Below are 230686 nucleotides of genomic sequence, written 5' to 3'. Positions count from 1 at the left end.
GGGGAACTCTTCCGGCCTTCCCGATGCCAGCCCGCCCCTTTGATCCTCGCCAGTGCGGAACTTCCAGGCACTTCAGGCTGTGCGCGTTGTTGATGAATGCGGCAAAGCAGGTAAGAGTGTCCATCAAAAATCAACACCAAAAAGCCCACTTAACGCGATACTTTCCAAGGCCGGTCTCGGTGTGCGTCCTCGGCGCCGCCGGCCCCGTGCGCGTCGTCGAGGACGTCGCCAGGGTTACGCCTGGCAGGTCAGGTCGTGTGCGGGAAGTCGTCCTGTGCGGAGGTAGTCGTTGACACGCTCGTCGATGCAGGCATTGCCGTACTCGCCGTACGGGCCGTGCTGGCGAGCGCCGTCCATGGTGAGCAGCCGGGAGCTCGGCCACTGCTCACGCACGTCCTCGGCGCCGGCGTAGACGGTGCGGGGGTCACCGGTGGCGGCGACGAGCAGGGCGGGGACGTCGTTGTCGAGGGCGGTCGGCGCCTCGGCGGGCCGGTCCCAGAACTCGCAGGGAGTGATGTTGCCGGCCAGCGGCCCTGCGACGGGGAACCGCTCACGGGAAACTTGGACCGCGCGCCAGTAGTTGCCAACGCCGCGCCGCTCGGCCACGTCGCCGCAGATGATCGCGGTCATCTGGCTGGCGGGGGCCGAGCCTGCCCCGGTCAGCAGGACCTCCAATTGCCCGGCGAGCGCTTCGGACGGCACGACCGGTTCCCCTTCCGCGGCGCGCGCCATGAGGCCGACGGTCGCGGCCAGGCTGGCGCGCGGCTTGTCGAGGTCGCTGCCGAGGCCGCCGATGAGGACGGCAGGCAGGACGTGCTCGTCCAGCAGGTACGTCTTGCCGATCCGCAGAGGCTGCTGCGCCGCTGCGTCAAGGATGTGCCCGACTGCCGCCAGGACCTCAGTGCGCGTGGCGCCCAGCCCGTAGGTGCCGTGTCGTGCGGCGGCCCACGACGCCCAGGTGCGCAAGGCCGCCTCGTTGGTCGCTTCGGCGCCGCGCAGCAGAGTTTGGTTGTAGAACTCCGGGGACATGACGCCGTCGAGCACCATGCGATCCGTGCGGCCTGGGAAGAGCTGTGTGTAGACCTCACCGAGGTAACTGCCGTAGGAGTATCCGAGGTAGGAAAGGGCGTCCTCGTCGAGGGCCGCGCGGATGACGTCCATGTCGCGAGCGGTGTTGCGGGTGGTGACGTACGGCAGCACGTCGCCGTGGGCGCGTTCGCACTGCCTGGCCAGGTCGCGGGCGACGGTGACCTCCTGGCGGAATGCCGTCCGGTCGGCGCCCGCCGAGCGCAGGGGGGCCGATCCGAGGTCCCAGCCGCAGTCCAGCGGGGTGCTCCGGCCGACGAAGCGCGGGTCCATGCCGATCAGGTCGTAGCGGTCGGCAACTGCTCCCATCACCTCCGACTTGGTCAGTGGCATGTGGAAGCTGGGGCCGGCCGGTCCTCCGTCGTTGAGCAGGAGCGGGCCAATGCGGTGGGCGGTTTCGGTGGCCTTCAGGCGCGACAGGGCGATGGTGATCGTGCGACCGCCGGGGTCGGCGTAGTCGAGCGGCACGGTGATGTCCGCGCAGTCGGCGCCCGCGGCGTCCAGGCCCTGACCGAGCTCGTCGTCGGCACCGAGGGCACAGGCGTGCCAGTCGACATGCTGGCCATGGAAGCGGGCCAACGGATTCGGCTCGGCGGTGATTGCGGTGGTCGTCGCGGTGGCGGCGAGCACCGCTGCGCCGGCCGCGAACGCCTTGATACGTCGGGAAGTTGACATGTCCGCACGCTAGGGCTGCGGACACCGCAGCACACTCCGGGGAAGCCCCGAACCGGGATGGGGTTTCCCCCGAGAAAGCTCAGACCGCACGAGACGAAAGGTCTCGTGGCACGGCACCGTGCGAGCGCGGGTGCCGTGTCAAACGGTCGGTTGTCGACGGCATGCCGTTGACGTCGTGAACTGAGAAGATTCCAATTCAATTCGTCACGGCTACGGATACGAGGTGGTCAATATCGAGGCCGGATGCGCATGTCACCCAGGCCTGGTCGTAGAACGACCACCAGCTCCCGCCCGACAAGCGGCAACGGGGCCCGACCGTGGGCGGTTCGACGGCCTCGGAAAGCAGGACCTGCTGCGTGTGAGGCAGCCGTCGGCCGGATCGTCCCCGGTCTTCCAGTGGCGGAAGGCATCACGGTCGTAGCCGACGCGGGACTCGGTGCCCACCGGCAGACGAGCGACGGCTTCGGACAGAGGAAGGCTCTCCGCGGCATGTGCGGGGCGGGGGCGGCGAGGGAGGCGGCGGCCAGGCCGCGCAGCATGGTCTTGAGCCTGAACCGTTGATAGCGGCCGCCGAGGGGGCGCTGTCAGGCGTTCCTCGAGTGCGCCGCCCGTGTGGGCAGGAGAAGGTCAGCGCGATCCACTCGCTCGCCAAGGACGACGAGGTCGCGGAACGTGTCACCGGCGACCTGCTGCGGCGGCCGGAGGTGGTCGCGCAGGTCAGGGACGAGGACAAGGTCCGAATCGTGGAGGAACTGACCCGCGAGGACCAGGTCGCGGCCGCGGTCGCCCCGGACTTCCTGCGCCGCCCCGCGGTCGTCGCCCGGGTCGCCAAGGCGGACAAGGTGAAGGTTGTCGAGGGGCTGACCCGCGACGAACACGTCGCGGCCGAGGTGGCCACCGGCCTGCTGCGCAGGCCGGACGTCGCCTTCAAGGGGCCATGAGCGACGACACGGCCCGCCACCAGGTCAACCGGGCCCAGGTCGACCAGGGTCGGCAGGCCCGCGAGCACTTCGAGGAGACCAGCCCCGTCGCCCCCGCGATCCGCAACATCGACCGGTCGGTAGAGTTCTTGGACCTGGTCACCGCCTGCCATGCGTTCGTCGCCGCGGCCGGCCGGGGCGTCCCCGGGATGCGCGACCGCCAGCTCGGCGACGACGAAATCGTGATCGTGCACGAGAACGTCGCACGCGTGAGGGCGAAGCTGGACTGGATCGAGACGGCCGTGGACACCGGCAAGGTCGACGTCGACGGCGAACTGGCCAAGCTCCTGCAGGGTGAATAGCCGATGCCCGTGCCTCCGAGCGCAGATCGCCGGCGCCCAGCGACACGCCGACACCGTCCGGTTCGTGCTCTTCGAAGCCCGGCCGGCCGGTCTGACCTTTGTCCAGCTGGTCAGATCCAGCGAACTCTCCCCTCACCAGACTCGCGCGGGGCTTGCCTGCCTGCGGAACATCATCACCGCTGGCCGCCGCTGATCTGGACGAAGAAGGACGGCTACAAGTTCTGCGCCGACCCCGCCGAACTCCAGGCATACGAGATCGCGATCATCCGGGGCAAGCTCACCGAGATCCGCCGGTTCATCACCGGAACCATCGCCCCGCACGCGGCCTTCCAGCCCAAAGGCCGGTGGATCAAACACCTCAACACCCAGCTCAACTCGTCGACTCGACACTCGACGTCATCGCCGACTACACCGACGCCGACGCCTGATCGGCGGGCCCGGCCGCGTAGCGGCCGGGCCCGCCCCCCGTCTGTTCGCCGCAATCATCTACGGTCTGGTCAGCGGCTGCGCCTGGCGCCAACTGCCGCCCTGCTTCGGTATATCGAAGTCGACCGCCCACCGCAGGTTCCTGATCTGGTCGACAGCCGGTGTCTGGGGCCGGCTGCACGAGGCCGTGCTGTACCGGCTCGACGACGCCGGCCTCCTCGACGTCACCCGCGTCGTCCTGGACAGCGCCCACGTCAGGGCTAAAAGAGGGGCGAACATACAGGTCCGAGCCCCGTGGACCGAGGCAGGCCGGGTTCCAAGATGCACATCCTGTCGGACACGAACGGACTGCCCCTTCTCGTCGGCGTCTCGGCCGGCAACACCCACGACGGCGAAGGGCTGAAGCCGATGGTGGGGGGTCACCAAACGAGACACGACCCCCACCGCGGCCGGTACTTCAAGCCCCAGCGCCTACGTGCCGACAAAGCCTACGAGCGGGCTGACCTGCGCAGATGGCTGCGAGGGGAGCGGATCGGCGTGCGCATCGCCCGCAAGGGAATCGAGTCCAGTGAACGATTAGGGCGGCGCCGCTGGGTGATCGAGCGCACCATGTCGTGACTGTCCGGCTACCGCCGCTTGAGCCCTCGCTACGAACGCGATCCCCGCAACTACCTGGCCTTTCTCGGCCTCGCCGCCGCCCTGCGCTGCTACAAGCGACTCATCCGCCTCACCACGTAGGACACGGTCCTACGTGATCGACGGCTGCCTCGGCGCCACCGGACTGACCCTCACACCGCCGACTCCGCACTGAAAACCTCAGTAACCGGCGGGGTCGGGCAGGACTTCCCTGGCTGTTGCCTTGGTGAGCGTGATGCCCTGCGCAGCCCGCAGACCCGAGGCGAGGCTTCTTGCGAATTGACGCACCAGGGGGGTCGTCAGGCTCCCTCCTGGACGACTCCGCGCGTCGAGAGCGTGACGGGGGCACCGGTGGTGAAGTCGCCCGGGGGGATGCCCGGGTGGTGGCCGCCGCTCAGGGGTGGGGCCTGGTCACCAGCGCTCAAGGTGAGCCGGGAGACGATGCGGTAGCGATCGCCGCGGTAGAGGGAGTGCACGTACTCGACGGCGCGGCCTCGCGTGTCACTGGTCAGGCGCTCGAAGAGCAGGGCCGGGGAGAGTTCGGGCACGTCGAGCAGGTCGGCCTCGGCGCGTGTGACCACGGTGGGCTCGATGGACTGCACGGCTTCGCTGACCCGGACGTCGTGCCGCTCGACGAAGTGCTCGTACAGGTCGCCCTGTTCCAGCTCCTCACTGGTCAGGTCGGAGACGAGGTCGGCCGGGACATGCAGGTACTCGATGGCCATCGGTGAACCGTCGACCAGCCGCAGTCGCGCCACGTAGTGGATCGGCGCCGCCGGTGACATGCGCAGCTTGCGTCCCACCCGGGCGCCTGCGGGGAGGGTGCGGACCTCCAGGAGCCGGCTGGTCCAGGCGCCGGCGGGCCGCGGGAGACTGAACGCCTGCCGGTCCGAGACCAGTTCCTGGGTGATCTTCTCGGCAGCCACGAACATGCCGCGTCCGTGCTCGCGCACCAGGAGTCCGGCGACGACAAGTTCGTCCACGGCTGCGCGCAACGTGGGGCGAGAAACGCCCAGTTCGGCACAGAGAGCGCGCTCCGAGGGGATCGCGTCTCCCGGGCTCCGGTCCTCGATCAGCTCCAGGATCGCGTCGCGGACGCGCTCGCGTTTGAGCACCGCACCGGAGGCGGCGGCGTCGATCTCCATGCGGTACTCCCGTGACTGGTCTGCTGGTCAGCTGACCTTACCTGCCCACCTCGTCGGGACCCAGCCATACGAGACGGGCATGTGCGGCCAAAACCTGTTAGCGCAGTAGGGGTTGACGCCTCCATTGGTCTCTGCCACCTTCGACCAACGCTCACTGGTAAGTGATGCGCCCCTTACTGGTCAAGTACGGATGCTCAGCCCTCTCCCCTGCTCCGCTTTCGCTGGCTCGCCAGAACCCAGCGCTGCCAGATCTCCGCTCTGACGGCTTTCGATCTCTCCCAGATTCCAGCTCTCCCAGAGGTGAACCGTGAAGTACCGTTCGCTCGCCGTGCTCTCCACGCTGGTGCTCGGCGCCGGCCTCGTCGGCTGTTCGTCGTCCGGCGACTCCTCCGACGACGCCGGCGGTGGCGGTGGCGGCAGGACCTCCCTGGACGTGTGGCTCATGCGCGACAGCGTGTCGGCCGGCTTCCAGCAGATGTTCGAGACGGGCTTCGAGAAGGCCCACCCCGACATCGACGTCAAGATCCAGATCCAGGAGTGGGAGGGCATCGGCGAGAAGGTCACCGCCGCCCTGGCCAGCAACGACGCCCCCGACGTCATCGAGGTCGGCAACACCCAGGTCGCCCAGTACGCCCAGAGCGGCGGCCTCACCGACTTCTCCGACCGGGTGGACGAACTCGGCGGCGGCGACTGGATCAAGGGGCTCGCGGAACCTGGCCGGTACGACGGGAAGCAGTACGGCATCCCCTACTACGCCGCCAACCGGGTCGTCATCTACCGTACCGATCTGTTCGAGAAGGCCGGGGTGAACGCCGCCGAGATCAAGACCCGGGACCAGTGGCTGTATGCCTCTCGCAAGCTCAACAAGGGCGGGACCCAGGGCATTTATCTGCCTGGACAGAACTGGTATGCCCTTTCCGGCTTCGTCTGGGACGAGGGCGGCGACCTGGCCGTCGAATCGGGCGGGCGGTGGAAGGGCGGCCTGGACAGCCCGGAGGCGCTGCGGGCGATGGACTTCTACCGGACCCTCCAGGCCCTCGGCAAAGGTCCCAAGGACTCGGACGAGGCGCAGCCGCCGCAGGCGGAGGTGATGGCGAAGGAGCAGATCGCGCAGATCATCGCCGTGCCCGGCGGGGCCAAGGTCGTCGAGGAGAAGAATCCCGAACTGAAGGGAAAGCTTGGCTTCTTCCCGGTCCCCGGTAAAACCGCCGAGCAACCGGGCGCCGTCTTCACCGGTGGTTCCGACCTGATCGTCCCGGCCGTCGCCAAGCACCAGGAGGAAGCGTTCACCTTCCTGCGCGAACTGACCGGGGACGCCTGGCAGAAGAAGCTCGCGGTCGCCATGAGCTATGTGCCGAACAAGACCACGCTGGCGAGCGCCGTTTCCGGTGACCCGGGCACCGCGGCGATGGCGGCGGGCGCCGCCAACGGGCACGCCACGCCCAACACCCCCGAGTGGGCGGCGGTCGAGGCCAAGAACCCGGTCAAGGAATACATGACGGCCGTCCTCACCGGCAAGGACGCCGCGACCGAGGCGGCGAAGGCGTCCAAGACCATCACCGACACCCTCAACAGCGGCTCCTGACCGGCCCCGAACCGTGCCAACCACACCCCGAGGACCAGGCCCGAGGACCAGGAGGCGCCGTGTCGACCGTCCGTGAGCGGAGCGCACCGCGCAAGACCCGCCGCCCCGCACCGCCGGGCTGGAAACGGCCGGACCACCGGCGGATCGGGGCGGACCGGGGAGCCCTCTGGCCGTACCTGCTGATCGCGCCCGCGGTGCTGGGCATGCTCTACCTGCTGCTCTATCCGCTCGCCCGCGCCGTGCTCATCTCCTTCCAGGACTTCCGGCTGCGCCAGCTGATCCTCGGCGACGCCGACTTCGTCGGGCTGCGCAACTACCGGACGCTGCTGGGCGATGCGGTGTTCTGGGAGGTGGTGCGCCGCACCTTCGTGTTCATGGCCGTCAGCGTGGTCGCGATCATGGTGCTGTCGATGCTGGTCGCGCTGATGGTCGAGCGGCTTGGCCGGGTGGCCAGGATGGTGGTCCTCAGCTCGCTGGTGCTGGTGTGGGCCGTGCCCGTGGTCGCGGCCACCACCGTGTTCCAGTGGTTGTTCCACTCCGAGTTCGGCATCGTCAACGAGACCCTCACCCGGCTCGGTCTCGACTCCTACGAGGGCTATCCCTGGTTCGCGAACGGCACGGCCGCTTTCGCCATCGTGGTGGCCCTGATCGTCTGGCAGTCGGTGCCCTTCGCCGCGATCACGCTGTACTCGGCGCTGGTCACGGTGCCGGCCGAGCTGTACGAGTCGGCGCGGATGGACGGCGCGGGGGCCACCCGCCTCTTCCGCTCCGTCACCTTCCCGCTGATCCGGCCGATCATCATGCTGGTCCTGTCCCTCGAAGTGATCTGGACGTTCAAGGCGTTCGTGCAGATCTGGGTGATGACGCGTGGCGGGCCGGGCGAGGCCACCACCATCCTGCCGGTGTACGCCGTACAGACCGCGCTGGCCGGCCAGCGCTACGACCTGGGGTCCGCCGCCTCGATGCTCACGCTCCTGCTGATGAGCGGCGTCCTGGTCCTCTACTTCCGTCAGCTCTTCCGTCAGGAGGGTGAGCAGCTGTGAGCGTCTCGCAACCGTCTGTCCGCCGCAGGCCGGGGCGCCGCGCGCTGCGCCGCCTCCCTCTCAACGCGGCCGCCGCGCTCACCGTCGTCGTCTGTCTGTTCCCCGTGTACTGGATGGTCACGACGGCGTTCGCACCATCCACGGACATCCAGTCGTACGACCCGCAGTTCGTTCCCCGCACCTGGACGCTGGACCACTTCCGGAAGGCGGTCGGGGCCGACGGGTTCGCGCTGTTCTGGCGCAACAGCATCCTGGTGACCCTGAGCGCGGTGCTGCTGGCCCTGGTGGTCGCCCTCGGTGCCGCCTACGCCGTGGCCCGGATGCGCTGGCGGGGGCGCCGGCAGTTCATGCTGGCGGTGTTCATCGCGCAGATGGCGCCCTGGGAGTCCCTGATCATCCCGATCTACATCATCTCCCGCGACACCGGCATGCTCGACCGGCTGCCGACGCTGACGCTGATCTACTTCATGATCACGTTGCCGTTCACAGTGGTGGTGCTGCGCGGTTTCATCGCGAACATCCCGCCGGAGCTGGAGGAAGCGGCGCAGGTCGACGGCTGCACCCGGGCCGGAGCCTTCCGCAAGGTCGCGTTCCCGCTGCTGGCGCCGGGGCTCATGGCGACCTCGCTGTTCGGCTTCATCACGGCCTGGAACGAGTTCACCTACGCCAACTTCCTCATCATCAAGCACCAGGACAGCCGTACCCTGCCGGTCTGGCTCTCCTCGTTCCAGTCGACCTTCGGCACCGACTGGGGGGCCACGATGGCGGCCTCCACCCTCTTCGCGCTGCCCGCGCTGATCATCTTCCTCGCCCTGCAACGGCATGTGACCGCCGGGCTGGCATCGGGAGGCGTCAAGGGCTGACCGCGTACGCCTGCGATCCCGACCCGCCGCCCCTCGTCGCCCGCCCGCCGTGCACCGCCGATCACCGGAGCCGTCCCGTGGATGTGCCACGCCCCGAACTGACCCTCGTCCCCCGCCCTCGCCGCCTGTCCACCCGATCCGGCCGCTTCCGCCTGGACGCCACGACCCGGCTGCGGGTCACCCCGGGGGCCGAGCCGGCCGCGGCCCTGCTGCGCACCCTGCTCGCCCCGGCCACCGGACTTCCGCTGGAGACCTCCCCCGACGGCACCTTCGTCCTCGCCCTCGACGCCGCTCTGAGCGGCCTCGGCGACGAGGGGTACGGTCTGACGGTGAGCCCGCAGGGGGTCCTGCTGCGCGCAGCCCGCCCGGCCGGGTTGCTGCGCGGTGTGCAGACGGTGCGGCAACTGCTGCCGTACGAGGCCCTGTCACAGCGGTCAGTGCGCGGGGTGGTCTGGGACCTGCACGCCGTGGAAATCACCGATGTGCCCCGGCACCCCTGGCGCGGCTCCCACCTCGACGTGGCCCGGCACTTCCAGCCGGTGTCCTACCTGCGCCGCCACGTCGACCTGATGGCCCTGCACAAGCTGAACGTCTTCCACCTCCACCTCACCGACGACCAGGGCTGGCGGTTCCCGGTCGCCGCCCACCCGCGGCTCACGGAGGTCGGCGGCCGGCGTGCGGAGTCGATGCTCGGCCCGGCGGGCGGCGACCGCTTCGACGGGGTGCCGCACGGTGGCGCGTACACCCGGCGCGAGCTGCGCGCGCTGGTCGCCTACGCGGCCGAGCGCGGGGTGGCCGTGATGCCGGAGACCGGAGTGCCCGGGCATGTCCGCGCCGCCCTGGCCGCCTACCCCGAACTGGGCACCGACCCGTCCCGCAGGCTCGACGTGTGGACCGAGTGGGGGGTGTGCGAGAACGTCCTGGGCACCGGTGACCACGTCCTGGACTTCTTCCGCACCGTCCTGGACGAGGTGATGGACGTCTTCGACTCGCCGTACGTGCACATCGGCGGCGACGAGTGCCCCACCACCGAGTGGGAGCACAGCCCGGCGGCGCGGGCACGGGCCGCGCGCGAAGGGCTGCCGGGGCCGAGGACTCTGCACTCCTGGTTCATAGGCCGCATGTCCGAGCACCTCGTACGGGCGGGCCGTCGGCCGGTGGTCTGGGCCGAGACCGGCGTTCATCTGCCCCTGGAGTGCACGGTGATGAGCTGGCGGGCCCCGGGGGGCGCCCGCGCGGCCGCCCGGCGCGGCCACCAGGCGGTACAGGCCGACCACCGGGCCACGTATTTCGACTACGCGCAGCGTCCCGGTCCCGGGGAGCCGCCCGCCCAGCCCGGCGTGATCGTCGACCTGCGCTCGGCGTACGAAGTCGACTTGGCGCCGCCCGCACCGGAACCGGAGGTTGCCTCCCGACTGCTGGGCGCCCAAGCGCAGTTGTGGACGGAGTTCGTATCGACGTCCGAGCACATCGAGTACCTCCTCTACCCCCGGCTGTGTGCACTCGCCGAGCGGGTGTGGGACGGCACGTCGGGCCGGCGGGACTTCACCGCTCGGCTGGCGGGGCACCGGGCCCGCCTGGACGCCCTGAACGTCCCGCACGACGTGCCGTCGGCCCTCCTGCCCGCGCCGCGCTGAACGCTGCGAAGGGCCGCTCCCCTGTCGTTCCCCCCCACGCCCCGCACCACCCACCGAGGCTTCCACGTCCGTGGAAGTCCTGCCGAAAGGAACCCGGATGAGATCCCGACCCACCCTCGGCCGCGCCCGTCTGGCGCTCGCCCTTGCCGCCCTCCTGGGCGGCGGTGCCCTGACCGCGCTCCCGGCGCAGGCCGCGCCGGCCGCCGCCGGCGTCAGCGTGCAGTACCGCACCAGCGCGAGCGGTGGCACCGCGGACCAGACGGAGCCCTGGCTCAAGGTCCGCAACACCGGCTCCTCCGCAGTGCAGCTCAGCCAGGTGAAGGTCCGCTACTACTTCAAGGCGGACTCGCCGAGCGCCTCGTACCGCTTCGCCTGCTCCTGGGCGGTCAAGGGGTGCTCCGTCATCACCGGCACGTTCGGCACCCTGAGCAACCCGACCGCGACGGCCGACCGCTACCTTGAGATCGGCTTCACCTCGGCGGCCGGCTCCCTGGCGCCGGGCACGGACACTGGGGACATGCAGCTGCGCTTCCACCAGAGCAACTGGCAGACGCTGCGGCAGAGCGACGACTACTCGTTCGACGGCGCCCAGAACTCGTACGCCGACTGGAACAAGGTCACCGCCCAGCTCGCCGGCACCACCGTGTGGGGGACGGCGCCGGAGGGCAACGATCCCACGGACCCGACCGATCCCACGGACCCGCCCGGCGACGGCAAGACCCTGTTCGACGACTTCGATTACAGCTCGCACACCGACCCGGCGATCTCCGCGCACGGCTGGAGCGTGCGCTCCAACTCCGGCGGTCCGGGCGTGCCCGGCGCCACCTGGGACCCGTCCAAGGTGACCTTCTTGTCGGCGGGCGGGAACTCGGTGATGAACCTGGAGACCTCCACGGCGGGCACCGGCGCGTCCACCACGCACACCGAGGTCCTCACCCAGTCCATGAAGTTCAAGAACGGCACCTACGCGGCCCGCGTGAAGTTCTCCGACGCGCCCAAGTCCGGGCCCGACGGGGACCATCTGGTGCAGACGTTCTTCACCATCAACGACCTCAAGGCGCCGATGGCCGACGACTACGCCGAGTACGACTTCGAGTACCTGCCCAACGGCGGGTGGGGCGAGCCGTCGAACATCCTCTACACGACGTCCTGGGAGACCTACAACCCCGAGCCCTGGCAGGCCGTCAACCAGCACTCGGAGTCCCGCACCAGCTACGCGGGCTGGCACGATCTGGTGGTCACGATCGACAACAGCGCGATCACGTACTACGTGGACGGGCAGCTCTTCGGTACGCATGACGCGCAGTACCTGCCCGAGCGGCCGATGTCGATCAACTTCAACCAGTGGCTGATCGACCTGAACGGCCAGACGTCGACGACGCCGCGCGCCTACGACCAGCAGGTGGACTACGTCCTGCACATCAAGGACCAGGTCCTGACCCCGGCGCAGGTGGCGGCGAAGGTCGCCGGGTTCCGCAGTGCAGGTACGTCGTTCGTGGACGAGGTCCCGGCCTCCTGATCCACCCCGGCGGGGACGGTCGGAGCAGCTGCTCCTCCTGAGCGGATGCGGCCCGTCCCCGCCGGCTGCGGCTCAGGGGTGCCGTTCCGCCGGACGGCTGGCCGGCCGGTCTGCCCAGTCCGTTTGGCTTCTGCCTGCGTCGACCCTTCGGCCGGTTGGGGATCAGGGGGACGACAGTTCGATGGGCAGCGACAGCACCGAGGTGCCGGCCTCTCCAGGCGGGCGACCCTTCCGTCGTGGCCGGCTACCGGCTCGTGGCCCGGCTCGGCGGGGGGGGCATGGGCCGGGTGTACCTGTCGCGCACCCAGGGCGGCCGCCCGGGAGCGATCAGGTGGTGCGGCCCGAGCTGGCCGACGATCCGGCCTTCCGGCGGCGCTTTCGCGGGGAGGAGGAGGCCGCCCGCCGGCCCAGGGGCGCCCGCAGAACTCATCGACGCCGACACCGACGGCGTACCCCCTGGCTCGCCACACTGTATGTGCCCGGACCGTCCTCACGGCGCCCGTCGCCCAGCGTGGCCCGCTGCCAGTGTCTGCCGTGCTGTGGTTCTCAGCCGGCGTGGCCGAGGCGCTTCAGGCGATCCACAGCGTGGGGGGCGTACACCGGGACCTCAAGCCGTCCAACGTATTGCTCGCCGCTGACGGGCCACGGTGATCAACTTCGGTATCTCGGTCACCGCCGAACTCTCCTCGCACACCGCTACCGGCTCCACTGTCGGCACTCCTCACTTCATGGCCCCCGAACAGGCGACCGCCGGTGAAGTCTCCCCGGCGACCGACGTCTTCGCACCGGCCCGGACAGCGGCCTAGCGGCGCTGGGACCTCAGCCGCGAAGTAGCGAGGTGATCACGTGCTCATGCGCTGATTTCCGGACCGGTCGAGCCTCCGCTGGTCAGGTCCGGGTGGATCGCTTGCGGACCGCGACGATGACCGCAGGTGCGGCCACGAGGGCGAGGGTGCCGCATAGGGCGGCGAGCGTCGGATAGCTGGTGGCGGCGACGACGAAGCCGGAGGCCGGGCCGCCGACAGCGCCTGCGAGGGCGAGGGCCACGTCGGCCAGCCCCTGGACCTTGGCGCGGCTGGCCAGGGGTGTGCTGTTGGTGACGATCGTGGTGCCGGTGACCAGGCCGAAGCTCCAGCCGACGCCGAGCAGGACCAGGGCGAGGGTGATCAGAGCGAGGGAGTGGCCGGGCGCGAGGGCCGCGACTGCTCCAGCGGCGAGCAGCGTGCCAGCTGTCACCATGCTCATCGCCATGGTGCCGAATCGGTCGACGAGGCGGCCGGCCAGTGGTGACGGCAGGTACATGGAACCCGTATGCAGGGCGATGACCAGGCCGGATGACGCGGTGCCGAAGCCGTGGGCGCGCATGTGGATGGGGGTCGTGGTCATCACGGCGACCATGACGAGCTGGCTGAGTACTAGAGCCCGTTGCGAAAGTGCTGGTCACGGCCACTCGTTGACGGCTGCGACCAGCACGGTCGCGTGACGGCGGACCGGTGAGCTGAGCCGTGATGCCGTGCCGTTGGACCGGACAACAGGAGACACTGACGCGGTGAATCAGCTTCAGGAGATCGTGGCATTGGCCAGCGGGGTGCTGGGCGAGGATGTCATCGGCGTCTACCTTCACGGGTCTGCCGTACTCAGTGACCTCAGGCCGGCCAGCGACGTGGATGTGCTCGTCGTCTCCCGGCGGTCGATGGACGAGCGGGAGCGACGGGTGCTCCTCGGTGGACTGCTCGGGATCTCCGGCTTTCTGAACAAGGTCCGCCCGGTCGAGCTCATCGTGATCGTCCAGTCCGAGGTCCAGCCATGGAGATACCCTCCGACCTGCGACTTCCTGTACGGCGAGTGGCTGCGAGCCGAGTACGAGACAGGGGAGGTTCCCCAGCCGGAGCCTATGCCCGATCTGGCCCTGCTGATCACCATGGTGCTGACTAGCGACCACCCCCTCACCGGCCCGCGGCCGGCACAGGTCCTCGGCCCCGTCCCGCACTCCGACCTGGTCCGGGCAAGCGTGGCAGGCATCCCCGACCTGCTCGACAACCTGGATGGCGACACCCGCAACGCCCTGCTGACCTTCGCTCGCATCTGGACCACATTCGCCACCGGTCAGATCAGGTCGAAGGACGCTGCCGCGGACTGGGCCCTCGCCCAGCTCCCGCCGGAACACCGCCCCGTCCTGGAGCACGCCAGGCAGCTCTACCTCAACTACCACTACTCCGAAGAACGCTGGAGCGAGGCGTTGCGGGCCCAGGTACGTCCGCACGTGGACCACGTGCTCGCCGAGATCGACCGGTTGAGTACCCGGAGCTATAGGACCTCTTAGTGAGCGTTTGATTCTCGGTTGTCTGTTTCATTTGGCTTACTGGCTCTAACAAAAGCTGCTGATCATGAGACTGTTGGCCTGCTGTCTCGTATGTCTTGTCATGGGAAACCGTCAGTCGCGACCGTGGATTGTGTCGGATGAACTGTGGTCGCTGGTCGAGCCGTTGCTGCCGAAGCCGGGACCGAAGAAGGTCGAGGGCAGACCGCGGGTGCCGGACCGGCAGGCTCTGTGCGGGATCCTCTTCGTCCTGCACACCGGCATCCAGTGGGAGTACCTGCCCCAGGAGCTCCGCTTCGGCTCGGGCATGACCTGCTGGCGGCGCCTTGCGGCTTGGAACGAGGCCGGCGTCTGGGACCGCCTGCACGCACTGTTGCTGGAGAAGCTGCGGTCGATGGACCGACTGGACTGGGAGCGGGCGGTGATCGACTCCTCGCACGTGCGGGCTGCCCGGCGGGGCCCAAAAGTGGGCCGAGCCCGGTCGACCGTGCACGGCCGGGCAGCAAGCACCACCTCATCGTCGATGGACAGGGCATCCCTCTCGCGGTGTCGCTGACCGGCGGAAACCGCGGGCGGCGTCACCCAACTCGAGCCGCTGCTCGACAAGATTCCCGCCGTCGCGGGCCGGGTCGGCCGCCCCCGGCGACGCCCCGACGCACTGCTGGCCGACCGCGGCTACGACCACGACAAGTACCGCCGCCTGCTCTGGCAGCGAGGGATCCGCCCCGTGATCGCGAAGAGAGGCGAGCCGCACGGCACTGGCCTGGGCATCTTCCGCTATGTCGTCGAGCGCACGATCGCCTGGCTCCACGGCTTCCGCCGCCTGCGCGTCCGCTGGGAACGACGCGACGACATTCACGAAGGTTTCCTCGGCCTCGCCGTCTGCCTGATCACCTACCGGCACGCCCAACGCCTTTGTTAGGACCTCTTAGCCCTCGTTGGTCAGACGCGTGGGCCGAGGAACAGGCCACCGCTCGCGTCGATGATCTGACCAGTGACCCAGCGGGCGGCGTGGGAGGCGAGGAAGGCGACCACATCGGCTACGTCGTCGGGTCCGCCCAGCCGGTTGAGTGCCGTCATACCGGATATCTGTTCGGTGAGGCCCGGCGTGTCGAAGACAGCTCCGTTGGTCGCCGTCCTGGTGGCCCCAGGAGCGACCGCGTTCACCGTGATCCTTCGGGGGCCGAGTTGGACGGCGATGGTTTTGGTCATCGTCTCGATCGCGCCCTTCGTCATGGCGAAGGACGTCTGGGCCGAGTTGGCCATCCGGGTCGCCACCGACGAGACCGAGACGATCCGGGCGCCCTCGCTCAACAGAGGCAGCGCTCGCTCGATGATGAAGTACGGCGCTCGCACGTTCACCGCGAACAAGTGGTCGAACTCTGCCCGGGTCGTCACGCCGAGCGGGCCGGCCGGTGCGGCTGCCGCGTTGTTGACCAGGATGTCGAGCGGCCGACCGGCCAAGCCGGCCTCCACGCCGGCGAAAAGTGTCTCGACGTCGCCGTCCACGCCCAGTTCGGCTCGGACGGAGAAGGCGGTCCCACCGGCGCGTTCCACCGCGTCGACCGTCCTAGCCGCCCCGCTCTCATCCGTGCCGAAGTGCACGATGACCGTGGCCCCTTCGGCTGCCAGCCGAGCGGCGATTGTCTGCCCGATGCCGCGCGACGCGCCCGTCACCAAAGCCGTTCTGCCCGTCAGATCGCCCATGTCTTCACTCCATCCAAGTGTTAGTCACTAACATGATGGTAGTGTCTAGCACATGAGTGAGCGGCAACCAACCCTGCGGGAACGACGGCGATCCGAGACGCGGCGCCTGGTCCAAGCGCACGCGGTGCGGCTGTTCACCGACCACGGCTACGACGCGGTGACGGTGGCCGACGTCGCTGAGGCCGCCGGCGTCTCGGCAATGACCGTGTACCGGCACTTTCCCACCAAGGAGGACCTCGTCCTCATTGACCAGCCCGCCCGGCTCATCGCCGAGCAGGTCGCCGCGTCGTCGGCGACGCATCCCCTGGTGCGCCGCGTCGGCGGCGCGCTCATCCACGCGGCCACGGCCTTGACCGGCGGCAACGGGGACGAATCGGGAGCGAACGAGCGGTTCCTGCTGGACTGCCTCCGGCTCATGGTCTCGACGCCTGCGCTGCGGGCCCGGCACCTGGACAGCCAGTACGCGCTGCAACAGGCCATCGTCGACGCCCTCGGGGATGACGCGACCGATCCCGACGCCGTGTTCCGCGCCCAGGCGGCGACCAGCGCCTGCATGGCTGCGATGCACACGGCGCTGACGCGTTGGACCGAAGACGACGGACACACCAAGCTGCCCGACCTGATCGCACGGGCGCTCGCCGCGTCCTTCGGTGATGACGCCGTCGCCACCTACCGGAAGGACTGAGGCGGCCCACGAACGCCCCTGGGGCAGGTCCGAATCGGCCGACGCCCTTGTTGACGGGGCTGCAGCCACCGAGCGGCACAGACCCGGCGCTGTCTCGTGCCTTGACCATCGAACACGGCGGGGTTTCGGTGCCTCCCCAAGTGCTGAACAATCGCTGTCGACACTCGTGAACAAAGCAACTGGACGCCATCCGCGCCGGCGGCCGGCTCTACGCCTCCTCCGGATGCCTGCTCGCCGCTCTGTACTGCGCGCCCCTGGCCGAGACCCCCGCCGGCCTGCGCCCGCACAACTGCGGCGCCTACCTGCTGCAGACCAAGCCACACACCCAAACCCTGATGATCGAGATCACGCCCACCGCACCGGCACCGGCCAAGGGCATCGACTACCTGCGGCTCGGCCCCCTTCATCTGCGCACCTACCTCGACCACCGCAGCTTCCTCACCCAGGCCGAGGACCTCCAACTACACAACAGAGCACTGCACCCGATCCGTCACGCCGCCCCTTTCCTCGACACGGTCATGGCCAACGCCACCGGACGCCGGACAACGCCGGGCACGTTCGTGGACCAGCTCGCCGCTGCCGTCCCAGGCCTTCCGTTCCTGGGCTACGTGTACTTCGAGGTGCTCTCCGAGTACCTGATGCTCCGCTCCACCAGTGCCGAGACGAAGGCGTTCGCGGGGGCCGGCGAGATGAACAACCGCCTCTACAAGCGTCTGGCGTTCTCCGCGGCCAGGACTTCGACAGCCTTGTCCAGGCCGCGCCGTCCCTGCTGGGCCAGACGCTCTTTTGCGAGATGCGCATTCTTCAGCGCTATCCGCAGCTCTACCTCGCTTTCGAGCAAGCCAAGGCCCTTCGGGTCTGGAACTACTGGAACCACCACCAGATCCGGGCGCCGTTCAACGGGTTCCTCCCCAAGGGCGAGATCGGCGTCAACCCCGCCTACCCCGACCGCTGCGCGGTGTGGCTGGTGGAGACCTGCGAGTGGGGTCTACTCCATCCGGTCGACGAACTCGACCGCGCTGCCCGTCCGCGACGGCCGCCCGGGCAAAAGCACCGCGGGCTGGTGGCTGACCCACCCGAACAGCCCCGACACCCCCTTCGCGACCCGCGTACACGGACTGACCAACAACGACCCGGCCCAACAAGCCTGCCTGGGACGAGGTCGCGGGCCGAGTACGCGCCTTCATGGGCACCGCGTGGATCTGCGCGCACAACGCCCACACCGACTACCGCGTACTGGGCGCACATCTGCCCGGCTGGGAGCCCGCCGGCGTGCTGGACACCCTGCGGCTGGCCGAGGCCGCCTTTCCCGGCCTCGGCAAGTACAGCCTCGATGCCCTCATCGAGGCCGTACAGCCCGACCTGCGCGAGGCCCCCGGCGCCCGGCACCGCGCCACGTTCGACACCTTCGCCACGGCGCAGCTCCTCACCGTCATGGCCGCCCGCTACGACACCTGGGACCAGCTGGTCGCCGCGGCCGTGCCGCCCGGCCTGCCCGGTGCCCCCCGACCAGAAAGCGACCCCACCCTGAGGTGACTTCCTCCCGGCCCGTCCGGATCGTTGTGCTCGGCACTCACTCCACGGGCAGGACGACGCTTCTCAAACGCATCGAGACGGAGGTGCGCGGCCACGGCCTCACCGTGGCGCGCACCGGCCGGCTCGGTAGGCGTGCCGCCGCGGCCGGCCTGCCGAAGATGCAACACCACACCGTCCAGTCCACTGAGTGCTCGTCGCGCAGGGCATCCTCGACGAGACCGACGCCGCCGCTCAGGGCTCCGACGTCGTCCTCGTCGACCGCGCCGCCCACGACGCCGTCGCCTACTTCGAGGCCGCCATGGCGTGCCGGGCCGAGACCCCGCCCCGTCTCGAGCGCGAACGCCTCCTGACCCTCGCCTCCACGCAGCTCCCCGATTACGATCTGCTGCTGGCGACCGTTCTTGACGAGGCGTGCCCGTCGACACCGGCCACGACTACGACGCCGGCTTCCGGCGCCTCGTCGACGACCTGGTCCACCGTCTCCTCGCGAGCGACGTCATGCCCCACCAGCGGATGACCAGCGACCCCGACAGCCAGGCCCACGCCGTCGAGATGGCCGTCCAGCGCTGCCTGAAGCAGGAGCTCGTATGATCCCCGCGCCGCCCGCCGGCAGCATCACCATCGCCGGCAAGACCGTGTCACGGCTCGGCTTCGGCACCATGCGCCTGACCGGCCCCGGCGCCTGGGGCGACCGGGCCGACCGGGATACCGCTCTCAGCGTGCTGCGCCAGGCCGTCCACACCCACGGCATCAGCCACATCGACACCGCCGACTCCTACGGCCCCCACACCGTGGAACACCTGATCCGCGAAGGACCTCTACCCCTACCCCGAACAGGTGCTGATCGCCACGAAGGTCGGCATGGTCCGCACCGGCACCGGCCAGTGGTGCCCGTCCGGAGGCCAAGCAGCCGACGGGCAGGAGCGAGTCCTCGTGATGGTCGGTGCTGACGTTGGACCATGTATCGACCTGTTCAGGGCAGGCGCCGTAGGGCTGCGCCGAGGGCTGCCACACCTTCGCTGATGCTGGCGGGGGCGCTCGCCGCGTAGCCGAGGACCAGCCCGGGTCGGGACGGACGTTGACTGTGCCATGAGAGTGGCTGCACCTTCACGCCCCGCGCAAGCGCAGCGGCGGCGAGGTCGGTGTCGGCGAACTCGGTGTCGAAGGTGATCGTCAGGTGCAAGCCCGCTGCGGCGCCGTGTACGACCGCGTTGGGAAGGTGCGTAGTGATCGCATCGACCATGGCGTCCCGGCGACGGCGGTGGCGTGTGCGCAGGTGCCGCAACTGGCGTTCCATCTCGCCTGATTCCATGAACCGGGCCAGCACATGCTGCGGCAGTGCCGCGTTGCCAAGGTCGGCGAATCGCTTGGCGGCAACAAGAGCATCGCGGTACTTCGGCGGTGCGAGTACCCAGCCGATGCGCAGTGCGGGGGCGAGGAGTTTGGAAACGCTCCCGGCGTAGCAGACGTGGTCGGGCAGTATGGATCGCAGGGCGGGTACCGGAGGCCGGTCGTAGCGGTGCTCCGCATCGTAATCATCCTCGATGATCAGTCCGTCGTTCTCGGTGGCCCAATGCATCAGTTCACGACGCCGTGCCCCGCTGAGCACCGCTCCGGTCGGGAACTGGTGCGCGGGAGTCAGCAACACAGCTGGAACTGCCATGTCGTGCAGTACGTCGACACGCGCGCCCTGGGAGTCGACAGGGACCGCCGGCGTGTCCAACCGTTGATTGCGCAGATGCTGGCGGGCCCCAAGTGATCCTGGGTCCTCCACAGCTACCGCGGAGACCCCGTCACCGTGCAGCACCTGTCCGAGCAGGCTGAGTGTCTGGGCGGTGCCTGCGACGATGAGTATCCCGTCGGGGTCCGCCCTGATCGCGCGGTAGCGGGCGAGCCAGCTGGCGATGGCGTGACGCAGTGCCGGTGTCCCGCGAGGGTCAGCGTATCCAAGGTCGGACGCCGGGAGGCCTGCGAGCACGGAGCGTTCGGCACGCAGCCATGCTGATCGCGGAAACGCGGCAAGGTCGGGAATTCCGGGTGACAGATCGATCCGGGCGGGTGCCGCTCGCATCATGTCGAAGATGTCCGCACCGGGTGCGGCGGCGAACAGCGCCCTTGACAGCGGTGGAGCACCGGGCGTGGCCGGGGGCGCTTCCGGTGGCACGGGGGGAGCGGCGACAACGATCGTTCCGTTGCGCCCGCGTCCTGCCGCGTGTCCGTCTTCTATCAGTCGCTGATACGCCTCTGTGACCACTCCGCGGGATACCCGCAGCTCGCCGGCCAGAACCCGGGTGGCCGGAAGTCTGCTTCCCACCGGCAGGCGGTGGTCCGAGATCGCGAGCCGAAGCTGCTGGGCCAGCCAGTCGGATCGCCTGCCCATCGGCGCATCGTCGATGTTCAGTTGCAGGAAGTCGGATCCGGAGACTATGGACTGGTCGTTTGGGTTCGGATTGGACCTGTTCATCGAGCCATAATGGCAGCAGGGTGAACGCATGGATACAGCGATGGCATCTCATGAAGTGACCGTGGCGGCCGGATATGTGCACGGCTACTCGGAACGCGAGGCGGTTCGGCTCGGCGAGCAGGCGGACACCTTGGCGGCGTTGTTGCATGCGGGCACGGCTTATCCGGCCGACAGCCGGGTGCTGGAGATCGGTTGCGGGGTCGGCGCCCAGACGATCCACCTGGCCCAGGCCAGCCCGGGAGCGCGCATCACCGCGGTCGACCGCTCCCATGACTCCCTTGCACAGGCCCGGTCCCGTGTCGCGGCCCACGCGCCGGGGGCGGATGTGGAGTGGCATCGCGCCGACCTGTTCGATCTCCCCTTTGCTGATGCGGAGTTCGACCATGTTTTCGTCTGCTTCGTCCTGGAGCACCTACCAGACCCCCGGCAGGCGCTGACCGCGCTGCGGCGCGTGCTGCGGCCCGGGGGCACCATCACCGTGATCGAAGGGGATCACGAATCGGCGTTCTTCCATCCGGCCAGCGCATACGCCCGCGCCGCAATCGAATGCCAGATCCAACTACAGTCCGCCGCCGGCGGAGACGCGCTGATCGGCCGGCAGTTGCAACCGCTACTGGCTCAGGCCGGCTACGACGACGTCGTAGTGCGTCCTCGCACGGTGTACACCGACCAGACCCGGCCCTCGCTGGTCGACGGCTTTACTCGAAACACGTTCATCGCCATGGTCGAATCAGTCCGGGACTGCGCGCTGGCAGCAGGGCTCATGACCGCGGGCGACTGGGACCGGGGGATCACAGACCTACACCGCACCGCACAGGCCAACGGGACCTTCCACTACACGTTCTTCAAGGCCTTCGCCGTGAACCCGTCCGGCGTCGCCACCACGGGCCAATGACCGCCATCATCACTCTCATTCTGCTGGCGGCCATCGCCTGCGGCCTGGAGCGCAACCACCGTCGCCAGCCTTACCCGCGACCATCGCTGAACGGCAGCACAGACCTCCACGACCGGGATGCCGAGCGCGTCCGGGCCGAACTGCGTGCCGCCGCCGACTGGGCCGTGGGGGTGCCTGTAGCCAACGATCACGCCACCAGCAGCCAAGGCAGCCGGTGACACGATCATCAATGATAAGCACCCATTAAGACGATTACTGCCAATCGGCCTGCCTTGCCCGTCGCCGCCGCCCGCCCGACAGCCCTACGCGCCGCGAGCGCGAGCGGCTGAGAAGGATGGTCTACGGCGACAAGACCGAACACCGGCTGCGGATGCGCGCGCAGGTGGTGCTGCATGCCGCACGGGACCGCTCCGACGCGCGCATCGCCCGCGAGACGGGCCTGCACCTGGACACGGTGCTGCTGGCGCGGCCGGTTCGCCGAGCGGGGTCTGGGCGGTCTGAGCGACCGCGAGCGGTCGGGACGGCCACCCGTCGTTCACCGCACTGCAGGTGGCGGGGGCCAAAGCCCTGGTCGACCAGGTGCACGACGAAGCCGAGGTGGAAGCCCGATGACCGTGATGGACGCCGCCCTGCGGGAGTCACTCCAGACCTTGCGACTGTCCGGCATGCTGGAGACGCTCGACGCCCGCCTGGCCCAGGCCCACGGCGGCGAGCTCGGCCACCCCGGCTTCCTCCAGGCCCTCCGCCAGGACGAGATCACCTGCCGGGAGACCGTCGCCTTCCAGCGACGTCTGCAGCGGGCCAAGTTCGAGCAGCAGGCCACCCTGGAGGAGTTCGACTTCACCGCCTCCTCGGAACTTCCCGCCTCCCAGATCCGCGGCGTGGGGCCTTGCGCTGGCTCCATGCCGGCGAGTCGGTCATCCTCTTCGGCCCGGTCGGCGTCGGCAAGACCCACATCGCTCAGGCTCTCGGCCACCTCACCGTTCGCCAGGGCGCACACGTCCGTTTCGCCAAGACCAGCCGCGTCCTCGCGGACCTTGCCGACGGCCACGCGGACCCCACCTGGGAGAAACGGATCCGCGAACTCGTCCGTCCCGACGTCCTCATCCTCGACGACTTCGCGATGCGCCAGATGTCCGCGGCTCAAGCCGATGACCTCTACGAACTCGTGTCCGAGCGACAGGGCAGGTCTCTGATCATCACCAGCAACCGGGCGCCCCGGCGACTGGTATCCCCTCCTCCCCAACCCCGTCGTCGCCGAGTCGCTCCTGGACCGGCTCATCAACACCAGCCACCAGGTCATCACGAACGGCCCAAGCTACCGCCCGAACAAGCGGCCCAAGCACCCCACAGACAAGCCCGTCAAGCCACTCACCTGACGATCCGACCGGTCAGGATCCGGCGTCGGCAGGCCGCTGATGTCCGCACGGCGCCGGATTGCCGATCTTGTCGAAGACCTCGGCGTCACTTCCCGAATTCACCCACACCGTGATGCCCTGATCATGAACGACGACGTTGAACGGCGACTCCTCGGACTCCTTCTGCCCCGGGGAATTAGGGGCTCTGTCGCTGATCTTGTGATCGGGCGGGTGTTGTTGGGACTCCGGTGAAAATGGTGTCAGTCCGGCTCTTCGCCCACTTGCTTGCGGGATCAACCAGGTAGCGGACATTCGGACAAGGATCGAGCCCTCGCGCTGATGCGCTAGCGGGGTGGGACGGTGTCGTAGTCGTGCCGGGCCTGCGCGACCTTGTCCAGGTTGTCGGCAGCCCATTCGGCGAGGTGCGCGAAGAGTGGGGCCAGGCTGCGGCCCAGCTCGCTGATCTCGTACTCGACCCGAGGAGGGACCTCCGGGTGGTACGTACGCACGACCATGCCGTCGCGTTCCAGCTGACGCAGCCGCTGGGTCAGTACCTTTGGTGTGATCGTGCCGATCCGTCGTTCCAGCTCCACGAACCGTTGCCGACCATGCATGTTGAGAGTCCACAGGATCGGCGTGGTCCACCGGCTGAACACGATGTCCACGACCGCACTGGTCGGACAGGCGAGTTCCGGGTCGGTCCCAGCAGCTGCCATCCAGTCAGCGTCGTCGGCCATACACACCCCATCGGGATAGTCACTTTCCTGTAGGTACCTACTATATCGACGGTGTTAGCGTCCCCGTGTCGCCCAGAGAGCAGCTCTCCGCGGCGGCCCCGCTCGGGCGGCGACAACCATGCTGAATAGACACGGGAGTTGTTCATGTTCGTAGTGACGGGTGCGACCGGGAACGTCGGCCGATCGCTCGTGCAGGTGCTCGCGGCAATCGGTGCGCAGGTGACCGCGACATCCCGGGGGATCTCGGACGCGGACGTACCGGAGAGCGTCCAGTACACGCAGGCGGACCTGGTCGATCCTGAGAGCCTTCGGCCCGTTTTCGACGGAGCCGATGCGCTGTTCCTTCAAAGCGGCGGCCCCAGCGCGCACCTGTTGAGCCCACAGGACATCCTCGACGTCGCCAAGGCCGGCGGCGTCGGGCGGGTCGTCCTGCTGTCCTCCCAAGGAGTCGCGACCCGACCGCGTTCGGCCTCTCACGGGGACCTGGGGCGGTCCATCGAGGACGCCGTCCAGCAGTCAGGCATGGACTGGACGATCCTGCGCCCCGGAGGCTTCAACTCCAACGCGTACGCCTGGGCCGAGTCGGTCCGCGCCCGAAGGGCCGCCGCCGCGCCGTTCGCCGACATCGGCCTGCCGACCATCGACCCGGACGACATCGCCGAGGTCGCCGCCACAGCCCTGCGGGAGGACGGCCACACCGGACAGATATACGAGCTGACCGGGCCCGCCCTCAGCACGCCCCGGCAGCGGGCCGCGGCGATTGCCGACGCACTCGGCGAGCCCGTCCGGTTCATCGAGCAGACCCGCGAGGAGGCCCACACTCAGATGCTGCGGTTCATGCCCGAGCCCGTGGTCGAGACCACGCTGACCATCCTGGGTGAGCCCACCCACGCCGAGCAGCGCATCAGCCCCGACGTCGAGCGGCTCCTCGGCCGCGCGCCCCGCACCTTCGCCGACTGGACCCTACGCCACATCGCCGCCTTCCGATAGGCCCTGCGTCTTCGGCCAGGGCATTCCCGGACTATCCGTCACGACGCACCGCCGACCGCACCCCCACGGTTCGCTCACCTCGGAGTGGGGATCCAAGGTGAGCAGGTCCGGGGAAGTACCGGGCACGGGGGAAATCAAAGAGCCCCGACATCGTCAGTGGTGACTGCGATCGTGTCCCGGGGGCACTCCGCGGATTTTCGAGGCTCTTGTGCCTCATCTGTCGGGTGTCGTAGTGGAGTTGGCCGAGCGGTTGGCCTGTGGGATCACGCTGCATGCCCGTGCGCGGGCGGCCGATGGGCTGTGCCCGCACTGCGGATTGCCTCGGCGCGCGTGCACGGCCGGTACCTGCGGCGATTGTCTGATGAAGCGATCAGCGGCTCGCCCGTGTGGTGATCGAGCTGCTGGTGCGCCGGTTCCGGTGCCTCAACGCTGCCTGCTCGGCGGTGACGTTCGTCGAGCAGGTCGCCAGGCTGACCAGCCCGCATGCCCGCTTCACCTCGCTGCTGCGCGGAATGCTGACCTCGATCGCGGTGGCGCAGGCCGGGCGGCCGGGGAGTCGGCTCGCGGTGGCGTTGGGGGTCCCGGTGGCCGAAGACACCCCGTTACGTCTCCTGCGAGCCCTCCCAGAGGAGCCTGCCGGGCAGGTCAGGGTGCTGGGTGTTGATGATTTCGCGCTCCGCAAGGGTGACTCGTACTCACCAATCCTGGTGGACCTGGAACGAAGGCTCCCGATCGACGTACTGCCGGGACGCGAGGCCGAACCGTTGGCCGCCTGGCTCCCCGACCACCCCGAGGTAGAGATTATCCGCAGGGACCGCGGCGGGGCCTACGCCAAAGGCGCCCGCACGGGCGCCCGCAGGCAGTGGGGATTGCCGACGGCTGGCATTTGTGGAAGAACCTCGGTGGGGCGGTGGAGAAGACCGTAGGAGCCCATCATGTCCGCGTCCGGACCGTGTTCGCGAACACGACACCGGCAACCCCGCCGCCTGCGGCCGATGCGATGCTCGATGTCTGCGGGCGGGAACACCGCTTGGTGACTCGAACGAGGGAGCGGTACGCCGCCGTACAGCAACTCCTCGCCGACGGCAGCTCGCTGGAGGGAATCTGTCGGACGCTCCTGCTGGACCGGGCCACCGTGCGCCGCTTCGCCCGCGCAGCCAGTATCGACGAACTGCTGGTCAACGCGACGAACCGGGCCCACATCCTCGATCCATACACCGTTCACCTCCACCAGCGATGGAATGAGGGCTGCCGCGACAGTGCACAACTCCATCAGGAACTCGGGGTCTTGGGCTACGGAGGGAGCATCCAGACCACCCGGCGCTACCTCCGCCCCGTCAAATCCTCCACCCTCGCGCCGTCGGCGCCCCGTCCGGCTCCGCGGCCCCGCCGCATCGTCAGATGGATCATGACGAATCCCGGAAATCTCCCAGACGAGGACGCCCTCACCCTCAGTGAGACGTGTGCTGGTTGTCCCGAACTTGATTGCGACAACCCGACACGTCCGCGACTTCGCGGCGATGATGCGCGACCTGAGCGGCGACCAGTTCCCCGGGTGGATGGAGCGCGTCGAGCACGACGACCTGCCCGCACTGCATTCCCTGGTCAACGGCCTGCGCAGGGACCAAGACGCCGTCATCGCCGGCCTGTCCAGCTCCTGGAGTTCGGGCCAGGTCGAGGGTCAGAACACGAGAGTCAAACGAATCAAAAGGGACGGGTACGGCCGGGCCGACTTCGATCTCCTCCGCGTCCGCATCCTGCACAGATCCTGACCCGCCCGATCACAAGATCAGCGACAGATCCGAATCAGGTGAGCGTTCACAACGACCAGATCGCCGTGCTGCACTCCCTGCAGGACGAGGGAAGATCGGCCACATCGGCCTGTCGAAGGTCACGCCCGACGACATCCGCTACGTCGTCGAGTACCGGCCCGTCGCCGCGGTGCAGAATGTGCTGAACACCACCGGCCGCGACGACCCCGCCGCGGAGATGTGCCGCGACCTCAACATCCCGTACGTGGCATACCGGCCGCTGGACGCCGGCCTCCTGGCCCACGCGAACGGGCCGGGCGCTCCCCTCCACTGGCTCCTCGAACAGGGCTCCCACGTCGCCCCCATTCCCAGCACCAGCCAACCCCGGCACTTCGACGAGATCGTGGCTGCCGTACAGGGCGGCCCGGCCTGATGCCCGCCCCGACCACCACCGCGCCCGCACGGGGCCGTCGCGTCGCCTACGAGAACTGGCGGCCGCCGGTGGTCGGTGTCTCGCTGCTCGTCCCGGTCGGAGCCGACTGCATCGCCGTCGCCGACCTCGGCGGCATGCTGATGCTTCCTGCGGGCGGCGTGTACGACGGGCAGCTACCCGGAGGAAGCCGGCCACCGGGTCCTTACCGATCCCTCTGGCGGGCTACGGCTCCTGCGACGCGTCGCCGTCGACCGAGTGCAGACGCGGCACAGGGAGGTAATCACCCACGTCGTGGCCACCGCACCCACGACCCGCGACACGGTGAAGAACCTGGTGTACCGCGACCCCCGGGGCACCGTGCGCGTCATGCCGACTCTGCAGTTCCTTGAACAGGGCCGACCGTCAGGGCGAAGTATCGGCTCCAGGTCCCGCCGGTCTCGTTGAGCCGGCGGGTGGTGGTTTTGTCGTGGTAGCCGAGAGCGTTCGAGATGGTCCGGTCGTTGTTGCCTGCCCGGTAGGGGTGGGAACCGAATACGCAGGAAAGGGGCCGCCGCCGGAACCGGCTACGCGCTCCGGGTCGGGAGCCAGGTGTCGATGGCCTCGGCGACAAGAGCGGCGCCGCGGCTGTTCTGATGGATGTGGTCGGTCGTCAGCACGAGACCCCGGCGCCGCGAGATCGTGTCGAGGCTGCGGCGCAGCAAGGCGCGCCGGACGAGGACGCTGACGCTCGCTGCGGGCGTCGGGTCCCGGTAGGGGATCGGCGGCGGGTCCGCCTGGCGTAGTTCCTCGGTCTGGCGTTCGTGGAGCGGGAGATAGGTCGCCTTGTTGGTGGTGGCGACCTCGGCGATCATGCGGCTGTACGCCTGTGATGCCCGCGCCGCGGCGCCGTCGAGTTGTTGGCCGAGGACCGGGAGGGACAGCAGAGCGATCGTCGCGTCGGTCTGCGTTCGCAGCCGTTCGACGACGGCTCCCAGACACTGCTGGAACCAGCCGGCCGACGGGCGCTCGGGAAGTTGTTTGCGCTTCATGGCCCGCTCGACGGGGTAGCCGGCGAGGCTCGCTCGGGCGTCGTTGGTCCCGATCAGCACGGTGATCACGTCGGGTGGGTCCGCGACGAAGACATCGAGGCGCCGTGAGAGGTTGTGGGCGAAGTCGCCGTTGACGCCGAAGCGGGCGAGCCGTACGTCGCCGGGAGGGCGGCGTCGTTCGAGAAGGTCCAGGTAGTCGACGCTGAGTTGCGCGCGGGTGAGGCTGTCGCCGAGGCACGCGACACGGGTCGTCACGGTGTTCGCGGGCCGGGCGTGCCGGCGTGCTCGGTCGGGCGGGCTTCGGTCCGGGGGCGATGGTCGGTGCCGAGGCCAGCGGTGATGGTCAGGATGGACGCCGGTCCCGCCATGTCGACCGCGTGCCATGTCCCGGCCGGGTTGACGGTGGCCTCGCCTGGCCCGAGCACAACCCGGTCGGGCACTCCGTCCACATCGCGGGTGACCGTCACCGACCCGCTGAGGCAGACGACCAGTTCGTCGCCGGCGGGGTGGCGCTCCCAATGGTCGCCGAGGCCGTCGCCGTCGAAGATCGTCACCATCCGGCCCTCGGCGCCGTCCCCCGCGACCGCGGCGCTGTAGGCATGGAGCACCTCCGGGTCCCAGGCGAAGCCCTCGACGGGTTTCGCTCTCGACCCCAGCCCGAGGTGCACGGGGGTGGTCCGCAGGTCGATGGCGTTGGGTTCGTGATTGACGAGTCTCATGCCGACGATCGTCACAGGTCAGCAATAGGGTGGTCTTGAAGGAATGGGAACGGAAGCCGACGCCATGGGCGGCCGGTCGGCGACTACCCAGTCCCGAGCAGGACTTCGCCGCGACGCCATGCTGTCGGCGATCGGCCCGTGAACTCGCTCCAGTCCCGGACGAGATGGGCCTGGTCGGCGTAGCCGGAGACGGTCGCCACATCGGCCCACGGAAGCGGGTCGTGCATGGTGGCCAGTTCGTGCGCGTGCTCGAAGCGCAAAACCCGGGCGAAGGTCTTCGGCGACAGGCCCACCTCTCCGCGAAACCGCTCGGTGAGGTACCGACGGCTCCAGCCCAGTTCTGCGGCGACCCTCCCAACCTGGACGCGGCCCCGCGCGGCCAAGAGGCGGCGCCAGGCCTCGGCCACCTCGGGGCGCACCCGGGACACGGGGTCGCCGTCGGCGCCGCGGCCGACGGCTCGCAGGAGCAGCTCGTCCAGCGCGGCGAACCGCGCGGCCCATGTCGTCGCCGCGCGGAGCCGGTCGACCAGCTCGACGCCGAGCGCTCCGAGAAGCTCGTCGAGTGGGACCAGTCGGTGGGCGAGATCAGCGGCGGGCATGCCGTAGACGGCCCGGGCCCCGAGCGGTGTCAGCGACACCTGCACGCCTTCCTGGCGTCCGTCGTGGTGGATCGCGACGCACTGGCGCATCAGACCGCCGGCCACGCTGCCGAATCGGGTGACCGGTGACCCGTCGTCGACGCCCGCCGCCACCTCCAAAGGGCCGGACAGACTGATCACCGCAGTGAGCACGCGGCCCGGCGGACCGCAGTGCACCCCCGCCGGGAACCCACGAAGATCGAAACCGACATACGAGCCGACGTACCGCCGCAAGGCGGGCGCCGGATGTGCATAGATCCTGGTGGCCGTATGGTCTTCCACCCTCGCAGTGTACGAACCGGCGGTCTACTGGTGGGCTCGCGTATTCATCTGTCGCCAGTTGATCAATCTGGCTCCGGAATCACTACTGACCGTGACGCTCCTGGCGGGGAGCTGGGTGTGGAGCCCGCAACGTCGACGGGACGTAGCACCGCGTCGTAATGGCGATGACCGGCCGTGTTGGCGTCCTTATCCTCAGTGAGTGAGTCTGATCGAGGTGGTTCCTGGGCCAGGTCGAGCTCGTCGTTCGGGGGGCGGGGTCGCAAGCGCCCTCCTCCCGCGCGATCCGCGAACACTTGTGCAAACGCGGCATCCGGGCAGTGATCCCCGTCCCCGCCGACCAGCGCGGACACCGGTTGCGTCGGGGCAGCCGCGGCGGCAGGCCAAGGCCTTCAACCGCGAGACCTGCAAACGGCGCAACACCGTCGAGCGGTGCGTCAACGGCCTCAGACAGTGGCGCGGCCTCGCCACCCGCTACGAGAAGACCGCCACCATCTACCTGGCCGGACTCCACCTCGAGGGCATCTTCCTCTAGGCCGCCCGGTGATCCAAACGAACTGCCTGGTGCTGTGACCGCATAGGTTCGCCGGTTCGTATGCCTTACAGGTTGTTCGCATAGAAGCTGACGAGTCGTTCGACGGCAGCGTCGACGTATCCAGGTTCGTCGTACATCTCGTAGTGGCCGGCGCCGTCGATCACCATGAGGTCGACGGGGTTGGGGGCCAGCTTCCACAGCTGCATGCCGGTGTCGTAGGAGCCGGTGTTGCCGATGCGTCCGGCGAGGATGACCTGGAGTGGCTGGGTCATGAGCCGATCGGCCAGGTGGAACGCGTCGTAGCCCAGCAGGTGGGAGTCGCTGCGCAAGAGGCGCCGGTTCGTGGAGTGTTCGTTACCGCCACGCTCGGTGCGGTAGTAGGTGACGGCCTGAGTGGTGTCGATGTCGGTCAGGCCCGCTGCCGTGGCGTCCTCAAGGGTGTCGGGCAGCCAGTTCACGCGGGTCGTCTCGCCGGAACGGGCCTCCTCGGTGCGTGCGTTTGCGAGGGCGTCGAGTGCTGCGGCCGGACCGTCGGGCTGGAAGCTGCGGAATGAGGCGCCGATGTTGACGGGGACGACAGTGCCGACCGCTTTGATGCGATGGTCCGTGCGGGCGGTGTGCACGGCGTAGCCTCCACCGGCGCAGATACCGAGGACGCCGATGCGCTGCGGGTCGATGCCGGGGGTCGTGGTGAGCACGTCGATGGCGTAGGAGATGTCCTCACCTCGGCGGTAGGGGTCTTCGAGGTCGCGGGGCTCGCCCTCGCTCTGGCCCTGATGGGCGGGGTCGAGGACGAGCGCCGCAATGCCGCGGGCGGCGAGACGGGAGGCGTAGTTGGCGCCGATCTGCTCCTTCACGCTGCTGCCTGGGGTGGAGAGCACCACGGCGCGCACCGGTGTGCTGCTGTCGGCGTTGTCGGGCAGGTGGAGGTCCGCGGCGAGGTTGATGGGACCGCGCGGGATCGTGAGGTGCTGAAGCATGCCCGGCTTCCTTTGTGAGAGCGTTGTTCCATAGAAGTCCAGTACGAAGCAATGTCTTGTACGATTCTGAAATTAATACGAAACTGTATCACCTGGATGGAGGGTCGATGTCAGTCGACGGGGCGCAGCTGTGGACGCTGAACCAGCGGCTGCTGGGTGTTGTGATGGATGCCTGCACGGGGGAGCTGGCCGAGCTCGGGTTGGAGACGAAGGAGTTTTTCGTCCTGGCCGAGGTGGAGGCATCGCCGTACCCGGCTGAGATCGCGACTGCGCTGCTGCTGCCCAAGGCGAGCGTGACGGTCTACGTTCGCAACCTCGTCGCCAAGGGCTTTATCCGCCGCGAGATCGACGAGGCGGACTTGCGGCGTCATCGGCTCGAACTGACCGCTGAGGGCACGCAAGCACGCGATCGAGCACTTGCGGCTCTCGCGACGGAGTACGACCGCAGGTTGGCGAGGGTCACCCCCCAGGACCGCGTTGAGCTGCAACGCATCCTCAAAGCGATGCTCACCTCACCCACGTCAGGCCGTATGCGCGAGTGATTCGTCTGTCCGGTGCTCTGCTGCGCGTTCGGGCCGTGACCGCATGGCGTCGTCAGATCTTCCAGGTTGCGACGGCAAGGGACGTCCGCCCCAGCGGATGCCCTTCTCGCTTCGGACGCGGGCACGTTCGCGACGTTCTTCGAGATCGGAGGGGCCTGGCTGGTGCGGCAGGGCGTGCGCGAACACAAGGGCTGGATCTGGATCGGCGCCGGCGTCATCGCGTTCGGCCTGTACGGGTTCGTCGCCACGATCCAGTCCGACGGCAACTTCGGGCACGTCCTCGCCGCGTACGGCGGCGTCTTCGTCGCCGGATCGATCGCCTGGGGCGTGGTCGCCGACGGCTACCACGCCGACCGCTACGACATCACCGGCGCCGTCATCTGCCTCATCGGAATGGGCGTCCTCATGTACGCGCCCCGCGACCACTGACAGAACTCCGCGCTCGATGACACCGCCGGAAAGCGGCAGGCCGCCCAGATAATCCACGGTTTCCTGAATTCAGAATTCTATGTACTCTCATGGTGTGCTGACTGTTGCCTCCGACATCGAGGTGCTGGCCCGGTTCGGCCGCGCGCTCGCCGACCCGATCCGCTGCCGCATCCTGCTCGCCCTGCGCGAAGCCCCCGCCTACCCGGCCGACCTTGCCGACACCCTCGGCGTCTCGCGGACCCGGCTGTCCAACCACCTCGCCTGCCTGCGCGACTGCGGCCTGGTCGTCACCCTCCCCGACGGCCGCCGCACCCGCTACGAACTCGCCGATGAACGCCTCGGCCACGCGCTCGACGACCTGCGCACCGCCGTGGTCGCCGTCGAAACCGACCGCACCTGCTCGGACGCCGCCGAGAAGGGCTGCTGCTGACCATGACCGCCGAGATATCCATATCCCTCGGGCCGTCCCCGGCCCGCCGTGACGCGCTCACCCGCCGGATACGGCTGCTGGTCGCCGTGACCATCACCTACAACGTGATCGAGGCGATCGTCGCCCTCACCGCCGGCACCCTCGCCTCCTCCACCGCCCTGATCGGCTTCGGCCTCGACTCGATCATCGAGGTCTCCTCCGCCGCCGCCGTCGCCTGGCAGTTCTCCGCCTCCGACCACGCCGTACGCGAAGCCCGCGAGCAGCGCACCCTGCGAATCATCGCCGTCTCCTTCTTCGCCCTCGCCGCCTACGTCACCGTCGACGCCGTCCGCGCACTCGTCGGCACCGGCGAGGCCGAACGCTCCATCCTGGGCATCGTCATCGCCGCCCTGTCGCTGGCGATCATGCCGTTCCTGTCCGCCGCCCAGCGCCGCGCCGGCCGCGAACTCGGCTCCGCCTCAGCGGTCGCCGACTCCAAGCAGACGCTCCTGTGCACGTACCTGTCCGCCGTGCTCCTCGTCGGCCTGGTCCTCAACGCCACCCTCGGCTGGTCCTGGGCCGACCCCATCGCCGCCTTGGTCATCGCCGCCATCGCCGTGAAGGAGGGGCGCGACGCCTGGCAGGGCAAGGGCTGCTGCGCGGCGCCGGCCGCCGCGGTCACTGCCCAGCGGCAGGAGACGGAGGCCTGCGGTTGCCGCCCCGGCTGCAACTGCTGCAACTGACCAACTCGTCTTCCTCACCAACGCCCCGGCATCACCTGCGCCGGGGCGTTGTCGCACTGACGCACACCATGTCGCCGACCACTGACACTCTCGTGTCGTCCGACACCACGGGACGTGGGATGTGGGACGTGGGCGAAGTTCGAGGCTGCGGCCGGGCGACTGGCGGACCTTCGACGGCGGTGAGCATCAGGTGGTGGCCCTGGTACCGCAGAACTCGGCCTCAACCACCGCCTGGCTGTCACCCGACCAGTCGTTGTTGAAGTTGAAGGCGAGCATGTGACGGCCGTCCTCCGTTGTGACTGCCACCGAGGACGAGCCACGGATGCCGCCGCTGTGGCCCCAGACGATGAGCCCGCAGTCGAGCTCGAGGTTCATGATGCCCAGTCCGTAACCCACGTGAGGAGGCATTCCTTCCTCGACTGTGGTCTTCATCGCGGCAAGCTGCTGTGTCGGGAGCAGTTCGCCTGTCAGCAGGGCCGAGTAGAAGCGGTTCAGATCGCCGGAGTCGGAGATCATCTCGCCTGCGGCGTGGGCCACTGAGGGATTGATCTCTGTGACGTCGTACGTGGGGCCGGTGTCGGCCTGGGCCAGTTTTCCGTACGCGCGGCTGCTGGGGTGCGGCATCCTCGTTGAGGTACCGGGGACGGTGGTGGCGCGCAGGTTCAGGGGCTCGATGATGCGGTGGCGGATCTCGTCGCCGTACGGGTTGCCGGTGGCCTTCTCGATGACCAGGCCCGCCAGGACGTAGTTGGTGTTGGAGTATTCCCAGGACGTGCCAGGCGTGAAGTCGGGCTCGTGTCGCATGGCGACCCGTATGAGCTCGTGAGGGCTCAGGGTGTCGTAACGGTGCTCGAAGAACCCGTCCTTCAGGGCGTAGGTACGCCGGAAGGTCTCGTCGGCGCTGTAGTCGTAGATGCCGCTTGTGTGGTTGAGGAGTTGCCGCAGGGTGATGCTGCGGCCGTCGTGGCCGTGGCCGAGGACCAGGCCCGGCAGCCACTGCTCCACCGTGTCGTCGAGGGACAGCCGCCCCTCGGCCTCCAACTGGAGCACGACAGTCGCGACGAACGTTTTGGTGATGCTGCCCACGCGGTATCGGTCGTGGGCCGAACGCGGCTTCTCCGTTCGGATGTCTCCGACTCCCGATACCGCTTTCCAGGTGCCCTGCCGGTCCTTCGCCTGAGCCACCACACCGGGAACGCCGTCTTTCACCGCCGCGTCCATCGCCTCCTGTGTGAGCCGGTGACCGGCCTTTGCGGAGGGTGCGGCGGGAGCCGCCACTGCGGGTGCGGTCAGGACCGCCGCCACCGCCGCGGCGATCACCGTCGTCAGGTTCATGCGTGCTGGCATGCTTTTCCCTTCGGTCAGGTCAAGGAGGGGAGGTACCGATGAGGACTCGGGCCATCTGAGCGGACACCGCACCGCGAAGTTGAGGTGGACCGGGCAAATCCGCGTACTCAGGTCGGCAAAAGCCCAACTGCGATGCACGGGCCCGGCATCGGTGAGGGCGATCCTCGGCGGAGGCAGGTGCTTGTCTTGTCGCTGGTGGGCTGGTGTCACCGACCGCATTAGTACACCAATCGGCGGCCCTGGGCGGATCCCGCAAAGGAGGGAACTCCTCTCCCCCGGCCGGGGGAGAAAGCAGAGCGACGGTTCCGGATTCCGAGAACCCGTCAGGGCGTGCCGCGGTCACCGCCCGAGGGCAGCTTCGCAGAGGTGTGTCCGGGCCACCGAGGCGGCCCAGCGCCGCATCAAGCTCTGCCCGATACTGCCGGAGCGGTTGGTGGCCTACGCCTCCCTGTGGCCAGGGCGCCCCCATGGCGACGAAGGTGCTACAAAGTTTGTCGCCGTCGTCGTACCGGCTGGGTGTCCGGCTCCGCGCCGACGCGTGAGGCCGCGTGGGCGCGACCACGCCCCGGGCGGAGAGTTCCACGGCCGGCTACGCGGCCGGATGCGCGAGTCCGGGCGAGGACGGGCCGGGATGACCGACTCACCGTCGGCCGAGGTGGACATGAGCGCCGGAGCGAGCAGCCGTGGTGCCAGATGTCCAGACCGGTCATTCCCTTCGGAGCGGGTGGGCGCTTGACGCAGCGGCTGGTCGCTCCCCGACGCCGACGGGTTCCGGCCGCAGGCTTCGTGGCAGTTGCCCATGACCCCGCTCCCTGTCACGGAGGAAGGCGAGCGGGGTCAGGGGGCGGCTCTGACTACTGGGCTCCCAGCTCGGCCAGCAGGGTCTTGTATGCGTCCGGGGGCCGCTCCCGCATGACGTCCATCCACACCCGGGCTCCTTGAGCGAACGTCTCGGGACATCTTCTGGTGAAGGTGGTGAACGCAGTAGAAGACGTCGTCGTAGGGGAGCCGCTTCGGCTGCTTCGGCTGCGTCGCTTCTGCGGCGTTCGCCGTGCCGGGTTCCACTGGGCTGGTGCGCGGTTCCGGGAGGATGGACTCGGGAGCCTGATCGCGCTCCGCGGGCGGTGTGACGGCACGGGAGCGAAGCGGCGAGGCAGGCGAGGTGGCCGGGGAAGCAGCCGGCGAAGTGGGTGGGGCGGTGGGCGCCTCCGGGATTATCACGCCGTGATAATCCGCAGGGCCCGACGAACGCTCGACGGCCTCCTGGGGCTGAGCCTCCGCCTTGATGCGGGCCGCCTCCGACCGTTCGTCCGCCTTGGTCCTCTGTTCCTCGGCGGACAACTTCCCGAGGTTGCGGACGTGTTCCACCTTCAGCGCCCCGGTCACCAGGTCCCTCTGGAGCTCGGGCTTGAGCTTCAGCAGGGACAGCTTGCTGGAGATGGCGTTCTGCGGGATGCTCAGCCGTTTGGCCGCCCTGGTCTGGGAGCCGCAGTAGTCGACCAGGGTGCAGGCGCTTCTCGAACCGCGGATCCTCTGTCACCACGACGAGATCGCGCAGATCTCCTCCGCCGTCACCGCACATGTGCGAGACCAGGCTGTCGTGATCGGGCTCGATCTGGGGGACTCCGAGCTGTTCGATGGGTGTCCCTGCGGGTCGAAGTCGACGCCCAGGACGCGTTTGCCCGCCTCGGCGTAGGCCTCGCCGATGCCGGCGGAGATGGCGGTCCTGCCGACTCCGCCCTTCTGGTTGCCGACGATCTTCCGTTCGGGTTAGGTGCCGCGGGCGCCGTGCTGGGGGAAGGGGTTGGCGTCGAGCCAGCCTCGGATCGACTGGACAAGATCCTCGGTGTAGGAGACGCCGCGATCGGTGCACGTCTCCATACTGACTTCGGCTCGTCAGAGTGAGCATTCCTGAAACCCCTGCTGGGCCTGGAGCGGTGGCTGTATCCCGTGGTGTGTGAGGTATGCGGACGGGGACGGGGCGGGCTGACCCTTGCGGGACGTGAGCGCCGGGAGACGGTGCGGATGCAGGCGGCTGAGCTGTTCGAGCAGAAGACCAAGACGCCCGAGGTGGCCCGGCTCTTGCGGGTGAGCTTGAAGTCGGCTTACCAGTGGCATCAGTTGTGGCGGGACGGTGGTGTGGGGGCTGTGGCCTCGCGCGGCCCGAGCGGGTCGCGGTGCCGGCTGTCTCCGCGTTGTCCGGAGAAGCTGGCCGCGTATCTCGAGCAGGGGCCGGCCACGCAGGGATGGGTGGAGGATCAGGTGTGGACCGCGGCGCGGGTGGCCCCGCTGATCGGCAGGAAGTTTCACGTCTCCTACAGCGTCTCGGGTGCGACGCGGCTGATGCACCGGCTCGGCTTCAGCCTGCAAGTCTTCCCGCCCGGCGGGTCGCGGAACGCGACGAGCAGGCTGTGGCCGTGTGGAAGGAGGCGACCTGGGCGGAGGTGAAAGAGCCCGGGCGGCCTGCGGGGGCTACCTCTGCTTCGAGGACGAGGCGGGCTTCACCCGGCGGCCGCACCGGGGACGCACCTGGGGCCGGCGCGGCCGCACTCCGGTCGTGACAGTCAGCGGGCTACGCTCGGGACGGCTGTCGGTGGCCGGGCTGATCGCGATGCGGCCGGGCTCCCGGACCCGGCTGTGCCACCGTCTGCGCACCCACCCCGCCGGCAAGGGCACAAGCCGCAGCATGGAGAGCGGGACTTCATCGCGCTGGTCGACGGTGTCCACCAGCTCTGCAAGGCGCCGATCGTGCTGGTCTGGGACCGGCTCGACACCCATGTCTCCCACGCCATGCGTGAGTTGATCGCCGAGCGTGACTGGCTGACAGTGTTCCTGCTGTCCGCCCACTCACCCGACCTGAACCCTGTCGAGCGGGGTATGGGCGCACGTCAAACGCAGCCTGGCCAACCTCGCCGTCGTCGCCCTCGACCGACTCGAAGCACTCGTACGCAACCGGCTCAAGCGCCTCCAGTACCGGCCCGACACCCTCGACGGATTCATAGCCGGAACCGGCCTGACCCTCGACGACCCAACCTCGCCCCGACAAGCCGAAGTCAGTAATCTGCTCGTACAGGCCTGGCGGAAGCCACGTCGAGAACGACCGCGCACCGGCCGTGTCGTGGGAAGTTCCGGAACCGGCGTGGCCGAACAGCGGTCGGGCGCCGGCGGATTCGCGCCTCGGGACACGTGCCCGGCGGTCCTCGACGGCTGCGGGAGACGCCGTACGACGCCTATCTGAGCGACCGCCGCCGGACACCACCTGCCGCAGAGGAGCATCGACTTGGCCGGATCACGGTGTCCTGTCCCGTCCGTGCGGCCAAGATGGAGCCATGGCAGGGTGGCGGCGCTTCATTTGGTGGGCATCGGCGGTTCTGGGCGGGGCTGTGGCAGTGGGCCTGACCGTACTGGCGGTGGCCGGTGATCTGGACACTGCGGATCGGGTGGCGAGTGTCGTGGGTGCGCTGGCGGCTCTGGCCGCGCTGTGCCTGTCGGTGCACGCCGCGCTCCGCTCCGCGCCGTCGCCCGTCCCGCCCGTACACGCGCGGGACGGCTCGAACGCCGCCGGCGGCAGCATCCGCAGCGCCTCGGCACGGGACACCGGTACGGCCCCGGCCGGGCCGGACGCCGGTGGCGGGACCGGCGGGATCTCGGCGGGCGGCGGCTCGAACGCGGCCGGTGGTGACATCGACGGCTCGACCGCGCACAGAGGTGGGTGATGATGTCCTTCGGTCGCCGCAGGCACGGCGCAGCAGGGCCGGGGAAACCGGACAGGACGCCGGACCCGGGTCAAGTCCCGGCCCCGGGCCCGACAGCGGTCACGGCAAGCGCGGGCTCGAACGCCGCGGGCCGGGACGTCATCGGTTCCGTCGCCCAAAGCATGTCCATGGAGAACGGCGTCGTGCTGCCGCCGGAGGCCTGCGGTCCGGTCACAGAGGTGAAGGCTCCGGCGGGCCTGGGCAACGTGCCGCGAACGAGGCTGTTCGTCGGCCGCACCGACGCTCTCGACCGCCTGGACGCGGAATTCACCACTCCGGGCGGCGTCGTGGTCCGGGCCGTGCACGGGCTCGGCGGCGTCGGCAAGTCGGCGCTCGCCGCTCAATGGGCCGTCCACCGCTGCACCGGCAACCCGCGCTGGTGGATCACCGCCAGCAGCAGGGCGGCTGTCGACTCCGGCCTCGCCGACCTGGCCCGCGCCCTGCAACCGGCGCTTGCGGGCCTGCCCGGCCTGCCGGCGGAGATGCTCACGGAGCGGGCGGTGCAGTGGCTGACGGCCCACGACGACTGGCTCCTCGTCCTGGACAACGTCGAACAGCCCGACGACATCCGCCCGCTTCTGGACCGGGTGGCGACGGGCCGGTTTCTGATCACCACCCGCCGCGCCACTGGCTGGCACGGTCTGGCCGCTCCCTTCCGGCTGGACGTCCTCGCCAACCAGGAGGCCACGGAGCTGTTCATCCGCGTCCTGCGCCACGCGGGCCGCACGGAGACCGACGGCAGCGCCGAACTCTGCGCGGAACTCGGTCACTTGCCCCTGGCCGTGGAACAAGCCGCCGCATACTGTGCTGAAACCGGCACCACAGCACGCAGCTACGCGGAGATGCTCGCCTCCTGGCCGGTCGAGATGTTCGCGGCCGCCGCCGAGGGCCGTGACTCGGCGCGCACGGTGGCCCGGATCTGGCGCCTCACCCTGGACCGCCTGGCGGACACCCCGCTCGCGGTGGAGATCCTCCGCATCCTCGCCTGGTACGCCCCCAACGGCATCCTCTGCAGCCTCCTGGACGACCTGGCCCCGCCTCCCGCACTCACCAGGGCTCTCGGCCGCTTGATCGCGTACAGCATGGTCACGGACAACGGCGACGGCACCCTCACCGTCCACCGTCTGGTCCAGGCCTTGGCCCGTACGCCGGATCCGGACGATCCACACCGGTCGGCCGGCGACGTGGAGAGGGCACGCGACCTGGCGGCAACCGGTCTCACGAAGGCATTCCCCGACGACATCCAAGCCGCCGGGACCTGGCTGTCGTTCCGGGCGCTGATGCCCCACGTCGAAGCGCTCGCCGAGCACGTGCCCCTCGAGGACGACAGCGAAGCGACGGCCGAACTCTTCGGAAAGGCCGGGACGGTCGCCAGAGCGCAAGCGGACACCGGACGTTCCGAGTGGTACCTGCGGCGTGCCGTCATCCACTTCGCACGGCGGTCGGGTGCGGACTACCCGGACCTGGGCCGGGCCGGTGCCCGCATGGCGGCGGGTGATCTGATCGGGGCGATCCCGTTCATGGAGAAGGTGATGGCCCAGCGGATACGAAGCCTGGGTGAGGAACACCCCGCTGCGCTGATCCATCGCACCAACCAAGCCCTCGCGTACGTGGCGAAGGGTGACATGGCCAGGGCGGTGCCACTCTTCGAGAGCGTGCTGGCCGATCGTGTGCGACTCCTGGGTGAGAGCCATCCCGACACTCTGAAGTCCCGCAACAACCTCGCGATCGCCTGCGTGCAGTCCGGGGACGCGGCGCGGGCTGTCCCGATCCTCGAGAGCCTGCTGGCCGACAGTGTGCGGGAACTGGGTCAGGAGCATCTCGACACCGTGAGCACTCGCAGCAATCTGGGGAACGCCTACCTGGAGGCCGGTGACACGGACCGGGCTGTCCCAGTGCTCGAGAGTGCGGTAACCGGCCTCGCGCGGATCCTCGGTGAGGATCACCCGAAGACGGAACTGGCCCGTGCGGACCTGGTGCGCGCCCGAGCCGTATGAGGGAGCCCGCAGCATCGGTGGGGCCGGGCGACGTGCCCGGCACGAGGAGGGACCGGGCAGGGAGTTGCTGACCACCGGGGCGTTCGCGAAGGCGTCCCGGCTGTCACCGAAGGCGCTGCGTCTCTACGACGAGCTGGGACTGCTGACTCCCGATCGCGTCGACCCGGTGACGGTCTACCGCCGCTCCGCACCGGAGCAACTGGATCAGGCCCGGTTGGTCGCCTGGCGGAGAGCAACCAGGACACCGTCTACGCGGGGGACCGCCTGCTCGCCGTCGCCGACGGATGCGGCAGCGGAGGTGCCCCCGCGAGTGCCGCCGCCGCCGACGCGCTCAAGAGCCTCGGAACCGTCGGCATCCCGGCGGGCGATCTCCTCAACGCTCTCGAAGACGCGATCGACCAGGCCGAGCAGGCCGTGCACGGCGTCTTTGGAGTCGGCCCCTCCTCCGAGGACGCCGGGACCACACTCACCGCGATCCTCTGGACCGGATCGCAGCTGGCCCTCGTCCACATCGGCGACTCCCGCGTCCACCTCCCGCGGGACGGAGAGCTGTTCCAAATCACCCACGACCGCGCCCCGGTGCACTCGATGGTCGACGAAGGGCGCCTCAAGCCCGGAGGGAGCCGCCTCCCACCCCCAGCGGTCCCTGCTGATACGCGCCCTGGGCCATGGAGCCGACGCGACACCCGACATGCGCCTGCACGACGTACGAATGGAACTCCAGCAGGAGCAGCGAGCGGCAGGCACCACGAGTCGTAGCCGTGCCGAGGGTCGGTCAGCAGGCCGCCCAGGCCGGGGCCCACACCTCGCCGATGGTGCGGGGTTCCGAGACTCGCAGGTGCTCGCGCAGTTCGGTCAGCACGGGATGCCGGTGGTCGGTGCGCGTGAGCAGCGCGTGCGGGTAGACCGGCGTCGGCTCGCTCAACGGGATACGCCGCAGGCCATAGCTCTCCGGCCACAGGTACCGGTCCCCACTGCCCACCAGGGTCGCCAGCGAACCCGAGTCGGCCAGAGCGTCCATGAGGGCCTCGTCGCCGAAGTTGGGGCCGAATGCGTCGATGCTCAGACCGAATGCCTCCGACAGCGACCGGTAGAACCGCTCCCACTCCGTGCCGGCCCTGATGCCGGGGATCCAGATGCGGTGACCGCCCAGGTCCGCGGGTCGGACCCACTCCTTGCCCGCCGACGGATGACCGGACCCGACCAGGAGCTCCAGCGGCTCGTCCAGGAGGCGTTCGACTCTGATCCCGGCCGGGACCTGCTCTGCGGGCAGGGCACGGAAGGAGACGTCGACGGTTCCCTCGAGCACGGCCCGGGCGGCCCCTGCGGCGTTCTCCTCGTCGAGAGTGACCGTGTCCAGGCCGGTCTCGGGGCGGGAGCGGTAGAAGCGGTAGACGGCTTGGGCCGGTGCGATACGCCGGTTGAGGACGTCCACGCGCAGAGGGCGGCTACCGGGACGTACGGCCTGTTCCGCCTGTTCGAGCGCGGCCAGGACCTTCTTGGCGTGTGGCAGGAAGACGTGTCCGTCCAGGCTCAGCCTGGAGCCGTGAGGGGTGCGCACCAGCAGTGCGACACCGAGGCTCTTCTCCAGGCCCATGATCCGCTTGGAGACCGCCTGCTGGCTGATCCCGAGCTCGTCGGCCGCGGCCTGGAACTGCCCGGCCTCAGCGACGGCCACGAAGGTGCGCAGCGCTTCGATGTCCACACCACGCACCCTACGAACACAACTGACGGTTGTGGCTGGGTGGGGCGGAGGTTGTTTGATCGGGCCTTCGCCCGAGTGCTGGGATCAACGCATGTCCACACGCACGGAACAGGTCATGTACGTCCGCACTCCCGAGTTCGCGCGCTATGCCGAGCGGATAGCGCAGGTCACCGACGCGACCTCTCGGCTGAACGTGCTGCCGTTCAGCGACACCGAGGGCCGTGACGAACTCCTGGCGGTTGTGTTCGGCAGCCCGCTGCCGGAGTCGGTGACGATCTACCCGCCCTTCTTCACCGAGTACGGCCTGGGCACGACGTTCGGGACGAATGTCTTCGTCAACCAAGGCTGCACCTTTATGGACAACGGCGGCATCAGCATCGGCGCCAACGTCATGATCGCCCCGAAGGTCAGCCTCATCACCGGCGGCCACCCGCTGCCCCTGGCAGAGCGACGCGAGTACATCACCAGCGCCCCGATCGTCGTCGAGGACGACGTCTGGATCGGCGCGGCTGCTGTGGTCACGCAGGGTGTGACCATCGGCGCCGGAGCGGTGGTGGCCGCCGGTGCGGTCGTCACCGGTGACGTGCCGGCCCGCACCCTGGTCGCGGGCGTGCCCGCCCGGGTGGTCAAGGGCATCGACTGCTGACCCGTGATGTCCTCTGCCTCGACGGCCGGCCACCCCGGCCACCTCCTGCGAGTACTCATGAACGTGGCTCCGGGAGGGGGCTGCTCAGCGGAAGGCGGCGACATTCTCCAGAACCCACTGGCGGAACGGCCTGGCGGCGGTTCCGGTGACCCTCGAGACCGTGTCGCGCACCGTCAGCAGTTCGTCGTTGACGTCCCCGCCCGTCAGATCCAGCACCGCGTCCGCGGCCTCGACTCCCAGGAACGTGGACATGTGCCGGTGGGCCTCCGGCCGGCCGATCTCCGCGAACGGCACCTCCCGCCCCAAGGCCGCCGCGATCGCCTCCACCTGTTGCCGGGCCGTCACACGCTCCGGGCCAGTCAGCGCATACGTCCGCCCCTGGTGACCGGGCTCGGTCAAAGCCACTCGCGCCACGGCCGCAATGTCCGCAGGGTGAATCGTGGGCAGTCCGGTGTCGGCATACGGCACACGGACCGCTTGGTGCGCACGGATCGACTCCGCCCACCACAGGGCGTTCGAGGCGAACTGCGTCGGCCGCAGAACCGTCCAGGCCATGCCGCTGTCCTTGAGCAGTTGCTCGACGGCCAGGTTCTCGCGGGCGGGGCCCAGATCCGGATGCGTCTGGACGGTGATGGAGGACACGAGCACCACATGCTCGACAGCCGCCTGCCGGGCGGCGTCGAGGATGTCGGCATCAGAGCCCATCCGCGACACGAGAAACAGTGAGCGCACTCCGTCCAGCGCGGGCTTCAGGGAAGCCCTGTCGGCGAAGTCGCCCTCGCTCACCTCCACCCCTTCGGGGAACGAGGCCCGCGCGGCGTTACGGATGAGCCCCCGCAGCGGCCCGGCACCGCACGCGTGCAGCTCCTTGAGCAGAGCACTTCCTATGTTCCCGGTGGCGCCCGTTACGAGAATCACGCGTCGTCTCCAGTCGTCAGGTGATCAGCTGGAGGAGACGCTAGAACTTCAACCATGCTTGAGGTCAAGAAGATCGCTGGCAAGGTGCCTGCTTCAGCAGCGTCCGGCCGCGACTATCACGCCGTGATAATCGCCTGGCGCAGCTGTCCCGTGATGCTCCTGCTGGTTCTCAGGCGGAGAACGATCCGACTCTGGAGTTGGATCGCTTCAGGTCTCGACCTGGCTGCGGTGCCGAGGCAGACGACGCACAGCCCGAATGACGACAGGCGCGAGAGACCGTTGAGTCTCTCGCGCCTCTCTCGACTGGTGGGCTTGCTCAGCCGGTCGGTCGGTTCAGCAGGGGGACCACGACCTGACGCGCAGTCGCGGCCTCGCCCAGGCGGAAGAACTTCACCTGCCCCGGCCAGTTCGGCCGCGGTGCGCTCGAACGCTGTTGTCCAGGCCGCCCAGGATCGCGTAGGTCATCAGCACGTTCTGCTTCAGGTGAGAGAGATCGCTTATGCGCGCCTGCAGGGCTTCGATCTCTGGGTATGGACTGTTGCGTGCCAGGGTCAGGCCCTTCGTCGCTGCGCCGGACGGCCCGGCAGGGTCGGCAGGTGGTAGACGGCCGCCTCTTTGGGGGCTCCACCGCTGTGGCACCACCCTTCCCGTTGTACGTCATGATCCCGCGGTAGAAGTACAGCCGAAACTCGTTACCGGTGATTCCTGAGTCAGCCGCGAGCATGGCGAGGACTCGTTCGAAGCTGAACTGCCCGTGCCGTCCGCCGAAGGCGTAGGACCGGCGTAGGGCGCCCTCGTCCTCCGGTTCCAGCAGCTCGGTACCGATCCAAGTGTGACCGGGCCGAGTCGAGGGAGGTTGCCGGGGTTCACTCTCGGCATGTGGGCCTGGCTCGCCGGACTCGTCCTCGCCGGGCCCATGTCGACAGCGATCGCGGCCGGCGGTCGTCGCCTCGCAGACCGCCGGCCGCGCCATGGCCTCGGCCCGCGGCACCGCGCACGCCGACCCCCGCAGCGAATCCGCCTGCAAGACGCCTCCCACACCTACCCGAGCAAGGAGACCGCGGCCTTCCAGCCGATCACGCTCACCCTGAACCGCGGCGAGTCGTCGCCCTGGTCGGGCTGCACGGAGACGGCAAGTCCACGCTGATCCGCATGATCACGGGCCTGACCGTCCCGACCGCCGGGAAGGTGCTCTGGGACGACACCGACCTGGCCGGCACCGACGCCGAATCGGTGTGGCGGCACGTATGCCTGGTGCCGCAGAAGAACGGGCACCGGCCGCTCACCGAACCGCGCGGCGCAGTCTTGGTTGTTGGACGACTATCGAGGGCTGCGAAGAAGTACGTTGACCGCACGCGACTGTCGAGCAGGCACGCAGCGAGCGTTCAATTCGGGGCCCTCGGAGCGCTTCCAGCCACGGTAGGACCTCACTCGGTATCAACAGGGCTCCTGGACCGGCAGGTTGAGACTTCGAACACCTCACTCAACGGCTTGCAGGCCGCGGAGCTGTCGTGCCCATCGCGCCCCCGGCCCCGGCCCCGAGGATCAGCGCAGGGGCCCACCGACCGCCGCGCGAAACAGTCCCTCGGTGCCGCGCACCGGGCAGCAGCTCGCTCCGCCGGAAGCGGGCTCATCGAGCACGTCCAGGGCCAGTAGCAACGGCGGCTGAGCCGGCCGGAGGTGATGATCAGGCTGGTTTGTCGAGCACCAGGGCGACGTAGCCCGTGCAGCGTCCTACGGAGCAGTGGGCGTCGACACTGGCGAGGGTGTGCCGCCAGTCCTGTTCGCTGAACTCGCGCAAGTCGGGCCAGCGCAGGCACAGCAGTTCCCGGCCGGCCTGGTTCGTCGCCAGGCGTGTCAGGAGAGTGCCGAGACGGGTGAAGCCTTCGATCACCGGACGGGTCCAGTCGACGGTGCGCCGTATGACGAACCCCGTCTCCTCCGCGTGCCTCAGGTAACGCCTCAGGGGCTCGAACTCGTCGAACTGCCACGCCTCGCGTACGAGACCCAGTGGATCGAGCTGCCGGATCATCGACGGATCGTCCGTGTTCCAGACGAAGTCGACCAGGACGAACCTTCCGCCGGGGCGCAGTACCCGGAAGGCTTCGGCTAACAGAGCGCGGCGGTCGGCAGGAGAGAGGTGGAAGGCCGCCTCCAGGCAGAGCACCCTGTCGAACGAGCCGTTCGTGGCACGGATGCCCTCTGCCTGCGGCAGGGCGGTGACATCGGCCACGGCGAAGGTGGCTCGGGCGGCGTCGCCGTACCGGGCGCGAGCCTGTGCGATCTGGTCGGCGGTGATGTCGACCCCCACGGCGTCACAGCCCGCGGCAGCCAGCCGGGCGGTGGTGTGGCCGCGTCCGCAGCAGGCGTCCAGCACCCGGTGTCCCGGACTGGTGTGCAGGAGTGCCAGGCTCTTGGTCTCGAGCCGTCGTTGAAACCAAGCCAGCCCACCGACGATCCCGGGGAGGGTCGGAAGGGTGTGGTAACCGAGGTTGACCAGCGCGCCCCAGCCCAGGTGCCGGCACAGCCGGAACAGTGGATTGGCATCGCCGTAGGACGCCGCAAGGCGGTCCTGGCCCATTGAGTTCCTTCCTGTGTGTTCCAGGCGGCTCGCGTCCCAGGCGGCTCGCAATACCCAGGAACGCAGGGGCAAGCAGGCGTGCCGGACCGTACCCACGCACGGTACAGAACATCTGCTTACCGGTGAAAGCGGCGGTGTGTCAGCGGTTCTGCCTGAATATCAGCACAACGAGTGGTGCCGTTCCCGTGGCCTCGTCCCACTGCTTTCCGCGTGAGAACGTGGGCCAGCATCAGGGGCGAGAGCGGGGGGTACGGTGCGGGTGGCGTTGACCGGTGCCACGGGTTTCCTTGGCCTTCGACTTCTGCACGAGCTGTTGCGCCGTCACCCGTCGGTCACAGTGCTCGCGCGCGGGGAGCCCGACCGCGTACGGGAGCGGATCACCCGAGGCCTCGGCCGGTTCGCCCCCGGCCTCACCGGCCTCGCCGACCGCGTCCAGGTGGTGTCCGCCCGGATCACCGAACCTGGCCTCGCCCTGCCGAAGAGTGACTACCAGGAACTGGCGGACTCGCTGGACGCGATCTGGCACTGCGCCGGGAACACCACACTCGACGGTGACCTGGCCACGCTGCGCGAGGTGAACGTTGAAGGCACCCGGTACGTCCTCGACCTGGCCGGGGCCGGACGCCGTACCCCCGTGGTGTTCCACGTCTCCACGGCGTTCGTGGCCGGGGCGCGTCGGACCGGGGTGGTGTACGAGGACGAACTGACCGATGCCTACGGCTTCGAAGGCACCTACGAACGGTCCAAGTTCGAGGCGGAACAGGTGGTGCACGCGTGGGCGAGGGCCACCGGCCGGCCGGTGGTGATCTTCCGGCCAAGCGTCCTGACCACCGGTCTGCCGCCCCACCCGGATCTCCCGGAACACCCGTTGCTGAACATCACGCGGAACCTGTCCGGCATCGCGCGGAGCCAGCTCGGCCTCGGCCGGACACCGGACGTGCTCCTCCCCCGGACCAACCGCTTCCGGATCCTGGGGCGGCCGGACGGACAACTCAACCTGATGCCGGTGGAATCCGCCGCCGCCGTGATGGCCCGGCTCGCCGACCTGCCTTGCGCCGACGGGGTGGAGACCTACCACGTCGTACACGGCCAGGAGACACCGGTCGTCGTGTTCGGCAGACTGCTGGAGCAACTCTCCGGGGTCCGTATCGCAGTCGTGCTGGAGCTCCCCGACCCCTCGCCGTACGAGTCGGTCCTTTCACTGGTCAGGGGGGTGTTCTGCTATCTGCGGCACCACCGTCGGTACGACGACTCCCGGGTGAGGGCCAGACTCGGACCGGCGGGCGTCCCGGAACACATCAGCCTGGAGTACCTGCTGTCCGGGCTCCCACCCCGAACGGAGGCTGCCCCGGTTGACCTGGCACCGCATCGCTGAACTGCTGTGGCCCGCTTCGAGACGGCGGGTCGACTCCTGGGGCCGTTCCCCGGCCGTCCCCGTGTCGCGTCCCCGGGCGTGTTCCTCCGTGCCCGGCAGTGCGGCCACCCGGAAGGTGTGGGACTCGGCGAGCCCGCCCGCTGTCGGTCGTGCCGCCGCGGACGGTCGCCACAGGGCAGTCGGCCCAACCGGCAACGGGCACGGGCCGCCCGGAGGACCTGCGCCCACACCGACGCCGCGTCCGAGAGGAGCCGACCGGTGAACACCACTTTGTCCGAGGCGTCCGGACGCGCCGCCGGCGTGCCCCAGGTCTGCTGGCGGCCCGGCTCGGAGCCGGCCGCGTTCCACCCGGCCGGGATCTCCGCCTACGCGGCCCGGATCCGCGAGCCTTTGTACGTGGTAGGCGGCGGATCCGGGTACGGGTTGGCCGTGGGCGGGACGCTCGGGCCCGGCGGGGGCCACCCGCTCGTCGGGCTGGCCCCACCGGTGTACCCGGAGTGGCTTGGTGACCGAGGCTTCGCCGAGGCACACGGAACACGGTTCCCCTACGTGGCCGGGGAGATGGCCAACGGGATCGCCACCACCCAGATGGTGATGGAGCTGGCCGGAGCCCGGCTCATGGGCTTCTTCGGCGCCGCCGGACTCGCCCCCGACCGGGTGGAACAGGCGGTGACGGAGCTGACCGCGGCGTTGGGCGACGCGCCCAACTGGGGCGTCAACCTGATCCACTCACCCGGCGAGCCCCGACTGGAGTCGCAGGTCGCCGACATCCTGCTGCGTCACCGCGTACGCCGGATCTCGGCCTCCGCGTTCATGGACCTGACGCCCGCCGTCGTCCGCTGCGCGGCGGCCGGACTGCGGCGGGACGCCGACGGCCGGGTGGTCAGGGACACCCGTCTGTTCGCCAAGGTGTCCCGTCGTGAGGTGGCCGAGAAGTTCATGTCGCCTGCGCCGGAGGCGCTGTTGGACGCGCTGGTCCGGGACGGGGCTCTCACCGCTGAGCAGGGCCGGCTGGCCCGCCTGGTCCCGGTCGCCGAGGACGTGACCGTCGAGGCCGACAGCGGCGGTCACACCGACAGCCGTCCGCTGTCCGTGATCCTGCCCGAGCTGCTGGCGCTCCGGGACACCCTGGCGGCCAGGTACGGCTTCCTCCGCCCGATCCGGGTCGGTGCCGCGGGCGGTCTGGGCACCCCCGGCGCTGTGGCCGGTGCCTTCGCACTCGGCGCGGCCTACGTGATGACCGGATCGGTCAATCAACTGGCAGCAGAGTCCGGGGTGTCCGCGGACGCGCGGGACCTGCTGGCCGGAGCCGGCGTCACCGATGTGGCCATGGCCCCGGCCGCGGACATGTTCGAGCAAGGCATTCAGGTCCAGGTGTTGACGAGGGGCACCCTGTTCGCGGCGCGCGCCAGGCGACTGTACGACGTCTACCGGCGTCACCGGTCCCTGGCGGAGATCCCCGCCGACACGCGGCACAGACTGGAGAACGAAGTGTTCGGCGCGGACCTGGACGCGATCTGGGCGGACACCGAACGGTTCTGGCTACGGCGCGACCCCGGACAGCTGGCCAGAGCCGAACGCGACCCCAAGCACCGGATGGCCCTGGTGTTCCGGTGGTACGTGGGCAACGCCAGCCGATGGGCGATCGAGGGCCGGCCGGAGCGCCGCACCGACTATCAGTTGTGGGCCGGTCCCTCGCTCGGCGCGTTCAACAACTGGGCCCGGGGCAGCCTGCTTGCCGATCCGTCCCGGCGCACCGTCACGCAGATCGCCTTGAATTTGCTGGAGGGCGCCGCCGTGATCACTCGCGCGCACCAGCTGCGTACCTTCGGGCTTTCCATACCGGACTCCGCCCTGACGTTCCGTCCCCGCAAACTCGCCTGACCCTGCAGGAGTGTCCGCGCAGATGAGAGCAGAACGTGCCCAGGTTCCCGTCGCGGTGGTCGGTCTCGCCGCGTTCACCCCAGGCTCCCGAGACGTGGCAGGGTTCTGGCGGAACGTCCTCGCCGGCCGGGATCTCATGTCCGACGTACCGGTGGAGCGTTGGTCACCGGCCGACCACTACGACCCTGACCCGTTCGCTCCGGACAAGACCTACGTGCGGAGGGGCGCGTTCCTGCCTGACTTCGAGTTCGATCCGTTGGCGTACGGAATCCCGCCGAGCGACCTTGCGGCCACCGACACCGCCCAGCTGCTGGCCATGATGGCCGCGGGTGACCTGCTGGCCGACTGCGGCCTCGGGCAGATGACCGCACAACAGCGGGAACGGGTCGGGGTGGTGCTGGGCACAAGCGGCCTGGCCATGGGGTTCGAGGTGTCAGCGCGGCTCTCCCGGCCGGTGTGGAGAAGGGAACTGCTCGCCTCCGGTCTCGACCCGGCCGCGGCCGACGAGATCTGTGACCGGATCAGTGCCAACTTCCCGGCCTGGACCGAGGCGACCTTCCCCGGTCTGCTCGGCAACGTGGTGTCCGGCAGGATCGCCAACCGGTACGACCTGCACGGCGTCAACCACGTGACCGACGCCGCGTGTGCCTCGTCGCTGGCCGCGCTCTCCACCGGACTGGGTGAGCTCGCCCTCGGCAGCTGCGACCTGGTGATCTGCGGCGGCGTGGACGTGCTGAACGACATCACCATGTACGTGTGCTTCTCGAAGACTCCGGCGCTCTCTCCGACGGAGGACTGCCGGCCGTTCGCGGCCGACGCCGACGGCACCATGCTCGGCGAGGCCGTGGTCATGTTCGCGCTGAAGCGGCTGGCCGACGCCGAACGCGACGGGGACCGGATCTACGCGGTGGTCCGGGGCCTCGGCGCAGCGTCGGACGGCCGGAGCAAGGCCATCTACGCGCCGCTGGCCGCCGGACAGGAACGGGCGCTGCGCCGGGCGTACGACGTGGCCGGGTACGGCCCGGAGAGCGTGGAACTCGTCGAGGCGCACGGCACCGGGACCAAGGCCGGTGACGCCGCCGAGTTCGCCGCGCTGAGGGAGGTGTTCCAGGCTGAAGGACGCCCTGACCGGCAGTGGTGCGCCTTGGGCTCGGCCAAGTCCCAGTTCGGGCACACCAAGTCCTCCGCCGGCGCCGTCGGAATGCTGAAGGCCGTACTCGCCCTGCACCACCGGGTGTTGCCTCCGACCATCAAGGTGGAGCGGCCCAACCCCGAACTTGAGCTCACTGATTCCCCTTTCTACCTGAACACCGCCACCCGGCCCTGGATCAGCCGCGCCGGTCGGTCGCGCCGCGCCGGCGTGTCGAGCTTCGGTTTCGGAGGCACCAACTTCCACGTCACGCTGGAGGAATACGTTCCCGCCAGGGGAGGCCGACGAGCCTGGCGCCTCCCGGCGGCCCTCGGCGAACTCGTCCTGTTCAGCGCCCCCTCCCCCGGCGCACTGGCCGAACTGATCCGCCGGCCCCGGTCCGACCGGCCGTTGGCGGCGATCGCGCGGGAGTGTCAGGCGGCGTTCAGGACCGAACACCGGGCGAGGCTGGCCGTGGTGGCCGACGACGCCACCGATCTGGCGGGGCGGCTGGACGCGCTGGCGGTCCGGGTGGAGGCCGGGGTGCCGTTCTCCGCGCCCCGGGCGCACTTCGCCACCGGTGATCCCGCCCCCGGCCGGGTCGCTTTCCTTTTCCCCGGCCAGGGCGCGCAGTACGTGGGCATGGGTGCCGAACTCGCCGTTCACCACAGGGCGGCCCGGGAGGCCTGGGACGCGGTCGCGGCAGTCCTCCCGGTGCACCGGGAGGTGTTCCCGCCCCCCGTGTTCAGCGAGGAGGACCGTGCCTCGCTGGAGGCGGCACTGACCGCCACCGAGGTCGCTCAGCCGGCGCTGGCCGCGCACAGCCTGGCCCTGCTGGCCGTGCTGTCGGATCTGAAGCTGACGCCTGACTGCGTGGCAGGGCACAGCTTCGGTGAACTCGTCGCCCTGCACGCGGCGGGCTCCTTCGACGCCCCCACCCTGGTCCGGCTGGCCCGGCGGCGGGGGGAGCTGATGCGGGACGCGGCCACCACCGCCGGGGGGATGCTCACGGTGAACGCGCCGCTGGAGCGCATCGAGGAGCTGACGGAGCAGGTGGCCGGGGTGTGGGTCGCCAACCACAACGCGCCCCGGCAGGTCGTCCTGGCCGGCACGGACCAGGCATTGACCGCCGTGGAGGCCCGGTGCGCCGCGACCGGCGTGGTCACCCGCCGGCTGAACGCCGCCGCCGCGTTCCACAGTCCCCTGGTCGCCGACGCCACCGAGCCGTTCACCCGTTTCCTTGCCGACCTCACGGTCCACCGGCCGGCACGGACGGTGTACGCGGGAGCCGATGCGGCCCCGTACCGGCGCGAACCGGCGGCGGTGCGGCGCGGCATCGCCGCCCAACTGGCCGCGCCGGCGCGGTTCGGCGACATGGTGGAGGCGATGTACGAGGACGGGGTGCGCACCTTCGTCGAGGTCGGGCCCGGCACCACCCTGACCGGGCTGACCGGTGAGGTACTCGGTGACCGTGAGCACGCGGCGATCAGCCTCGACCGGCGCGGAAGCCACGGGTTGGCCGCGTTCTACGACGGGCTGGGGCGGGCCGCGGTGCGCGGGGTCGCCATGGACCTGTCCGCGCTGTGGGAGGGGCACAAGGCCGTGCCCGAGCCGGATCGTGAGGAGAAACCACGGATGACGGTCCTGATCAACGGCGGCAACCACCGCGATGACCATCGTGGCGGACGCGCCACTCCCGCAGCTCCGGGACCGGTGGCGTCGCCCGGCGGGGCGCCGGGGCGGCCGGGGCCGGTGGTGCCGCCCGCGGTGGTGTCGGAGCCGACACCACCGGTCCCGGGCCCCGGCACCGCGCGGCCCGCCCCGGGCCCGATGCCGGAGGCGCACTTGCCGGTCCAGCCGGTGACCTGGTCGGCGCCGGTGTCCTCTGCAGGCCCGTCCCCGGAACCGGTCCAGGGTCTCGCCGAGCCGGCCGGGCCCGGCACGCAGGCACCGCTGATCCCCGGCCGGGTGGCCACGGACAGGCCCGGAGACATCCGGCCGGGCACGCCGGCGCCCGTGGCCACCCCGAGCGTCCGGTCCACCGGCTCGGCCCACCCCGCTCCGCCGACGGAATGGCTGCGGCTCCTGTCCGAGGCCCAGCGGCAGAGCGCGGAGGCGCATGCCACGTACCAACGGGTGACCGCTGAGAACCACCAGCTCTACCTGCGGACGGCGCATGCCTCGATGGAGGCCCTGCTCGCCGCCGCCGGTGTCCGTCTCCCCTCCGTCGGCGTGGACGACCCGCGGCCATGGCCCGTCGCAGAGGTCGCGGTGGGTGCCACCGGCACACAGGTCGTGCCCTCCGGTCAACCGCTCCACGCCCCCGTGCCGTCAGGTACGGTCCCCGGCTCTGGCCAGCCCTTCCGTTCCGGTTCGGGCGGCGATAGGGGTGAGGCGACGTCGGCTGTGCCGGCGCCACCCCCGCAGGCCACCGTCGTGCCGTCGCCCGTGGAGGCCCCGGCGCCCGGGCCGGTGCTGCTCGGGCCGCAACCGGACGCGTTGCGGCCGGACGGGCTGCCGCTGGACGCCGAGTCGATCGGAGCGCTGCTGCTGGAGGTGGTCGCCGAGCGCACCGGCTACCCGGCGGACATCATCAACCTCGACATGGAACTCGAGGCCGACCTGGGCATCGACTCCATCAAGAAGGTCGAAGTGCTCTCCCGGGTCCGCCAACGTGTGGGTGAACTGCCCGCAGCCGACCTGTCCGAGCTGGCGTCCTTGCGCACGCTGCGGGAGATCTCGGTCAAGGTCGCCCAGATGGCGGGACAGATCGATGACGCCGGCGACCAGGCGTCCGCCGGTCCGTCGCCGATGTCCCCGGCGTCCCCGAAGTCTCCCGGGACCTCCTCCCCCGGATCCCCCGAGGACGTGGACTCCGAGCCCGCCACCGGTCCGGAAGCCACCGATGCCCCCGCCGCCGAAGTCCCCACCGCCACCAACCGTCCGGAGCCGGTCCGCCTGGCGGTACGCGCCCTGCCGCTGGCGCCGGCCGGGCTGGCCCTGGCCGGTCTGCGCGACCGGGAGCTCCTCGTGCTCGACGACTCCACCCGGGTGGGTCATCTGCTGGTCGAGGAACTCGCGGCCCACGGTGTGACGGCCCGGCTCGTCACCGGTCTCCCGGCCGAGGCACGGTCGGTGATCCTGCTGGACAAGGGCGACGACCCGCCGGCCGCCTTCGCGGCGGTCCGGGGGCTGGCCGACCGGCTCAGCTCGGCCGGCGGCCTCCTGGTCACCGTGCAGGACACCGGGGGCGACTTCGGGCTGAGCGGAAACGGCGGCCGGCCGGTCCATGGTGGTCTGGACGCACTGGCCAGGACCGCCGCCCGGGAGTGGCCCCTGGCCACGGTGAAGGCCATCGACTGCGCACGCACCGGGCGCAGTGACAAGCAGGTCGCGGCCGCGATCGCCGACGAGCTCACCGCGGGCGGGCCGTCGACCACGGTCGGTCTCCCCGCCGACGGAAGCCGGACGGTTCCGCTGGCGTGCCCCGTCGCACCCGGCCCCGTCGAACCCCGGGCCGATGCCGACTCGGTGATCGTGGTCACCGGCGGCGCACGCGGCGTCACCGCGTCGGCGATCCGCGAACTCGCGGCCGCCCACCGGCCCAGACTGGTGCTCCTCGGCCGTACCGCGCTGGCCGAGGAGCCCGCGGGGCTGGCCGGGGCCACCGACGAGGCGGGCCTGATCCGGCTGCTCGCCACCGGCCCCCGCCAGGCCCCACCAGCCGAACTCGCCGCCGAGGCGCGGCGCATGCTGGCCGTACGTGAGGTCCGGCAGACCCTGCGGGCTCTGGAGGATGCGGGCTCGCCGACGCGCTACCTGTCCGTGGACACCCGGGACGAGGTGGCCCTGCGCGACGCCCTGGCCGAGGTACGCCGGGACTGGGGCCCGATCACCGGGGTGGTGCACGGCGCCGGGGTGATCGCCGACCGGTTGATCGGTGCCAAGACCGACGAGCAGTTCGCCCTGGTGTACTCCACCAAGGTGGACGGGCTGCGCGCCCTGCTGGCCGCCACCGCCGACGACCCGCTCTCCCTGCTCGTGGCGTTCACCTCGGCCTCCGGAGTGTTCGGCAGCCCGGGGCAGGCCGACTACGCGATGGCCAACACCGCCGTCGACCACCTGCTCTCCGCGTACGCCGCCGCCCATCCCGGTTGCCTGACACGCTCTTTGGCCTGGGGTCCTTGGGACGGCGGCATGGTCACCCGGACGATCGCGGAACGGTTCCGCGCCGCCGGGGTCGAGCTGATCGAACCGGCTGCCGGAGCGCGCGCGTTCGTCGCCGAACTCGCCGACCCCGGCGGGCCCACCCGGGTGCTGCGCGCCGCCGGGGACGTGGCTCCCGACGTCCTTGCCGGGCAGGGACCGGTCGCCGAACTGACCCTCGCCCGACCGCAGTACGCGCTGCTGGACGACCACCGGATCGACGGGGCACCGGTGGTTCCGGTCGCCGTCCTGGTGCACTGGTTCACCGTGCTGGCCCGGTCCTGGCGGCCGGACACCGGCCCGTTGGTCCTCCACGACCTGCGGGTACTCCGCAGGATCGAACTGCAGGAACCGGGCGAGAGGCTCGTGCTGCGCGGCCGGACGAGGACGGACGAGTCCGCACGGCGCGGCGGTCTCACCGTCGAACTGGGCGCCGTGGGGGCCAAGTACGCCGGCACGGTGGTGGCCGACGGCCCGCCGCCGGACCCGCACCGCTGGCGGACGCCGGAAGGCCTCGAAGAGGTCCCCGAACCGTACGACGGACCGGCGCTCTTCCACGGCCCGGTGTTCCAGGTCCTGGACCAGGTCCGGCTCGGCGCCGACGGGGGTGTGGCCGCGCTCCGCCCCCGGGACGTCGAGCCCTGGACGGCCGTGCCCTGGGCGGTGGACGTCGCCGCGCTCGACGGCGCCCTCCAACTCGCCGTCGGCTGGACGTCGCGGGCCGGTGTCGGGGCGGCGCTGCCGATGTCGATCCGGGAGTGCCGGATCCACCGGGCGGGGACCGACTGGGGAGCCGCGCGCGTCGTCGTCTCGGCACGACGGACCGACGGGATGTCCGCCGAGTGCGACGCGGCCGTACTGTCCGAGGACGGCAACGTGCTGGCCGAGCTGCTCAGGGTGGAGCTGATCCGCCGGCCCGACCTGACCGAGGGCTGACGCGGATGCGTTCTCCGGAAGCGACTTCTCGGCAGACGCCGTTCTTCGAACCCGTCGCGATCGTCGGGCGCGGCTGTGTACTGCCCGGTGCGCTCGACCCGGACACCTTCTGGGCCCGGATCGCCGCAGGCCGTTCCGCCCTGTCACCGGTGCCGGACGGACGCTGGCGGGTGCCGCTGGCACGGGTGTCGGGTGCACCTGGTGACACCGATCGGATCTGGACCGACATCGGAGGCTACGTCCACGGCTTCGACGAGGCGTTCGACCCGACCGGGTTCGAGCTGCCCCCGGCCGAGATCGCCCCACTGGACCGGGTGTTCCGCTGGGTCCTGCACGCCGGCCGGCAGGCGTTGGACGAGGCGGGCCGGCCCGATCTCGGCCGCGCGGGGCTGGTCCTGGGCAACCTGGCGTACCCGACCACGGCCATGGCCCGTTACGCCGAGCACGTGTGGCTGTCCGGTCCGGGGGGGCCGGGACCGAGCGACGGCTTCCGCCCCGATCCCCTGAACCGGTTCGGGGCCGGTCTCCCCGCCCATCTGGCCGTTCGCGCGCTCGGCCTCGGCGCCGGCGGTCATGCCCTGGACGCCGCCTGCGCCTCCTCCCTGTACGCGGTGAAAGCGGGCTGCGACCGGCTGCGGGACGGGGACGCCGACCTCGTGCTGGCCGGGGCGGTGGCCGCCGCCGACAACCTCTACATCCATCAGGGGTTCTGCGCGCTGACCGCGTTGAGCCGGTCGGGCCGTAGCCGTCCCTTCCACCGGGAGGCGGACGGACTGGTGCCCGCCGAGGGCGCGGTGCTGTTCGCACTGGCCCGGCTCGATGACGCACTCGCCCAGGGCATGCCGGTCATGGGCGTGATCCGGGGCATCGGGCTGAGCAACGACGGCGTGGGCGGTGGCCTGCTGGCCCCGGACCGGGCCGGTCAGGAGCGCGCCGTGCGCGCCGCCTACGCCTCGGCCGGGATCGCACCGGAGACTGTTTCGCTGGTCGAGTGCCACGCGCCAGGCACTCCGAGCGGGGATCTGACCGAGGCACTGGTGATGCGTGAGGTGTTCGCTGATGCCGTGGACCTGCCGATCGGTTCGGTCAAGTCCAACCTGGGGCACCCGCTCGCGGCGGCCGGCGGTGCCGGCCTGCTGAAGGTTCTCGGTGCGTTGCGTGCCCGGGTGCGGCCGCCGTCCCTGCACGCGGACGCGCCGTTGGACGTGCTCGCCGGAACGCCGCTGCGACTGCTGCGGGAGGCCGAGGAGTGGCGCGGGCGGCGCAGGGCAGCGGTCAGCGCGTTCGGATTCGGCGGCGCCAACGCGCATGTGGTCGTCGATGCCTTCGAGCCCGGTCGGGCCGCATCCACCGCTGCCCTCTCCCCCCGCCCTGTTTCCAGCCGGCCACGCGTGGACCAGCGGGTGGCGATCGTGGCGATCGGTGCACGGGCCGGGCCGGGGGCCGGCTACCGGGACCTGTGTCACGCGGTCCTGGACGGCGTGCCCAGCCTCGGCCCCCGGCGCTCCATCGAGGTCGCGCTGGCCGGGCTGCGGTTCCCTCCGGCCGATCTGGCCGAGGCGTTGCCGCAGCAGGTCCTTGCCCTGGAGGCGGCCCGGGAAGCCGCCTCCGCGACCCGGCTGCCGCCCGACCGGACGATGGTCCTGATCGGCATGGGCACGGACCCCGAGGCGGCGCGTCCCGGTGCCCGCTGGCGTGCGCCGGGCTGGGACACCGCCGCCGGCCTGCCCGCTCCGGTGCCGGACTGGCCGGACGCCTTCCGCGCTCCGCTGGTCCCGGAAACCGTGCCGGGCACCATGCCCAACCTGGTGGCCCACCGGATCAACGCCCAACTGGACCTGCGCGGCCCCAGTCATGTGGTCTGCGCGGAGCAGGCGTCCGGCCTGGTCGCCCTGGATCTGGGGGCGCGGGCGCTGCGGGCCGGGGAGGCGGACGCGGTGCTCGCCGGCGCGGTCGACCTGTCCCATGAGCCCGTGCACCTGGCGGCGCTGGGCGCGCTGGGAGATCACCGGCCCGGTGGTGACGTGGCCGTCGTCCTGGCGTTGAAACGCCTGACCGACGCCGAGCAGGACGGCGACCAGGTCATCGCGTTGCTCGACCACGCGACGGACCGGACGGCCCCCGTCGGCCTGCTGGTCGGCGACGCGGACGCCGGAGGCACGGACGGGACCCACCGGATCCGGGACCACGAGGTCCCGCCCGATCGTGATGGCGCCAAGATCGACAGGGACCGGGCGGGGAACCAGGAGGACGGGAACGACCGGAACGTGATCGGAGGGGACGGCGAGCCGGCCGGCCGGCCGCCCACGCCCCGCGTCACCGCCCGGTACGACCACAGCGAACTGTTCGGGACGGCTCATGCCGCGCACGGCGCGCTCGCCGTGGCGGTGGCCGCGATCGCGGTCCACCACCAGGCGGTGCCACGGTCGGGTGCGGCCGCGCTGCCCGCCGACGCGCCCCTGACCGCCTGCGCCCGGGTGACGCCCCTGGGCGCCTCCCCGATGTCGGTCCGCCTGCGCCCGGCCGGCCCGCCGCTGCCCTGGTCCTCGATCGCACCCCGCTCCCACGTGTTCTCCGGCGCCGATCGGGCCGAGGTGCTGGCCGCGCTGGCCGACGGACGGGAGTCCGACACCGGTCCCGCCCGCCTCGTGGTGGTGGTCGACCAGGTCTCCGAGACGCTGCGCGAACGGCTGGCGGTCGCACGCCACTGGTTGACGTCCGGCGGGCCCCGCCCGGACCAGATCACCTACCAGGACGCCCCCACGAGCGGGGAGGTGGCTTTCGTCTTCCCCAGCGGCCAGGCGAGCTATCCCGGGTGCGGGGCGGAACTACGACTCGCCCTGCGCGCCCCCCGCACCGAGGAAGCCGCCCGGCCCGTCCCGGTGCCGGAGCCCCGGCATCCCACCGGCACGGACCCGGTCCAGGTCGTGACGCGGATCCGGGACACCACCGAACTCGCCGCCCTGCACGGCGAGATCACCCAGAGCCTGCTGGGGCTGCGGCCGGACGCGGCGATCGGATTCTCCTCCGGGGAGTCCACCGCACTGATCGTGCTCGGGGCGTGGCCCGACGCGGCCGGCCTGTACCAGGCGGTCTCCGACAGCGACGTTTTCCGGTTCGACCTGTCCGGGGAGTTCCGCGCGGCGCACCGGTTCTGGCGCGGACACGGCCAGGAACGGGGGCGTTGGGCCGAGTACCTGGTGCACGCGTCCCCAGCCGGCGTGCGCGCCGCCCTGGCAGGCGAACCACTGGCACACCTGCTCGCCGTCGACTCGCCCGACACGTGCGTGATCGGCGGACTGGACGCGGCCTGCCGGCGCGTGCTGGACCGGATCGGCCCCGGGCTCCCGATGGCCGACGGGTACCAGATGGTGGCGCACGCCCCCGAGGCGAACCAGGTCGCGGCCGCATTTCGCGCGTTGCACCGCCGGCCGACCAGTCCCACGCCGGGCATCCGCTATTACAGCGCGGCCACCGGCGAGCCGTACCCGGTCGATCCGGACCACGTCGCGGACGCGCTGCTCACCCAGATGACCAGCACGCTCGACTACCCGAAGGTGGTCGAGCGGGCCTGGGCGGACGGGGTGCGCGTGCTGATCGAGCACGGCCCGCAGAGCGGGCGTACCCGGTCGATCCGCCGGATCCTGGCGGACCGGGACCACCTGACGGTGGCGCTCGATGTGCCGGGACGGGGACTGCGGCAGCTGTGCGACGCGGTCGCCGAACTCGTCGCCGCCGGGGTCTGCCCTGATCCCGCGCCGCTGTTCGACCGGCTCACAGCGGCCGCCAGGCTGCCGGCTGATCCGGGGAGGACGATCACCCTGCCGGCGCACCCGCCCGCGATCCGGCTGCCCGGAACAGATCTTCCGGAGCAGCGGATGGAACCTGCGCCGGTACCGCCTCTGGCGACGGCACCGACGAAACCGGTCGGCGCGCCGGCCGGTCCCGGTACGGCGGTTGCCTCCGATGCCCATGGCTCGGCCTCGCCGCGTGCCAGGGCTGTACCCGTCGCACGAGCCGCGTCGATCGGCCCGGTGACCGCTGCGGACCACCCGGTGCCGCCCCTTGCCCCTGCGAACCACCGGGCGCCGGCCGGCGCCGCTGCCGACGATCCGGTGCCGGCACTTGCCGCCGCCCACCACGCCCGTCTCGCCGTCGCCCAGCGGGAGTTCCTGGAACGGCAGGGCCAGGCTCACGCGGCGTTCCTCCGCACCCGGCAGCTGGTGATCGGCGCGGTCACCGCCGTGACGGCCGGCGGTGACCGCGCCCTGTCCCCCGCCCCGGATCCCGCGCACCTGCCGCAGGCCATCGAGCCCGCGCCGGTGGCGATCCCGTCACCGGGCTCTCCGCCCCTGCCGTGGCGACCGGCAGTACCGGAGCGGCCCACGCGGGGACTGTCGCTGCCCCTGGACCGTGCCCGGCTGGAGCACCTGGCGCACGGGCGGATCTCCGACGTCTTCGGTCCCGCCTTCCGCGCGCAGGACCACAAGCGACGGCAGACCCGATTGCCGCGCCCCCCGATGCTCCTGGTGGACCGGGTCACCCGGCTCGACGCGGAACCCGGCTCGATGTCCACCGGCACGGTTCACACAGAGACCTACGTCGCCCCCGACGCCTGGTACCTGGATCCGGCCGGCCGGATGCCCGCGGGCCTGTTCATCGAGGCCGGCCAGGCCGACCTGCTGCTGATCAGCCGGCTCGGGGTGGACCTGCTCGACCACGGCGACCGGGTCTACCGGCTGCTGGGCTGCGAGGTGACGTACCACGGACCGCGGCCGGCCGTCGGGGAGACGCTGCGGTACGAGATCCACGTCGAGGGCCATGCCGAGAACGACGGCGTGCGGCTGTTCTTCTTCCGCAGCGACTGCTATGTCGGTGAGGAGCTGCGGCTGTCGGTACGCCAGGGCCAGGCCGGTTACTTCACCGACGCGGAACTCGCCGGTTCGCAAGGAGTGCGCTGGAGCCCGGAACCTTCACCGGCAGGGACGGTCGACCCGCCCGCCGTTCCTCCGGCCGCCACCGCTTTCGGTCCCGACGCCGTACGCGCCTTCGCCGAGGGCCGACCGGCGGACTGTTTCGGCCCCGGCTGGGAGGTGTCGCGCGCCCATGTGCGTACCCCGACTCCCGGGGAGGGCCGGCTGTGGCTGCTGGACGAGGTGAGCGAACTCGACCCCGCCGGGGGCCCCTGGGGTCGTGGCTACCTGCGTGCGGAGAGCGAGGTCCGGCCTGACGACTGGTTCTTCGACGGCCACTTCCACAACGATCCGTGCATGCCTGGCACGCTCATGTTCGAGGGCTGCGTGCAGGCGATGGCGTTCTATCTGGCCGCGCTGGGCTTCACACTTGACCGGGACGGCTGGCGGTTCGAGCCGGTGTCCGACGAGTCCTACCGGATGCTCTGCCGGGGACAGGTCACCCCCCAGAGCCGTCGGGTCCGCTACGAGGTGTTCGTCAGCGGACTGTCCTCCCACCCCCGGCCCACGCTCCGTGCCGACCTGCTCTGCACGGTGGACGGCCTGCCCGCTTTCCACGCCTCCGGAGTGGGGCTGGCACTGGTCCCGGACTGGCCCCTGGAGTACTGGCGGTGGCTGGGGCCGCCCGCCGTTCAGACCAGTGGGGCACTGGTGCCGCTGCCGGTGCTCGGTGGCCTGCGCGGTCTGTACCCCGACCCGGCGGCGGCCACTCTCGCCGGACGGAGCGCGGACTTCCCGCTGATGCTGGCCGCAGCCTGGGGCCGGCCCAGCGCGTTCGGCACCCGTGGAACCCAGTTCGACGGCGGCAAGCGCTGCGCTCGACTGCCGGGCCCGCCCTACCTCTTCGTCACCCGCATCGTCGACGCCGGCCTCGAACCGGACCGGCCACGCCCGGGTTCCTGGCTGGTCGCCGAGTACGACGTACCGGAACAGGCCTGGTACTTCGAGGAGAACGGCACCCGGGTGATGCCGTTCGCGGTGCTCAACGAGGTGGTCCTGCAACCGTGCGGGATGGCCGCGAGCCTGCTCGTGCCGCAACCACCGGACGCCCCCGAGCTGCTCTTCCGCAACCTGCAGGGGAACGGCACCGTCCTGCGGGACATCCCGGCCGGGACCCGCACCCTGCGCACCAGGGTCGAGCTGGGGGACCTCTCGCAGTTCGACGGCGTCACCCTCGTCCCGTTCGAGGTCTCCTGCGAGGCGGTCGACGAGACCGGCGCCCTGCTGCCGGTCATGGGACTGTCCACGCAGTTCGGGTACTTCCCGGTGGCCTCGTTCGCCCGGCAGCCCGGATTGCTCCCCACCGCCACCGAACGCGCCCGGCTGGCCGAACCCTGCGACCGGGTGGTGGAGCTGCGGCATCGTCAAGAACGCTACGGCTCCGGCTCCCTGCGGCTGCCCGGACCGATGCTGCTGATGCTGGACCGGGTCACCGGGTACTGGCCCGATGCCGGACGAGCGGGACTTGGCCGGCTGCGCGCCGAGCGCAAGGTCGACGCCGGGGACTGGTACTTCCGCGCCCACTTCTTCACCGACCCGGTGCAACCCGGATCCCTCGGCCTCGAAGGTGTGGTCCAGCTGCTCCAGTGGTACCTCCTCGAACGCGACGCCGGCGCCGGGCTGACCGCCCCACGCTTCGAGTCCGTGGCCGTCGGTCACGAGGTGCGCTGGCTCTACCGGGGCCAGGTGGTGCCGAGCGACGGCGTGGTCACGTTCGAGGCCGAGATCACCGAGTACGGGACCGACGCTCGCGGCCGATACGTACGTGCCGAGGCCTGGCTGTGGATCGACGGATGTCGCATCTACCACCTGCCTCGCATCGGGGTCCGGGTGGTCGACGGCCATCCGGCCGTACGGGAGCTGGAGCTGGACCCGGCAGTGGACACCTGGCTGGACGACCACCGGCCCAACTTCGTGGTTCCCGCGGTGCCCCTGATGACCACGGTGGATCAACTCGCCACCGCCACGGCCAGGCTGACCGGTCAACCAGTCGTCGGCCTGCGCGAGGTTCAGCTGCACCGCTGGCTTCCCCTGCCCGGCCCCGCGCGGATCCGTACCGACGCCGAACCGGCGGCCGGGGAAGGGACCGCGGTTCGTCTCTCCGTCTGGCGGGAGGCCGGTGAACTGTCCCGGTACGAGGTGGTCGGCGAGGCCACCGTACTGACCGGAACCGTGCCGGGGCCTCCCCCGGCCCTGCTTCCTCCGCTCCCCGACGGCCGGCCGCAGCCGGACCCGTACGAGGCCGCGGAGCTGTTCCACGGCCCGGCGCTGCAGTACCTGACCTCACTGACCGTGGGCTCCACCGGCTCCAGCGCGGTGCTCGACGCCGGACGGGGCACCACGCCGTTCGGCCAGCTGGGGCAGGGGCTGCTCGACGGTTTCCTGCACGCCATCCCGTCCCAGTCGCTCTGGCGGTGGATTCCTGGCCTGTCCCAGGACCTGGTCGCCTACCCCCACCGGTTGCCCTGGCTGGACCTGTACGAGCCGCTGCCGACCAGCGGTGAGCTGCGGGTCGAGGCCCGGTTCGCCGGCTTCGACCAGGGGCACCACCTGCTGCCGGTGATCGACCTCCAGGCCCAGATCGGCACCCGGGTCGTGGCGCGCCTGAGGCTGGTGGAGATCCTGGTGCGCCTGCCGGGGATCGAACGGGTGCCGCTGCGGGACCGCAGGGCCTTCGCGACAGGCCTCCGGTATGTCCCCACCGCCAGTCTGTCCAGCACCCGGGACGGGATCACCACACTCTCCGTCGACACGGTCCGCCGGTTCGACACCCTGCCGGGCACCACCTCACGGATCTACCGGCTTCCGGCCGGTCTTCCGCTACGCGAACGCAGCACGCGCATCGCCGTCAAGGAGCACGTGTCCGGCCTGGCCAGGGCCCATCCCGGACAGGTCGAGGTGGCAGCCGACCTGCGCTCGGCCTGGGTGGCCGGTGCCCCCGGCACGGTCTGGCCGGTGCGGGTCGAACACGAAGCGGACGTGGTGGTGGTGCGTTGCCCTCTCCCCGACTGAAATGCCTGGCCCGGGGTCCGATACGGTGCCGGCTCCCGCCAAGTGGACCGGCCGTAGGTACCTCTGAGGGGCGCTGTCGCATTATTGGGTACATGGGTCTCTGGCGGCGCGTCGGGGCGTGGGGAGGCCGGGTTCCGGGCCGGTGCTCAGGCCTCGGCGGGCTGGCCGGCGGCGCGGGTGGTCTGGTCCCAGAGGGCGGAGCGGATGGTCGTCTCGGCTCGGTAGCCGGGGGCGGTCATCAGGTGGCGGCGGGGCCGGAAGTCGGGTGAGATGCCGCTGAATGCGGCCAGGAACCGCTGGGTTCCGCCGACGCTGCGGAAGCCTTTCATGGCGCGTTCGCGCTGCCGGGTGGGCTGGTGGCTGTTCTCGGCCCGATTGTTCAGGCCCTTGTACGAGCAGTGCTCGACCGAGGCCATGACCTGGCGGTGGGCGGCGCCGTAGGAGCGCAGCTTGTCGGTGACGATCACCCGGGGCACCGTGCGGGTCTTCTTCAGCGACCGGGGTGCGGCCGCGCCGGCCCCAGGTGCGTCCCCGGGGGGGCCGGCGTCATTCGTCAACAAGCTTGCAGATTTGCCAACCGTGTTGCGTCGTCACAGCGCGGGCAGCGGATCCCTCCCCCGCCCGGCGGCCGGAATCTGTCCACAGTGCCGCAGTTCGAAGATGGCGTCGAGGTCGCCGCGATCAGCGAGGCGGCCCATACGTGAGGAGCTGTCATGCCCGAGAACACCGTCACCGTGCCGCTTGGCCGGATTGGCGGTGACCGCGAGCGCGCCGAGCGTCATCCCATGGAAGCCGCGTTCGAAATAGCCCACCGAGCGTCGTCCGGTGACCTTCCGGGCGAGCTTCAGCGCCGCCTCCACCGCGTTGGTGCCGCCGGGCCCGGGAACTGCACGCGGTGGTCCCTGCCCCACGGCCGGAACACCAGGTCGCGCAGCCGCTCCAGGAAGGCACCCTACGGCATCGACGCGGCCGAGCGCCGGGGCGCCGGGCGTTCCTCGCCAGGGTTCGCGTGCTCGGTGAGGGCGTCGACATCACCGGCCGGGCGACACGACGCCCGTAACCAGCTCGGTGCGCACCGGTGTGCATGCCCTTTACGCAGGCTACGCACCGGCCCGACCATGACCGCCGGCGGCCACCGCACCAGGCCCGATCACAGACCCGACCTCGCAGGTCACAGAGCCTCCGCCAGCTTGAGTACGCAGGTCACAGGGCTGGTTGGATCGGTGCTCGGGGTGCTCATGCTGCTCGTGGGCGACTGTCTGAGGAGTACATCGTTCGTCAGCTTGATGTCCGACCCCGTCAGGGGGTGACGTAGTCGCCCCAGCCGAAGGTGGCGGCGTATGCCCGCCGAACGGCTTCTCCGCCACGTATGCCCCTGATACGGGTGATGGTCAGCGCGAGAACGAACCAGGCGGTGAAGCACCCCGCGACGACCACAGTCCAGCGTGGACCGGAGAAAGCGGAGATGACGACCGAGGCGATGATCGTGACGGCGACTCCGATGTGAGCACCGCCGATATCCGTGCTGAAGCTGCTACTTCCTGCCCTCAGAGTCTCCCGTTGAAGATCACGTCATTCTGCGTCAGCGCACACTACGGGGCTCTGTCAGTGGTGTCAGTGCCGCTCCCACAGCGGGGTTTGGTGCCTACCCCAGGGTGGTGGAGCGGCTGTGCCTCACCCGGCGCGAGGACTCTGCTCCCGTCATGACGCGACCGGAAGGAGGTTGTGGAAACCCGGCGGTCGGCCATCTCCGAGCCGCGCTCGTTCCCGGCCGCTGAGCAGTTCCGCCCCGCGAACCCCTACCTCAGCCGCCCGCCCTCTCTACCCGTCTGCTTGCTCGTGCGGCGACAGTGGGGGTCAACCGCACATCCGACTTCACAGAACCTCCACGTTCGAGCTCTGTGCGTATTACAGTCTTCCCGCGCGACTCGTCATCTTGTGTCGCGTAAGAGGGCAGATGAAGCGGAATCCTCCGCATGCCCAAGGTGCGCCGCTGGGGGGCTTTGTGCAGGAAATGATCATGGGTTCGAATGTGGCCCTGGCGGACCTGAGTGACAACATCGGTTCAGTGATCGTCAGTCTGGGCTGGGCCAGCCCCACCGGCGAGGGCGACGCGGACGTGTCGGTCCTGCTGCTGGACGAGAACGGCAAGGTACGCAGCGACGGCGACTTCTGTTTCTACAACCATCCGGTGGCCGGTGATGGAAGCGTGCAGCTTCTGGGTAAGACGCCGACGTCGGATGGCAGTGAGGACCGGATCAGTTTCGACCTCACGGCCGTACCGCCGGGAACCGAGCGGATCGTTGTCGCTGCGAGCAGGTACGACGGCGCTCTCTTCGGTGACCTGGAGGACGTGAGGATCACGCTGGCCGACGCCGCCGGTGACAGCCTTCTGCGGTTCGCCGTCGATGACGCGGGCTCGGCGGCGGCGGTCATCTTCGGCGAGTTGTACCGACGGGGGGAGAAATGGAAGTTCCGTGCCGTCGGGCAGGGCTACGAAACAGGGCTTGCCGGGCTGGCGACGGATTTCGGCGTCGACATCGAGGACGACGCGGCCGAGGAGGCAGTGGCAGCGCTTGTCGCCGCCGAAGCCGGCGAGGAGGCGGATGCGTCGGCTTCTGGGCCGGTCGATGAACCGGCCGCGAAGGCGACGCTTGAGGCCATCCCTGCTCCTCGCCAATCTGAGGGCGAGGTCACCGAGCCGAAGAAGCCGGCCGCTCGCCCCCGGACCGCGAAGAAGAAGGTCATCCTCCCCAAGACGGTGAAGAAGACCCTGGCGGAGAACGACTCCTGGAAGCAGGCCAGGCTCTTCCCTGTCTCGGTACTCAAGAGCGACCGGGACCGCGAGATGCGCGCCACCTCGGTACTGCTGTCGGTGATGGCACAGGTGCCGGAGTTCAGCAGGAGGCTGACCGCGGGGTTCGGGGCTCCGGCGGGCCGCATGGAGACGTTCACGGAGGTCTCCCTGCCTCACGGTGACAGTCCGCGACGCCCGGACGGGGTGATCCGCGTTGAGCGGGCGGGCAAGTTGTGGACCGCGCTGGTCGAGACGAAGACGAACGGCAACGCGCTCAAGACCGACCAGGTACAGGCGTACACGGACATCGCAGCACGCCGCGGTTACGAGGCCGTGATCACACTGACGAACGACGTCGCCCTGGAAGGCAGCCCGCTCGTCGACGTCAAGATCGACAAACGCCGCAAGCACAAGGTAGCCCTCTGGCACCTGTCCTGGGCAGAAGTCACCCACCAGGCACAAATGCTGATCAGACACGAGGGAGTGAGCAACGCGACGCACGCGTGGCTGCTCCAGGAACTCCTGCACTACCTGCAGCACGAGAACTCCGGTTGCCACGGCTTCCAGAACATGGGCCCCGCCTGGGTCCCCGTGCGCAACGGCATCGACGACGAAACCCTCTGCCAGGGCGACGCCCGCGCACTGGAAGTGGTCGAGAACTGGGAGCGGCTCATCCGCCAGGTCTGCCTCAGACTGGGCGGCGAACTGGGACAAAAAGTTCTCCCCGTTCAACGTGCCAAACGCGGAGCCGGCCCCACGGAACGCCGGGACCGCCTCGCTGACCAACTCTGCCTCGAGGGACGCCTCCAGTCGGAACTGCGCATCGACAACGCCCCAGGTGTTCTGGCCGTCGGCGCCGACCTGCGCACCGGAAAACTACGCACTTCCATCGAGATTCCGGCCCCCCAGCAGGGCTACCCCCTCAGCTGGGCCAAGCGACTCGTCCGGCGCCTGGCCGAGGCACCGGCCGACCTGCACATCGAGACCCTCGTCGACAGCGAATCCGGAGGCCCTCGCGGAACCCTGGAGCGGCTCCGCCCCGAACCGGCGGACCTGCTTCCGAAAGAAAGCGGCACCAAGATCACCGGGTTCCGCCTGTCCCTGCTCAAAAGCATGGGCAGCGGTCGCGGCAACGCCGAGACCGGCTTCATCCGCAGCGTCGACGACGCCGTACACCGCTTCTACACCAGCGTCGCAGTCCACCTCGACACCCCAACAACACGCCGGACACCATCCGAGGAGCGTGCCACGACCGGATGACGCCAGGACACAGACACGGCTACAGCGTCTGTGTCCGCCGCGAGCTGTGCTCTCACGCACGCCCGCACCCGTCCTGCGCGAGAGCCCAAGCACGCCTGCACCACACAACGGGTAGCGGAGAACAAGAGTGCTTCGGCTGCCAGGTCGCGCAGCTGCTTCTCGGCGGCGCCCGAGTCCTGGGCGTCGAAGGGGCGGGCTGCGTGGTGTGTGGGGCAGGGTGAGGGTGAGATGGCGGGATGCAGGCGTAGTGCGGCAGGCCATCGTCGAGCGACACGGGCACCGGGCCAGTGCCCAGCGCCCGTGCTGCAGGGGCTCTACACCTGGGACTCCAGGAGCCAGCCGACGGGGGCGTTGTCGACGGTGTCGTTGGCCGACTTCTTCGCCCGGCCCACGCTGATCTTCGTGGTGCCGTCCGCGACCTCGAAGCCCACCCGGCCGCTGCCGGCCGACACGTCGTAGTTCTTGGCCGTCCAGCTGCTGCCGTTGTGGACGGCGACCCTGATCCGTACGTCGGCGAAGTCCGAGCCGAGGGAGAACCACAGCCTTTTCCAGCCGAAGCCTCCGTTCGGGGGCGGCACCGGTACGAGGACCGCGTCCTTGTGGTGCATGAGCTTGCCACTCTCGTCGACCGTGAAGCCGTGGGGCAGCTGGCCGGTCTGGAAGTTGGGCATGACGATCTCCTTGCCGGGTTCTCTTCGCGGTCCGCGACCGCGGACACCACCACGGTCGGCCCACAGCGAAGGCACCGTCGACACTCCTGTGCACCGACCGCTACGACACCGGCCAAAGCAGATTCAGGACGTTTGCCGCCTTCCAAGACGCCTCTTGTCTCCCCTCACTTCCGGCCTCACGCCGCGGCCCCGCGCTGGTGCCCGACGCCAGGGCATCGTCCGCCCGCCGCTTCTGGAAGGGAGTACATGATGACCGGAAGCCCATCACTCACTCGGCTGGTCTGGGAGCACACCGGGAGGCGGCGGCCCTGCAGAACGAGCCGGAGCCGACACCGCTCAGCCGACCGTCGCAGCGCGGTCCACGACCGTGAACAGCCGATGGGCTGCGGCATGCCGCGAGCAGAGCGCGGTGACTCAGACGAGCCGGGTGGGAACCTCGGGATGCCGTTCCTGAACCGAGCCGTCACCGATTCGCGATCCTCTCCAGGGTCCGAGTCGCCGGCGTCTTCGGCTCCCGGGCGGTGGGATGGGTCTCCGGTTCGGGCCCCTCGGGCCGGGTGGCTGCTGTGGTGATCAATGCCCTGACACGTTGGGCGAAGCCGGTACCCGCTGGGCAGGCACGTGGAGCCGCGGTGCCGGATGTCACGAGAGATGCCACTCCGGCCGACGTCACCTGACTGACCCGGGACGTGTCGGTGTGACGGGCATTAACGGGTGTGTGGTGGACGAGTTGAGGTTTGCGCGTGGTGCGCCCCCGGCGTGTGCCGGGTGGATCTGCTGTCCCTCACTCAGGTGGATCGGGCCTGGCGGGGTGGTCTCTTCGCGGTGTGGCGTGCCTGACTGGTTTGCGGGAGGCGGAAGTTCCGCCTCCATGTGACCGGAGGTGACCGCTGTGCAGGAGACGCTGGAGAACATCGGGACCGAGGACGTCTACGAGCCGCCGCTGCTGGCCGAGGCCGGGCAGTACGCGCAGGTGACCCAGGGCGAGTTCGGGGACTGGCCTGACTTCCCGGTCGGCCTGTGGCTCTGACAGGCCCGGCGGGTGCCGGCCCCGGCCGTAAGGGTCTGGGCCGGCACCCGGTGTCACGCCGCCGCGCTGTCACTCGGTCCCCACCCTGGAGAAGTCGATGGTCATCCCGCCGACCTGCTGGTTCGTTGTCCTTCCCGACCGGGACCTGGCACCCGGTCTCCTCGATCGTCTGCGGGAGATCGCCGGCCCGGCCCTCGTCCGGGTCCTGTCCCATGCTTCCGGCCGTCCATGGCTGGTCGGCTGCTGGCCGGACGAGGAGCTGACGGTCTACGCCGTCGGTGACGTGCTCCTGGCCCTCGCCGGGACGTGTTCCGTGAAACCCGCCGAACTGACCGCGCGGGCCCGGCACGTCAGTGACACCGCGCACATCGAGCCGGCTCTGTCGGACGTCCACGGCTGCTTCCACGTCCTCGCCTCCGTCGCGGGGCACACGTACGTGAGGGGCAGCTTCTCGGGGCAGCGGCGGGTGTACCGGGCCGAGGCCGGCGGCGTCACGGTCCTGACCGACCAGGCCCGCGTCCTCGCCCGTCTGACCGGGACGGAGCTGGACCCCGCGCAGCTGGCGCTGCGGCTGACCGGCGACACCATTGCGCACCCACTGGCCTGGGGTGCGCTGTGGCGTGGCGTGCACGCCGTACTGCCCGGCACTGCCCTGGAGCTGACGGGTGACGGCGAGGTGCGCACCCGACGCTGGTGGCGGCCGCCGGCGGCCGAACTGCCCCTGGACCAGACTGCGGCCGGGCTGCGTGAGGCACTTGAGCAAGCGGTCGCGTTGCGGGTCCGAGCAGGCGAGGTCGTAGGCGCGGACCTGTCCGGCGGCATGGACTCGACGTCACTGTGCTTCCTGGCGGCACAGGCGGGCGCCCGGTTGGTCGCCGTCACCATGGACGCGGGCGCGGCCACCAACGAAGACCTGCACTACGCCACCCGGGCCGCCCGTCACCTGCCCGGCATCGAGCATCTGGTGTTCGAGCCGGCCGATGTACCCGCCCACTTCAGCGGGCTGGACGAGCGCGTGGATCTGGGCGACGAGCCGTCCGCCGTCATCCGTACGCGAGTGGAGCAGCGATACATGGCCGAGCAGATGCGTGCGCGCGGAGCCCGACTGCGGCTGTCCGGCTTCGGCGGGGACCAGGTCATCCAGTCGCCGCCCTCGTACGTACACGGCCTTCTGCGGCACTCACCCGCGGCCGGCCTGCGCCACGCGGCCGGTTGGCGCGCGCGACACCGCCGACCCCTCGGGGCGATCACCAGGGCGCTGCTCGACCGGAGCTCCTACGCTGCCTGGCTCGCCGAGGCAGCTGAACAGCTGCACACGCCCGTGACCGGTGACGACCTGCGCTGGGGGTTGCGCCCGTATCTTCCGCCCTGGGCGAGCGAGCAGACCGTACAGCTGTGCCGTGAGCGGCTGTGTGCGGCGGCCCTGGACGCCACCGAGCCGCTGCACCGCGAACGCGGGCGGCACGCCTGGCTCGCCGGCGCGCAGCGTGGGGGACGGCTCGCCGGCCACCTGGCCCACTGCGGGCAGCTCGCCAAGCTGCCGTATCACAGCCCGTACTGCGACGACGCCGTCATCGCGGCCGCGCTCACCGCCCGCCCGCACGAGGCCACGAGCCCCTGGTCCTACAAGCCGCTCCTCACCGCCGCCATGCGCGGCCTGGTGCCCGAGACCATCCTGCGCCGCACCACCAAGGACCACTTCGGACACGAGTGGCACAACGGCCTGCGCCGCAACCGACACGCGCTCGCGGCCTGGGCCGAGGACTCCCGCCTGGTGGCCGCCGGACTGGCCGACGAGGACGCACTGCGCCGAGCCCTGCTCTCACCCCAGCTGCTGACCGGCGGAACCGCGGAACTCGAAACCACGCTGGGAGTGGAGGCGTGGCTGCGCAGCCTGGAGCACCAGCACACTCCGGACAGCACGAGGAGATGAACAGTGCACCGACTACGCGCTGATGTCACCGCCTGCGCCACAGGCGACGGCATGGTCCTGCTCGACGAACGCGCTGGGCACTACTGGCAGCTGAACGGCACCGGCACCTTCGTCATGAAGGCACTGCTGGACGGCGCCACGCCCGAGCAGGTCGCCGAACGGCTCGCCGCCACCCGCCCGGTCACCCCCGAGCGCGCCACCACCGACGTCACGGCACTGATCGCACACCTGGTGAAGGAGAAGCTGGTGACCGACTCGTGAGCCAGATCCTGGACACTGACGGCACCCATCCCGGGTTCGGCACCCGGCTCACCGCCCACACCGCCGTCGCGGCCGCCCGGCTCCTCGCACGCCTGCCACCGCGCCGGATCCGTACCGTACTGGGCTGGGCCCGGCGAGGAGCCAGACCCGCCCGCTACGACGAGGCACTGCGCGCCCGACAGGACGTGACAGCCGTCAGCACCCTGTGCTCGGGCCGCTACTGCCTCCCACGCTCCCTGGCCACCGCCCTGCTGTGCCGCATGCGAGGCCATTGGCCCACCTGGTGCAGCGGAGTACGCACCACACCCTTCGGAGCCCACGCCTGGGTCGAAGCCGACGGCCGACCCGTCGGCGAACCAACCGATACCGCCACCTACCGGCCGATGATCACCGTGCCCGCGGCGGACCGCGACGGCACGGACGGCTGATGCCGCCAGGCAACGCCGCCCGCTGTTGGTGCCCCAGCCGCATCGCTCGCCGCAGCCGTGCTCCGACACGCGCGGCGAGGAGCCCATGCGCGACCGCCCCGACAAGGCGGGGCCGACGGATCGGCAGACAAGGCCCGGGCCGAGCGCTGGGAGCAGACCGCATGAGCGCATCCGGCTTCGAGCCTTCGAAACTCTCCGGAGGCTCGCGCGAAGATCACTTCCGCCCTGCTCGCGCACGGGTGGGAGCGCGGGGTGATCGAGGAGGTGCTCGACCTCTACGCCAGCGAACCGGCGCGGCAGATCCGCGAGGAGCGCAAGGCCGTGGAAGCCGGGAACGTCGCGTCACACGCTTGCCTCTTCGATGGCATGGACTACGCGGCCGACATCATCGACCCGCACCCGCCGAGCTGGCCCACTAGAGACCGCGGGCCACTGAGGCGAGAAATAGCGGGAGCGTTCTGCGCTGGACGCCGACCGCGTCGCGAAGCTGGGGCATGGTCGGGTCGCACTTCGACGTCAACGGGGGTGCAGCCCGCTGTCCGTGCGGAGGTGGGGATGTGGGTGGAGGTTGAGGTAGAGGCCGGCGGCGGCTTGGGCGCTCGTGGTGGGCAGGGGGAGAAGGTCGCTGGTTCCGTGGCCCGCGAGTCCTTGCGGGAACCGGCCGTTGGCGGGTTGGCGCACGGCGTTGAGGAAGGTGGCGACGGCGTCGTCGGTCTGGGTGTCGTGGAGGTCTTCCGCGCCGGTGATGATGTTGAGGAAGCGGCGCGGGGCCGCGCTGGAGTCCGTGTTCGCTGCCCGCCGGCTCACGGCGCCGTGGACGCCGTGCCCGTCGACCACTGAGGCCGACGTCGTACGCGAGGGGTTGACGCGGTCACCGGTCGGGATGGAAGGCGTGCTGGTCAAGTCCGGCAGGGGCGCGTACCAGCCCGGCAGCCGGGCGGCTGGTTGAAGTTCCGCGCGTATGACACGGCTGAGGCCGTCACCGCGAGCGTGACCGGCAATCCGCCGGTCAGGAGGGAGCGAGGCGCTCGTCATGTCCGGGCAGGGCACCGCAGGTCACCATGCCGGCGCACACGGGCTGCCCACCGGACACCGTCGGCTTCGCAACGACCTCCGCGAAGAAGCGATTCGGCATTCCCGTTCGGGGGACAGCGTGCTTAATTCCCAGGCAGCAGGGGCATCGCTGCCTCTGACCGGATCACCGTCCGACAGAGAGAAGCTCCCCGTGTCTGTTCGCTCCCTCGCCGCGGCCGCCGGCGCTGCCGCCAGCGCCCTCGCCCTGCTCCTGGCCGTCTCCGGCTCCGCCGCGGCAGCGACCGGCCAGTTCCGCTACTCGTACACCACCGCCGACGGCTATGAAGCCGTCGGCTTCCTGAACGATCCCGCCGGCGGCGAGTGCATCAACCTCCCCGCGCCCGGCTCCACGCCCGGATCCGCTTCCCGAGCACCCAGGAACCTCACCGACTCCACTGCCACCGTCTTCCTCGGCGCCAACTGCTCGGGCGACACCTACTACACCCTGCGGCCGGGCTCAGGCGCCTCCGACCGCCTGCTCGTACGCTCCGTCGTCTTCTCCTGAACAGGACCGATCGTCGTCCCTGCGCAGCCGGTCGCATCCCGCCCCCCGTGTGAGGCTGCCCGCGTCGTCGTAGCGGCCCATCGGCAGAGCACGGGGCGCGGCCCGCGGCCCGCGGCCCGCGGCCTCTATGAGGGCCCCGGCGAGGCCTCAGCGGTAACGCGGATCTGTACTCGCCCCATCACCGTGTTCCGGGCCGGTACGGCTCCGCCGGTCTCTTGAAGCACAGGCCCTCGAGGCCGACGGTCGCCCAGGTGAGGCACTCACGGGCGGTTGTGGGATCGTGGTCGACGCACACGGAGCAGGGGCGCGGCGGCATGGCCTGAACGCGGGCAAGGGTCTCCCAGCGCGCGGGCAGGGCCGGCGCCGCCTGCAGGCGTGCGGGCTGGATCCCCTGCCGGGTGAGCAGGTCGGCGGGCTCCATGGCGGCATCTCCGTTCGCCCGCCCCCAGCACACCCCAGAATAGAACGCGAGAACGATCCAGGTCCGAAGCGGCTCACGCTGCTCCGCTTCCTCGAGCGCGTGCATCTGAGCGACCTGGACCGCACACGGAAATGGATCGTCGACGAAGAACGCCGCGACGCCGAACGCCGACACGGCGCCGAAGAGCGGCCTACCCCGCCCGACTGACTCCTGGTAACGCGGCCCGAACGGGCAGAGCCCGCCCGTCTACATCCACACCGGCGACTGCTGGAACGCCGGGAAACGCAGCAAGGCCATCGCGCGGGAACAGGTCCGCCATGCCCTCGCCGACGGCATAAAAGCATGCCCACACTGCCGACCGGACAACGCGCTGGGCATCCTCGGCTCAAGCGACCACGTCGGTGTGACCAGAGGAGGACCGCCGTCTCACCCTTCGACCGGGAGTCCTCCGCGCAGGCCGCCGAAGGCAGCATGCGGGTGACCGATGCCGGTCCCCTGCGCTGGGACAGAAGGCTCCGGTGGCAGAGTGGAGCGACTTGTTCCGCCCTGTGGAGGTAATCCCGAATGCGTCTGCTGCTCATACGCCATGGCCAGACTCCGTCCAACCTCAAGCACCTGTTGGACACCGAGGCACCGGGTCCGGCACTGACTCCGCTGGGGCAGGAGCAGGCTGCCGCGCTGCCGCAGGCTCTGTCGGCGGAACAGATCGAGACCCTGTACGCCTCGACGCTGGTACGCACCCAGCTGACCGCAGCTCCCCTGGCCGCCGCGACGCGGCTGGAGGTCCAGGTCCGGGACGGGATCAGGGAACTGGCTGCCGGAGACCTGGAGATGCGTGGCGACGACAACGCTGCCGCCCTCTACCTCTCCACCGCCTTCGCCTGGGCTGAAGGGGACACCGGCCGCAGGATGCCCGGCGGAGAGAACGGCGTGGAGGCCCTGGGCCGCTTCGACGCTGTCGTCACCGAGGCAGCGGGAACAGGGGCGGAGACGGTGGCCATGGTCAGCCACGGCGCGATGATCCGGACGTGGGTGGCAGCCCGAGCGGCCAACGTCAATGTGGCGTACGCATCCAGCCACCCACTGGGCAACACCGGCGTCGTCGTCCTCTCCGGCTCGCCCGACCAGGGCTGGCAGGCCCTCCTGTGGGAGGAACACCCGCTCGGCCCGCAAGGAAACTTCCCCGAGGACAGTGGCCCGGCCGGCGCGGCCGATCCTGGTCGCTGAAGAGCCGCCTTCTCCTCTGCTCAGTCTCTGGCCGCGCCGTGCCGCCCCTGCCGAGACGTGGCGGCCTGCACTGGGACAGCTTCCGCACGATGCGCCTGCCCCGGTCGCCCCCGTCGGCGTCCCAGCGAACGGACTGGTTGAGCCGGTGTTGGCAGGCCGGCGGGCGGTGCGTCCGAACCAGGTCTCCTCCGCAGTGTGCAGGGCCGAGCGGACCATCCGGGTGGTCCGGTCCGGTGTCGGCGGCTCGGTGGACTCCTCGCGGCAGTGCCCCAGCAGCTCCTCGCGCACCCGGTCGGCGTTCCGCTCCGCATGCGCGACGTCGGCAGCCAACCAGGCCGTCAGTTTCTCCGCGTCCCGCACCCACCTCACCGGAGACCCAGGTGCTCGCGTATCTGGGCACGGTGGTACTCGATCGTGCTGCCGGTCCACTGACAGGAGTCGAACTCCGCAGCCGACACCTATCTCTGCCTGGCGACGAAGGCGACCGTCTCGTCCGGGAACTTCGCCCGTCCCCTGGGGAACCGTCCGTGCTGCGTGCAGTGCTGTTGCAGCAACGCGAAGCCCAGCCGCCTCGCGCCGCGCCGGCCCGCCACGAGTTCCAACTCGTCAGCACCGTCCGGTGCTCGACCATCTGCTCCATCCCCACCGACCGCCGCGCCATGGCCGCACACTGCCGAAGCACCCCAGGCCTGAACAGCAGATCCGTCAAAGCTTCGCCGATTTGGGGCTGGTGACACCTTCGTTGATGACACCCGGTTCCGATCGGCCGCCGTCAGACAGGGCGCGAGATGTTGAAGCCCTTCCGTGGCGCGCATCTCCTCGGCAACCGGTACGCATCGGTGGAAACGCCGACTTCTACGGCGTGGTCGTAGGTCTTCAGGTTCAGCAGGAGAGGGATCGTGGGCCTACTTGTGCGCACTGGCCACGAGCTCACGGGGCCGCCGCCTCATGGCGCTCGGCCGACAGCGCCGTCGTTCGGCTCGTCCACCTTCCACGTCGCCTGACCCCGTCCCCGGCAGTAGCTGCCGACCCCCGATACATGGACCGCGCAGAGACGAGCCGCCCTCACGAGGGACGCACCGCCTCTGCGCCCGACCGCACCCGTCGTCTCGAAGCAGCTGAGCCATGCGCCGGCCGTAGGCCTGTTCCCCGAGTTCGGACGGCAGCGAAAGGCCCGGCCCCACCTGCACGGATGCCATGGGAGCAGAAATCCAGTCACTCGTTTGGAGGGAAATCTCCAGTGGCTGATGTAGACATGCGGGCGTCGTTGCGGTTAATGTATTGCCGTAGCCAGGAAGTCAGTGAGGCGTGGCAGAGACGAACTGCCCGCATGCAGAAACAGTGGTTGCGGCACGGCAGTGGAGTGGCAGGGCCGGAGGTTCCCAGGGTCCCGTCGCTGGCGGCCGAGCCGGACGGCTTACCAGGGTCGTCAGCAGTACCAGCAGTACCGAGAGTGCAGTAGACGGAAGAGAGAAGGAGGAGGACGCCATCAGGATCGCCCGGGCGAGAACGGTTCACCCGGGTACCGCAGGCCCCGGAACGGAAGGTGGTCCCACGGTCACGCATCCGCGATCCCTCAACTGCCCGCCCCCCGACGGGGGACGGCGCGGAAACAGAAGGCCGGCAGTCCAGTAAGCCGGCAGATGGTGTTGCAAATCCCTCGGGGCCTTGGTGCCGTACGGCACCAAGGCCCCTCGACGCGTTCCCCGATCAGAGGTGCAGATGACCCCAGAAACCCCGCTCAACCGTATCGACGACGACGACTACCCCGCCTACACCATGGGGCGGGCAGCCGAGATGCTCGGCACCACACCCGCCTTCCTGCGGGCCATCGGCGAAGCCCGGCTGATCACGCCACTGCGCTCCGAAGGCGGCCACCGCCGCTACTCCCGCTACCAGTTGCGTATCGCAGCCCGCGCCCGCGAACTCGTCGACCAGGGCACCTCCGTCGAAGCCGCCTGCCGCATCGTCATCCTGGAAGACCAGCTCGAAGAGGCCCGGCGCATCAACGAAGAACTGCGACAACGCCCCGCTGACCGCTCCGACAAGGCCGACGCCTGACCTGGCCTGCTCAAGAGGACGGCCGGCCGGAACGAGCCTGGAACGTTCCGTTGGCCACCACTGGAAACTGGAGCAGGAGCTTTGCCCGTGGCCACGGAGGCCCACGCACCGGAGCGATGCGGCTGTGGACTCGGAACCGGACGGTTGTGTCATCTGGTGCTGGACACAGGGCGACAGTGACAGGGCCCGCGAAGGTGTAACCCTGTTGGGCCGCGTGGCGGCGTACTCCGTTGGCGAGGGCCGGCGCCACCGGCAGAGGACTGGCGGAGATCAACTGGTGGATCTCCGGCAGTAACTCGATGATGAAGGCGTTGGGTACCACGAGGCTCCGTCGGCCCACAATCAGCGTGTTGTCGTCGCATTACCGTAAAAGTGTGGTCAAGGCTCCGCCCCGTCCATGCTTGACCGGCAGCAAGCGGACCCAGACCTTCGTGTCCCAGCGCTCCGTGACGCGTTCGGTGATCACAAGGGCGCCCATCGCAGGCACCTGCCCCACAGCGCGCGGAGCAGAAGGGCCGAAGCCGCCTGTCGCACGTCCTGCCGACTGAAGACCCACGAGTGACTTGCAAGAAGAGCCGGTACACCAGTTCTCTGAGAAGTTCTCTGAGGGCCCAAGCCGGACGCGGCACCCACCCGCCTCGTGGCCACCGGGTAGAGCGCGAACAGACAGCTGCGGCCACCCTCCGGAGACTACACAATCCTCCGGCCTTCCCCCGGTGCGCGGAACTGGGCTGTGCGGCGGGTCAGGGCGTCGATGCGCGTGATCAGCTCTGAGTGGTCGACTGCAAGGTGGTCGCGGGCTCGGGTCAGTGGGTCGATGAGATCGGCGGCGTCGTCGTGGCCGAGTGCCTGCAGGAGGGGGGTGCGGGCCTTGGCCGGGAGGTCGGTGAGGGCGATGACCTGGCCGGCGAGCTGGCGCAGATCGGCGGCGTTGCCGCGGGCCCAGGCGGTGACGGTGCGGTCGGCGGCGCGGCGGTCCCGGGTGGCTTGTACGCGCTGTTCGCCGGTGGTACCGGGGGCTCCGGGACGCAGGCGCAGATAGCGGCGTTCGGCGGCCTGCCGGCTGGCGACACCAAGGGGGCGGGCAAGATCGGCCCAGCTGGCCCCCGCATCCCGTGCGGTTTCGATCAGCCCCGTTTCCCAGCCCGCGAGATGGGCGCGGACCTGGCGCAGGAGCAGCAGCGCGGCAAGAGCCTGGTCAGGACTGACCTCCGTACCGGGCCGCTCGGCAGACTGACCTGTCTGGGCGGTGTGGACGGCTTCGTCGATCGCCGTCAGCGCCGCCTCGGCGGCAAGGAACGACGAGGGCTGCATACCGGCCTTCTCGGGGCCTGCGGTCATGATTCACCTCCATGTGAGGCGTCACCCGGAAGGTGACGTCCGCGCTTGTCATCGTTCCGATGACATGCTACAAGAAATAGCAGGAAGCAGCGCATGAGCGGTTCTACTCGTACTGGAGGTGGTTCACGATGCTGATGCGCACCGACCCGTTCCGTGAATTCGACCGGCTCACCCAGCAGCTGTTCGGCAGTACACCCGGCACCTGGTCGCGTCCGTCGGCTATGCCCATGGACGCCTACCGTGAGGGCGACGCCTACGTGATCGCCCTCGACCTGCCCGGCGTCGACCCGGACGCGATCGACATCGACGTCGAGCGGAACATGCTGACCGTCAAGGCCGAACGCCGTCCCGTCACCAAGAGCGACGACATCCAGATGGAGCTCTCGGAGCGCCCCCTGGGCGTCTTCTCCCGCCAGGTGGTGCTGGCCGACTCCCTCGACACCGAGCACATCAGCGCCGACTACGACGCGGGCGTGCTGACCTTGCGCGTCCCGATCGCCGAGCGGGCCAAGCCGCGCAAGATCTCCATCGGCGCCGGCGAGGGGCGCAAGGAGATCTCCGGCTGACACGTAGCCACCCCGGCGGGCGGACGCGGACCCGGTCTCCCCGCTGCGTCCGCCCGCCGGCACGGGCCGCCAGTCAAGGAGGACCCCGATGGCCGTGCGCCGGGACGTCCTTCTCGACCAGGTGCCGTGCGCAGCGGGACGCCGACGCCGCAGGAGAGGAACTGACCCACCGCCTCCTGCTGCAGCTTTCACCCGGATATGACCCGCCCTTCGGCCGGCCGCAGAACGGCACCACTGTCGGCACCACATCCGGTGACTGAAACCTGTCCGCGCCCGTGGCCACCGGCCCACACAATCGACACGACCTACGAGCGAGAAAGGCACCCTTCAGCGATGCAGACCACGACGGCCCCGGAGACGATCACGACGATCCCGGCCATGTCGTTCGGCCAGATGCTGGAACAGGTCCGCTACAACGGCGCTTACCCCACCCGCGAGCGGGCCGAGGAAGTCGTCTTTTCCGTCCTGGCCGCCCTCGGTCGCCGCATCACCGGCGAGGAACGCGTGGACCTGGCAGCTCGCCTGCCCCGCGAAGCCGCACAGATCTTCGCCGCCCAGATACCCGCCACCGACTCGATGACCGGCTGGGCATTCGTCAGGGACCTCGCCACCCGCACCGGCGGCACCCTGGCCACCACACGCTGGGACGTCGGCTCCGTCCTGGGCGTCGTCGCACGCATCGCCGGGCCCGACCTGCTCGACCGCATCCTCGCCCGACTCCCCTCCGGCTACGCGATCCTTTTCGGCCGCGCAGAACTCACCCAGGCAGCCTGACCTCCGACAGAACGAAACAGGGGGCATCGCCAGGTCACCAGTGCGACGCCGTCTACCCAGGCAGGCCGATGCGGCCTCCGGCGGTGAGCTCAACCGGATCAGCCAGCCGCAGTCCAGCTCAGAGAGCATCTGATCAATGTTCAGGCTGTTGTGGCGGTCCAGTCCGTTTCGATTCGCCAGGTAGGCGTAAATTCTCCCGTCGGTTCGCGGGACATTTTGTCAGCCATCGCCCAGTGGGTCATTGCTCAAGATCTGTGGGGCAGGGCTTCGTACTCCCGGGCCAGACGGCGGTGCCGCATCAGCCAGCCGAAGGTCCGCTCGATCACCCAGCGTTTCGGTCCGGTCCGGACGGCGCCGTGGAGCGGGTGGATCTGAAGTCCGGCCGGTGGGCGCAGAAGCAGGGCGAGATCGTGCTCGACGCGTCGTTCGAGGGGCTCGCCGTCGAGATCGGCGCCCCCATGAAGGCTTCGGACGCCGAGGGCGCCCCGACCCTTTCGGTCGTCGGCTTCGCTGTGTCGGCCAGCAAGACGGCCGACTCCTCGGCGACCTCGCGCAGGTCGGCGCGCTGGCCTGGGAGGGCGACCCGGTCACCACTCAGATGTTCTACCGCTTCGACTCCGCGAGCACGAGGCAGCAGATCCTCGCCGACCGGAAGCTCGCCGACTCAAGTTGACATAGGCGCGCCGGCTCCGGGCGCGGACGAGCCGTTCGAGGAGGAGGGCGACGGCCGGAGAGTAGGGCGTCTTCGACGGCTTGCCCGCGCCTAGGCGGGCGAGCTGTCGCGACGTGACGGCCTGGACGGCCGCGGCTGCCAGCGTTTTGTTCCGGAAGCGGGTGCGGGGCGGGCGGGCCTGCGCATCACCGCCGGCAAGCCACTGTCCCGGCAGGGTGGGGTCGATTGCCAGCGCAGTGGCCAGGCCGACCATGGCGACTCCGGAGTCGATCACCTGTTGGGCGACTGCGCGACGCCGGATCCCTCCGGTCAGCAGCAGCGGCACCGGCGAGGTGGCGACGAGCCGCTCGGCGAGTTCAAGGAAGTACGCCTCGCGGGCAAGGGTGCGGCCGTCCGCGGGGAAGCCCGCCGTCGCCAGGCTCTCGATGCTGCCGCCGGACAGCTCGACCAGGTCAGCCCCCACATCGGCGAGCATCTTGATCACGTCACGTGCGTCGTCGGTGTCGAATCCGCCGCGCTGGAAGTCCGCCGAGTTCAGTTTCACTCCCACGGCGAAGCCCGTGCCGACGCGCTCGCGGACCGCGACCATGACATCGAGCAGCAGGCGGGCGCGGTTGTGCAGGCTGCCGCCCCAGCGGTCGTCGCGCCGGTTCACCAGGGGAGAGAGGAACTGGGAGAGGAGGTAGCCGTGGGCGGCGTGGATCTCGACTCCGTCGAAGCCGGCCTGCTGGGCCCGCTGCGCGGTCACGGCGAAGCGTTCCACCGTCTCGTCGATCTGCTGGGCGGTCATCGGCTGGGGTGTCGGGTACATGCTGGAGAAGCCCCCGGCGTCGATCGGCACTGCGGAGGGGGCCCAGGTGGTGCCGGCGAGGTCTTTGGGGATGACGCGCCCGGGGTGGTTGATCTGCATCCAGATCCGTCCGCCTGCCGATTTACCGGCCGCCGCCCAGCGCTGGAACGGCTCCAGCGGCGTGTCCTGTTCCAGGACGACGTCGCCAGGCTGGGCGACTGCTCTGCCGTCGATCATGACGTGTCCGGTGATCAGGAGCCCGGCGCCTCCTGCGGCCCAACGGCGGTAGAGCGTGAGGAGTTCATCACCGGGCAGCTGGCCTGGCACTGCGAGCAACTCCTCCATCGCGGCCTTCGCGATCCTGTTGGGCAGCGGAGCGCCGTTGCTCAGGTGCAGCGGCTCATTCAGCGTGGTCATCTCTTCTCCCATGACGTCGGCTCTGGGCGGCCTCGGTGGGCTGTCGGCGCCGTTGTTCGTCCTCGCGCCGCAGGTGGTGGCGTCACGAGGTGGCGGGGTCGAGGTCGCTCACGTCGTCGAATCCGGCCTTGCGGTTGAGATTGCCGGTGAGGCGGGCGACCGTGGTCCGGGGAAGCAGGCGCGTGGCCCAGGTTCCGGCGCGGTTGGAGGCCCGTCCGGGGAAGGAGACGGACCGGCCGCGTGCGAAGTCGTCGAGTGTTCCGGCGGCGACGCCGGCGGGGGTGTCCGTGGTCTTCGGGTCCATGGACGCGGTCGTACGGTCGAAGAATCCGGTGTCGGTGGCTCCCGGGTGGGCCGCCATCACGCGCACGCCGGTACCTCGGACCTCCTCGGCGAGCGCCTCGGTGAACGAGAGCACGAATGCTTTGGTGGCCGCGTAACTGGCTTGGTACGGCATGGGCTGGAAGGCGGCGGTGGAGGCGACGTTGACGATGCCGCCGCGGCCGCGTTCGACCATGCCGGCGCCCAGGAGGTGGACCAGGCCGATCAGCGCGGTGACGTTCACGTCGACGGACTGGAAGTTGGGTTCGAGAGGACGGCCGAGGAAGGGACCCACCGACCCCATCCCGGCGTTGTTGACCAGGAGGTCCACGTCCAGGCCGAGTTCCTCGACGGCGTTGACCACCGCCTGCGGGGACCGCCGGTCCGAGAGGTCTGCGGCGATCACGTCGACTCGGACGGAATGGGCCTTCCGAATCTGCCCGGCAAGGGTGTGGAGTGCGTCGGCCGAGCGGGCGACAAGGACGAGGTGCGCGCCTCGGGAGGCGAGTTCCCGTGCGTAAGCCTGGCCCAGTCCCTTCGAAGCGCCGGTGACCACGGCGGTGGTGTTCGTGTAGTCGTACATGAGTGAGTTCTTCCTTTTCGGCTGGGCGCCGGGCCGCGTCGGAAGTGGACGGGCCTCGGAGAGGACGGGACGCGGGGAGTGTCCCGCTCCCGGGACGGCCTCGTGTCCACCAGCGGGAACGAGGGCCAATTACTTCGAGTCTCGAAGGAACATAACACTTCGAGGCTCGAAGTAAAAAGGCTAGGATGAGGCCATGACGCGAAGCGCCCTTGAGGCAGCGGTGGTGGCGAACCATGAGATCTTCATGCAGACCAGCGACCGGATCGAGACCGTCCTGGCTGAACACGGTCTGACGCAGGCAACCGCTCAGGCACTCTGGGCGATCGACCCGGCCGAGGCTCCGCCCTCGATGAAGGAACTGGCCGGGCGGCTGTACTGCAACGCGCCCAACCTCAGCTTCGTCATGAATCAGCTCACCGGCCGGGGACTCGTCGAACGTTCCGCCGACCCCGCCGACCGCCGTTCACGCGTCGCAGCGCTGACGGAGGACGGCCGACGGGTACGGTCCGCGCTGATCGAGGCAACACTGGCCCTGAGCCCGTTTGCCCGACTGGACGCCGACGACCTGCTCAAGCTGGTGAGTCTCCTGGGGAAGGCGCTCGAACCGACGGCAGGTCCAGCGTGAGATTCGGCAGACTTCAGGACGCGGCACCTGACTCGCCGGGCAGGTGGCGCCGGTGGGCGGTGAGCGTCGCGTCAGGAAGCGAGTTGCCGCTGTCCCTACCCGTCGGTTCGTGCTTGTCACAGCCGAGATGGTCGGTGATCTCGCCCTCCAGGGACGAGGTCGGGGAAGTTGCTCACCGGGCCAGAGGAGTCGGCTGCCGACCGGTGGCCTGGGTGCGCATGGCGGAGTCGTTGTGACGGTCAGCCTGTCTGCCGACGATGCTGGTGTGTTCCCGGGGTGTGTCCGAAGACGCGGCGGAAGACGTCGATGAAGGCGCTGGCGGACGACCAGCCGCACAGGTGGGCCACGGTGGTGACCGGGGTGTTCTCGGCCAGCAGGACCAGGGCGTGGTACAGCCGTAGTTGGGTGCGCCACTGGGGGAAGGTCATGCCGAGGTCGGCCTTGAACAGGCGGGAGAGGGTGCGGTCGCCGGCGCCGACTTCTCTGCCGAGGGCTGCCAGGGTGCGGTGGTCGGCAGGGTTCGTGCGCAGGATGTCGCAGACCGCCCTGAGCTGGGGGGTGGTCGGGGTGGGCAGGTGCAGGGGCTGCTGGGGCGAGGCCCGCAGTTGGTCGAGCAGTACGGCCCGCAGCCGTCCGCGTTCGGGACTCTCGTCGTGCACGGTGTGCGTGTAGGCGAGGATCAGTTCCCGCAGGAGCGGCCCGACCGTGAGCACGGTCGGTTCGTCCAGGCCGAGCGGGTTGTCACTCGCGGGCAGGCCGACCAGGTGGAGTTCGAGCTCGCCGTGGGCCTGGTGGGCGTGCACGGTGCCGGCCGGTACCCAGATGGCGCGGGTGCCCGGCGCGATCCACGTCCCCGTGCAGGTCGTCACGGCCAGCACGCCCCGGCCCGCGTAGACGATCTGATGGTCGTCGTGGCGGTGGGCGTCGACAGCGGCTCCGGGCGCCAGCCGCTGGGCGCGAGTCGGCGCTGTGGGCTCGTGGCGGATTTCTGTCATTGATTGGCAGTTTATCGGAAGCACGACAGATCGCTCGGCGTCGACCATGGCGATGTGCCGGTCCGGCCGGCCCGCGCGTCGCCGGACCCGGCCGCCGAGACGCACGCCCCCTCCGCCTTCCCATGATCACGACCTCCAGGAGCCATCGATGAGCAGCGCCTTCCAGGTCCCCCCGCTCACTGAACTCCGTCAGCGCCTCAGCGCGAAATGGCAGACCTTCCCACACGGTGTGCTGCCCATGCCCGTCGCCGAGATGGACTTTCCGCTCGCCGAGCCGGTCGCCACCGCCCTGCACCAGGCGATCCGCCGTTCCGACACCGGCTACGCGGCACCCACCGCCGATCTCGCCAAGGCGGTCGCCGGCTACGCCCTGCGCACCTGGGACTGGGGCATCGACCCCGACGGCGTGCACACCGTCGCCGATGTCGGAATCGGGATCGTCGAGACGTTGCGCCGCATCGTCGCTCCCGGGGACAAGGTGGTCATCAGTCCGCCGGTCTACGAGCCGTTCTTCTGGTGGGTGCAGGAGGTGGGCGCCCATGTCGTCGAGGCGCCGCTGACCGAGCCACCCTCGGTCGACAGCATCGCGCGGGGCCCGCGCCTGGACCTGGCCGCCCTGGAGCGGGCCTTCGCCGACGGAGCCAGGGCCTACCTGCTGTGCAGCCCGCACAATCCGCTCGGCCTCGTGCACCCGCGCGAGGACCTGGTCGCGCTGGCCGGACTGGCCGAGACATACGGCGTCTTCGTCCTTGCCGACGAGATCCACGCCCCGCTCGTGATGGCCGGTGCGGAGTTCGTCCCGTTCCTGTCGGTGTCGCAGGAGGCACGGCGCTGGGGCTTCTCGTTCCTGTCCGCCAGCAAAGGCTGGAACCTGGCCGGCCTCAAGGCCGCCACCATCATCACCGCCGACCCGGCGCCGAAGCGGTACGTCGAGCGTATGTCGCCCCACTGCCTCTACCGCACCGGGCACCTGGGCGTGATCGCCACCGTCGCCGCCCTCAACGACGCGGACGCTTGGCTCGCCGAGGTCCTGGAGGTCCTCGAACGCAACCGGACCCTGCTCGCCGAGCTCCTGGACAAGGGTCTCCCCGCGGCGCGCTACACGCCGCCGCAGGCCGGTTTCCTGGCGTGGATCGACTTCCGGGCCCTCGGCTGGGACGACGACCCTGCCGCCTACATCCTCGGCGCGGCCAAGGTCGCCCTGAACTCCGGTCACCGGTACGGCTTTCCCGGCTTCGCCCGGCTCAACTTCGCCTGCGCGCCGGAGACTCTCACCGAAGCGGTCACCCGTATCACCGACTCCTGCTGACACCCGCGCACGCGTGGCGGCCTTTTCTTCACCAAGGGCTTGCGGAACATCAACGTGGCCTCCAGGTCCTGCTGTTGGGGTCGTTGCTCAGGACGATGTCCCGGGCCTGGAAGGTCGCGTGGGCGGCCGGTGGGGTGGCCAGCGGGGGGCGCTGGCGCCCTGCGCGTTGAGCAGTCTCCCCCACCCCAGCGCCGTCGAGTTCAGGAGACTCCTGGTCACGATGGACAAGGCGGTTCCCGCCGGGCTCTATGCGTACCTGGTGTGTGACAGCTACGCCACTCACCACACCCCCGGGACCAAGACCTGGCTCGGCAAGCCCTCCCCCGCTTCCATGCCCACTTCACCCCGACCGGCTCCTCCCGGATCAACCAGGCCGAGGTCAACCGATACCTCTGCTGGACGCCATTCCGTGCCTTGCGCGACTCGGCCAGCAACACCTCGTGCAGAAGCGGCCAGACGCCGGCCTCGGTCCGGTCCCGCAGCCGCCGTCAGGGCATCACCTCTACGGCCGGCACCCTCGGCCGGCACATCAGCCCAGCTCACGCCCTTGCGCATCACATCCGCGTTCCCGGCGTCATGGGCTGGGGAAGCCTCCACAGCCCGCTTCCGTACGCCGGACGACATCGACAGATACCCCGACCGGACAACGGCAGGATCAGATCAGCGTGTCGATCGATTCCCGGCAAGTCCTTACACGACTGCCGGAGCCCTGGGGGCGTCCGTCGCGGTCGGGTAGTCGATGTACCCCTGTGCCCCTCCCCCGTACACGTTCTCCGTCGGCGGCCCCGCGAGCGGCGTGCCGTTGGCCAGGCGAGCGGGCAGGTCCGGGTTTGTCATGAACAGGCGACCGAGGGCGATCACGTCCGCATGCCCGTCCCGTATCAGCCGTGCCCCCGCGCCGGGGCTGCTCGGCTCCGGGCCGTTCGTGTTGGCGACCAGCGTTCCCGACCAACGCGTCCGCAGGTCCGCGATGGCTTCGTACGCGCCGTTCTCCAGCACGTGCAGGTAGGCCAGGCCCAGCGGGTCCAGTGCGTCGACCAGCGCACGGTAAGTGGTGCGGGCGTCGGTCTCGGCGAGCTGGTTCTCGGCGTTGTCCGGCGAGATGCGCAGACCCACGCGGTCCGCGCCGACCTCGGCGACAACCGCCTCGACGACCTCCGTGGCGAACCGCAGACGGCCGGTGACCGAGCCGCCGTACTCGTCCGTGCGCAGGTTGGTGTTGTCGGCGATGAACTGGTGGATGAGGTAGCCGTTCGCACCGTGGATCTCCACGCCGTCGAAGCCCGCCGCGATCGCACGCCGGGCCGCGGACGCGAAGTCCCCCACGGTCCGGGCGATTTCCCTGCCCGTCAGCTCACGCGGAGTCACGTGGCCGAGCAGCCCGCCCCGGGTGAAGATCTGCTTCCCCTCGATGGCGACGGCCGACGGGGCCACCGGCAGCTCGCCCTCCGGGAGCGTCAGCGGGTGGGTCATCCGCCCCACGTGCCACAGCTGGGCGAAGACCGTGCCGCCCTCGGCGTGCACCGCGTCCGTCACCTCTCGCCAGCCACGCACCTGCGCGTCGGTCACCAGACCCGGGATGCCGGGGCCGCCCTTGGCGAGTGCACTGACGTACACGCCCTCCGTGATCAGCAGCCCAGCCCCGGCGCGCTGCCGGTAGTACGTCGCCGCGTGTCGGCTCGGCACTCCGGTCATGTCGTCGGCCCGGCCCCGCGTCATCGGGGCCATCGCCACCCGGTTCGCCAGTTCCAGCCGGCCCGATCTGTACGGCTCCAGCAATTCCCGCATTCGACGACCCTCTCCCGGTATACGTACGTCCACGTCCCGTGCTTGTCCTGTAGCGACCTCGTCGATCATGCGGCGCTCCGGTCCAGTGCGATGACCTCGACCTCGATCTGCCAGTCGGGCTGGGCAAGCGAGACGACCTCGACGAGGGTGTCGGCGGGGTAGGGCTCGGCCAGGAACTCACCGCGTAGCGTGATCACATGCGGGAGGTTCCTCGCCATGTCCCTTACGAAGATGCCGACCTTGATCACGTCCGCGAAGGTCAGGCCGGCCGCCTCCAGCACCCGTCCGACGTTCCTGAAAGCCTGCCGCCCCTGCGCCAGGAACCCGCCCTCGACGGTCGTCCCGTCCTCCTCGAAGCCCGCCTGCCCGGACACGTACACGAACCCCCCGGCTCGGACGGCCTGCGATATCCGGTACGGCGCGTACCAGTCCGGCGTGGTAGCGATCTTCTCGATGCGCCCCGCGTCCGCCCTCTGGTTGCTGGACATGTCTCTTCCCTTCTGTCGGCGAGGGCCGGCACTGTCCCGAGCCCTCGCGTGACGGAACGTTTCGTAACGCCATGAAAGCTAGACCACCCCGAGCGCCTTGTCAAAACGAAACGTAACGTCACGTGAGCGGTAGAGTGAGACCCATGACCCCCGACCCGAACAGTGAACGGCGCAGCGAGCGAGCCCGCCGCGCGATCCTCGACGCGGCGTTCGACCTCGTGAGCCGCAAGGGCTTCGCGAAGGTGACCATCGAGGCCATCGCCGCCCAGGCAGGCGTGGGCAAGCCCACGATCTACCGTTGGTGGCGATCCAAGGGCGCGGTGGTGCTGGAGGCGATGCACGAGGAACTCGGCGACGACTTCGACTTCCCCGACACCGGTGACATCGCCGCCGACCTCACCACCCAGATCACCGCGGTGAGCCAGCGGCTGATCACCGGCAGGATCAGCGAGGCCTACAAGGGCGTCATGGGCGAGGCCCAGAACGACCCCGCGCTGATGACGGCGTTCCGCGAAACGATCCTCGAGCCCAGCATCGCGCGGTGCCGGGCCCGTCTGGATTCCGCCGTCGCCGCCGGGCAGCTCCGTTCGGATGTGCCCACCGACGTCATGGTCGACCTCTTCTACGCGCCGATCCACTACCGGCATTTCCTGGGCTTCGGCGACGACGCGGTAAGGCGCAGCGCCGATCTCGTCCAGGACGTCATGCTCGGCCTGCGGCCCCGGCCGCAGGCCGGGTGAACGACCGGTGCCGGCCACTCCGCCGGTTGATCAGATGCCTACACGGGTGGGCACCGCGTCCGCACGTCCGTAGCCGAGCACCTGGTCGAGGACTTCGCGGAAAAGGGCGGTGTCTTCGGCAAACGCTTCGATGACGGCCTCGATCTCGCCGTCGGTCGACCGCAGGTCTTCCAGCGCTCCAGGGTCGAGTGAGACGCGAAGGACGTTACCCGTCAGGGCAGCTGCGCGCACAGTCGTACGCGGTGCCTTGCCCGGCTGTGACCAGGCAGTGCGGGTCCATCCCGCGGGCGGCCCCTTGTTCATCGGGCACCTCCTCTCCCGCCATGAACATCGAGACGAAGCCGCGTCCGTCCTCACCCTCGGCAAGGGCGGCTTCGGTGAAGTAGCCGTCAAGGCCGGCTCGGTTCGGACGGCGCGGGCGGTGAATCGGTACGTCAGGACGGGGTTCTATCAACGTCTCCCGCTGAGCCACAGGGGCAGGGGCGGGCTCGATGTTCACCGTCACGCTGAGGAGGTGACCGCGATACTCCCTCCGCGACTCTCCTGGGGAAGGTCGTGAACTTCACGCTGGGGAATCGCGTGGGCGCAAGCGTGTACAACCCATCGCGCCTCGGCACACGTCTGACTGATTGCCAATGATCCTTGTCGACCCAGTGAGCCGTATGTTGCGGGCCATGAAATCGTTGATCGCTGCCGTTCGTGAGCAGGACCAAGCTGCCAGTTTCCTCGCTGGCTCCTGCGGCTGCTGCTGGTCGCCCCGTGGTGGCGGGGCTGTCAGGCGTTCACGTCACGATGTCCACCTCACGCTCGAGCAGATGGACCGGAACTCCGGCTCGCACCTTCCGTCAATGGGCGCGTGACCACACCCCCGACTCCATTTGAGCGATACCCACACAGGGAGGGCGGGGGGCAAGCGCACTCTCAGACACCGACGCCCACGCGCTTTCCGCCTTCTGTACCGCTGTCATGCGGGCATGTCCACCCAAGCCGGGCGACGGAGCCGGCCGCCATACCCCGGAACACCTCGCCGACGTCGCTCTCACCGCCTGGCCCGGCTGACATGCCGGCGCCCCCGGGCGGCCCCGGTCAGCGGGGTGCTGCCGCCGGTCCCATGTCGCTGTGGCCCGGCGGGACCGAGGCCGACCGTGCCGAGCGGGTGAAGACGGAGAACCCGCTCGGCCGGGTCGCCGAGGCCGAAGAGGTGGCGGCCGCGGTGCTCTACCTCGCCTCGCCCACGGCCGGCGCGGTGGTGGGTACCGGCCCGGTCATCGACAGCGGAACCTCGGCCTGACGGCTCGTAGGCTTCGGCGACACCCTGCCCGACGAGAAACCACGCCACGACGGGCCGGAACGCGAGCCACGTCCCGACCAGAGCGGCTGCACCGCGGATGCCGCCGACGCCGACAGCGGGACCCGCGGAGTACGCGAACCGGCCCCTTCCTCGCCGTCGCCGGTAGTCGCAACCGCCACTGCGTGCGGCGGATCGGGCGCCGCAGGTCAGCGATAGCGTGAACTCGAGACCCGAGTGATGAGGAGGCCGCATGCGATTCACGCTGGACGCACTGCAGGCTGACGTACCCGCGGAGCAGGTCGATGAAGCCCGCGACTTCTACAAGTCGAGGGCGGCAGGCCGTGGCCCCGGTTCATGGGCGGAGCTGAAGGAGGCCCGAGCGAAGAGGCCCGCTCCTCCTGTCGCCGATCCGCCTGCCATCGAAGAGACGATCGAAGCCGCGGAAGCGCGCGTCCCCGTCAGGATCTTCACACCTGTCGACGGTCCGCCGCAGGGCGTCTACCTGGACATACACGGCGGCGGCTTCTACATGGACTGCGCAGCGCGAGGAGACGAACGCAACCGCGCGCTCGCAGACGCCCTGCACCTCGCCGTTGTCAGCGTCGACTACCGACTGGCCCCTGAGCATCCCTGGCCGGCGGCACCCGACGACTGTGAAGCGGCGGCGCTCTGGCTCGCCGAAGAAGCCGATGCCCGCTTCGGAACGTCCCGACTTGCGATCGGCGGAAGCTCCGCGGGAGCCACACTCGCCCTGGCGACCCTGCTCCGGCTGAGAGACAGAGGGGCCGTGGGCCGATTCACCGGCGCTGCACTCAACTTCGGGACCTACGACTTGAGCGCACGAACCCCGGCCGGCCGCCGCATCGCGGACGAATACTTCATCCAGGCGTACGTCGGCCATGTGGAAGACCGCACTGTTCCTGACATCTCCCCCCTCTTCGGCGCTCTTCGCGGGCTTCCCCCAACGCTGCTGATCGTCGGAAGCACAGACGTGCTGCTGGAGGACAACCTGGCGCTGGCAGGTCGGTTGTCAGCGGCCGGCAACGACGTCGAGCTCCGGGTCTACCCCGAATCACCCCACGGTTTCACCGGCCATCCCACGGCAATGGCCAGGGCGGCTCTCAGCGGCGTCGAGTCCTGGCTGCGCGACCGAATCACGCGATCGTAGAGGCTGACCGCGATCTCGAAGGATCCCGGTGCCGGAGGTCGATCACGTGAGACGCGGCCTCGCGCACTCCGCCACAGGCCGGCGAAACCCGGCTACCGGGCGTACTCGCACGGCTCGGTCATCGGCTGCTCGGTCCGGTCGTCCAGGCGGCGGATGAGTGCGGCGGCGAGGTCGATGCGGCGGGTGGCCCCTACGGCCGTTCGGTCTGCTTCTGCTCACGATCACCACGGTGCCGCACAACGAGTGGCCGGTGACTGCGACCCGCTTGGCGCCCATGCTCGTGGCCGGTGCGAACAGCATCATCAGCAGCCGGCGCCGCAGCACCGCCTTGGGGACCGCTTCCCTGGTGGCGACCGAGTGAACTCGCTGGTGAAGCCGGTGGCGAGCTCGGCCTCGAGCGGGCGAAGGTACCGGGCCGGGTGACGGCGACGCACGGGATGCCCCGACGTCCGCAGCCGACGCCGGCTCTTGACCCTCACGCGGCGTCAGGCTCCATAGTCGGTGCCATGGAGGATCACTGGACCGTGGGACGCGTGGCCGGGCTGGCCGGCGTGAGCGTCCGCACACTGCATCACTATGACGAGATCGGGCTGGTGCGTCCGTCGGCACGCACCGCGTCCGGGTACCGGGCCTATTCGGCGGGTGACGTGGAGCGGCTGCGGGAGGTGCTGGCCTACCGGCGCCTGGGCTTCGGGCTGCGGGAGGTCGCCGAACTGGTCGGCGACCCGTCCACTGACGCGGTCGCGCACCTGCGCCGGCTGCGCGGCCTGCTGCTGGAGCGGCGTGATCGCGCCGACGCCATGGTGGCTGCCATCGACACGGAACTCGACGCACGGGCGAAGGGACTGAGGGTGACACCGGAGGAGCAACTGGAGATGCTCGGTGCACGGCTGTACGACGCGATCGGTGGCGCCTACCCCGCGACACGGCGTACCGATCCGCGGATCGCCGCGCAGATCTGGGACGCGCTCGGGGACGCGCGGACGGTGCTGAACGTCGGGGCCGGCACAGGCTCCTACGAGCCCACTGATCGCGACGTGAGAGCGGTGGAGCCATCGGCGGTCATGCGGGAACAGCGCCCCGCCGGCTCGGCTCCGTGCGTGGCCGCCTCCGCGGAGAACCTGCCGTTCGGGGACCACTCCTTCGACGTCGCGATGGCCGTCTCCACCGTTCACCACTGGGAGGACCCGCTAGCGGGGCTGCGCGAGATGCGGCGCGTGGCGCGCCGCGTGGTGGTGCTCACCTTCGACACCGACGAGCCCGGATGGCAGGACCGGTTCTGGCTCACCCGCGACTACCTGCCCGAGTTCGCCACCGTCCTCGCGCATTTTCCCTCGCTCGCCGGGATGGCCGACGCGATCGACGCCCGCACCGAACCGGTACCCGTCCCGTGGGACTGCACCGACGGCCTGTTCGAGGCGTACTGGCGCCGGCCGCGGGCGTATCTGGAGGACCCCGTACGCCGTGCGATGTCGGTGTGGACAAGGGTGGGGCCACAGGCCGAGCAGCGGGTGGTACGAAGCCTCAGCGACGACCTCGACTCCGGCCGGTGGACCGAGCTCAACAGCCACCTCGCCGACCTCGACGCGGCAGATCTCGGCCTCCGCCTGCTCATCGCCTGAACCGCGGCGCGTCGCTCCTGCGGGACGAGGACTGCCAGGAGTACCCCGCGCTGCCGTTCGGGACGTTCCGCGAGCACCCTGGTTGTCTCCGCCCCGGGCCTGACCGCCTGGGCGGCCCGTGTCGCCGGCGTCAGCTCGCGTCTCCGCCGGCCCCGAAGTCGCCCCCGGCGACAGCCGACGCTGTCCCCGTGCCGAGGCCGCATGCGGTACGGCGGCGTACATCGGGGCCCTGCGCGGCTTCGGGCAGTAGCCGTCGACGTTCGCACAGCCTCAATCTCCGCGGACGAACCAGCTGATGGGCTGGGCGGGGAGTGCTGTCCCCGCCCAGCGCGGCTCATCGTGAGGCGTGCCGCACCATGCACACGATCGCGGTGACCTCCGACGCGGTGCAGTGCAGCAGCTGGCTGTGGATGGCCATCGGGCCTTTCTCGATGTGCCAGTGCACAAGGCCTCCGCGGCTCCCGTACCGGGAGATGCCACTCGGTGAAGTTGCTGCGGTCCCAGGCTTCGAAGTGCGTCGAGCCGGAGGCGACGGTGGTGGTTCCCTGGCCCCAGACGGCTTCATGACGGGCGGCGAGGTGGCGCTGGCGATTTCGTCTCCGGCGGCCTTGAGGCCGGTGGCGGTCAGGTAGCGGCGGACGGTGCAGCGCAGCTGCTCCTCGCTGCGCCCGGGCTCGCCGGCCGCGACCGAGCCGATTCCGGAGTTGGTGCCGTACGCGTGGGCGATCAGGCGCAGGCGTTCCAGGAGCTTCGCCTCGTCGATGGCCTCGCGGGTGCCGACCGGGACGAGGGCCTTGAGCATCCCGGTGCGCAGGGCGGCATCCTCGAGGATGTCGACGAGGGCGACAGTGTCCCACTTCTTGCGGATCGCCTTGCGGATCGCCTTCTTGAGCCGGCGTGGGTTCCCGGGTCCTTCCTGCGGCTCGGGCTCGGTGCACCTGATCGCCCCGCCCCGGTGCTTGCCGCTGATCGCCCGTCACCCACGGCAGCTTCGGCAGCTTGGTGTCCAGAGCGTCGAGCTCGGCGCTCGTCTCGGCCTGGAGCTGGGCGATGAACACCTTCGCGCCGCGCGGTTTGTCCGACTTCTCGCAGTACTCCGCGCGCCGGATCTCGAAGTCGTCGGGCAGGTCCTCGTCGAGGTTGCGCCGCTTGTCGGCGCCCACGACCCAGATCTCCGTGCAGCGCAGCCTCCCGCGCAGGGCCTGGAAGACGCACGCCTCGCACACGGTGCGGATCACCCGCTGGGTGTCCTTGTCGGGGGTGTGGAGAGCGAACTCCGTCCACTCCTTGCGCACCACGCCGTCCAGCGGGGCGGTCTCGTCGAGCGGCAGGTAGGCGGTGGAGAAGTCCTCGTGCCGCTCGATCAGGGGCAGGGTCTCGATTCCTCGCCGCCGGCCGCCGGCAGATCACCTCGCGCACGCTGCCTTCGGGGGTGCCGAGGGAGGCTGCGGCGATCCTTCCGCGGAGTCCGGCCTTGCCGCGGGACGGCGCCGAGGACGGACAGCCCGGGGCCCCACACTCATGGCATCGGCCACGTTCATGCCACTCCCTCATGGTCGGTGAAGCTCACGTCGTCGGTCGCGGCGTCGTGTTCGGCGGGCGCGGTGAGGTGCCTGGCGGTGTCCAGGGTTTCCCGGATGCGCTGAGCGAGGGAGTGTCGGTCGGGGTCGTTGATCCAGCGTTCGAAGGCGACCTTGAAGGTGGCGATCCCGATTTCGGCGGCGAGTGCGGCGGTGGTGGCCTCCATGCCGCGTTCGCACAGCGTGCGGGCGAGTGTGGAGGCGAGTGCGGCGAGTTTGGCCAGTTCGCGTTCCTGGAGTTCGGGGTTGGCGGCGATGACGGCCTGGCGTTGCCGTGCCAGGTCCGCGCGCTCTTCGAGGACGGGGGCGGCTTCGGTCAGGGCGTGGGCGATCACCTCGAGCGGCGGGAGCGGGAGGGGGGCGGTGGCCGTGGCGTTCGCAAGGGTGTCGGCGAGGGGGTTGGCGGCCGGGAAGAGGACTTCCCGCTTGTCGGCGAAGTACCGGAAGAAGGTCCGTTCGGTGAGCCCGGCGCGGGTGGCGATCTCCGCGACGGTGGTGGCGTCGAAGCCCTGGTGGTTGTAGAGCTCCAGCGCCGCCTTCTCCAGGCGGCCTCGTGCGTCGGGTTTCCATCGGCTCATGCTCCGACCCTAACTGCCGATGACAGGACCTGACATAACCCTGACGTCAGTCACTGACGTAAAAATGATGTCAGTGACTGACGTCGGGTGTACGGTGATGTCATCAACTGACATCACGGCGCCCCGGCGGGAGCCATAGCAGGAAGGCGCACCATGCGCGTATTCGTCACCGGAGCCTCCGGACACGTCGGCTCCGCCGTCGTCCCCGAACTCCTCGAAGCGGGACACCAGGTCGTCGGCCTGGCCCGCTCGGACAAGTCCGCCGCCGCGTTGACGGCTGCCGGTGCCCAGGTGCAGCGAGGCGACCTGGACAACCTCGACGGCATCACCGCGGCCGCCGCCGCGGCCGACGGCGTCATCCACCTGGCCTTCAAGCACGACGCCATGTTCGCCGGCGACATCGAGGGCGCGGTCACAGCGGATCTGCGCGCCATCGAGGCGCTCGGCGACGCTCTGGCCGGCACCGGCAAGCCCCTGGTGGCCACGTCGGGAACCGCGCTGTTCGCCTTCGCGGGCCTCGAAGACACCCTCACCGAAGCCGACGCGCTCGACGCCGGCCCGCGGATCGACGCCGAGAACGCGGTGGCCGCACTCACGGAGCGCGACATCCGCTCATCCGTCGTCCGGCTCACTCCGACCGTGCACAGCACGCTCGACCACAACGGCTTCATCCCGACCCTCATCTCCATCGCCCGGTCGAAGGGTGTCTCCGCCTACGTCGGCGACGGGGCCAATCGATGGCCCGCCGTGCACACGCTCGACGCGGCACACCTCTACCGGCTGGCGCTGGAATCCGCGCCGGCGGGGTCACGGCTGCACGCCGTCGACGACGAGGGGGTCACCTTCCGCCAGATCGCCGAGGCCATCGGCCGCGGGCTGGACCTGCCCCTCGTCAGCATCCCGCCGACGCAGGCCGACGACCACTTCGGCTTCCTCAGCGCCCACGCCCAGGCCGACAACCCGTCCTCCAGTGCACTGACCCGCGACCTCCTCGGCTGGAAGCCCCTCCATCCCGGCCTCGTCGACGACCTCGCCCAGGGGCACTACTTCGACGTCCCGGCGACCACCACACACTGAACCAACCCCCTCAAGCTTCCCCGGCTCCGCCACGCCGCATCCCGGCGGCGCGGCGGAGCCGGTCCACACGCCCCCCACACCCACGAAGACCGGCTGCCGCGCGCCCCGCGTCACGTCGCAGCCTGCGGAAGTAGTGGCATGAACATGCAAGATGCACGCGAGCGGATGGACCCCGCACTCGCCAAGGCCCTTGAGACAACGTGCGCGGCCGAGCCCCTTGACCGCTTCTGACCAGCGACTGCAGTCGACACAGCTCCGTAGCGACGTGTCGTGCTGCCGCCGTCACCGTCAAGGAGTCATCACCGCAGGTCCGGCGGCAGGCTCCCGGGAGGAGCGAACGCGGCCGCTGAGGCACCCACCATGCCCGTCAGCGCTCATCTGGACCTAACGGTCGCGACGGGCGCTGATCGTCTTCTCCAGGTCCCTCATGGTGCGCACGAACGCGCTCTCGAGATCGATGCCGTAGCGGTGTGCGAGGATCAGCACGGACCACAGGCAATCAGCCAGCTCATGTTCCAAGGCGGCCTGGCTGTCCGGGCGAACCGCCCGCGCCCCCTCCTCCGCCAGGATCAGCTTGGCCAGGTCACCCACGTCTGCCATGTACCCGAGCATGAACTCTTCGCGAGTCCATACCCGGCCGCGTTCTCGCATGTTCAGCTCGTCGTACAGGTCGTGGGTACGCAGAGCACGCCAGCGAAGTTCGTCCAGGCCCATCGCCGGAATACAGCCCTGCGCCCGCCGGTTTGACTGGGCCGCCGAGCTCACGGTGGACATCGACGACATCAAGGACGACGCGAACCGTGCCCACGATCAGGCCAGCGCGGCCTATCACCGCGCCAAGACCGTGGAGGGCGAAGCACGGCACACGTGCACGGCGGCGCTCGACAAGGCATACAACGCCCTGCCCGACTTCCGCGGTGGTGACTTCGTCGTCGCGAAGAACCTGCTCGACGCCATTCCCGCGCTGAGAGCCGAAGCCGCCGAAGCCAGCCGGGACTCACTCGCCCACCTCCCCGGCAGCGGACCCAAAGCGGAATTCACCGAAGCAGTGGGGAATGACGACATATCGCCGTCTCTCATGGACATCAGGATGCGCCTCACCGGGCTGCCCGAGGCCACCGACGCCTACTGGGCTGTGCCAAGGAACGCTGACGAACGCCGCGAATGGATAGCGGCGAACAAGGACATCATCTCCGAAGCGGCACAGCGGTCCGGCCTGCCACCCGACATGGTCGCGGGCATCGCCTGGCAGGAGGTCGGCGGACAATGGGGCTGGATGGACGACGGCGTCGACACCATCCGCGGTCTGGCCGAGGACGGCTGGTTGGACACCACTCCGGAGAACCTGCCCTCATGGCTCGGCGGCGCTCCGGACGAGACGTCCTTCGGCCCCATCGCCATCCAGGTGAGAAGGGCGGCGGAGGTCCTCGGATACGATCCGGCAAACCTCACAGAAGGGCAACGGGACACCATCGAAGTCTCACTCCAGGACCCCGGACAGAACATCTTCATCGCGTCCGAGTACCTGGCCATACTCAAGGAAGAGAGCGGCTTCGCCGACATACCGTCGGACGAAATGACACGAGAGCAGCGCCAGGAACTCGCCGCCCGCTACAACGGCGGTCCCTACTGGCAGGATGAAAGCGCCCAGGCCTACGGCCTCGGCTTCGGCTTCGGCCTCGGCCTCGGCCTCGGCAGGAATCTGGACGACGCAGGAGCGCCCTGAAGTGACCGGCCTGCTACGAGGGCCCTGGGGCATAACCCTTATCCTCGCCAACCTGCTCAGCACCTACGTCGCCTACGGCGCACTCGTCACTCAGCCGCAAGGGGCCTGGGACGAAAGCACGCTTACAGGGATCGAGTTCGCGTCAGCATTGCTGATCACGCTCGGCGTCATCACCTCCCTGCTCGCACTCGTCCCCGTGCGGCGGCAGGCCCTCAGCCGTCGGTGGCTGGCACCCTCGCTGATTCTCCTGGCAGTGGGCGTAGCGCGCTGGTCGAACATCGTTCACACCTATCCGCAGGGCGCCGGCGGCTGAGCGGCACAGCAGCCCTATTGAGCTGTACTGAGATTTGTGGAGTCCCTGATGCCAGGGGTTACCGTCCTGGCGAAGGAGATCCACCAGCACCATGGCGGCACCCCGTAAATACCCCGACGAGCTCCGCGAGCGCGCGATCCGTGAGGTCCGCGCCGCCGGCCGTCCCACCGCCCACGTCGCGAAGGATCTGGGCATCCACAAGGAGGCTCTGCGCGGCTGGGTCCGCCAGGCCGAGACCGACCGCGGCGAGCGCGACGACCGGCTGACCACCGCCGAGCAGGACGAGCTGAAGCAATTCCGCAAAGAAGTAGCGGAGTTGAAGCGAGCGAACGAGATCCTCAAGGCCGCCTCGGTGTTCTTTGCTCAGGAGATCGACCGTCCCCGGACGAGGCCGAGCAGATGATACATAACCTGCGTGACAGAGTTCTCGGGGTCGATCCCGTCTGCCGGGTGCTGGGCCTGTCGCCGCCGACGTACTTCGCCCGCAGGAAGCGGCCGAAGTCCGCTCGCCGGCTCCACGACGGACGTCTCATGCCGCTGATCGAACAGGCCCACGCGGAGTCGGGCGGCACCTATGGCGCCCGCCGGATCACCCGCACACTTCGACGCAAGGACGTGGACGTGGCCCGCTGCACCGTCGAGCGCCTGATGGCCGAGCTGGGCCTGGAGGGCGTCATGCGAGGCCGGCGGCGCCGCACCACCATCCCCGAGCCGTCGGCGCCCCGCCCGCCGGACCTGGTCGACCGTGTCTTCCCGGGGCCGCCCCACCCACCCGGACAACCTTCACAGGCGTCACGTGGACCTGGGCCGGCAGCTGGAGCTGCTGAAAGACGCCCCCGGCTGCGCGGTCTGGCCGAAACCGACGACGGCAGGCCGCCACACCATCGAGTGATGCGGCTCAGCCAGGCGGGTGACAGCGGCCTGCGCGGACTACTGCCGGGCGGGCCGGTGGTCCAAGATTGGTGCCGCCGCAATCCCCTGCGGAGCGTGCATCGACCGAGTCTGCGCCGGTGATCGACGCGACCACGGCTGTTCGAGGAGACCCTTCCCATGCGTTCACGCCTCATCGCAGTCATGGCCGCCGCGGCTGCGGCCACTGCGGCCCTTGCGCAACCCGCCCACGCCGCCCCGGTCGTCGACGGGGTCTACCGGTTCGCTGCTCTCCAGGACGGCAAGTGCCTGGTCTGGCCCAAATCGCATGCGAGCATCGGCTCGGTCGGGTTGGGCGCCTGCACGGAGAGCGCGTCGACCTCGGCGAACTGGCAGGTACGAAAGCGCCCCAACGGGACGATGGAAGTCTCGACGCCGGGCTCGAACCCGCGTACCTGCCTGGGCGTGAACACGGACCACAGGGTGAGGGTCAGCGACTCCTGCGCCGACCAGTACGCCGAGTGGACCGTGTCCTTCGGCTCCGCCGGGCCCGGCAGTGTGGTGTGGGCCGACATCGAGCACACCCCCGGCGATCGATCCGACTCGTGGGGGAAGGTGGTCGACATTCCTGAGGTAACCGGTCGTGTCGTGGTGAGGCGGGTCCCCATCGAGCCGCACTACTGGGAATTGCAGCAGGTCAGCTAGTCTTCTGAGTCAGGAATAGCGTTCAGATGTTCAGAGCTGCCCGGTGGCACGTACTGGGCGGCCGAAGGCGGAGTTGATCCTGTCGGATGCGGAACGGGCTGCGCTGTAGGACGGTGACCGACGAGCAGGTAGCCGCGGTATGGACACCCTGGCGTGGAACACCCTGGGCACAGCGCTCATCGCCGACTTCGCCCACGTGTCGGCCCAGCACCGCCGCCACATCTGGCTTTCCTTCCTCGGCCCGGACGTCCACGCACAGGCCTCCGGCAGATCTGTCCACCTGAGCTTCCCCGGCAGGTGTGGTTCGTCCGCGGGTACGGAGAGACGGCGGGAACATGAGGATCGGTGAACTCTCCCGGCGCACGGGAGTCGCACCGCGTTTGCTGCGGTACTACGAGGAACATGGACTGATCCGTCCCGAGCGCCTGGCGAACGGTTACCGCGACTATCCGGAGTGGGCCGTCGAGAACGTACTGCGCATCCGACTCCATGGCAGACCCGAACATCCGCGAGCAGACGCGCAAGAACATGGACGCAGTGGGCATCCCTCCGGCGGCGGTCGCCCGCGCGGTGGCCTTCGCCATCGAGCAGCCCAGCGATGTCGAGATCGGCGCAATGAACGTTCGCCCCACCGTCCAGGCGTGACACTTGCCGTCACCGGTCAAGTGACACGGCCGCCAGCCGCTTGCACAACGCCACTGTCTGGCCGGACGTCCCGACGAGCAGAACACAAGTCCGGACCTGGCTCCCGGCGTCAATAGGAGCGACGCCTTCCAGGGAGGTGGGACCCAGAGCGGTCAGCCTGCCTTGCCGTCCTGGGCAGCTGCCCGGGCTCAGGTTATGGCGAGGCGGTAGGAGTCGGTTCCTGTCTGGATCAGATTGCCGCCGAAGGTGAGTCGGTGACGACAGCTGTGCGGAACCGAGGATCGGTAAAGGTCCTCTCCGATCGCTGTGATCGAGGCAGCGCCGGCCAGAACGGCGGCCGCCGCATCGGTGAGCAGGGCCGTCCATGGGTGACGGATGCCTCGACGGGTCCGTGGGTCAGGCACCGTAACTGGTGCCCCAGCAGGCAACGTTCGCCCTGTTGTGATGTGACGCGTCGTGCCGGTGCTGTGCCGGGCGGCGCGTGGCCGTCACCCTGTCCGGGTGGCAGAACGAGTACGTGTACGTGAGATCGACGATGACGAAGGCGCACGACTGCTTCGGATCATCCGCCGGGGCGCCGGGTCGGTAGTGACCTGGCTGCGTGCCCAGATGGTCCTGCTGTCCGTCCAGGGCATGCCGGTGGCGAAGGTCGCCGAGGTGACCTTCACCAGCGCGGACCGGTTCCGGGATGTGATCCACAACTTCAACACCGACGGCTTCGACTCCCTGTATCCGAAGTACAAGGGCGGCCGGCCCAAGACCTTCACCCTGCCCGAGCGGCGCGAGATCAAGAAGATCGCGAAGTCCAAGCCGACCGAACACGACCTGCCGTTTTCGACCTGGAGCCTGACCAAGCTGGCGGACTCCCTGGTCGCCGAGGGGGTGGTCGACGACATCAGCCACGAGGGCCCTCGCATCCTGCTCCGCGAGGAAGGCGTCTCCTTTCAGCGCCTGAAAACCTGGAAGACCTCCCGCGACCCCGACTACGCGGCCAAGAAGGCCCGCGTCGAACACCTCTACGCGATCGCCGACGGCGAGGTCATACCCGAGGCGGACGAGCCCGAAGGCGTCTTCTGCATAGACGAGTTCGGGCCTCTCAACCTGACACATGTTCGCCGCCCTGGACCTGACCACGAAGAAGTTCCAGCGGGTCGGCACCCGGGCGGCAGCGAACAATGTCGAGATCGCCTACACCTCGACCAACAGTTCCTGGCTCAACCGCGTAGAAGCCCAGTTCACCGCCCTGCGCTATTTCATCCTCGATGGCACCGACCACGCCGGCCACACCATCGTCGCCGTGGGTGACCGCGACCGAGGCGTCGTGCCCCCATGCGGCCGCTGCCGCCAAGTCCTTCTCGACTACTTCCCATCCCTCAAGGTCATCGTCGGGACGAACGGCAGCCTCCGGATGGTGCCCGCCACCGACCTGCTTCCTGGAAGCTACCGTCTGGGCGGACCACCATCTCGACGCTGAGGAGAGCGCACCACTCACCTCGACCTGATCGCCCCGCGCTGTTACAGGGCGGACTTTCCTGATGCGGCACCAGATGATCTCGCAAGTCAGCGCCTATTCCCAGCAGGGCAGGTCTGGAGGCGTCCCCCGATTGCCGGAGACATGACGGCATGCGGGAAGAAGGGAGATGACATGGCCGGTTCGTCTTCCGCCTTCCCGCAGTGAACGGCCTGAAGACTCAGGCTGGTGCTCAGGTGGTGCGTGCCCTGATGTGTGCGCGTTCGCCCTGCCGGCCGAAGAGGATCAGCAGTTCGACCGCTCTGCCATCGGCGCTGCCCAGGAAGTGTGGGAGTCCGGTGTCGAACTCCGCGGCCTCGCCGGGCGGCAGCACGATGTCCTGATCGCCGAGGAGCAGCCTGAGCCGTCCGTTGAGGACGTACAGCCATTCGAACCCCTCGTGCGTCTGTGGCGTCGGTTCGGCCGGAGCGTCCCGGCCGGGAATGAGCATCTTGAACGCCTGCATCCCGCCCGGCCTGCGGGACAGCGGAATGAACGTCATGCCATGCCGGTGCAGCGGCTTGAGGTGGACGCGTGGGTCGCCGGTGGGCGGGGCGCCCACGAGGTCGTCCAGCGGCACGCCGTAGACGCGGGCCAGCGGGAGAAGCAGTTCCAGGTTGGCGCGGCGCCGGCCGCTCTCCAGCCGGGACAGCGTGCTCTCCGAGATTCCCGTGGTCGCGGCCAGCTCGGCCAGGGTGATCCGACGCCGCCGACGCAGCGCGCGCAGCCGCGGGCCGACGGCGTCCAGTACGCCCTCCAGGTCGTCGGAGTCGTTCGGGTCTCTCCGGTCGTCGTCCATGGTCAGCATCATGCCGATACAGCAAGTTCTTGTGCAATTCCGGCCGGTGCTCGGGCAGTCTCGTCTCACTACGTCCGATGAGGAGCACCGTCCATGACCGACAAGACCACTCCCGAGGGGCACTCCGATGCGGCCCGCTTCTGGGAAGAGCACTACAGCTCCCGTGATATGGCCACCGGGCGCCGGGTGAATCCCCTGCTGGTGGAGATCGCGTCCGGGCTCGCGCCTGGAACCGCACTCGATCTGGGCTGCGGCACCGGTGGTGACACGCTCTGGCTGGCCGGTGCGGGCTGGCGGGTGACCGCCGTCGACGTTTCCGGCACGGCCACGGCACAGGTCGCCGACGCGGCTCGCGAACGCGGGCTCGGTGACCTCGTCCACACCGAGCGGCACGATCTGACCGTCGGCTTTCCCGAAGGCCGCTTCGACCTGGTGACCGCCCTGTACCTGCAGTCGCCGTTCGACCTGCCGCGCACGCAGGTGCTGCGGACCGCGGCCCGGGCGCTGGCACCGGGCGGACGGCTGCTGGTCGTCGACCACGGATCGATCGCTCCGTGGTCGTGGAACCAGGACCACGACGCTTCGCACCCCACACCGCACGAGATCGCCGCCGACCTCGCCCTGGACCCGGACGGCTGGTCGATCGAAAGGGCGGCCTCACCACGACGGATCGCCTCCGGGCCGGACGGTCGAACCGCCGAGGTCGTCGACCACGTCCTGCTGATCCGCCGGACCACCGGCTGAGCAGCTCAACCCCTCTCACCGCCTGCTCAACCGTTCACACAGAAGGACACTTACATGAGGTCCATCCGCCGCCGTGACCTGCCGCCGCCGAGCACCGGCACCTCGGAGAAGGACGTACTGCTCGGCTTCCTCGACTACTTGCGCGCCTGCATGGCGGCCAAGGTCGAGAGCGTGCCGGAGCCGCAGGTCCGCACGCCCGGTGTCCCGTCGGGCACCAACCTGCTGGGACTGGTCAACCACCTCGCCCACGTGGAGCGTTCCCTGTTCCTCGGCGAGCAGGTCGCCGACTGGCAGGCCACCTTCGCCGCGGCTCCCGGCGACACGGTCGACGACGTCCTGGCCGCCTACCGCGATGCGGCCGCCCGGTCGAACATGGTCGTCCGCGCCGCCTCCGACCTGACCGCCACCGTCGCCCGCCCGGCGTCCCGGCCGAATGGACCGTCCCTGCGGTGGGCGCTCACGCACATGATCGAGGAAACGGGACGTCATGCCGGCCACGCCGACATCCTGCGCGAGCTCCTCGACGGCACCACGGGCCGCTGAACCGGCCGGACCGGTGTCTCACCGGGCGGCTGTGGCCCGTAGGGTGCCCTTCCCCACGGCGACCACACCGACCGTCATGCGCTTGTCGATGTTCACGTCAACACGGCGCTGACACAGAAGGTCCTGGCTGATCCGAAGTGGGCGGACAAGCTCTCCGACGCGGACCGCCGGGCGCTCACCGCTGTTCTGGACCCATGCGAATCCCTACGGCCGGTCCGAGCTGGACATGAACAGCTGCCTCGACCTGGACCTGTCTTTCCGGGCGACGATGCCCGGCCCGCACACCCCCGCCGGAGGTGTGCGTGAGCACTTGTCCGGGCTCCGGTGCACGGAGTCCTTTGGCTCCGACGGACATTCGATCGCCGGGCCGGTGATGGACTGGTGCACAGACATGGCCTGCGAGAAGAAGCCGTCAGGCGCTCAGGTGAGCCGTCGGCCATCGGCTCGGGGTGGGGTCGAAACTCGTCCGTACCCCGGGGCCGGCTCGGCTCAGCACTGGGCAGGACTCGCAGGCTCGTCGAGCATGCCTTCACCTTGCTGGACCTCCTCCAACTCGCATGCCGGGCCACCTTGATCATGGCCTCGGAGCGGTGGGGTGCCATCGTCGTGTCAGCACGTCCATCCTGTGCCTCCCTCGTGCTGCGGAGGCTACGAGACCTCGGATCAGTCACGAGCACGTCACTCTCAGCCCGCACCAGCGGACTGGCCTGCGCACTCAGGATGAGCTGGCTCGTGCATCGGGTCGTCGGCAACCGCAGCCCCGAGTACGCGGCTGAAGGGGGGTGCAGCGTCAGGCCATGGCTGGGTGTCCGGTGGCGTTCCGACGCATGGCGGTCACTGTGAGGTCCGCGAGGCGGGGCATGAACGTGACATCGAGTTCGTCGACCGGGTGGAACAGGCCCCGCTCACAGGTGTCCGCCTGCCGCACCGTGCAACGGGCGGCGGGGTGGACCTCGCCCAGCGGTGGCATGACTCACAAGGAGCACGCGGTGCTCGGCCTGCTGACTGCGTGGGAGAACCTGCGGGCCTCCCACTGAACTCGTAGCATCCTGAGGCGGTTCCGTGCCCCGGATTGGCCCCGACTCGGGGGCACAGTCAGGTTTCACCCCGGCTTGTCGGTGCGCACTGCAACACTGACCGCAGAACGCCCCCCGATCGAGGAGCCGATTGTGGCCCAGCGCAAAACCTCCCGCCCCTCCCTGGTGTCCTCATGCCTGGACTTCCTTGAGCGGCTTGCCCAGTTCAGCGACAAGCTGTCGAAGACACTGCGTGGGGCGGCCAGGACGGGCCGGGACGCCCAAGCGGCCTACCGGAACCTGCATGACGTTTGCACGCTGGCTGCGCAACTGTGGCGTTCCGTCCTCGCCTTCTTCAGCGGCGACGAAGGGACCGCCCGAACCTGCTAATGCTGTATCAGCCAACGTTCGCCCTGTAGCGCCTGCGTTCACGAATGGCACATATCTCGGCAACCGCGACGTCTGAAATTCGCCAGCATGCTCGCGGTCGGTCGGGCGAGAATCCGCTCATGGACGCTGAAGCGCAGGGAATCCGCATCCGGCACCGTGCGTACGAACCGCAGGTCCATCCAACGCCTACGTTGCCCCGACGGCCACGCTGGTCGGTGATGTCCGCGTGGGGCCGAGGGCGCGGGTGATGTACGGTGCGGTGCTCGATGCCGAGGGGTCTCGGATCGAGGTCGGGGAGGCGGCGGTGATCTGCGAGAACGCGGAGTGGAGCGACCGGATCAGCCGGTACGAGCACATCGCGGAGGTGCGCGTCGCCGAGTTCGGCACGCACGCGGACGATGAGGTTCTGAACCGCGGCTAGGCCGTTCGTCTGGATCACCCACCTGGCATTCCGGTCGTGGCGGCCGGCCCGGAAAATCGGGGTCGACTCGACCCGGCGATGCTGCACGTCACCCGTGGCCAGGCGGATCTCAGCCCGCAGCGGAGATGGGGAACGCCGTCCACGCTAGGAAGCTCGTGCGTCGTGTCTCTCGCGATGGGTGAGGACTTGTTCCATGTGGGTCTGGGCCCACTGTCTGAGTCCGCGTGTCAGGTGATGGAGGGAGAGGCCGAGGTCGGTCAGCTCGTACGTGACGGTGACAGGGACCGTGGGTGTCACCGTGCGGATGAGCAAGCCGTCGCGCTCGAGAGCCCGTAGGGTCTGAGTGAGCATCTTCTGGCTGACGCCGGCCAGCAGCCGGGCCAGTTCGGAGTAGCGCATCGCCTTGGGGGTGTGTGATGCGCCGGGCTGTTCGGGTGTGTCACCGCCCAGTGCGCACAGGATCAGGACGACCCATTTGTCTGAGATCCGGTCGAGGAGCTGACGGCTGGGGCACACGGCCAGGAACGCGTTGTACTCCGCCTTCGCCTGCGCCTTCTTGTCGGCCTTCATTGTCGCTGACCTCGCCTCTCTCCTTCTGGGTGGTTACGCACTTCAGGGTGCCTACTTCCCAGCAGGAAGTTTCTCTCCAATGATGATGCAAAGGGGCTGGAGACACCACCCCTGACACGAAGTGAAAGGCACCGCGATGGACACGCCCTCCACACCCCTTCCCGGCGGAACCTGGACGCTGGGTGACTCGGCCGTCACCCGGTTCGGTTACGGCGCGATGCAGCTCGCCGGCCCGTGGGTCATGGGGCCGCCCGCCGACCACGACGGTGCCCTGGCCGTGTTGCGCGAGGCGGTCAGCCTCGGGATCACCCACATCGACACCAGCGGCGCCTACGGACCGCACATCACCAATGAGCTGATCCGTGAGGCACTGCACCCATACCCGGAGTCGCTGTTCATCGCCACCAAGGTGGGTGCGACTCGTGACGCGCAGGGCGGCTGGCCCACAGCCCGGCGCCCCGAAGACCTGCGCAAGCAGGTCCACGAGAACCTCGAATCCCTCGGCGTCGAAACCCTCGACCTGGTCAACATGCGTATGGGCGATGCTCAGGGCCCGCAGCCCGGCTCGATCACCGAAGCGTTCGAAACGCTCGTCGACCTCCAGCACGAGGGCCTGATCCGCCACCTCGGCGTCAGTAATGTCACCGGGGAGCAGGTCGCCGAGGCGCGCGGCGTCGCTCCGATCGTGTGCGTGCAGAACATGTACAACCTCGCCCACCGCCACGACGACGACCTCGTGGACCACCTCGCCGCCGACGGCATCGCCTACGTGCCATTCTTCCCCCTGGGAGGCTTCACGCCGATACAGTCCGAGGCCCTCTCGCAGGTCGCGAACCGACTGGGGGCGACGCCGATGTCGGTCGCGCTGGCCTGGCTGATGCAGCGCTCGCCGAACATCCTGCTCATCCCCGGGACTTCGTCCGCCGCTCACCTGCGCGAGAACATCGCAGGCGCCGGTCTCTCCCTCTCGGACGAGGACGTGGCCGGACTGGACAGCATCGGCCACTGAACAACACCTCGGCCACCACGATGGAGGATGCGGACCCGTAGGTCTGGACGGGGAGATGTGGTGGCAGGAGGACAGCCTGACCGAGGCGTTCCGGTGCTCGAGCTTCTGGTTGACGGTGTGCACGATCCGGCTCGTGGAATGGAGAATCCTGGAGGCGTGGTGCAGGTGGTAAGCCTGTGCGGAGCGTGTGGCGAAGGCGAGCGCGTACGGGGTGACCGGAGCCCGTGCCGTCGCGGTGACCGCGGATCAGGTCGATGACCGCTCCGCCGGCTGGACCGCGGCACCGAGCATGCCGTCGTTCGCCGCGCTGTCCGGGGCGACCGGCGGCAGCCAGCGGGCGGCGCCGCCGAGCGCACGGCGGGCGTGGCGGAGGTGGCCGAAGGTGTCGCCGGCCGCGGCGTCGAGGGGGTCTCCTGGCCGGCCGAGCAAGAGGTTCACGTGCCCGACGAGTGTGTCGAGCTGTCTGATCGCGAGGGCGTGTGCGAAGACATCGTCTCCGGGCAGAATTCACGGACGTGACTTGTTCAAGGCGGTGGTGAAGAACGTCGTAGAGCTCTCCGAGCGTGACGGTCATGAGGCCTCGCCACCGTCCTGCCGGACGGTGGCGAGGAGATTCGCGGCGGCTGCCGCGTGGCCGGCCGTTCCCGGGCGGCGGCAACAGGCGGCGGCCGTCCGCCGTCCGCACACTTGATGCCGACCAGCATGGCCTGCGTCTCGTCGCTGTCCTCGTCGAGGGCGAGGGCGTCCGTCAGTCGGCCCACGACGTCGAAGGCGTCCCAGGCGGCGCCGAGCACGGTATCGGCCTGGTCGGCGTCCAGGGCAGCGGCGAACTCCCCCAGGCCGGGGATCAGGTCACGGCCCGCGGCGGAAGCCCTCAGGGATCCCCGTGCCGCCGCGCCCGCGTGACAGTCGCGTGATGGTGTGTCAACGCTCGACCGTGCCGGGCCGTACTGTCAGGGCGCCTCACCTTCTGTTACATCCGGAAACCCGCGGGCCCTCGCAAGGTGGCGGAGAGCTCCTTGATCCGGGCGACGGGTGCGGGCACACCGGGCGCCCGCTGGACCCAGGCCACGAATTCCCTGGCGGTGAGGCCGGACGGCGGCTTTCCCACGTACGGGAGTGCGTACAACGGGGTGTTGGGTTCGCTGCGCCAGCTGTCGGCCAGTGTGCCGAGGTCCACCGCGTCGAAGCCGAGGATGTCCAGCAGGTCGGCCACCTCCTTCTTGGCGTCCGGGTCGTCGCCGGAAAGTGGCAGCGCGGTGCGGTCGGGGGCGCCGGTCGGGCGGAACAGTTCCAGCAACTGCTTGGGGCCTATGTTGTGCAGTGCCTTCACCACCCGCGCGTCTGTGAGGTGGCGCTGTACCAGTTCGCTGGAGGTCAGCTCGCTGCTGTCGAGTTCCGGCACTTCGAAGTCGGAACGGGGCGCGTAGTTCATCGGGTCGATCACGGTCTTGCCGGCAAGCTCCGCCCGGGGCAACTGCTCGTAGGCGGCCAGCGGCACGGACGCGATGACCAGATCGCCGGCGCTTGCCGCTTCGGCCGGGGTGGCCGCGCGGGCCCGCTCGCCGAGCTCCGCGACGAGACCGGCCAGCGTCTCGGGGCCGCGTGAGTTGCTCAGGACGACGTTCAGGCCGGCGTCGACTGCGCGGCGAGCGGCCCCGAGGCCGACCATGCCGGTACCTATCACGCCGAGGGTTGTTGTGCTCACTCTGTTCTCCGTTCACGTCTCCCCGCGTCGCGGCATCCGGCGGGTAGGACCGCTCTGGCGGGCTCGTACCCATCACAGCCGGAGTGACCTGCGCGAACAATGACCAGAAACGCTGGGCAGCGATAACATCACGTGATAGATCAGGCAGATGGAACTGAGAGCGCTGCAGTACTTCGTGACCGTCGCCGAGGAACTGCACTTCGGGCGCGCGGCGCAGCGGCTGGGCATAGTGCAGCCGGCGGTGAGCCAGCAGATCGCCCGGCTCGAACGCGAGCTCGGCGTGCGCCTGCTCGACCGCACCTCGCGCCGGGTACGGCTCACCCCGGCGGGCGAACGGGTGCTCGCCGCGGCCCGTAGGACTCTCGGTGCGGCGGCCCGGGTCCGGGTGGTTGCCGGAGAACCGGCGGCCGTCCTGCGGATCGGAGTGGCGTCCTGCGTCACCCGACGGCTCGACCGGGCGGTGGGCCGCCTGAGCGACAGCGAACGCCCGGCCGCGCCGAAACTGGTCGACCTGCCGGTGGCCGCGCGACTCGACGCCGTCCGCGACGGGGAGCTGGACCTGGCGCTGGTGCGGGGCGCGTTCACCTCCGCGGCGGTGACGGTGGTCCGAGCCTGGTCCGAGCCGCTGCACGCAGTGCTCGCGCGCGAACACCCCGCTGCCCGCAAGCCCGCGGTCAGCCTGCACGACCTCGATCCGTACGGTCTGCGGCTCCCTGCCCGAGACAGTGACCCGCCGATGCATGACGCGATCCTCGCCGCCCTGCCCGTGGCCCCGCTGCGGCCTCCTGCCGGGGACATGCTCAACGTGCTGTTCGAAGTGGGCCGGGACGCCGCGGGCTGGACGCTGATGTCGGCCGAGCAGTTCGAGGGGTCCCGCTCCGAGCGGCTGCTCCAGATGCCGCTCGATCCGCCGGTGACCGTCGACGGCCACGTCGTCACCTCACTGGCCACCCCGGAGCCGTGCGTGGCATCGTACGTGGCCGCGTTCGCGGACTGAACTTCTGCCTCAGGCGGCCAGGTCTTTCCGGGAGGGAACGCCGCGCCCCTTCCTGAACCAGCGGCAATGCGTGGCCGCCGTCGGCGGTCTGCCCGATGCCGGCCGGTGGGGCGTCGTCCACAACGGCCTTGCCAGGGGGCGCAGGTCGTCGAGCGGGCCGGTGGGCTCCACTGCGCGCAGGGGGCGGGCCGCCTTTCCAGGGCGGGCAGCGGGTCGGCGGACACCCCGGGCGGCGGGCCGCCGTCCGGCCGTGTCCCGGTCGAGCCTTCGGCTCGGCCGGACCCCGTGCAGGCGCACCACCATGTCCGCCGATCTCAGCAGGTTGACCTGGTCGCCGGACGGAGGGAAGTCCGTGCCGATCTCCCGTTTGGGCCGGGGTGCCCAGCCAGGTGCGGGTGGTGCGGTGCGCAGGTCGAGGAACCAGTCGCGGTACTCACCCGGCCCAGGGTGTGCTCGACCGAGTCGACAGCGGCGGGCTCCACGTCGAACCGCTTGACGTCTTCGTCGACCGGCTTCTGCGAGCCCTGTTCGGTGGCGTGCACGGCACCCCGGTCGAAGGAGAGCCCACCGCCGGATAGCCCGCGCCCAGTCGCTGCCTGAGCACGTTCGGGAGTGCCGTGCCTGGGCGGCGTGGCTGGCTCACGTCTGACCCCGCTGCTCACCCGGCGATCTGGACAGGGCGGAGCGCGTTCTTGCCGGACTTCTTGTCCGCCAGGACCTTCCGGCACCCGGCGGCGGTGCGCGCGTCGAGCTGCCGCTCCAGCTTCTGCCCGTTGGTCGAGACTCGCGCGTATCCGATCTCGATCTCGGTCGGTGCGGACGAGTGGTTCGGCAACGACCAGACGCCGGTTCCCCGGCCTCGATCAGTCCTCGTTCGCCAGGCCCGGCACAGGGCCGGCGTCCAGGACACCGGCAGTGAAGTTCGCCAGTTGCGCCCGCATCCTTTCGCGCGGCACACGTTACCTGGCGGCTCAGGGGTGGACACGTCCCTCGTCGCCGCGATCGGGCCTGCCCGCGTCATCCGGCGAACACGTATCGACGTCCAGATCGATCACACTCATCTCCAGGAGTCCTCCATGGCACTCACCGCAACCCGCAGGCGTACCTCGCTCGTGATCGTCTCCCTCGCCCTGCTGGCCGGCACGGCCACCGGCGGCTTCGCCGCCGCGGCCGAGACCGGCGCCACCGCTGCCGCGGCCTACCCGTGCGACGTGCGCATGAGCTCCTCCGGCCGCCTCTCCGCCGGCTACTACAGCGGCACCACTGTCGCTCCGTCTTCCTCGCAGGTGACCTCCGCCGGCAAGGAAGCCCAGTGCCTCCTCCAGTACCACGGCCACAATCCGGGGACGATCGACGGCATCTTCGGCCGCAACTCCCAGGCAGCGGCCAAGAAGTTCCAGAGCACCGTGAACTACGCCTGCGACACCAACCTGGCCGTGGACGGCAAGGTCGGCCCGCAGACCTGGCCCCACCTGGGTCGGCTCTACTGCTGACCGAGCTGTGGCATGACGGTGCTCTGTCGCGAAAGGCCAGGTGTCCACAACGCGTCGGGCTTCTTCGACCGGCAGTGCCCCTGGACCAGGCAAGGAACGCGATCCGCTGGTGCAGTCCTCGAACCCCTCGCGCACCGGCGGCAGGCAGGAGACCGGTCACTCCCGTCATCCGGTGGACGACCGCCCGCACCACCCCGATGACGACCGCCGTCTGCTCCGCGTGATCCTCGCCGTCCCGATGGTGCTGCTGACCCTGGCGGCGGCCTTCTTCCTCCGGCCGACGATCAGCACCCGTCCGGACGGCGACTGGGACCAGGCCGCGTACGGCGGGATCGAGCCGGCCTGTGCCTTGTCCGTCGCTTCGGCGGGCGCGGTGGGAGCACTGCGGCTGTCGCCCTCGGTGCGGCGGGTGAGGCGATGGCCGTGGGCGGTGCCGGCTGTGATGCTGGGGGTGGCCGCGTTGGTGCGGTGGCTGTCCAGCGGGGCGTGAGCCCCGGGTCGGGTTCAGGCACTCCTGACGGCCCTGGTGATCGGGGCTGTGGACTATGTTGTGGGGATGACTACCGGGACGGCATCGCGCCACACACGGATTGGTGACCCGGTGCTCTTCTGAGCACCGTACGGGCCAGTGCGGGCCCGCTGCCCGATCGAGGAGCCCGCGCTGCCGCGCGGGCTCCGCCTCCGTCGTGTTGATCAGGCTCGACACATCAACCACGACAGGAGAAATTCGTGCTCACCAAGACATTGCACATTCCCACCACGGACGGCAGGGCCGACGCGTTCGCCGCCTTCCCCGATCGTGGCGAGCGGCACCCGGGGGTGCTGATGTACGCGGACGGCTTCGGTATCCGGCCCGTGCTGCGGGAGATGGCCCGCGAACTGGCTGGCCACGGGTACTACGTGCTCGTGCCCAACCTCTTCTACCGGCACGGTCCGGCACCGGTGATCGAGCTTCCCGAGCACATCGGAGAAGAGGCCCGGCCCGCGGTCTTCGCCCAGCTGATGCCCTTGATCGAGACGCACACCGCCGATCGAGTCCTGGGCGACGCCGACGCCTACCTCAGCTTCCTCACCGTCCAGCCCGAGGTCGCCGCCGGTCCCGTCGCGGTGACCGGCTACTGCATAGGCGGCCTCTCCGCGATGCGCACCGCCGCGGCCCACCCAGGACAGGTGGCAGCCGTCGCCGCATTCCACGGCCCCGTGGGCGCCGACGGGCCCGGTCTCTTCTCCAAGCTCACCGCCCAGGTCCACCTCGGTCACGCCGAAGGCGACTTGACACCTGAGGACCTCGGCGAGCTCAACCAGGCCCTCGACGCCGCAGGTGTCAGCCACACCTCCGAGATCTACCCCGGCACCATCCATGGCTTCACCATGTCCGACACCGACGCCTTCAGCGCCTCCGGGCTGAAGCGCCACTGGGACCACCTGCTCCCTCTCTTGAGCCGCACCCTGGGCAACAGCTGAGGCTCCGGCTCGGAACCGAACTGAAGGGCACGGCTCCGCGCTGCGCCGGCGCACGCCGCCTGGGGCCGCGCCCGCACCGAGAGCGGCCGGTGTTCCGCCGTAGCCGCCAGGGCCGCTCCCGCCGGTGCGGGGGCGGTCCGCCCGTCTCAGGCGTCAGCGTCGAGAGGGGCTGTGACTGGGGCCTGCTCGCGCTGCGGGGTGGACACCGACAGTCCCCGTCGTCCGGGAACGCCTGCTTCTGTCGACGGAATTCGCATGGCGTCCTGGTCGGTGCGAGCGATCACGAGCAGCAGCCTGCCTTGACCAGGGCGGCCAGCGGTGTCGGCTCGGTGAGTGACGGCGGTGGTGGGCGAGCTCACCGGGCTGCGGTCGGGGGCGGATCAGCAAGCGGGGGCGGCCCCGGGGGGCGGCGAAGTGCTGCTCGGCCCGGATCTGATGATCTGGTCAGCGGGAGTTACTGCTCGTCGAGGACGCCGGGGGTGTCGTGCAGGACCACGCTCTGCCGCAGCGCAATGCGTCCTATGCCGATGTCGTGCATCGGTGAGTTGTGGTCACCGATGCCGAAGGCGATGCCGAACAGCAGCTTGAGGTCGCCTGGTACGCCGAGTGACTCGCGGACTGTGTCCGCGTACATGCCGAGGATGGCCTGCGGGATGCCGTGGAACCCCCTTGCGGTGAGGGAGAGCAGGAAGTTCTGGGCGTACATGCCGAGGTCGCCGGCCGCGCGTACTCCGTCGCCGAGTTGGGGCATGAAGAGGAGGGCGACGTGGGGTGCGTCGTAGAAGCGCAGGTTCTCGCGGATCACTTCCTTTCTGCCTTCGATGTCGGCGCGGCCTACGCCGCGGGTTCCGTACAGGAGGGCGCCGTGCTGGTAGGACCGTTCGCGGTAGACACCGTCTCCGTAGTCACCGGTGAAGTCCGCAGAGGGCCGGTCCTCCTCGTACGCGCTGAGCAGTTCCCTGCTCAGCGCGTCCCGGGCCGCGCCCGTGGCGATGTGCACGGTCCAGGGCTGGGTGTTGCTGTTGGAGGGGGCCGTCTGCGCGTCCTCCAAGACGCCGCGGATGTCCATGGGGGACAGAGGGGTGGGCAGGAACTGACGGGGGGAGCGCCTGGTGCGGGCGAGATCGGTGAAGAGGGCGGCCTCGCTGGGCATCGGGGATCCTTTGGAGGGGCAGGCGGGTCAGGTGGCCGGGGTCGACGTGTCAGCGGTGGAGGGAGCGGTTGAGTTCCACGGTCTCGGCCAGCGTGGGCGTGGAGGTGAGAGCGGCCAGACGTGCCATCTGCCGGTCCCGCTGGCTCACGGCCCTTTCTCGGTCGGCTGCGGCGAGAGCCGGTCCCAGGTCCCCAGGGCTCAGTTCGGTGCAGTAGGCCGGGGTCATCGGCTGCTGGCGCCAGGAGTCGGCCAGGACGCCGGCGTCGTAGGGGTCGAAGCCGCTCTCGTCCACCAGGCTCATGCCGACGCGGCGTTGCTCGTCGGAGTCGGCGGCGACCGGGAGCGCGATGCGGCCCGGACTTCCGGCCGGGAGACCCTTGGTCTGCAGGGTGCCTGCCAGCGCCGCGTTCCACGCCTTCACCACGGGCCGTCCCAGCCGCTCGGCGACCCACAGGCTTTCCACCTGTCCCCGGTCCACCGCGTCGACGGGGCCGCCCAGCTGGGGGAAGTAGTTCGAGGTGTCGACGACCACGGTCGCCTCGGGCACGGCGGCGAAGAGTCCGGCCACGTCCGGGACGCGGGCGAAGGGGACGGACAGGACGACGGCGTCCTTGCCCTGGACGGCCTCTTCCGCGGTCACCGCGCGCGCCCCGAAGTGCAACGCGGCAGCGCCGACGGTCTGGGGTCCGCGTGAGTTCGCCACCTCGACGTCGTGTCCGCCCGCGCTGAACGTGCGCGCCAGCGTGGTACCGATGGGTCCGGTTCCGATGATGCCGAGTTTCATGGGGAAGTCCTTCCGAGGGCGGTGCGCCGTGGTGGCTGTGCGGGATCGGCCGTACGGGATGGCCCGCTCCGTCACGGATGCCGTCCGGGATGGTCACCGGTGGCATCGATACCCGGAAAGGAGATACTCTCCGTTTCGAGGAACGACGATACGGAGATAGTCTCCGCATTGTCAACGGGAGGTGTGAGCGCATGGACGGGACAGGTACCGGCGGGCGACGGCTGCGGACGGACAAGCAACGCAACCGCCTGCACATCCTCGAGGTCGCGGAGCAGTTCTTCGCCGAACACGGCATCTCCGGCTCCATGGACGCCATCGCCAAGCGGGCCGGCGTCGGCCCGGGCACCCTCTACCGGCACTTCCCCAACCGGGAAGCGCTGCTCGCCGCGCTGTTGCAGGCCCGCGACGAGCAGCTGGAGGCCCGCCGCGAGGCCATCCAGCGAGAAGAGAGTGACTCCAGCGCCGCGCTCGCCCAGTGGCTGGACGCCCTGAGCGATTGGGTGACCGCCTTCGACGGCCTGCCCGAGCCTCTGCGGGCCGCACTGACCCAAGACGCCTCCCCGCTGGCCATCACCTGCCAGGGCTTCATCACGACCACCGACAGCTTTCTTGGCGCGGCGCAGCGCGACGGCGGCGCCAAGCCGTGGGTGCGGGCACGCGACCTGTTCCTCAGCACCCTGGCAACGGCCTGGGCCCGCAGCGCCGCCCTGGCAGACGAGTCCTCCACCGAGGCGCTCAGCACCCTCGTGCGCTCCGGTTGGCAGACAGGAGCGGACGAAGCAGCCACCGAGAGGAGCGGAACTCCGCAGACCTAGGCACAGCCGGCTTCCGCGGCGTTCTAGGAGGCGGAAAGATCGTCGGACAGAAGCGCGGCACCCTCACCGACACGACCGACCTCATCCTCACCATGACCGTCACCGCCGCCGACCTGTCGGAGTCCAAGAGCTGGGTCGTCACCGGCTTCAAGAGGCCGCGGGCCGAGTCACTTCAGGGTGTTGGTGCTCTCGTGGGTGGCAGTCGTCTCCAGTGCATGTGGCACGACCACGATCTGCACGTCGTCCTCGTAGACGACCCGTCCCGGGTCCGCGGAACGAAAGGCCCGACAGTCGACGCCATGCGCGGACAGGATCTCCAGACAACCGGAGACGCGAGCGAGGAGATGAGTGGCTGACGGCTTGAACCATGCCGCCGCACCGGGGTTGATCTCGTCGTCGTAGACGTGAGGGTCGACGGCCGAGGGGTCGGTGTACGCCGCGTCGTACCACCTGTTGTTGCGGCGGCGGAAGATCTCCTGCTCGTCCGTCAGCTTTCCCTCCCTCGCCAGGTTGTTGACGAGCCCGAAAACGCCGGTGAAGTGACCTCGGCTGTTCCGGTGCGGCGATTGGAACCGCACGTACCGGACGGCCTCACTGTCGCTGTCGATCATTCCCATCAGCACATCTTCCCACCGCTCACCTCATGGTCCATGGGGAGGAAACCCCCGAAAGGGGGACGGCCTCGTTCCGGGTCTGCAAGGAGCCGGTGCCCTCAGGTCGGGCAGGTCGGCTCGTCCTCGGGGGCAATCGGGTCGGCGATGGGCGAGGCGCCGGTGTCGGGAGAGGGACTCGCCGAGTCGGAAGGACAGTTCTGCGGCGTGGACGGGTCGGGGGCCGGCGAGGACGGTTCGGTGGGGCTCGGTGTGGGCGAGGGGTCCGGTGTCGGGGACTCGGACGGGGAGGGGTCCGGTGACGGGGCGGGGTCGGGTTCCGTCGTGGACGGGGACGGCCGGGGTGACGGCGCCGGCGGCACCGAGCGCGTGAGAGAGGGGGACGGGGTGGGCGTCGCGGGGTCGGGGCCGACGACGATGCCGTCACCACCGTCCTTGCCGGTGTCCCCACGGCCGCCCTGGCCACCGGCGCCCCCGCGGCCGCCCTTGTCGACCGGCTCCGTCGCCGCGGTGTCGCCGCCTGCTCCGGGAGACTCCGGGATGACGCCCTTGCCGTCGGGCACGGTGTGCACGCCCCTGCGGTAGAAGTCCAGCCAGTGGCGGACCAGGTTGAGGTAGGAACGCGAGTGGTTGTAGCTGAGGACCGCCCGGTCCAGGTCGGCGGCCCGGCTCAGGTCGCGGTCCCCCGCGCACAGGTAGTGCCCGGCGGCCAGGGCCGCGTCGAAGACGTTGTTGGGGTCGCTGCGGCCGTCGCCGTTGCCGTCCACGCCCCACCGCGCCCAGGTCGACGGCAGGAACTGCATCGGCCCCACCGCCCGGTCGTACACCGTGTCGCCGTCGTGGGCGCCGCCGTCGCTGTCCAGGATCAGCGCGAAGTTCCGGCCGTCGAGCGCCGGGCCCGTGATCCGGCCGAGGGTGGTGCCGTGCCTGTCGACCGCGCCGCCGCGCGCCTGCCCGGACTCCACTTTGCCGATGGCGGCGAGCAGTTCCCAGGGCAGCGCGCAACCAGGGTCCGTCCGGTCGACGGACCTTTCCGCCGCGCGGTAGGCGCGCAGCACGGTGCCCGGGATGCCGGATTCGGCACGAGCCCGGATGACCTGCCCGGCGCGCGGTGGTACGTCCGGGGAGACCAGTGGCGGGAGTTCGGTGTGGTACGAACCGTCGTCGGGCGGGGCGAGTTCGGCGTACGGGAGGCCCGCGGCCGGGGCGGGGTGTTCGTCGGGAGCCGGACGGGCGCTCTGCTTCTGCGGGATGCCGGGAGCCTGGGAGGCGGTGAGCGCCGCCACCGCGGTCACGGCGACGGCGGTGGCCCGCAGACCCTGCCGGGTCCGGGCGGGTACGCGTCGAGCGCGGTGTCTGGGCATGGTCTGTCACTCCCTGGTGGTGGTGAGGCGCGTACGGGTTTCAGCGGCCGAAGGTGTCGATGCCCGAGACGAGCCAACGCCCGTCGCGTCGTTCGACGTCGACGGCGAACATGGCCCCGGCGTAGGTGCCGTCGTCCTCGGCCTTCTTGTCGCCCGTGGTGCTGACGCTGCTCTGGTCGGCATAGACCAGGATCCGGGCCCGGTCGCCGTCGACGCGCTCGACCGCGCTGTCGGTGACCGTGGTGGTGATCACCGCCTTCTGCTTGTCGGCCTGCGTGCGTATGCCGCCGAACAGGTCCCGGTGCTGGGTGACGGCGCGTCCCGTCAGCCACTCTTTCGCGGCCTTGTCGAGGGCGTCGGGGTCGGCGTGGTCGTACGAGAAGAGCGCGGCGACGGCCTTGGTCGACTGGCCCTTGATCTCGCTGGTGCGGGCGGTGTCGGAGAGGGCGGTGTTGCGTGCTGCCGGGGTGTCGCGGAGGGCTTCGGCCCGGGCGTGCGCCCAGCCGGCGAAACCGCCGAGGACGAGGGTGAGCAGGCAGAGGCTCACGAGGGTGATGCGGGAACGGCGGACCGCGGGTGGGCGCCGGGTGGCCCCGGCCGGTCGGTCCGTGTCCTCTCCGCTCGTGAGCGGCACCGTTCGGGCAATCGCCGTGCGACCGGGGAGGGTGTGCCGGGTGCGGGTGGGGCGTGGCTGGTCGCGCAGTTCCCCGCTCCCCTGGAGGGCGTCGGTGCCGGTCGGGCCGCGCCGGGTTCCGCGTCCCCGGGGTGCTTCGGTGGCGGCCGGGATGCGGGGGGTTTCGCGGGCCTGGCGGCGGCGTGCGTTGTTCAGGTGGTGGCGGGTCGTCGGCATCGTGTGTCGTCCTCTCTCGCGGCCGGTCAGCCGGCCGGTGTGCCGCCGACCGGGGCCTGGCCCAGGGCGCTGAGCTTCCAGTGGCCGTCGGTGCGGGTCAGTTCGCCGAGCATGCGGCTGTCCTTGTCGGTGCTCGCGTCGCCGGGCGCCTTCACCGTCACCCGCAGGGCGACCAGCACTCGGGCCCGGCCGGCCCGGTCGTCGAGTTCGGTGAGCGCGCCGGACAGCACCTTCGCCGTGGTCACGGTCTTGGCGGTCTTCACCTGTGTGGTGAACTCGTCGCGTCCTTCGACCAGTTGTTCGTGAAGCTCGCCGGTGGTGGAGGACTCCCAGAGGTCCAGGCCCCGGTCGACGCTGCGGTGGTCGAGGGTGTTGAGGTTCTGCACGGCCTGTTCGCCGGCGGAGAGGGCCGCGTCGCGCTGCTCGGCGTACGCGACGGTGTCGTCGTGGGCCGCGTCGTACCAGTCCCAGCCCGTCCACCCGGCGAAGCCGCCCGCGATCAGGGTGAGTGCGAGGGCGAGGGCCGTGACCGGCAGCGCCCGGAGCCGGGCCGGTGCGCTGGTCCCGCGTTTCATCCGTGTTCCCCTCTTTCCGCGCCCGCTCAGCGGGTCCTGATGTCGACGATCCGCCACTGGTCCTTCTCCCATCGCGCGGTCACCGTGAGCTGGGCCGCCGCGGAGGTGGTGCCGGCCTTGCCGCGGTGTGAGATCTGGTCGAGGAAGACCAGCAGCCGCGCGCTGTCACCGTCGAGTTCGATCACTCCTGTCCGTACGGCCTGGGTGCTGAGGGTGACGCGCTGCTCGGCGAGGTCCGCGCGGATCCGGTCCATCAGCTCCGTGTACTGGCGTTCCGCCCGCCCCGCGAGGACGGACCGCGCCGCACGCTCCGTGGTCTCCAGACCGTCCGGCGTGTACGAGAAGACGCGGGCGAGGGCGTTGCCGACGTCGCCGGCGACACGGGTGGTCGCCTCGGCGTCGGTCAGCGCGTGGTTCTCGGCGGACGGGGTGGTCCTCAGCTGGTGGGCGCCGTAGAAGAACCCGCAGCCGGCGAAGACGAGCAGTGCGGCGCCCAGGGCGGGGACGAGGCGCCTGGCGAGGGCACGCGGGTGCCGGCCACCGCCACGGGTCCGCGACGGCTCCTCCGGCGGGGCCGTCCGGGCGGGTTCGGCGTCCGCGTCGATGCCGGGCCGGTCGTCGGTTCCGTGCTCCGCCCCGGCGTCGGCGCCTGGGGCGTGGCCGGCGTCGGTGCCTGGTTTGGGGCCGACCCCGTCCCGTTCGGTGGCCGTCCCGTCCTCCGTCACCTCGCCCGGGCCGGTGGCGGCCCGGGCCCGTCCGAGGTGCAGCAGCCGTGTCATCGGCTCTCGTCCTCCTCCGCCGTCCGCGCGAGCGGTACCGCGCTCAGTGCCTTGACCTTCCACTCCCCCTCGCCCGTGCGGGCCAGGACCGCCTCCAGACGCTTGCGGTCCGTGGTCGGCGCCTTCGCCCCGGCGGGTGTGACCTCGACGCGCACGGTGGCGACGAGCTTGGCGGTGCCCGCGCGGGTGTCCAAGGCGGTGAGCGCGGCCTCCGTGACCGTGCCCCGCGCCGAAGCCCCTCCCTCGGGGGCGGTGTTGCCCAGTTCCTCCCGCAGCGGGCCGGTCGAGGCGGCACGCCAGTCCTGGATGTCTGCCCGCGCCCGCTCCCGGGACGAGGCGTCGAGGGTGTTGAGGACGGCGAGTCGCTCGCGTCCGTCGGCCAGCGCCGCGTCGCGTTCCCGGCCGTACGCGAGGGAGTCGTCACCCCGTGCCTGTGCGTACGTCCACGCCCCGGTGCCGCAGAACGCCAGCGCCAGTGCCAGTCCCGCCCCGGTCAGGACGCGCGCCCGCCTCATCGGCCCGCCTCCGCGTCCGCGCCGAGCAGCCCCGGCAGGCCGGTCACCCGCGTACCGCCCGTGTCCGGCAGGGCCAGCGCGCCCGGCAGGGGTGCGGCTGACTTGGACGGGGCCGAAGCGGTGCTGCCCGTACTGCCCGAGGGCAGGGAGCCCGGCTTGGCCGGGTCGGGGAGCGCGCCGCCCCGGGGCGCGTTGGCGGAGCCGCGTACGTTGACCCCGCTCGCGGCAGGTGCCGTGCAGGAGGCGCCGGTGTTGAGGGCGGGGGCGGTGCCGAGGTCCAGGCCGGTGCGGTACCGGGTGCCGGCGTAGCCGTCGGTACAGGGCAGGGGCTGGAAGAAGGTGACGGCCAGGCCGAGCTTCATCTTTCCTCCGTCGACGGCGGTGGCGCCGGCGGAGACGGCCGCCGGGTACTTCACGAGGAGTTCCTCGATGCCGCGCTGGCGGGTGACGGCGACCTCGGAGGTGGTGAGCAGGTTGGCGAGGACGACGCCCAGACTGGGATCCAGGTCCCGGAGCAGCCCGCTGACCTGGGTGGCGGCGTCCGGTGTGACGGTGAGGAGCCGGCGCAGGTCCGCGTCGGAGCCCTTGAGGGTGCGGGCCAGTTCCGTGGCGCCGTCGGCGAAGCCGCGGATGGCCTCCGCCTCCTCCGCCTGGGTGCGCAGCACGGTCTCGGCGTCGGTGAGCAGGCGGGTGGTGGTGGGCAGGTTGCGGTCGGCGGCCTCGATGAAGGCGCTGCCGTTGTCCAGCAGCACCTGGAGGTCGTCGCCGTGCCCCTCGAAGGCCTTGCCGAACTCGTCGACGACGGTGCGCAGATCCTCCAGCGGCACTGACCGGGTGAGGTCGTTCACGCTGGTGAGGACGTCGGTGACGGGGGCGGGGACCTCGGTGTCGGGCTGGGCGATGCTGGTGCCGTCGGCGAGGTAGGGGCCGGCGTCGCTCTCGGGGCGCAGGTCGATGTACTGCTCGCCGACCGCGGAGAGCCCGGCCACCACGGCCCGCGTGTCGGCGGGGATGCGGGGCGCGGACTTCTTGATGCGCAGCTGGGCGACCACCCCGTCGGCGGTGAGGTCGATCGGGCCGACCCGGCCCACCGAGACGCCCCGGTAGGTGACATCGGAGTGGGTGAACAGTCCTCCGGTGCGCGGGAGTTCGACCTTGACCGTGTAGTAGTCGGCGACGCCGACGTACCGGCCGAGGTCGGCGTAGCGGATGCCGAGGAGGCCGAGGGCGAGGACGGCTATGAGGAGGAAGGCGAGGTTCTTCAGGCGTACGGCGAGGGTGATCATCCCTGTGCGCCTCCGTCCCCGGGGTCGCTGGTGGGTACCGGTACGGAGGGCAGGGGCAGCGGTGCCGACGGGGAGGCCGCGGCACCGGGGCCGGCGTCCGACCGCTTTCGGGGTGCGGTGTCCCGCTCGCTCCGCGCCGCGGCGGTGGGCGAGGGAGTGCTCTGCGGCACCAGGGGTGGGATCACCTGGGTGCCGGGGGTCGCGGTCATGTTCAGGTACACGTTGAGGTAGTCGCCCTTGACGCCCTTGAGCACCTCGTCGGTGAACGGGTAGGTGAGCAGCACCTGGAGGGAGTCGGGCAGGTCGGTCCCCGCGTCGGCGAGGGCCTTCAGGGTGGGGGCGATGGCTTTGAGGTCGGCGACCATGTCGTCCTTGCTCGCTTCGACGGTGGAGACGGCGACCCCGGACAGCGTGTCCAGGGAGCGCAGCATGGTCAGCAGGGAGCCGCGCTGTTCGTTCAGGGTCTTCAGGCCGGGCGAGAGGTCGGTCAGGACGGTTTTCACGTCGTCCTTGCGGCCGGCGAGGGTCGCGGCGAGCCGGTTGACGCCGTCGAGGGCGTCGGTGATGTCACCGCGGTGCTCGTCGAGGTTCGCCACGAGTTCCTCGACCCGTTTCAGCATGGAGCGGACCTCGGGTTCGCGTCCGCCGAGGGCCTTGTTGAGTTCCTGCGTGATGGTCTTGAGCTGGTTGACGCCGCCGCCGTTGAGCAACAGGGACAGCGCGCCGAACACCTCCTCGACCTCGGTGTTGCGGCCGGTGCGGGAGAGCGGGATGACACCGCCCTCACCGAGTCTGCCCCCGGCGGTCGACTCGGCCGGGGCGACCAGTTGGACGTACTTCTCGCCGAGCAGGCTGGACTGTTCCAGGCGGGCGCCGGCCTGGCGGGGCAGCCGGACGTCGCCGTTGATCTCCATGGTGACGCGGGCCGACCACTTGTCGCCGTCGAGACGGATGGCGGTGACCCGGCCGACGGCGACGTCGTTGACCTTGACCGCGGCGTGCGGCACCAGGCTGAGGGCGTCGTCCAGTTCGGCGGTGACGGTGTAGGGGTGCGGGCCGAGGTCGGCGCCGCCCGGCAGGGGCAGGTCCTCGAGGCCGTCGAAGCGCGGGACGGTGGCGGAGAACGCGCCGACGGCGAGGGCGAAACCGAGACCGAGGGCGAGGAGGCCGCCGATCCCGGCGCCGGCGGCGGCACCGGTGCCGAGCGCACGCCGCCGTACTGTGCCGTGCGGGTCCTCGACGCGGTCCGCCTCGGCGGTCTCCACCTGGTCCGCGCCCGTGGAGTCCACCGGCTCGGGCGCCCTTCCCCGGCGCCGCACGACGCGCTTCACCGCTCCCCCTTCCCCGCGCCCGAGGTCGTTGAGCCTCCGGTCGCCGGCAGGGGCAGCAGCGGGCCGCCCATGCTGATCTCGTTGAGGTTGGCGCGGCCGTCGATCATGCCGGTGTCGGGGTCGTAGGCGCCGACGAGGTTGTCGGCGGCGAGCGGCGCGACGTCCAGGGCCTCGGCCAGCGAGGCGCGCCGGCGGACCAGGGTCTGGGTGATCGGGACGAGCCGTTCGACGTTCTTCTTCAGCTCGCCGCGGTTGTCCTTGATGAAGGTCTTCACCTGGCCGAGGGCGGTGCCGAGTTCCTCCAGCGCGCCCGCGAGGTCGTCCTTGTTGTCGGCGAAGTAGCCGACGACCGTGTCCAGCCGTTCCTGGGCGGTGCGTACGTCGGTGTCCTTGTCCTTCAGCATGGTGGTGAAGGTCTGGAGGCTGCTGAGGGTGGCGAACAGGTCGTCGCTGGAGCCGTCGAGGGTCTTGGTGGCCTTGCCGAACTCCTCGATGCCCTCGCCGATGGCCTCGCCGTTGCCGTCGAGGTTGGCGGCGCCGGTCTTCAGCAGGTCGGACAGGGCGCCGGAGGAGTTGGCCCCGTCCGGTCCGAGTGCCTTGCTGATGTCGGTGATCGACGCGTAGAGCTGGTCGATCTCGACCGGGGTGCGGTTGCGGGAGGCGGGCAGTACGGCGCCGTCGGCGAGGGCGGGTCCTGAGCGGTGGGCCGGGGTGAGCTGGACGTAGCGGTCGGCGACGACGCTCGGCGCGACCACCAGTGCCCGCGCCGACTTCGGTACGCGTACGCCCTCGTCCAGGGCCAGCTCGACCCGTACCCGGGTGCCCTGGGGGTCGACCGACTCCACCTCGCCGACGCGGACGCCGAGGATGCGCAGGTCGGATCCCGCGTAGATGCCGACGGCGCGGTCGAAGTAGGCGGTGATGCGGGTGCCGGTGGAGTCCAGGGCGCGGACCGCGGCGAGTGAGGCGGCGACCACGGCGAGGGCGATCGCGGTCGCGAGGAGTTTTCTGCGCTTGCTCATCACTCACCGCTCCCCCGGGCCGCCGCCGGCTGCTTGGGCGGCATGCACGATGTCTCGGGCTGGGACTGTGCGGGCAGGTAGTCGCGGGGCACCACCCCGCACAGGTAGCTGTCGAACCAGCGGCCGTTGCCCAGGGTGCTGCCGACGAGCCGGTAGTAGGGGCCGACCAGGGCGAGCGTCCGGTCCAGCTGGGTGCTGTTCTCCTCCAGGACGGTGGTGACGCGGCCGAGCGCCTTCAGTGTGGGGCTGAGCTGCTTCTCGTTGTCGTCCACCAGACCGGTCAGTTCGGTGCCGAGGTCGCGGCTGCCCTCCAGCAGGGCGGTGATGGCGTCCCGGCGGTCCTGGAGTTCGCCGAGCAGTGGCCCGGCGTCCTCGATGAGGGTCTCGAAGCTGGACTTCTTGTCCTTCAGCGTGTTGGTGAACTGGGCGCTTCCCTTGAGGAGTTCGGACAGTTCACGGTCGCGCTTGGAGACGGAGCGCGACAGGTCGGACAGTCCGGTGGCGGCCTTGCGGACGTGCGGCGGCGAGTTCTCGAAGGTCTCCGAGATCGTCTCGAAGCTCTTGGCGAGCTGCTGGGTGTCGATTGCGTCGACGGTGGAGCCGAGGTCCTGGAACGCCTGGGTGACGTCGTACGGCGAGGTGGTCCGGGTCCGCGGGATGCGGTCGCCGGGGTCCTGTTCCGCGGTGCCGAGCGGGTCGAGGGCCAGGTACTTGTCGCCGAGCAGGGTCTTGATGGCGATGGCGGCGGTGGTCCGGTCGCCGATCCAGGCGTCCTCGACCTCGAAGGTGACCTTCACCCGGTCGCCGTCGAGGGCAACGCCGGTGACATCACCGACCTTGACGCCGGCGACGCGTACCTCATCGCCCTCGTCGAGGCCGGCGGCCTCGGTGAAGTCGGCGGTGTAGGCGGTGCCGCCGCCGGTGAGGGAGAACCGGTCGGCGTTGTAGGCGAAGACGGTGAGCAGGCCCAGCAGGAGCAGGCCGACCAGAGCCACGGCGACCGGGTTGCGGTCCTTGACCGGCTTCAGGCGCGGCGGGCGGGAGCGGTGGGGGGCGGGGTCCGGGGTGTCGCGGCGTTCGGGCCGCTGCAGCAGGGTCATGCGCCGCACCTCGCTTCGGTGACCGCGATACCGGTGGGCGGCTTCGCGCCGGTGGAGGTGGTGACGCCGTCCACGCGGGCCTCGCAGAGGTAGAGGTTGAACCAGGAGCCGTAGGAGGACAGGCGGCCCAGGGCGGTCAGCTTGGCGGGGGTCCGGTCGAGGAAGTCCTCGATCTGCGGGGCGGCGTCGCCGAGGTTGCCGGAAAGCCGCCCCAGTTCGCGGATGTCCTTCTTCAGGGGCGCGCGCCCCTCTTCGAGGAGGCCGGCGGTGACGGTGGTCAGGTCGCCCATGGCGGCGACGGCCTTGCCCAGTGGCTTGCGGTCGTCGTTGAAGCCGGTGACGAGCTGCTGGAGGGTGTCGACGAGGTCGTCGAAGTCGGCTTCGCGGTCGTTGAGGGTGGTCAGGACCGTGTTGAGGTTCTTCACCACCTCGCCGATGACCTCGTCCTTGGCGGCGACCGTCGTGCTGACGGAGCCGATGTGCCGGATGAGGCTGTCGACCGTGCCGCCCTCGCCCTGGAGAACCTGCACGATGGAGCCGGCGAGTTCGTTGACGTCCTTCGGGGAGAGGCCCTCGAAGAGCGGCTTGAAGCCGTTGAAGAGCAGGGTCAGGTCGAGCGCGGGCGCTGTCCGGTCGAGGGGGATGGTGTCGCCGGCGTCGAGGGCGCCGGTGAGGTCGCCGCTGCCCCGGTCCAGGGCGATGTAGCGCTGCCCGACCATGTTGAGGTACTTCACGGCGGCGGTGGTCGACGCGGGCAGGGTGCGGTCGTCGCGGACGGTGAAGGTGACCTGCGCGGTACGCCGGTCGACGACGCGGACGTCGGTGACCTCGCCGACCTCGACACCGGAGATGCGGACGCTGTCGCCGTCGGTGACTCCGGTGGCGTCGGTGAACAGCACCTTGTAGGTGAGGCTGTCGTCACCGACGCCGGTGCCGGAGACGCTCAGCCCGAGGACGGTCGTGGCCAGTGCGGTGACCACCAGGAAGGCGAGCGACTTCAGCAGCGGTCCGGTCAGCGGTCGGCGGCGGGTGTGGGCGCTGCGCCGGGGGTCGGCGGTACGGCGGGGCGTCATCGCAGGGTCACCTCCGTGCCACGCAGCGCCGGGCCCGCGAGGAGGCTGCTCCACTCGGGAAGGTCGGCAGGGGCCTTGCCGGTGGCGGGTGCGAGGAGTTCGTTGACGAGGTCGTTCTCCTGCGGGGAGTTGGCCGGCCCCAGGTCCTGCTCGGCCGCCGCGGGCACCTGTACGGCCGGTCGCGCGGCGACGCCGAGGTAGGGCACGGGGTAGCAGCGGGGCCCGCCGCCGGCGTCGTAGGAGGGGGTGTCGGTGCCGGGGCGGTAGGCGCCGCGCGAGGGCACGGTGGTGACATCGACGCGCAGGCCGGGGCGGTCGGTGCCCTTGCCGAGGGCCTTGTCCATGGCGGGGACGAAGTCGGCGAGGGTGCGCAGGGTGCAGGGGAAGGACGAGGAGTACTCGGCGAGCAGTTCCAGGGTGGGCCGGGAGGAGGCGGAGAGCCGGATGATGTTGTCCTTGTTCTGCCGCAGGAAGGCGGTCATGTCCTCGGCCGTCCTGGTGGTGGCGCCGAGGGTGCCGGCCAGCTCGCTCTCCTTCTCCGCCAGGGTGCCGCTGGTGGTGGTGAAGTCGGTGAGGGCGGTGAGGATGCCGGGGGCGGCGTCGGCGTATATGTGGCTGACCTTCACGAGCTCTTTCAGGTCGCGGTTGAGGGTGGGCAGGTGGGGGTTGAACTCGCGCAGGTGTGAGTCGAGGAGGGTGAGGGTCTCGCCGAGCCGGTCGCCGCGTCCCTCCAGGGCCTGGGAGACGGCGGAGAGGGTGGCGGAGAGCTTCTGCGGCTGGACGGCGGTGAGCACGGGCAGCACGTTGTCCAGCACCTGCTGGAGTTCGACGGCGCTCGCCGAGCGGTCCTGCGGGATGACGGCACCGGCGGCCAGCGGGCGTGCGGCGGGCGAGGGGGGCGGGACGAGGGCGACGAAGCGTTCGCCGAACAGGGTGGTCGGCAGCATCTGGGCGCGCACGTCGGCCGGTATGTCACCGAGGGCGCCGGGCCGCAGGGCGAGGGTGAGCCTGGCGCCGTCGTCGGTCGCCTCGATCTCGCGGACCTCGCCGACGACGACGCCGCGCAGCTTCACCTCGGCGCCCGGGTGCATCTCGTTGCCGACGCCGCCGGTCTCCACGACCACCGGGTCGGAGTCGGTGAACTGCTTGTCGTAGACGGCGACCGCGAGCCACACCAGCAGGGCGGGGACCACCAGGAAGACCACTCCGGCGAGCCTGCGGCGCACTGTCGCGCCTCGCGTCGTGTTCACTGCGGTCACGTCACCCCGCCACCTTCACGGTCGTGGTGGCGCCCCACAGGGCCAGCGACAGGAAGAAGTCGGTGACGCTGATCAGCACGATGGCGTTGCGCACCGACCGGCCGACGGCGACGCCGACTCCGGCCGGGCCGCCGGAGGCGCGGTAGCCGTAGTAGCAGTGGGCGACGATCACCATGACGCTGAAGATCAGCACCTTCAGGACGGAGAGCAGCACGTCCGTGGGTGACAGGAACAGGTTGAAGTAGTGGTCGTACGTGCCCCGGGACTGGCCGTTGAAGAGGACCGTGACGTAGCGGGAGGCCAGATAGGAGGAGAGCAGCCCGATCGCGTAGAGGGGGACGATGGCCACGACGCCGGCGATGATGCGGGTCGTGACCAGGTAGGGCAGGGAGCGGATGCCCATGCCTTCGAGGGCGTCGACCTCCTCGTTGATGCGCATGGCGCCGAGCTGGGCGGTGAAGCCGGCGCCGACGGTCGCGGAGAGGGCGAGCCCGGCGACGAGCGGGGCGATCTCGCGGGTGTTGAAGTACGCGGAGACGAAGCCGGTGAAGGCGGCGGTGCCGATCTGGTCGAGTGCCGCGTACCCCTGGAGTCCGACGACGGTTCCGGTGAACAGGGTCATCGCGATCATCACGCCGATGGTGCCGCCGATGACCCCGAGGCCGCCGGTGCCGAAGGCGACCTCGGCGAGCAGGCGCTGCACCTCTTTGAGGTAGCGGTGCAGGGTGCGCGGGATCCAGAGCAGGGAGCGTACGTAGAAGAGGAGTTGGTCGCCGGAGCGGTCGAGCCAGACGAGCGGGGAGGCCACTGACTCAGCCTCCCTTCGGCGGTACGAGCTGGAGGTAGACGCCCGTCATCACCATGTTGACGAAGAAGAGCAGCAGGAAGGTGATGACGACGGACTGGTTGACGGCGTCGCCGACGCCCTTGGGGCCGCCGCGCGGGTTCAGGCCCCGGTAGGCGGCCACGACCCCCGCGATGAAGCCGAAGACCAGCGCCTTGAGTTCGCTGACGTAGAGGTCGGGCAGCTGGGCGAGGGCGGAGAAGCTGGAGAGGTAGGCACCGGGAGTGCCGTCCTGGAGGAACACGTTGAAGGCGTAGCCGCCGAGGATGCCGACCACGGAGACCAGACCGTTGAGGAGGACCGCGACGCCCATGGTGGCCAGGACGCGGGGCACCACCAGGCGTTGCACGGGTGAGACGCCCATGACCTCCATGGCGTCCAGTTCCTCGCGGATGGTGCGCGAGCCGAGGTCGGCGCAGATCGCGGAGCCGGCCGCGCCCGCGATGAGCAGGGCGACGATGAGCGGGCTGGCCTGCTGGACGACGGCCAGCACGCTGGCGCCGCCGGTGAAGGACTGGGCGCCGAGCTGCTGGGTGAGCGAGCCGACCTGGAGGGCGATCACGGCACCGAACGGGATCGAGACCAGGGCCGCGGGCAGGATCGTGACACTGGCGATGAACCAGAACTGCTCGACGAACTCCCGGAACTGGAAGGGGCGTCGGAAGATCGCGCGGGCCACCTCCGCGGCGAGCGCGAAGAGCCGGCCGGTCTGCCGCAGGGCGCCGGTGATCATGCGCCGCTCCCGGTGGTCGGCATCGGGAGCGTCGCGGCGTTGGTGCCGTGCGCACCGGGAGCACCGTGGGCGTCGGGTGTGCCGGGTGTGCCGCCGGCGGCGTACGTGCGCTCGATGGCGGCGCGGGCGGCGGGCGGCAGCCGGTCGAGCATGGCCAGGACCCGCTCCCGGCGCCGGGTGACGGCGCGGCGCGGCGGAAGTCCGGGGGACGGCTCCAACTGCGGGATGATCTCCCGTGTACGGTCGGCGCCCGCCGGTGCCGCGGCCTCGGCGGCGAGAGTGGCGGCGTCCTTCTCCTCCGACATCCCGATCGGGCCCTCTCGGCGGCCGGCCAGGAACTGCGCCACGACGGGTTTCTCGCTGGTGAGGAGCACCTCGCGCGGGCCGAAGGTGACCAGTTCACGCCGGAAGAGCATGCCCATGTTGTCGGGAACCGTGGCGGCGATGTCGAGGTTGTGGGTGACGATCAGCATCGTCGCGTCGATCTGCGCGTTCAGGTCGATCAGCAACTGCGAGAGATAGGCGGTGCGGACGGGATCGAGCCCGGAGTCGGGTTCGTCGCACAGGATGATCTGCGGGTCGAGCACGAGCGCTCGGGCGAGTCCGGCCCGCTTGCGCATGCCACCGCTGATCTCCCCCGGCAGTTTGCCCTCGGCGCCCAGCAGTCCGACGACCTCGATCCGCTCCATGACGATGCGGCGGATCTCCGACTCCTTCTTCCGGGTGTGCTCGCGCAACGGAAAGGCGATGTTGTCGAAGAGAGACATGGAACCGAAAAGGGCGCCGTCCTGGAACATGAGCCCGAACTTTTTCCGGGTCTCGTATATATCCCGTTCAGGACTGTTCACCATGTCGACGCCGTCGATGAGGACACGGCCGCGCTCCGGTTTCAGCAGTCCGATGAGCGACTTGAGAAATACGGTCTTCCCGGTGCCGGACGGACCGAGCATGACGCTGACCTCTCCGGCCGGCAGAGTGAGACTCACGTCCTGCCAGATCTTCTGTCTGCCAAAGGACTTGGTGAGACCCTCGACCACCACTTCGATTCCCATATCACCTCCAAAGAGGGTGAGGCCGGCGTGCACCGCGGAGCGCACGTCAAGCCGGTGCACGGTTCACTGACAACAGGCGGGTCGCCGGGCTCCGCCGCCCTCTTCGTTCTTTGTCACCGCGCAGACAAGACCCGTCGTGGACCATGTCTGCCAGGTGCGGAGCAGGGCCGCGCGGCTCCCCGGGGGGAGGGCAGCCGCGCGGCCCTGCCGACGGATGTCCGCCCTGAAGGAGGGCAAGGCCGGAAGTCATCCGTCGCGCCTCCTAGGCATGGGGGGCACCCACCAGGAGATCAGCGCCGCATTCGGCACGCTACGGCCGAGTAACCTGAGGGGGCAAGAGAAGGATCCGAGTTTCCCGAAGGATTCGGTTCGGCCACCACGACTTTGTCAGCGCGGCGACAAACAGCCGCCTTCCTCTTGTCACTCGGTGAGCAATGCGGGCCCGGACGGAGGCCGGGGAACAGTCTCGGATCCCTCCGGAGCGGTCCGGCGCCGGCCCCGGCGGTGACGCCGCCCTTAGCAGTGGGTGAGTAAGCCGGACGCCGGACTGCTCACCTGGGGAACAGGTATTTCCACTTCTTCAAAGAATCATGGTCGGCGCCATTGTTCGCCTAAGTTTCCCGCGAGTAACGTCATGGCTCGCGGTCGAGATCTCACGAGCCGCGGACCGCCCGTTCTTCCGCCCCACGGTCACGGGCGCGATCCCCTTCTGCCGGTCAATTCCCAAGGGAGTCCCCACCTCATGAAGAAGCCCCTGACAAGAATCGCCGTCGTGGCGGGCGCGAGCGCCGCCGCCTTCGGCATGGCCGTCGCCCCCGCCTCGGCCGTCCCCTCCACCGTCTGGACCGTCACGCCGTCACCGGCCAACTTCACGGCGACCAACAGCGGGAACATCGTGCTGACCGCCAACATCCCGATGACGTGTACGACGTCCAGCGCCTCGGGCACGATGGCCAGCACGACCGGCAACCCCGCGACGGTGGCCAACATCAACGCCATCAACTTCGGCACCAGCGCCTCACCGTGCACCAGCGTCCTGGGCAACGTCACGACCACCGCCACCACTCCCTGGACCGTCGTCGCCCAGGACTACACCGCCTCCACCGGTGTGACCAAGGGCTACGTCGGCAACGTCAAGGCGAAGGTGACCGCCGGCGCCTGCGTGTTCAACGTGCAGGGCAAGGCCACCGCCACCTACACCAACTCCAGCGGCATCCTCGCGGTCACCAGCGTCAGCGGCGACCTGTCCGTCACCTCCGCCTCCGGCTGCGGCACCGTGGTCACCACCGCCACCAAGCCCACCTTCAAGGGCAACTACGCGGTCAAGGTCGCGGGCACCAGCACCATCCCGAAGATCGTCGGGAGCAACCCGTAAGCAGGGCACGGCTCGCCGCCGCCCGGCCGGTGACCCCGGCCGGGCGTGCGTGCCGCCCGCCCGCGGTGACCGCCGCCGGCCACCCGGACCGTGGAACGACCCGAGCGGAGTGACAGATGACAGGCCCCCGCAACGCCGTCCGGCGGACGGCCCGCAGCCGCGCCCGGAGCGCGGTGATCGCCGCGTTCGTCGTGCTGGCCGCCACCGTGCCCGTGGCGGCCGGGGCGGCCGGTACGCAGGAGATCGACGCCGCGCTGCCGTACGTGTGTCTGTTCCCCTCCGGGGAGCATTCCGCGACGGTACGCGTATCGGCGGGCCTCCCTGAACGGGTGGCGGCCGGTGAGCCGATCGAGCCCGCGGAGGTGAGCACGACCGTCGAGCTTCCGGAGCCGGCGGTGGCGGACCTCGCGGCGCTGGGCGCGGCCGACGTACGGGCAGCGACCCGGCTCGCGGTCGGCCTCACCCAGGGCGAGGCCACCGCGGAAGCGACCTGGCGCGGCGATGCGGAGCCCGCGGCCCTGCCCGCGACCGGCCCGCTGACTCTGACCGCGACGGGGAACGTCCCCTCCGTGACCGGACAGGGCTCGGGCGAACTGACCGTGACCGCGGCCGGCTTCGCGCTCGACCTGTCCCTGACCACCGCGGACGGCGGCGCCACCGACCCCGCCGCGGTGACCGTCGACTGCGCGCTCGCCGAGGACGCCCCGGACGGGGGCCGACTGGCCACCGTCCGGGTCGGGACCGACGAGGCAGGCGGCGGCACCGAGGCCCCGACCGACTCGCCGTCCGAGGCGCCCTCCGCCTCCGGCACGCCGGGCGAGCCCGGCCCGGACCCGGAGGAGGACCCGGCGGACCGGCAGGGCGAGCGCGCCCCGAAGGCCGGCGAGCCCGCGCCGGGCGGTGCCGCCGGTGAGCGCGCCGCGCCGACCTGCAAGTACGACGAGAAGTACCCGGCCGGACCGATGTCGCTGAACGCCTACATCACCGGCTACTCCAATGTGAACAAGCTCGACGGCGCCGCGCTGGTCCCGCCGTACTGCACGCTCATCACCCAGGGCGAGCCCCAGTTCGAGTTCTTCCCGGACTTCAGCGGCGCCACCATCACCCAGCACTCCACCGCCGACCTGTGGCACCAACAGCGCAAACAGACGCCGCCCTTCGAGGCGACCTTCCTGACCTTCGACTTCACCCCGACCACGGCCACGATGGTGCTGGAGCAGACGGGTCCGATGACCATCGACTCGCACGGCACCACCGACTTCATCTTCACCAGCACGGACACCTATGTCCGGGCCCCGGTTGTGCTCCGGGTGACGTCCCTCAAGGTCAACGGCACCCCGCTGGACGTCGGGACGCAGTGCCGGACGAGAACGTCCCTCGCCTCCCCGGATCCGGAGCCGGAGAAGTACCCCGGCGACCACCTGGTCCTGCACGGCCGGGGCGAACAGACCACCGGCGAGACCGCCACCGGCTACCTGCTGCTGTCCGGCGGCCCGCTGACCGGCGAGGTCACCGTCCCGGCCTTCACGGGCTGCGGCACCGCCGGGGGCGAGAACCTCGACCGCCTGCTCACGGCCTCGGTCTCAGGTCCCGGCAACTACGTCAAGCAGATCCAGGGGCAGGCCTGCTTCGTCTCGGCCGAGGTGCTCAACCCGGACGAGTGCACCGAGGACGGCCAGCCCCTCAAGATCCCCGTAGCCGAACGCTGATCCCCTCCCACCCCCGATCCGGAAGGCCACATGATGCGGTTCTCCCTCGGCGCCAGAGTCGCCACCACCGCCACCGCCCTCGGCACCGCCCTCGGCGCGTTCGCCTCCATGGGCACCGCCACCGCGGCGGCAGCCGTACCGAACGGCGAGTGGGCGCCCTTCACCCGCTGCCCCGTGGACGCCCCGGCGATGCTGGCCTCCGACGGCCTGGCCCGCACCCCGCAGTGCGTGGTGTCCACCTCGCCGAACGGCTCCATCAAACTGGGCAAGACCACCGTGACCACGGGCCGGACCAACCTCCAGATCGGGGTCGTCCAGAACTCCGACGGCACCAGTTCCGTGGTGGCCCCTCCCGGGGGCGCCCTTGTGGCCGACTCCGCGACCGTCCCCGGCGGACTGCTGGGACTGATGTGCCCGAGCAACATTCCCGCGATCACGGCCATCTGCGAGCAGCTCAGCAACAGCACCCTCAACAAGATCACGGCGACGGTCGAGTCCGTCGGCGCCCCCTACGCCTTCGACCAGACCGCCGGTATCCTCACCGACCAGCCGATCGTGGCCCTACCGGTCCGCATCCACCTGCAGAACCCGTTCCTCGGCAGCAGGTGCTACATCGGCACCGCGGCCAACCCCATCGTGCTGCGCCCGGAGAACCGGCAGTTCCCCGAGTTCGGCATGTCGTTCTTCCAGAGTGACGGGACGGTCGCCGATGACGGCGAGATGAGCCGCATCAACCTCATCGGGGCCACGCAGAACGACAGCACCTTCGCCGTGCCCGGCGCCAGCGGCTGCGGGCTGGGCCTGTTCGGCCTGATCGACGCGGCGGTCAACGCCAAGACCGGGCTGCCCTCCGCCGCCGGGAACAACAGCCTGACGCTCAACAACACCCAGACCCACCTCGCCGGCCTGAACGCCCCCGGAACCTTCGCCCCCGACGCGGGCAAGCGACTCTCACAGAACTGGCACTCCGCCGTCGACTAATGGCCGCGCGACGGCGATTCTCAGCCGTCCCGGCAGCGTTGTCACGTCCCACCGCATCGAAATGTGCACAGACTGTGTACGTCCCACCGAACTTGTCTTAGCTTCAGCAGCCCAGACACGCGTACCTCAAGTCCGGTCGTGTGTCCCTTCCGTGAAGGACGAGGGACACACGACCGGTGCACCGTGGGCACCGGAGAGCAAGGGACGGCACTCATGCCTTCAACCACGCGACCGCCTGAAGTCGGTGAGCCGCTCGAACCCCTCCCCAAGGAGTTCGCCGCCTTCATGAGACCCGAGTTACCCGGCCTCATGAAGGAGATCGGCGCCGAGGTGACCAGGGCCTACCCCGTCTACGGACGCCTGCTCAACGGCCCGAACGCCGCCGCCATCCGGCAGGGCGTCGAGCAGGCCCTGTACGCCTTCGTGGACCGCGTCGCCGACCCCGGCAAGAACGCGGTGCTACGCGACGAACTACTGCGCAAGTTCGGCCGTGTGGAAGCCTATGAGGGCCGCGAACTCGACACCCTCCAGGGGGCGTACCGGCTCGGCGCCCGCATCGCCCTGCGCCGCGCCAAGGCCCTGGGCCGGCAGTACCAGCTCTCCCCCGCCCTGATCCTCGCCTTCGCCGACGCCCTTTTCGCCTACGTGGAGGAACTGGAGCGGATCTCTCGCGAGGGCTACGTCGAAGTGCAGTCGCGCGCCTTCTCCGAGGTGCCGGCGCGACGCAGACGGCTGCTCCACCTCATCCTCGCCGCTCCCCCGCTGCCCCAGACGCTCACCGGGCTGTGCGAGGCCGCCGCCTGGCACCTGCCCGCCGACGTCACCATGGTCGCCCTGCGCTCACCGGTCCCCGAACACCTGGAGGCAGGTCTGGCCGACGACGTCCTCTTCGACCTGGACATCCCGCAGCCTCATCTGCTGGTGCCGGGAAGCCTCACCCCGGAACGCCTGGCCATGCTCGAAGCCGCCCTGGCGGGCTCCCACGCCGTGGTGGGGCTGACCGTGCCCCTGACGCAGGCGGCCGATTCCATCCGTTGGGCACGCCGCGTCCTCCACTTGATCGACGAAGGAGTGGTGGCCGGCGCTCCCGTGGTCCGCTGCGAAGACCACATGGTGACACTGTGGCTGCTGTCGGACCCGGCTCTCGTGTCCCACATCGCGGCCGGGGAGCTGGCTCCGATCGACGGTCTGCCGGCCAGCCGCCGCGACCGTCTCGTGGAGACCCTGCGCGTGCACGTCTCCACGCGGGCGCCGGCGGAACAGGTCGGCGAGCTGCTGGGGGTGCACGCCCAGACCGTCCGTTACCGCTTGCGGAACCTGGACTCGCTGCTGGGCGACCACCTCACCGACCCCGACCACCGCTTCGCCCTGGAGGCCTCGCTGCGCGCCATGCACCTGCTCTCCCGCGACGCCGGCGAGTAGGCACCGGCCCGGAGAGCGCACACCGGCGTTCTCCCGGCCGCTCGTGCGCCGACACACGTGCAGCGAGAGCACACTGGGCCTCCAAGGCCGGCCCTGAAGTCCGACGGGCAGCCGGGGCCCTCGCCCACAGGGGACCGCCACGGCTCCCGCACGCCCCCGCCCCGCCCCGCCCCTATGTGTGCCTACCGCCTACGCCGCGTCCGCGGGCATGTCCTCTTCCGGGAGTACCTCCTCGCCGAAGTCCTCCTCGGTGAAGCCCTCCTCCGCCATCATCGCGGCGCCGAACCCGCCCAGCATCTCCTCGATGTCCAGCTCGGTGGCGCCGGAGGGGGCCGTGAGCGGCCGGCCCTCGGTCATCCGCACCACCAGGCCCAGCTTCTTCACCTCGGCGTTCTCGGCTAGCTCGGCGAGGTCGACGTGCACCTCGCTCAGCTCGCCGTTCTCGAGCGTGAAGTCCGCCGTGACCTCGGCGTCGGGGACCTCCTTGAGGTCCTTGTCCGTGGGCAGTTCCATGCCCCGCGGCAGCTTCTTCACGAGCGGACGGATCTCGCCGAGGAGCTCTCCGATCAGCGTACGGAACGAAGCGGTGGCGGTGATGCGCTCGGCGCCGTCCTCACCGTCGGCGGTCTCGAAGTCGACTTCGCGGGCGACGGTCTTGCGGAGCGCCTCCAGCAGTTGCTTCTGCGTCCTGGCGTCGAGGGTGGGCTCCGGTACGGGCTCCGCCCCCGGCTCGGCGGTGGTCTCCGCCATCTCCTTGGTATTGATCTTCACCCATTCGCCGTCGAGCGCCTTTTTCAACCCGAGCGCCTCCGGGGGCAGGTCCTGTGCCGACGGCATGGGGGCGCCCATCGCCTTGCCGAGGAGTTCTGCGTCGGAACGGATGTACGTGTAGTCACCGATGACCCGGTACTCGACGATGTCGCCACCGTGGGTGCGGACCTTCATGGCCATTCCGACGAGGTCCTTCTCGCCGGACTCGTCGATCGGTTTCCTCGACTGCGCTGTCACACTGATCTTCGCGCCACTGATCAGGTCGGCGACCTCGTCGGGGATCTCCTCACCGGGCTCCGGGTTCGACGAGGCGTCCAGTGCCTTCAGGCTCTGGGCGTCGGTGTCGAGGTCGAGTTCGAAGGAGATCGTCTTCTCCTTGCCGAGCTTGTCGAACGCCTGGTCGAGTTTCTGCCCTGCGGAGAGCTGCTCCACGGTGCCGCAGGCGGCCGAACCCGCGAGGACGGCACCGACGACTGCGGTAGCGGTCAGGGTCTTGCGTATGGCGGTGATGATGGTCTCCTCGTCAATGCGATCACGTGTGATCGTCGGCAAGACTCCTGACGGCGCCCAATGGTTGCCCTGCACACGACCAAGCCAGGTGGGTCCCGGTCATCCGGTGCCCACTGCCCACCTCCGTTTGGCGGGCTCCATGCCCTCCGGCGGCGGCGTGTTCGGGCATGCCGTCGGTGGGACGGGCGGCGTGGCTTCTTCGCACGGCCCCACCGGGGGGGGACAAGCGTGGGCGCCACGTTGGAACGGCTCCGGGAGAACGCCGCCCGCTGGTCGTCAGACAGCAGCAACGAGCGCAGCGTCGGGCCTCGCGTGAACGTGCCGCGGAAGGTGACGGAGACGGCCGCACGTCCAGCGCCGCGCCTCAAGGCGCAGCCGGTGTCCTCGGGGGCTGCGTGAGGACCCGTCGACGGATGTCCTCCAGCAGATCCCGCATGGCCATGCGGAAGATCTCCGCCTGGTGTTCGCCGATGAAGGCGGTGTGCCCGAAGGCCTCCAGGACGACCATGCCGTGCATGTGCCCCCAGGCGCCGAGGAGAAGAGCGGTCGCGGAAGGCGGCAGGGTTTCCGAGCCATGCGGAAACCGGGCTTCCAGGTGCGCGTGCAGAGCCGGCGAGAGCGCCCGGGTGTCGGCTGCGGCGAGTTGTGCCGCGGAGAACCCGTCGAACAGCTCTCGCTGGAAGACCATGCTCAGCCGGCGCATCGCCTGCGTGGTCGGGCCCTCGGCAGGTGCCTCGTAATGGCGCAGCGGTGCGCCGTACAGCAGTTGGAATCGCTCGACGTGGGTGACGGCCCAGCGGCGATAGCCCTCGGTGGCGGCCAGGAACCGCCGGGCGGCCGGTTCGTCGGCCGCTGCGTCGACAGCCGCCGTCACGGCATCGGCCAGGTCGTCGTACGCCTTGGCCACCAGCGCCGTGACGAGGGCGTCCCTGTTCGGGAAGTAGTGGTAGAGCCCCTGCACGGTCATTCCGAGGCCGCGGGCGACCGCTCGCAGGGAGAGGGCGTGCAGCCCGTGCTCGGCGATCTGGCGCTCGGCGGCGTCCACGATCTCTCGGGTGGCGACGGCTCGGCGTCGTTGGCGCAGGGACGGCAGGACCGCTGCGGGCTCTTCGGCGAACATGCGGTGATACTACGGCGGTTGACCGTACGGGGCGTCAGGAAACTACGCCCGCCAGAGTTACCTGACAGTGTCAGGTAAATCTCCTTCTGCTCAAGTACACGCTGCCTCATTACCGTCGTTCTCGGCGGCGACGAACGCGGTACCGCACACCCTCTGACGGGGTGAAGAGGGCTCCGCGACGCATTTCGCCGGCTTCTCGCCCGGCCGACGCCCCTCGTCTTTCCCGAAGAACCTCAAAGGAGATCCCTCGTGTTCGAACGTATGGCCGACTTGGCGATCCGCCGGTCTCGGCTGGTGCTGGCCGTGGCCGCCCTGGCCGTGGCACTGATGGGCGTGGTGGGCGCCGGCGCCTTCGACAAGCTGAAGGGGGGCGGCTTCGACGACCCCGCCTCCCCCTCCGCGCGGGCGGCGAACGTGATCGCCGACAAGTTCGGCGGCGAGACCAACCTCGTCCTGCTGGTCCGCTCCCCCGACGGCCGCGTCGACGCCCCCGCCGCCGAGGAGAACGGCCGGGACCTGGTGGCCGAGCTCAAGAAGGACGAGCGGCTCAGCAACGTCGTCTCGTTCTGGGAGACGAACAGCCCCGACCTGCGTTCCGAGGACGGCCATGAGGCCATGGTGCTCGCCCACGTGAAAGGCGACACCACCGAGCAGCGGGAGAGCGCCCTCTCGATCCTGGACACCTACAGCGGCACCTACAAGGACACCCTCACCGTCCAGGCCGGAGGAGGCGCCGCTGTAGGAGCCGACCTGTCGAACCAGGTGGTCGAGGATCTGATCCTCGCCGAGGTGATCGCCATACCGCTGACCCTCGCGCTGCTCCTGATCGTCTTCGGCAGCGTCGTCGCGGCGCTGCTGCCCCTCGCCATCGCCGTCATCGCCATCATCGGCTCGTTCGCCCAGCTCTTCCTGCTCGGCAGCGTTACCGACGTGGCCGACACCGCGACCAACCTCACCACCGCCCTGGGTCTGGGACTGGGCATCGACTACGCCCTGTTGATGGTCAGCCGCTTCCGGGAGCAGATCGCGGTCGGGGTGAGTGTGGACGACGCCGTCCGGCGGACGGTGCACACCGCGGGCCGCACCGTCGCCTTCTCCGCAGCGACCGTCGCGGCGGCCCTGGCGGCCCTCATGGTGTTCCCGCAGTACTTCCTGCGCTCGTTCGGCTTCGCCGGGGTCGGCGTCGTCGCCATCGCCGCCCTGAGCACCCTGTTCGTGATGCCGGCCCTGCTGAAGGTTCTGGGGCACCGGGTCAACGGCGGGCGGATGCCGTGGGCGAGGTCGCCGCGCTCCGGGGCTCAGGTGCCCCTGTGGGGACGGCTGGCGCGCACCGTCATGCGGCGGCCCGTGCTCACAGCGGTGCCCGTTCTCGCCGTGCTGCTGCTGGCGGCGAGCCCCCTGCTGAACATCACCTTCGGGACGCCGGACGAACGCGTCCTGCCCGAGGACGCCGAGAGCCGCCGGGTCTCGCAGGTTCTGCGGGAGGACTTCGGCGGCAGCGCGGACTCGGCCGTCCTCATCGCCATCGACACATCCGTGGCCGAGGCCCCGCTGGCCTCGTACGCGGGGCGACTGGCCGCGCTCGAGGGAGTCGAACGTGTCGAGACCAGCGTGGGCATCCACAGCGCGGGGCGGCCCGCCGCGACCGGCCCGGCCGACTCCGCCCTCGGCCGGCCCGACGCACAGCGGATCAGCGTGGTGAGCAGCCTGACGCCGAAGTCGGAGGCGGCCGAGGGCCTGGTCAAGCAGGTGCGCTCGGTGACTCCCCCTTCAGGTACGGACCCTTTGGTCGGCGGGAACGACGCCGTACTGGTCGACGCCAAGGAATCCATCGCGGACAAGCTCCCACTGGCCGTGACCCTGGTCGTCCTCACCACCTTCCTGCTGCTCTTCCTGTTCACCGGCAGCGTCGTGCAGCCGTTGCGCGCGCTGGTCCTCAACCTGATCAGCCTGGGGGCCACCCTCGGTGTGATGACCTGGATCTTCCAGGACGGCAACCTCTCCTCACTGCTCGGCTTCACCGCCCAGCCGATGGAGGTGGCGATGACCGTGTTGATGTTCTGCATCGGCTTCGGCCTCTCGATGGACTATGAGGTCTTCGTCACCAGCCGGATCAAGGAGCTCCACGACGAGGGAGCGGACAACGAGACCGCCGTGGTCGACGGCCTCGGACACACCGGGCGTATCGTCAGCGCGGCTGCCCTCCTGCTCGCGGTGAGCTTCTTCGCCTTCGGCACCGCCGAACTCAGCTTCATGCAGATGTTCGGCCTCGGCAGCGGACTGGCCATCCTCATCGACGCCCTCGCCGTCCGCGGCGTGCTCGTACCCGCCGCGATGCGTCTGCTCGGGAACTCGGCCTGGTACGCGCCCGGCTTCCTGCGCGCGTTCCACGCGCGGTACGGACTCAGCGAAGGCGGCCTGGAGCCGACGACCGCCCCCGCGTCAGCGGCAGTTGCCCGGGGGGACACGAAGGAGTCGACCGTGCTGTGACTCGTACGACGTCCAGCGGGACGGTTCCGGGCGAACCTGGGCCCTCCCGCTCCGGGCGGGGGCGTCTCTCGGGTGACCGAGGACGGTGTTGAGGCGGGCGGTGGCCGCGGCGGTGTCGGTGGCCGGACAGCGTGCGGTGATGGTGCGGGCGATGGCCGGGGCGTGGTCGCCGGGTGCGGTGGGATGTGGGTGAGGGTGAGCGGAATTCCTCCCGTGCGCCGTCGAGGGGGAGCTGGAAGCAGTAGCCGGGGGTCTCGGTGGGAGCCGGGCAGGTGAGTCCGGGGGTGCCTGCCCAGGGTGTGGGCCACCTGCCGCCTTTGGCACGAGCGAGGCATGGTGCGCGTTCACGGGAGAGGGCGGGACCCCTGCGCGGGTCCCGGCCTCCCGGGTGTGGTCCGGTCTGGTCGTGTCGGGTCAGACCGGGACGGGGGTCTCGTCGCGCGTCTCCGCGGCCAGTTGCCGGTTCAGCTTCTCACCCTCGATGTCGAGGTCGGGCAGGGCCTTGTCGACGGGCCCCGGCAGCCACCAGGCGGCACGGCCGAGCAGCGACATCACCGCCGGGACCAGCGCCATGCGGACGACGAACGCGTCGACGACCACGCCGACGGCGAGGGCGAACCCGATGGATTTGATGATCGGGTCGTCCATCAGGACGAAGCCCCCGAACACGGACGTCATGATGAGCGCGGCGGCCGTGACGACGCGGGCGTTGTGGCCCATGCCGCTGATCATGGCCGCCTGCGGGTCGGCGCCGTGGACGAAGTCCTCGCGCATGCGGGAGACGAGGAAGACCTCGTAGTCCATGGCGAGGCCGAACAGGATGCCGATGAGCAGGATCGGCAGGAAGCTCACCAGCGGGCCGGGGGTGTCGACGCCCACCAGGCCGGCGAGGTGGCCCTCCTGGAAGATGGCGACGGTGATGCCGAAGGTCGCGCCCACGGTGAGCAGGAAGCCCAGAGCCGCCTTCAGCGGCACCAGGACCGACCGGAAGACCAGCATGAGCAGCAGGACGGAAAGGCCCACCACCAGCAGCAGATACACCGGCAGGGCGTCGGCGAGCTTCTCCGAGACGTCGATGCCCAGGGCGGTCGCGCCGGTGAGGGCGATGTCGGCGCCCTCGACGTCCGCGACCCGGTCACGGATGTCGTGGACGGCGTCCTCGGTGGCGACGGCGGTCGGGCCGGCCTCGGGGATGATGGCCAGCAAGGCGGTGGTGCCCTCCTCGTTCAGCTGAGGCGGGGCCACGGCCAGGATGCCGTCGGTGTCCTTGATGAGGACGGTGGCCTTCTCGACGGCCGCCCCGGTGGACCGGGCGTCGTCACCGTTGACGACGGCGATGAGACGGCCGTTGAAGCCCTCACCGAAGCCCTCGGACGTCAGGTCGTACGCCTCGCGTGCCGGGGTGCCCTCGGCAGCGGTACCCGCGTCCGGCAGGGCGATGCGCATGTCCAGGGCGGGGAGGGCGAGCGCGCCCAGCCCGAGGATGCCGACGACCAGGAACGGGACGCGCAGCTTGGCGACGAGCCGGCCCCAGGCGAAGCCGAAGCCCTCGGCAGCGGGGCCGTCCTCGGCGGTGTGCCCGTCCGCGTGGCGCTGTTTGCGCGGCAGGATCTTCTTGCCCGCGAAGGAGAGGAAGGCCGGCAGCAGGGTGAGGGCGACCAGCACGGCGACGGCGACGGTGCCCGCCGCGGCCAGGCCCATCACGCTCAGGAAGGGGATACCGACGACGGAGAGGCCGGCCAGGGCGATGACGACGGTGGCGCCGGCGAAGACGACCGCGGAGCCGGCGGTGCCGGTCGCGCGGCCGGCGGCCTCCTCCGGCTTCAGACCCTCGGCGAGGTACTGGCGGTAGCGGGAGGTGATGAAGAGCGAGTAGTCGATGCCGACGGCCAGGCCGAGCATCAGCGCCAGGACGGGGGCGGTGGAGGTCAGTTCGATCACACTGGTCAGGGAGAAGAGGCCGGTCATCCCGACCGCGACGCCGATCAGCGCGTTCAGCAGGGTCATGCCGGCGGCGAACAGCGAGCCGAAGGTGATGACCAGGACCACCGCGGCGACCAGGACGCCGAGCGCCTCGGTGGAGCCGATCTCCACCTCACCGCCCATGACCTCGCCGCCGTGCTCGACCCGCAGGTCCTCGGCGTCGGCGCCGACTGCCTCGTAGGCCGACTTCTGCTCGTCGGTGACCTCGTCGGCGGCCTTGCCGAACTGCACCTGGACCAGGGCGTAGCGGCCGTCCTGGGAGACCGATCCGGTCTGGAACGGGTCCATGGCGGCGGTGACGCCGTCGATCCCTGCGGCTTCCTTCACCAGGGGTGCCACCGCGGCGGGATCCAGCTTCCCGCCCTCGGGCGCGGCGAGGACGAGGGTGCCGGTGGCTCCCCCGGCCTGCGGGAACTGCCGGTCGAGGTCGTCCAGCGCCCGCTGGGACTCGGTGCCCGGCATGGAGAACTTGTCGCTGGTCGGGCCCATCAGGGTGGCGGCGCCGACGCCCAGCAGGGTCAGCAGGAGCAGCCAGAAGGCGGCTATTCGGCCTCGTTTGCGGAAGGAGAACCGCCCGAGCCGGTACAGCAAAGTCGCCATGGAGGAAGAGTCTTTCCGTTGAGGGTCAACTGGGGGTGTGGTCAAGCGTCCGCAGCGCACTGCGGATCATTTCGGCGCGCAGCACCTCCTCCGGCGCCACCTCGTCATCGGCGGCACCGGTGACGAAGACGGCGCCCAGCACCATCCATGCCGCCACCCGGGCCGGCGCCCGTGGCGAGCGGCCGGCCAGCGCGTCCAGCAGCCCGTCCGCCAGCTCCCTGACGTTGAGGTCCTGGTGGCAGGACATCTCGACGATGTCCTCGAAGAGAAGCCGGATCTCACGGCGGAATCGCAGCGTGAGGTCGACGTATCCGACGACGGCCTCCTCCACCAGCGAGCCGCCCTCCAGTCCGGCCACCCGGTCGAGAAGCGTGGTGAGGGCGTCCCGGGCCGGGGTCAGCAGCTCGGTGAGGATCTTCTCCTTGCCGGCGAAGTGGTAGAGGAGTGACGCCTTCGAGCAGCCCGCGTCGGAGGCGATGTCCTGCAACGAGGTGCCGCGGAAGCCGTGCACGGCGAACAGTCGCAGTGCCGACTCCAGAATCTGACCGCGCATGGCGGAGGCGGAGCGTGCCATTCCCCAACCATAACTGTCCGATCGGTCAGTTCTGACCGATCGGACAGACTGATCGGACCGTGTGTCGCCGCGGCTTGCGTCACTCCTCCGGCCCGGGACTCGCACGGGGCGCACGGCCGACCTCGTCGACCCGCGCGCGAAAGCCCCTCCCCTCGAAGAACGCGGTGCTCGGTGGCGCGGCCCGGCCGCACAGCCGCCGGAGCAGGGCGTCCTCGTCGGAGGCGACGGTGCCCGGGTCCCAGCCGGCCAGCGGAACCGCCCCCACGCGTCGCCCGGTGGGATCCAGCAGATGACCGGCGAGTTTGACCGGCCACAGGGTGACCGCGCGGTCGGCGACGGTCAGGCCGGGGAACGGTGCGGTGAGCTGCGACTCGAAGGCGTGAATGTCGTCGATGGACCGCAGCCAGGCAGCGAACAGCAGGTTGTGCGGGCCGGAGAGCGAGGCGACCAGCCGCACCTCGCGCAACCCGGAGACATGCGCGGCGATCCGTGCGGCGTCCTTCGGCGGAGCCGCGCACCACAGGCTCACACTCACCGGCCAGCCGGACAGACCGCGCGCCACCTCGCAGCGGAAGACCAGCGCCCCGGACTCGTCCAGGCGGCGCAGGCGACGTCGTACCGTCGTCGGACTCAGTCCGGTGCGCCGTGCCAGCCGGGCCACCGGCTGCCGCGGGTCGTCGGCCAGGGCCCGCACCAGTGCCTGGTCCTCACGTCGTACGGGTGAGCGCCCCGGCCCGGGCACGGCGGCGCCCGCCGCACGCGCCAGCCGCAGCCGGGCCGCCGTGGTCGGACGGTCCAGCCGCCACCGGCTGCCGTCCATGTGCACAGCGGTCGCGATCTGCGTCCGGCTCGCCGCGACCCCGGGCAGTGTCCCGACGCGCATCCCGGTGTAGCGGGCCAGCTCGGCCAGACCGTCGAACACGCACGTCAGCACCAGATCCCGGGCGCCGGTCACCTGTTCGACGGTGAACACGTGCGGGTCTCCGGCGAGTTCGACCGCGACGTCGCGCACCCGGCCCGGCGCGCAGTCCACTTCCACGAAGGCGACGATCAGTGGCGCCCCCTCCAGGCTGACCGGGTAGCAGCTGAACCACGCGTGCCCCGCGTCGGCGAGCCGGGCCCAGCGCCGGGCCGCGGTCGAGGGGTCGACTCCGAGGGCCGCACCCACCTCGCTCCACTCGGCGCGGGGCGCATCCTGCAACAGGGTCACCAGCCGCATGTCCAGCTCGTCCATACCTCCGTCGCCGCCCTCGGCCCGCGGGGCCCACGGCCAGGTCGAAGCGGTGGATTCCCGCAAAGGATCATGGGTCATCGGCGCATCCAGGCATGTCGGGGTCGTCTTCTTCTGCCAGGCGCACCCTAGCGGCCATGTTTCACCTCAGTGACGCCTCCGTACTCAACGACGACCTGCGGCAGCTGTATCGCGCGCTGCACCGCCGGCCCGAGGTCGGCCTGCACCTGCCGCAGACCCAGCAGACCGTGCTCGCCGCCCTTGACGGGCTCGGCCTGGAGATCACCACCGGCACGGCCCTCAGCTCGGTCGTCGCCGTGCTGCGCGGCGGCCGGCCCGGCCCCGCGGTGCTGCTCCGCGCCGACATGGACGCGCTTCCCGTGGCCGAGGCCACCGGGCTGCCCTACGCCTCCCTCCGCCCCGGCGTCATGCACGCCTGCGGGCACGACCTGCACACCGCCGCCCTGGTCGGCGCCGCCAGGCTCCTCGCCGGACGCGGGGCGGAACTGGCGGGCGACGTGGTGTTCATGTTCCAGCCCGGGGAGGAGGGCTGCGACGGCGCCCGTCTCATGATCGAGGAAGGCGTGCTGGACGCGGCGGGCGAGCGCGTCGTGGCCGCCTACGGCCTGCACGTCACCGCCAGCACACTTCCCACCGGCATCGTGGCCACCCGCCCCGGCACCATCCTCGCCGGCTCGGACGGATTCGACGTCACCGTCACCGGCCGCGGCGGCCACGGCTCGTCACCTCACACCGCCGCCGACCCGGTCACCGCCGCCTGCGAGATGGTGACCGCCCTGCAGACGATGGTCACGCGCACCGTGGACGCCCTGGACCCGGCCGTCCTCACCATCGGCTCGCTGCACGCCGGCGAGGCACGCAACGTCATCCCGGAGACCGCCGTACTCCAGGCGACGGTGCGCACCTTCTCCGAAGCCACCCGTGCCACGGTGCGGCGGGGCGTGCTGCGCACGGTGCGGGGCATCGCGGACGCGCACGGCGTCACGGCCACCGTCGACTACCAGGACGGCTACCCGGTGACCGTCAACGACCCGGCCGAGACCGCCTTCGCCACCACTGCGGCCGCGGAACTGCTCGGACCGGACCGCAGCATCACCGCGCCCCGTCCGATCTCCGGCTCGGAGGACTTCTCCTTCGTCCTCCAACAGGTGCCCGGCGCGTTCCTGGGAGTGGGCGCCTGCCCCGCCGGCCAGGACCCGGCCACAGCCCCGATGAACCACTCACCGCACGCCGTCTACGACGACGGGGTGCTGCCGGCCGCGGCGGCGCTGCTGGCCACACTCGCCGCCCGCCGGCTGCAGCGGACGGCGCAGAGTGCCGCCGCCGGCCCCACCGACGCGGCCGTCGCAGTCGGCACGGCGGACGCGGGGGAAGCATGACCGGCACCGCCGCGCCGGACAAGGCCGTCGGTACCGCGCCCGGCGCCTCGGTGACCGCGGTCGTCGGACTGCTCGTGCTGTTCGAGGCGATGAGCGGCATCACTCAGATGGGCATCACCCCGCTGCTGCCCGAACTCGCCGCCGCCTACGGCCTCGACGACTCCGCCGCCAACTGGATCGGGGCGGTGCAACTGCTCGCGGCGACCGTCTGCGTACCGCTCTTCGGGCGCCTCGGGGACCTGTACGGCCACCGCCGGATGCTGCGAGTGGCGCTGGCCTGCGTGGCGGCCGGCTCCCTGCTCGTGGCGCTCGCCCCGACTCCGGCGCTGCTGTGGACCGGACGGGCGCTGCAGGGACCGCTCGCCGCGCTCCTGCCGCTGGAGATCGCCCTCGTCCGGGACCGGCTGTCGGTGCCCGACGCCCGCCGGGCCATTGCCCGACTGGTCGGCGCGCTCACCGTCGGAGGACTGCTCGGCACAGCTCTGATGGGCGCGGTGGCAGGCGCCTTCGGAGATGTCCGCGCCGCGCTCCTGATCCCGGCCGGGCTTGCCGCGGTGTGTCTCCCGTTGTCGTTCGTCGCGGTCCCCGAGTCCACCGCGGCGGTCGGGGCACGGATGGACTGGGCCGGGTTCGCGCTGCTCGCCCTCGGCGCGACCAGCCTGCTCGCCGGTGTCTCCGCACTGGAGCACAGTGGCAGCGCGGGGCCCGTGGTGGTCGGCCCGCTGGTCCTCGGTGCCGCGCTGCTCACGGTGTGGGTACGGGTGGAGCTGCGCCGGCCCGATCCCCTGGTGGACGTGCGGTCACTGGCCGACCGGCGGGTGGGCCCGTTCTATCTGGCGGCGGCGGGATTCGGCGTCGTCTACTTCGCGGCCCAGGCCCCGGACACCACGTTCCTGGCCGCCGACCCGCGCGCCACCGGCTACGGCTTCGGCATGTCCTCGGGGCAGATCTCCATGGTGCTGCTGCCCGCCATCGTCGCCGCCGTCGTCGGGTCGGCCGTCACCGTGCCACTGGCCCGCCGCATCGGCTACCGCTCCACGCTGGCCTGCGCGTTCGCACTGGTCGCACTGAGCTTCCTGCAACTGGCCGCGCGCCACGGCACCGTGGGCGAGATCGTGGCGGTCAAGATCGTCACCGGACTGGGGCTCGGGATCGCCCTGAGCGCCATGCCCACGGTGATCGTGGAGGCCGCCGACCGGTCTCGCAGCGGTGTGGCGACGGCTCTCTACAACAACGTGAAGACCTTCGGCGGGGCGATCGCCGGCGGTCTCATGGCCGCCGTGCTGGCCACGTCCTCACCCGGCGGCGCGGCATCGGACGCCGCTCCCGGGGAGGACGCCTACGTGGTGGTGTGGCTGCTCTGCGCGATATGCGCGGCGGCCGGAGCCGGCGCGGCCCTGCTGGCCCGCCGGACGGAGGAGGGGTGCCGTCGAGAGTGAAGCAGCGCAGCGCGGTGAATGGGGCCTCGATGCGGTCCGGCCACGAGGAGTTGGCGGGTGTAGGCGATCTCGACGTTGTGCGCTGCCGCCCAGGTGCCGACGCGCCGGCACTTCTTCGTGGTCAGGTGGGGTGAGAAGGTGTCGCAGACGATCGCGATCCGCACCGTGGGCGGGTAGAGAGTGCGCAGACAGCGGCAGAACCCCAGGAACCGGGTGCGTTCTCGATCGGTTCGATGTGGCCGTAGAGCTTGTCCTTGGCCAGGACCGGGGCGGCGAAGAGGCGGCGCACGCCGCCGTCGCGGATGTAGGTGGCCCGAAGGACTTCTTCGGCCATCCATCGACAGTGGTGGCCCCGGCGGACCAGCACGCGGCTCGTCAGTGGCGTAGCCGGGCGGCCGCGGCCAGAACGGGGGTGCTCACGAGCGTGGCCGCGGCGCCGAGTGTGGTGTCAGTGGCCAGGATCCACCGGACGGTCTTCATGGCCAGGGTGAGGACTTCGCTGCCGCGCCGGCGCATGCCTGCCTCGAAGTGCTCCACGGCGTCGGTGAGGGTGACGGCGCCGTCGGCGGCGGCGCTGACGTGCGTGAGAAGGCCTGCGGCGTCGCGGATGGCCGCGCCCGCTCCCATTCCGGCGGTGGGCGGTGTGGCGTGGACGGCGTCGCCCAGCGCGGTGATACGACCCGCGGGCCAGGGCGCGAGATCCTCCGCGCGGGTGGAGGCGGCGTTGAAGCGGAATGCGGCCACGCTGTGCGGGTCGGCTCGGGCGATGACCTCGAGTGTGTGCTCGGCCCAGCCCCGCTCGCGGAATCGGCCGAGCAGCGCGGCCTGTAGTTCGCCGCCACGCAGGCCGCGCAGGGAATCGGTGCTGGTGGACTCGGGGAACATGGCGCCCCAGATGTAGGTGGGAGCGGTGGTGACCGACATCCGCAGCTCGGGAGCGTCGAGCGCGGTGTTCCCGACCGGATCAAGGAAGCCGACGTACAGCGCTGCTCCGCGCGGGCCGATCGCCAGCCCCGATCGGGGCCCGAGTCGCCGACGCTCGCCGGGGCCGAGGTCTCGCCGGTGGGTGCGGCCGGAGAACCCGATGATGCCCGCCGGATCGTTGGTCGGACCTCCTGCCAGATGGCGGGCGACCACGGAGTGGGTGCCGTCCGCGCCCACCACGAGATCCGCCGAGAGCGGTGCCCCGTCGGTGAACAGCACTCGGGGCGCACCGTGGTCGTCGTGGCCGACGCCGGACACGCCGCGTCCCAAGTGCAGGGCGTCTCCGACGGCCTCGGCCAGCAGTATCCGCAGGGTGATCCGATCGACGTCGATACTCGCGCTGTCGCTGAGGTCCGGCCCGTGGCCCAGCAGTCGGCCGCGGCGATCCCAGAACGCGTCGCGCTCGCGCAGTCGCAGCGCCGACCCCGATGCCAGCAGCCGTCGCATGATCTTCGGATCCACCAGATCGTTCAGCGCCGACTGCGCCCGCTCATCCAGGGTGATGTGGTAGCCGCCCGTCGCCGCCACATCGGTGTCGCGGTCGAATACCGCCACCTCGATCCCCCGGCGGCGGAGCCCCGCCCCCAACGCAAGCCCGCCGATCCCGCCACCGACCACGACCACCCGCATACCCGACCGTCCCCTCCGCCGCCGCTCACTGAACAGAACCCACCCTGTCACCGGTAGTGGACGCGGAGTGGCCACTACCGGTGACAGGGTGGGACGATGGCGAACACCTCACGCCGGGCGTTGCGGCTGTTGTCCCTGCTCGGTTCAGGACGGCGTTGGTCGCTGCGCGAGCTCGCCACCCGGCTCGGGGCCAGCGAACGCACCGTCCGCCGCGACATCGAGACATTGCGCGCGCTCGACTACCCGATCACCACCCTCCACGGCCCCGACGGCGGCTACCGGCTCGGAGCCGGGCAAACCCTGCCGCCGTTGCTGTTCGACCACGAACAAGCCCTCGCGGTCGCGGTGGCCCTGCAGACCGCGCCAGGCACGATGTTCGGCCTCGCGGACGACGCGGCGCGGGCATTGACGGCTCTGCGTCAGGTCATGCCACCCGCGCTGCGGGCATCCATGGAATCCCTGCGCCTGACTCGGCTGCAGAACTACTGGGAGTTCCCCGCTCCCCCCATCGACCCCGCCGCCCTCACCGCCGTCGGTACCGCGGTACGCCGCCGACACCTCCTCGTCACCGAGACACTGCGTCCCGACGGCACACGCCCCGACCCCAGTGACCCCGACTACCTGCCCGCCCACCGCGTTGAGCCACACCATCTGGTCGTCTGGGCCGCCCGGTGGTACCTGGTCGCCTACGACCTCACCGACCATGAATGGCGAGTGCGCCGCGTCGATCGACTGCACCCCCGCCCCACCACGCAGCACTTCGCTGCCCGCGCGCTTCCCCACCCCGACCTCGCCCACTTCGTGATGAGCACCCACGACCGCGGCGACACCCCCGCCGTCTGGCAATGCACCGGCTCCGCCCGGCTGAACCTGCCCGCTCACATCGTGGCCCGCTGGGCACCGGGCGGCTCCGTCGTGGAACATCTCGACACCGAGCACTGCCGGCTCACTCTCGGCGCCTGGTCCTGGGCCGGAATCGCCGGCATCCTCGCCACCTTCGACACCGAACTCACCGACCTCCACCCACCCGAACTCGTCCACGCGTGCCGCCGCCTCAGACACCGATGGGCCACTGTCGCCGACGCCGAGGACCTCGGTCCTTCTCATGAGTGACCATCTGTGAGAGTTCCGCGCGAGCCCTCGGAGCGAGCCCCGTTTCCGCAGGGGGCTGCCAACTCGTCGTCGGCTATGACGCCTTCCCTTCGGAGCCGCCGTCTCCGGGGAACGTCACTCGCCGTCGCCGTCGCCCCCGTCCGGCTGCCCCCGGCCCCGCAGCGGGCCGTAGCAGTACCACGTCAGGAAGCCGGCTGTACCGAGCAGGATTCCGCCCTGCGGCAGGTCGGCCCTGTACAGGGAGACGGCCCCCGCTACGGCGAGGCCCAGTGCGAGGGGGAGCAGAAGAACGAGGGCCAGCACGGTCCACACTCGCCACATGATGCGCGCCGTGCCACTGGCGGCGTTCCCCACCGCCCGCGCCACGGCCTCGCCGTCCGCACCCGGCGTTCCTGTACCCGGCGTTCCGGTGTCCGACGTCCCGCTGCTCGGTGCCACCGGAGAAGGTGAGGGACTCGAGAGCGGTCGCGGCGGACGCGGCGGCACCTCCGGACCAGCGGCAGGGGGGTGAGGGGCGACGGGGAGGGCCGTCGGCCGGTCAGGGCCTTGCGTCTGTGGGAGGCCGAACCTTCCCAGGAGTGCCTGTAGTGCCTTCCAGAGCAAGACCCCCGCGCCGCACCATAACGCGAGCGACCCGATCAGGCCGATTCTCAGCGCGTCCCAGTACCAGGCCAGCAGAGCGCACCCACCGGCCATGCCACACAGGGCCACAGCCAGGCAGACCCGGAACTTCCACATACGCACCCTCCACCGGTAACAGGGACTCCTTGTGGGTGACGCACTCGTTGAGCTCCCAGTTGCGACCGGCCGGACCCTCGCCGCGGCACACGCGAGGGCCACCGCGAATCGCCCACGCCCCGATCCGGCCCGCGCGGTTGAACTCTGACCGAATCACAGACCAACACCGGCGAGTTGGCGTCCGGCGTCAGGCACCATCCCTCCTGTGCCCCCTCCGTACGGGCATGTGACTCTGCCAGAGGAGTTCGTCCTGCTGGCACACTCGCCGTCCGGCAAGGTGCGGGGCTCGGCCCAGGCGTCGTTCGGCTGCGCGGCTGCCGAACTCGGCGAGTTGGCGCTGCGCCGCAAGGTGCTGCTGCGCCCCCGGGTATCCAGGACGTTCGGCATCGAGACCTACGGGTGTCCACGGGGTATCGACCTGCTGGGCACCGGGCGTACCGGTCTCGCGTGGGCCGATGCCCTGCTGGCTGAGCTGGAGGTCTGCACGTCCGAGCCCGAGCCCGTCACCCTGCGCCAATGGCTCCGGCGGCGCGGCGGTGCAGCGCCGGCTCCGCACAGGGAAGCTCTGACCGAGCGTGGCCATCTGCTGCACAAGCCCTCCAGGCTTCCTGGAAGGGACCGCTATCACCCCTGTACCGCCACACGCGCCGCACTGGTCGACGAGATTCGTGGCGGCTGCAGCGGCCGGCGCGGCCTCGACGCACATCTGCTGCTTCTCTGCGACCTCGCGGAGGCAGCCGGAACAGGCAGGAGCCTCTCGCTGCGGCTGACCTGGCGCCAGTGGCTGGACTGGTCCCGGCGCACCGGGGTGCTGGAGTCCGTTCCCGAGGACTTGCGGGACACCAGTGAGTTGTTCCGCTTCATGGTGCCCAGCCCGGAGGATCAGGGGCTGTGAACGTGACGACTGCGCGGCTCCCCGGGTGCGGATCACGGCGTTCCGTCGGCTTTGTCATCGCTCCGTGGTACGACGCTCTCGCCGACGAGCAGCGTGAGCTCGCCGAGCCTTCGGTCACCGCGCGGAAGGCACGGCATTCGCCGGACGGCGGAGATCGGGGCGACTACGCGATGTGGGCGCCCCAGAACGCGAGGAAGCGACGCCCTGTCGAACCGCGTTCGCTGCGCGCGTCCGTCGGTCAGGAGGGGGACGGAGCTTCGCGGGCGGCCTCTTCCAGTTCACGGACGACGGCCCTCTCGTCCTTTCCGAGGATCACCTCCTCGAGGCTGTTGTCGTCGAGGCGGGAGAATCGCTCGCCGCGTGCGACGTCCTCCGCGCTCAGCACACGGCCGCACCACTCCCCCAGTCCCGCGGTGCGGTCGTCGAAGGGGACGGAGGCGCCCTCGCCCAGTACCACCCACCGGCCGGCGGCCCACCGGAGCGCCAGCAGATATGTGTGACCGGACTCGAGGCGAGGCGCGGCGCCCGTCGTTCTCGCGACCCGCCTTCCGCTCTTCCGGTACTCCGACCACCCGGCGGCCACCATCGCGAAGTCCTCCCCCAGCGCGTGGCGAGGACGGCCGGCGGACCAGAGGACGTCGTCCACCGTGAACGTCACCACCCGCTGGATCTCCGCGCTGACCTGGCCCTCGGCCATCTCACGGCGGTCGCCATCGCGTTCTGCCGTCGCCGTGACCACGGCGACGTGATCGGCGTGGGCGATCCAGTCCTTCGCCGTCCGCGACGGGTACTCGCCGCCGGGGCTGCCACAGCCGACGACGGTCCCCAGTCCGCCGTACGCGACGAGGACGCCGGAGACGATTCCCACCACGGACATGACTGCGACTACCGGACGGCTCATCGGTCGGCCGGAGAAGATCGTGCGCACGTTGACCCAAGACTCCTGTTCGCTCATTGATCGCAACAGGTCGCCGGGCTGCCTCGCGTCAACGACCTTGCATCGAGAGAGACGCCGGGCGGGTCACGTCGGTGCCAGGAAGGTGGGAATACTTTCCGAATCTTCGAAGCGTGGCATGGGAGGGCTGACGCCCCGTGATGCCTGCGCTGTCCCGAGTACCTGAGGCATGCCCCAGGGTGGTGGGCTGATCGCGAACGCCCGCTCCTTCGCGAGAAGTTACTGGTGGCGGCGGCCGAGCGGTACCGGCACGGGGAGGAGAAGGCGGTCATCGCACACGACCTGCGCGTCAGCGTCCGGTCGGTGGCTCAAGGGTCCGGTGACACACGGCCGGCCGCAGACCGACAGCCTGATCGCCGCCGTCGGACACGGTCTGCGCCGGCTCCAGTACCGACGTCCTCGACGGCTGCCTCACCCGTGCCGGACTCGTACCACCCGAAGACGACGGCATCACGCTGCGAAGGTCAGTCGGCACATGTGGGCTGCCGAGGCCTGTCGAGGAGCCGTCCGACCTGTCCTTCGGGGAAGGCGTGGAGGGTCTCCTTCCTGGGAGAGCCTGTCCGCCTGCGCACCGATCGGTCGAATGCCGGATCACGGCTGCTCCGTTGATCAGGGACCGGTAGGTTTGGGTGGGTGACTGGCAAACATACAGAGGAGATCGCCGGTCGGTACCTCCTGCTCGAACGTCTGGGCAGTGGAGGCATGGGCACGGTCTGGCGTGCCACCGACCGGTTACTGGAGCGCACCGTCGCGGTGAAGGAGGTGCACCTGCACGGCGGTGGAGAGGATCTCGCCCAGCGGTTGCGTCGTGCGCACCGTGAGGCACGTGCCATCGCCCGGGTCTCCCATCCCAACGTCATCAACATCCACGACCTGGTCCACCACGAGGACCGACTGTGGCTGGTCATGGAACTGGTGGAGGGCCCGTCCCTGGCCGAACACGTGGCCGCGCACGGTCCCCTGACGGTGAAACGGGTCGCCGAGATCGGCCTTGAGCTGCTGGGCGCCCTCAACGCGGTGCACTCCGTCGGCGCTCTGCACCGGGACGTGAAACCGGCGAACGTCCTACTGCGCCCCGATGGCAGGGTGGTGCTCTGCGACTTCGGGATCGTGGAACTGGCCGACACGGAGGCACTCACCACTGCCGGCGGCGTGATCGGCACCGTGGAGTACCTCTCCCCGGAACGCATGGAGGGCCGGCGGGCCGGCCCGCCCAGTGACCTGTTCTCCCTGGGCAGCACCCTGTGCGCACTGTTCACCGGCCGCTCGCCGTTCGCCAGGCCGGAGCCCGCCGCGGCTGTGTACGCCTTGGTCAACGAGCCGCCCGTGCTGCCCGAGGCGGTCGGGGCATTGCGCCCGGTCCTCACCAGGCTGCTGCACAAGAACCCGGCCGAGCGGCCGTCGTCCGACGAGATCGCCGGCGCGCTGCGGTCGGTGACCGCGATGTCCGGGCCCCCCGTCCAGCCGGAGCGGCCCATCGTGGCCGGCGAGACGTCGTCCACGCCGAAGGACCGTCGCCGTCACCCTCTCCGGACGGGTCGCTGGGCGGCCCTGCTGGTGGCGGTACTGCTCACCGGCGGTGCCGTCACCGCCCTGTTGGCCAACCGCTCGTCCGAGCAGCGGGGAGCCGGGGCAGACGGCGAGCCGGGTGCGGAGTCACCGGAACGTGCGACCGTCGTGCCGACATCGACGAGGATCGACGCCGCGTTGCCCGCTCCGGACGACCCGTACAAGGCATGGCTGGTCTCGGGCGACCAGTACCTGCTCGTTTCCGTGTCGACCCATGACGAACCGATGCAGAACAGGGAAAAAGGCCCCGCCCCCGTGACGGGCTGGACCGGGATCTTCGAGGACCTTCCCGGCTTCCGCGACGGCATCGACGCGGTGCTGCCCGTCTTCGGGGCGCTCAACGAATACTGGGTGTTCTCCGGCCCGGAGTACATTCGGCTCCACGTCTCCGACGGCGATCACAGCGTCACGCAACTGACGGACCCCGCCCCGCTCGATCAATGGCGCGAGGGGTTCTGCGGGGAAGACGACTTCGTGGAGGGCATCGACGCGGTGATGAGGGTCCCGGGCAATCCTGCACAAGCCTGGGTCTTCGCGGGGAACAGCTACGTCAGGACGACTCTCGACGCCGCCGCGGCCGGCGGGACCTGCGCCATCGGTCGGACGCCGCTCAGCAACTGGTCGGGCACGTTCAAGCACTACGAGGACTTCAGGCGCAAGATCGACGCCGTCCTGCCGGTTCCGGAGACCGAGAGCGACTACTGGGTGTTCTCCGGCGACAAGTACCTCAGGATCCACCTCGACAGCGAAGACTACTCCGACACGTCGAACGGCACTGCCAAGCCGCTACCCGACTGGAACGCATTCTCCTGACCTCGAAGTTCCGTGATGGTCTGCCGACGGAGTCGGTGGACCGTTCTCGCGTTGTGGGTTGAGGTCGGGCGGGACTCGGGCCCGCTTCCCGCCACGATGTGGCAGTGCCCTGCCCGGCCGGCCGACGTCGCACGAGGTGTCGGTGGCGGCCGAGGACCGGTCGTCGGATGGGGCCCCGGTGATCGTTGCGGAGGGTGGCGGCGTCAGGCCGCGCGAGAGGGACGGCACCGACCGGCGGTGCCGGACCGCGGCGACGCCATCGCCGCGTCCACGACCCGCCTCACCCGCGTGACATCCTCGGTGGTCTTCGCCGGCACCGGCGGACCGCCGTGACGGGGTCAGCCACGAGAGGGCTCGCCCGGGGTAACCAGGCGGCGCACGGCGTCGATGACGACGGTGCGCCGTTGTGCGTCGGTGACCAAGTGGCCGACGTCCTCGGTGTGGTGCTGCCACATGTTCGCCAGTGTCAGTACCAGCGCGAGGATCTCAACGGCCGGCTTGTCGGATGTGACGGTGCCGCGCTGCTGTGCCGCCTCAATGGCCGCGATCTTCTCGTCCATGGAGCGGGCGACGACCTCGGACGTCGGCCGGTCGGCTCGTTCCAGTGCGTACCACGTCAGGAACCGCATGACCTGTGGGTACTGCGCGGCCGCGTCGTGCAGGCGGCCGGCGTAGCCGGGCAGGTCGTCGGCGTCGATGGGCACCGCGCCCACCGTCTGCTCGACGATCGCCTCGTAGACGGCCTCGAACAGACCTTCTTTTCCGACGAAGAACGAGTACACGAGGCCGGGGCTGACACCGGCACGTCTGGCGAGCCGGTCCACCCGCGCGCCGGCCACGCCGTACTCGGCGAACTCAGCCAGGGCCGCTTCCATCAGCTGCTGCCGTTTGCGGTCGGGGTCTCGCGTTGCCATGCCACCAGCGTCGCTTAATGAACGTTCATTTGACAAGCCGGGGCGGGGGCGCTCATGCTCAGTGAAGTAAATGAACATTCATTCAGGAAGGCGTGGCATGGTCACCGAACACTGGACTCCCGCCGACATCCCACCACTTCAGGGCCGGACCGCCCTGATCACCGGCGCCAACAGCGGCATCGGTTACCGCACCGCCCTGGTCCTGGCACGGCACGGTGCCCGCGTCCTGCTCGCCGGGCGCCGCCCGGAGTCCCTGGCCGAAGCCGCCGACCGCCTGCGCGCCGACGTGCCCGACGCACGACTGGCGACCGTGGAGCTGGACCTCGGCAACCTGGCCGCGATCCGCGCCACGGCCGCCCCACTCGCGGCACGTGAGACGATCGACCTCCTCATCAACAACGCCGGCATCATGGATGTCCCCGAACGCCGTACCACCCACGACGGCCTCGAACTCACGGTCGGCACCAACCACTTGGGCCATTTCGCTTTGACCGCCCATCTGATGCCCGCGCTGACGCGCTCCGCGGCCGCGCGGATCGTCACGGTCAGTGCCATCGCCGCCCGCTGGCGTTCGGGCGACCTCTCCGATCTGATGAGCGAGCAGCGCTACCGTCCGATGGCCGCGTACGCGAAGTCCAAGCGGGCCAATATCGTCTTCACCCAGGAACTCGCCCGGCGCCTTGCCGGAAGCACGCACCGCGCCCTGGCCGTTCACCCGGGCTCGGCCGTCACCAACCTGCAGCGCCACACCTCGGCCGGGCGGATGGGACGGCTGTTCGTCGCCCTGGCCGCCCGCACCCTGATGGGCTCTGCCGACGGCGCCGCCTGGCCCTCCTTGTATGCCGCCACCCACCCCGCGGCCGCCGGCGGCACCTTCATCGGCCCCGCCGGCCGAGACCAGACCTCAGGCACTCCCAGGCCGGTGCCCCTGCCTGCCGGGGCCGACAGACCAGACCTGGGCGCGGTGCTGTGGCGCGAGAGCGAACGGCTGACCGATCTCACCTTCCCGCCGCTACCGCAGACCTGACCGATGCCCCTCGTGCGGGCCAAAGGGCGGGGACCACCGAACGAGAGGAGCGCTGTAGCGGGGGTTGATGGTTACTGACGGGCTGCGGAGAGGCGGCCGACGGAAGTGATGTCGAAAGCGGTCAGCGCGGTCTGCCGGCGCATGCTCCAGCAGGCCTGGCCCTTGCCCGTGGGACCGAGGAACATGATCGCCATGTAGACGCACTTCAGGGCGGCCTGCTCGCAGGTAGGGGTCATCCGGACTTCGGGAGTCCGGCCGAAGACCGACAGATCGCCACTGGGGTTGAGCACCACGGCCGGGTCCGCGCTCAGCCGCCCTCCCAGCGGCGACCAGCCCGACCACGGCCCGCCCGTCCCCGTCTGCCACCGGTGATGCGGCCCACCGTCCGTGCCACGGGCGAAGAGGACCGGGCGGTCGGCGCGGCCCAGGCCCGCCAGGAGCAGGACCAGGCCCGCTACGGCACAGGTCACCGCCGTGACCTGCTCGCCGGTGTAGCCGTAGACCGCCAGCCCGGCGAAGACGACCAGCGCGCCCAGCACGCGCACCGCCTGCGGACCGCTCGGGCTGCCCACCCACGGCAGACCGAGCGGGCCGGGGCGACGGGACAGGCCCGCTACAGCGAACATCATGGACAGGATCAGGCCGAAGCAGCAGCCGTTGAGGTACCAGGTGGGCCGCGGGGTGATGACGGCACCGAGCCGGGAACTGACGAGCGGGGGCACCAGCAGTCCGAGCCCCACCCCGACGACCGCAGCCGCGGCTGTCGTCCGCAGGGCTGTCCGGGCCAGCCACCGCGGGCCCTGCGGGGTCTCCGGCGTCGCCGGCAGCAGGTACGCAAGGCCGAAGCACAGGCCGGTCAGGATGCCCGCGAAGTTCAGCACCGCCGACACCGTGGTGTCCCAGTTGGCGATCACTCCGCCGCCGTATACGGCGATGGGTACCAGGAGAGCGGCCGTGGCAAGAAGCGCCAGTACGGCAGGACCGAAGACGCGCAGGGGCCGGGGCATCGCGGCGGGCAGTTCCCACCAGGCCAGGCTCGCCCCGGAGTCGGTCAGGTCGCGGGCGAGGCGGCACAGCCAGCGGTGGGCCGCCTGCGGGTGCCAGGTCGTCTCCGGTCCGGCGAACGCTGTCGGGACGAACGCGTCCAGCAGGTGGTCCTCGATGTCATCCGCCGTGGGGAAGCGGTCGGGGTCGGTCAGTTCGGCCGGGTCGCGGGAGGGGTCCTCGTAGACCGCACGCGCCAGGGTCACCGTCAGCGGAGAGCTCAGGGCCTCCACCAGCCGCGCCGGAGGAGCCTCCAGGACCGGCGTCCAGGCACTGCCGTGCCGTGCCGTGCGCGTCAGGTAGGCGCGTGCGGTGGCGAAGGCCAGCGGCCGCAGTCGCACAATCTCGGCGGCGGTCAGTACGCCGCCCCGCCGCACCCCGTCCGCCCAGGCGGCGGTGCGGCAGGTGAGCAGGGTGGGCAGACGGGTGTCCAGTTCGGCGTTCAGGGAGCGCAGTGCGCTCTCATGCGCGGCCGGCGGGATCTCGTCGAAGCCGTCGAGTACGGGAAGGACCAGACCGGCGTCGAGCAACTCCTGAGCGAGAGTGCGGCTATCCCCCACGGGGGCGGCCAGTGAGCCGTAGTCCTTGGCCAGCCGGTCCGCCAGCCAGCCCCGTAGCGAAAGGGCGCACGGATCCCAGCCCGCCAGCGGGAACAACACCGGTACCGGGTCGCCCTCCTGCCGTGCGTCCAACACACCGAGCACGAACTGTACGGCCACGACGGACTTGCCCGCCCCCGGCTCGCCCAGGACCACCAACCGCCCGGAGCGCACCGCCCGGAAGGCTTCGGCGACACGTGCCACCCGCTGATCGCTCTCCCGGGGAGCGGGCACCGGGACACCGGGGGCCTGGTCGGCCAGCGGTGGACCTACCCGGGACCACTGGACGTCCAGTGGCTCGGGATCGTTCAACCGGCGCCTGCGGGCCTCCGCCGACCACTGGACCCGCACTGCCTCGGCGAGGGCGTCGGCGGCCTGCCGCCGCCCGGCCTCCGGTGAGCCGGCCGGGCCCGACTCGTCGGTGCTCGCTCCCCGCACCAGGTCCAGGACGAAGGTGACCACCGACACGACGGCGGACACCACCGACACCCACATCGACGCGGCGCCGTCGTCGTCACCGCTGAGTACGAGTACTGCGGCCAGCGTCACCAGCGCCAGACACGCCACCGCCAGTCCGGCGCGGCGCAGCATGCTTGCCCGCCGGAAGGATGTCCCCATCACCACAGCCCCATCGCCACCCGTCAGCCGATCATCCGTCACCAAGCTGGCACGATGCTGGGGCCGTTCGGGGCGGGAATCGCGCGGGACCATCTCCCCAGGTGATTGACCGGACGGTTGTACCCACGCCGGGCAGCGTTCCAGGTGCCGCACGATGACGGGTGATCTCGCCACCGGTGTGCGCGGACTGCCGCAGCGACGGAGCCGGCCTGCCGCCGGCCGGCTCCGCTCCTGGTGGTCGTGGCCGGGGGCGTGCTCATTCCAGGGCCGCCCGGACCGGTCGGACCGGGGCGGGTGGGCTGGACGCTGACAGCGGCGGCCGGGGCCGTCGCCTTCCTGGGTAGGCTTCACCCCCGGAGGCCCGGAAACCACGGGCGGTGGGCAGGCAGAAGGACGCAGGCGAGGATCGCCTCGTCACTCGCCTTCCGGCCGCCGCACGAGCCGAGCACTCCGATACGCGGATCCGGCAGAACAGCCGACGGGCGCTGCGCTGGTCAACCATCTCCGGCCGACATCGCCCGCGGTGGCGCGCGCGGGGTCGCCGTGTCCTCCGGCGCCCACGGCATCACCGGCGTGCGCTGGGACGACGCGCAGTTCGAGCATGGCTACGACAGATGGCAGGCCTACGGGCAGGCCAAGGTGGCGAACGTACTCGGACAAGGGTGTAGTCGATGCGCACCAGCCCGTCGAAAGCCGGTACTCACGGTCGGCGCCATGCCGCATGGGCGTCACTGGGTGTCCCCGCATGCCGTTCTCCGTGATGAGGCCGCCAGAGGGTCTGCCGCATGATGGTGCGGGGCAGCCAGGGATGCCTCGTACGGAGCGCGCAGAAAGGTGTAGGGCCCGAGGGGGAGTTCGCCCCATTCAGGTCGGCAGGGCTGGTGGAACGCACCCCAGGTGATCGTCTGCTCCGTGCGGGTGACCGTGGCCAGCAGCGGCCAGCAGGCGTCGATGCCACAGGGGCAGCCCAGGAGGAACAGGGCGCCACTCCCCTGGTGTCGGAGCCCCGGTTGTGCGTCTCCCTGGAAATGAGCCCGGGCCCGGGCTTCGTCAGCGAAATACAGCGGGGCGTGCTGACGCAGGAGGAAGGCCTCACGCTCCTCCGGGGTGTCGTCATCGTCGTCGAGTTCTCGCGCCCAGAGCTCTCGCGTCGCTTGTGCGACGAGGACGCGCAGATCCGTGCCGCCGATCTGGATGCCCCACACGGTCAGGTGGGCATATTCGGGGTGAGGTTGGCGGAGGAACCGCACCTGGTGCGGGACGGTGACTTGTCCGGGCGAGCCGGTTCGCGGGGTCATGGGGTCATCTTGTGGGGGTGTCCCATCCGCCGGCCATCGGATACTTGGCAGGATCGATGCCCGCCTCCTGTGGGGCGGGGTCCACGAGCCGCGCCTGGGCGATCCGCTGGTGCGGCCGACGGGCGCGCACCCCTGGGTTGGCCGCCCTGGTACGCGGCCTCAACTGACTGTGCGGGGAGTTTCTTGGCTGCCGCCGGTGTCCGGGAGACCGTACTCGGGGCGGCTGCCGGTAGAGGGCTGTTCGGTGGCCCGAGGAGTGAGGCGCCGCAGGAGGGCTGCGGCCAGGGCGTCGGCGGCGGTGACGCAGTGGGCAAGGAACAACGAGGGCTCGATCACTTCGCACTCCAGCAGCAGCGGGGCGCCTTCGGGGCCGGGCACGAGGTCGATCCGTGCGTACAGCGGGGAACCGAAGCGGCCGGCCACGGCCTTGACGACTGCGTCGCCGCAGTCGAGTTCCGGCCCGGTCGCCGCACAGGGCGTGATTGTCGCGGTGGCGAGCAGGCCGTCCTGTGCCTCGGCGCCGGGCTTGAGCAGGGCGCTGCGCCGCACGGCGTGACTGTAGGTGCCGTCGAGGTAGATCAGTGACAGTTCTCCGTGTGCGTCGACGGCGTGCTGGTAGGGCTGGGTCAGTACTGTCCGGCCGCGTTCGAGGAGTTCTCGGGCATGGCGGTGCGCTCGCGTCCGCTCTGCCGTTCCGGGGCCGTAGCGGGCGGTGTCCTTGGCCGAACAGGAAACGGACGGTTTGACGACGTACTCGGCCTGGGCGGGGGCAGCCCACTGATCGCCCGGGCCGGTCCAGGTGCTGGGCACGATCGGCACGCCGTCGGCGGCGAGGTCGGCCAGGTACCGCTTGTCGCTGTTCCACTCGACCATGGGGAAGCAGTTGCACAGCATCGACTCGGTGGCCGCCCGGCGGGCCCAGGCGAGGAACTCCTCGCTGCGCTTGGGGTAGTCCCAGGGAGACTCGAGCAGCACGGCGGCGAACCGGCTCCAGTCCACGGGCTCGTCCCAGGGCAGCGTCACCGCCTCGACACCGACCCGTGCCAGAGCCGCGGTCAGGGGAGCCAAGTCGTCATCGGGTTCTTCCGGGACACGGGACTCCACCAAGGCGACCTGCACTCGATACATGGCTGGTTCTCCTCACTCACGGTGTGTGCCGGATTGGTCGGTGCGTCTGCGACACGCTTGGGTCAGTAACGCCAGCGGGTGGCTTCGACGGTCTGGGTCCGGGTGCTGTCGGCGAAGAGAACGCTCTCCGCGTCGCGTACCGCGAGTACCGAGCCGAAGAGGTGGTCGCCCATCGCTTTACGGAGCACCGCCGAGCCCTCGAGGTGCCGGACGGCCTCGTCCAGGCCGGCCGGCAGCCGCTCGACGCCCCGCCGCTCCAACTCGACGGGGTCGGCGTGGGCCGGGTCGTCGGAGTACTCCTCGGGCAGGCACAGCGCTTCCTCGCACCCCGCCAGGCCCGCGGCGATGACCGAGCCCACCACCAGGTACGGGTTGGCCGCCTGGTCGAAGCACTTGAGCTCGGCGTTCGCGCAGCGGGACGCCTCGTGGGCCGGTCCTGTGACGAAGCGCAGCGCCGCCTCCCGGTTCTCCCATCCCCAGCAGCGGTAGGCGCCCGCCCAGGCGGACGGCGCCAGCCGCAGATAGCTGGCCGGGGCGGGGCAGCCGATGGCGGTCAGGGCGGGAAGCGACCGCAGGACGCCGGCGAGGAAGGCTTCGCCTTCCGACGTCATGCCGCGAGGCCCCGTACCGCCGTGCATCAGGTTCTCCTCGCCGCGCCACAGACTCAGATGCACATGCCCGCCGTTGCCGATGCCGGAGGGCGTCGTCAGGGGGGCGAAGGATGCCCGCAGCCCATGGGCGTGGGAGACGGTGCGCACGGTGTGCCGGACCAGGACTGCGGTGTCGGCGGCGCCCAGCGGGTCCTCGGCGGCAGTGGAGACCTCGAACTGGCCCGGTTCGTACTCCGGGTGCACCTGGAGGACCTCCACGCCCTGTGCGGTGAGCGCATCGACGACGTCGAGGAGGTACGCACCGGAATCCGCCAGCCGGGACAGCCCGTAGGCCGGGCCGTCGCCGAGGCCGCCGGGGCCGAGGCTCCACTCCGTCTCGAACCCCATGAGCAGGCTCAGTCCCAGATCGGCCGCCCGCCGCACCATGCGGTTGACGAAGGACCGGTGGCAGCCCGGGTACGGGGCACCGTCCTGGCCGTAGCGGTTTGCCGGCGCCCACGCCCAGCCGGGCTGTGCGGCCAGCGGGACGAGCCGGTTCATGTCCGGCAGCAGGAGCAGGTCGCCGCACGGGCCGCCGTGACCGTCCGCACGGGCCGTCGAGTCGTCCACCAGGAACGTGTCGAACACCGGGGACATCCCCACGCCGTGGCCCGCGAGCTGGTGCAGACGGCCGAGCGGCACCGCCTTGGCCCGGCTGATGCCCGCGTTGTCGACCCAGCTCAGCGCGACGACGCGCACCCCCGCTTCGGTCATGCCGGCCATCGCCCGCTCCACCCACGCCGCTCGGTCAGCCATGCCGACATGATCAACTGAGCAAGTCCTCAAACCTCCCGCCACTCCCCCACAGGCGCGACCACCACCCGATCGGCCGAAGGAGCGCTCCAGGGTTGCGGTCCGCGGTCGGCTCGGTGATTCAGCCCGTCGTGGGCAAGGCGGCAGCCACCGGTGAACGGTCAGGCCCCTGGCCCGGTCGGTGAGTGAGCCGAGCAGGGGCATGGTCTCGTGGAGCTTTCCGCGGGAGTCGAAGTAGCGCAGTGTGTTGACGTGGGTGTGGGCGGGCTCGGGCGGCAACCGGGGGACGCCGTCGTTGTTGTCGACGAAGCGGTACATCCGGTCCTTGAAGCCCTTGTTGCAGGCGGTGGCCAGGAGCCGGTCGCAGGTGCGGGGCTGGCCGTAGGTGTACACGCCGTCGGCGGCCGGACGCGGCTCTTCGAGGCACATGCGGGCACCGGCGAGCATGGCCAGGGCTCCGCCGAGGCTGTGTCCGGTGAACCAGGCGGTCTGGCCGTTGGTGCGGTACTCCGCGACGGCGTCCGCGACCTCGGGGTGGATCGACTCCGGCGCTTCGGCGAAGCCGTGGGGGACATAGCGGTGCCGCACCTGGTCGAAGCCCCAGGCGCGTACCTGCTTCTCGATCGCGGGGACGTAGGCGAGGCCGGATGCCTTCGCCAGCCGGTACGCGTGGGCAAGGCTGTAGCCGGTGGCAGAGTGGTCCATGGTCGACGGCACGGACATCGCTGATACTTCTCGCACTGGAGCCGGGACGCGCCCGCACGAGATGTGGCCAGGCGCCTTCGCTGCCCGTGGTACACGGGCTGTTACGGCCGATCGGCGCCACGCGCCCGGACCGTCACTCGACTGCCTCGGTGGGGGGGGACGACCATCGCTCAGTAGCGGAACTCGCGCGGCGCGTGCTGGAGACTCACCCAGTGGTGGGTGGTGAACTCGTCCACGACCCAGTCGCCGCCGAAGCGTCCCAGCCCGGATGCCTTCTCACCGCCGAAAGCGATGTGCGCGTCGTCGTGCACGGTCGTGTCGTTCACATGCGTCATACCCGCCTGCATCCTGAGCGCGAACCGCAGGCCCCGGTCGGTGTTCCGTGTGTACACGCCGCTGGACAAGCCGTACTCGGTGTCATTGGCGAGTCGCAGGGCGTCCTCCTCGTCGTCCGCCCTGATGACGGTCGCGACCGGGCCGAACACTTCCTCCCCGGCAGTGGTGACGTCGTTGCCACCGAGCAGGACTTGCGGCGGCAGGACCTGTCCGGTGGGTCCGGTCGGCTCGCCGGTGAGGACCAGTTCGGCACCGTCCTCGACGGCACCGGCGACCTTCTCACGGATGGAGTTCAGCTGCTTGTCGTTGATGACGGGGCCGAGCCGCGTACTGGCGTCGCGCGGGTCGCCGTAGCGCAGGGCGCGGGCACCGGCGACGAAGCGTTCGACGAAGGCGTCGTACACCGCGGTGTGGACGATGACGCGGTTGGTCGCCATGCACACCTGGCCCTGGTGGAAGTAGCTGCCGTACAGGGCACCTGCGACGGCCTGCTCCAGGTCGGCGTCGTCCAGCACCACCAGGGGGCCGTTGCCGCCCAGTTCGAGCGCCAGTCTCTTGATTCCGGCCTTCGCGGCGATACCTCTTCCCACGGGAGTGGAGCCGGTGAAGGACACCACCCGGGGCGCCGCGTGCTCCACGATCGCGTCCCCGATGTCGCTGCCGCTGCCCACCACCACGCTCAGCAGGCCTGGCGGCAGACCGGCCTCCTCGTACACCTTCGCCAGGAACAGCCCGCCGGTGACCGGGGTGTCACCGGCGGGCTTGAGTACCACGGCGTTGCCGAGGGCCAGCGCCGGCGCGACCGACCGGTTGGACAGATGGACGGGGAAGTTCCAGGGGCTGATTACCGCGACGACGCCCGCAGCCGTGCGGTAGACGCGGTTTTCCTTGTCCTTCATGTCGGAGCCCGCGCTGACCCAGGTGTTGATCCGGTCGGCCTGTGCGGCGGCCCGCTCGGTGACCGCGCGAGTGAGCGTCAGCTCCATGGCGGCGCGGGGGCGGGTGGCGCCCGCCTCGCATTGCAGCCAGCCGGTGAGTTCGGCCTCACGGTCGGCCAGGATCCGGGCCGCCCGTCGCATGGTCTCCGCGCGGTCCTCGGCGGGCCTGCGGGACCACTCCTGCTGTGTCTCCCGCGCGGCGTGGTACGCCTCGTCCAGATCGTCCGTACCGGCGAGCTCGGTCTCCGTCAGGACGTCTCCGGTGTATGGATCGGTGTTCTGCCGGGAGCGTCCCGCCGTGCCCGTACGCCACTCGCCGGCGATGAGCATGCGGTCGAAGCCTGTGTAGGTGCCCTGGGTGGCCGTGCGCGCCATGGTGCCTCCTTGTCGTCGCCTGCCGCGTCACCGGATTCGGTTCGCGCCGGGAGCGCTGTTCGCCGTTCGTCGGACGGCCCGCGGTCGGTACGGGGGACGGGACGGCGGCGTCAGCGCCGGTACGGGCCGACCGGGGTGCCGTAGGCGGTCCGCTGCTTGTCCCGAACGCATGGACGTCTTCGGCCGTGGCGACGTCCGGTGAGGACGCGGTGCGACTGGCTGCCCGGCCGTGTCTCGTCGGTGTCCAGCCCCCGCGGTGCGGGTCGGCACCCGTGACCAGCCAGTGCAGGAAGGCCCCGACGGCGCGTCCGGGTCCTCGCGTGGCCGTGCGGGTTCTGGTGCCTCGTCGGGCACGCCGGGCCATGTCACCGTCAGGGGGACGTTCTCGCCGTCCATGGCCCAGCGGGCGGGAATCCTGATGCGCTCGCTGGACGCGGCACCGCTGAGCTCGATACCAGCCATCGCCATGCCGGGCGAAGTACCACGAAAAGAGGCGGCTCACACGCGTTCGGATGCCTGGGGCGCGGGGCACCTGGCCCCGATCGGGCGGGAGACCTCTGCCCGCGGCAGCGATCGGTGACAGCCGCTTCCGTCCCCGCAGGCGCACGCCCGAGGCGCCTGCGAGTCGAACAGTGGCGTGCGGCCCCCGCCAACGGCTGACGCCGGTGGGGAGGGCCGCGCCCGGTCCGCGACCGCCGTCAGTCGCCGGGGCGACTGCTGTCGTCGGTGGCACCGGGCCGGTCGCCGCGGTGCCGGCTGCCGGGCAGCATTTCCTGCACCTTGGCCTTGAAGCCCTGCTTGATCACGGAGCCGCGATCGCTGTCACCCTGGAGGATCGCGGTGGCGGCCGCCTCGATCTGGTCCAGTTCGGCGTGCGGCGGGATGGGCGGCACGGCCGGGTCGGTGCGGAAGTCGATGACGAACGGGCGGTCCGCGGCCAACGCCTGTTCCCAGGCCGCCTCGACGTGCTTGGGCTTCTCCACCCGGACGCCGTCCAGGCCGATACTGCGAGCGATCTCGGCGTAGGGCAGGTCGGGGATGTGCTGCGACTCCTCGAACTGCGGGGCGCCGGACATGGCCCGCATCTCCCAGGTGACCTGGTTGAGGTCGCCGTTGTTCAGCACCGCCACGATGAGCCGCGGGTCGGACCACTCACGGTGGTATTTCGCCGCGGTGACCATCTCCATCATGCCGTTCATCTGCATCGCGCCGTCACCGACCAGGGCGATCGCCGGGCGGTCGGGGTGGGCGAACTTGGCGCCGATCGCGTAGGGCACGCCGGGGCCCATCGTCGCCAGCGTGCCGGACAGGGAGCCGCGCATGCGGCCGCGGAAGCGCAGGTGGCGGGCGTACCAGTTGGCGGCGGAGCCGGAGTCGGCGGTGACGATGGCGTCTTCGGGCAGCCTGCCGTCCAGGGCGTGGACCACGTACTCAGGGTTGACGGGGTCGGCGTCCACGGCGGCACGGCGCTGCATGACCTCCCACCAGCGGGAGACGTTCTTCTCGACCTTCTCCCGCCAGGCCCGGTCCTCCTTGCGGTGCAGGCGCGGCAGCAGCCGCCGCAGCGTCTCGCGCGCGTCACCGACGAGGTTCACCTCGAAGGGGTAGCGCAGACCGATCATGTGCGGGTCGATGTCGATCTGCACCGCCCTGGCCTGGTCCAGTTCCGGCATGAACTGCGTGTACGGGAAGCTGGAGCCGATCATCAGCAGGGTGTCGCAGTCCTGCATCAGGTCGTAGGAGGGGCGGGTGCCCAGCAGGCCGATGGCGCCGGTCACGTACGGCAGGTCGTCCGCCAGCACGTCCTTGCCGAGGAGGGCCTTGGCCACGCCGGCGCCGAGCACCTCCGCCAGCCGCTCCACCTCTTCGCGGGCGCCGCGGGCGCCCTGTCCGACCAGGACGGCGACCTTCTCGCCGGCGTTCAGCACGTCCGCGGCCCGCTGGAGGTCCTCGTCGGACGGCACCGGCGCGGAGCGGCCCAGCCCCAGGCTGGACGGCACCATCTTGAACGCGTGGCCCGGCGGCGAGTAGTCCAGCTCCTGCACGTCGGCCGGCAGGATGATCGCGGTGACGGTCCGCCTGGCGTAGGCGGTGCGCATGGCACGGTCGATCAGGTTCGGCAGCTGCTCCGGCACGGTCGCCGTCTCGCAGAAATCCGAAGCGACGTCCTTGTAGAGGCTCGCCAGATCGACTTCCTGCTGGTAGGAGCCGCCCATGGCGCTGCGGTTGGTCTGCCCGACCAGTGCCACGACCGGTACATGGTCGAGTTTGGCGTCGTACAGGCCGTTCAGCAGGTGGATCGCACCCGGCCCGGAGGTGGCCGCGCACACCCCGACCCTGCCGGAGAACTTGGCGTATCCGACGGCCTGGAAGGCGGCCATCTCCTCATGGCGCGCCTGCACGAACTTCGGGTTGTTGTCCGCCCGTCCCCAGGCCGCCAGCAGGCCGTTGATACCGTCGCCGGCGTAGGAGAAGACATGGTCGACATCCCAGTCGCGCAGCCGCTGGAGAATGTAGTCCGACACCTTCATGCTCGCCATGGGCGGTGCTCCGTTCCTGCTTCGGTGAGTTCCGCACGACGGCGGACGACAGCGCACGGGTAACCCTGGCAATCGCGGGGAAACGCCGTAGCCGAGCCATCGCCCTGCCGGCCGCCTCCGGCGCCCTCGACGCGCGCGGAAGCCCTTGTTCGGTACCGCCGACGCGACTCGTCGCCCTCGCCGGACGTTGAACGGGACCGCGCACCCCTCGTCGGTGTCGCCGGTGCTCGGCAGGACCTCGTCACTCACCCTCGACTGCGTGGACACGCGCACAGGAACGGTGCCGCTCTGACGGAGGACCATGCTGATCCAGGAGCCGCGCCGCTGTTCACCAGCCCGACCGTGCGCCACCGTCGTCAGCACGTGAACGGCGAGCGCCCCGGCCCGCGTGCGCAGCGGACCCAACCCCGCGGCCGGCAACGGCGCTTCGCGCGTCAGGACCTTCCCTGCACAGCAGCAGCGGTGCGACCACCCACCAGGCTTAATGAAAGTCAAAAGAAAAGGGTTGTCAGGAACCTTGACCGCGACTGGCACGCCGGGCAAGGTTCCGGAGAGCGCTCTCCCACCCATCCGCGTCAAGGAGTCTCTCCATGCCCACTGTCGGCATACCCCCGGCGGCGCCGGTGTCGCGCAGACCCGGTCGCCGCGGGCTCGTCGGCGTCCTGGTCACCGCCCTGGCCGCCGCCCTGCTCGCCGTCGTCCCCGCCACGCAGGCCCAGGCCGCGCCCGTGCTGTTGTCCCAGGGCAAGCCGGTCACCGCCTCCAGCGAGGAGCACTACGGCACCCCGGCGACCGCGGCCGTCGACGGCGACAACGGCACCCGCTGGTCCAGCGCCGCCGCCGATCCGCAGTGGATCCGCGTCGACCTCGGCGCCCCCGTCTCCCTCAGCCAGGTCGAGTTGCGCTGGGAGGCCGCCCACGCCAAGTCCTACCGCATCGAGACGTCCCAGAACGGCACTGACTGGTCGACGGCCTACTCCACCACCACCGGCACCGGTGGTACGGAGACCGTGGACGTCTCCGGCACCGCCCGGTACGTCCGCATGCTCGGCACCACCCGCGCCACCGGATACGGCTACTCCCTCTGGGAGTTCAAGGTGTACGGCACCACCGGCGACGACCCCGGCCCCGTGATCCCGGGCGGCGGCGACCTCGGCCCCAACGTGCACGTCTTCGACCCGTCCACGCCCGGCATCCAGGCCAAGCTGGACCAGGTCTTCGAGGAGCAGGAGTCGGCGCAGTTCGGCTCCGGCCGGCACGCCTTCCTCTTCAAGCCGGGCACCTACGACAACCTCAACGCCCAGATCGGCTTCTACACCCAGATCCTCGGTCTCGGCCTGCGCCCCGACGACACGACGATCAACGGTGACATCACCGTCGACGCCGGCTGGTTCAACGGCAACGCCACCCAGAACTTCTGGCGCGGCGCGGAGAACCTCGCCGTGACTCCGGTCAACGGCACCAACCGGTGGGCGGTCTCGCAGGCCTCCTCGTTCCGCCGGATGCACGTCAAGGGCGGCCTCAACCTCGCGCCCAACGGCTACGGCTGGGCCAGCGGCGGCTACATCGCCGACAGCAAGATCGACGGCCAGGTCGGCAACTACTCGCAGCAGCAGTGGTACACCCGCGACAGCTCGATCGGGGGCTGGTCCAACAGCGTGTGGAACCAGACCTTCTCGGGTGTCGAGGGCGCTCCCGCCACCAGCTTCCCCGAGCCCCGCTACACCACGCTCGACACGACCCCGATCTCCCGCGAGAAGCCCTTCCTCTACCTGGACGGCGACGAGTACAAGGTCTTCGCGCCCGCCAAGCGGACCAACGCCCGCGGCACCACCTGGGCGGGCGGCACCCCGCAGGGCGAGTCGATCCCGCTGGACGAGTTCTACGTCGTCAAGCCCGGCGCCACCGCCGCCACCATCAACGCCGCCCTCGCCCAGGGCCTGCACCTGCTCTTCACCCCCGGGGTCTACCACGTCGACCAGACGATCAACGTCAACCGGGCCGACACCATCGTGCTGGGCCTCGGCCTCGCCACGATCATCCCGGACAACGGGGTGACCGCCATGAAGGTCGCCGACGTCGACGGCGTACGGCTCGCCGGCTTCCTCATCGACGCCGGACCGGTCAACTCCCCGACGCTTCTGGAGATCGGGCAGCAGGGCGCGTCCGCCGACCACGCGGCGAACCCCACCACCGTGCAGGACGTCTACATCCGCATCGGTGGCGCGGGTGCGGGCAAGGCGACCACCAGCATGGTGGTCAACAGCCACGACACGATCATCGACCACACCTGGGTGTGGCGGGCCGACCACGGCGAGGGCGTCGGCTGGGAGACCAACCGGGCCGACTACGGCGTCCGCGTCAACGGCGACGACGTCCTGGCCACCGGACTGTTCGTCGAGCACTTCAACAAGTACGACGTCGAGTGGTACGGCGAACGCGGCCGGACGATCTTCTACCAGAACGAGAAGGCGTACGACGCCCCGAACCAGGCCGCCATCCAGAACGGTGCGACGCAGGGATACGCCGCCTACCGGGTCGACGACTCGGTCGACACCCATGAGGCATGGGGGCTGGGCAGTTACTGCAACTACAACGTCGACCCGGGCATCCGCCAGGACCGCGGCTTCGAGGCGCCCGTCAAACCGGGGGTGAGGTTCCACAGCCTCCTCGTGGTCTCCCTCGGCGGCATGGGCCACTACAACCACGTCATCAACGACACCGGCGCGTCCACGGTGCCCGCCGGCACCACGACCGTGCCGTCCACCGTCGTGTCCTATCCCTGACCTGTCCGTCCGCCACAACTCCCCTCCGGGCCGGATGACACCCCCACGCCCCCGGCCCGGAGGGGCCATCACGCGGTGCTCCCTCATCCCTCACCTCGTCGGCTCTCCCCAACCCGCCAGGAGCAGATGTGTCCACAGCACTCCCGTACCGCAGACCATCCGGCCGCCGCGCCCTCCCCCTGCTCGCCCTCGGCGCGCTGGTGGCGTCGTCGCTCGCCCTGGCCGCCCCGCCCGCCGAGGCCGCGGAGACCCTGCTCTCCCAGGGCAGACCCGCCACCGCCTCGTCCCAGGAAGGCGACGGATACGCCCCCTCGGCGGCCGTCGACGGCAACCTCACCGGCTCCCGCTGGGCCAGCCGGTGGAGCGACTCGCAGTGGCTCCAGGTCGACCTCGGACAACGGTCAGACCTCAGCCGTGTCGTGCTGACGTGGGAGGGCGCGTACGGCAAGAGCTATCAGATCCAGGCGTCCGACAACGGCACGGACTGGCGGACCCTTCAGACCGTGACCGGCGGTGACGGCGGCACGGACGAGGTCGCCGTCTCCGGCTCCGGCCGCTACGTCCGCATGCTGGGCACCGAGCGGTCCGGCGGTTACGGATACTCCCTGTGGGAGTTCCAGGTGTACGGAACCACGGACGCCACCCTGCCCACCGCGGGAGCCGTCGAGGTCACCGGCTCCCAGGGGGACTGGCAACTGACCGTCGGCGGCCAGCCGTACACCGTCAAGGGTCTGACCTGGGGCCCCTCCATCGCGGACGCCCCGAAGTACATGCCCGACGTCAAGTCCATGGGTGTCAACACGATCCGCACCTGGGGCACCGACGGCGGCACCAAGCCACTGCTCGACAGCGCCGCCGCGCACGGCATCCGCGTCGTCAACGGCTTCTGGCTGCAGCCCGGCGGCGGTCCCGGCTCCGGCGGCTGCGTCGACTACGTCACCGACACCACGTACAAGAACAACATGCTCACCGAGTTCGCCAAGTGGGTGGAGGCCTACAAGAGCCACCCGGCGACCCTCATGTGGAACGTCGGCAACGAGTCGGTCCTCGGTCTGCAGAACTGCTACAGCGGGGCGGAGTTGGAGACGCAGCGCAACGCCTACACCGGTTTCGTCAACGACGTCGCCAAGAAGATCCACAGCATCGACCCCGACCACCCCGTCACCTCCACCGACGCCTGGACGGGAGCCTGGCCGTACTACAAGCGCAACGCGCCCGACCTCGACCTGTACTCGATGAACTCCTACGGCGACATCTGCGGCGTCCAGGAGGACTGGGAGGAGGGCGGCTACACCAAGCCGTACATCATCACCGAGGGCGGTCCGGCCGGTGAGTGGGAGGTGCCCGACGACGCCAACGGCGTCCCCGACGAGCCGACCGACGTGCAGAAGGCCGAGGGGTACGCCAAGGCCTGGGACTGCGTCACCGGCCACGAGGGCGTCGCGCTGGGCGCCACCCTCTTCCACTACGGCGTCGAGCACGACTTCGGCGGCATCTGGTTCAACCTGGTGCCCGACGGGCTGAAGAGGCTGTCCTACTACGCCGTCAAGAAGGCGTACAGCGGATCGACCAGCGGTGACAACACCCCGCCCGTCATCACGGACATGGCCGTCGACCCCGCCTCGTCGGCCGCGGCGGGCGAGGAGTTCACCGTCCGGGCGGACGTGCGCGACCCCGACGGCGACCCGATCACGTACAAGGTCTTCCTCAGCGGCAACTACGCGAGCGGCGACAAGCGCCTGGTGGAGGCCGAGTGGCGATCCGCCGGCAACGGCACCTTCGCCGTGACGGCCCCGGAGAAGCTCGGCGTGTGGAAGGTGTACATCCAGGCCGAGGACGGCCGCGGCAACGCCGGCATCGAGACCAAGTCGGTGAAGGTCGTCGCCCCGCCGGTCACCGGCACGAACGTGGCGCTGAACAAGCCCACCACCGCGTCCTCCTTCCAGCCGTCGTACGGCGACTGCCCGTGCGAGCCCACCAAGGCGACGGACGGCAGGACGGACACGCGCTGGGCCAGCGACTGGAGCGACCCGCAGTGGATCCAGGTCGACCTCGGCACCGCCACGCCCATCCGCGAGCTCCAGCTCGTCTGGGACCCCGCCTACGCCAAGTCCTACGAGGTCCAGGTCTCGGACGACGGCACCACCTGGCGCACGGTCCACACCACGAGTGCCGGCAACGGTGACATCGACACCATCGACGTCACGGAGACCGCACGGCACGTGCGACTGCACCTGACGGGGCGTGGCACCGGCTGGGGCTACTCGCTGCACGAGTTCGGCATCTACAGCTGACGGCGAAGGGCGTCCGGCGGCGCCCTTCGCACCACCCCCACTCGGCACCTCGGCGGGCAGGAGGCCCCATGAGACCACGTTCGAAACTCCCCGCGCTGTTACTCGGCAGCGCCCTGATCGCAAGTGTGCTCGGTGTCGGCACCGTCGCCACGGCGGCCGACCCGGCCGCCCCGGCCGGCGCTCACGCCGGGCACACCACGGCGGCGTCGACCCGGGCGTCCGCCGACGATCCCGACGGCGACGGGTACATCCCGGCCGTTCCCCCGGTGACCGGGGTGACCCCGTCCGAGGCCACCCCTCCCCCGCGCTACCACAAGGAGTTCCAGGCCGACTGCGCCGTCACGCACACCGCGCCGGACGACCCGATCGTGTACCCGGGGCAGCCGGGCAGGTCCCACGACCACACCTTCATGGGCAACACGTCGACGAACGCCGGCAGCACGACGGCGAGCCTCTACGGCGGCGACACCACCTGTCTCGCACCGGCCGACGCCTCCGCGTACTGGATGCCGTCCCTGTACAAGGGGGACGAGAAGATCCTCCCCGTCGGCCCGCAGGTCATCTACTACAAGGCCGGTGTCACCGACTACACCAGTGTGCGGCCCTTCCCCAAGGGACTGCGGTACGTCGTCGGCGACCCCATGCAGAGCGCCCAGGAGTTCCGCGGCCACAAGGGCTTCGTGGAGGGCTGGGAGTGCGGTGACAGCTTCTTCAACGTCGACTTCCCGGCGAGCTGCCCGGGCCGGCCCGACGTCCAGCTCAACCTCCGCTTCCAGGCACCCAGTTGCTGGGACGGCAAGCACCTCGACACCCCCGACCACAAGAGCCACATGGCCTACCCGGTCGTCAAACCCGGCACCAACGACAACATGTGCCCGGCCTCCCACCCGGTCGCCCTGCCGATGATCGAGTTCAAGATGGCCTTCCCGGTCAACGGCGACATGAGCGACGTCCGCCTGGCCAGTGGACGCGGCTACTCCTTCCACTACGACTTCTTCAACGCCTGGGAGGAGCGGACCCTCAAGGCACTGGTCGACCACTGCATCGTGGGCGGCCTCCAGTGCGACACCCGCGGTTACGACCAGAACCACCCGGAGCGCGGCGCGGTGCTGAACGCGGACCACCGTCTGCCCTGACCCGTCCGGTTCCCAGGGGCCCGACCACCCGCTCGGCGCGGGTGCCGTCGGGCCCCTTCCGCTGCCCGCGTGCCTGCGTCCGCCGCCGGTCCGGGGAGGGCTTGACGAAAGGGAGGAGCTCGTCGAATGGTTGGGAGAGCGCTCTCCCAGTCCGGCGGGGGCGGGAAGTGGGGCGGGGAATGGACGACGAGACACTCGACCGGCTCATCGGCGGGCTGAGCCTCGAACAGAAGGTGCGCCTGCTCACCGGCGCGACGACCTGGCGCACCGCCGGTGAGCCCGGGATCGGACTGCGGGAGATGGTGACCTCGGACGGGCCCGCCGGGGTGCGTGGCGAGGCATGGGACGATCGGCGCGCTTCGGTCCTGCTGCCCTCCGCCTCCGCGCTGGGCGCCATGTGGGACGAGGAACTGGTGGAGCGGCTCGGGGGCCTGCTCGCCACCGAGGCCCTCCGCAGGGGCGTCGACGTGGTGCTGGCCCCCACGCTCAACCTCCACCGGAGTCCGCTGGGCGGCCGGCACTTCGAGTGCTTCTCCGAGGACCCGGAACTGACCGGCCGTACCGGGGCCGCGCTGATCCGGGGCGTCCAGGCCCTCGGGGTGGCGGCCACCGCCAAGCACTACGTCGGCAACGACTCCGAGACCGACCGGCTGACCGTCGACGTCCGGGTGTCCGAGCGCACCCTGCGAGAGGTGTACCTCGCGCCCTTCGAGGCGGCCGTCGAGGCCGGGGTGTGGCTCGTGATGGCGGGCTACAACGCCGTCGGCGGTACGACCATGACGGCCAGCCCGCTCCTGGCGGAACCCCTCAAGGGGGAATGGGGGTTCGACGGAGTCGCCGTCTCCGACTGGGCGGCCGTGCGCACCACCGGGGAGACCGGTCGCGCCGCCCTCGACCTGGCGATGCCGGGCCCGGACGGTTTCTGGGGCGGGGCGCTGGTGCGGGCGGTGAAGGACGGCCTGGTCCGTGAGGGGGCGGTCGACGACAAGGTGCGCCGGCTGCTCCGCCTCGCCGGCCGCGTGGGCGCGCTGGGACCGCTTCGCCCGCGCCGGGCACCGGCGACGGCGTCCCGCGGCACCCGGGCGCTGCTGCGTCGCGCCGTCGGCGCCGGTTCGGTTCTGCTGCGCAACAGCGCCGTCCTGCCGCTCGACCCCGCCGGGCTGTCCACCGTCGCGGTGGTCGGCGCGCACGCCGCGTCGCCGCGCGTCCAGGGAGGCGGCAGCGCGGGCGTCTTCTGCTCCGACGTGGTCACCCCGCTGGCGGGCGTCCGCTCCCGGCTGCGAGGACGCGCCCGGGTGGTGTACGAGCCCGGTCCGTCACCAGGGGCGCCGCCGGCCCCCCTCGGCACGGACCGGTGCACCGACCCGGTCTCGGGCGCCCCCGGCGTACGCCTGCGAGTGCTGGACGCGGCGGGGCGGGAGCTGTACGCGGAGCACCGGCTCTCGGGCCGGCAGCTGGAGCCGGAGCTGCCTCCCGGCGCCCGCACGGTGGAGATCTGCGCCGTGCTGCGCGCCCGTCGGCCGGGCGAGTGGACGTTCGGTGTCGGGGGCTTCGGACGCATGACGCTCACCGTCGACGACCGCACGCTCCTGGACGGGGAGTTCCCCGGTGACACGGACGACCCGGCCGTCATCCACGTCAGCCCGCCCCTGCACACGGCACGGACGGTACTGGCCGCCGGGCGTCCCGTACACGTGGTGGCCCGACGCGAACTGGTGCCCGGACGGGGACGCGCCACCGTCGTCGCCGCTGCTCCGCCGGAACCCGATCCGGCGCTCGCGCTGGAGGACGCGGTGCGGGCGGCCCGGGACGCCGACGCGGCGATCGTGGTGGTCGGCACCACCGAGCACAGCGAGACCGAAGGGTACGACCGCGCCGGGCTGTCGCTCGGGGGGCACCAGGACGAACTGGTCCGCGCGGTGGCCGCCGCGAATCCGCGCACGGTCGTGGTCGTCAACAGCGGCGGTCCCGTCGAGCTGCCCTGGCGCCGGGAAGCGGGCGCCGTGCTGCTCACCTGGTTCCCGGGCCAGGAGGCCGGCGCGGGACTGGCCGACGTCCTGTTCGGCCTCACCGAACCCGGCGGCCGGCTCCCCACCACCTGGGCCGGATCCCTCTCGGACGCACCCGTCACCCGTACCCGGCCGGTCGACGGCCGGCTCGACTACGCCGAGGGACTGCACATCGGTCACCGGGCGTGGCTGCGGGCCGGAGGCGAGCCCGCCTACTGGTTCGGTCACGGACTCGGCTACACGACCTGGGAGTACACGGCCGTGGACGCTCCCGCGCACGTCACCGCGGGCGAGCCCTTCACGGTCCGGGTGACGGTACGCAACACGGGCACCCGCGCAGGGCGCGAGGTCGCGCAGGTCTACCTGGCCCGCCCCGGTTCGGCGGTGGAGCGTCCGGTGCGCTGGTTCGCCGGATACGCCGCTCTTCGGGCGGAAGCGGGCCGGACGGCGAGTGCCGAGGTGGTGGTGGGCCCGCGCGCCCTGCGGCACTGGTCGGAGACGAACCGCGGCTGGGCCACGGAGCCCGGTCCCTACCGGCTCATGGTGGGCAGGTCGGCGGGGGACACGCGGTGGGAGGGGAGGATCACGGTCGGCACCCCCTGACGGGTGGCGGGCGGTCCGGGCGGCGCGTGCGCCGGAGCCGCGGCACCGGGCCGGGACCCGCGCGCTCGCTGCGGGGGGCTTCCCGGGCACCGCGCTCCCGGCCGATGTCCGGGCACCACGCGGCCCGCGGTGGTGGCCGACCGCGCACGGGCCCGGGCTCGACGCGTACACCGGGTCCCCCGCTCGAAGCGGCGGCAGACCTGGGAGACTGCCGGTCCGGCTGCCCGGAGAGCTCCGCCGAGGCCCGCGGGCACCGCTCACCGCACCGAGCGTTCCCGCAGAGCCGTCCGCCACGCCGGATCCGGCTCCACCGCTTCGGCCTCCTCCGGCCGGCCGCCGCGCGCGAAGAAGCCGGCGAGCGGCAGCACCGCGGCGCCCACGGTGACGGCGTCCGGCCCCAGGGTGCCGAGGTCGATGCGGACCCGGGCGGCGGGGTGGGCGAGGGCGTACGAGGTGGCGTGGGCCGTCACCGAGTCCAGGAAGCGCCGGCCGAGCTGCAGTCCGGCCCAGCCGCCGACCAGGATGCGTTCGGGCTGGAAGAGGTTGATCAGGTCGGAGAACCCGGCGCCGAGATACTCGGCGGTCTCGTCGAGGACGGCAAGGGCCGTGGCATCGGGTTTTGGGCCGGTCCCTGTCGGGTCAGGTTCCGGGTACGCGGCCGCGAGCATCGCGGTGAGCGCCGTCTCCTCGTCCGCGCCCGCGGGCGGGCGTCCGCCCGCCTCCGCCCAGCGTTGGAGCAGCGCCTCGGCGCCCGCGTACGCCTCCAGACAGCCGAGGGCACCGCAGCGGCACCGGCGCCCGCGTACCCGCACCGTCAGGTGTCCCCACTCCACCGCCCGGGCCGGACCCATGTCGTCACCGACGACGCAGGCGCCGACGCCGGAGCCGAAGAGCACCACCGCCACGTTCTGCGCGCCCCGGCCGGCGCCGAACCACATCTCCGCCTGGCCGAGCGTCTTGGCGCCGTTGTCGATGTGGTACGGCACGGTCTCGGGCAGGATCCGGGACTCACGCAGCAGCCGCTCCAGGGGAACGGCGTCCCAGCCGATCGTCTGGCCGTGCACGACGGCGCCGGTCTCCGGGGCCCTGGCGACGATGCCCGGCACTCCGATGCCGACGCCGAGCAGCCGCTCCGCCGCGATGCCGGCCTCGTCCAGCACCTCGCGGATGCCCTCGCGCAGGTGTGTCACGACGACGCCGACGTCGTAGCGGTCGAGGCGGCTCGGACCGTCGGTCTCCAGCGGTTTCTCGGCTCGTGCCAGCTCGGTGAGGGCGAGGTCGAAGAGTTCGATCCGCACCCGGGTCTCGCCGATGTCGACGCCGATCATGTAGCCGCTCCCCGCGCTGACGCGCAGCAGTGTGCGGGGCCGGCCACCTGCCGAGTCGACGCTGCCCGCCTCCTCCACCAGTCCTTCGGCGACCAGTTCGGAGACCACGTTGCTCACCGAGCCCGAACTCAGCCCGGTGGCCGGCCCCAGGGAGAACCGGCTGAGCGGTCCGTCGAAATACAACCGTTGCAATACCGCGGTGCGATTCTCCCGCCGCAGGTCACGCACTGTACGGCCACTGCGCACTTTCACCCTGTCCCCTCGCTCCGAAGTCGTCACCGCAACTTACCTGTGGCCGAGCTCTTGACGCGCTCTTCCACCTGAAGCTTAACTCACATCCTAAATTAAGCCGTGGAGGTTTCGGGGGCGGCAGAGCGCTGCCCGGGCCCGTCTCCACGAGCGATCTCGTCACCTCCCGGAAGGCCTCTGGAGTCATGCGCAGAAGCAGAACCGCAGCCGTCGGCGCCGTCACCCTCTCGTTCGCCCTCACCCTGGCGGCCTGCGGTGGGGGGTCGACCGGCACCGAAGGTTCCAACGAGCAGCCGAAGACCCTTACTTACTGGGCCTCGAACCAGGGCGCGAACCTGGAGGTGGACAAGAAGGTCCTCCAGCCGGAGCTCGACAAGTTCGAGAAGGAGACGGGCATCGAGGTGAAGCTGGAGGTGGTGCCCTGGGGGGACCTCCTCAACCGCATCCTCACCGCCACCACCTCCGGTCAGGGCCCGGACGTCCTCAACATCGGCAACACCTGGAGCGCGTCGCTCCAGTCCGGCGGCGCCCTGCTGCCCTGGGACACGAAGAACTTCGAGACGATCGGCGGCAGGGACCGCTTCGTGGAGTCCGCGCTCGGCTCCACCGGCGTCCCGGGCCAGGACCCGGCCGCCGTGCCGCTGTACTCCATGGCCTACGCGCTCTACTACAACAAGAAGATGTTCGCCGACGCCGGCATCGAGAAGCCGCCGGCGACCTGGGAGGAGCTGGCCGAGACCGGCAAGAAGCTCTCCAAGGACGGCAAGTGGGGGCTGGGCGCCGAGGGCTCCAACCTGTCGAACAACATCCACCAGGTCTTCGTCCTGGCCAAGCAGCACGGCGCGGACTTCTTCACCGCCGACGGCAAGGCCGACTTCACCTCCGACGGCGCGGTGGCGGCGGTGAAGCAGTACGTCGACCTGATGGCCAAGGACAAGATCGTCGCGCCGGGCAACGCCGAGTACGCGCAGAACCAGTCCCTGAGCGACTTCGCCAAGGACAAGACGGCCATGGTGCTGTGGCAGACGGCGTCGGCCACCTTCAAGTCGCAGGGCATGGACGAGGACGAGTGGGGCGTCGCACCCGCCCCCGTGCAGTCCGGCGAGCCCGGCCCGGGCAAGGCCACCAACTCCATGGTCGCCGGCATCAACCTGGCCGTCTTCAAGAACACCAAGAACATCGACGGCGCCAAGAAGTTCGTGAAGTTCATGACCAGTGACGAGGAGCAGGTCATCCTGAACGAGGCGTACGGTTCCATCCCGCCGGTCAAGGCCGCCCAGCAGGACCCGGCCTTCAGCACCCCGGCGCTCTCCGTGCTCAGGGACACCCTCGCCACCAGCGCCACGGCGCTGCCGCAGGTCCCCGAGGAGTCGCAGTTCGAGACCGTCGTCGGCACCGCCGTCAAGGAGCTCTTCGTCGACGCCGCCGCCGGCCGTGCGGTGACCACCGAGTCAGTGCGGGCGGGGCTCGAGAAGGCCCAGCAGCAGATGCCCAAGAAGTGAGCGCGGACACCGCCATGACCACCACCGCTGCCCTGAAGGCAGGCGAGCGGACGGCACGGAAGAACGACCCCGGGGCGACACCGCGCGGGCGCCGCCCCGGGCGGCTGCGCCGCGTCGGGCTGCCGTACCTGCTGCTGCTCCCCGCACTGCTGCTCGAACTGCTGGTCCACCTCGTGCCGATGGTGATCGGCATCGTCGTCAGCTTCAAGGAGCTGACCCAGTTCTACATCCGCGACTGGGGCACCGCCCCCTGGGCCGGCCTCGACAACTACTCCCTGGCAGTCGACTTCGACGCCCCCGTGGGCGAGGCGCTGCTGAGTTCGTTCCTCACCACCTGCCTGTTCACCGTGCTCTCGGTCGGCCTGTGCTGGCTGCTCGGCGTGGCCGCGGCGATCTTCATGCAGGAGACCTTCCGCGGCCGGGGCGTCCTGCGCACGCTCTTCCTCGTCCCGTACGCACTGCCCGTCTACGCCGCCGTCATCACCTGGTCGTTCATGTTCCAGCGGGACAACGGCCTGGTGAACCACGTGCTGCACGACCAACTGGGCCTCACCGGCAGCCCCCCGTTCTGGCTGATCGGCGACAACAGCTTCATCGCCCTGCTCGTCGTCTCGGTGTGGAAGGGCTGGCCCTTCGCCTTCCTCATCATCATGGCCGGGCTCCAGAACATCCCGAAGGACATCTACGAGGCCGCCGCCCTCGACGGCGCCGGCGTCTGGCAGCAGGTCCGCCGCATCACCCTGCCGGCCCTGCGCCCCGTCAACCAGGTCCTCGTCCTGGTGCTGTTCCTGTGGACCTTCAACGACTTCAACACCCCGTTCGTCCTGTTCGGCAAGGCGGCACCGGAAGCCGCGGACCTGATCTCGATCCACATCTACCAGTCCTCGTTCCAGACCTGGAACTTCGGGACGGGCTCCGCGATGTCGGTGCTGCTGCTCCTGTTCCTTCTCGTGGTGACGGGCGTCTACCTCTGGTTCACCACCCGAGGAAGGAAGGCCACCGATGCCTAGCCCAGCCCTCCGCCGGCCCCGCTCCCCGATGGCCGCCCCGCGGTCCTTCCTGTGGAGCCGGCGGATCTTCCTGACCCTCCTCACCGTCTTCGTGCTGCTGCCGGTGTACGTGATGATCTCCAGCTCGCTCAAACCGCTGGAGGACGTGTCGGGGAAGTTCGCGTGGATCCCCTCGGGCCTCACCGTCCGCCCGTACTTCGACATCTGGGACACGGTCCCGCTGGCCGACTACTTCATGAACTCGCTGATCGTGGCCGGTGCGGCGACCGTCTGCTCCGTCACCATCGCCGTGTTCGCGGCCTACGCGGTCAGCCGCTACTCCTTCCGCGGCAAGCGCCTCTTCACGGTGACGGTGCTGTCGACCCAGATGTTCCCCGGCATCCTGTTCCTGCTGCCGCTGTTCCTCATCTACGTCAACATCGGCAACGCCACCGGCATCGCGCTCTTCGGCTCCCGCTTCGGCCTGATCCTCACGTACCTCACCTTCTCGCTGCCCTTCTCCATCTGGATGCTGATCGGATACTTCGACTCGGTGCCCAGAGACCTCGACGAGGCCGCCAAGGTGGACGGCTGCGGGCCGCTCGGCGCCCTGTTCCGGGTCATCGTGCCCGCCGCGATCCCCGGCATCGTCGCCGTCGCCGTCTACGCGTTCATGACCGCCTGGGGCGAGGTGCTCTTCGCCTCCGTCATGACCAACGAGACCACCCGCACCCTCGCCGTCGGCCTGCAGGGCTACTCCACCCAGAACGACGTGTACTGGAACCAGATCATGGCCGCCTCACTCGTCGTCAGCCTGCCCGTCGTCGCCGGCTTCCTGCTCCTCCAGCGCTACCTCGTCACCGGCCTCACCGCCGGCGCCGTCAAGTAGCCGCCGGCTCACCACCGGCATCCCTTTCCCGCCCACCCCAGAGAGGCTCTCTGTGTCCGAATCGCTCGACCTCGCCGCCTTCCCCGCCGACTTCACCTGGGGCACGGCCACCTCCGCCTACCAGATCGAGGGCGCCGCCACGGAGGACGGCCGGGCACCGTCGATCTGGGACACCTTCTCCCACACCCCGGGCAAGGTCGCGGGCGACGACCACGGCGACGTGGCCTGCGACCACTACCACCGGTGGCCCGAGGACATCGCCCTGATGAAGCGGATGGGCACCGACGCCTACCGCATGTCCATCGCCTGGCCCCGCGTGATGCCCGCCGGTGACGGACCGGTCAACGCGGCCGGCCTCGACTTCTACGACCGCCTCGTCGACGCCCTCCTCGACGCCGGCATCACCCCCAACATCACCCTCTACCACTGGGACCTCCCCCAAGCCCTCCAGGACCGTGGCGGCTGGACCGTACGGGACACCGCAGAGCACCTCGCCGACTACGCGTCCGTCGTCGCCGCCCGGCTCGGCGACCGCGTCACCCGGTGGGCCACTCTCAACGAACCCCTCTGCTCCGCCTGGATCGGCCACCTGGAGGGCCGGATGGCACCCGGCCTGACCGACCTGACCGCCGCCGTGCACGCCTCGTACCACCTGCTGCTCGCCCACGGCCTCGCCACCCGGGCGGTCCGCGCGGCGGTCCCGGGGGCGCGGGTCGGCCTCGTCACCAACCACTCCCCCGTCGAGGCCGCGTCGACCCGCCCGGAGGACATCGCGGCGGCGACCCGCATGGACGGCCACACCAACCGCTGGTGGCTCGACCCGGTCTACGGCCGCGGCTTCCCCGCCGACATGCGCGAGCTGTACGGCGTGGACCTGCCGGAGCGCGCGGGCGACCTGAACACGATCGCCTCGCACCTCGACTGGCACGGCCTCAACTACTACTTCCCGGCGACCGTCGCCGACGACCCCCGGGGCCCCGTCCCCTACGCCCGTGAGGTCCGGCTGCCCGACGTGCCGCGCACCGGCATGGACTGGCAGATGGACGCCGGGGGCCTGGAGGCCCTGCTGCTGCGCCTGACCGACGACTACCAAGTCCGCGAGCTGTACGTCACCGAGAACGGCTCCGCCTTCCCGGACACCGTCTCCCCCGACGGCTCCGTCCACGATCCCGACCGGGCACGCTACCTGGAACAGCACGTGAACGCCTGCGCCCGGGCCATCCGCAAGGGCGCGCCGCTGGCCGGCTACTACGCCTGGTCCCTGCTCGACAACTTCGAATGGGCCTACGGCTACGACAAGCGCTTCGGCCTCGTCCACGTCGACTACGCGACACAGACCCGTACCGTCAAGACGAGCGGTCTGCGGTACGCGGAGATCATCCGTGCCCACCGGGAGTCCCACGCCTGACCGTGCCGGCTTCGGGCGCCCCGCCGCCGGCTGCCACGAGGCACGCCCGGCGGCGGGGCACGCCCGGTGCTGTCCGGCCGGCGCGGGACGCGCCGGATCAGGCGGACTCGCGTACGACCAGTTCCGGTTCGAAGACGAGGGTGCGCGGCTCGGTAAGGGTGTCCTGCACCTGCTCGCCGAGCATCCTGGCCATGGCCGCCGCCATGTCCTCCACCGGCTGGCGCACGGTGGTCAGCGGCGGCCGGCATGTCACCGCGATGCTCGAATCGTCGAACCCGACGACGGCGACGTCCTCCGGTATGCGCCTGCCCAGTTCCCGCAGGACCTGGCAGGCACCCTGGGCCATCAGGTCGTTGGCCGCGAACACGCCGTCGACATCGGGGTGGTCGTGCAGCAGTGCGGCCATGGCCGCCGCCCCGCTGTCCAGTGTGAAGACGCCCTCGGCCACGGGAGGGCTGTCATGCCCCGCGCGGGCCAGGGCGTCGCGGAATCCGGCGAGGCGTTCCCGGCCGGCCCTGAGATCCGGCGGAGCGCCGATCACCGCGATGCGGCGGCAGCCGCGAGCCAGCAGGTGCTGTCCGGCCAGGCGTCCCCCCGCACAGTGGTCCAGATCGACGCAACCGACCGGTGTCGCCCGGGCGGGACGTGCGAACAGCACCGTGGGGACGCGGGCGGAGAGGAGCATGTCCGGCAGAGGGTCGTCCGGTTGCACGGAGACCACCAGCGCGCCGTCCGTACTGCCCTGCCCCACGTAGTCGACCACCTGCTTCCGCGCCGCCTCGGACTCGGCGAACAGCAGAACCGGCTGCGTCGCGTGTGCCCGGAGGTACCCCACGACTCCGTTGACGACACGGCCGAAGAACGGGTCGGCGAACACGCGGCCGGCGAAGGCGTCGCCCGCGCCGGAGACGATGAGGGCGACGGCTCCGGTGCGTCGGGTGACCAGCGCCCGCGCCGCCCGGTTCGGCGTGTAGCCCGTCCGCTCGATCGCGCTGCGGACCAGGTCCTGGATGCTCGGATCGACGTTGCGTACGCCGTTCACGACCCGCGACACGGTGGCGCGGGAGACCCCCGCCTCCCGCGCGACATCCTCCAGCGTCGGGGCCTGCCTGTTCATGGGGGAACTCTAACCGCCGGGCACTCTCACGGGCACAGGGACGGCAGCCCGTCCTGCGGCGTACGGAGGCGGCGACCCGTCCGAGCAACGGTCCGTCCGGGCGAACGCGTCGCCCGAGCCCCGGACCCACGGCGGCTGAGGCGGGGCCGGTTGCGGTCTCTCACTCCCGTGACCCGTCGCGCGACGGCTCCGAGCCGATCGACCCCAAAGGCCAGAGTTCGACGGAGCGTAGTCACTACCGACCCAGCGCTGGCTCCACCACCGCACCCGTGCCGGGCACGGACACACCCACCCGCGTCCCCCTCACAGGCGGCAGGCGGGGCATCGCGGGCGGCGGCAGCGCAGGGAGCCGAGTCGCCCGGGGACACGGACGCATCGGGGGTGACTCGAAGCGCTCGATGTGGGAACCGGTAGGGGAGCCCTGACGCACGAGGGGAGTCCGGGTGCCTGGACGCCCGGATCCCTCACCGGAAAAGAGACCACGATGGCGCACGAAGACGACGCCCAGCGGGCCGTGCCGCACACGCCGGGGACGCGCACCGACGGTGACGGGGTCACGCGCCGTCGCCCGCTGCGCGAGCGGCACGTCGAGGAGACGGTCGAGGTCGCGGTGCCGGTGCGGACGGCGTACAACCAGTGGACGCAGTTCAAGGCCTTCCCGCGGTTCTCGGCCGTGGTGCGTGGCGTCGAGCAGGTCAGGCCCACCGTGACCGTCTGGACCATCGGCTACGGTCCCCTGCGCCACCGCTTCGCGGTCGAGACCGTGGAGCAGGATCCCGACGCCTACCTGGCCTGGCGCGGTCTGGAACAGAGCCCTCGCCACCAGGGCGAGGTCGAGTTCCGGCCGACGGAATCCGGCGGCACCGCGATCACTGTCCGGATGTTCCTGGAACCGCGGGGAGCCGCGAGGATCCTCACCCGTTCGTCCAGGGCCGCCCGGCTCACCGCCCGGCCGGTGCGCGGCGAGCTCACGAGGTTCAAGCGGTTCATCGAGGGGCTGGGCCAGGAGGGCGGCGCCTGGCGCGGCACGATCCGCAACGGCCGCGTGCAACACGATCGACCGGAGCCGCCCAGGAGCCGCGTGGCCCAGTGGCCCGTCGGCTGACCGGTGTGCCGGACACGGCGAGAGAAAGGCGAACCCATGCAGAACCCGGCCGGCGAGGAGTCGGAGACCAGACTCTCCGTGACACCGCCGAAGAAGTGGGCCGCGGGAGTACCCGCGGTCGTGCACGCGCTGGAGTACTCCCTGGAGCAGACGTCCCCGCGCAAGACCGGGGTGGACCTGCTGACCATGAACCAGGTGGGCGGGATCGACTGCCCCGGCTGTGCGTGGGCGGACCCGGCCCCGGGCCGGCGCCATCGCAACGAGTACTGCGAGAACGGCGCCAAGCACATCAACGACGAGGCCACCACGCGCCGGGTCACCGCCGACTTCTTCCGTGAGCACAGCGTCGCCGACCTCGCCGGCCGCTCCGACATGTGGCTCAACCAGCAGGGCCGGCTCACGGAGCCGATGGTCAAACGGCCCGGCTCCGCGCACTACGAGCCCCTCAGCTGGAACGACGCCCTGGGCGTCCTCGCGCAGGAACTGAAGACGCTGGCCACCCCCGACGAGGCCGTCTTCTACACCTCGGGCCGCGCCAGCAACGAGGCCGCCTTCGTCCTGCAGCTGTTCGCCCGCGCCTTCGGCACCAACAACCTGCCCGACTGCAGCAACATGTGCCACGAGTCCAGCGGCTTCGCCCTGAGCGAGACCCTGGGAACCGGCAAGGGCACCGTCAGTCTCGACGACCTCCACCACGCCGATCTGATCTTCCTGGTCGGGCAGAACCCGGGCAGCAACCACCCGCGGCAGCTGTCCGCCCTGGAGAAGGCCAAGCGGGGCGGCGGCCGGATCGTGGCGGTCAACCCGCTGCCGGAGGCCGGGCTGCGGCGCTTCAAGAACCCGCAGAAGCCGCGCGGAGTCGTCGGACGCGGCACTCAGCTCGCCGACCGCTTCCTGCACATCAAGCCCGGCGGCGACCTCGCCCTGTTCCAGGCACTCAACCGTCTGCTGCTGGAGGCCGAGGACGCCCGGCCCGGCACCGTCCTGGACCACGACTTCATCAAGGCCCACACCACCGGTTTCGAGGAGTTCGCCCGGCACGCCCGCACGGTGGACTGGGACGACGTGCGGGCGGCGACGGGACTGACCCGCGAGGAGATCGAGAAGGTCCGCGACGAGGTCCTCAGGAGCGAACGCGTCGTCGTCTGCTGGGCGATGGGCATCACCCAGCACAAGCACGGCGTGCCCACCATCCGGGAGATCGTCAACTTCCTGATGCTGCGCGGCAACCTGGGGCGCGCCGGCACGGGCGCCTGCCCGGTGCGCGGCCACAGCAACGTCCAGGGCGACCGCACCATGGGGATCTGGGAGCAGATGCCGGACACCTTCCTCGACGCCCTGCGGAAGGAGTTCGGCTTCGACCCGCCGCGTCCGCACGGCTTGGACTCGGTGAACTCGATCAGGGCGATGCGCGAGGGGCGCGTCAAGGTGTTCCTCGCCCTGGCCGGCAACTTCGTGCGCGCCGCTCCCGACAGCGAGGTCACCGAGGAGGCGATGCGCTCGTGCCGGCTGACCGCGCACATCTCCACCAAGCTCAACCGCTCGCACACCGTCTGCGGAGACACCGCGCTGATCCTGCCGACTCTGGGGCGCACCGAGCGTGACGTCCAGGCCGACGGCGAGCAGTTCGTCACTGTCGAGAACTCCATGAGCGAGGTGCACACCTCCCAGGGCCGCCTGGAACCGGCCTCCTGCACGCTGCTGAGCGAGATCGCGATCCTGTGCCGGCTCGCCCGGCTCACCCTGGACGGCAGGGTGGACATCCCCTGGGACACCTTCGAGGGCGACTACGGCACCATCCGCGACCGCATCTCCCGCGTCGTGCCGGGCTTCCACGACTTCAACGCACGGGTGACCCGGCCCGGAGGCTTCCAACTCCCCAACCCGGTCAACGAGGGCGTCTTCAACAACGCGGTCGGCAAAGCCCTGTTCACTCGCAACGAGGGCGTGGTGCCCAGATCGCCCGAAGGCCATCTGCTGCTGCAGACGCTGCGCTCGCACGACCAGTGGAACACCGTCCCCTACACCAACGACGACCGCTACCGCGGCATCCACGGCAGTCGCCACGTCGTGCTCGTCAACCCGGCCGATCTGAGCGAACTCGGCCTCGCCCAGGGAGATCGCGTCGACCTGGTGAGCGTGTGGGCGGACGGCTCCGAGCGCCGGGCCGAGAACTTCGGGGTCGTTCCCTATCCGGTCGCCAAGGGCTCGGCCGCCGCCTACTACCCCGAGACGAACGTCCTGGTGCCGCTGGACAGTGTCGCCGACATCAGCAACCAGCCCACCTCGAAGGGCCTCGTCGTCCGCCTCGAACCCCTCCTCGACCGGACGCGGCCCACCCCCGCCTGACCCGGCGGACTTGCCTCCAGCACCTTGTGTGTCTCCACGTACGGTACGGATCGCGGACCAGGCAGAGGTCGACGTGGTCGAGGCCGAGCTTGTCCAGGGAGGCGTCGACCCGCACCCGCGCTCCAGCGGGACGAGCCGCGCGCCTTCCGCGCCGAGCACGGCACCGCCACGAACGCCCCGAGCGTCTGCCCCGTCCCTCGTGTCACGGGAACGGGTACTCGGGCGACTGCCGTACACCGGCATCGACGCGTGCATCGCGACATCGGCCTGCGTCGGTATCGGTGCACGTACAGCCGCACACCCTCGACGAGGAGGAAGCATCGTGCAGATCGACCTTTCCGGCCGCACCGCCCTGGTCACCGGCTCCACCCAGGGCATCGGACACGCCATCGCCGTCGGCCTCGCCCGCGCCGGTGCCCGGGTCGCCGTCAACGGCCGGAGCGCGGAGCGCGTCACGGACGCGATGGACCGGGTGCGTGCCGACTCCCACAGCGACGACGTCATCGCCGCCGTGGGCGACCTGGCGACCGAGGAGGGCGCCGCGTCCGTACTGGAGGCCGTCCCGACGGTCGACGTCCTGGTCAACAACCTGGGCATCTTCGGCTCCGCCGCCCCGCTGGAGATCGACGACGCCGAGTGGCGCCGCTACTTCGAGGTGAACGTCCTCTCCGCCATCCGGCTCATCCGCGCCTACCTGCCCGGCATGGCGGAAAGGGGCTGGGGCCGCGTCCTCAACCTCGCCAGCGACTCGGCCGTGGTCATCCCCGCCGAGATGATCCACTACGGCATGACCAAGACCTCGCTGCTCGCCGTCAGCCGCGGCTTCGCCAAGGAGGCGGCCGGCACGGGCGTGACCGTCAACTCCGTCATCGCCGGCCCGACGCACACCGGCGGCGTCGAGGACTTCGTCCGTGAGCTGGTCGGCGACGAGCCGCCCTGGGACGAGGCCCAGCGCGAGTTCATGATCAAGCACCGCCCGCAGTCCCTGATCCAGCGCCTCATCGAGCCCGAGGAGATCGCCCACATGGTCGTCTATCTCGCCTCGCCCCACGCGTCCGCGACCACCGGCGGCGCCCTGCGCGTCGACGGCGGCTACGTCGACTCGATCCTGCCCTGATCAGCCCGACGACCGCCGGGGGCTTCCGACTCCCGCCTGTGGCCGGGGCGTCCTTCGTCTGCGCCGAGGAGGCCCCGGCCACAGGCCGTTTCCCCGGCGCACGGCGCCATCACCCATACGTCGTCAGCCCGCGCTGACATGTAGCGGGTGCGCGCGAACGCCGCAAGGAGTCGATCACCGCCCGCGACCGGTCCAGCTCCTCCACGGCTACCGGCCCGAAACGGGTTGCTGAGGCGACAGCGGGTCGGCTATCACGGCAGTCGGTCGACACGACAAGGAGGCAGGCAGTTGCAGACAGCCCATCTCGGTGCGCTGAACGAGTTCTGCTGGATGGATGTCAAGACGCACGACGTTCCCGGCACGACAGCCTTCTTCTCCGCTGTGCTGGGCTGGCGGTTCGCCGTGGACGAAAGCGACTGGCGCCGCGCGACGAAGATCTTCGCCGACGGTCGTCGGATCGGCGGCGTGAGCGATCTCAGCTCTCCGCTCTACCCTCCGGGCACTCCTGCCCACATCGCCTACTACCTCGCCGTCGACGACATCGAGGCCCGCACCGAAGCCGCCACCACGGCGGGTGCCCAACTCGTGCTCGCGCCTTTCGACGCCGGGGACCAGGGCCGCATCGCCACCCTGATCGATCCCGTGGGCGCCGCGTTCTCCCTGTGGCAGACACACCCTTCCAACCGATGGTCCCCGTCGGCACGCGCACCACAGCGCATGGTCCTTTCCTGTCCCCACCCCGAGCAGGCCCGCCGCTTCTACCAGGACGTGCTCGGCACAGTCCCCAGCTGCGCGGACTTCGTACCGGTGCACGGCCCCGAGGAGCCCGCACCCTGCTGGGAGCTCGTCGTCTCCGTCGACGCTCCGGACGCTGTGGCCGCCCGCGCACGCGGTCTGGGACACGTGATGCCGGACGGGCCCGATCGCGTCGGCGAGCAGCGTCTGACCAGCCCGGACGGTCTGACGTTCCGTATCCGGGCTGCCGCCCCGTGAACCGCGTGGAACCTCTCGCCCGGCGCGAGGCTGGTGCGGCCGAGACGCCGGGGCGGGTCGGTAGGGCGCGAAGACCGGCTCACACATGAGGAGGCCGGGTGGTCGCGACAGTGAGGCCTGCCATCTGGGTCAGCCGTAGGGAGGTGGACTCATCGGCCGGCGTCATCACGGTCATCCGGTGTCCCGTCTCCGTAACGCCGGTGGAGACGAAGTTGAGCTGGAGCTGCCCGACAAGAGGGCTGTCGAGGCGTTTTGTCTCGTACTGCTGGGGCAGTACGTCGTGACGAGCCCACAGACGGGCGAACTCCTTCGATCGTTCCAGGAGGTCGTCAACGATTCCGGCAGCGGCAGGGGTGCCGATGTCGGCGCCGACCTCGGCGCGCAGTCTCGCGACCATCCGGTCGGCGACCAGGTCACCGTCGACGTAGCGGCCGCGCCAGTCGGGGTCGGTGAAGAACTGCACCGCGCAATTGCGTTCACCAGGTGGTATGAGGTCCATGTCGGTGAACAGGAACCGGTAGGCCCGGTTGTACGCCACCACGTCGAACAGCGGGGTCTGCAGACACGCGGGGAACGGGTCGAGTTTGTCCAGGACAGGCTGGAACGTCGCGGTGAGCCGCGGGTCACCTTCAGGGGGTCCGGTTTTCGGCGTACTCGATCCGGCGAGCTGGTGCAGGTGCCGCCTCTCGGTGTCATCCAGTCGCAGGGCTCGGGCGACCGCCTGGAGGACATGAGCGCTGACGTTGATGGGCCGGCCTTGTTCGAGCCAGGTGTACCAGGTGACACCGACCCCGGCGAGGACGGCGACCTCTTCGCGCCGTAGTCCGGGTGTCCGCCGTCGCCCCGTGGACGGGAGACCTACCTGCTGCGGGGTCACCCGTTCGCGCCGGCTGCGGAGGAAGTCACCGACCTCGCGCCGGACCGCGGCGGGCCTGGTCTGCGTCATGTCTCCATCCTGTCGTACGGAGAACCCGGTATCCAGGTGGTGGCAGTACCCCCATAAACGGACTCCTGGTCGCAGGACGAGCGGCGCTTGATGATCGACGGCATGACCACGTCTTCCGCACCGCATGACAGTCCTTCCTCCCGTACGGACGAACTCGGCAGGAGGGACGACCGCGCCGCGCCGCCGCCCGCACGGGATCTGTCCGAGCCGTCGGCTCCGGGGCTGGGGACGGGCCGGCTCCTGACGACACTGTCGGCGTTGCTGCTGTCGGTGGTCAGCTTCGCCGCGGCGGGTATCGCCGTGCCCGACATCGGTGCTTCTCTGGGGGCCACGGCTGCCGAGCAGTCGTTGGTGGTGTCGGTGTACGCGTTGGGGTTCGCCATTCCGATGGTCCTCGGGGGCAGGCTCGGGGATCTGTACGGGCGACGCCGGCTCTTCCTGCTCGGCATGGCCGGGTTCACCCTGTTCTCCCTGGCCGCGACCCTGGCCCCGAGCATCACCGTGTTGATCGTCGCGCGGGCCCTGACCGGAATCTCTGCCGCGGCCATGGTCCCCCAGGTGCTGGCGACGATCACGGCGTCCACCCGGGGAACCGAACGTGCCCGTGCTGTCGCGCTGTTCGGTGCGACCGCGGGCGGGGCCACGGCGATCGGCCAGGTCCTGGGCGGCGTCTTGCTGTCCGTCCCCCTGCTCGGTGCTCCGTGGCGCATGATCTTCGCGATGAGCGTGCTCATGGGCGCGATCGCGTTTGGTGCCGCGCTGCGCTGGCTGCCCGACACCAGTGCGCCCGGCCACCGGTCGCTCGACCTGATCGGGACGACGCTGCTCGGGCTCGCCCTGCTGGCACTCATGATCCCGATCTCCCTGGGCGGCGCACTGGGCTGGCCGGTCTGGTGCTGGGTGCTGCTGGGGGCAACGCCGGTACTCTTCGCAGCGTTCTGGCGGTGGCAGGTGCGGCTGCACCGTGGTGACCGCGTTCCGCTCGTTCCGCCGCCCCTGTTTCGACTCCGCTCCTACCGGGTCGGGCTGGCGATGGCGTTGATGCTCCAGTCCGCGTTCGGTGCCTTCACGTTCCTCTACGCGATCTCCACGCAGACGGGGCTCGGATGGTCTCCCATGCACGCGGCCCTCGTGCTGTTGCCGTTCTCCCTGTGCTTCCTCACCGTGTCGATCTGGTCGGGGAAGCTCGCGTCCCGTTTCGGGTTCCGAAGGCTCCTCACCATCGGTGGACTCATCCAAGCCGTGCTTCTGGGCATCACGGCCGTCTCCGTGTTCCTCCAGGGTGCCGGCCTGAACTCGTGGACGTTCGCCGCCCTCCTCGTCGGAGTCGGTGTCGGTCAGGCCTTCATGTTCGGGCCGCTCGTCGGAGCGATGATCGCCGAGGTCCCTCCGGCGTCTGCGGGGGCGGCATCCGGTGTCCTTCAGACCACACAGCAAGCCGCGATGGGCCTCGGCGTCGCCGTTGCCGGAGGTCTACTCGGTGCGGCCCTGACCGGAACCACAGCCCCGACAGGTCAGGCCTACACGAGCGCGCTGGCGATCTGCATGCTCGTCCAGGCGGCATTCGCCATCATGTTCGCCCTGTGCGCGCTCGCCCTGCCCCGCCGCTGACGGAGCCGGGCTGCCCGGGAGATCCTGTACGCCGACACGGCGCTGTCCGCGCCGTTCACCCCGCGCCGGTCGACGACCCGCCCGGACACCCCCCGCGAGTGGCGCACCTGGACGTCGGCCGGTCCTGAGGTTCCGTGCTTCGAGCGGCTGGCGCGGTCCTCGTGTGACATCGGACCGCACACCCAGCTGGCCGACTCGCACCCGATCTCCAGAATGCCGGCTGCCGGCAGGGGTTGGCGGTACAGCGGACTCGCCGGGAGAGTCCAGTCCGGCCTCGTGGGCGAGGGTGACGGCCTCGGCCCGGTGAACGGCCGGGGCGGTCCGTCAGGCCACCGCGAGGACCCCCTGCCCGCGCCGCCGCCGGCTCCGGACCGCCCAAGAGCCGGCCACCGGCACGCGGACACCGGGCCACTCCGCAGTCCTCTGAACCGTCCCCCTCACGACGTATCCCGAGCCCGCCCCGGCCACTGCTCCTCCCCCTGACAGCACGGCGGCAGGCTCGGGACCGACCCCCTTCGTCCGTTCCGGTCAGGAGTTCTGGAGCGTCTTGCGGAAGGAGCCGCCGCGTCGCAACGCGCGCTCGATGCTCTCCAGGGACTTCCCCCTGGTTTCCGGTACCTTCGCCGCCACGAAGGCGATGCACGCGACGTTCATCAGCGCGTAGACGAAGAACGTGCCGGAGCGGCCGATGGCCTGGATGGCGGTCAGGGCGGTCACCGCGATGAGCAGGTCGACACCCCACAGCGTGACGGTGGCCAGACTGGTCGCCGGGCCTCGCACGCTCAGCGGCACGATCTCCGGCCCGATGAGCCAGACCACCGCCTGAATCCCGATCCCGTTGAACAGGATGTACGCGAACAGCGCGACGATCACCGTCCAGCGTTGCATCGCCGAACCCTCGGGACCGAGGAAGGCCAGGGCCATGACCGCCATGGCGAGCCCGGAGCCCGGCAGGAACCACAGCATCGTCCGGCGTCGGCCCACCCGGTCCACGGCGATGGCACCGACCACACCGGCGATCACCAGCATCACGCCGATACCGACGCCGGTGAGCAGGGCGGCCGAGTCACCGAATCCCGCGTCGACGAGGATCGTCGGCGCGTAGTAGACGACGGCATTGATACCCGTGAGCTGGGAGAAGGCCGCGATGCCGACGGCGATCAGCAGAGCGGGGCGCATCCAGCGCTGTCGCAGGTCGCGCCAGCCGCCCGCGGGAGTGGCGGCGGCGACCTCGGTGATCTCGTCGATCTCCCGGCGGGCGTCCGTACCGGCCGGCCTGAGCCGGGCCAGTACCGTGACGGCCTCCTCCCGGCGGCCGCGCTCGACCAGCCAGCGTGGACTTTCGGGCAGGAACAGCATGCCGACGCCCAGAGCCACGGCGGGAAGGACCGCCAGGGCGAACATCGTGCGCCAGCCGCCGCTGCCCGACAGTGCCCACCCGCAGAGATAGGCGATGAGCTGTCCGCAGGCGACCATCAGCTGGAACAGGACCATGAGCCGGCCGCGGATGCCGGCGGGAGCCGCCTCGGCGATGTAGACCGGCACCATGTTGGAGGCGCCTCCGACGGCCAGTCCGAGTACGAAGCGCGCGGCGACGAGGCTGCCCACCCCGGGGGCCGCGGCGGCCGCCGCGGCCCCGAGGGCGAAGACGACCGCGACCGCGATGACGACCTTGCGGCGTCCGTGCCGTACGGCCAGACGTCCCGCGAGCAGTGCTCCGGCCATCGCGCCGAGCAGGATCACGCTGACGACGATCTCCTGTTCCCGGGAGGACAGGTCCAGGTCCTCGCGCAGATGCAGCAGAGCACCGGAGATGATGCCGGTGTCATAGCCGAAGAGCAGGCCGCCCAGGGCGGACACGCCCGCGACCGCGTACACCATGGCCGGTGCCTTCCGCTGGTCCCCGGCGGCCGTCTCGGCGTTCGCCCGCTCCGTGGCCAGCTCAGGCATCGCCCATGACCAGACCCTCGATGGTGTGCTTCTGCGTGATCGGCTCCAGCTCGTCGACGATCGGGCAGTCCAGGTGGCGCCGCACCCGCTCGGGCAGGGACTCCCAGTAGGTACGGGTGACGGCCGTGTCGTGCCGGTCGCCGTTGGTGGCCTCGGGGCCGTCGACTCCCAGGACCAGCACGGGCCGGGACTTCGCGGAGTTGTTCTTGGTGCCGCGGTGGATGGCCAGTGCGGTGCGCGCGGAGATGTCGCCCCGCCGCGGGTACTTGCGCACGGCACGCTCCTCGTAGCGCGGGTAGTGCGGACGGGGCGGGAACATGCCGTGGCCGAACTCCGGGCTGTCGTCCCACTGGGTGCCCGGCGCGATCTCGAAGGGGCCCATGTCCTCCTCGGTGTCGACGGCGGTCACGTTGAAGGCCAGCGAGGTCAGCCGCCGTTCGGCGCGCGTCTCCTCCGGCATGGGGAAGTCCCGGTGCCAGGGCTGGTTGACGGCACCCTCGAGCGGCACGTCGAAGCCGAGCTCGACGATGCGGTAGTCCGGGCCGAGCACGGCGGCGCACACGGACCGCACCCAGGGGTGGTCGACGAGGTCGACGAAGCCGCGCAGCTGCTCGGGATGGATCTCCACGTAGTAGCGGTGCGGTCCGCGTCCGACGGCGCCGCCGGGCCGTGCCATCGCCTCCTGGAAGGCCACGTCGATGTCCTCGCGGAGCCGGTCGGCCCAGTCGGAGGCGAAGGCACCCTTGCGGGCGGTGATGCCGTCCGAGTACAGGGCCTCGACGTCGGCGGTCACGTCCGGATCGAGGTCGGCCGGACAGACGCCGGGGTGGGCGTGCGGACTCATGGGTGCCTCCTTGCACGTGCGGTAGTACTGCCCGAGACATGTTGCATCGTTGAATTCAACGTGGCAATACCCTTCGGAGGGGATCTTGGTCAGCGTCACCTGGGGCATGCCACGATGTGCGGGTGAGCAGCAGCCTGAAAGACGTAGCCGCCCGCGCCGGGGTCTCGGCGCGCACCGTGTCGAACGTGGTCAACGGTTCCGCCCGGGTCTCCGAACACACCCGGCAGCGGGTCCAGGAGGCGATCGACGAGCTGGGGTACCGCCCCAATCTCGCCGCCCGCAACCTCCGGGCGGGCCGCACCGGTGTCATCGGTCTCGCCATCCCGGAACTGCACTCGCCCTACTTCGGCGAACTCGCCGGCCTCCTGGTCGACGAGGCCCGGCGCCGCTCGTGGACGGTGATCATCGACCAGACGCACGGTGACCCGGAGGCGGAACGACGGCTGCTGACCGGCGACGGCGGCCGGGCCATGGACGGCCTCATCATCAGCCCGTGGGCACTGGAGGCGCAGGAGGTGGCGACCACCGCGCGCCCCCTGCCCGTGGTACTGCTCGGCGAGCGCAGCCCGCAAGGTCTGGCGGACCGGGTGGCCGTGGACAACGTGGCCGCCGCGGACGAGGCGACCACCCATCTGCTGGCGCTCGGGCGCCGCCGCGTCGCCGCTGTCGGGCTGCAACCGCACCTGCACAACGGCACCGCCGAGCAGCGCGCCGAGGGCTACCGCAGAGCACTGCGCCGCGCGGGCGTCACGCCGAGGCCGCACTGGGAACGCTCGGTCGACTCACTGCACCGGCAGGACGGCGCCCGGGCCATGGCCGAACTCCTCGACGGCGCCGACGGCGACTTGCCGGACGCCGTGTTCGCCTTCACGGACGAACTGGCGCTGGGCGTCATGCACATGGCGCACGCGCGTGGGCTGCGCATGCCCGACGACCTCGCGATCGTCGGCTTCGACGACATCGAGGACGGCCGCTTCAGCCATCCGACGCTGACCACCGTCTCCCCCGACAAGCGGCAGATCGCCGAACGTGCCCTGCAGTGCCTGGCCGACCGCATCTACAGCCCGGAGAACGAGGTGTCCGCCTTGGACCTGACCATCCCGCACCGGTTGGTCGTACGGGGCAGCAGCGGCCCAGGGGCCCAGGCGCGCTGATCCGCCTCACGTCGTACGGGATCCCGTCCCGCCCCATCCCGCCGCGACCAGAACCGTCCCCGCGCCGCCGAGGAGGTCCCCGTGCGGCCGCGTTCGCCTGACCGGCCTTCGCCGCCCGGCCCCGAACCGGGCCGGGCGGACCATCCGCGTCGTTCTCGACGGCACGCTCTTCAACGAGAACGAAGGAGGAAGGGCGGCCGGAGAGTCAGCGCCAGGCCTGTCGTTCCTGTCCGCGGGGATCGTCGGCCTGTGTCCACTCGGCGTCGACGCGCATCGTGGCCCGACGCTCGTCGTCGTACGGGTCCCAGCCGGGGTCGCCGGTCCTGGCGAACCGGACCCATGCCCCGTGCATACGGGCGGCGAGATCCGCGGGGGGCTTGTCCGGGCCGAGCAGAGCGGCGGATCCGTGCAGCCGCGGCAGGTGGACGGCGTCGAAGACGAAGGGCAGCTCGACGGCGTGGGTGGCGCCGAGCGCATCGTCCAGGGCGTGGGAGCGCCAGGCGAACTCGTAGGCGTAGGTGCCGGACCCGGAGCGGGCGGCGTGTGCGTCGGCCAGGGCCCAGGTACCCGCGCCGAACAGGGCGTCGCCCATGATGGCGGAGCGCAGTTCGCCGAAGGACGCCTCGGGGCGCGCCTTCCGGTACGTCTCGACGAGTCGCGCCGGCGTCGGGTGCGAGCGCTCCGCCACGTCGTCGACGTCCCCGGCGGTCGAGGTGGCGTACTTGCTCACCGGGACGAGATAGAGGTTGCCCTCTTCTGTGTTGGTCCCGACGAGCAGAGGGATGTCGCTGCTCAGGCCCGCGGCGACGGATTCGGCGGGCTGGGTGTCGAGGACCAGGCTGAAGGGGCTGAGTCCGATCAGCGGGTCGTGGTGCGTCTCGGTCCGCAGGTCGATGCCCGCGAGCCGGGAAGCGGCCTCGACCAGACGGTCGTCGGAGATGTCCGCGAAGGCACCGGCCTCGGGTTCGACGCCCAGGGCTTCGGCCGCCGCCCTGGTGACGCGGGCCGCCTGCTCGGTGGTGAACGCTCCCAGTCCGCTGCCGCTCTGGACGATCGCCCGGCGAAAGAGGCCGGCGGCTTCCGGGGCCGCGAGGACGCCGCCGACGATGGTCGCCCCGGCCGACTGACCGAAGAGGGTGACGTTGTGCGGGTCCCCGCCGAACGCGGCGATGTTCTGCCGCACCCAGCGCAGCGCGGCGACGACGTCGAGCAGCCCGCGGTTGGCGGGTGCGCCGGGAAGGTCGAGGAACCCGGCGATACCGAGCCGGTAGTTGACGGTGACGAGGACGACGCCGTCGCGGGCGAAGGCGGAGCCGTCGTACAGCGCGGACCGCGTCGATCCGGCGACGAATCCACCGCCGTGCACGAAGACCATGACGGGCAGGCCGCCGTCCGCGGTGGCGGGTTGCCAGACGTTGGTGGTGAGGTAGTCCTCGCCACGGCTCCAGCCGGCGCCGAAGTAGGGGGACATGTCGACGCTGCCGAGCTTCCGCTCGGACTGCGGCGCGTTGGGACCCGGCACGGTGGCGTCCCGTACGCCGTCCCACGGCTCGTGCGGCTGGGGCGGTGCGAATCGGCCGGCGCCACGGGGCGGGGCGGCGTAGGGAATGTTGAGGAAAACGGACGTGTCGCCCTGACGCAGGCCGCGGACGGCTCCCTGCGCCGTGGTCACGACGGGCTCGGGATGGTGGTGGCTCATGTCTCGCTGTCTTTCCGCCTGACTCAGGCCTGCTCGGTGTACGGGGCGAAGGGCGCCCAGCCCTTGATGGCGAACTTGTCCCCCTCGCGTGCCACTTCGGCGGCGCCGTGGCCGCCCAGGTGTGCGGGGATCACGAGTGCGTTGTTGTCCGCCGCCCAGCCCAGCACCTTGCGACGGGTGGCGCGGGCGCCCGCGGGGTCCTCGCAGAAGCAGCTGTTGGAGTCGGGCTCGAGGATCTGCACGGGGCTGTGCAGCAGGTCCCCGACGAAGACCGCGCGGTCCGTCCCGGAAGCGAGGGTCAGTACGGAGGAGCCGGGAGTGTGTCCGGGAGCCGCGTCGAGGCGGAGGCCGGCGTCGATCCGGTGGCTGCCTTCCCACAGCAACGTCCGGCCGGCCCGGTGCACCGGCGCCACGCTGTCCTCGAAGACGTTCTGGTTGCCGCGGCCGAGCAGTGGCTTGTGGCCGTTCTCGGGATTCCAGAAGTCGAAGTCATCCTTCGGCATCAGATAGGTGGCATTGGGAAAAGTGGGCACCCATTGCCGGCCGTTCAGGTACGTGTTCCAGCCGACGTGATCGATGTGGAGATGCGTGTTGATCACGATGTCGACGTCCTCGGGTTCGACACCGGCGCGCGCGAGATTGGCCAGGAAGCCCGTCTCGAGACGGTTCCAGACCGGCGCGTAGGGGCGGTCCTTGTGGTTGCCCACGCCGGTGTCGACGAGGATGGTCCTGCCTTCGCTGCGCAGCAGCCAGGTCTGGATCGCGGAATTGACGATATTGGTGTCGGAATCGACGAAATGCGAGCTCAACCAGGAGGCGTCGCTGTTCCACGCTTCCTTCGGGCTGTCGGGGAAGAAGGTGTCGGGCGTCATTTCGACGGAACCGAAGTACTCCCATACTCGTGTGATGGTGACATCGCCGAGCGTGATCTGTTCCATGGCCGTCCTCGGGAGTTGGAATTCTCCTGAGACCGTACGAGCGGCCTCGGCGCGCGCGGTATCCGTAACATGACTGCACCTGTGCGCCCGGACACCGGACCAGGCCACTTGTAGCCTGGGTGGGCCGGCGCAAGGCGGCTCCGACCGAAAGCCGCGATTCCGGGAGACTCCGTGGACAAGCACACAACCGACCGCGGTGCGGTCAAGGGAGCGGAGCCGGACACGGCGGAGCCGGTCGTCGGCCGGGACGCGGAACTGGCACGCCTCTTTCGCGCGGTGGACCCGGTGACGGCCGACCCGGCGCTGCTGCTGGTCGGTGACCCGGGAACGGGCAAGAGCGCGCTGCTGGAGCACGTGGCGCGCCGGGCCGAAGTCCGCGGTGCTCGCGTGCTGCGCGCCGAGGGCAGCGAGTCGGAGTCGAGCCTGGCCTTCTCCGCACTGCACCAGTTGCTGCGGCCTGTACTGGCCGAGGTGGAGGCACTGCCGGAAAGACAGCGCGGGGCGATGCAGGACGCCTTCGGCGAGGGGACGGCCACGTCGGCACCCGGCCCCATGCTGGTCGCGGTAGCCGTCCTGAGCCTGTTGTCGGGCCTGGCCGACCAGAATCCGGTACTCGTGGTGCTGGACGACGCGCAGTGGCTCGATCGTGCTTCCCTGGACGCGCTGTCCTTCGCCGCCAGACGGCTGGCGGGCGAACCGGTCACGATGCTGATCGGGACCCGTGGCGGCGACCGCTTCCCGGGATTCGACCGTCATGTGCCGGTACTCACCCTGGAACCGCTCGACGACGCCGCGGCCGATCAGCTGCTGGACCTGCAGCCCAAGAGCCCCACTGGCCACACCAGGTCGCGGATCCTCGACCAGGCGGGCGGCAACCCGCTGGCGCTGGTGGAACTGACGAGGACGGCCGCAGCCCAGGACACGGCTGCGGGGGCGCCGTCCGCGGGTCCGCTTCCGCTCACCGAGCATCTGGAGCGGATCTTCGCCTCCCGTCTGGACGACCTCCCCGCCTCCACCACGCGGGCTCTGCTGCTCCTGGCGGCCATGGACAGCGCCGACTCCGCGCTCGCCGACCCGGCGAGGCTGCCGCGCGCCGAGGACGCGGCCTGGCTGCCGGCCGAGCGGGCCGGGCTGGTCAGGCGGACCGGCCGCGACGTCCGGTTCCGCCACCCCCTGGTCCGGTCCGCCGTGTACCACGCCGCCTCCTTGGGTGCCCAGCGCGAGGCTCACCTGGCGCTCGCCGAGATGCTGCGGGACGAACCGGACCGGAGGGCCTGGCATCTCGCGGCCGCATGTCCGCGGCCGGACGCGGCCGTGTCGGCGGAGCTGGAGCGGACCGCCGGACGGGCCCGCCGCCGCGGCGGCCACGCGGCGGCGGCCCAGGCCCTGCAACGCGCCGCGGAACTCGCGCCGCGGCGCGAGGACAGTGCCCGGCTGCTGGTCGAAGCCGCCGCGGCGGCCGTGTTCACCGGAGACATCGCGTGGGTCGAGGAACTGGTCGCCGCGGCGCGCAGGCGCACGGACGACGCGGCCCTGCTGGCCCGCGCCGCCGTACAGGCGGGACGACTGGCGGTCCTGACGGTGCGCCACAGCGTGGTCTTCTCCCGGCTGGCCGACGCGGCCGAGGAGTTGGCGGCCTCCCAGCCTGCGGCCGGGCTGGACCTCGTGGCCGGCGCCGCCGTGGTCCGCTTCTACTCCGGAGAGGACTCCCAGCGTCTCCGCGTCCAGGGCATCCTGCGACGCCTTCCCGCGAACACCTCGTACGCGGGCTTGCCCACCTGGGTGAGGACGGTTTCGGACCCTTTCGACGACCGGGCCCAGCTCGTCTCCCTGCTACCGCGGCTGGCTGCCGAGGCGGAGGGCCGGCCGGAACGGCTCACCGCCGTCGGCATCATGGCGTGGCTCCTGGACGAGACTCCACGGGCCGTCCGCGCCTTCGACGAGGCCTTCGACCGCTGGGGGCTGCGGGGAGCGCTGCCCGAGGGGCTGGGAGGCGCTGTCGCCTGGGCCTACGTGGAGCGAGGACGGTGGGAACAGGCCCGTGAGGCCTGCGCCCGCACCACCGCGGTCGGCCGGGTGGCCGGCCTCGACCACGCCGTGGCCTGTGCGGCCGCCGTGGACGCCACGGTGCTGGCCTTCCTGGGCGACGTGTCCTCGGCCCGGTCCCGGGCCGAGGACACGCTCACGCTGATCGATCCGCTGGAAAGCCGCTCGGTGGCCGTCTACGCCCATCGGGCGCTCGGTGCCGCGGCAGCGGCGGAAGGCGACTACGAGACCGCGTACGGCCAGCTCCGCACGGTCTTCACGGCGGACGGCGCGCCCGTGCACTACCACGCCTCCTACCCGGCGCTCGCGGATCTGGCCGCCGCCGCTGTGCGCTGCGGCCGCCGCGAGGAGGCTGTCGCGGTCGTCGAGCGCTCGGCGGACGCGCTGGCGGACAACGCTTCCCCTCGTCTGCGTGCGCTGATCAGCCGGGCCCGCGGCCTCCTGGCGGACCCCCGGAACGCCGAACCGCACTTCCGGGCGGCTCTCGCGGATCCGGTACTGGAGTACTGGCCCTTCGAACGCGCGCAGACCCTGCTCGACCTCGCCGAGTGGCTGCGGCGCCGTCGGCGTGTCGCAGAGGCGCGCGGGCCGCTCACCGAGGCCCTGGAGACCTTCCGGCGTCTGGGCGCGCGTCCGTGGATCGAGCGTGCCCGGGTCGAATCGCGCGCCGCCGGCCTCGATGTCACGGACACCGCTCCCGACGCGGTCGCCGAACTCTCCCCGCAACAGCGGCAGATCGTCCGGCTCGCCGCCCGCGGGCTGACCAACCGTGAGATCGGGGAGAGGCTCTTCCTCTCGCCGCGTACGGTCGGCTCGCACCTCTACCGCAGCTTTCCCAAGCTGGGCATCACGGCCCGTTCCCAGCTGCGCGACCTCATCGAGGGGCCCCTCGCCACGGCGCCCCGCCGGAAATAGGGCCGGGGGCGCGGTGACCCGCGAGGCGGCCCCTTCACGGCGGCTGCGCGCGACTCATCGCTTGCGGAACTGTTCCACCAGCGCCACGTATCCGCTGCCGCCGTGGCCGGCGGTCGCCGCTCGCTCCGCCAGTGCCTTGACGAGCCTCGGCAGCTCCGAGTTGACGCCGAGCGCCTCGCTCTCCTCGACCACCTGCGCCATCGCCGTCAGGTGGGTGTCCACGGTGCCGTCGTCGGCCGGGTAGACGCCGTCGTCGGCCTGCCGCGCGTAGCCCGGGAGCCAGCCTGCCACCATGTCGATCGCGGTCCGTGCGACGGGGAGGTACGCCGTGGCGGACACACCGGCCGGGCCGAGGATCGCGGCGCCGTTGAGGAAGCCGTTGAGCATGCTCCACATGAGGACGAGCGTGGCCATCTCGTGTGTGGCCGACAGGCCGGGGTCATCACCGAGGTGGAGGCCCGTGCCGAGACTGTCCAGGGAGGACTTGAGGGCGTCGTACAGCGGTCGCGGCCCGCTGTAGGCGAGCACGGCGTCAGCCGTGCCGACTGTCTCCGGGACGGCCATGACCCCGCCGTCGAGGTAACCGCCGCCGCGGCGCACCACCTCCTCGGCGAGCTCTCTGGCGCGCGAAGGCGTGCCCGAGGTCAGGTTCACCACGACCCGGTCGTCGAGCGGTCCGTCGAGGACATCCACCACAGCGTCGTAGTCCGACACGCAGACCACCACGAGCGGGGCGGCCGCGATCGCGGCCGCCGGGGACTCCGCGAGCGTCGCGCCGCGCGCCACGAGGTCGTCGGCCTTGGCCGGCGTGCGGTTCCACACGGTCGTCGGGTGTCCCGCGCGCAGGAACGCCCCGGCGAGGGCGCCGCCCATCAGTCCAAGGCCCAGAACCGTGACAGGTGTGCCGGTGTGCATCATGTGCTCCTTCTCTCCGGTCGGTGGCACAATCGTCAACGTTCACACCGGTATGAAGGTCAAGGGGGAACGCGCGTGCTGATCGGGGAGTTGAGTCGGCGGACCGGGGTGAATCCGCACCAACTGCGGTACTACGAGGCTCAGGGCCTGCTGGTGCCCGGCCGCGGGGACAACGGCTACCGCGAGTACGGCGAGGACGCCGTACTGACCGTGTCCCAGATCAGGAAACTCCTCGACGCCGGGCTGTCGACCCAGGAGATCGGCTACCTCCAACCGTGTGTCACGGGCGGGGACCCCGATTTGGAGCCCTGCCCGGAGACCCTGGGCCTGCTTCGGGCGCGCATCGCCGCACTGGACGAGCAGATCGACACACTCGTCCGGTCCCGCCGGACCCTGCGTGAGTACCTGGCGGCCACGGAGCGACGGTTGGCCGGCTAGGGGTTCGTGGGGGCATCACGCGAACGCGACCCCTGTCCGTGATCTACGGCTTCGACAACCTCGGTCGTCAGAGGTCGCGTTTCCCCGCGTCCAGTCGGGCCATCCGGTCGCTGCTCGATCCACCGGGGTGAGCCGCTCGTCACATCGCCCGAAGACGTGTCCGCCGTGTCCGCCCTCGCCGTGGCCACCGCGGTGAACCGCTCGGCGGCCTCCCACAGCTCGCTTTCGCGCTGCGGGTCGTAGGACTCCCGCGACGAGCGGTCCGCACGGCCGCGGTCGACGTAGGAACCGGTTGGCGCGTGGGTCGTGCCGAGGACGACGTCGGCGAGGTGGCGGCCCGCGGCACTGCGGCTGGTGGCGAACGGGGTCAGGGTCATCACCGGCATGATCCGGCGCATCGCGAACCGGGAGACCGGTCCCGCGTCGCGGGCGAGGCCGGTGCCGGGGACGAACCCGGGGTTGTAGGCGACGGCGTCGATCCCGGCCGGCAGCCGGCGCGCGTACTCGTGCACGAGGTAGATCGCGGCCAGCTTGCTCGTCGAGTACGCGGTGCGCCCGCCGGCCGCGGTGTCCGGCTTGGGGAAGGCGCCCGTGCGGGCGAGGACGCCCGGGGGCTTCCAGGCCGGTCCGGGCACCATGCCCATGTTGTGTCTGAAGTCGCCGAAGTGGGTGTCGCTGGCGGTGATCACGATCCGGGCGGGAGCGGTGAAGCGGTCCTGGAGCAGGCGGACGAACAGGTGGTTGGCGAGCACGTTGACGGCGAAGGTGGCCTCGAACCCGTCGGGTCCCTCAGTCAGCGCGTTCGTGTACTGCGTGCCGGCGTTGCCCACGAAGCCGCGCAGCGGCGGCAGGTCACCGCGGTCGAGCCGGCCGCGGATCCGGCCGGCGGCCGAGCGGACACTGGCCAGCGAACCGAGGTCCGCCGAGACGTACGAGACCGTGTATCCGCCCGCGCCGAGCTCCGCGGCGAGCCGCGCCCCCGAGGAGCCACGGGCCACGACCAGGAGGTGCGCGTCCGGCGACCGGCGCAGGATGTGCTCGGCTGCGACGCGGCCGATCCCGCGACTCGCGCCCGTCATCACGATGGTGTGCTCCATGGAAGGCTCCTCGACTAGCCGAACGATGGCGCCTGGCTCGGGCGCGGCTCCACGTTCGCCGTTGGCGCCACCGCCAGCCAGTGCCGTCCCCGTCACCAGGACTGGCAGTACCCAGGCTCGTCCGGCGCCTTGCGGCGAGAATGAACCCATGGCTTCCTCCCGCTCCGTCTTCTCCGCACTCCTGCGCTCCTGGCGCGACCGGCTGGCCCCGGCCGACGCCGGCTTCACGATGACGGACGGCCGTCGTGCCCCGGGACTGCGCCGCGAGGAGCTCGCACAGCTGGCCGGGCTCTCCGTCGACTACGTCCTGCGCCTGGAACAGGGACGCGCGAAGAACCCCTCGGCCCAGGTCGTCGGCGCCCTCGCCCGGGCCCTTCAGCTCTCCCGCGCCGAGCGCGACCGGCTGTACCGAAGCGCCGGGCTCCTTCCGCCCCAGGACGGGACGGTCAGCACCCATGTGCCCCCAGGCATCCAACGGCTCGCCGCGCGTCTGGGCGACGTACCGATCGGGGTGTTCACCGCCGACTGGACCCTGGTGTGGTGGAACACCACGTGGAGCGCCCTGCACGGTGACCCCGCCGTCCTCCCGACCGCCGAACGGAACCTGGCCCGTGCGCTCTTCGGCGACGGCGCCGCACACGCCTCGATGCTTCCCGTCCGATCCGAGCGCGGGCAGGACGCCTTCGCGGAGTCGATCGTCGCCGACCTCAAGGACGCCGTGTCCCGCTACCCCAGGGACGACCAGCTCGATCGTCTCGTGCGGGAACTGCGGGAAACATCCGATGCGTTCGCCCGTCACTGGGCCGCGCGGACGGGCGCCGCCCAGCACACGACGGACCGCAAGACGATCCGGCACCCGGATATCGGCGACATCCTGCTCGACTGCGACGTCCTCATCGTCCCCGGCGCGGACCTGCGCATGGTCACCTACACGGCAGCGACCGGGAGCAGCGAGGCGGGAAAACTGGACCTTCTTCGCGTCACAGGCGCAGGTGGCCGTTCCGCCACCCCGCTTCCCTGACCGGCGGCCACGGGGGCCACATCGGCCGGGGCTCCCTCACCGCCGACGACCAGGCGTGTCGCCTAGGGCCTGTCCGGGCGCAGGACGGCGAAGAGGCCTCGCGCCCGGGTGCCGTCCGGCATGCGCCAGGAACCGGAGACGTGGCCGGTCGCTCCCTGCGGCAGGGTCGGCGGGCCATCCGGGGCGGGCCGCAGGGCTCGGCGCAGGTGGAGGGTCGCGCCATGCCGGACCGCCAGTGCGGTGCCTTCCTGATCGTCGGTGGCAACGCCGGTGAAGGGCGCCAAGGCCGGCACTTCGCCCGAGTAGGAGCTGGTGACCTCCTGGTCGGGAGTGTCGCTGGTGTCCTGGTCCTGGGCCTGGACCCGGCCCTCGACCAGGGCGAGCAACTGGTCGGCCAGCACCGGGTCGTGGCAGCCGTCGTAGGCCCACCGCCGCCCCAGCACCCCGTGCTCCATGGTGCCGACAAGGGCGTGCTCCGCCCCGTCGAGTGGAGCACCGCGGTAGGTGAGCGGCACCAGGTAGCTGGTCGGGTGAGGGCCAGAGGCGTCGGTGACCACGATGAACTCGATCCCCACCTCGCCCTGCGGGTCGTCCAGTCGGAAGCCGCCGGCCTTGGCCAACTCCGGCGCGCCTTCCCCGCCGCGATACCACGGGCGGGAAGGGAGCCAGGAGGTGAGCAGCTCCACCTTGGTCGGTTCCACGGTGGTGTGGTGGATGACGGCCATGCCGGAAAGCCTCCTCCGTCGAGTGAATACGGCCCGCACACCTTCCCACACGTGTGATCCGGCTGGACAGGCTCGACGAGAGGGATCCTGCTCGGCACCCAGCCGTAGGGCGTCCGCCGCCTCCCCGGCCGCCGGCCGGCACCGGTCGAGGCGGTGCGGCGTTGGGCGAGGCCGACGGTGTTCGCCGGTCCGGCGTCGGTGACCTGGGCGTCGTACCTCGACGCCGTCCCGTCGGCCGGCCACAGCCGGTGAGTTCGTACACGGGTGTCGACCGGAGGGTGGCGCGAACCTGCGGGTTACTTCGGGGTAGGCATGCGACGGCTCTTGTTATAAAGTTCGTCAGCAACACTGCTGTTACCGCCAGTAATAGCAGTGAGGACGAGGCACTTCCCCGATTCGGCTCGAGGAGTACCCAGCATGGCCATCAACATCTCGCGGCCCGAGCCCAACAGCCGCACAACCGACCCCGGCATCGCGCGGCGACTGCTCGACTCGTCCGCGCAACTCTCGTACGACCCGCTCACCGAAGTCGACTGGGAGACGCCGCTCGACGAGAGTTACCACGGCGCCAGTCCGGAGTGGAGCACCCTGTACGGGACTGCGTACTGGGACGAGATGACGGACGCGCAGCGCAAGGCGCTGACACGGCAGGAGGCCGCGTCGGTGGCGAGCACCGGCATCTGGTTCGAGATGATCCTGCAGCAGATGGTGCTTCGGGACATCTACGCGAAGGACCCGACCAGCGACACCTTCCAGTGGGCGCTCACCGAGATCGCCGACGAGTGCCGCCACTCGATCATGTTCGCTCGCGGCGCGGAGAAGCTCCGGGCACCTGCCTACCGTCCGCACCGGGTAGCGGTCGAACTCGGCCGGTTCTTCAAGACCGTCGCGTACGGCGAGGCGGCGTACGCGGCGATCCTGGTCGCCGAGGAAGTCCTCGACGTCATGCAGCGCGACTGGATGCGCGACGAACGGGTCGTACCGTTCGTCCGCACCATCAACAACATCCATGTCGTCGAGGAGTCACGGCACATGCAGTTCGCCCGCGACGAGACACGCAGGCACCTTGCGCGTGCCGGACGGACGCGCCGCCGGATTCAGTCGCTTCTGATCGCCGTGGCGGCCTACGTCATCGTCACCAGCATGGTGAACCGGAAGGTCTACGCGAACGCCGGACTGGACGAGGAGCGGGCCCTCCGGGAGGCCAAGGCCAACGAGCACCACAAGTCGATGATGCGCTCGAGTTGCTCCGGCCTGATGGAGTACCTGACGTCGGTGGGTCTGCTCACCAAGCCCGCGCTGTTCTTCTACCAGCGCGCCAACCTGATCTGACGACCTGGAACCGAGCGGACGACATGGCCTTCGCGATCACCCAGACCTGCTGCAACGACGCGACCTGCGTGTCCGTCTGCCCGGTCAACTGCATACGTCCCACCCCCGAGGAACAGGCCTTCGGCAGCACGGAGATGCTGCACATCGACCCGGAGACCTGCATCGACTGCGGCGCGTGCTCCGACGCCTGCCCGGTGGATGCCATCTTCCCGGTCAGCGGCCTGACCGCCGGCCAGCGGGAGTACGCCGGCATCAACGCGGCCTACTTCCAGCAGGCCGAGGAGAAGTCGCAGGCGGAGGCGCGGGGAACACGCGGCTGCGGACCGAACTTCCACGTTTGGGGGGAGCCGACCTTCGACCGGGTCCTTCCCTCGGACTTCGGACCGCTACGGGTCGCGATCGTCGGCACCGGTCCTGCGGGCATGTACGCCGCCGAGGACCTGCTGCTGCACACCCGGGCCCAGGTGACACTCATCGACCGGCTGCCGTCCGCCGGTGGCCTCATTCGCTACGGCGTCGCCCCGGACCACCCGGCGACGAAGAAGATCGGCGACACCTTCGCCCGCTTCCACACGCATCCGCGCGTGCGCATGCACCTCGGTCTCGAGGTGGGAGCAGACATCACGGCCGAAGAACTCGCCGCACACCACGACGCGGTGATCTACGCAGTGGGCGCCGCCACGGACCGGCGGCTCGGCATACCCGGCGAGCAGCGGACGGGGAGCCTGTCCGCGACCACTTTCGTAGCCTGGTACAACGCGCACCCGGAAGTCGCGCCGGACGCCGTCGATCTCTCGACCGAGCGTGTCGTCGTGGTCGGCAACGGCAACGTCGCCCTCGACGTCGCCCGCATCCTGGTCTCCGCCCCGGAGGCGCTGGCCGGCACGGAAATCGCGCGCCACGCGCTGGCGGAACTGCGCCGCAGCAAGGTACGCGAGGTGGTCCTGCTGGGACGCCGGGGGCCCGAGGACTCGGCGTGCACCCGGTCCGAACTGCTCGCTCTGAAGCACCTTCCCGAGGTGGACCTGGTCGTCGACGACCACGATCCGCGCATCGGAGCCGCGATCGACGCCGCCGGGTGGAAGGACAAGGCGGGGGTCCTGCGGGACGTCGCGCGGGAGGCCGTCGACTGGTCCGTGTCACCGGACCCGACAGGGCGGCGCCGCATCGTGTTCCGCTTCCTGTCCACGCCCGTGGACGTGTGCGGGGACGAGCAGGTGCGTGCCGTGCGCGTCACCCACGGGGCGGGAGAGCTGGACATCCCGACCAGGACGATGCTGCGGGCGATCGGCTACCGGGGAGTGCCCCAGGCCGGACTGCCGTTCGACGAGGCGACCGGAACCGTTCCGCACGAGCAGGGCAGGGTGACCGGCGGTGCCGGAACCTATGTCGTGGGGTGGATCAAACGAGGTCCCTCGGGAGGCATCGGCGCCAACCGCGCCTGCGCGCAGGAGACGGTCGGCACCCTGCTGGCCGACGCCGTCGCGGGCGCACTCCCCCCACCCACCGGCGGAGCGAGGGCACTCTCCCGCCTCGCACGGCGCCGGCGCCGGCACCGCTGACCGCCCTCCGCGGCGACCGGCCCCACTTCGCCCGAGCGCTCCGTCCCGGGCGCCGCGAGGCTCCGCCCTTCTGTCCTTCCCTGTGGGTGCCGCTCAGCGTGGGGTGCGCGGCAGTGCACCGGCCCTCGCGGACGGCGTCCTCGACCCGCCATCTTCGACGACGCGAGAGTGCGAGTGCGCCGCCTGGCCACTACGGGAGCAGTTCCAGGCTGATGTGCGGGGACAGCGCCCGGAGGAAGTCCGCCGCGTCGAACATCTCGCCGGCGGAGACGACCCCGACCGCGGCGGTCCGACCGTCGAGGACGCGGTCGAGCGCTTCCGCCACCAACGGCGCGGTGACGGCGTAGATGTCCTGCCCCCGGGCGACCGCACGTCGTTCGAGGGCACCCGCGCGCACCAGTACGTCGACGAGGAAGGTCTGGGCGGAGCGCCCGCGCTCGTCCACCGGCGCCGGCGCCGGCGTCTGTGGAGCGGCGATGTCCCGGGCCGCCTCGACCGTCATGTAGGTGCGTACTTCGGGAATGGCCAGGTGGCTCGGGATGGTCACGACGTCGGCCATCGTGAACTCCGCGATCACGGAGCGCCGGCCGAGGGGCTCGGGGAAGGCCCAGTCCTGGGTCGAGGTGGCGTCGCCCGTGTACCGCAACCGCCCGCCGGTGTAGCGGACCCGTCGGCCTTCGCGCCGCTGCCGTGAGACGGCGCCGGCCGTGCGTGTCCCCGCGGTGGGGTGCCAGTTGCTCAGTCCGTAGGCGACGTGCGCCTCGTCGGCCACCGTCCGGTCCCCCATCGCGGCGGTGGCCAGCAGGTCGCCGAGTCCGCCGAAGAAGGCCATCGCCGGGACGACCACCGTCCCGGCCTCCCGGGCCCGGTCGGCGAAGTGGGCGAAGGTGTCCACGTTGGCCTCGATCTCGGCCGCCACGTCCAGATACGGGATCCCTGCCCGCAGGGCCGCCTCGATCACCGGTGAGGCCGTCACGGCGAAGGGGCCGGCGCAGTTGATCACGGCCGCGGTTCCGGCCAGCGCACGATCGAGCGAGGCCGGGTCGTCCACCGACGCCGGGCGGGCGTCCAGCCCGGTCTCGTACGCCAGCGCCTTCAGCTTCTCGGCGTCGCGACCGGAGAGGACCGGGAGGTACCCCCGCTGTCCCAACTCGGCCACCACGAACCGCCCGGTGTGCCCGTACGCTCCGAATACCGCCACTGTCCGGCCCGATCCCATGACTTCTCCCCTGTACTCGCACGACCCACTGCGCTTTGACAGGAACATCCTCATGCGGACCGGCGCCCACCACTACTGTCCGGAACGCCATGGCCCATACAATTCCGGACATGACCACTGTCGCGCTGGCCGCCACCGACGGCATGCTGCACTTCGAGCTGGCCCTGGCGTGCGAGGTCTTCGGGACCGACCTGGCGGACGTGGTGAGTCCCTGGTACCGCCTCTCGGTCTGCGGCCCGGGCACCGTACGGGTCGGCCGTTTCGGGCTGGAGCCCGACGCTGGGCTCGACCACCTCCCGTACGCCGACACGGTGGTCGTCCCGGGTTGGGCCGACATCGACCGGGATCCGCCGGCCGAACTGGTCGATGCGGTGCGCGAGGCCCACGAGGCCGGCGCGCGCGTGGTCTCCCTGTGCACGGGCGCCTTCGTACTGGCCGCGGCCGGCCTGCTGGACGGCAGGCGCGCGACCACGCACTGGGCCCACACCGGGGAGCTGGCCGAGCGTCACCCACGGGTGACGGTGGACCCGGACGTCCTCTACGTGGACGACGGCAGCGTGCTCACGTCCGCCGGCAAGGCAGCGGCCATGGACCTGTGTCTCCATCTGGTCCGCCTCGACCACGGGGCGTCGGTCGCCAACAGGCTCGCCCGCCGCCTGGTCGTACCACCGCACCGGGACGGCGGCCAGGCCCAGTTCGTGGCCACCCCGGTGCCCGCCCCGGACCACCACCCGCTCGCCGAGCTCTTCCCCTGGGTTCTGCGGCGGCTCGACCACCCGCTCACCGTGGAGGACCTGGCCCGCCGTGCTCGGATGAGCTCGCGCAACCTGGGCCGCCATTTCAGGTCGGCGACCGGCACCACCCCGCTGCAGTGGCTGCTCACCCAGCGTATCCGCCACGCGCAGGAGCTGCTGGAGACCACCGACGACACCATCGACGCGATCGCGACGGCCACCGGCATGGGCACCGCCACGACGCTGCGCCGGCACTTCCACCGGACGGTCGGTGTGCCGCCGGACGCCTACCGCCGCACCTTCCGCTCCCGGACCCGATCCGCCCGGACGGCCGCGGCCCCCGCCGTCGACGCCTGGCCGGCCTCGAACGCGCCCTCGGCACCGACACCATCGCGCGGCTTCTCGAGCGGTACGCCCGGGACCACTGGTACGGCGTCCCCACGACCGCCGACTTCGAGAAGGCCGCCCAGTCCCTGACGGACAGGCCATGACGGACAAGGCCATGCCGGACAGGGATCTCGGCCCCTTCTGGGAGGCGCACCGTGTCAGGTGACGGCGGGTACCGCGCCCCGGGTCGCGTACGCGGTCTCGGCAGCGGGCCGGAACGAGCAGCACAATGGCGGCATGAACACCGCTCGGGATCTGTTCGTCATCACCCTGGAAGTGCCCTCCGCCCGGCCCATCGCGCAAGGAGACGTGTCCTTGGCCCTCGCCGGTGCCGAACTCCTCGACCTTCGCGAGGCACAGGCCGTGCGTCTGGACGGCGATCGCGTCGTCCCCCTCGGCGAACACGTCCACGGCACGGACGCCCTCCTCGCACAGGCCGCGGCGCGGCTCGTCACGGAGGCGCCGTACGAGACGGTGGAGGACTGGCTCTGGCGCCGGGGCCGCGGACTCGCCGGCGCCTATGCCGACGCCCTCGCCGCGCAGGTCGCGGTGGACTCCCACGGCGGCTTCCTGCCCCGCCTCCTTCGCCGCTCAGGCCTCACCCGCTCGCAGGAACCGCCCTCCGCGTCCCGTCACGAGGCCACCGGCCGTCCGCTGCCGGACGACTCCGTCCTGGCGGCCCTCGCGAGCACACTCGGTATCGGGGAAGGGGCGCCGCCTGAAGCCGTGGACACGTCCGCGACCGAGACCCCGGACGACGTGGAGACCATCCTCGCCGTGGTGAGCGACGCGCTCACGGAACTCGAGGCCGAACGTCAGCGACGCCGGATCGAACAGGACGCCTACGACAACGTGTGGCGCGCGCCGTGAGGTACCCCGGTCCGGACGCGCCCTTCCCTGAAGGGCCTCCAGAGGACACGACTCGCACGGGGGCATCCGGCATAGAGTTCCCCCGGCACTGACACGGCGGATGGGGGGCACATGAAGGCTGGGACGGTTCCGAACTGGTCATCGGCACTCGACTCGGTGGTGGTGTACGCGCAAGGGGCCCTGTGCCGACGGCTCGCCCGCGGCAGCGTGCCCCTCGACGGGCGGGTGCGGGTGACCGGCCTGCCGCGTTCCGCGGACCCGGGTTCCCTGCGGGTGCGCGTCCTCGGCGCCACCGGCGCGCGTGTCACCGAGGCCAGGGTGGAGGTCGGGGCCGAGCCGCTCGGCAGCCCCGCGGCCGACGAGCTGCGGCAGGAGGTGGAGCGGCTCCTCGACGCCGTGCAGGCGGCCCAGGCCCGCCGGGACCGGCAGCAGGGGCTGATCGACGAGGTGGCGGCGCTGCGCCCGGTGCCGCCACCGCGCCAGGCCGAGGATCCGCACCGCCGCACCCCCGTCGACGCATGGCTGGACCTCGCCGAGTTCGTCGACGACCGGTTGACCGCGCTGCACTCCCGCCTGCGAGAGTCGGAAGAGGAACTGAGGCACGTCGAGCACGCGCTGGACGTGGCCACGGACAGACTCTCCCGCGCCTCCACAGACGCCCCCGCCGCACACGTCCAGACCACCCTGTGCGCGGCCGTGACCCTCATGGGCGGCGCGGACACGGACGTCGAGGTCGAGGTGGAGTACGGAGTGCCCGGCGCCGTCTGGGTGCCGGCCTACCGTCTCGCCCACCGCCAGGGCGGGAGCGAAGGGCGGCTGTCGCTGCGGGCGGCGATCGCGCAGCGCACCGGCGAGGACTGGACCGGCGTCCGCGTCTCGCTGGCCACGGCCGATCTGAGGCGGCGCACCGACGTACCCCGGCTCCGCTCCCTCCGTATCGGACGCGGTCAACCCGCTCCCGCGCCGTCGGGGTGGCGGGAGCCGCCGCCCGGGCTGGTCGGCCTCTTCGGCGGCTACGACGCGGCGGGACCACGGCCGGGCACCGGCAGGCCAGCGGTGTCCCTCCCGCCTGCGGTGGCCCTCCCGGCCGCCGTGCCCGCCCCGGCCGCCGTGTCGGCCGAAGCCGCTCCTCCGTCCGGTCCCGTCCCGCCCCCGCCCCCGCCCCCGCCCCCGCCCCCGCCGATGACGGGTCAGGGTGCGCCCTTCTCCGTCCTTCCGCCGCCCGGCGGAGCGGCGGCGGGACCGGTGCCCGCCGCGTTCGGCGGCTCGGCACCCGGTCGTCCCCCACCACACGCCCGCCACAAGGGTGGCGCTCTCCGTACCGGCGGCGGGCCCGCCGCGCCCCGCTCCGCGGCTCCCGCGGCCCCCGGCCGGGCCGCGCCTTCCCCCGTACCCGGCCCTCCGGCCGCGCCCTCGTCCGCCCCTGTGACCGGGCCTCCGCGTCCGAGCGGGGCCGAACTCGACTACGCGGCACTGGTTCTGCACGGCCCCGACTCGGGGCAGGAGCGCCGCGGGCGGCTGTTCCCGGACTCGGCCCTCGACCCGGTGACGGCCGAACACCGTCGACGCGCCGAGACGGTCGCGGCGCTGCCCCTGCCGGAGAACGCCGTACGCCCCCGCGAGTCGGCCGGTTCCTTCGACCACCGCTACGACGCCGCCGCCCGCGCCGACGTCCCCTCGGACGGCACCTGGCACACGATCACCCTCGGCGAGGTGGCGGTGGGCCTGCGTACCGAGTACCTGTGCGTCCCGTCGGTGGAGCATGCGGTCCACACGACGCTGGTGCTCTCCAACGCCACCGACCAGGCGCTGCCGGCGGGCCCGCTGGAGGTCGCGGCCGACGGGGACTTCCTGCTGACCACGTCCCTGCCCACGCTCGCCCCCGGCGGAGTGTGCCGCGTGGGTCTCGGACCCGACGAGGCCATCCGGGTCGCACGCCGTACCAGCGTGCACGAGTCGGCCTCAGGGCTGCGCAACAACGTGACCGTGCTCGACCATCGCGTCCACGTGGAACTCGCCAACCGGCTGCCGGTTCCCGTCACCGTGGAGGTGCGCGAGCGCGTACCGGTCACCTCCGACGCGGACGTCAGGATCGAGGAGAAGGCCGACTGGGAGGCGCCTGCCGGCGGGACCGAGTCCGGGCGACACGCGTCCGGCACCCGCCTGTGGCGAGTCGAACTGCCGGCCGGCGCCACCGCCGCCCTCGACGGCGGCTACGTCATCCGCATCCCGGCCGGCAAGGCCCTGACCGGCGGCAACCGCAGGAGCTGACACCCTCATGCCCACGAGCCCCGATCCCATCGCCCTCCCCGTCACCGCCGTCACCTGTCTGGAGGACCGGGCACTCGTCGAACGAACCGCGGTGCTCGACCTGGCGGCCGGTACCCAGCGCCTGCGTCTCGGACCGGTCAGTGCCCTGGCCGTCGACCACAGTCTGCAGGCCGAGTTGCCCGGCGGCGGCCCGGCGACCGTGCTCGACGCCCGGATCGTACGCGAGTGGACGCCGCGAGGGCCGGGGCCCGCCGACGACGACTCCGCCCTGCGCCAGCGTGTGCGGGTCCTCGAAGAGGAGCAGCACGCACTGGGACAGCGGCGTGAGCGGCTGGACGTCCGCCTCGACCTTCTCGGTCGCCTCGCCACCGATCTGCTGCGGGAGATCGGCGAAGGCGCGGGCCTCGGGGAGACCGACAGGATCCGGTGGGCCCGCGAACTGGACCGGGTCGACGAGGAACGCGACACCCGTGGCGAGCGGCTGCGGGTGGTGAACGCCCGGCTGACCGCGCTCGCGGCGGAACTGTCCGACGCCCGGAGCGCCTTGGAACAAGCCGAGACGGAACCCGCCGAGCTGGTCGGCCACGTCGAGCTGACCGTCCGCGCGACCGCCGCCGGTCCGGCCGGGCTGCGCGTCACCCATCTCGTCCCGTGCGCCCTGTGGCGGCCCGCCTACCGGGCCCTGCTCGACGCGGACTCGCTCGTCCTGGACACCGACGCGATGGTCTGGCAGCGCACCGGCGAAGACTGGTCCGGCGTCCGGATGACTCTGTCGACGGCCCGCAGCACGCTCGCCACCCAGCCTCCCCGGCTGGGAGAGGACAGGCTGACGCTCCGGGACCGTTCCACGGCGGAGCGCCGCGGCATCCAGGTCGAGCTGCGCGAAGAGGACATCGCCGACCTGGGTCCCGCACCCGTGGACGGCCTGCCGGGAGTCGACGACGGCGGCGAGGTCCGGGTCCTGCGCTGCGGCACCCCGGTCTCGGTGCCGTCCGACGGACGGGCCCACCGTGTGCCGCTGTCCTCCTTCAGCACCACCGCGAGCAGGGAGTACGCCTGTTCACCCGAGCTTTCCCCACTGGTCGGCCAAGTGGTGCGGTTCGACAACCGCTCCGGCCACGCGCTCCTCGCCGGGCCCGTGGACCTCGTCAGCGGCAGTGGCTTCCTCGGCCGCGGCACCCTGGACTTCGCCGCTCCCGGCGCCGTGGTCGCCCTCGCTTTCGGCCATCGCGACGACCACCGGGTCGTGCGAGAGACCGAGGAGACCCGCGACACGGCCGGTCTCACCCAGCGCACCGTTCTCACGCGCACCGTCCGGTTGCACCTCTCGCGTTTCTCGGGGCCCGCTGACCACGAGGAGCACATGGTCGTCGTACGGGAACGCGTCCCCGTCTCGGAGACCTCGGCGGTGGAGGTGAGCCTGCGCCGGAAGGCGTGCTCCCCCGCGCCCGACGACGTCGACGCGGACGGCATCGTCCGCTGGGACGTTCTCCTCCCACCGGGCGGCCGGCGCACGCTCGAACTGGTCTACGAGATCACGACGAACGCCAAGGTCGAGGGAGTGTGACCCGCGCCCGTCGAGAGCGGGCCTCGGTCACTCCTGTGCCGGGGTGAGCACCACGAAGTCCGCGTTCGACGGGTCGAGGCAGACGGCCAGCCGGCCGACGCCCTGGGCGTCCTCCGGCCCCATCTGCACGCTGCCGCCGTTCTCCGTGACCGCGGCGACGGCGGCGTCGCAGTCGGGGACGGCGAAGACCGGATGCCAGTACGGCCGGCCGTTCGCCAGGGCGAGGTCCTGCTCGCTCAGCTGCATGAGGCCGCCGTGCATGCGCTCCTCGGGAAGGCCTGCGGGAGTGATGAGGGAGTACGTGCCCCCGCCGCCCGGCACCTCCATGTCACCGAACCGCCAGCCGAAGACCCCGCCGTAGAACTCCTTGGCCGCCGCGGCGTCGCTCGTGTACAGCTCGGTCCAGGAGAGCGAACCCGGCTGGTCCACCAGCTCGACGCCCTTGCTCCTGCCCGGCTGCCATGCGGCGAACTGGCCCCCCGCCGGGTCGCTGTACTGCGCCATCCGGCCCCAGTCGTCGAGGTCCGTCGGCGCCACCCGCACCGTACCGCCGCCGTGTCGCACGGCCTGGGTCGTGGCGTCCACGTCCGTGACGCAGTAGTAGATCATCCAGGCGGAACGCGCGCCCTCCTCGGTGAGCTTGCCCAGCCCGGCGACGATCTTTCCGTCCTTGCGGAACATGCCGCCTTCCACGCCCTCCCCCATGGGCTCGTAGTCCCAGCCGAGCACGGCACCGTAGAAGGCCGCGGTGCCGGCGACGTCGGGCGTACCGATGTCGATCCAGCAGGGGGAGCCGGGGGCGAAGTCATTGGTGATCACGGCGATTCCCTTTCGCAGTTCCTGTACGGACTCAGCGTGACACCTCGTGCCGGCACCCGCCCGTCGTCCTGGTCCGGCGTGCGCCCCGCGTCCTGCCCGCCTCCTTCACCCGTGCTGCTCCGTGTAGTGCGCGCGCAGCAGGTCGGTGCCCCAGTCGTGGCGGACGTGCCGCCAGACGGAGTGGGCGTGATTGCCGTCGTCCTGGGTGTTGTCGTACTCGATGAGCAGATCGGGGCCCCGGACGCAGTAGTAGTGCCGGTCCCCGGGCGCGCGGCCACCGGCCCAGGCGAAGGAGAGGCAGTCCGGCCCGCGCGCCACGATGTCGGACCAGCACTCCCGTGCGTACGCCCCGGGTGCCCGGTCGAGGTAGCGGCGCACCAGGCGCTCGAGCAGCCGTTGCTGTCCGGACGTCATGCCGGCGTACGACAGGCCGGCCGGCAGCAGGCCGGGATCGGCGAACGGATCGGCGCGGGTCAGGATGTCGTCCGGCGGCGCCGCGGCGAAGACCGCCGCCGCCCGTCGGAGGGGGGCCAGGTCCGTGACCAGTTCCCGGGCCAGATCCTCCTCCGGCCCCAGCAGCCGGCGTCCGGCCTGCGGACCGTCCGTGACGCGCGCCGGCTCCGCACCGACGAAGTGCGGCGTCACCCGGATCGCGGCCGCCGTGATCAGTACGTGTACGGCGAGGTGATGGCCGTTCATCCGCCATCCCCAGGGTCCGTCGCCGTCCGGGTCGCCCAGCAGTCGCACCCAGTAGCGGTCGGGGCCCGCGGCTGCGGCCATGGCCCGGCGGTGGCGCTCCACCTCGATCGCGCCGCGCGCCAGCTCCGCTCCCGGTGCGCTGTGCGCCGCTGCCAGCAGCGCGTCGACGGCCTCGCGCTGCCTGCCGTCGAGGCCCTCGGTGGACAGACCGGGGCGCGGGCCCGGCAGATAGGTCCACTCCCGCAGCTCGGGCGCGTCCAGCCGGGCGGGTCCGGCGCGCAGCTCGCTCACCTGGCCCGGGTCCAGTACGGACAGCAGCGCGTGCACGGCCTCCCGCATCTCCACGGCCGTCGCCTCCGATCGATGGACGTCCACCGTTCCTCCTGCTTCTCGGCGCACGCCATGGCGCATCGGCGGAGCGGTGTCACCCCTTGCGTTCCATGGTGCGTCACCCGGCGGCGACGGAACAGCGGCGGGCCCCGCCACCGCCGCCGGTGGGAGGGCCGGCCGGCGCCGGGCCTCGGCACGCCCGGCTCGATCACGCCGGACCGGTGCCGGTACGAGCCCGCGGTGACGCCCGCCGGATCCGGTCCGACGCCGGTGTTTCCGGTTCCGCCGGTTCCCGCGGTTCCGACGGCTCCGGCAGCCCGGTGAGTCCGGCCCCCGGCGGGGCCTCGCCGGGGGCCGGCTCGGCGCTCTCGTCGAGGAAGCCGCCCGACTGGTGCTGCCACAGCTTGGCGTAGACGCGGCCCGCCTCGAGCAGTTCCTCGTGGGTGCCCTGCTCGACGACGTTCCCCCGGTCCAGGACGACGAGCCGGTCCATGCCGGCGACGGTGCTCAGGCGGTGGGCGACGACGAGGGCCGTACGCCCGTCCATCAGCCGCCACAGGGCGTCCTGGACGAGGATCTCGCTCTCCGAGTCCAGCGCGCTGGTCGCCTCGTCGAGCAGCAGGATCGGGGCGTCGCGAAGGACCGCCCTGGCCAGGGCGACCCGCTGGCGCTGACCGCCCGACAGCTTCACGCCCCGCTCCCCCACCAGGGTGGCGAACCCCTCGGGGAGCTGCTCGGCGAACTCCGTGACGTGCGCGGCCTCGGCCGCCGCGTGGATCTCCTCGTCGGTGGCGTCCGGCCGGGCGAAGGCGATGTTGTCCCGCAGGCTGCGGTGGAACATCGCGGGCTCCTGCGGAACGTAGGCGATCAGTGAGCGCAGGTCGGCCTGGCGCAGCCTGCTGATGTCCTGACCACCGATCAGGACGCGTCCGGCGTCGATGTCCGCCATCCGCAGCAGGAGTCGGGTGAGTGTGGTCTTGCCGCCACCGGACCTGCCGACCAGGCCGATCCGTGCCCCGCCGGGGACGTCCAGGTCGAGGCCCTCGAAGATCGGCTTCGTGCCCGCGTGCGCGAAGGTCACCGCCTCGAAGCGGATGCCGGTGTCCTTCGGCGCGGCCGGTTCGGGCTCGGTCGCGTCCAGCACGGTGGGTGGGCCCAGCAGCAGCTCCGTGAACTGCGCGGCCTCGGTCACCGAGCTCTCCAGACGCCGGTAGATCTGGTTGAACTCGAACATGATCTGGGTCGCGTTGGAGTAGTAGGTGAAAGCGACGATGATCTCCTCCACTCCCTGGCCGGGGCCCCCGAAGGCGATGGCGACCAAGAGGCCCAGCACGTTGGTCAGCACGGACATGGGGGCGATCAGGGTGTCGACGCGCAGATTGCCGTAGTCCCACGACTTCAGCGTCAGGCGCCGGGACTCCGCGACGCGGCGGCGGTGTTCGTCTCCCTCCCTCCGCTCGGCCGCGAACGCGCGGATGGTCTCCATGTTCATGAGGCTGTCGGCGACGTGACCGGAGACCCGGGCGATCGCCGCCTCACGGTCGTTGACGAGCGCCTGACGGCGACGGATGAGAGGTGTGGCGCTCACCACGGTCAGTACGATCATCAGGAGGAGACCCGCGACGAGCAGCGGTTCGTAGTGCCAGAGCACCACGGCGCCGAAGAGCAGCGGTACCAGGCTTCCCACGATCCGGTACGTCACGGTGTCGACGAAGTCCTCGAAGCGCTTGCCGAAGCTCAGCACCCGTTTGGTCAGCGAGCCGGCGAAGTTCCCGTGGAAGAACGCCACGTCCTTGGCGAGGAGTTCGTCCATGCCGCTCACGTAGAGGTGCTCCATGCCGAGGGCTTCCACGCGGTTCAGGCAGTGCTGTCCGATCCGCCACAGGATCTCGGCGAGCAGCAGTACCGCGCCGAAACCCAGCACGTACGGCAGCGCGGAGGAGAGGGTGAGGCCGCTGTCGTCGGCGGCCTGCCCTGCCAGTTTGGCGACCAGCAGGGGAGCGACGTAGCGGATACCGATGTTGCCCACGGCCGGCAGGAGCAGCGCGGGCAGGGCCGGCCGTCGTAGGCGCAGCAGTTCCCGGCCGTAGTGGCGCAGCGCGAGGACGACCGCGCTCCTGCCCGGCGTCGGCCCCTGCGTTGTCGTTGTCGCCATCGCTCTCCCCGGAGGTCGGAAGACGGAAGTTTCCCGTTGGACGACGGCACCGGTCCACGCATTTACCACGGATGGATGAGAATCGGACACGGCTGCCCGTCGGCGCTTGATGTGACTACGGGCGGCGCCTTACGGAACGTCCTGCCGTGCCGGCCGTGTCCGCCGCCGTCAGCCCTTCGGCGCGGGCTCAGGAGAGCAGCGTCCCCGTCATGGCGGGCAGCACCGCCCCGCCGGCCAGCCCCAGGGCTACGGAGGCCGTGCCGGCGGTGTACGCCGTCACCGTCGTCCAGCGGCCCGGCGCGGCGTGGGCGGCGGCGAGCGCGGGGCCACCGGTGGAGAAGAGAGGCGCGAGCCAGCGCAGGTAGTAGAAGAGGGAGGCGACGGTGTTGGCGACGGCGAGGACGGCGAGCCAGGTGGCACCGCCGTCGATCGCCGCGCCGAAGATCTGCAGTTTGCCGAGGAAGACACCGGTGGGCGGAGTGCCGACCAGGCCGAGCAGGCAGACCACGAGGACGGCGGCGAGACCGGGCCGGTGACGGACCAGCCCTCGGTAGTCGTCCAGGCGGCGGGCCTTCGGCAGCGCTGCCACGACCGCGAAGGCGCCGAGGTTGGTGGCCGCGTAGGCGGCCAGGTAGAACAGCAGGCTCTTGAGGGCGAGGTCGCTGCGGCCGGCGACGGCGAGGGCCATCAGCAGGTAACCGACCTGGCTGATGGCGGAGTAGGCGAGCAGGCGCTTGACGGAGGTCTGGGAGAACGCGGCCAGGTTGCCCAGCGTCATGGTGACCGCGGCGAGGACGGCCAGCGCCGGCGGCCAGTTGACGTCGCTGCCGGGCAGGGCCTGGCTGAGCAGGCGGTAGCCGGCGACGAGAGCGCCGATCTTCGGCAGGGTGGTGACGTAGGCGGCGACGGGGGTCGGCGCGCCCTCGGTGACATCCGGGACCCAGAAGTGGGCGGGCACGGCGCCCGCCTTGAACAGCACTCCGGCCAGCACGCCGACGAGGCCGACGGCGACGAGGCCGTACGGTGCGTCCGGCAGGGTCGTGCGCAGGTACCGGTAGAGGGTGGCGCCGCCGGCGCCGTGGAGGAGGGCGGTGCCGGCCAGCATCGTGGTACCGAGCAGGGCGCCCAGCAGGTAGTACTTCAGGGCGGCTTCGGTGCCGCGGGAGTCCTTGGCGAAGGCGGTCAGCGCGTAGGCGGGGATGCTCGCCAGCAGGTAGGCCGCGAACAGCGTCAGCAGGTCGTTCGCGCCGAGCAGGGCGAGGGTGCCCGCGCCGGTCAGGCACAGCAGCACCCAGTACTCCGTCTCGCGCTTGTGTCCCCGTACCGTGTCCGCGGACATGCCGATGACCAGCAGCAGCCCGCCGAGGACGATGAGACGGCCGGCGTCGGTCGCGGTGTCGACGGCGAACGCGTGGGCGAAGACGGTCTGTTCACGGCCGGTGACCATGGTGATGGCGGTGGCCGCGAGGCCGGCCGTGCAGGCGGCGGCCGCCAGGACGGCGACGACCCACTGGCGGCGGCGGGGCAGCCAGGAGCCGGTGAGGAGGCCGGTCACGGCGGCGCCCAGCAGGGCGATCTCGGGGGCGAGGGCGGTGAGGTTCTCGTTCACCGTGCCACCAGCCCGGTCAGGGCGCGGCCGGCCGGTTCGATGACGTCCAGGAGCCAGCGGGGTACGACGCCGATCACCAGGGCGACCGTCAGCAGGGCGACGACGGGCAGCGCCTCGTGGCGGTCCAGGTCCGCGATGCCGCCTGTGGGGACGGTCCGCGGCAGGCGCGGGGCACCGAGGAACATGCGCCGCAGCGCGGTCAGGAACAGGGCGGCGGTGATGAGGATGCCGGTCAGGGCGATGGCGGTGGCGACCGCCTGCGAGGCCAGGGAACCGGTGAAGATCTGGAACTCCGCGATGAAGCCCGAGAAGCCGGGGATGCCCAGACTGGCGAACGCGGCGACGGAGGTGACCGCCGCGAACCGTGGAGCGTGGGCGGCAAGGCCCGAGTAGGCGTCCATCTCATAGGTCCGTCCGCGGTCGTACAGCACGCCGCAGAGCAGGAACAACGCGCCGGTGATCAGTCCGTGGCTGACCATCTGGGTGACCGCGCCGGTCACCGCGAGGGAGCGGGCCTGCGTGTCGGTGCCGGACAGGGTCCCGGCCGCGCCGACCGCCAGCACGACGTACCCCATGTGGCTCACCGACGTGTAGGCGATCATGCGCTTGAAGTCGGTCTGCGCCAGGGCGACCAGGGCTCCGTACACGACGGAGACGGCACCGACGACGACGACGGTCAGGGCGTACCGGCGCCAGCTGCCCGGCAGCAGGGGCATGGCGATGCGCACGAAACCGTACGTGCCCATCTTCAGCAGGACCCCGGCCAGGATCGCCGAGCCGGCGGCGGGCGCGTCGGTGTGGGCGGGCGGCAGCCAGGTGTGGAACGGCACGGTCGGCGTCTTGACCGCCAGGCCGACGCCGATGGCCAGCAGCACCAGACCGGCGTACGGGCCCCGGTCCGCCAGCGGGTCGGCGAGCGTGAGGTCGGTGATGTCGAAGGTGTGCGGGTCGGCGGCCAGGTACAGACCGATGAAGCCGAGCAGCAGCGCGAGTGACCCGAGGAAGGTGTAGAGGAAGAACTTCAGTGCCGCCGCCCGGGCGCGTTCGCCGTGGCCCCAGCCGGCGATGACGAAGAACATGCCGACGATCGACAGGTCGAAGAAGACGAAGAAGAGGATCAGGTCGAGGGCGACGAACAGGCCGATGGCGACGGTCTGCAGGAAGAGGAACAGACACACGTACGAGCGCACCCGGCGCCGTTCCCCCAGTGAGTGGACGGCGACGGCCAGGAAGAGCAGGCAGGTGAGGGCGACCAGCGGCAGGGACAGCCCGTCGACACCCACGTGGTAGCCGACCCCGGCGCCGGGAATCCAGCGCGCCCGCTGCTCGTACCGCATCCCGCCACCGGCGTCGAAGCCCGCCCACAGCCCGATGACCAGGGCGAGCTCCGCGGCGGCGGTGGCGATCCAGATCCCGACGTACGTCCGGTCGGGCAGGGTGCGGGGCAGGAACAGCAGGACCACGCACACCAGGAGCGGCAGGAAGGTGGCGACGCTGAGCACAGGGGTTACCTCACCAACAGGATGATCAGGACGAGGACGGCGAAGCCGACGGCCGCCTGGGCGTAGTACTGGTGCAGCAGTCCGGTCTGCGGCCGGCGCGCCCCGCGGCCCAGGGCCCGGGCGCCCGAGGCGATGGCGCGGACGGCACCGTCGACGCAGCCGTCGTCCAGGCGGCGGGCGAGCCCGGCGGCCGCCAGGCCGCAGGCGGCCACCCGGCGCACCGCGCCGTCCACGACCCGGTCGTCGCAGACGGCCAGCGCCCGTGCCAGGCCGAGCACGGGACGGACCACGACGGCTTGTGCGGCCCGCTCCAGACCCAGCCACTCCCGTACCCATCGTCGGGCGGCGCGCGGTGCGGGTGCCGGGCGGGCGGACCACCGCCACGCCAGGCCGGCGGCGGCGAACGCGATACCGGCGGACAGGCCCAGCTCCCACGGCTTCGGCGACGGCTCGTGCGGGGCACCGGCCAGCCGCTTCAGCCAGGACGCGGGGCCGGGCAGGGCCAGCACTCCCAGCGCGGCCGCCCCGAGGGTGAGGGCGAGGAGGGGAACGGGGGTCGTGCGGGCGGTGCGCCGGGTGCCGCGCCGCTCGGTGTCGTAGCCGGTCTCCGCGTTGGCGGGCAGGGGCCGGGTGACGTACCGGACGGCCTTGAGGCTGTAGACGGCCGCCACGGCGGCCGCCGCCAGGCCCACGGCGTACAGGCCGGTGCTGTCGGCACGGGCGGAGGCGAGGACCTCGTCCTTGGCCGCCCACAGGGACAGCGGTGGCAGGCCCGCGAGTGTCAGCCCGCCGACGACGAAGGCACCGCCGACCAGCCGGTACCGGCGGGCGGCCCCGCGCAGGGCAGGCAGTTGCCTGGTACCCAGCGCCGTCAGCCAGGCCCCGGCGGCGAGGAAGAGCCCCGACTTGGTCGCGGCGTGCGCGACGAGCTGCGTGGTGCCCGCGGCGATACCGCCGGTACCGGCGGCCATGACCATGAAACCGATCTGTGCGGACGTGGAGGCCGCCAGCAGCTGCTTGAGGTCGCTCTGGGCGACGGCGACGACGCCCAGGGCGAGGGCGGTGACCGCGCCGGTCCAGGCGACGAGCGGGCCGGCCCAGCCGGTGGCGGCCAGCAGCGGGTTCAGGCGCAGCAGCAGGTAGGCGCCGGCGGCCACCATCGTCGCCGAGTGCAGCAGCGCCGAGACCGGGCTGGGGCCCTGCATGGCGCGCGACAGCCAGAAGGAGAAAGGCAGTTGCGCCGACTTGCCCAGCGCGGCGGCCACCGCTCCGGCGGCGACCAGGTGCAGCCAGGGCCCGGAGGCGTGCGGCAGGGCGTCCAGGCTCAGTGAGCCGACCCCGCCGGCCAGGGCGGCGCCGGCCGCGAGGTAGAGCCCGAGGTCGGCGGTGCGGGTGGTCAGGAACGCGACGTCGGCCGCCCGCACCCGTTCGGGCTGCCGCCACCAGTGGCCGATGAGCGCCCAACTGGCGGCGCCCATCACCTCCCAGGCCATGAGGAGCAGCGGCAGGGTGGTGGCCGTGACGGTCACCAGCATGGCCGCGGCGAAGACGAGCATCAGCCCGAAGAAGCGGCCGCGGTTGTCGTCCGGGCCGAACTCGCCCGCCGCGAAGACGAGTACCGCGGTGGTGACGGCGGCGACGGTGACCACCAGCACCGCGGACAGGCCGTCCACCGCCAGTTCCGCGCGCATTCCGGCGAACAGCGGAGCGCCGGTCTCCGGCCGGGCCACCGCGGCGGCGACGGCGAGGCCGAGCGTCGCCACCGCCGCCGCCCCGCCGAGGGCCGGCGCCTGCCGGTCGGCGCGGCCGCCCGCCACCGCCAGGGCGGCTCCGGTGCCGAGCGGGAGGGCGACGAGCAGCCAGAGCAGGGCGCTCATCCCTTCAGCTCCTCGGCCATGTCGGTCATGTCGACCTGGCGGGCGCGGTAGATCGCGGTGGTGACGGCGAAGCCCACGGCCATCTCCACCGCCATCGCCACCACCGCCGCCACGACGATCACCTGCCCGCTCGCCGAGGAGGGAGCGAGGAAGCGCCAGAAGCAGGCGGCGGCGACGATGACGCCGCCGATCATCAGCTCGATCCCCATCATGATCATGACGATGGACTGCTGGGACAGCGCGCCGAACAGACCGGTGCAGAAGAGCCCCGCGGCCAGGACCAGGACGAGTTCGAACGTCACCGGCCCACTCCTCCGCCGGTCGGGTCGTCGGCGGGCCGCCGGTCCAGGTCGTCACCGAAACGGTCGTAGCGCCCCCGGTGGGTGGCGAGCACGGTGGCACCGACCATGGTCGCCAGCAAGACGAAGCCCAGCGTCACCATCGTCAGCATCTGACCGCCCATCAGCTCCATGCCCAGCTGCACGGTGGTGTCCTCGGGCCGGGCCGCCGGCGCGCCCTCGGGCCACGGCACCAGGAAGATCGCGGTGACGAGCGCGGCGAACACGGCGCCGCTGACGACCAGCGAGCCGCGTTTGTTGTGCAGCATCGACATCGGCATCAGCCCGGCCGGGTTCATCATGTAAGCGATCATGAACACGGCCATGATCAGCATTTCCATGACCATCATCAGCACGATGACCACGCCGAGGTACGGCAGTCCCAGCACGGCCGCCACGCCGCCCACACACACCAGGGAGACGAGCAGCGCGAAGGTGACCCGGGCCATCGAGTTCAGGGTGAACACCAGGACGCCGCCGCTCAGGGCGAGCACGCCGAGCACCACCAGCAGAACGGTGTCCGTCGTGCCCAGGGCCGTCCGCATGACGCGATCACTCCTCTCGGTCATCGGTCATCGGTATCGGTCATCGGTTCAGCACCACCACGGCCGGTACCAGCGCCTGCACGATCGTCAGCGGGACGAGCACGACCCACGCCAGCTCCACGTACCGGTCGGCCCGCAAGGCCGGCAACCGCCGCACGGCCACCACCAGTACGGCCAGTACCAGCAGCGTCTTCACCAGCGACCAGGCCCACGCGGGCAGCCACGGCCCGGCGCCGCCGCCGAGGAACAGCGGCACGGCCATCGCGGCGCCCGCCGCCAGCCACAGCCACCGCCCGGCCCGCAGCAGCAGCCGGTCCGGACCGGAGGTCTCGCTCAGCACGCCGCCCGCGATGTCGCGGCCCGCCGGGTAGGCGAAAGGTCCCAGGAAGCTGAAGGCGAGGACTCCGGCCAGGTAGACGACGAAGGCGGCCGGCATCCACACCGCGTACCACAGGCCGTGCTGGGCGGCGGCGATGTCCCCGATCCGCAGCGACTGGGCGCCGGTGGCGGTGGAGATCAGCGCGAACATCAGCGGCAGCTCGTAGGCCATGCCCTGGGCGAGGAACCGGTAGCCGCCGACCAGGGACAGCGCCGCGTTCGGGCCCCATCCGGCCAGCCACAGCCCCGCCCAGGTCAGCACCTCCATGGCGTTGAACCACACCAGTCCGACCGAGGGGTCGGCGACCGCCACGTTCCCGAACGGGATCACCAGCGTGGACAGCACCGCGGACACCGGCACGACGACGACGCCCGTCCGCCACAGCATCCGGTCGGCGGCGGGCAGCCGCCGCGGCTGCGCGAGCAGCTCCCTGGGCACGCCGAGCAGCGGCCGTACCGCGGCGGACGGGGTGACCGGACGTCCGGCGTCCCGCGTCTCCAGCACCGCGTGGCCGGCCACGGCCAGCACCGCCAGGACGAGCAGGAGGGCGGGAGCCGCGAGTACGGTCCACCACGCGCCGGCCTCAAGCACCTGCCGTCACCTCCGCCCCGTTTGCCGCGAGTTCGTCGGGGTCCGGATCGAGGCCGGCCACGACGAGACGGGCCGCCGCCAGTTCGGTACCGGCCAGCATCCGGGGCAGCAGCGCGACCAGCGCGGCCGACGGAGGAGGACGGCCGGTCTTCCACCGACCGCGTGGGCTCTCCTCCGCCGTGGGGTCGAGGAGCGCCGGTTCGTCCAGCCGCCGGACGTCGAGTCGGAGATCGGTGAGCCACTGCCGGTAGCGGTCGGTGACGTCGCCGCCGGCCCGGGCCGCCGGGCCGCCGACCCCTCGCTCCCGCGCCTCCTCGGTGCTCAGCTCGCCGATCCCGCGGGTCAGCCAGGCCAGTGTCCGCGACCGGCCCACCCGGTGCGCGAAGCGCTCCAGCCGGGGCGCGTACGCCGCCGGTGAGGCTTCGGCGAGCAGGTCGTCACGCAGCCGCCGGGCCACCACCGCCTCGGCGGGCCAGCCCGCCACCGCGAGCAGCCGGCCCAGGCTGTCCAGGTGCGCGGCCGACCTCCGCCGCACCGCCTCCCCCACCGTCACCGGCTCGCCCGCCTCCGCGCGCAGCCACGGCCGCGCCCAGAACGGCGTGGGCGTGCCGCCGACGGGGCCGGGGCCGTACGCCATGACCTCTGCGGGTTCCGCCCGCTGGACGACGTCGCCCTGCAGCACCAGACGGACCGTCAGCCCGGGCGGCCAGTCGACGAGAAACGGTCCCAGTGGCACGTGCAGCCGGTCCAGGGTGAGGCCGTCACGGTCCTCACCCCGCTCGGCCATGGGCAGCCCGCCCCGCATCTCCGTTCCGTCGTGGCCGCCGTGGGAGTCGTGGCCGCCGTGGGCGCGGTGTGCGTCGTGGCCGCCGTGGCCGCCGTGGGAGTCGTGGGCGTCGCGCCGGTCGACGGGCTCGTGGTGCCCGGCCTGTTCCAGGTGTCCGGCGTCCTCGCCCACGGGCGAACGCAGCCTGGTACGGCCGTCGTTCAACGCCGGCCCGACGTCGTTCACGGTGGGCGCGTGCACGCGGGCGCGGGGCGCCGGCATGTCCCGCCAGAGCCGGTCGAGGGGTGGCCGTGAGTCCGGGCGGCCGGGTCCGGCGACGACGAGGAGATCGGCCTCGGCGGGTGTCGCGGCCATGGGCCAGTCCCGCAGCCGCAGCTGCCGTTCGGTGGCCAGCCGCACCGGCGTCCCGCCCGGCAGGGTGGCCAGCAGCACGCGTGGCCGCGCGGCCACGGCGCGCAGGGCCCGGCGGGTCACGTCCATCGCAGCGCGCCCTCCCGCCAGGCGTGGACGACACCGGCGAGGAGGACCGCGAGGAAGACGAACATCTCGATCACCGCGCCGGCCCCCATGGCGGAGACGACGCGGGTCCACGGATACATGAAGACCATCTCCATGTCGAAGGCCAGGAACAGCATCGTCACGGTGTACCAGCGCACGTGGAATCGGCTCACCGCGTGCTCCGTCGGCTCCCACCCGCATCCGAACGGCGCGGCCACCGCCGGTTCCGACGCCAGGCGCGTCGCCCGTGCGGCGCCGTACACACCGAGCACCGCCAGCACCGCCACACCGAGCAGGGAGAGCGCCGCCGTGGTTCCGCTCATCCGCTCCCCACACCCTTCCTCAGCCGTCGGACCGTCGCCGTACCCCGCGGGCGGGACGCGTCATCGCCGGTGGGTCCGGCGCGCAGGCGTGATCAGCATCGCGCAGCGAACCCCAGGAGGGGCGCGGCGTGCCCGTGCTCGCCGCACGACTGGTCCCTACGGGTGAGCCGGGCCGGCGCACCGAGGGCCGGCGCGCCGTTGCCGTGTCCGCCGGCTGCCGGGACCGGCGTGCCGGGTGGAGGCCTGCCGCAGCCGCCGGAGCCACCCGAACGCGCTGCCGGCAGGCCGGCCGGTTCCGGGTGCCTCGCCGCGTGCCGCCGGCGACCCGTAGCAGCCGCGTCACGAGTCCGGTCCGGGTGCGGGCTGTCCTGTCCGCTATTCCTGGTACTGCGTCAGGTCGATGCCGAAGACCGCGAGGTCGTGGCCGTGGACCGGGTGCTGTGCGGTGCCTTCCGCCCGCATGCCGAGCTTGTCGAGTACGTTCACGGAGGCGCCGTCGTTCGTCCGGCATACGGCGACCACGCGATCGAGGCCACGGTCCTGGAGGGCGAACTCCAGGGTGGCGTGCGCCGCTTCGGACGCGTAGCCCTGCCCCCAGAAGACCCGTCCGAGCCGCCAGCCGATCGCCACCTGACCGGCGACCTGGGCCGGGGCGTCGGCGACGGACAGGCCGACAGCGCCCGCGAGCTCGCCGGAGCCCAGGAACTCGACCGCGAACATCCCGAACCCTTCCTCGTCCCACTCCTCCTCCCACGCCTCGATGTCCTCGGCGGTCTGCTCCAGGGAACGCGGCCTGCCGTCGCCGATGCCTTGCATCACCACCGGGTCGGCATGGATCTCGGACAGGGGGACGAGGTCGTCGTCCAGCCATCGACGCAGGACAAGACGGGGGGTACGGATCTCGATCATGGTGTCATCCTGCCGACGCGGCGACGGGAACGCGAACCGCGGCCGACTGGTCGAGCTCGAGGGAACCGCCGTCGCGTGACACGTGCCCGTCGGCCCTGCCACGCGTGCCGGTCGAACCGGCACGCGTGGCAGGGGGACGTAGCACGCCGGTGGGCCGTCGCGGCCGACCGGGAGGGCGACGCGGGCGGGGTCGAGGCCGTCGCCGCCGTACTCACGCCGCACCACGAGGTGGTGCCGCCACGGTCGGCTGCGCGGAGCTCGACAACGCGATCGACCTGGACGTCGTACGCGCCGGACCGCGTGCCCTCCCGGCCGCCGGCGACCTCGTGCTGAGCGACTCCTTCGGCTTCGGCGGCCACGACGCGGTGCCGGTCCCGCGCCGGGTGGGGCCGGGCTCTACCGGAGCGCCTCGCCGGCTCCAGGCCCGGGAGGGAGGCGGATGCCGCCTTCGGGCACCCACGTCCAGGCGTCACCGCCGAGTCCGTCGAACGGATCGCCGTCGCTGTCCGGCCAGCCGAGCGCACCGTCGGCGTGCACGGCGGGCCGGTAGCCGAAGGCCGTGCCGCCGCGGTGGAGCGCCGCCTCGACCTGCTCCACGTAGTCGACGAGGGTGCCCAGCTCGAAGTCCACCTCCCCCTCGTCCCCCCATGCCCCGATCTGACCGTCCCGGGGATCGACGAAGAAGCCGGACATGGAGGAGTCGAGGGTGTCGGCGGCGAAGGGGACGAGCCGGTTGTACTCCTCTTCGATGCCCTGATGCACCGGATGCTGGGCCGTCACCTCGTCGAGGGGGAACCAGGCGAAGCCGGTGTGGATGCCGGGGCCGGGCAGGAAGAGAGCGGCGGCCCACTGCGCCTCCCAGGCGCGGGAGGCGTCGTCGGCCGGTGCGGGCAGCGGTCCCCCGGCGTGCGGGTGGTTCCCGAACTGGTCCTGGTCGTACCCCCGGCTGCCGTCGTGCAACAGGTGGAGCGCCCTGAGAGC

General features: G+C 70.7%; 189 protein-coding genes and 23 pseudogenes (1 of these 212 only partly in view). 113 read left to right on the top strand and 99 right to left on the bottom strand.

Features of this window, described 5'->3' with window-relative positions; translation table 11 throughout:
* Nucleotides 1–234: 234 nt before the first annotated feature.
* Nucleotides 235–1761, bottom strand: a complete 1527-nt coding sequence (locus ACH4NX_RS07210; RefSeq protein WP_398126771.1) for an alpha/beta hydrolase — start codon at nt 1759–1761, stop codon at nt 235–237.
* Nucleotides 1762–1969: 208 nt separating this feature from the next.
* Nucleotides 1970–2300: pseudogene (locus tag ACH4NX_RS07205) on the bottom strand (HNH endonuclease); the annotation flags it as partial.
* Nucleotides 2301–2411: 111 nt separating this feature from the next.
* Here ACH4NX_RS07205 and ACH4NX_RS07200 point away from each other — a divergent pair.
* From ACH4NX_RS07200 to ACH4NX_RS07190, 3 pseudogenes are all read left to right on the top strand, one after another.
* Nucleotides 2412–3043, top strand: a pseudogene (locus tag ACH4NX_RS07200) (DUF6192 family protein); the annotation flags it as partial.
* Nucleotides 3040–3471 (top strand): annotated as a pseudogene (locus tag ACH4NX_RS07195) (RacP protein). The pseudogenes ACH4NX_RS07200 and ACH4NX_RS07195, both read left to right, overlap by 4 nt.
* Nucleotides 3472–3500: 29 nt before the next feature.
* Nucleotides 3501–4207: pseudogene (locus ACH4NX_RS07190) on the top strand (IS5 family transposase); the annotation flags it as partial.
* 197 nt (nt 4208–4404) lie between these two features.
* Here ACH4NX_RS07190 and ACH4NX_RS07185 read toward each other — a convergent pair.
* A complete protein-coding gene (locus ACH4NX_RS07185) occupies nt 4405–5250 on the bottom strand; it encodes a GntR family transcriptional regulator (protein WP_398126772.1) in 846 nt (281 codons plus the stop codon).
* A 307-nt stretch (nt 5251–5557) separates the two neighbouring features.
* Here ACH4NX_RS07185 and ACH4NX_RS07180 point away from each other — a divergent pair, with 307 nt between their 5' ends.
* The 6 genes and pseudogenes from ACH4NX_RS07180 to ACH4NX_RS07155 all read left to right on the top strand — a co-directional run.
* On the top strand, nt 5558–6835 hold the full coding sequence (locus ACH4NX_RS07180) for an extracellular solute-binding protein (protein ID WP_398126773.1): 1278 nt from the start codon (nt 5558–5560) through the stop codon (nt 6833–6835).
* 59 nt (nt 6836–6894) lie between these two features.
* Nucleotides 6895–7878 carry a sugar ABC transporter permease gene (locus tag ACH4NX_RS07175; RefSeq protein WP_351402225.1) on the top strand — a complete coding sequence of 328 codons (984 nt, stop codon included), beginning with the start codon at nt 6895–6897 and terminating at the stop codon, nt 7876–7878.
* Nucleotides 7875–8741, top strand: a complete 867-nt coding sequence (locus ACH4NX_RS07170; RefSeq protein ID WP_351402227.1) for a carbohydrate ABC transporter permease — start codon at nt 7875–7877, stop codon at nt 8739–8741. Before ACH4NX_RS07175 ends, ACH4NX_RS07170 begins: the two co-directional genes overlap by 4 nt.
* Before the next feature lie 77 nt (nt 8742–8818).
* Nucleotides 8819–10378 (top strand): beta-N-acetylhexosaminidase, encoded by a 1560-nt coding sequence (locus tag ACH4NX_RS07165; RefSeq protein ID WP_398126774.1) that lies wholly within the window; start codon nt 8819–8821, stop codon nt 10376–10378.
* 97 nt (nt 10379–10475) lie between these two features.
* Nucleotides 10476–11897 (top strand): cellulose binding domain-containing protein, encoded by a 1422-nt coding sequence (locus ACH4NX_RS07160; protein ID WP_351402231.1) that lies wholly within the window; start codon nt 10476–10478, stop codon nt 11895–11897.
* A gap of 278 nt (nt 11898–12175) precedes the next feature.
* Nucleotides 12176–12700: pseudogene (locus ACH4NX_RS07155) on the top strand (serine/threonine-protein kinase); the annotation flags it as partial.
* Between the two features lie 85 nt (nt 12701–12785).
* Here the strand turns inward: ACH4NX_RS07155 and ACH4NX_RS07150 are convergent.
* Nucleotides 12786–13301: pseudogene (locus ACH4NX_RS07150) on the bottom strand (MFS transporter); the annotation flags it as partial.
* Between the two features lie 145 nt (nt 13302–13446).
* Between ACH4NX_RS07150 and ACH4NX_RS07145 the strand changes: the two are divergent.
* Both ACH4NX_RS07145 and ACH4NX_RS07140 read left to right on the top strand, forming a co-directional pair.
* On the top strand, nt 13447–14220 hold the full coding sequence (locus tag ACH4NX_RS07145) for an aminoglycoside adenylyltransferase domain-containing protein (RefSeq protein ID WP_398126775.1): 774 nt from the start codon (nt 13447–13449) through the stop codon (nt 14218–14220).
* Between the two features lie 100 nt (nt 14221–14320).
* A pseudogene (locus ACH4NX_RS07140) lies at nt 14321–15139 on the top strand (IS5 family transposase).
* 20 nt (nt 15140–15159) lie between these two features.
* On the opposite strand, the gene ACH4NX_RS07135 reads toward ACH4NX_RS07140, so the two are convergent.
* Nucleotides 15160–15924, bottom strand: a complete 765-nt coding sequence (locus ACH4NX_RS07135) for an SDR family oxidoreductase (RefSeq protein ID WP_351399334.1) — start codon at nt 15922–15924, stop codon at nt 15160–15162.
* A gap of 52 nt (nt 15925–15976) precedes the next feature.
* On the opposite strand from ACH4NX_RS07135, the gene ACH4NX_RS07130 reads away from it, so the two are divergent.
* The 4 genes from ACH4NX_RS07130 (at nt 15977) to ACH4NX_RS07115 (ending at nt 19095) form a co-directional block, all read left to right on the top strand.
* Nucleotides 15977–16609, top strand: a complete 633-nt coding sequence (locus tag ACH4NX_RS07130) for a helix-turn-helix domain-containing protein (RefSeq protein WP_351399337.1) — start codon at nt 15977–15979, stop codon at nt 16607–16609.
* Nucleotides 16610–17794: 1185 nt separating this feature from the next.
* On the top strand, nt 17795–18145 hold the full coding sequence (locus tag ACH4NX_RS07125; protein ID WP_398126776.1) for an exonuclease domain-containing protein: 351 nt from the start codon (nt 17795–17797) through the stop codon (nt 18143–18145).
* 187 nt (nt 18146–18332) lie between these two features.
* Nucleotides 18333–18662 (top strand): hypothetical protein, encoded by a 330-nt coding sequence (locus tag ACH4NX_RS07120; protein WP_398126777.1) that lies wholly within the window; start codon nt 18333–18335, stop codon nt 18660–18662.
* 70 nt (nt 18663–18732) lie between these two features.
* Nucleotides 18733–19095 (top strand): aldo/keto reductase, encoded by a 363-nt coding sequence (locus tag ACH4NX_RS07115; protein WP_398153350.1) that lies wholly within the window; start codon nt 18733–18735, stop codon nt 19093–19095.
* A 23-nt stretch (nt 19096–19118) separates the two neighbouring features.
* Here ACH4NX_RS07115 and ACH4NX_RS07110 read toward each other — a convergent pair whose 3' ends face one another.
* A complete protein-coding gene (locus ACH4NX_RS07110) occupies nt 19119–20609 on the bottom strand; it encodes a PLP-dependent aminotransferase family protein (protein ID WP_398126778.1) in 1491 nt (496 codons plus the stop codon).
* Between the two features lie 40 nt (nt 20610–20649).
* Here ACH4NX_RS07110 and ACH4NX_RS07105 point away from each other — a divergent pair, with 40 nt between their 5' ends.
* From ACH4NX_RS07105 to ACH4NX_RS07090, 4 genes and pseudogenes are all read left to right on the top strand, one after another.
* On the top strand, nt 20650–21504 hold the full coding sequence (locus ACH4NX_RS07105; protein WP_398126779.1) for a methyltransferase domain-containing protein: 855 nt from the start codon (nt 20650–20652) through the stop codon (nt 21502–21504).
* Nucleotides 21501–21722, top strand: a complete 222-nt coding sequence (locus ACH4NX_RS07100; RefSeq protein WP_398126780.1) for a hypothetical protein — start codon at nt 21501–21503, stop codon at nt 21720–21722. The genes ACH4NX_RS07105 and ACH4NX_RS07100 overlap by 4 nt, the downstream gene beginning before the upstream one ends.
* A 174-nt stretch (nt 21723–21896) precedes the next feature.
* Nucleotides 21897–22373 (top strand): annotated as a pseudogene (locus tag ACH4NX_RS07095) (ATP-binding protein); the annotation flags it as partial.
* Nucleotides 22374–22393: 20 nt separating this feature from the next.
* Entirely contained in the window at nt 22394–22996 is a 603-nt protein-coding gene (locus tag ACH4NX_RS07090; protein WP_398126781.1) for an ATP-binding protein, read from the top strand.
* Here ACH4NX_RS07090 and ACH4NX_RS07085 read toward each other — a convergent pair.
* Together ACH4NX_RS07085 and ACH4NX_RS07080 are read right to left on the bottom strand one after the other, a co-directional pair.
* Nucleotides 22896–23174 carry a hypothetical protein gene (locus tag ACH4NX_RS07085; RefSeq protein WP_398126782.1) on the bottom strand — a complete coding sequence of 93 codons (279 nt, stop codon included), beginning with the start codon at nt 23172–23174 and terminating at the stop codon, nt 22896–22898. The two genes, ACH4NX_RS07090 and ACH4NX_RS07085, sit on opposite strands and share 101 nt — an antisense overlap.
* A 32-nt stretch (nt 23175–23206) precedes the next feature.
* A complete protein-coding gene (locus ACH4NX_RS07080) occupies nt 23207–23578 on the bottom strand; it encodes a winged helix-turn-helix transcriptional regulator (protein WP_398126783.1) in 372 nt (123 codons plus the stop codon).
* 165 nt (nt 23579–23743) lie between these two features.
* Here ACH4NX_RS07080 and ACH4NX_RS07075 point away from each other — a divergent pair, with 165 nt between their 5' ends.
* The 4 genes from ACH4NX_RS07075 (at nt 23744) to ACH4NX_RS07060 (ending at nt 26773) form a co-directional block, all read left to right on the top strand.
* Entirely contained in the window at nt 23744–24589 is an 846-nt protein-coding gene (locus ACH4NX_RS07075; RefSeq protein ID WP_398126784.1) for an NAD(P)H-binding protein, read from the top strand.
* Between the two features lie 386 nt (nt 24590–24975).
* Nucleotides 24976–25515, top strand: coding sequence for a hypothetical protein (locus ACH4NX_RS07070; protein WP_398153349.1), 540 nt, complete (start codon nt 24976–24978; stop codon nt 25513–25515).
* Between the two features lie 555 nt (nt 25516–26070).
* Nucleotides 26071–26361, top strand: coding sequence for a transposase (locus tag ACH4NX_RS07065; protein WP_398126786.1), 291 nt, complete (start codon nt 26071–26073; stop codon nt 26359–26361).
* Complete coding sequence (locus tag ACH4NX_RS07060) at nt 26327–26773, top strand: aldo/keto reductase (protein WP_398153353.1); 447 nt, start codon at nt 26327–26329, stop codon at nt 26771–26773. Before ACH4NX_RS07065 ends, ACH4NX_RS07060 begins: the two co-directional genes overlap by 35 nt.
* 563 nt (nt 26774–27336) lie before the next feature.
* Here the strand turns inward: ACH4NX_RS07060 and ACH4NX_RS07055 are convergent.
* The 3 genes from ACH4NX_RS07055 to ACH4NX_RS07045 all read right to left on the bottom strand — a co-directional run bounded on the left by ACH4NX_RS07055 (nt 27337) and on the right by ACH4NX_RS07045 (nt 29440).
* Entirely contained in the window at nt 27337–28056 is a 720-nt protein-coding gene (locus ACH4NX_RS07055; RefSeq protein WP_398126787.1) for an SGNH/GDSL hydrolase family protein, read from the bottom strand.
* The gene (locus ACH4NX_RS07050; RefSeq protein ID WP_351399343.1) at nt 28053–28520 is read right to left on the bottom strand and encodes a cupin domain-containing protein; all 468 of its coding nucleotides are present in this window, start codon (nt 28518–28520) and stop codon (nt 28053–28055) included. Before ACH4NX_RS07050 ends, ACH4NX_RS07055 begins: the two co-directional genes overlap by 4 nt.
* Before the next feature lie 83 nt (nt 28521–28603).
* Nucleotides 28604–29440 carry a helix-turn-helix domain-containing protein gene (locus ACH4NX_RS07045; protein ID WP_351399345.1) on the bottom strand — a complete coding sequence of 279 codons (837 nt, stop codon included), beginning with the start codon at nt 29438–29440 and terminating at the stop codon, nt 28604–28606.
* Between the two features lie 260 nt (nt 29441–29700).
* On the opposite strand from ACH4NX_RS07045, the pseudogene ACH4NX_RS07040 reads away from it, so the two are divergent.
* Nucleotides 29701–29972: pseudogene (locus ACH4NX_RS07040) on the top strand (IS5/IS1182 family transposase); the annotation flags it as partial.
* Between the two features lie 65 nt (nt 29973–30037).
* Here the strand turns inward: ACH4NX_RS07040 and ACH4NX_RS07035 are convergent.
* Nucleotides 30038–30994 (bottom strand): alpha/beta hydrolase, encoded by a 957-nt coding sequence (locus ACH4NX_RS07035; protein ID WP_398127154.1) that lies wholly within the window; start codon nt 30992–30994, stop codon nt 30038–30040.
* Between the two features lie 65 nt (nt 30995–31059).
* Here ACH4NX_RS07035 and ACH4NX_RS07030 point away from each other — a divergent pair, with 65 nt between their 5' ends.
* The 4 genes and pseudogenes from ACH4NX_RS07030 (at nt 31060) to ACH4NX_RS07015 (ending at nt 33075) form a co-directional block, all read left to right on the top strand.
* On the top strand, nt 31060–31494 hold the full coding sequence (locus tag ACH4NX_RS07030; protein ID WP_398126788.1) for a MarR family winged helix-turn-helix transcriptional regulator: 435 nt from the start codon (nt 31060–31062) through the stop codon (nt 31492–31494).
* A 129-nt stretch (nt 31495–31623) separates the two neighbouring features.
* Nucleotides 31624–31923: pseudogene (locus tag ACH4NX_RS07025) on the top strand (YnfA family protein); the annotation flags it as partial.
* A 94-nt stretch (nt 31924–32017) separates the two neighbouring features.
* Nucleotides 32018–32353, top strand: a complete 336-nt coding sequence (locus tag ACH4NX_RS07020; protein WP_351399349.1) for a metalloregulator ArsR/SmtB family transcription factor — start codon at nt 32018–32020, stop codon at nt 32351–32353.
* Between the two features lie 2 nt (nt 32354–32355).
* On the top strand, nt 32356–33075 hold the full coding sequence (locus ACH4NX_RS07015; protein ID WP_351399351.1) for a cation transporter: 720 nt from the start codon (nt 32356–32358) through the stop codon (nt 33073–33075).
* A gap of 186 nt (nt 33076–33261) precedes the next feature.
* Here the strand turns inward: ACH4NX_RS07015 and ACH4NX_RS07010 are convergent, their stop codons facing one another.
* Both ACH4NX_RS07010 and ACH4NX_RS07005 read right to left on the bottom strand, forming a co-directional pair.
* Complete coding sequence (locus ACH4NX_RS07010) at nt 33262–34422, bottom strand: serine hydrolase domain-containing protein (RefSeq protein ID WP_351399354.1); 1161 nt, start codon at nt 34420–34422, stop codon at nt 33262–33264.
* Nucleotides 34423–35958: 1536 nt separating this feature from the next.
* Nucleotides 35959–36129: a ParA family protein gene (locus ACH4NX_RS07005; protein WP_398153352.1), complete on the bottom strand. Its 171-nt coding sequence runs from the start codon at nt 36127–36129 to the stop codon at nt 35959–35961.
* 318 nt (nt 36130–36447) lie between these two features.
* On the opposite strand from ACH4NX_RS07005, the gene ACH4NX_RS07000 reads away from it, so the two are divergent.
* The 5 genes and pseudogenes from ACH4NX_RS07000 to ACH4NX_RS06980 all read left to right on the top strand — a co-directional run.
* Nucleotides 36448–36870 (top strand): transposase, encoded by a 423-nt coding sequence (locus ACH4NX_RS07000; RefSeq protein ID WP_398126789.1) that lies wholly within the window; start codon nt 36448–36450, stop codon nt 36868–36870.
* Between the two features lie 109 nt (nt 36871–36979).
* Nucleotides 36980–37462, top strand: a pseudogene (locus tag ACH4NX_RS06995) (transposase); the annotation flags it as partial.
* Nucleotides 37463–37862: 400 nt separating this feature from the next.
* The gene (locus ACH4NX_RS06990; protein ID WP_398126790.1) at nt 37863–38138 is read left to right on the top strand and encodes a hypothetical protein; all 276 of its coding nucleotides are present in this window, start codon (nt 37863–37865) and stop codon (nt 38136–38138) included.
* Between the two features lie 161 nt (nt 38139–38299).
* Nucleotides 38300–40174, top strand: a complete 1875-nt coding sequence (locus ACH4NX_RS06985) for a tetratricopeptide repeat protein (protein ID WP_398126791.1) — start codon at nt 38300–38302, stop codon at nt 40172–40174.
* A gap of 64 nt (nt 40175–40238) precedes the next feature.
* A pseudogene (locus tag ACH4NX_RS06980) lies at nt 40239–40886 on the top strand (protein phosphatase 2C domain-containing protein); the annotation flags it as partial.
* Nucleotides 40887–40949: 63 nt separating this feature from the next.
* Here the strand turns inward: ACH4NX_RS06980 and ACH4NX_RS06975 are convergent.
* Nucleotides 40950–41879: a LysR family transcriptional regulator gene (locus tag ACH4NX_RS06975; protein ID WP_398126792.1), complete on the bottom strand. Its 930-nt coding sequence runs from the start codon at nt 41877–41879 to the stop codon at nt 40950–40952.
* Between the two features lie 115 nt (nt 41880–41994).
* On the opposite strand from ACH4NX_RS06975, the gene ACH4NX_RS06970 reads away from it, so the two are divergent.
* Entirely contained in the window at nt 41995–42525 is a 531-nt protein-coding gene (locus tag ACH4NX_RS06970; RefSeq protein ID WP_398127156.1) for a DapH/DapD/GlmU-related protein, read from the top strand.
* An 84-nt stretch (nt 42526–42609) separates the two neighbouring features.
* Here the strand turns inward: ACH4NX_RS06970 and ACH4NX_RS06965 are convergent, their stop codons facing one another.
* Nucleotides 42610–43443, bottom strand: a complete 834-nt coding sequence (locus ACH4NX_RS06965; protein WP_351399368.1) for an NAD(P)H-binding protein — start codon at nt 43441–43443, stop codon at nt 42610–42612.
* 1152 nt (nt 43444–44595) lie between these two features.
* On the opposite strand from ACH4NX_RS06965, the gene ACH4NX_RS06960 reads away from it, so the two are divergent.
* Entirely contained in the window at nt 44596–45099 is a 504-nt protein-coding gene (locus ACH4NX_RS06960; RefSeq protein ID WP_398126793.1) for a hypothetical protein, read from the top strand.
* A 31-nt stretch (nt 45100–45130) separates the two neighbouring features.
* Here the strand turns inward: ACH4NX_RS06960 and ACH4NX_RS06955 are convergent, their stop codons facing one another.
* The gene (locus ACH4NX_RS06955; protein WP_351399371.1) at nt 45131–46024 is read right to left on the bottom strand and encodes a class I SAM-dependent methyltransferase; all 894 of its coding nucleotides are present in this window, start codon (nt 46022–46024) and stop codon (nt 45131–45133) included.
* 259 nt (nt 46025–46283) lie between these two features.
* Here ACH4NX_RS06955 and ACH4NX_RS06950 point away from each other — a divergent pair, with 259 nt between their 5' ends.
* From ACH4NX_RS06950 to ACH4NX_RS06935, 4 genes are all read left to right on the top strand, one after another.
* Nucleotides 46284–47399, top strand: a complete 1116-nt coding sequence (locus ACH4NX_RS06950) for an SDR family oxidoreductase (protein WP_398126794.1) — start codon at nt 46284–46286, stop codon at nt 47397–47399.
* A 258-nt stretch (nt 47400–47657) separates the two neighbouring features.
* Entirely contained in the window at nt 47658–49283 is a 1626-nt protein-coding gene (locus ACH4NX_RS06945) for a PfaD family polyunsaturated fatty acid/polyketide biosynthesis protein (RefSeq protein ID WP_398126795.1), read from the top strand.
* A gap of 22 nt (nt 49284–49305) precedes the next feature.
* Nucleotides 49306–55554 carry an SDR family NAD(P)-dependent oxidoreductase gene (locus ACH4NX_RS06940; RefSeq protein WP_398126796.1) on the top strand — a complete coding sequence of 2083 codons (6249 nt, stop codon included), beginning with the start codon at nt 49306–49308 and terminating at the stop codon, nt 55552–55554.
* Nucleotides 55555–55559: 5 nt separating this feature from the next.
* Nucleotides 55560–63539 (top strand): beta-ketoacyl synthase N-terminal-like domain-containing protein, encoded by a 7980-nt coding sequence (locus tag ACH4NX_RS06935; RefSeq protein WP_398126797.1) that lies wholly within the window; start codon nt 55560–55562, stop codon nt 63537–63539.
* A gap of 146 nt (nt 63540–63685) precedes the next feature.
* Here the strand turns inward: ACH4NX_RS06935 and ACH4NX_RS06930 are convergent.
* Both ACH4NX_RS06930 and ACH4NX_RS06925 read right to left on the bottom strand, forming a co-directional pair.
* Nucleotides 63686–64033 (bottom strand): annotated as a pseudogene (locus tag ACH4NX_RS06930) (DDE-type integrase/transposase/recombinase); the annotation flags it as partial.
* Between the two features lie 219 nt (nt 64034–64252).
* Nucleotides 64253–64446: pseudogene (locus ACH4NX_RS06925) on the bottom strand (aminotransferase class III-fold pyridoxal phosphate-dependent enzyme); the annotation flags it as partial.
* A 1107-nt stretch (nt 64447–65553) separates the two neighbouring features.
* Between ACH4NX_RS06925 and ACH4NX_RS06920 the strand changes: the two are divergent.
* A complete protein-coding gene (locus tag ACH4NX_RS06920) occupies nt 65554–67596 on the top strand; it encodes a TerD family protein (protein ID WP_398127157.1) in 2043 nt (680 codons plus the stop codon).
* A gap of 314 nt (nt 67597–67910) precedes the next feature.
* Here ACH4NX_RS06920 and ACH4NX_RS06915 read toward each other — a convergent pair whose 3' ends face one another.
* On the bottom strand, nt 67911–68267 hold the full coding sequence (locus ACH4NX_RS06915; RefSeq protein ID WP_351399383.1) for a hypothetical protein: 357 nt from the start codon (nt 68265–68267) through the stop codon (nt 67911–67913).
* Nucleotides 68268–69150: 883 nt separating this feature from the next.
* Between ACH4NX_RS06915 and ACH4NX_RS06910 the strand changes: the two genes are divergently transcribed.
* From ACH4NX_RS06910 to ACH4NX_RS06895, 4 genes are all read left to right on the top strand, one after another.
* Nucleotides 69151–69297 (top strand): lasso RiPP family leader peptide-containing protein, encoded by a 147-nt coding sequence (locus ACH4NX_RS06910; protein ID WP_398126798.1) that lies wholly within the window; start codon nt 69151–69153, stop codon nt 69295–69297.
* A 97-nt stretch (nt 69298–69394) separates the two neighbouring features.
* Nucleotides 69395–71230, top strand: coding sequence for an asparagine synthase-related protein (locus tag ACH4NX_RS06905; protein WP_398126799.1), 1836 nt, complete (start codon nt 69395–69397; stop codon nt 71228–71230).
* Between the two features lie 3 nt (nt 71231–71233).
* The gene (locus ACH4NX_RS06900; RefSeq protein ID WP_351399387.1) at nt 71234–71491 is read left to right on the top strand and encodes a lasso peptide biosynthesis PqqD family chaperone; all 258 of its coding nucleotides are present in this window, start codon (nt 71234–71236) and stop codon (nt 71489–71491) included.
* The gene (locus ACH4NX_RS06895; RefSeq protein WP_398126800.1) at nt 71488–71919 is read left to right on the top strand and encodes a lasso peptide biosynthesis B2 protein; all 432 of its coding nucleotides are present in this window, start codon (nt 71488–71490) and stop codon (nt 71917–71919) included. Before ACH4NX_RS06900 ends, ACH4NX_RS06895 begins: the two co-directional genes overlap by 4 nt.
* 516 nt (nt 71920–72435) lie before the next feature.
* Here ACH4NX_RS06895 and ACH4NX_RS06890 read toward each other — a convergent pair.
* Nucleotides 72436–72822 (bottom strand): hypothetical protein, encoded by a 387-nt coding sequence (locus tag ACH4NX_RS06890; protein ID WP_398126801.1) that lies wholly within the window; start codon nt 72820–72822, stop codon nt 72436–72438.
* A 322-nt stretch (nt 72823–73144) separates the two neighbouring features.
* On the opposite strand from ACH4NX_RS06890, the gene ACH4NX_RS06885 reads away from it, so the two are divergent.
* Nucleotides 73145–73498, top strand: a complete 354-nt coding sequence (locus ACH4NX_RS06885) for a hypothetical protein (protein ID WP_398126802.1) — start codon at nt 73145–73147, stop codon at nt 73496–73498.
* 178 nt (nt 73499–73676) lie between these two features.
* Here the strand turns inward: ACH4NX_RS06885 and ACH4NX_RS06880 are convergent, their stop codons facing one another.
* Nucleotides 73677–73919, bottom strand: a complete 243-nt coding sequence (locus ACH4NX_RS06880; protein ID WP_398126803.1) for a hypothetical protein — start codon at nt 73917–73919, stop codon at nt 73677–73679.
* A gap of 250 nt (nt 73920–74169) precedes the next feature.
* Here ACH4NX_RS06880 and ACH4NX_RS06875 point away from each other — a divergent pair, with 250 nt between their 5' ends.
* The 3 genes from ACH4NX_RS06875 to ACH4NX_RS06865 all read left to right on the top strand — a co-directional run bounded on the left by ACH4NX_RS06875 (nt 74170) and on the right by ACH4NX_RS06865 (nt 77207).
* Entirely contained in the window at nt 74170–74400 is a 231-nt protein-coding gene (locus ACH4NX_RS06875; RefSeq protein ID WP_351399469.1) for a DUF6233 domain-containing protein, read from the top strand.
* Between the two features lie 83 nt (nt 74401–74483).
* Nucleotides 74484–75146, top strand: coding sequence for a histidine phosphatase family protein (locus tag ACH4NX_RS06870; RefSeq protein WP_398126804.1), 663 nt, complete (start codon nt 74484–74486; stop codon nt 75144–75146).
* A gap of 1722 nt (nt 75147–76868) precedes the next feature.
* On the top strand, nt 76869–77207 hold the full coding sequence (locus ACH4NX_RS06865; RefSeq protein WP_351399400.1) for a MerR family transcriptional regulator: 339 nt from the start codon (nt 76869–76871) through the stop codon (nt 77205–77207).
* 10 nt (nt 77208–77217) lie between these two features.
* On the opposite strand, the pseudogene ACH4NX_RS06860 reads toward ACH4NX_RS06865, so the two are convergent.
* Together ACH4NX_RS06860 and ACH4NX_RS06855 are read right to left on the bottom strand one after the other, a co-directional pair.
* A pseudogene (locus ACH4NX_RS06860) lies at nt 77218–77556 on the bottom strand (FhaA domain-containing protein); the annotation flags it as partial.
* 341 nt (nt 77557–77897) lie between these two features.
* The gene (locus ACH4NX_RS06855; RefSeq protein WP_398126805.1) at nt 77898–78548 is read right to left on the bottom strand and encodes a type III effector protein; all 651 of its coding nucleotides are present in this window, start codon (nt 78546–78548) and stop codon (nt 77898–77900) included.
* Nucleotides 78549–78676: 128 nt separating this feature from the next.
* Between ACH4NX_RS06855 and ACH4NX_RS06850 the strand changes: the two genes are divergently transcribed.
* Nucleotides 78677–79114 carry an Hsp20/alpha crystallin family protein gene (locus tag ACH4NX_RS06850; RefSeq protein ID WP_351399404.1) on the top strand — a complete coding sequence of 146 codons (438 nt, stop codon included), beginning with the start codon at nt 78677–78679 and terminating at the stop codon, nt 79112–79114.
* 333 nt (nt 79115–79447) lie between these two features.
* Nucleotides 79448–79888, top strand: a complete 441-nt coding sequence (locus ACH4NX_RS06845; protein ID WP_398126806.1) for a DUF2267 domain-containing protein — start codon at nt 79448–79450, stop codon at nt 79886–79888.
* A gap of 140 nt (nt 79889–80028) precedes the next feature.
* Here ACH4NX_RS06845 and ACH4NX_RS06840 read toward each other — a convergent pair.
* From ACH4NX_RS06840 to ACH4NX_RS06830, 3 genes and pseudogenes are all read right to left on the bottom strand, one after another.
* Nucleotides 80029–80226: pseudogene (locus ACH4NX_RS06840) on the bottom strand (IS5/IS1182 family transposase); the annotation flags it as partial.
* Nucleotides 80227–80475: 249 nt separating this feature from the next.
* Nucleotides 80476–81768, bottom strand: coding sequence for an NADH:flavin oxidoreductase/NADH oxidase family protein (locus ACH4NX_RS06835; RefSeq protein ID WP_398126807.1), 1293 nt, complete (start codon nt 81766–81768; stop codon nt 80476–80478).
* Nucleotides 81769–81850: 82 nt separating this feature from the next.
* Complete coding sequence (locus tag ACH4NX_RS06830; RefSeq protein WP_351399410.1) at nt 81851–82672, bottom strand: SDR family oxidoreductase; 822 nt, start codon at nt 82670–82672, stop codon at nt 81851–81853.
* Between the two features lie 193 nt (nt 82673–82865).
* On the opposite strand from ACH4NX_RS06830, the gene ACH4NX_RS06825 reads away from it, so the two are divergent.
* The gene (locus ACH4NX_RS06825) at nt 82866–83297 is read left to right on the top strand and encodes a MarR family winged helix-turn-helix transcriptional regulator (protein ID WP_351399413.1); all 432 of its coding nucleotides are present in this window, start codon (nt 82866–82868) and stop codon (nt 83295–83297) included.
* Between the two features lie 239 nt (nt 83298–83536).
* Here ACH4NX_RS06825 and ACH4NX_RS06820 read toward each other — a convergent pair whose 3' ends face one another.
* A complete protein-coding gene (locus ACH4NX_RS06820; RefSeq protein ID WP_351399414.1) occupies nt 83537–84292 on the bottom strand; it encodes a helix-turn-helix transcriptional regulator in 756 nt (251 codons plus the stop codon).
* Between the two features lie 148 nt (nt 84293–84440).
* Between ACH4NX_RS06820 and ACH4NX_RS06815 the strand changes: the two genes are divergently transcribed.
* Complete coding sequence (locus ACH4NX_RS06815; protein ID WP_398126808.1) at nt 84441–85601, top strand: MalY/PatB family protein; 1161 nt, start codon at nt 84441–84443, stop codon at nt 85599–85601.
* Nucleotides 85602–86291: 690 nt separating this feature from the next.
* On the opposite strand, the gene ACH4NX_RS06810 is transcribed toward ACH4NX_RS06815, so the two are convergent.
* Together ACH4NX_RS06810 and ACH4NX_RS06805 are read right to left on the bottom strand one after the other, a co-directional pair.
* Nucleotides 86292–87389: an alkene reductase gene (locus tag ACH4NX_RS06810; protein WP_398126809.1), complete on the bottom strand. Its 1098-nt coding sequence runs from the start codon at nt 87387–87389 to the stop codon at nt 86292–86294.
* Nucleotides 87390–87454: 65 nt separating this feature from the next.
* Nucleotides 87455–87877 (bottom strand): RidA family protein, encoded by a 423-nt coding sequence (locus ACH4NX_RS06805; RefSeq protein WP_351399419.1) that lies wholly within the window; start codon nt 87875–87877, stop codon nt 87455–87457.
* Nucleotides 87878–88020: 143 nt separating this feature from the next.
* On the opposite strand from ACH4NX_RS06805, the gene ACH4NX_RS06800 reads away from it, so the two are divergent.
* On the top strand, nt 88021–88617 hold the full coding sequence (locus ACH4NX_RS06800) for a TetR/AcrR family transcriptional regulator (protein WP_398126810.1): 597 nt from the start codon (nt 88021–88023) through the stop codon (nt 88615–88617).
* 30 nt (nt 88618–88647) lie between these two features.
* Here ACH4NX_RS06800 and ACH4NX_RS06795 read toward each other — a convergent pair whose 3' ends face one another.
* Nucleotides 88648–88920 (bottom strand): hypothetical protein, encoded by a 273-nt coding sequence (locus tag ACH4NX_RS06795; protein ID WP_398126811.1) that lies wholly within the window; start codon nt 88918–88920, stop codon nt 88648–88650.
* 790 nt (nt 88921–89710) lie between these two features.
* Here ACH4NX_RS06795 and ACH4NX_RS06790 point away from each other — a divergent pair.
* The 3 genes and pseudogenes from ACH4NX_RS06790 to ACH4NX_RS06780 form a co-directional block, all read left to right on the top strand.
* Nucleotides 89711–89908 (top strand): annotated as a pseudogene (locus ACH4NX_RS06790) (SDR family oxidoreductase); the annotation flags it as partial.
* A gap of 250 nt (nt 89909–90158) precedes the next feature.
* Complete coding sequence (locus ACH4NX_RS06785) at nt 90159–91076, top strand: alpha/beta hydrolase fold domain-containing protein (protein WP_351399425.1); 918 nt, start codon at nt 90159–90161, stop codon at nt 91074–91076.
* Between the two features lie 506 nt (nt 91077–91582).
* Complete coding sequence (locus ACH4NX_RS06780; RefSeq protein ID WP_398126812.1) at nt 91583–92698, top strand: MerR family transcriptional regulator; 1116 nt, start codon at nt 91583–91585, stop codon at nt 92696–92698.
* 334 nt (nt 92699–93032) lie between these two features.
* Here ACH4NX_RS06780 and ACH4NX_RS06775 read toward each other — a convergent pair whose 3' ends face one another.
* Nucleotides 93033–93530, bottom strand: a complete 498-nt coding sequence (locus ACH4NX_RS06775) for a Tn3 family transposase (protein ID WP_398153351.1) — start codon at nt 93528–93530, stop codon at nt 93033–93035.
* Between the two features lie 218 nt (nt 93531–93748).
* Between ACH4NX_RS06775 and ACH4NX_RS06770 the strand changes: the two genes are divergently transcribed.
* Nucleotides 93749–94033: a hypothetical protein gene (locus ACH4NX_RS06770; protein ID WP_398126813.1), complete on the top strand. Its 285-nt coding sequence runs from the start codon at nt 93749–93751 to the stop codon at nt 94031–94033.
* Nucleotides 94034–94235: 202 nt separating this feature from the next.
* On the opposite strand, the gene ACH4NX_RS06765 is transcribed toward ACH4NX_RS06770, so the two are convergent.
* Entirely contained in the window at nt 94236–94856 is a 621-nt protein-coding gene (locus ACH4NX_RS06765; RefSeq protein ID WP_351399429.1) for a TetR family transcriptional regulator, read from the bottom strand.
* Between the two features lie 153 nt (nt 94857–95009).
* Between ACH4NX_RS06765 and ACH4NX_RS06760 the strand changes: the two genes are divergently transcribed.
* On the top strand, nt 95010–95933 hold the full coding sequence (locus ACH4NX_RS06760; RefSeq protein WP_398126814.1) for an SDR family oxidoreductase: 924 nt from the start codon (nt 95010–95012) through the stop codon (nt 95931–95933).
* A gap of 384 nt (nt 95934–96317) precedes the next feature.
* Here the strand turns inward: ACH4NX_RS06760 and ACH4NX_RS06755 are convergent, their stop codons facing one another.
* On the bottom strand, nt 96318–96707 hold the full coding sequence (locus tag ACH4NX_RS06755; protein ID WP_398126815.1) for a MazG nucleotide pyrophosphohydrolase domain-containing protein: 390 nt from the start codon (nt 96705–96707) through the stop codon (nt 96318–96320).
* On the opposite strand from ACH4NX_RS06755, the gene ACH4NX_RS06750 reads away from it, so the two are divergent.
* The 8 genes and pseudogenes from ACH4NX_RS06750 (at nt 96700) to ACH4NX_RS06715 (ending at nt 100192) form a co-directional block, all read left to right on the top strand.
* Entirely contained in the window at nt 96700–97659 is a 960-nt protein-coding gene (locus ACH4NX_RS06750; protein ID WP_398126816.1) for a hypothetical protein, read from the top strand. The two genes, ACH4NX_RS06755 and ACH4NX_RS06750, sit on opposite strands and share 8 nt — an antisense overlap.
* Nucleotide 97660: 1 nt before the next feature.
* A complete protein-coding gene (locus tag ACH4NX_RS06745) occupies nt 97661–97972 on the top strand; it encodes a hypothetical protein (protein ID WP_351399437.1) in 312 nt (103 codons plus the stop codon).
* Nucleotides 97973–98063: 91 nt separating this feature from the next.
* Nucleotides 98064–98375: a transposase gene (locus ACH4NX_RS06740; RefSeq protein WP_398126817.1), complete on the top strand. Its 312-nt coding sequence runs from the start codon at nt 98064–98066 to the stop codon at nt 98373–98375.
* Between the two features lie 128 nt (nt 98376–98503).
* A complete protein-coding gene (locus ACH4NX_RS06735) occupies nt 98504–98986 on the top strand; it encodes an IS3 family transposase (protein WP_351399441.1) in 483 nt (160 codons plus the stop codon).
* 36 nt (nt 98987–99022) lie between these two features.
* Nucleotides 99023–99547, top strand: a complete 525-nt coding sequence (locus ACH4NX_RS06730) for a hypothetical protein (RefSeq protein ID WP_351399443.1) — start codon at nt 99023–99025, stop codon at nt 99545–99547.
* Nucleotides 99548–99686: 139 nt separating this feature from the next.
* Entirely contained in the window at nt 99687–99896 is a 210-nt protein-coding gene (locus tag ACH4NX_RS06725) for a hypothetical protein (protein ID WP_351399445.1), read from the top strand.
* Nucleotides 99883–100032 (top strand): annotated as a pseudogene (locus ACH4NX_RS06720) (MerR family DNA-binding transcriptional regulator); the annotation flags it as partial. The gene ACH4NX_RS06725 and the pseudogene ACH4NX_RS06720, both read left to right, overlap by 14 nt.
* A 4-nt stretch (nt 100033–100036) precedes the next feature.
* Nucleotides 100037–100192, top strand: a complete 156-nt coding sequence (locus ACH4NX_RS06715) for a hypothetical protein (RefSeq protein WP_351399476.1) — start codon at nt 100037–100039, stop codon at nt 100190–100192.
* 188 nt (nt 100193–100380) lie between these two features.
* Here ACH4NX_RS06715 and ACH4NX_RS06710 read toward each other — a convergent pair whose 3' ends face one another.
* Nucleotides 100381–100596 (bottom strand): hypothetical protein, encoded by a 216-nt coding sequence (locus ACH4NX_RS06710; RefSeq protein WP_398126818.1) that lies wholly within the window; start codon nt 100594–100596, stop codon nt 100381–100383.
* 97 nt (nt 100597–100693) lie between these two features.
* Here ACH4NX_RS06710 and ACH4NX_RS06705 point away from each other — a divergent pair.
* Together ACH4NX_RS06705 and ACH4NX_RS06700 are read left to right on the top strand one after the other, a co-directional pair.
* Nucleotides 100694–101477: pseudogene (locus tag ACH4NX_RS06705) on the top strand (transposase); the annotation flags it as partial.
* Nucleotides 101478–101694: pseudogene (locus ACH4NX_RS06700) on the top strand (cytidine deaminase); the annotation flags it as partial. It abuts the pseudogene before it with no gap.
* A gap of 201 nt (nt 101695–101895) precedes the next feature.
* Here ACH4NX_RS06700 and ACH4NX_RS06695 read toward each other — a convergent pair.
* Nucleotides 101896–102501 (bottom strand): helix-turn-helix domain-containing protein, encoded by a 606-nt coding sequence (locus ACH4NX_RS06695; protein ID WP_351399448.1) that lies wholly within the window; start codon nt 102499–102501, stop codon nt 101896–101898.
* A gap of 93 nt (nt 102502–102594) precedes the next feature.
* Here ACH4NX_RS06695 and ACH4NX_RS06690 point away from each other — a divergent pair, with 93 nt between their 5' ends.
* Complete coding sequence (locus tag ACH4NX_RS06690; protein WP_351399450.1) at nt 102595–103245, top strand: class I SAM-dependent methyltransferase; 651 nt, start codon at nt 102595–102597, stop codon at nt 103243–103245.
* A gap of 54 nt (nt 103246–103299) precedes the next feature.
* Nucleotides 103300–103788: a DinB family protein gene (locus tag ACH4NX_RS06685; protein ID WP_351399452.1), complete on the top strand. Its 489-nt coding sequence runs from the start codon at nt 103300–103302 to the stop codon at nt 103786–103788.
* A 790-nt stretch (nt 103789–104578) separates the two neighbouring features.
* Here the strand turns inward: ACH4NX_RS06685 and ACH4NX_RS06680 are convergent.
* Entirely contained in the window at nt 104579–104758 is a 180-nt protein-coding gene (locus tag ACH4NX_RS06680; RefSeq protein WP_398126819.1) for a hypothetical protein, read from the bottom strand.
* A 199-nt stretch (nt 104759–104957) separates the two neighbouring features.
* Here ACH4NX_RS06680 and ACH4NX_RS06675 point away from each other — a divergent pair, with 199 nt between their 5' ends.
* The gene (locus tag ACH4NX_RS06675; protein WP_398126820.1) at nt 104958–105194 is read left to right on the top strand and encodes a hypothetical protein; all 237 of its coding nucleotides are present in this window, start codon (nt 104958–104960) and stop codon (nt 105192–105194) included.
* Between the two features lie 247 nt (nt 105195–105441).
* Entirely contained in the window at nt 105442–105615 is a 174-nt protein-coding gene (locus ACH4NX_RS06670; protein ID WP_351399456.1) for a hypothetical protein, read from the top strand.
* 144 nt (nt 105616–105759) lie between these two features.
* Here ACH4NX_RS06670 and ACH4NX_RS06665 read toward each other — a convergent pair whose 3' ends face one another.
* Nucleotides 105760–106185, bottom strand: coding sequence for a helix-turn-helix domain-containing protein (locus ACH4NX_RS06665; RefSeq protein ID WP_351390731.1), 426 nt, complete (start codon nt 106183–106185; stop codon nt 105760–105762).
* A gap of 136 nt (nt 106186–106321) precedes the next feature.
* On the opposite strand from ACH4NX_RS06665, the gene ACH4NX_RS06660 reads away from it, so the two are divergent.
* The gene (locus tag ACH4NX_RS06660; RefSeq protein ID WP_351390734.1) at nt 106322–107194 is read left to right on the top strand and encodes an aldo/keto reductase family oxidoreductase; all 873 of its coding nucleotides are present in this window, start codon (nt 106322–106324) and stop codon (nt 107192–107194) included.
* Nucleotides 107195–107440: 246 nt separating this feature from the next.
* Here ACH4NX_RS06660 and ACH4NX_RS06655 read toward each other — a convergent pair whose 3' ends face one another.
* Both ACH4NX_RS06655 and ACH4NX_RS06650 read right to left on the bottom strand, forming a co-directional pair.
* Nucleotides 107441–107632 (bottom strand): hypothetical protein, encoded by a 192-nt coding sequence (locus ACH4NX_RS06655; RefSeq protein WP_351390737.1) that lies wholly within the window; start codon nt 107630–107632, stop codon nt 107441–107443.
* A 535-nt stretch (nt 107633–108167) separates the two neighbouring features.
* Nucleotides 108168–108902, bottom strand: coding sequence for an NAD(P)-binding domain-containing protein (locus ACH4NX_RS06650; RefSeq protein WP_351390742.1), 735 nt, complete (start codon nt 108900–108902; stop codon nt 108168–108170).
* Nucleotides 108903–109050: 148 nt separating this feature from the next.
* On the opposite strand from ACH4NX_RS06650, the gene ACH4NX_RS06645 reads away from it, so the two are divergent.
* Nucleotides 109051–109899 (top strand): LysR family transcriptional regulator, encoded by an 849-nt coding sequence (locus ACH4NX_RS06645; protein ID WP_398126821.1) that lies wholly within the window; start codon nt 109051–109053, stop codon nt 109897–109899.
* 658 nt (nt 109900–110557) lie between these two features.
* Here the strand turns inward: ACH4NX_RS06645 and ACH4NX_RS06640 are convergent.
* Nucleotides 110558–110734: a recombinase family protein gene (locus ACH4NX_RS06640; RefSeq protein WP_398126822.1), complete on the bottom strand. Its 177-nt coding sequence runs from the start codon at nt 110732–110734 to the stop codon at nt 110558–110560.
* Nucleotides 110735–110975: 241 nt separating this feature from the next.
* On the opposite strand from ACH4NX_RS06640, the gene ACH4NX_RS06635 reads away from it, so the two are divergent.
* The 3 genes from ACH4NX_RS06635 to ACH4NX_RS06625 all read left to right on the top strand — a co-directional run bounded on the left by ACH4NX_RS06635 (nt 110976) and on the right by ACH4NX_RS06625 (nt 112856).
* Entirely contained in the window at nt 110976–111392 is a 417-nt protein-coding gene (locus tag ACH4NX_RS06635) for a peptidoglycan-binding domain-containing protein (RefSeq protein WP_351390746.1), read from the top strand.
* Nucleotides 111393–111501: 109 nt separating this feature from the next.
* Nucleotides 111502–111882: a hypothetical protein gene (locus ACH4NX_RS06630; protein ID WP_398126823.1), complete on the top strand. Its 381-nt coding sequence runs from the start codon at nt 111502–111504 to the stop codon at nt 111880–111882.
* Between the two features lie 239 nt (nt 111883–112121).
* Nucleotides 112122–112856 (top strand): dienelactone hydrolase family protein, encoded by a 735-nt coding sequence (locus ACH4NX_RS06625; protein WP_351390751.1) that lies wholly within the window; start codon nt 112122–112124, stop codon nt 112854–112856.
* Nucleotides 112857–113310: 454 nt separating this feature from the next.
* Here ACH4NX_RS06625 and ACH4NX_RS06620 read toward each other — a convergent pair whose 3' ends face one another.
* A complete protein-coding gene (locus ACH4NX_RS06620; RefSeq protein WP_398126824.1) occupies nt 113311–114009 on the bottom strand; it encodes a nitroreductase in 699 nt (232 codons plus the stop codon).
* Nucleotides 114010–114058: 49 nt separating this feature from the next.
* Nucleotides 114059–114793: an NAD(P)-binding domain-containing protein gene (locus ACH4NX_RS06615; protein WP_351390756.1), complete on the bottom strand. Its 735-nt coding sequence runs from the start codon at nt 114791–114793 to the stop codon at nt 114059–114061.
* Between the two features lie 191 nt (nt 114794–114984).
* On the opposite strand from ACH4NX_RS06615, the gene ACH4NX_RS06610 reads away from it, so the two are divergent.
* Nucleotides 114985–115608, top strand: coding sequence for a helix-turn-helix domain-containing protein (locus tag ACH4NX_RS06610; RefSeq protein WP_351390757.1), 624 nt, complete (start codon nt 114985–114987; stop codon nt 115606–115608).
* Between the two features lie 167 nt (nt 115609–115775).
* Here the strand turns inward: ACH4NX_RS06610 and ACH4NX_RS06605 are convergent, their stop codons facing one another.
* From ACH4NX_RS06605 to ACH4NX_RS06535, 15 genes are all read right to left on the bottom strand, one after another.
* A complete protein-coding gene (locus ACH4NX_RS06605; protein ID WP_351390760.1) occupies nt 115776–116225 on the bottom strand; it encodes a hypothetical protein in 450 nt (149 codons plus the stop codon).
* A 95-nt stretch (nt 116226–116320) separates the two neighbouring features.
* Nucleotides 116321–117583, bottom strand: a complete 1263-nt coding sequence (locus tag ACH4NX_RS06600) for a lytic transglycosylase domain-containing protein (RefSeq protein ID WP_398126825.1) — start codon at nt 117581–117583, stop codon at nt 116321–116323.
* 40 nt (nt 117584–117623) lie between these two features.
* Nucleotides 117624–118433 (bottom strand): hypothetical protein, encoded by an 810-nt coding sequence (locus ACH4NX_RS06595; RefSeq protein ID WP_398126826.1) that lies wholly within the window; start codon nt 118431–118433, stop codon nt 117624–117626.
* A 26-nt stretch (nt 118434–118459) separates the two neighbouring features.
* A complete protein-coding gene (locus tag ACH4NX_RS06590; protein ID WP_351390769.1) occupies nt 118460–119008 on the bottom strand; it encodes a nuclear transport factor 2 family protein in 549 nt (182 codons plus the stop codon).
* A 26-nt stretch (nt 119009–119034) separates the two neighbouring features.
* The gene (locus ACH4NX_RS06585; protein WP_351390772.1) at nt 119035–119787 is read right to left on the bottom strand and encodes a hypothetical protein; all 753 of its coding nucleotides are present in this window, start codon (nt 119785–119787) and stop codon (nt 119035–119037) included.
* Nucleotides 119784–120302 carry a hypothetical protein gene (locus tag ACH4NX_RS06580; protein WP_398126827.1) on the bottom strand — a complete coding sequence of 173 codons (519 nt, stop codon included), beginning with the start codon at nt 120300–120302 and terminating at the stop codon, nt 119784–119786. Before ACH4NX_RS06580 ends, ACH4NX_RS06585 begins: the two co-directional genes overlap by 4 nt.
* A complete protein-coding gene (locus ACH4NX_RS06575; protein ID WP_351390777.1) occupies nt 120299–121588 on the bottom strand; it encodes an MlaD family protein in 1290 nt (429 codons plus the stop codon). Before ACH4NX_RS06575 ends, ACH4NX_RS06580 begins: the two co-directional genes overlap by 4 nt.
* Complete coding sequence (locus ACH4NX_RS06570; protein ID WP_398127159.1) at nt 121585–122763, bottom strand: MCE family protein; 1179 nt, start codon at nt 122761–122763, stop codon at nt 121585–121587. The genes ACH4NX_RS06575 and ACH4NX_RS06570 overlap by 4 nt, the downstream gene beginning before the upstream one ends.
* Nucleotides 122764–122915: 152 nt before the next feature.
* Entirely contained in the window at nt 122916–123941 is a 1026-nt protein-coding gene (locus ACH4NX_RS06565; protein ID WP_351390779.1) for an MCE family protein, read from the bottom strand.
* Nucleotides 123941–125041: an MCE family protein gene (locus tag ACH4NX_RS06560; protein WP_398126828.1), complete on the bottom strand. Its 1101-nt coding sequence runs from the start codon at nt 125039–125041 to the stop codon at nt 123941–123943. Before ACH4NX_RS06560 ends, ACH4NX_RS06565 begins: the two co-directional genes overlap by 1 nt.
* Complete coding sequence (locus tag ACH4NX_RS06555) at nt 125038–126114, bottom strand: MCE family protein (RefSeq protein ID WP_351390783.1); 1077 nt, start codon at nt 126112–126114, stop codon at nt 125038–125040. The genes ACH4NX_RS06560 and ACH4NX_RS06555 overlap by 4 nt, the downstream gene beginning before the upstream one ends.
* Nucleotides 126111–127364, bottom strand: coding sequence for an MCE family protein (locus ACH4NX_RS06550; protein ID WP_351391318.1), 1254 nt, complete (start codon nt 127362–127364; stop codon nt 126111–126113). The genes ACH4NX_RS06555 and ACH4NX_RS06550 overlap by 4 nt, the downstream gene beginning before the upstream one ends.
* A 10-nt stretch (nt 127365–127374) precedes the next feature.
* On the bottom strand, nt 127375–128181 hold the full coding sequence (locus tag ACH4NX_RS06545; RefSeq protein ID WP_351390786.1) for an ABC transporter permease: 807 nt from the start codon (nt 128179–128181) through the stop codon (nt 127375–127377).
* A gap of 4 nt (nt 128182–128185) precedes the next feature.
* Nucleotides 128186–128950 (bottom strand): MlaE family ABC transporter permease, encoded by a 765-nt coding sequence (locus tag ACH4NX_RS06540; RefSeq protein WP_398126829.1) that lies wholly within the window; start codon nt 128948–128950, stop codon nt 128186–128188.
* Nucleotides 128947–130002: an ATP-binding cassette domain-containing protein gene (locus ACH4NX_RS06535; RefSeq protein WP_351390789.1), complete on the bottom strand. Its 1056-nt coding sequence runs from the start codon at nt 130000–130002 to the stop codon at nt 128947–128949. The genes ACH4NX_RS06540 and ACH4NX_RS06535 overlap by 4 nt, the downstream gene beginning before the upstream one ends.
* Nucleotides 130003–130744: 742 nt before the next feature.
* Here ACH4NX_RS06535 and ACH4NX_RS06530 point away from each other — a divergent pair.
* The 4 genes from ACH4NX_RS06530 (at nt 130745) to ACH4NX_RS06515 (ending at nt 135489) form a co-directional block, all read left to right on the top strand.
* A complete protein-coding gene (locus tag ACH4NX_RS06530; protein WP_351390792.1) occupies nt 130745–131377 on the top strand; it encodes a hypothetical protein in 633 nt (210 codons plus the stop codon).
* A gap of 116 nt (nt 131378–131493) precedes the next feature.
* Nucleotides 131494–133086, top strand: coding sequence for a DUF6801 domain-containing protein (locus ACH4NX_RS06525; protein ID WP_351390794.1), 1593 nt, complete (start codon nt 131494–131496; stop codon nt 133084–133086).
* Between the two features lie 30 nt (nt 133087–133116).
* Nucleotides 133117–134067 carry a hypothetical protein gene (locus ACH4NX_RS06520; protein WP_398126830.1) on the top strand — a complete coding sequence of 317 codons (951 nt, stop codon included), beginning with the start codon at nt 133117–133119 and terminating at the stop codon, nt 134065–134067.
* 213 nt (nt 134068–134280) lie between these two features.
* Nucleotides 134281–135489: a helix-turn-helix domain-containing protein gene (locus tag ACH4NX_RS06515; RefSeq protein WP_351390797.1), complete on the top strand. Its 1209-nt coding sequence runs from the start codon at nt 134281–134283 to the stop codon at nt 135487–135489.
* A 189-nt stretch (nt 135490–135678) separates the two neighbouring features.
* On the opposite strand, the gene ACH4NX_RS06510 is transcribed toward ACH4NX_RS06515, so the two are convergent.
* Both ACH4NX_RS06510 and ACH4NX_RS06505 read right to left on the bottom strand, forming a co-directional pair.
* Nucleotides 135679–136812 (bottom strand): hypothetical protein, encoded by a 1134-nt coding sequence (locus ACH4NX_RS06510; RefSeq protein WP_351390799.1) that lies wholly within the window; start codon nt 136810–136812, stop codon nt 135679–135681.
* Between the two features lie 322 nt (nt 136813–137134).
* Nucleotides 137135–137890, bottom strand: a complete 756-nt coding sequence (locus ACH4NX_RS06505; protein ID WP_351390802.1) for a TetR/AcrR family transcriptional regulator — start codon at nt 137888–137890, stop codon at nt 137135–137137.
* Between the two features lie 249 nt (nt 137891–138139).
* Between ACH4NX_RS06505 and ACH4NX_RS06500 the strand changes: the two genes are divergently transcribed.
* A complete protein-coding gene (locus ACH4NX_RS06500; RefSeq protein WP_398126831.1) occupies nt 138140–140380 on the top strand; it encodes an MMPL family transporter in 2241 nt (746 codons plus the stop codon).
* A 414-nt stretch (nt 140381–140794) separates the two neighbouring features.
* Here ACH4NX_RS06500 and ACH4NX_RS06495 read toward each other — a convergent pair whose 3' ends face one another.
* From ACH4NX_RS06495 to ACH4NX_RS06485, 3 genes are all read right to left on the bottom strand, one after another.
* Nucleotides 140795–142963 carry an MMPL family transporter gene (locus ACH4NX_RS06495; protein ID WP_398126832.1) on the bottom strand — a complete coding sequence of 723 codons (2169 nt, stop codon included), beginning with the start codon at nt 142961–142963 and terminating at the stop codon, nt 140795–140797.
* A 25-nt stretch (nt 142964–142988) separates the two neighbouring features.
* The gene (locus tag ACH4NX_RS06490) at nt 142989–143537 is read right to left on the bottom strand and encodes a TetR family transcriptional regulator (protein WP_351390811.1); all 549 of its coding nucleotides are present in this window, start codon (nt 143535–143537) and stop codon (nt 142989–142991) included.
* Between the two features lie 79 nt (nt 143538–143616).
* Entirely contained in the window at nt 143617–144849 is a 1233-nt protein-coding gene (locus ACH4NX_RS06485) for an Lrp/AsnC family transcriptional regulator (protein ID WP_398126833.1), read from the bottom strand.
* 56 nt (nt 144850–144905) lie between these two features.
* Here ACH4NX_RS06485 and ACH4NX_RS06480 point away from each other — a divergent pair, with 56 nt between their 5' ends.
* Both ACH4NX_RS06480 and ACH4NX_RS06475 read left to right on the top strand, forming a co-directional pair.
* Nucleotides 144906–146168, top strand: coding sequence for a M20 family metallopeptidase (locus ACH4NX_RS06480; protein WP_398126834.1), 1263 nt, complete (start codon nt 144906–144908; stop codon nt 146166–146168).
* Nucleotides 146165–147607 (top strand): MFS transporter, encoded by a 1443-nt coding sequence (locus tag ACH4NX_RS06475; RefSeq protein ID WP_398126835.1) that lies wholly within the window; start codon nt 146165–146167, stop codon nt 147605–147607. The genes ACH4NX_RS06480 and ACH4NX_RS06475 overlap by 4 nt, the downstream gene beginning before the upstream one ends.
* Here ACH4NX_RS06475 and ACH4NX_RS06470 read toward each other — a convergent pair.
* A pseudogene (locus ACH4NX_RS06470) lies at nt 147591–147923 on the bottom strand (hypothetical protein); the annotation flags it as partial. The gene ACH4NX_RS06475 and the pseudogene ACH4NX_RS06470 sit on opposite strands and share 17 nt — an antisense overlap.
* Nucleotides 147924–147982: 59 nt before the next feature.
* Complete coding sequence (locus ACH4NX_RS06465; RefSeq protein ID WP_398126836.1) at nt 147983–149221, bottom strand: FAD-dependent oxidoreductase; 1239 nt, start codon at nt 149219–149221, stop codon at nt 147983–147985.
* A 96-nt stretch (nt 149222–149317) separates the two neighbouring features.
* Here ACH4NX_RS06465 and ACH4NX_RS06460 point away from each other — a divergent pair, with 96 nt between their 5' ends.
* Nucleotides 149318–150334, top strand: a complete 1017-nt coding sequence (locus tag ACH4NX_RS06460) for a WYL domain-containing protein (protein ID WP_351390826.1) — start codon at nt 149318–149320, stop codon at nt 150332–150334.
* A 114-nt stretch (nt 150335–150448) separates the two neighbouring features.
* On the opposite strand, the gene ACH4NX_RS06455 is transcribed toward ACH4NX_RS06460, so the two are convergent.
* Entirely contained in the window at nt 150449–150772 is a 324-nt protein-coding gene (locus tag ACH4NX_RS06455) for a hypothetical protein (protein ID WP_398126837.1), read from the bottom strand.
* Between the two features lie 526 nt (nt 150773–151298).
* Between ACH4NX_RS06455 and ACH4NX_RS06450 the strand changes: the two genes are divergently transcribed.
* A complete protein-coding gene (locus ACH4NX_RS06450) occupies nt 151299–151967 on the top strand; it encodes a GPP34 family phosphoprotein (RefSeq protein WP_398126838.1) in 669 nt (222 codons plus the stop codon).
* A 238-nt stretch (nt 151968–152205) separates the two neighbouring features.
* Here ACH4NX_RS06450 and ACH4NX_RS06445 read toward each other — a convergent pair whose 3' ends face one another.
* Entirely contained in the window at nt 152206–152844 is a 639-nt protein-coding gene (locus ACH4NX_RS06445) for a hypothetical protein (protein ID WP_351390835.1), read from the bottom strand.
* Nucleotides 152845–153555: 711 nt separating this feature from the next.
* Here ACH4NX_RS06445 and ACH4NX_RS06440 point away from each other — a divergent pair.
* Nucleotides 153556–155304: a protein kinase gene (locus ACH4NX_RS06440; protein ID WP_398126839.1), complete on the top strand. Its 1749-nt coding sequence runs from the start codon at nt 153556–153558 to the stop codon at nt 155302–155304.
* 338 nt (nt 155305–155642) lie between these two features.
* Here the strand turns inward: ACH4NX_RS06440 and ACH4NX_RS06435 are convergent, their stop codons facing one another.
* Nucleotides 155643–156218 (bottom strand): TetR family transcriptional regulator, encoded by a 576-nt coding sequence (locus tag ACH4NX_RS06435; protein ID WP_351390841.1) that lies wholly within the window; start codon nt 156216–156218, stop codon nt 155643–155645.
* Nucleotides 156219–156315: 97 nt separating this feature from the next.
* On the opposite strand from ACH4NX_RS06435, the gene ACH4NX_RS06430 reads away from it, so the two are divergent.
* Nucleotides 156316–157245 (top strand): oxidoreductase, encoded by a 930-nt coding sequence (locus ACH4NX_RS06430; RefSeq protein WP_398126840.1) that lies wholly within the window; start codon nt 156316–156318, stop codon nt 157243–157245.
* Between the two features lie 71 nt (nt 157246–157316).
* On the opposite strand, the gene ACH4NX_RS06425 is transcribed toward ACH4NX_RS06430, so the two are convergent.
* Nucleotides 157317–159506: an NACHT domain-containing protein gene (locus tag ACH4NX_RS06425; RefSeq protein WP_398126841.1), complete on the bottom strand. Its 2190-nt coding sequence runs from the start codon at nt 159504–159506 to the stop codon at nt 157317–157319.
* Between the two features lie 487 nt (nt 159507–159993).
* Here ACH4NX_RS06425 and ACH4NX_RS06420 point away from each other — a divergent pair.
* Nucleotides 159994–160160: pseudogene (locus ACH4NX_RS06420) on the top strand (oxidoreductase); the annotation flags it as partial.
* Between the two features lie 74 nt (nt 160161–160234).
* Here ACH4NX_RS06420 and ACH4NX_RS06415 read toward each other — a convergent pair.
* The 6 genes and pseudogenes from ACH4NX_RS06415 to ACH4NX_RS06390 all read right to left on the bottom strand — a co-directional run bounded on the left by ACH4NX_RS06415 (nt 160235) and on the right by ACH4NX_RS06390 (nt 168229).
* On the bottom strand, nt 160235–160804 hold the full coding sequence (locus ACH4NX_RS06415) for a hypothetical protein (RefSeq protein ID WP_398126842.1): 570 nt from the start codon (nt 160802–160804) through the stop codon (nt 160235–160237).
* Between the two features lie 159 nt (nt 160805–160963).
* A complete protein-coding gene (locus ACH4NX_RS06410; RefSeq protein ID WP_398126843.1) occupies nt 160964–161932 on the bottom strand; it encodes a RimK family alpha-L-glutamate ligase in 969 nt (322 codons plus the stop codon).
* A gap of 62 nt (nt 161933–161994) precedes the next feature.
* Nucleotides 161995–163338, bottom strand: a complete 1344-nt coding sequence (locus tag ACH4NX_RS06405; protein ID WP_398127160.1) for a glutamine synthetase — start codon at nt 163336–163338, stop codon at nt 161995–161997.
* Between the two features lie 78 nt (nt 163339–163416).
* Nucleotides 163417–164058: pseudogene (locus tag ACH4NX_RS06400) on the bottom strand (lipase family protein); the annotation flags it as partial.
* 152 nt (nt 164059–164210) lie between these two features.
* Nucleotides 164211–165689 (bottom strand): aldehyde dehydrogenase family protein, encoded by a 1479-nt coding sequence (locus ACH4NX_RS06395; RefSeq protein ID WP_398126844.1) that lies wholly within the window; start codon nt 165687–165689, stop codon nt 164211–164213.
* Between the two features lie 698 nt (nt 165690–166387).
* Nucleotides 166388–168229 (bottom strand): thiamine pyrophosphate-requiring protein, encoded by a 1842-nt coding sequence (locus tag ACH4NX_RS06390; RefSeq protein ID WP_398126845.1) that lies wholly within the window; start codon nt 168227–168229, stop codon nt 166388–166390.
* 590 nt (nt 168230–168819) lie between these two features.
* On the opposite strand from ACH4NX_RS06390, the gene ACH4NX_RS06385 reads away from it, so the two are divergent.
* The 4 genes from ACH4NX_RS06385 to ACH4NX_RS06370 all read left to right on the top strand — a co-directional run bounded on the left by ACH4NX_RS06385 (nt 168820) and on the right by ACH4NX_RS06370 (nt 177057).
* A complete protein-coding gene (locus ACH4NX_RS06385; protein WP_398126846.1) occupies nt 168820–171015 on the top strand; it encodes a discoidin domain-containing protein in 2196 nt (731 codons plus the stop codon).
* Between the two features lie 128 nt (nt 171016–171143).
* A complete protein-coding gene (locus tag ACH4NX_RS06380; protein WP_398126847.1) occupies nt 171144–173309 on the top strand; it encodes a discoidin domain-containing protein in 2166 nt (721 codons plus the stop codon).
* A gap of 68 nt (nt 173310–173377) precedes the next feature.
* On the top strand, nt 173378–174445 hold the full coding sequence (locus ACH4NX_RS06375) for a DUF1996 domain-containing protein (RefSeq protein WP_398126848.1): 1068 nt from the start codon (nt 173378–173380) through the stop codon (nt 174443–174445).
* Nucleotides 174446–174624: 179 nt separating this feature from the next.
* On the top strand, nt 174625–177057 hold the full coding sequence (locus ACH4NX_RS06370; protein WP_398126849.1) for a glycoside hydrolase family 3 protein: 2433 nt from the start codon (nt 174625–174627) through the stop codon (nt 177055–177057).
* 257 nt (nt 177058–177314) lie between these two features.
* Here the strand turns inward: ACH4NX_RS06370 and ACH4NX_RS06365 are convergent, their stop codons facing one another.
* A complete protein-coding gene (locus ACH4NX_RS06365) occupies nt 177315–178637 on the bottom strand; it encodes an ROK family protein (RefSeq protein WP_351390867.1) in 1323 nt (440 codons plus the stop codon).
* A 182-nt stretch (nt 178638–178819) separates the two neighbouring features.
* Here ACH4NX_RS06365 and ACH4NX_RS06360 point away from each other — a divergent pair, with 182 nt between their 5' ends.
* From ACH4NX_RS06360 to ACH4NX_RS06345, 4 genes are read left to right on the top strand one after another with little or no spacing between them, the layout of a single operon-like run.
* Nucleotides 178820–180136, top strand: a complete 1317-nt coding sequence (locus ACH4NX_RS06360) for a sugar ABC transporter substrate-binding protein (protein ID WP_351390870.1) — start codon at nt 178820–178822, stop codon at nt 180134–180136.
* A 14-nt stretch (nt 180137–180150) separates the two neighbouring features.
* Entirely contained in the window at nt 180151–181146 is a 996-nt protein-coding gene (locus tag ACH4NX_RS06355; protein WP_398126850.1) for a carbohydrate ABC transporter permease, read from the top strand.
* 28 nt (nt 181147–181174) lie between these two features.
* Nucleotides 181175–182014, top strand: a complete 840-nt coding sequence (locus tag ACH4NX_RS06350) for a carbohydrate ABC transporter permease (RefSeq protein WP_351391330.1) — start codon at nt 181175–181177, stop codon at nt 182012–182014.
* A 52-nt stretch (nt 182015–182066) separates the two neighbouring features.
* Nucleotides 182067–183422 (top strand): GH1 family beta-glucosidase, encoded by a 1356-nt coding sequence (locus tag ACH4NX_RS06345; protein ID WP_398126851.1) that lies wholly within the window; start codon nt 182067–182069, stop codon nt 183420–183422.
* 97 nt (nt 183423–183519) lie between these two features.
* On the opposite strand, the gene ACH4NX_RS06340 is transcribed toward ACH4NX_RS06345, so the two are convergent.
* Nucleotides 183520–184539: a LacI family DNA-binding transcriptional regulator gene (locus ACH4NX_RS06340; RefSeq protein WP_351390879.1), complete on the bottom strand. Its 1020-nt coding sequence runs from the start codon at nt 184537–184539 to the stop codon at nt 183520–183522.
* 484 nt (nt 184540–185023) lie between these two features.
* On the opposite strand from ACH4NX_RS06340, the gene ACH4NX_RS06335 reads away from it, so the two are divergent.
* The 4 genes from ACH4NX_RS06335 to ACH4NX_RS06320 all read left to right on the top strand — a co-directional run bounded on the left by ACH4NX_RS06335 (nt 185024) and on the right by ACH4NX_RS06320 (nt 190103).
* Nucleotides 185024–185644 carry an SRPBCC family protein gene (locus ACH4NX_RS06335; protein WP_398126852.1) on the top strand — a complete coding sequence of 207 codons (621 nt, stop codon included), beginning with the start codon at nt 185024–185026 and terminating at the stop codon, nt 185642–185644.
* Nucleotides 185645–185680: 36 nt separating this feature from the next.
* Nucleotides 185681–187993, top strand: a complete 2313-nt coding sequence (locus tag ACH4NX_RS06330; protein WP_398126853.1) for an FdhF/YdeP family oxidoreductase — start codon at nt 185681–185683, stop codon at nt 187991–187993.
* A gap of 322 nt (nt 187994–188315) precedes the next feature.
* Nucleotides 188316–189110, top strand: coding sequence for an SDR family oxidoreductase (locus ACH4NX_RS06325; protein WP_351390887.1), 795 nt, complete (start codon nt 188316–188318; stop codon nt 189108–189110).
* 288 nt (nt 189111–189398) lie between these two features.
* Nucleotides 189399–190103, top strand: a complete 705-nt coding sequence (locus ACH4NX_RS06320; RefSeq protein WP_398126854.1) for a VOC family protein — start codon at nt 189399–189401, stop codon at nt 190101–190103.
* Between the two features lie 79 nt (nt 190104–190182).
* Here ACH4NX_RS06320 and ACH4NX_RS06315 read toward each other — a convergent pair whose 3' ends face one another.
* On the bottom strand, nt 190183–191049 hold the full coding sequence (locus tag ACH4NX_RS06315; protein WP_351390893.1) for a helix-turn-helix transcriptional regulator: 867 nt from the start codon (nt 191047–191049) through the stop codon (nt 190183–190185).
* 102 nt (nt 191050–191151) lie between these two features.
* Here ACH4NX_RS06315 and ACH4NX_RS06310 point away from each other — a divergent pair, with 102 nt between their 5' ends.
* Entirely contained in the window at nt 191152–192660 is a 1509-nt protein-coding gene (locus tag ACH4NX_RS06310) for an MFS transporter (protein ID WP_398126855.1), read from the top strand.
* A gap of 528 nt (nt 192661–193188) precedes the next feature.
* Here the strand turns inward: ACH4NX_RS06310 and ACH4NX_RS06305 are convergent.
* Together ACH4NX_RS06305 and ACH4NX_RS06300 are read right to left on the bottom strand one after the other, a co-directional pair.
* Nucleotides 193189–194610, bottom strand: a complete 1422-nt coding sequence (locus ACH4NX_RS06305) for a sugar porter family MFS transporter (protein ID WP_398126856.1) — start codon at nt 194608–194610, stop codon at nt 193189–193191.
* On the bottom strand, nt 194603–195454 hold the full coding sequence (locus ACH4NX_RS06300) for a phytanoyl-CoA dioxygenase family protein (protein ID WP_398126857.1): 852 nt from the start codon (nt 195452–195454) through the stop codon (nt 194603–194605). Before ACH4NX_RS06300 ends, ACH4NX_RS06305 begins: the two co-directional genes overlap by 8 nt.
* 122 nt (nt 195455–195576) lie before the next feature.
* Here ACH4NX_RS06300 and ACH4NX_RS06295 point away from each other — a divergent pair, with 122 nt between their 5' ends.
* The gene (locus tag ACH4NX_RS06295) at nt 195577–196608 is read left to right on the top strand and encodes a LacI family DNA-binding transcriptional regulator (RefSeq protein ID WP_351390903.1); all 1032 of its coding nucleotides are present in this window, start codon (nt 195577–195579) and stop codon (nt 196606–196608) included.
* Nucleotides 196609–196813: 205 nt separating this feature from the next.
* Here the strand turns inward: ACH4NX_RS06295 and ACH4NX_RS06290 are convergent, their stop codons facing one another.
* Nucleotides 196814–198307, bottom strand: a complete 1494-nt coding sequence (locus ACH4NX_RS06290) for a carboxylesterase/lipase family protein (RefSeq protein ID WP_398126858.1) — start codon at nt 198305–198307, stop codon at nt 196814–196816.
* Nucleotides 198308–198330: 23 nt separating this feature from the next.
* Nucleotides 198331–199245 (bottom strand): MBL fold metallo-hydrolase, encoded by a 915-nt coding sequence (locus ACH4NX_RS06285; RefSeq protein WP_351390909.1) that lies wholly within the window; start codon nt 199243–199245, stop codon nt 198331–198333.
* Nucleotides 199246–199416: 171 nt separating this feature from the next.
* Here ACH4NX_RS06285 and ACH4NX_RS06280 point away from each other — a divergent pair, with 171 nt between their 5' ends.
* Nucleotides 199417–202206, top strand: a complete 2790-nt coding sequence (locus tag ACH4NX_RS06280) for an AAA family ATPase (protein ID WP_398126859.1) — start codon at nt 199417–199419, stop codon at nt 202204–202206.
* A 54-nt stretch (nt 202207–202260) separates the two neighbouring features.
* Here the strand turns inward: ACH4NX_RS06280 and ACH4NX_RS06275 are convergent, their stop codons facing one another.
* On the bottom strand, nt 202261–203124 hold the full coding sequence (locus ACH4NX_RS06275; RefSeq protein WP_398126860.1) for an NAD(P)-dependent oxidoreductase: 864 nt from the start codon (nt 203122–203124) through the stop codon (nt 202261–202263).
* Between the two features lie 72 nt (nt 203125–203196).
* On the opposite strand from ACH4NX_RS06275, the gene ACH4NX_RS06270 reads away from it, so the two are divergent.
* Nucleotides 203197–203559 carry a MerR family transcriptional regulator gene (locus ACH4NX_RS06270; protein WP_351390917.1) on the top strand — a complete coding sequence of 121 codons (363 nt, stop codon included), beginning with the start codon at nt 203197–203199 and terminating at the stop codon, nt 203557–203559.
* Here ACH4NX_RS06270 and ACH4NX_RS06265 read toward each other — a convergent pair.
* A complete protein-coding gene (locus ACH4NX_RS06265) occupies nt 203556–204656 on the bottom strand; it encodes an SDR family NAD(P)-dependent oxidoreductase (RefSeq protein ID WP_351390919.1) in 1101 nt (366 codons plus the stop codon). The genes ACH4NX_RS06270 and ACH4NX_RS06265 overlap by 4 nt on opposite strands.
* Before the next feature lie 148 nt (nt 204657–204804).
* Between ACH4NX_RS06265 and ACH4NX_RS06260 the strand changes: the two genes are divergently transcribed.
* Nucleotides 204805–205677, top strand: coding sequence for a helix-turn-helix transcriptional regulator (locus ACH4NX_RS06260; RefSeq protein WP_351390921.1), 873 nt, complete (start codon nt 204805–204807; stop codon nt 205675–205677).
* Between the two features lie 62 nt (nt 205678–205739).
* On the opposite strand, the gene ACH4NX_RS06255 is transcribed toward ACH4NX_RS06260, so the two are convergent.
* Entirely contained in the window at nt 205740–206402 is a 663-nt protein-coding gene (locus tag ACH4NX_RS06255) for a 1,4-alpha-glucan branching protein (RefSeq protein ID WP_351390924.1), read from the bottom strand.
* A gap of 417 nt (nt 206403–206819) precedes the next feature.
* Between ACH4NX_RS06255 and ACH4NX_RS06250 the strand changes: the two genes are divergently transcribed.
* Together ACH4NX_RS06250 and ACH4NX_RS06245 are read left to right on the top strand one after the other, a co-directional pair.
* Complete coding sequence (locus tag ACH4NX_RS06250; RefSeq protein ID WP_351390926.1) at nt 206820–207734, top strand: diiron oxygenase; 915 nt, start codon at nt 206820–206822, stop codon at nt 207732–207734.
* Nucleotides 207735–207757: 23 nt separating this feature from the next.
* Entirely contained in the window at nt 207758–209296 is a 1539-nt protein-coding gene (locus ACH4NX_RS06245; protein ID WP_351390929.1) for an FAD-dependent oxidoreductase, read from the top strand.
* A gap of 190 nt (nt 209297–209486) precedes the next feature.
* Here the strand turns inward: ACH4NX_RS06245 and ACH4NX_RS06240 are convergent, their stop codons facing one another.
* Nucleotides 209487–210515 carry a saccharopine dehydrogenase family protein gene (locus ACH4NX_RS06240; RefSeq protein WP_398126861.1) on the bottom strand — a complete coding sequence of 343 codons (1029 nt, stop codon included), beginning with the start codon at nt 210513–210515 and terminating at the stop codon, nt 209487–209489.
* Nucleotides 210516–210625: 110 nt separating this feature from the next.
* Between ACH4NX_RS06240 and ACH4NX_RS06235 the strand changes: the two genes are divergently transcribed.
* The 4 genes from ACH4NX_RS06235 to ACH4NX_RS06220 all read left to right on the top strand — a co-directional run bounded on the left by ACH4NX_RS06235 (nt 210626) and on the right by ACH4NX_RS06220 (nt 216344).
* A complete protein-coding gene (locus tag ACH4NX_RS06235; protein ID WP_351390935.1) occupies nt 210626–211726 on the top strand; it encodes a helix-turn-helix domain-containing protein in 1101 nt (366 codons plus the stop codon).
* A 147-nt stretch (nt 211727–211873) separates the two neighbouring features.
* A complete protein-coding gene (locus ACH4NX_RS06230; RefSeq protein ID WP_351390938.1) occupies nt 211874–212506 on the top strand; it encodes a GPP34 family phosphoprotein in 633 nt (210 codons plus the stop codon).
* A 111-nt stretch (nt 212507–212617) separates the two neighbouring features.
* Complete coding sequence (locus ACH4NX_RS06225) at nt 212618–214777, top strand: DUF4139 domain-containing protein (protein WP_398126862.1); 2160 nt, start codon at nt 212618–212620, stop codon at nt 214775–214777.
* A 7-nt stretch (nt 214778–214784) separates the two neighbouring features.
* Nucleotides 214785–216344, top strand: coding sequence for a mucoidy inhibitor MuiA family protein (locus tag ACH4NX_RS06220; RefSeq protein ID WP_398126863.1), 1560 nt, complete (start codon nt 214785–214787; stop codon nt 216342–216344).
* Nucleotides 216345–216371: 27 nt separating this feature from the next.
* Here the strand turns inward: ACH4NX_RS06220 and ACH4NX_RS06215 are convergent, their stop codons facing one another.
* From ACH4NX_RS06215 to ACH4NX_RS06155, 13 genes are all read right to left on the bottom strand, one after another.
* Nucleotides 216372–217163, bottom strand: a complete 792-nt coding sequence (locus ACH4NX_RS06215) for a VOC family protein (protein ID WP_351390947.1) — start codon at nt 217161–217163, stop codon at nt 216372–216374.
* Between the two features lie 105 nt (nt 217164–217268).
* Nucleotides 217269–218237, bottom strand: coding sequence for a DUF3500 domain-containing protein (locus tag ACH4NX_RS06210; RefSeq protein ID WP_398126864.1), 969 nt, complete (start codon nt 218235–218237; stop codon nt 217269–217271).
* Between the two features lie 163 nt (nt 218238–218400).
* A complete protein-coding gene (locus ACH4NX_RS06205) occupies nt 218401–220347 on the bottom strand; it encodes an ATP-binding cassette domain-containing protein (RefSeq protein WP_398126865.1) in 1947 nt (648 codons plus the stop codon).
* Between the two features lie 187 nt (nt 220348–220534).
* Complete coding sequence (locus ACH4NX_RS06200; protein ID WP_351390955.1) at nt 220535–221956, bottom strand: NADH-quinone oxidoreductase subunit N; 1422 nt, start codon at nt 221954–221956, stop codon at nt 220535–220537.
* On the bottom strand, nt 221953–223458 hold the full coding sequence (locus ACH4NX_RS06195) for an NADH-quinone oxidoreductase subunit M (RefSeq protein ID WP_351390958.1): 1506 nt from the start codon (nt 223456–223458) through the stop codon (nt 221953–221955). Before ACH4NX_RS06195 ends, ACH4NX_RS06200 begins: the two co-directional genes overlap by 4 nt.
* A gap of 5 nt (nt 223459–223463) precedes the next feature.
* A complete protein-coding gene (locus tag ACH4NX_RS06190; RefSeq protein WP_398126866.1) occupies nt 223464–225335 on the bottom strand; it encodes a proton-conducting transporter membrane subunit in 1872 nt (623 codons plus the stop codon).
* Entirely contained in the window at nt 225332–225637 is a 306-nt protein-coding gene (locus ACH4NX_RS06185; RefSeq protein ID WP_351390964.1) for an NADH-quinone oxidoreductase subunit K, read from the bottom strand. Before ACH4NX_RS06185 ends, ACH4NX_RS06190 begins: the two co-directional genes overlap by 4 nt.
* Nucleotides 225634–226218 (bottom strand): NADH-quinone oxidoreductase subunit J, encoded by a 585-nt coding sequence (locus ACH4NX_RS06180; protein WP_351390967.1) that lies wholly within the window; start codon nt 226216–226218, stop codon nt 225634–225636. The genes ACH4NX_RS06185 and ACH4NX_RS06180 overlap by 4 nt, the downstream gene beginning before the upstream one ends.
* Before the next feature lie 40 nt (nt 226219–226258).
* Nucleotides 226259–227188 (bottom strand): NADH-quinone oxidoreductase subunit H, encoded by a 930-nt coding sequence (locus ACH4NX_RS06175; RefSeq protein WP_351390970.1) that lies wholly within the window; start codon nt 227186–227188, stop codon nt 226259–226261.
* Nucleotides 227181–228455 carry a hypothetical protein gene (locus ACH4NX_RS06170; protein ID WP_398126867.1) on the bottom strand — a complete coding sequence of 425 codons (1275 nt, stop codon included), beginning with the start codon at nt 228453–228455 and terminating at the stop codon, nt 227181–227183. The genes ACH4NX_RS06175 and ACH4NX_RS06170 overlap by 8 nt, the downstream gene beginning before the upstream one ends.
* Nucleotides 228446–228796 (bottom strand): NADH-quinone oxidoreductase subunit A, encoded by a 351-nt coding sequence (locus tag ACH4NX_RS06165; RefSeq protein ID WP_351390976.1) that lies wholly within the window; start codon nt 228794–228796, stop codon nt 228446–228448. The genes ACH4NX_RS06170 and ACH4NX_RS06165 overlap by 10 nt, the downstream gene beginning before the upstream one ends.
* A 375-nt stretch (nt 228797–229171) precedes the next feature.
* Entirely contained in the window at nt 229172–229705 is a 534-nt protein-coding gene (locus tag ACH4NX_RS06160) for a GNAT family N-acetyltransferase (protein WP_351390979.1), read from the bottom strand.
* 396 nt (nt 229706–230101) lie between these two features.
* Nucleotides 230102–230686: the 3' portion of an SMI1/KNR4 family protein gene (locus ACH4NX_RS06155; RefSeq protein ID WP_351390982.1), read on the bottom strand. 162 nt of this gene lie beyond the right edge of the window; 585 of the gene's 747 nt are visible here — the last part of the coding sequence; its start codon lies off the right edge, out of view; its stop codon occupies nt 230102–230104.

Source organism: Streptomyces sp. NPDC017225 (assembly GCF_044331465.1).
GTDB lineage: Bacteria > Actinomycetota > Actinomycetes > Streptomycetales > Streptomycetaceae > Streptomyces.
This window is presented reverse-complemented; position numbering and strand designations above follow the sequence as displayed.

Bases quoted from the DNA above. Each gene is read 5' to 3' on its own strand.
- ACH4NX_RS06605 (WP_351390760.1), bottom strand. From the start codon at position 116,225: ATGGGAATGATCGACAGCGACAGTGAGGCCGTCCGGTACGTGCGGTTC.
- ACH4NX_RS06290 (WP_398126858.1), bottom strand. From the start codon at position 198,307: ATGAGCCACCACCATCCCGAGCCCGTCGTGACCACGGCGCAGGGAGCC.
- ACH4NX_RS06415 (WP_398126842.1), bottom strand. From the start codon at position 160,804: ATGACCCCGCGAACCGGCTCGCCCGGACAAGTCACCGTCCCGCACCAG.
- ACH4NX_RS06205 (WP_398126865.1), bottom strand. From the start codon at position 220,347: ATGGCGACAACGACAACGCAGGGGCCGACGCCGGGCAGGAGCGCGGTC.
- ACH4NX_RS06725 (WP_351399445.1), top strand. From the start codon at position 99,687: ATGGACACCCTGGCGTGGAACACCCTGGGCACAGCGCTCATCGCCGAC.
- ACH4NX_RS06300 (WP_398126857.1), bottom strand. From the start codon at position 195,454: ATGAGTCCGCACGCCCACCCCGGCGTCTGTCCGGCCGACCTCGATCCG.
- ACH4NX_RS06425 (WP_398126841.1), bottom strand. From the start codon at position 159,506: ATGGGGACATCCTTCCGGCGGGCAAGCATGCTGCGCCGCGCCGGACTG.
- ACH4NX_RS06685 (WP_351399452.1), top strand. From the start codon at position 103,300: ATGAGGTCCATCCGCCGCCGTGACCTGCCGCCGCCGAGCACCGGCACC.
- ACH4NX_RS06765 (WP_351399429.1), bottom strand. From the start codon at position 94,856: ATGAGCCGATGGAAACCCGACGCACGAGGCCGCCTGGAGAAGGCGGCG.
- ACH4NX_RS06755 (WP_398126815.1), bottom strand. From the start codon at position 96,707: ATGTCCACCGTGAGCTCGGCGGCCCAGTCAAACCGGCGGGCGCAGGGC.
- ACH4NX_RS06830 (WP_351399410.1), bottom strand. From the start codon at position 82,672: ATGTACGACTACACGAACACCACCGCCGTGGTCACCGGCGCTTCGAAG.
- ACH4NX_RS06335 (WP_398126852.1), top strand. From the start codon at position 185,024: ATGGCGCACGAAGACGACGCCCAGCGGGCCGTGCCGCACACGCCGGGG.
- ACH4NX_RS07050 (WP_351399343.1), bottom strand. From the start codon at position 28,520: ATGAGACTCGTCAATCACGAACCCAACGCCATCGACCTGCGGACCACC.
- ACH4NX_RS06555 (WP_351390783.1), bottom strand. From the start codon at position 126,114: ATGACGCCCCGCCGTACCGCCGACCCCCGGCGCAGCGCCCACACCCGC.
- ACH4NX_RS07105 (WP_398126779.1), top strand. From the start codon at position 20,650: ATGGCATCTCATGAAGTGACCGTGGCGGCCGGATATGTGCACGGCTAC.
- ACH4NX_RS06985 (WP_398126791.1), top strand. From the start codon at position 38,300: ATGTCCATGGAGAACGGCGTCGTGCTGCCGCCGGAGGCCTGCGGTCCG.
- ACH4NX_RS06220 (WP_398126863.1), top strand. From the start codon at position 214,785: ATGCCCACGAGCCCCGATCCCATCGCCCTCCCCGTCACCGCCGTCACC.
- ACH4NX_RS06740 (WP_398126817.1), top strand. From the start codon at position 98,064: ATGGCGGCACCCCGTAAATACCCCGACGAGCTCCGCGAGCGCGCGATC.
- ACH4NX_RS06690 (WP_351399450.1), top strand. From the start codon at position 102,595: ATGACCGACAAGACCACTCCCGAGGGGCACTCCGATGCGGCCCGCTTC.
- ACH4NX_RS06905 (WP_398126799.1), top strand. From the start codon at position 69,395: ATGGTCATCCCGCCGACCTGCTGGTTCGTTGTCCTTCCCGACCGGGAC.
- ACH4NX_RS06350 (WP_351391330.1), top strand. From the start codon at position 181,175: ATGGCCGCCCCGCGGTCCTTCCTGTGGAGCCGGCGGATCTTCCTGACC.
- ACH4NX_RS06465 (WP_398126836.1), bottom strand. From the start codon at position 149,221: ATGCGGGTGGTCGTGGTCGGTGGCGGGATCGGCGGGCTTGCGTTGGGG.
- ACH4NX_RS06160 (WP_351390979.1), bottom strand. From the start codon at position 229,705: ATGATCGAGATCCGTACCCCCCGTCTTGTCCTGCGTCGATGGCTGGAC.
- ACH4NX_RS06865 (WP_351399400.1), top strand. From the start codon at position 76,869: ATGACCCCAGAAACCCCGCTCAACCGTATCGACGACGACGACTACCCC.
- ACH4NX_RS06610 (WP_351390757.1), top strand. From the start codon at position 114,985: ATGGACGGGACAGGTACCGGCGGGCGACGGCTGCGGACGGACAAGCAA.
- ACH4NX_RS06820 (WP_351399414.1), bottom strand. From the start codon at position 84,292: ATGACAGAAATCCGCCACGAGCCCACAGCGCCGACTCGCGCCCAGCGG.
- ACH4NX_RS07210 (WP_398126771.1), bottom strand. From the start codon at position 1,761: ATGTCAACTTCCCGACGTATCAAGGCGTTCGCGGCCGGCGCAGCGGTG.
- ACH4NX_RS06835 (WP_398126807.1), bottom strand. From the start codon at position 81,768: ATGACCACGCTGAATGAGCCGCTGCACCTGAGCAACGGCGCTCCGCTG.
- ACH4NX_RS06635 (WP_351390746.1), top strand. From the start codon at position 110,976: ATGGCACTCACCGCAACCCGCAGGCGTACCTCGCTCGTGATCGTCTCC.
- ACH4NX_RS06670 (WP_351399456.1), top strand. From the start codon at position 105,442: ATGTACGGTGCGGTGCTCGATGCCGAGGGGTCTCGGATCGAGGTCGGG.
- ACH4NX_RS06815 (WP_398126808.1), top strand. From the start codon at position 84,441: ATGAGCAGCGCCTTCCAGGTCCCCCCGCTCACTGAACTCCGTCAGCGC.
- ACH4NX_RS07185 (WP_398126772.1), bottom strand. From the start codon at position 5,250: ATGGAGATCGACGCCGCCGCCTCCGGTGCGGTGCTCAAACGCGAGCGC.
- ACH4NX_RS06795 (WP_398126811.1), bottom strand. From the start codon at position 88,920: ATGAACAAGGGGCCGCCCGCGGGATGGACCCGCACTGCCTGGTCACAG.
- ACH4NX_RS06540 (WP_398126829.1), bottom strand. From the start codon at position 128,950: ATGATCACCGGCGCCCTGCGGCAGACCGGCCGGCTCTTCGCGCTCGCC.
- ACH4NX_RS06855 (WP_398126805.1), bottom strand. From the start codon at position 78,548: ATGACCGCAGGCCCCGAGAAGGCCGGTATGCAGCCCTCGTCGTTCCTT.
- ACH4NX_RS07010 (WP_351399354.1), bottom strand. From the start codon at position 34,422: ATGCCAGCACGCATGAACCTGACGACGGTGATCGCCGCGGCGGTGGCG.
- ACH4NX_RS07030 (WP_398126788.1), top strand. From the start codon at position 31,060: ATGTCAGTCGACGGGGCGCAGCTGTGGACGCTGAACCAGCGGCTGCTG.
- ACH4NX_RS06660 (WP_351390734.1), top strand. From the start codon at position 106,322: ATGGACACGCCCTCCACACCCCTTCCCGGCGGAACCTGGACGCTGGGT.
- ACH4NX_RS06255 (WP_351390924.1), bottom strand. From the start codon at position 206,402: ATGGCCGTCATCCACCACACCACCGTGGAACCGACCAAGGTGGAGCTG.
- ACH4NX_RS06375 (WP_398126848.1), top strand. From the start codon at position 173,378: ATGAGACCACGTTCGAAACTCCCCGCGCTGTTACTCGGCAGCGCCCTG.
- ACH4NX_RS06275 (WP_398126860.1), bottom strand. From the start codon at position 203,124: ATGATGCACACCGGCACACCTGTCACGGTTCTGGGCCTTGGACTGATG.
- ACH4NX_RS06920 (WP_398127157.1), top strand. From the start codon at position 65,554: ATGATCATGGGTTCGAATGTGGCCCTGGCGGACCTGAGTGACAACATC.
- ACH4NX_RS06970 (WP_398127156.1), top strand. From the start codon at position 41,995: ATGTACGTCCGCACTCCCGAGTTCGCGCGCTATGCCGAGCGGATAGCG.
- ACH4NX_RS06585 (WP_351390772.1), bottom strand. From the start codon at position 119,787: ATGACACGGCTGCTGCACCTCGGACGGGCCCGGGCCGCCACCGGCCCG.
- ACH4NX_RS06800 (WP_398126810.1), top strand. From the start codon at position 88,021: ATGACCCCCGACCCGAACAGTGAACGGCGCAGCGAGCGAGCCCGCCGC.
- ACH4NX_RS06680 (WP_398126819.1), bottom strand. From the start codon at position 104,758: ATGCCACCGCTGGGCGAGGTCCACCCCGCCGCCCGTTGCACGGTGCGG.
- ACH4NX_RS06940 (WP_398126796.1), top strand. From the start codon at position 49,306: ATGAGAGCAGAACGTGCCCAGGTTCCCGTCGCGGTGGTCGGTCTCGCC.
- ACH4NX_RS06360 (WP_351390870.1), top strand. From the start codon at position 178,820: ATGCGCAGAAGCAGAACCGCAGCCGTCGGCGCCGTCACCCTCTCGTTC.
- ACH4NX_RS06600 (WP_398126825.1), bottom strand. From the start codon at position 117,583: ATGCCCAGACACCGCGCTCGACGCGTACCCGCCCGGACCCGGCAGGGT.
- ACH4NX_RS06960 (WP_398126793.1), top strand. From the start codon at position 44,596: ATGATCACGGGCCTGACCGTCCCGACCGCCGGGAAGGTGCTCTGGGAC.
- ACH4NX_RS06515 (WP_351390797.1), top strand. From the start codon at position 134,281: ATGCCTTCAACCACGCGACCGCCTGAAGTCGGTGAGCCGCTCGAACCC.
- ACH4NX_RS06170 (WP_398126867.1), bottom strand. From the start codon at position 228,455: ATGGACGTGACCCGCCGGGCCCTGCGCGCCGTGGCCGCGCGGCCACGC.
- ACH4NX_RS06580 (WP_398126827.1), bottom strand. From the start codon at position 120,302: ATGAGGCGGGCGCGCGTCCTGACCGGGGCGGGACTGGCACTGGCGCTG.
- ACH4NX_RS06435 (WP_351390841.1), bottom strand. From the start codon at position 156,218: ATGGCAACGCGAGACCCCGACCGCAAACGGCAGCAGCTGATGGAAGCG.
- ACH4NX_RS06535 (WP_351390789.1), bottom strand. From the start codon at position 130,002: ATGGGAATCGAAGTGGTGGTCGAGGGTCTCACCAAGTCCTTTGGCAGA.
- ACH4NX_RS06615 (WP_351390756.1), bottom strand. From the start codon at position 114,793: ATGAAACTCGGCATCATCGGAACCGGACCCATCGGTACCACGCTGGCG.
- ACH4NX_RS06665 (WP_351390731.1), bottom strand. From the start codon at position 106,185: ATGAAGGCCGACAAGAAGGCGCAGGCGAAGGCGGAGTACAACGCGTTC.
- ACH4NX_RS06495 (WP_398126832.1), bottom strand. From the start codon at position 142,963: ATGGCGACTTTGCTGTACCGGCTCGGGCGGTTCTCCTTCCGCAAACGA.
- ACH4NX_RS06560 (WP_398126828.1), bottom strand. From the start codon at position 125,041: ATGACCCTGCTGCAGCGGCCCGAACGCCGCGACACCCCGGACCCCGCC.
- ACH4NX_RS06620 (WP_398126824.1), bottom strand. From the start codon at position 114,009: ATGCCCAGCGAGGCCGCCCTCTTCACCGATCTCGCCCGCACCAGGCGC.
- ACH4NX_RS06760 (WP_398126814.1), top strand. From the start codon at position 95,010: ATGCGCGTATTCGTCACCGGAGCCTCCGGACACGTCGGCTCCGCCGTC.
- ACH4NX_RS07100 (WP_398126780.1), top strand. From the start codon at position 21,501: ATGACCGCCATCATCACTCTCATTCTGCTGGCGGCCATCGCCTGCGGC.
- ACH4NX_RS06805 (WP_351399419.1), bottom strand. From the start codon at position 87,877: ATGTCCAGCAACCAGAGGGCGGACGCGGGGCGCATCGAGAAGATCGCT.
- ACH4NX_RS07115 (WP_398153350.1), top strand. From the start codon at position 18,733: ATGATCCCCGCGCCGCCCGCCGGCAGCATCACCATCGCCGGCAAGACC.
- ACH4NX_RS06575 (WP_351390777.1), bottom strand. From the start codon at position 121,588: ATGATCACCCTCGCCGTACGCCTGAAGAACCTCGCCTTCCTCCTCATA.
- ACH4NX_RS06880 (WP_398126803.1), bottom strand. From the start codon at position 73,919: ATGGAGCCCGCCGACCTGCTCACCCGGCAGGGGATCCAGCCCGCACGC.
- ACH4NX_RS06645 (WP_398126821.1), top strand. From the start codon at position 109,051: ATGGAACTGAGAGCGCTGCAGTACTTCGTGACCGTCGCCGAGGAACTG.
- ACH4NX_RS06245 (WP_351390929.1), top strand. From the start codon at position 207,758: ATGGCCTTCGCGATCACCCAGACCTGCTGCAACGACGCGACCTGCGTG.
- ACH4NX_RS06565 (WP_351390779.1), bottom strand. From the start codon at position 123,941: ATGAGCAAGCGCAGAAAACTCCTCGCGACCGCGATCGCCCTCGCCGTG.
- ACH4NX_RS06410 (WP_398126843.1), bottom strand. From the start codon at position 161,932: ATGTATCGAGTGCAGGTCGCCTTGGTGGAGTCCCGTGTCCCGGAAGAA.
- ACH4NX_RS07130 (WP_351399337.1), top strand. From the start codon at position 15,977: ATGAGTGAGCGGCAACCAACCCTGCGGGAACGACGGCGATCCGAGACG.
- ACH4NX_RS06285 (WP_351390909.1), bottom strand. From the start codon at position 199,245: ATGGAACAGATCACGCTCGGCGATGTCACCATCACACGAGTATGGGAG.
- ACH4NX_RS06770 (WP_398126813.1), top strand. From the start codon at position 93,749: ATGAACACCTTCGCGCCGCGCGGTTTGTCCGACTTCTCGCAGTACTCC.
- ACH4NX_RS06915 (WP_351399383.1), bottom strand. From the start codon at position 68,267: ATGCCCAACTTCCAGACCGGCCAGCTGCCCCACGGCTTCACGGTCGAC.
- ACH4NX_RS06310 (WP_398126855.1), top strand. From the start codon at position 191,152: ATGACCACGTCTTCCGCACCGCATGACAGTCCTTCCTCCCGTACGGAC.
- ACH4NX_RS06850 (WP_351399404.1), top strand. From the start codon at position 78,677: ATGCTGATGCGCACCGACCCGTTCCGTGAATTCGACCGGCTCACCCAG.
- ACH4NX_RS06520 (WP_398126830.1), top strand. From the start codon at position 133,117: ATGATGCGGTTCTCCCTCGGCGCCAGAGTCGCCACCACCGCCACCGCC.
- ACH4NX_RS06460 (WP_351390826.1), top strand. From the start codon at position 149,318: ATGGCGAACACCTCACGCCGGGCGTTGCGGCTGTTGTCCCTGCTCGGT.
- ACH4NX_RS06315 (WP_351390893.1), bottom strand. From the start codon at position 191,049: ATGACGCAGACCAGGCCCGCCGCGGTCCGGCGCGAGGTCGGTGACTTC.
- ACH4NX_RS06385 (WP_398126846.1), top strand. From the start codon at position 168,820: ATGCCCACTGTCGGCATACCCCCGGCGGCGCCGGTGTCGCGCAGACCC.
- ACH4NX_RS07125 (WP_398126776.1), top strand. From the start codon at position 17,795: ATGGGCACCGCGTGGATCTGCGCGCACAACGCCCACACCGACTACCGC.
- ACH4NX_RS06480 (WP_398126834.1), top strand. From the start codon at position 144,906: ATGTTTCACCTCAGTGACGCCTCCGTACTCAACGACGACCTGCGGCAG.
- ACH4NX_RS06530 (WP_351390792.1), top strand. From the start codon at position 130,745: ATGAAGAAGCCCCTGACAAGAATCGCCGTCGTGGCGGGCGCGAGCGCC.
- ACH4NX_RS06870 (WP_398126804.1), top strand. From the start codon at position 74,484: ATGCGTCTGCTGCTCATACGCCATGGCCAGACTCCGTCCAACCTCAAG.
- ACH4NX_RS07085 (WP_398126782.1), bottom strand. From the start codon at position 23,174: ATGTCCGCTACCTGGTTGATCCCGCAAGCAAGTGGGCGAAGAGCCGGA.
- ACH4NX_RS06935 (WP_398126797.1), top strand. From the start codon at position 55,560: ATGCGTTCTCCGGAAGCGACTTCTCGGCAGACGCCGTTCTTCGAACCC.
- ACH4NX_RS06235 (WP_351390935.1), top strand. From the start codon at position 210,626: ATGACCACTGTCGCGCTGGCCGCCACCGACGGCATGCTGCACTTCGAG.
- ACH4NX_RS06845 (WP_398126806.1), top strand. From the start codon at position 79,448: ATGCAGACCACGACGGCCCCGGAGACGATCACGACGATCCCGGCCATG.
- ACH4NX_RS06490 (WP_351390811.1), bottom strand. From the start codon at position 143,537: ATGGCACGCTCCGCCTCCGCCATGCGCGGTCAGATTCTGGAGTCGGCA.
- ACH4NX_RS06475 (WP_398126835.1), top strand. From the start codon at position 146,165: ATGACCGGCACCGCCGCGCCGGACAAGGCCGTCGGTACCGCGCCCGGC.
- ACH4NX_RS06405 (WP_398127160.1), bottom strand. From the start codon at position 163,338: ATGGCTGACCGAGCGGCGTGGGTGGAGCGGGCGATGGCCGGCATGACC.
- ACH4NX_RS06225 (WP_398126862.1), top strand. From the start codon at position 212,618: ATGAAGGCTGGGACGGTTCCGAACTGGTCATCGGCACTCGACTCGGTG.
- ACH4NX_RS06595 (WP_398126826.1), bottom strand. From the start codon at position 118,433: ATGCCGACGACCCGCCACCACCTGAACAACGCACGCCGCCGCCAGGCC.
- ACH4NX_RS06505 (WP_351390802.1), bottom strand. From the start codon at position 137,890: ATGTTCGCCGAAGAGCCCGCAGCGGTCCTGCCGTCCCTGCGCCAACGA.
- ACH4NX_RS07080 (WP_398126783.1), bottom strand. From the start codon at position 23,578: ATGGCAGCTGCTGGGACCGACCCGGAACTCGCCTGTCCGACCAGTGCG.
- ACH4NX_RS07160 (WP_351402231.1), top strand. From the start codon at position 10,476: ATGAGATCCCGACCCACCCTCGGCCGCGCCCGTCTGGCGCTCGCCCTT.
- ACH4NX_RS06810 (WP_398126809.1), bottom strand. From the start codon at position 87,389: ATGCGGGAATTGCTGGAGCCGTACAGATCGGGCCGGCTGGAACTGGCG.
- ACH4NX_RS06190 (WP_398126866.1), bottom strand. From the start codon at position 225,335: ATGAGCGCCCTGCTCTGGCTGCTCGTCGCCCTCCCGCTCGGCACCGGA.
- ACH4NX_RS06330 (WP_398126853.1), top strand. From the start codon at position 185,681: ATGCAGAACCCGGCCGGCGAGGAGTCGGAGACCAGACTCTCCGTGACA.
- ACH4NX_RS06370 (WP_398126849.1), top strand. From the start codon at position 174,625: ATGGACGACGAGACACTCGACCGGCTCATCGGCGGGCTGAGCCTCGAA.
- ACH4NX_RS06340 (WP_351390879.1), bottom strand. From the start codon at position 184,539: ATGAACAGGCAGGCCCCGACGCTGGAGGATGTCGCGCGGGAGGCGGGG.
- ACH4NX_RS06485 (WP_398126833.1), bottom strand. From the start codon at position 144,849: ATGACCCATGATCCTTTGCGGGAATCCACCGCTTCGACCTGGCCGTGG.
- ACH4NX_RS06260 (WP_351390921.1), top strand. From the start codon at position 204,805: ATGGCTTCCTCCCGCTCCGTCTTCTCCGCACTCCTGCGCTCCTGGCGC.
- ACH4NX_RS07075 (WP_398126784.1), top strand. From the start codon at position 23,744: ATGTTCGTAGTGACGGGTGCGACCGGGAACGTCGGCCGATCGCTCGTG.
- ACH4NX_RS06265 (WP_351390919.1), bottom strand. From the start codon at position 204,656: ATGGAGCACACCATCGTGATGACGGGCGCGAGTCGCGGGATCGGCCGC.
- ACH4NX_RS06785 (WP_351399425.1), top strand. From the start codon at position 90,159: ATGCGATTCACGCTGGACGCACTGCAGGCTGACGTACCCGCGGAGCAG.
- ACH4NX_RS06355 (WP_398126850.1), top strand. From the start codon at position 180,151: ATGACCACCACCGCTGCCCTGAAGGCAGGCGAGCGGACGGCACGGAAG.
- ACH4NX_RS06240 (WP_398126861.1), bottom strand. From the start codon at position 210,515: ATGGGATCGGGCCGGACAGTGGCGGTATTCGGAGCGTACGGGCACACC.
- ACH4NX_RS06165 (WP_351390976.1), bottom strand. From the start codon at position 228,796: ATGAGCGGAACCACGGCGGCGCTCTCCCTGCTCGGTGTGGCGGTGCTG.
- ACH4NX_RS06430 (WP_398126840.1), top strand. From the start codon at position 156,316: ATGGTCACCGAACACTGGACTCCCGCCGACATCCCACCACTTCAGGGC.
- ACH4NX_RS06250 (WP_351390926.1), top strand. From the start codon at position 206,820: ATGGCCATCAACATCTCGCGGCCCGAGCCCAACAGCCGCACAACCGAC.
- ACH4NX_RS06305 (WP_398126856.1), bottom strand. From the start codon at position 194,610: ATGCCTGAGCTGGCCACGGAGCGGGCGAACGCCGAGACGGCCGCCGGG.
- ACH4NX_RS06735 (WP_351399441.1), top strand. From the start codon at position 98,504: ATGCCGCTGATCGAACAGGCCCACGCGGAGTCGGGCGGCACCTATGGC.
- ACH4NX_RS06825 (WP_351399413.1), top strand. From the start codon at position 82,866: ATGACGCGAAGCGCCCTTGAGGCAGCGGTGGTGGCGAACCATGAGATC.
- ACH4NX_RS06445 (WP_351390835.1), bottom strand. From the start codon at position 152,844: ATGTCCGTGGTGGGAATCGTCTCCGGCGTCCTCGTCGCGTACGGCGGA.
- ACH4NX_RS07000 (WP_398126789.1), top strand. From the start codon at position 36,448: ATGCAGGCGGCTGAGCTGTTCGAGCAGAAGACCAAGACGCCCGAGGTG.
- ACH4NX_RS06715 (WP_351399476.1), top strand. From the start codon at position 100,037: ATGGCAGACCCGAACATCCGCGAGCAGACGCGCAAGAACATGGACGCA.
- ACH4NX_RS06780 (WP_398126812.1), top strand. From the start codon at position 91,583: ATGGAGGATCACTGGACCGTGGGACGCGTGGCCGGGCTGGCCGGCGTG.
- ACH4NX_RS06590 (WP_351390769.1), bottom strand. From the start codon at position 119,008: ATGAAACGCGGGACCAGCGCACCGGCCCGGCTCCGGGCGCTGCCGGTC.
- ACH4NX_RS06730 (WP_351399443.1), top strand. From the start codon at position 99,023: ATGCGTTCACGCCTCATCGCAGTCATGGCCGCCGCGGCTGCGGCCACT.
- ACH4NX_RS07110 (WP_398126778.1), bottom strand. From the start codon at position 20,609: ATGAACAGGTCCAATCCGAACCCAAACGACCAGTCCATAGTCTCCGGA.
- ACH4NX_RS07135 (WP_351399334.1), bottom strand. From the start codon at position 15,924: ATGGGCGATCTGACGGGCAGAACGGCTTTGGTGACGGGCGCGTCGCGC.
- ACH4NX_RS06395 (WP_398126844.1), bottom strand. From the start codon at position 165,689: ATGGCGCGCACGGCCACCCAGGGCACCTACACAGGCTTCGACCGCATG.
- ACH4NX_RS06695 (WP_351399448.1), bottom strand. From the start codon at position 102,501: ATGGACGACGACCGGAGAGACCCGAACGACTCCGACGACCTGGAGGGC.
- ACH4NX_RS06230 (WP_351390938.1), top strand. From the start codon at position 211,874: ATGAACACCGCTCGGGATCTGTTCGTCATCACCCTGGAAGTGCCCTCC.
- ACH4NX_RS07015 (WP_351399351.1), top strand. From the start codon at position 32,356: ATGACCGCCGAGATATCCATATCCCTCGGGCCGTCCCCGGCCCGCCGT.
- ACH4NX_RS06525 (WP_351390794.1), top strand. From the start codon at position 131,494: ATGACAGGCCCCCGCAACGCCGTCCGGCGGACGGCCCGCAGCCGCGCC.
- ACH4NX_RS06180 (WP_351390967.1), bottom strand. From the start codon at position 226,218: ATGCGGACGGCCCTGGGCACGACGGACACCGTTCTGCTGGTGGTGCTC.
- ACH4NX_RS06390 (WP_398126845.1), bottom strand. From the start codon at position 168,229: ATGGCGAGCATGAAGGTGTCGGACTACATTCTCCAGCGGCTGCGCGAC.
- ACH4NX_RS06955 (WP_351399371.1), bottom strand. From the start codon at position 46,024: ATGGGCCAGGACCGCCTTGCGGCGTCCTACGGCGATGCCAATCCACTG.